The sequence below is a fragment of the Streptomyces sp. NPDC012508 genome (assembly GCF_042902595.1).
Classification (GTDB): Bacteria; Actinomycetota; Actinomycetes; order Streptomycetales; family Streptomycetaceae; genus Streptomyces.
Window position 1 is genome coordinate 57672 of sequence record NZ_JBIBEO010000004.1, and the last position, 229794, is coordinate 287465.

At 70.4% G+C, this 229794-nt stretch carries 201 protein-coding genes, 9 tRNA genes, 1 other RNA gene, 2 pseudogenes and 1 riboswitch (2 of these 214 running past the window's edge); of the genes and pseudogenes, 120 read left to right on the forward strand and 93 right to left on the reverse strand.

What is annotated here, in order from left to right; genetic code table 11:
• Both ACFY8U_RS14480 and ACFY8U_RS14485 read left to right on the forward strand, forming a co-directional pair.
• Positions 1–677: the 3' portion of a Glu/Leu/Phe/Val dehydrogenase dimerization domain-containing protein gene (locus ACFY8U_RS14480; protein ID WP_361435754.1), read on the forward strand. 418 nt of this gene lie to the left of the window's left edge; 677 of the gene's 1095 nt are visible here — the last part of the coding sequence; its start codon lies beyond the left edge, outside the window; it ends in the stop codon at positions 675–677.
• Between the two features lie 319 nt (positions 678–996).
• Complete coding sequence (locus ACFY8U_RS14485) at positions 997–1254, forward strand: DUF3073 domain-containing protein (protein WP_389569833.1); 258 nt, start codon at positions 997–999, stop codon at positions 1252–1254.
• 149 nt (positions 1255–1403) lie between these two features.
• On the opposite strand, the gene purM is transcribed toward ACFY8U_RS14485, so the two are convergent.
• Both purM and purF read right to left on the reverse strand, forming a co-directional pair.
• Positions 1404–2471, reverse strand: coding sequence for a phosphoribosylformylglycinamidine cyclo-ligase (purM, locus tag ACFY8U_RS14490; RefSeq protein WP_361435751.1), 1068 nt, complete (start codon positions 2469–2471; stop codon positions 1404–1406).
• Between the two features lie 42 nt (positions 2472–2513).
• Positions 2514–4040, reverse strand: coding sequence for an amidophosphoribosyltransferase (gene purF, locus ACFY8U_RS14495; RefSeq protein WP_361435749.1), 1527 nt, complete (start codon positions 4038–4040; stop codon positions 2514–2516).
• 306 nt (positions 4041–4346) lie between these two features.
• On the opposite strand from purF, the gene ACFY8U_RS14500 reads away from it, so the two are divergent.
• Both ACFY8U_RS14500 and ACFY8U_RS14505 read left to right on the forward strand, forming a co-directional pair.
• The gene (locus ACFY8U_RS14500; RefSeq protein ID WP_352189727.1) at positions 4347–4439 is read left to right on the forward strand and encodes a putative leader peptide; all 93 of its coding nucleotides are present in this window, start codon (positions 4347–4349) and stop codon (positions 4437–4439) included.
• Between the two features lie 179 nt (positions 4440–4618).
• Positions 4619–6016, forward strand: a complete 1398-nt coding sequence (locus tag ACFY8U_RS14505) for a sulfatase (RefSeq protein WP_389569835.1) — start codon at positions 4619–4621, stop codon at positions 6014–6016.
• Positions 6017–6026: 10 nt separating this feature from the next.
• On the opposite strand, the gene ACFY8U_RS14510 is transcribed toward ACFY8U_RS14505, so the two are convergent.
• Both ACFY8U_RS14510 and ACFY8U_RS14515 read right to left on the reverse strand, forming a co-directional pair.
• Positions 6027–6857, reverse strand: a complete 831-nt coding sequence (locus ACFY8U_RS14510; RefSeq protein ID WP_389569838.1) for an META domain-containing protein — start codon at positions 6855–6857, stop codon at positions 6027–6029.
• 50 nt (positions 6858–6907) lie between these two features.
• On the reverse strand, positions 6908–7696 hold the full coding sequence (locus tag ACFY8U_RS14515; protein ID WP_389569840.1) for a sterol carrier family protein: 789 nt from the start codon (positions 7694–7696) through the stop codon (positions 6908–6910).
• 78 nt (positions 7697–7774) lie between these two features.
• Between ACFY8U_RS14515 and ACFY8U_RS14520 the strand changes: the two genes are divergently transcribed.
• Positions 7775–8179 (forward strand): nuclear transport factor 2 family protein, encoded by a 405-nt coding sequence (locus ACFY8U_RS14520; RefSeq protein ID WP_361759098.1) that lies wholly within the window; start codon positions 7775–7777, stop codon positions 8177–8179.
• Here ACFY8U_RS14520 and ACFY8U_RS14525 read toward each other — a convergent pair.
• From ACFY8U_RS14525 to purS, 5 genes are all read right to left on the reverse strand, one after another.
• Positions 8167–9015, reverse strand: coding sequence for a M23 family metallopeptidase (locus tag ACFY8U_RS14525; protein ID WP_389569843.1), 849 nt, complete (start codon positions 9013–9015; stop codon positions 8167–8169). The two genes, ACFY8U_RS14520 and ACFY8U_RS14525, sit on opposite strands and share 13 nt — an antisense overlap.
• A gap of 25 nt (positions 9016–9040) precedes the next feature.
• Positions 9041–9550, reverse strand: a complete 510-nt coding sequence (locus ACFY8U_RS14530) for an ArsR/SmtB family transcription factor (protein ID WP_389569846.1) — start codon at positions 9548–9550, stop codon at positions 9041–9043.
• A gap of 111 nt (positions 9551–9661) precedes the next feature.
• Entirely contained in the window at positions 9662–11911 is a 2250-nt protein-coding gene (gene purL, locus ACFY8U_RS14535; protein WP_389569849.1) for a phosphoribosylformylglycinamidine synthase subunit PurL, read from the reverse strand.
• Entirely contained in the window at positions 11911–12591 is a 681-nt protein-coding gene (purQ, locus tag ACFY8U_RS14540; protein ID WP_361435730.1) for a phosphoribosylformylglycinamidine synthase subunit PurQ, read from the reverse strand. The genes purL and purQ overlap by 1 nt, the downstream gene beginning before the upstream one ends.
• Positions 12588–12857 carry a phosphoribosylformylglycinamidine synthase subunit PurS gene (purS, locus tag ACFY8U_RS14545; RefSeq protein ID WP_260230829.1) on the reverse strand — a complete coding sequence of 90 codons (270 nt, stop codon included), beginning with the start codon at positions 12855–12857 and terminating at the stop codon, positions 12588–12590. Before purS ends, purQ begins: the two co-directional genes overlap by 4 nt.
• A gap of 324 nt (positions 12858–13181) precedes the next feature.
• On the opposite strand from purS, the gene ACFY8U_RS14550 reads away from it, so the two are divergent.
• The 8 genes from ACFY8U_RS14550 to ACFY8U_RS14585 all read left to right on the forward strand — a co-directional run bounded on the left by ACFY8U_RS14550 (position 13182) and on the right by ACFY8U_RS14585 (position 17709).
• Positions 13182–13535, forward strand: a complete 354-nt coding sequence (locus ACFY8U_RS14550) for an Lsr2 family protein (protein ID WP_361435727.1) — start codon at positions 13182–13184, stop codon at positions 13533–13535.
• Positions 13536–13646: 111 nt separating this feature from the next.
• Positions 13647–13718: transfer RNA gene (locus tag ACFY8U_RS14555), tRNA-Gly, on the forward strand.
• A gap of 79 nt (positions 13719–13797) precedes the next feature.
• Positions 13798–13870, forward strand: a tRNA-Gly gene (locus ACFY8U_RS14560).
• 138 nt (positions 13871–14008) lie between these two features.
• Entirely contained in the window at positions 14009–14995 is a 987-nt protein-coding gene (locus ACFY8U_RS14565; RefSeq protein WP_389569853.1) for an ABC transporter ATP-binding protein, read from the forward strand.
• On the forward strand, positions 14992–15756 hold the full coding sequence (locus ACFY8U_RS14570; RefSeq protein ID WP_389569856.1) for an ABC transporter permease: 765 nt from the start codon (positions 14992–14994) through the stop codon (positions 15754–15756). The genes ACFY8U_RS14565 and ACFY8U_RS14570 overlap by 4 nt, the downstream gene beginning before the upstream one ends.
• A 17-nt stretch (positions 15757–15773) precedes the next feature.
• A complete protein-coding gene (locus tag ACFY8U_RS14575; protein WP_389569858.1) occupies positions 15774–17006 on the forward strand; it encodes a sensor histidine kinase in 1233 nt (410 codons plus the stop codon).
• On the forward strand, positions 17003–17611 hold the full coding sequence (locus ACFY8U_RS14580) for a response regulator (protein ID WP_389569861.1): 609 nt from the start codon (positions 17003–17005) through the stop codon (positions 17609–17611). The genes ACFY8U_RS14575 and ACFY8U_RS14580 overlap by 4 nt, the downstream gene beginning before the upstream one ends.
• Positions 17612–17633: 22 nt before the next feature.
• Positions 17634–17709 (forward strand) — tRNA-Gly (locus tag ACFY8U_RS14585).
• Between the two features lie 76 nt (positions 17710–17785).
• On the opposite strand, the gene ACFY8U_RS14590 is transcribed toward ACFY8U_RS14585, so the two are convergent.
• From ACFY8U_RS14590 to ffs, 6 genes are all read right to left on the reverse strand, one after another.
• On the reverse strand, positions 17786–18697 hold the full coding sequence (locus ACFY8U_RS14590) for a phosphoribosylaminoimidazolesuccinocarboxamide synthase (RefSeq protein WP_389569863.1): 912 nt from the start codon (positions 18695–18697) through the stop codon (positions 17786–17788).
• A 131-nt stretch (positions 18698–18828) separates the two neighbouring features.
• Positions 18829–20289 carry a N,N-dimethylformamidase beta subunit family domain-containing protein gene (locus tag ACFY8U_RS14595; RefSeq protein ID WP_389569866.1) on the reverse strand — a complete coding sequence of 487 codons (1461 nt, stop codon included), beginning with the start codon at positions 20287–20289 and terminating at the stop codon, positions 18829–18831.
• A gap of 181 nt (positions 20290–20470) precedes the next feature.
• Complete coding sequence (locus ACFY8U_RS14600) at positions 20471–22513, reverse strand: hypothetical protein (RefSeq protein WP_389569869.1); 2043 nt, start codon at positions 22511–22513, stop codon at positions 20471–20473.
• Between the two features lie 217 nt (positions 22514–22730).
• Positions 22731–24029 (reverse strand): phosphoribosylamine--glycine ligase, encoded by a 1299-nt coding sequence (purD, locus tag ACFY8U_RS14605; protein WP_389569875.1) that lies wholly within the window; start codon positions 24027–24029, stop codon positions 22731–22733.
• Positions 24030–24090: 61 nt separating this feature from the next.
• Positions 24091–26253, reverse strand: coding sequence for a DNA polymerase III subunit gamma and tau (locus ACFY8U_RS14610; RefSeq protein WP_389569876.1), 2163 nt, complete (start codon positions 26251–26253; stop codon positions 24091–24093).
• A 36-nt stretch (positions 26254–26289) separates the two neighbouring features.
• An RNA gene (ffs, locus tag ACFY8U_RS14615) (signal recognition particle sRNA small type) lies at positions 26290–26388 on the reverse strand.
• Between the two features lie 108 nt (positions 26389–26496).
• Here ffs and ACFY8U_RS14620 point away from each other — a divergent pair.
• The 5 genes from ACFY8U_RS14620 (at position 26497) to ACFY8U_RS14640 (ending at position 35310) form a co-directional block, all read left to right on the forward strand.
• Positions 26497–26584, forward strand: a tRNA-Ser gene (locus tag ACFY8U_RS14620).
• Between the two features lie 449 nt (positions 26585–27033).
• Positions 27034–28605, forward strand: coding sequence for an N-6 DNA methylase (locus ACFY8U_RS14625; protein WP_389569879.1), 1572 nt, complete (start codon positions 27034–27036; stop codon positions 28603–28605).
• Complete coding sequence (locus ACFY8U_RS14630) at positions 28598–29878, forward strand: restriction endonuclease subunit S (protein ID WP_389569881.1); 1281 nt, start codon at positions 28598–28600, stop codon at positions 29876–29878. The genes ACFY8U_RS14625 and ACFY8U_RS14630 overlap by 8 nt, the downstream gene beginning before the upstream one ends.
• A 3-nt stretch (positions 29879–29881) precedes the next feature.
• The gene (locus ACFY8U_RS14635; RefSeq protein ID WP_389569882.1) at positions 29882–32959 is read left to right on the forward strand and encodes a type I restriction endonuclease subunit R; all 3078 of its coding nucleotides are present in this window, start codon (positions 29882–29884) and stop codon (positions 32957–32959) included.
• Positions 32960–33267: 308 nt separating this feature from the next.
• Positions 33268–35310 (forward strand): ATP-binding protein, encoded by a 2043-nt coding sequence (locus ACFY8U_RS14640; RefSeq protein ID WP_389569885.1) that lies wholly within the window; start codon positions 33268–33270, stop codon positions 35308–35310.
• A 92-nt stretch (positions 35311–35402) separates the two neighbouring features.
• Here ACFY8U_RS14640 and ACFY8U_RS14645 read toward each other — a convergent pair whose 3' ends face one another.
• The 3 genes from ACFY8U_RS14645 to ACFY8U_RS14655 all read right to left on the reverse strand — a co-directional run bounded on the left by ACFY8U_RS14645 (position 35403) and on the right by ACFY8U_RS14655 (position 38126).
• Positions 35403–37169 (reverse strand): tyrosine-type recombinase/integrase, encoded by a 1767-nt coding sequence (locus tag ACFY8U_RS14645; RefSeq protein WP_389569887.1) that lies wholly within the window; start codon positions 37167–37169, stop codon positions 35403–35405.
• Complete coding sequence (locus tag ACFY8U_RS14650) at positions 37166–37462, reverse strand: helix-turn-helix domain-containing protein (RefSeq protein ID WP_280873050.1); 297 nt, start codon at positions 37460–37462, stop codon at positions 37166–37168. The genes ACFY8U_RS14645 and ACFY8U_RS14650 overlap by 4 nt, the downstream gene beginning before the upstream one ends.
• 169 nt (positions 37463–37631) lie before the next feature.
• The gene (locus ACFY8U_RS14655) at positions 37632–38126 is read right to left on the reverse strand and encodes a helix-turn-helix domain-containing protein (RefSeq protein WP_389570901.1); all 495 of its coding nucleotides are present in this window, start codon (positions 38124–38126) and stop codon (positions 37632–37634) included.
• Positions 38127–38448: 322 nt separating this feature from the next.
• On the opposite strand from ACFY8U_RS14655, the gene ACFY8U_RS14660 reads away from it, so the two are divergent.
• From ACFY8U_RS14660 to ACFY8U_RS14685, 6 genes are all read left to right on the forward strand, one after another.
• Positions 38449–39969, forward strand: a complete 1521-nt coding sequence (locus tag ACFY8U_RS14660; RefSeq protein WP_389569890.1) for a DnaB-like helicase N-terminal domain-containing protein — start codon at positions 38449–38451, stop codon at positions 39967–39969.
• Between the two features lie 351 nt (positions 39970–40320).
• Entirely contained in the window at positions 40321–41547 is a 1227-nt protein-coding gene (locus ACFY8U_RS14665) for a hypothetical protein (RefSeq protein WP_389569893.1), read from the forward strand.
• 52 nt (positions 41548–41599) lie between these two features.
• A complete protein-coding gene (locus ACFY8U_RS14670; RefSeq protein WP_362360400.1) occupies positions 41600–42031 on the forward strand; it encodes a hypothetical protein in 432 nt (143 codons plus the stop codon).
• Between the two features lie 356 nt (positions 42032–42387).
• Positions 42388–42678: a mobilization protein gene (locus ACFY8U_RS14675; protein ID WP_389569897.1), complete on the forward strand. Its 291-nt coding sequence runs from the start codon at positions 42388–42390 to the stop codon at positions 42676–42678.
• Entirely contained in the window at positions 42675–44390 is a 1716-nt protein-coding gene (locus tag ACFY8U_RS14680) for a relaxase/mobilization nuclease domain-containing protein (protein ID WP_389569899.1), read from the forward strand. Before ACFY8U_RS14675 ends, ACFY8U_RS14680 begins: the two co-directional genes overlap by 4 nt.
• 114 nt (positions 44391–44504) lie before the next feature.
• On the forward strand, positions 44505–44870 hold the full coding sequence (locus ACFY8U_RS14685; protein ID WP_389569902.1) for a hypothetical protein: 366 nt from the start codon (positions 44505–44507) through the stop codon (positions 44868–44870).
• A 317-nt stretch (positions 44871–45187) separates the two neighbouring features.
• On the opposite strand, the gene ACFY8U_RS14690 is transcribed toward ACFY8U_RS14685, so the two are convergent.
• Positions 45188–46006 (reverse strand): DUF317 domain-containing protein, encoded by an 819-nt coding sequence (locus tag ACFY8U_RS14690; RefSeq protein WP_389569904.1) that lies wholly within the window; start codon positions 46004–46006, stop codon positions 45188–45190.
• A gap of 182 nt (positions 46007–46188) precedes the next feature.
• A complete protein-coding gene (locus tag ACFY8U_RS14695; RefSeq protein WP_389569906.1) occupies positions 46189–46542 on the reverse strand; it encodes a DUF317 domain-containing protein in 354 nt (117 codons plus the stop codon).
• A 293-nt stretch (positions 46543–46835) separates the two neighbouring features.
• Here ACFY8U_RS14695 and ACFY8U_RS14700 point away from each other — a divergent pair, with 293 nt between their 5' ends.
• Positions 46836–47468, forward strand: a complete 633-nt coding sequence (locus ACFY8U_RS14700; protein WP_389569908.1) for a DUF2461 family protein — start codon at positions 46836–46838, stop codon at positions 47466–47468.
• Between the two features lie 234 nt (positions 47469–47702).
• Here the strand turns inward: ACFY8U_RS14700 and ACFY8U_RS14705 are convergent, their stop codons facing one another.
• The 8 genes from ACFY8U_RS14705 to ACFY8U_RS14740 all read right to left on the reverse strand — a co-directional run bounded on the left by ACFY8U_RS14705 (position 47703) and on the right by ACFY8U_RS14740 (position 55339).
• Complete coding sequence (locus ACFY8U_RS14705) at positions 47703–47915, reverse strand: hypothetical protein (RefSeq protein ID WP_362360592.1); 213 nt, start codon at positions 47913–47915, stop codon at positions 47703–47705.
• Positions 47916–48059: 144 nt separating this feature from the next.
• Complete coding sequence (locus tag ACFY8U_RS14710; RefSeq protein WP_389570904.1) at positions 48060–48752, reverse strand: restriction endonuclease; 693 nt, start codon at positions 48750–48752, stop codon at positions 48060–48062.
• Between the two features lie 381 nt (positions 48753–49133).
• Positions 49134–50150, reverse strand: coding sequence for a hypothetical protein (locus ACFY8U_RS14715; RefSeq protein ID WP_389569910.1), 1017 nt, complete (start codon positions 50148–50150; stop codon positions 49134–49136).
• Positions 50144–51166, reverse strand: coding sequence for a glycosyltransferase (locus tag ACFY8U_RS14720; protein WP_389569912.1), 1023 nt, complete (start codon positions 51164–51166; stop codon positions 50144–50146). Before ACFY8U_RS14720 ends, ACFY8U_RS14715 begins: the two co-directional genes overlap by 7 nt.
• 1 nt (position 51167) lies before the next feature.
• Complete coding sequence (gene serS, locus ACFY8U_RS14725) at positions 51168–52460, reverse strand: serine--tRNA ligase (RefSeq protein WP_389569915.1); 1293 nt, start codon at positions 52458–52460, stop codon at positions 51168–51170.
• Positions 52453–53166 (reverse strand): histidine phosphatase family protein, encoded by a 714-nt coding sequence (locus ACFY8U_RS14730; protein ID WP_389569918.1) that lies wholly within the window; start codon positions 53164–53166, stop codon positions 52453–52455. Before ACFY8U_RS14730 ends, serS (ACFY8U_RS14725) begins: the two co-directional genes overlap by 8 nt.
• Positions 53163–54089, reverse strand: a complete 927-nt coding sequence (locus ACFY8U_RS14735) for an aminoglycoside phosphotransferase family protein (protein WP_389569921.1) — start codon at positions 54087–54089, stop codon at positions 53163–53165. The genes ACFY8U_RS14730 and ACFY8U_RS14735 overlap by 4 nt, the downstream gene beginning before the upstream one ends.
• On the reverse strand, positions 54089–55339 hold the full coding sequence (locus tag ACFY8U_RS14740; protein ID WP_389569923.1) for a methionine adenosyltransferase: 1251 nt from the start codon (positions 55337–55339) through the stop codon (positions 54089–54091). The genes ACFY8U_RS14735 and ACFY8U_RS14740 overlap by 1 nt, the downstream gene beginning before the upstream one ends.
• A gap of 267 nt (positions 55340–55606) precedes the next feature.
• On the opposite strand from ACFY8U_RS14740, the gene ACFY8U_RS14745 reads away from it, so the two are divergent.
• Positions 55607–56881: a transcriptional regulator gene (locus ACFY8U_RS14745; protein ID WP_389569925.1), complete on the forward strand. Its 1275-nt coding sequence runs from the start codon at positions 55607–55609 to the stop codon at positions 56879–56881.
• On the opposite strand, the gene ACFY8U_RS14750 is transcribed toward ACFY8U_RS14745, so the two are convergent.
• Positions 56862–57521, reverse strand: coding sequence for an HAD family hydrolase (locus ACFY8U_RS14750; RefSeq protein ID WP_362360349.1), 660 nt, complete (start codon positions 57519–57521; stop codon positions 56862–56864). The two genes, ACFY8U_RS14745 and ACFY8U_RS14750, sit on opposite strands and share 20 nt — an antisense overlap.
• A gap of 162 nt (positions 57522–57683) precedes the next feature.
• Here ACFY8U_RS14750 and ACFY8U_RS14755 point away from each other — a divergent pair, with 162 nt between their 5' ends.
• Positions 57684–59627: a hypothetical protein gene (locus ACFY8U_RS14755; RefSeq protein WP_389569928.1), complete on the forward strand. Its 1944-nt coding sequence runs from the start codon at positions 57684–57686 to the stop codon at positions 59625–59627.
• 237 nt (positions 59628–59864) lie between these two features.
• Positions 59865–61553, forward strand: coding sequence for a PE-PGRS family protein (locus ACFY8U_RS14760; protein WP_389569931.1), 1689 nt, complete (start codon positions 59865–59867; stop codon positions 61551–61553).
• Here ACFY8U_RS14760 and ACFY8U_RS14765 read toward each other — a convergent pair.
• Positions 61483–62325, reverse strand: coding sequence for a PE-PGRS family protein (locus ACFY8U_RS14765; protein WP_389569934.1), 843 nt, complete (start codon positions 62323–62325; stop codon positions 61483–61485). The two genes, ACFY8U_RS14760 and ACFY8U_RS14765, sit on opposite strands and share 71 nt — an antisense overlap.
• A 275-nt stretch (positions 62326–62600) precedes the next feature.
• Between ACFY8U_RS14765 and ACFY8U_RS14770 the strand changes: the two genes are divergently transcribed.
• The gene (locus tag ACFY8U_RS14770) at positions 62601–63557 is read left to right on the forward strand and encodes a hypothetical protein (RefSeq protein WP_389569937.1); all 957 of its coding nucleotides are present in this window, start codon (positions 62601–62603) and stop codon (positions 63555–63557) included.
• Positions 63558–63784: 227 nt separating this feature from the next.
• On the opposite strand, the gene ACFY8U_RS14775 is transcribed toward ACFY8U_RS14770, so the two are convergent.
• Positions 63785–64609 (reverse strand): hypothetical protein, encoded by an 825-nt coding sequence (locus ACFY8U_RS14775; RefSeq protein WP_389569939.1) that lies wholly within the window; start codon positions 64607–64609, stop codon positions 63785–63787.
• Positions 64610–65339: 730 nt separating this feature from the next.
• On the opposite strand from ACFY8U_RS14775, the pseudogene ACFY8U_RS14780 reads away from it, so the two are divergent.
• A pseudogene (locus ACFY8U_RS14780) lies at positions 65340–65729 on the forward strand (alpha/beta fold hydrolase); the annotation flags it as partial.
• 174 nt (positions 65730–65903) lie between these two features.
• Here the strand turns inward: ACFY8U_RS14780 and ACFY8U_RS14785 are convergent.
• Positions 65904–66044, reverse strand: a complete 141-nt coding sequence (locus tag ACFY8U_RS14785; protein ID WP_389570961.1) for a hypothetical protein — start codon at positions 66042–66044, stop codon at positions 65904–65906.
• 894 nt (positions 66045–66938) lie between these two features.
• On the opposite strand from ACFY8U_RS14785, the gene ACFY8U_RS14790 reads away from it, so the two are divergent.
• The 3 genes from ACFY8U_RS14790 to ACFY8U_RS14800 all read left to right on the forward strand — a co-directional run bounded on the left by ACFY8U_RS14790 (position 66939) and on the right by ACFY8U_RS14800 (position 70270).
• Positions 66939–67265, forward strand: coding sequence for a hypothetical protein (locus ACFY8U_RS14790; RefSeq protein WP_389569941.1), 327 nt, complete (start codon positions 66939–66941; stop codon positions 67263–67265).
• Between the two features lie 66 nt (positions 67266–67331).
• Positions 67332–67991, forward strand: coding sequence for an ABC transporter ATP-binding protein (locus ACFY8U_RS14795; RefSeq protein WP_389569944.1), 660 nt, complete (start codon positions 67332–67334; stop codon positions 67989–67991).
• Entirely contained in the window at positions 67988–70270 is a 2283-nt protein-coding gene (locus tag ACFY8U_RS14800; protein ID WP_389569946.1) for an ABC transporter permease, read from the forward strand. The genes ACFY8U_RS14795 and ACFY8U_RS14800 overlap by 4 nt, the downstream gene beginning before the upstream one ends.
• 12 nt (positions 70271–70282) lie before the next feature.
• Here ACFY8U_RS14800 and ACFY8U_RS14805 read toward each other — a convergent pair whose 3' ends face one another.
• Positions 70283–71473: an MFS transporter gene (locus ACFY8U_RS14805; RefSeq protein ID WP_389569948.1), complete on the reverse strand. Its 1191-nt coding sequence runs from the start codon at positions 71471–71473 to the stop codon at positions 70283–70285.
• A gap of 85 nt (positions 71474–71558) precedes the next feature.
• On the opposite strand from ACFY8U_RS14805, the gene ACFY8U_RS14810 reads away from it, so the two are divergent.
• The 8 genes from ACFY8U_RS14810 to ACFY8U_RS14845 all read left to right on the forward strand — a co-directional run bounded on the left by ACFY8U_RS14810 (position 71559) and on the right by ACFY8U_RS14845 (position 82714).
• A complete protein-coding gene (locus ACFY8U_RS14810) occupies positions 71559–72611 on the forward strand; it encodes a DUF5937 family protein (protein WP_389569951.1) in 1053 nt (350 codons plus the stop codon).
• A complete protein-coding gene (locus tag ACFY8U_RS14815; RefSeq protein ID WP_389569954.1) occupies positions 72608–73516 on the forward strand; it encodes an alpha/beta fold hydrolase in 909 nt (302 codons plus the stop codon). Before ACFY8U_RS14810 ends, ACFY8U_RS14815 begins: the two co-directional genes overlap by 4 nt.
• 62 nt (positions 73517–73578) lie before the next feature.
• Complete coding sequence (locus ACFY8U_RS14820) at positions 73579–74634, forward strand: aldo/keto reductase (RefSeq protein ID WP_389569957.1); 1056 nt, start codon at positions 73579–73581, stop codon at positions 74632–74634.
• 111 nt (positions 74635–74745) lie between these two features.
• Complete coding sequence (locus ACFY8U_RS14825) at positions 74746–75963, forward strand: winged helix DNA-binding domain-containing protein (protein ID WP_389569960.1); 1218 nt, start codon at positions 74746–74748, stop codon at positions 75961–75963.
• A 223-nt stretch (positions 75964–76186) separates the two neighbouring features.
• Positions 76187–78418 carry an FG-GAP repeat domain-containing protein gene (locus tag ACFY8U_RS14830; protein WP_389569963.1) on the forward strand — a complete coding sequence of 744 codons (2232 nt, stop codon included), beginning with the start codon at positions 76187–76189 and terminating at the stop codon, positions 78416–78418.
• Positions 78419–78563: 145 nt separating this feature from the next.
• Entirely contained in the window at positions 78564–80864 is a 2301-nt protein-coding gene (locus ACFY8U_RS14835; RefSeq protein WP_389569965.1) for an FG-GAP repeat domain-containing protein, read from the forward strand.
• A gap of 198 nt (positions 80865–81062) precedes the next feature.
• Positions 81063–81488 (forward strand): YciI family protein, encoded by a 426-nt coding sequence (locus ACFY8U_RS14840; protein WP_361609334.1) that lies wholly within the window; start codon positions 81063–81065, stop codon positions 81486–81488.
• A 2-nt stretch (positions 81489–81490) separates the two neighbouring features.
• Entirely contained in the window at positions 81491–82714 is a 1224-nt protein-coding gene (locus ACFY8U_RS14845; RefSeq protein WP_389569967.1) for an RNA polymerase sigma factor, read from the forward strand.
• Positions 82715–82779: 65 nt separating this feature from the next.
• Here the strand turns inward: ACFY8U_RS14845 and wrbA are convergent, their stop codons facing one another.
• Positions 82780–83388, reverse strand: coding sequence for an NAD(P)H:quinone oxidoreductase (gene wrbA, locus ACFY8U_RS14850; protein ID WP_361609338.1), 609 nt, complete (start codon positions 83386–83388; stop codon positions 82780–82782).
• A gap of 175 nt (positions 83389–83563) precedes the next feature.
• On the opposite strand from wrbA, the gene ACFY8U_RS14855 reads away from it, so the two are divergent.
• Complete coding sequence (locus tag ACFY8U_RS14855) at positions 83564–84346, forward strand: TetR/AcrR family transcriptional regulator (RefSeq protein WP_389569969.1); 783 nt, start codon at positions 83564–83566, stop codon at positions 84344–84346.
• Here the strand turns inward: ACFY8U_RS14855 and ACFY8U_RS14860 are convergent.
• A complete protein-coding gene (locus ACFY8U_RS14860) occupies positions 84306–85106 on the reverse strand; it encodes a TetR/AcrR family transcriptional regulator (protein WP_389569971.1) in 801 nt (266 codons plus the stop codon). The genes ACFY8U_RS14855 and ACFY8U_RS14860 overlap by 41 nt on opposite strands.
• A 110-nt stretch (positions 85107–85216) precedes the next feature.
• On the opposite strand from ACFY8U_RS14860, the gene ACFY8U_RS14865 reads away from it, so the two are divergent.
• From ACFY8U_RS14865 to ACFY8U_RS14885, 5 genes are all read left to right on the forward strand, one after another.
• Entirely contained in the window at positions 85217–87487 is a 2271-nt protein-coding gene (locus ACFY8U_RS14865) for an excinuclease ABC subunit UvrA (protein ID WP_361435651.1), read from the forward strand.
• A gap of 121 nt (positions 87488–87608) precedes the next feature.
• Entirely contained in the window at positions 87609–88169 is a 561-nt protein-coding gene (locus ACFY8U_RS14870) for an RBBP9/YdeN family alpha/beta hydrolase (RefSeq protein ID WP_389569974.1), read from the forward strand.
• Between the two features lie 97 nt (positions 88170–88266).
• Positions 88267–89412 (forward strand): hypothetical protein, encoded by a 1146-nt coding sequence (locus ACFY8U_RS14875; RefSeq protein ID WP_389569976.1) that lies wholly within the window; start codon positions 88267–88269, stop codon positions 89410–89412.
• 99 nt (positions 89413–89511) lie between these two features.
• Positions 89512–90114, forward strand: coding sequence for an HhH-GPD-type base excision DNA repair protein (locus ACFY8U_RS14880; protein ID WP_361609347.1), 603 nt, complete (start codon positions 89512–89514; stop codon positions 90112–90114).
• Between the two features lie 115 nt (positions 90115–90229).
• The gene (locus ACFY8U_RS14885; RefSeq protein ID WP_389569979.1) at positions 90230–91792 is read left to right on the forward strand and encodes a M28 family metallopeptidase; all 1563 of its coding nucleotides are present in this window, start codon (positions 90230–90232) and stop codon (positions 91790–91792) included.
• A gap of 21 nt (positions 91793–91813) precedes the next feature.
• Here ACFY8U_RS14885 and ACFY8U_RS14890 read toward each other — a convergent pair whose 3' ends face one another.
• Positions 91814–93376, reverse strand: coding sequence for a helicase HerA-like domain-containing protein (locus tag ACFY8U_RS14890; RefSeq protein ID WP_389569981.1), 1563 nt, complete (start codon positions 93374–93376; stop codon positions 91814–91816).
• A 97-nt stretch (positions 93377–93473) separates the two neighbouring features.
• Between ACFY8U_RS14890 and ACFY8U_RS14895 the strand changes: the two genes are divergently transcribed.
• Positions 93474–93770, forward strand: a complete 297-nt coding sequence (locus tag ACFY8U_RS14895) for a type II toxin-antitoxin system VapB family antitoxin (RefSeq protein WP_260230859.1) — start codon at positions 93474–93476, stop codon at positions 93768–93770.
• 167 nt (positions 93771–93937) lie between these two features.
• Positions 93938–94570 carry a LytR C-terminal domain-containing protein gene (locus tag ACFY8U_RS14900; RefSeq protein ID WP_361435640.1) on the forward strand — a complete coding sequence of 211 codons (633 nt, stop codon included), beginning with the start codon at positions 93938–93940 and terminating at the stop codon, positions 94568–94570.
• 18 nt (positions 94571–94588) lie between these two features.
• Here ACFY8U_RS14900 and upp read toward each other — a convergent pair whose 3' ends face one another.
• Positions 94589–95224: a uracil phosphoribosyltransferase gene (gene upp / locus ACFY8U_RS14905; protein WP_361435637.1), complete on the reverse strand. Its 636-nt coding sequence runs from the start codon at positions 95222–95224 to the stop codon at positions 94589–94591.
• Between the two features lie 86 nt (positions 95225–95310).
• Between upp and ACFY8U_RS14910 the strand changes: the two genes are divergently transcribed.
• The 9 genes from ACFY8U_RS14910 to ACFY8U_RS14950 all read left to right on the forward strand — a co-directional run bounded on the left by ACFY8U_RS14910 (position 95311) and on the right by ACFY8U_RS14950 (position 100902).
• Complete coding sequence (locus tag ACFY8U_RS14910; protein ID WP_361609355.1) at positions 95311–95523, forward strand: hypothetical protein; 213 nt, start codon at positions 95311–95313, stop codon at positions 95521–95523.
• A gap of 216 nt (positions 95524–95739) precedes the next feature.
• Positions 95740–96273 (forward strand): hypothetical protein, encoded by a 534-nt coding sequence (locus ACFY8U_RS14915; protein ID WP_389569986.1) that lies wholly within the window; start codon positions 95740–95742, stop codon positions 96271–96273.
• Positions 96273–96827, forward strand: a complete 555-nt coding sequence (tadA, locus tag ACFY8U_RS14920) for a tRNA adenosine(34) deaminase TadA (protein WP_389569988.1) — start codon at positions 96273–96275, stop codon at positions 96825–96827. The genes ACFY8U_RS14915 and tadA overlap by 1 nt, the downstream gene beginning before the upstream one ends.
• Before the next feature lie 68 nt (positions 96828–96895).
• Positions 96896–96980: transfer RNA gene (locus ACFY8U_RS14925), tRNA-Ser, on the forward strand.
• Between the two features lie 433 nt (positions 96981–97413).
• Positions 97414–97578, forward strand: coding sequence for a hypothetical protein (locus ACFY8U_RS14930; protein ID WP_175439350.1), 165 nt, complete (start codon positions 97414–97416; stop codon positions 97576–97578).
• Between the two features lie 23 nt (positions 97579–97601).
• On the forward strand, positions 97602–97895 hold the full coding sequence (locus tag ACFY8U_RS14935; protein ID WP_361670435.1) for a Dabb family protein: 294 nt from the start codon (positions 97602–97604) through the stop codon (positions 97893–97895).
• 190 nt (positions 97896–98085) lie between these two features.
• Positions 98086–98976, forward strand: coding sequence for an RNA polymerase sigma factor SigF (locus ACFY8U_RS14940; protein WP_361609359.1), 891 nt, complete (start codon positions 98086–98088; stop codon positions 98974–98976).
• 235 nt (positions 98977–99211) lie between these two features.
• Entirely contained in the window at positions 99212–100114 is a 903-nt protein-coding gene (locus ACFY8U_RS14945; RefSeq protein WP_361435622.1) for an RNA polymerase sigma factor SigF, read from the forward strand.
• Between the two features lie 50 nt (positions 100115–100164).
• Positions 100165–100902, forward strand: a complete 738-nt coding sequence (locus ACFY8U_RS14950; RefSeq protein ID WP_389569991.1) for a hypothetical protein — start codon at positions 100165–100167, stop codon at positions 100900–100902.
• Here the strand turns inward: ACFY8U_RS14950 and ACFY8U_RS14955 are convergent.
• Complete coding sequence (locus ACFY8U_RS14955; RefSeq protein ID WP_389569994.1) at positions 100883–101284, reverse strand: hypothetical protein; 402 nt, start codon at positions 101282–101284, stop codon at positions 100883–100885. The genes ACFY8U_RS14950 and ACFY8U_RS14955 overlap by 20 nt on opposite strands.
• 118 nt (positions 101285–101402) lie before the next feature.
• Here ACFY8U_RS14955 and ACFY8U_RS14960 point away from each other — a divergent pair, with 118 nt between their 5' ends.
• The 3 genes and pseudogenes from ACFY8U_RS14960 to ACFY8U_RS14970 all read left to right on the forward strand — a co-directional run bounded on the left by ACFY8U_RS14960 (position 101403) and on the right by ACFY8U_RS14970 (position 102815).
• On the forward strand, positions 101403–102347 hold the full coding sequence (locus tag ACFY8U_RS14960; protein WP_389569996.1) for a Scr1 family TA system antitoxin-like transcriptional regulator: 945 nt from the start codon (positions 101403–101405) through the stop codon (positions 102345–102347).
• A pseudogene (locus tag ACFY8U_RS14965) lies at positions 102316–102420 on the forward strand (DUF397 domain-containing protein); the annotation flags it as partial. The gene ACFY8U_RS14960 and the pseudogene ACFY8U_RS14965, both read left to right, overlap by 32 nt.
• A complete protein-coding gene (locus ACFY8U_RS14970; RefSeq protein WP_389569999.1) occupies positions 102393–102815 on the forward strand; it encodes a hypothetical protein in 423 nt (140 codons plus the stop codon). The pseudogene ACFY8U_RS14965 and the gene ACFY8U_RS14970, both read left to right, overlap by 28 nt.
• 22 nt (positions 102816–102837) lie before the next feature.
• On the opposite strand, the gene ACFY8U_RS14975 is transcribed toward ACFY8U_RS14970, so the two are convergent.
• Entirely contained in the window at positions 102838–103176 is a 339-nt protein-coding gene (locus ACFY8U_RS14975) for a DoxX family protein (RefSeq protein ID WP_389570001.1), read from the reverse strand.
• A 109-nt stretch (positions 103177–103285) separates the two neighbouring features.
• Between ACFY8U_RS14975 and ACFY8U_RS14980 the strand changes: the two genes are divergently transcribed.
• Positions 103286–103963: a formylglycine-generating enzyme family protein gene (locus ACFY8U_RS14980; protein ID WP_389570004.1), complete on the forward strand. Its 678-nt coding sequence runs from the start codon at positions 103286–103288 to the stop codon at positions 103961–103963.
• A gap of 171 nt (positions 103964–104134) precedes the next feature.
• Positions 104135–106126 carry a calcium-binding protein gene (locus tag ACFY8U_RS14985; protein ID WP_389570006.1) on the forward strand — a complete coding sequence of 664 codons (1992 nt, stop codon included), beginning with the start codon at positions 104135–104137 and terminating at the stop codon, positions 106124–106126.
• Between the two features lie 165 nt (positions 106127–106291).
• On the opposite strand, the gene ACFY8U_RS14990 is transcribed toward ACFY8U_RS14985, so the two are convergent.
• Complete coding sequence (locus tag ACFY8U_RS14990) at positions 106292–106525, reverse strand: hypothetical protein (protein WP_361599967.1); 234 nt, start codon at positions 106523–106525, stop codon at positions 106292–106294.
• Between the two features lie 245 nt (positions 106526–106770).
• Between ACFY8U_RS14990 and ACFY8U_RS14995 the strand changes: the two genes are divergently transcribed.
• From ACFY8U_RS14995 to ACFY8U_RS15005, 3 genes are all read left to right on the forward strand, one after another.
• Positions 106771–107214 carry a MarR family winged helix-turn-helix transcriptional regulator gene (locus tag ACFY8U_RS14995; protein WP_361643977.1) on the forward strand — a complete coding sequence of 148 codons (444 nt, stop codon included), beginning with the start codon at positions 106771–106773 and terminating at the stop codon, positions 107212–107214.
• A gap of 15 nt (positions 107215–107229) precedes the next feature.
• On the forward strand, positions 107230–109626 hold the full coding sequence (locus ACFY8U_RS15000) for an MFS transporter (RefSeq protein WP_389570009.1): 2397 nt from the start codon (positions 107230–107232) through the stop codon (positions 109624–109626).
• Positions 109627–109732: 106 nt separating this feature from the next.
• The gene (locus tag ACFY8U_RS15005) at positions 109733–110539 is read left to right on the forward strand and encodes a YceI family protein (RefSeq protein WP_389570011.1); all 807 of its coding nucleotides are present in this window, start codon (positions 109733–109735) and stop codon (positions 110537–110539) included.
• Positions 110540–110600: 61 nt separating this feature from the next.
• On the opposite strand, the gene ACFY8U_RS15010 is transcribed toward ACFY8U_RS15005, so the two are convergent.
• The 11 genes from ACFY8U_RS15010 to ACFY8U_RS15060 all read right to left on the reverse strand — a co-directional run bounded on the left by ACFY8U_RS15010 (position 110601) and on the right by ACFY8U_RS15060 (position 121629).
• The gene (locus ACFY8U_RS15010; protein ID WP_389570907.1) at positions 110601–111377 is read right to left on the reverse strand and encodes a TetR/AcrR family transcriptional regulator; all 777 of its coding nucleotides are present in this window, start codon (positions 111375–111377) and stop codon (positions 110601–110603) included.
• A gap of 43 nt (positions 111378–111420) precedes the next feature.
• Positions 111421–112932 carry an MFS transporter gene (locus ACFY8U_RS15015; protein ID WP_389570013.1) on the reverse strand — a complete coding sequence of 504 codons (1512 nt, stop codon included), beginning with the start codon at positions 112930–112932 and terminating at the stop codon, positions 111421–111423.
• Between the two features lie 74 nt (positions 112933–113006).
• A complete protein-coding gene (locus ACFY8U_RS15020; RefSeq protein ID WP_389570015.1) occupies positions 113007–115154 on the reverse strand; it encodes an ArnT family glycosyltransferase in 2148 nt (715 codons plus the stop codon).
• On the reverse strand, positions 115151–116410 hold the full coding sequence (locus ACFY8U_RS15025) for a glycosyltransferase (protein WP_389570018.1): 1260 nt from the start codon (positions 116408–116410) through the stop codon (positions 115151–115153). Before ACFY8U_RS15025 ends, ACFY8U_RS15020 begins: the two co-directional genes overlap by 4 nt.
• A 26-nt stretch (positions 116411–116436) precedes the next feature.
• On the reverse strand, positions 116437–118089 hold the full coding sequence (locus ACFY8U_RS15030) for an ATP-binding protein (RefSeq protein WP_389570021.1): 1653 nt from the start codon (positions 118087–118089) through the stop codon (positions 116437–116439).
• 20 nt (positions 118090–118109) lie between these two features.
• Positions 118110–118862 (reverse strand): response regulator transcription factor, encoded by a 753-nt coding sequence (locus tag ACFY8U_RS15035; RefSeq protein ID WP_389570024.1) that lies wholly within the window; start codon positions 118860–118862, stop codon positions 118110–118112.
• A 40-nt stretch (positions 118863–118902) separates the two neighbouring features.
• Positions 118903–119808: an amidohydrolase family protein gene (locus tag ACFY8U_RS15040; RefSeq protein ID WP_389570025.1), complete on the reverse strand. Its 906-nt coding sequence runs from the start codon at positions 119806–119808 to the stop codon at positions 118903–118905.
• Positions 119795–120130, reverse strand: a complete 336-nt coding sequence (locus ACFY8U_RS15045) for an antibiotic biosynthesis monooxygenase (protein ID WP_361435580.1) — start codon at positions 120128–120130, stop codon at positions 119795–119797. Before ACFY8U_RS15045 ends, ACFY8U_RS15040 begins: the two co-directional genes overlap by 14 nt.
• A gap of 94 nt (positions 120131–120224) precedes the next feature.
• Positions 120225–121067: a DUF2797 domain-containing protein gene (locus tag ACFY8U_RS15050; protein ID WP_389570910.1), complete on the reverse strand. Its 843-nt coding sequence runs from the start codon at positions 121065–121067 to the stop codon at positions 120225–120227.
• Positions 121068–121237: 170 nt separating this feature from the next.
• Positions 121238–121310, reverse strand: a tRNA-Arg gene (locus tag ACFY8U_RS15055).
• A gap of 228 nt (positions 121311–121538) precedes the next feature.
• Positions 121539–121629 (reverse strand) — tRNA-Ser (locus tag ACFY8U_RS15060).
• Positions 121630–121832: 203 nt separating this feature from the next.
• Here ACFY8U_RS15060 and ACFY8U_RS15065 point away from each other — a divergent pair.
• Complete coding sequence (locus tag ACFY8U_RS15065) at positions 121833–122273, forward strand: SSI family serine proteinase inhibitor (RefSeq protein ID WP_389570028.1); 441 nt, start codon at positions 121833–121835, stop codon at positions 122271–122273.
• A gap of 163 nt (positions 122274–122436) precedes the next feature.
• Positions 122437–126261 carry a PAS domain-containing protein gene (locus ACFY8U_RS15070; RefSeq protein ID WP_389570030.1) on the forward strand — a complete coding sequence of 1275 codons (3825 nt, stop codon included), beginning with the start codon at positions 122437–122439 and terminating at the stop codon, positions 126259–126261.
• A gap of 60 nt (positions 126262–126321) precedes the next feature.
• On the opposite strand, the gene ACFY8U_RS15075 is transcribed toward ACFY8U_RS15070, so the two are convergent.
• The 8 genes from ACFY8U_RS15075 to ACFY8U_RS15110 all read right to left on the reverse strand — a co-directional run bounded on the left by ACFY8U_RS15075 (position 126322) and on the right by ACFY8U_RS15110 (position 134062).
• A complete protein-coding gene (locus tag ACFY8U_RS15075) occupies positions 126322–127974 on the reverse strand; it encodes a long-chain fatty acid--CoA ligase (protein ID WP_389570033.1) in 1653 nt (550 codons plus the stop codon).
• Positions 127975–128096: 122 nt separating this feature from the next.
• On the reverse strand, positions 128097–128642 hold the full coding sequence (locus ACFY8U_RS15080; protein WP_361435562.1) for a SigE family RNA polymerase sigma factor: 546 nt from the start codon (positions 128640–128642) through the stop codon (positions 128097–128099).
• A 150-nt stretch (positions 128643–128792) separates the two neighbouring features.
• Positions 128793–129959 carry a lipid-transfer protein gene (locus ACFY8U_RS15085; protein WP_389570036.1) on the reverse strand — a complete coding sequence of 389 codons (1167 nt, stop codon included), beginning with the start codon at positions 129957–129959 and terminating at the stop codon, positions 128793–128795.
• Positions 129956–130417 (reverse strand): MaoC family dehydratase, encoded by a 462-nt coding sequence (locus tag ACFY8U_RS15090; RefSeq protein ID WP_389570038.1) that lies wholly within the window; start codon positions 130415–130417, stop codon positions 129956–129958. Before ACFY8U_RS15090 ends, ACFY8U_RS15085 begins: the two co-directional genes overlap by 4 nt.
• The gene (locus ACFY8U_RS15095) at positions 130414–131442 is read right to left on the reverse strand and encodes an acyl-CoA dehydrogenase family protein (protein WP_389570041.1); all 1029 of its coding nucleotides are present in this window, start codon (positions 131440–131442) and stop codon (positions 130414–130416) included. The genes ACFY8U_RS15090 and ACFY8U_RS15095 overlap by 4 nt, the downstream gene beginning before the upstream one ends.
• Before the next feature lie 4 nt (positions 131443–131446).
• The gene (locus tag ACFY8U_RS15100; protein ID WP_389570043.1) at positions 131447–132373 is read right to left on the reverse strand and encodes a bifunctional MaoC family dehydratase N-terminal/OB-fold nucleic acid binding domain-containing protein; all 927 of its coding nucleotides are present in this window, start codon (positions 132371–132373) and stop codon (positions 131447–131449) included.
• Entirely contained in the window at positions 132370–133536 is a 1167-nt protein-coding gene (locus ACFY8U_RS15105; RefSeq protein WP_389570047.1) for an acyl-CoA dehydrogenase family protein, read from the reverse strand. Before ACFY8U_RS15105 ends, ACFY8U_RS15100 begins: the two co-directional genes overlap by 4 nt.
• Before the next feature lie 217 nt (positions 133537–133753).
• Positions 133754–134062, reverse strand: coding sequence for a hypothetical protein (locus ACFY8U_RS15110; RefSeq protein WP_389570050.1), 309 nt, complete (start codon positions 134060–134062; stop codon positions 133754–133756).
• A 342-nt stretch (positions 134063–134404) separates the two neighbouring features.
• Between ACFY8U_RS15110 and ACFY8U_RS15115 the strand changes: the two genes are divergently transcribed.
• Entirely contained in the window at positions 134405–135340 is a 936-nt protein-coding gene (locus ACFY8U_RS15115; protein WP_389570053.1) for a bifunctional DNA primase/polymerase, read from the forward strand.
• Between the two features lie 81 nt (positions 135341–135421).
• Here ACFY8U_RS15115 and ACFY8U_RS15120 read toward each other — a convergent pair.
• The 3 genes from ACFY8U_RS15120 to ACFY8U_RS15130 form a co-directional block, all read right to left on the reverse strand.
• A tRNA-Ser gene (locus tag ACFY8U_RS15120) sits at positions 135422–135506 on the reverse strand.
• 75 nt (positions 135507–135581) lie between these two features.
• The gene (locus ACFY8U_RS15125) at positions 135582–136070 is read right to left on the reverse strand and encodes a carboxymuconolactone decarboxylase family protein (protein WP_361435546.1); all 489 of its coding nucleotides are present in this window, start codon (positions 136068–136070) and stop codon (positions 135582–135584) included.
• A 181-nt stretch (positions 136071–136251) separates the two neighbouring features.
• Complete coding sequence (locus ACFY8U_RS15130; protein WP_389570056.1) at positions 136252–137796, reverse strand: S1C family serine protease; 1545 nt, start codon at positions 137794–137796, stop codon at positions 136252–136254.
• Positions 137797–137973: 177 nt separating this feature from the next.
• Between ACFY8U_RS15130 and ACFY8U_RS15135 the strand changes: the two genes are divergently transcribed.
• From ACFY8U_RS15135 to ACFY8U_RS15145, 3 genes are all read left to right on the forward strand, one after another.
• Positions 137974–138807 carry a glycerophosphodiester phosphodiesterase gene (locus ACFY8U_RS15135; RefSeq protein WP_361754551.1) on the forward strand — a complete coding sequence of 278 codons (834 nt, stop codon included), beginning with the start codon at positions 137974–137976 and terminating at the stop codon, positions 138805–138807.
• A 95-nt stretch (positions 138808–138902) separates the two neighbouring features.
• Positions 138903–139505, forward strand: a complete 603-nt coding sequence (locus tag ACFY8U_RS15140) for an ATP-binding protein (RefSeq protein WP_389570060.1) — start codon at positions 138903–138905, stop codon at positions 139503–139505.
• 320 nt (positions 139506–139825) lie between these two features.
• Positions 139826–140794, forward strand: a complete 969-nt coding sequence (locus tag ACFY8U_RS15145) for a DUF5926 family protein (RefSeq protein ID WP_389570063.1) — start codon at positions 139826–139828, stop codon at positions 140792–140794.
• 221 nt (positions 140795–141015) lie between these two features.
• Here the strand turns inward: ACFY8U_RS15145 and ACFY8U_RS15150 are convergent, their stop codons facing one another.
• Entirely contained in the window at positions 141016–141630 is a 615-nt protein-coding gene (locus ACFY8U_RS15150) for a hypothetical protein (protein WP_389570065.1), read from the reverse strand.
• Between the two features lie 403 nt (positions 141631–142033).
• Positions 142034–142714, reverse strand: a complete 681-nt coding sequence (locus ACFY8U_RS15155) for a bifunctional DNA primase/polymerase (RefSeq protein ID WP_389570066.1) — start codon at positions 142712–142714, stop codon at positions 142034–142036.
• 380 nt (positions 142715–143094) lie between these two features.
• On the opposite strand from ACFY8U_RS15155, the gene ACFY8U_RS15160 reads away from it, so the two are divergent.
• Entirely contained in the window at positions 143095–144714 is a 1620-nt protein-coding gene (locus ACFY8U_RS15160) for a PP2C family protein-serine/threonine phosphatase (protein WP_389570068.1), read from the forward strand.
• A gap of 198 nt (positions 144715–144912) precedes the next feature.
• Entirely contained in the window at positions 144913–146370 is a 1458-nt protein-coding gene (locus ACFY8U_RS15165) for an aminopeptidase P family protein (RefSeq protein ID WP_389570070.1), read from the forward strand.
• Between the two features lie 83 nt (positions 146371–146453).
• Here the strand turns inward: ACFY8U_RS15165 and ACFY8U_RS15170 are convergent, their stop codons facing one another.
• Positions 146454–146900 (reverse strand): ATP-binding protein, encoded by a 447-nt coding sequence (locus ACFY8U_RS15170; protein WP_361600052.1) that lies wholly within the window; start codon positions 146898–146900, stop codon positions 146454–146456.
• Between the two features lie 299 nt (positions 146901–147199).
• Between ACFY8U_RS15170 and ACFY8U_RS15175 the strand changes: the two genes are divergently transcribed.
• The 9 genes from ACFY8U_RS15175 (at position 147200) to ACFY8U_RS15215 (ending at position 156959) form a co-directional block, all read left to right on the forward strand.
• Positions 147200–147997 carry a hypothetical protein gene (locus tag ACFY8U_RS15175; RefSeq protein WP_389570072.1) on the forward strand — a complete coding sequence of 266 codons (798 nt, stop codon included), beginning with the start codon at positions 147200–147202 and terminating at the stop codon, positions 147995–147997.
• A gap of 130 nt (positions 147998–148127) precedes the next feature.
• Positions 148128–148886 carry a YcnI family protein gene (locus ACFY8U_RS15180; protein ID WP_389570074.1) on the forward strand — a complete coding sequence of 253 codons (759 nt, stop codon included), beginning with the start codon at positions 148128–148130 and terminating at the stop codon, positions 148884–148886.
• Between the two features lie 95 nt (positions 148887–148981).
• Positions 148982–149647, forward strand: coding sequence for an SCO family protein (locus ACFY8U_RS15185; protein WP_389570913.1), 666 nt, complete (start codon positions 148982–148984; stop codon positions 149645–149647).
• Positions 149644–150120, forward strand: a complete 477-nt coding sequence (locus tag ACFY8U_RS15190) for a copper chaperone PCu(A)C (RefSeq protein WP_389570076.1) — start codon at positions 149644–149646, stop codon at positions 150118–150120. The genes ACFY8U_RS15185 and ACFY8U_RS15190 overlap by 4 nt, the downstream gene beginning before the upstream one ends.
• Positions 150121–150144: 24 nt before the next feature.
• Positions 150145–152055, forward strand: a complete 1911-nt coding sequence (locus tag ACFY8U_RS15195) for a copper resistance protein CopC (RefSeq protein WP_389570079.1) — start codon at positions 150145–150147, stop codon at positions 152053–152055.
• A gap of 5 nt (positions 152056–152060) precedes the next feature.
• Positions 152061–153341: an iron uptake transporter deferrochelatase/peroxidase subunit gene (gene efeB, locus ACFY8U_RS15200; protein WP_389570082.1), complete on the forward strand. Its 1281-nt coding sequence runs from the start codon at positions 152061–152063 to the stop codon at positions 153339–153341.
• Between the two features lie 27 nt (positions 153342–153368).
• Entirely contained in the window at positions 153369–154304 is a 936-nt protein-coding gene (pheA, locus tag ACFY8U_RS15205; RefSeq protein WP_389570085.1) for a prephenate dehydratase, read from the forward strand.
• 562 nt (positions 154305–154866) lie between these two features.
• Positions 154867–156156 carry a serine--tRNA ligase gene (gene serS / locus ACFY8U_RS15210; protein ID WP_361435506.1) on the forward strand — a complete coding sequence of 430 codons (1290 nt, stop codon included), beginning with the start codon at positions 154867–154869 and terminating at the stop codon, positions 156154–156156.
• Entirely contained in the window at positions 156153–156959 is an 807-nt protein-coding gene (locus ACFY8U_RS15215; RefSeq protein ID WP_389570087.1) for an HAD family hydrolase, read from the forward strand. Before serS (ACFY8U_RS15210) ends, ACFY8U_RS15215 begins: the two co-directional genes overlap by 4 nt.
• Before the next feature lie 99 nt (positions 156960–157058).
• Here ACFY8U_RS15215 and ACFY8U_RS15220 read toward each other — a convergent pair.
• From ACFY8U_RS15220 to lpdA, 3 genes are all read right to left on the reverse strand, one after another.
• Positions 157059–157143 (reverse strand) — tRNA-Ser (locus tag ACFY8U_RS15220).
• A gap of 186 nt (positions 157144–157329) precedes the next feature.
• Entirely contained in the window at positions 157330–157947 is a 618-nt protein-coding gene (locus tag ACFY8U_RS15225; RefSeq protein ID WP_389570090.1) for a rhomboid-like protein, read from the reverse strand.
• A gap of 101 nt (positions 157948–158048) precedes the next feature.
• On the reverse strand, positions 158049–159452 hold the full coding sequence (lpdA, locus tag ACFY8U_RS15230; protein WP_389570092.1) for a dihydrolipoyl dehydrogenase: 1404 nt from the start codon (positions 159450–159452) through the stop codon (positions 158049–158051).
• A gap of 147 nt (positions 159453–159599) precedes the next feature.
• On the opposite strand from lpdA, the gene ACFY8U_RS15235 reads away from it, so the two are divergent.
• Positions 159600–160385 (forward strand): FadR/GntR family transcriptional regulator, encoded by a 786-nt coding sequence (locus ACFY8U_RS15235; RefSeq protein WP_389570094.1) that lies wholly within the window; start codon positions 159600–159602, stop codon positions 160383–160385.
• A 182-nt stretch (positions 160386–160567) separates the two neighbouring features.
• Positions 160568–161767, forward strand: coding sequence for a CynX/NimT family MFS transporter (locus ACFY8U_RS15240; RefSeq protein WP_389570916.1), 1200 nt, complete (start codon positions 160568–160570; stop codon positions 161765–161767).
• An 85-nt stretch (positions 161768–161852) separates the two neighbouring features.
• On the opposite strand, the gene ACFY8U_RS15245 is transcribed toward ACFY8U_RS15240, so the two are convergent.
• The 4 genes from ACFY8U_RS15245 to ACFY8U_RS15260 are packed head-to-tail and all read right to left on the reverse strand — an operon-like array spanning position 161853 to position 165350.
• On the reverse strand, positions 161853–162572 hold the full coding sequence (locus ACFY8U_RS15245; protein ID WP_389570097.1) for an ABC transporter permease: 720 nt from the start codon (positions 162570–162572) through the stop codon (positions 161853–161855).
• A 14-nt stretch (positions 162573–162586) separates the two neighbouring features.
• The gene (locus ACFY8U_RS15250) at positions 162587–163498 is read right to left on the reverse strand and encodes an ABC transporter ATP-binding protein (protein WP_389570100.1); all 912 of its coding nucleotides are present in this window, start codon (positions 163496–163498) and stop codon (positions 162587–162589) included.
• Complete coding sequence (locus tag ACFY8U_RS15255) at positions 163495–164391, reverse strand: ABC transporter permease subunit (RefSeq protein ID WP_361435489.1); 897 nt, start codon at positions 164389–164391, stop codon at positions 163495–163497. The genes ACFY8U_RS15250 and ACFY8U_RS15255 overlap by 4 nt, the downstream gene beginning before the upstream one ends.
• The gene (locus ACFY8U_RS15260) at positions 164388–165350 is read right to left on the reverse strand and encodes an ABC transporter ATP-binding protein (RefSeq protein WP_389570918.1); all 963 of its coding nucleotides are present in this window, start codon (positions 165348–165350) and stop codon (positions 164388–164390) included. The genes ACFY8U_RS15255 and ACFY8U_RS15260 overlap by 4 nt, the downstream gene beginning before the upstream one ends.
• A gap of 249 nt (positions 165351–165599) precedes the next feature.
• Between ACFY8U_RS15260 and ACFY8U_RS15265 the strand changes: the two genes are divergently transcribed.
• The 7 genes from ACFY8U_RS15265 (at position 165600) to ACFY8U_RS15295 (ending at position 172558) form a co-directional block, all read left to right on the forward strand.
• Entirely contained in the window at positions 165600–166451 is an 852-nt protein-coding gene (locus ACFY8U_RS15265; RefSeq protein ID WP_389570103.1) for a M24 family metallopeptidase, read from the forward strand.
• A complete protein-coding gene (locus tag ACFY8U_RS15270) occupies positions 166448–168229 on the forward strand; it encodes an SDR family oxidoreductase (protein WP_389570106.1) in 1782 nt (593 codons plus the stop codon). The genes ACFY8U_RS15265 and ACFY8U_RS15270 overlap by 4 nt, the downstream gene beginning before the upstream one ends.
• 192 nt (positions 168230–168421) lie before the next feature.
• Entirely contained in the window at positions 168422–169393 is a 972-nt protein-coding gene (locus ACFY8U_RS15275) for a MerR family transcriptional regulator (RefSeq protein ID WP_389570108.1), read from the forward strand.
• Positions 169394–169528: 135 nt separating this feature from the next.
• The gene (locus ACFY8U_RS15280; RefSeq protein ID WP_361600616.1) at positions 169529–170071 is read left to right on the forward strand and encodes an RNA 2'-phosphotransferase; all 543 of its coding nucleotides are present in this window, start codon (positions 169529–169531) and stop codon (positions 170069–170071) included.
• A 39-nt stretch (positions 170072–170110) separates the two neighbouring features.
• Positions 170111–170563, forward strand: coding sequence for a hypothetical protein (locus ACFY8U_RS15285; RefSeq protein WP_389570110.1), 453 nt, complete (start codon positions 170111–170113; stop codon positions 170561–170563).
• 84 nt (positions 170564–170647) lie between these two features.
• On the forward strand, positions 170648–171550 hold the full coding sequence (locus tag ACFY8U_RS15290; protein WP_361600103.1) for an LLM class flavin-dependent oxidoreductase: 903 nt from the start codon (positions 170648–170650) through the stop codon (positions 171548–171550).
• Between the two features lie 150 nt (positions 171551–171700).
• Entirely contained in the window at positions 171701–172558 is an 858-nt protein-coding gene (locus tag ACFY8U_RS15295) for a Cof-type HAD-IIB family hydrolase (protein ID WP_389570113.1), read from the forward strand.
• Between the two features lie 119 nt (positions 172559–172677).
• Here the strand turns inward: ACFY8U_RS15295 and ACFY8U_RS15300 are convergent, their stop codons facing one another.
• From ACFY8U_RS15300 to ACFY8U_RS15315, 4 genes are read right to left on the reverse strand one after another with little or no spacing between them, the layout of a single operon-like run.
• On the reverse strand, positions 172678–174390 hold the full coding sequence (locus tag ACFY8U_RS15300; protein ID WP_389570116.1) for a GAF domain-containing protein: 1713 nt from the start codon (positions 174388–174390) through the stop codon (positions 172678–172680).
• A gap of 10 nt (positions 174391–174400) precedes the next feature.
• Positions 174401–178072, reverse strand: a complete 3672-nt coding sequence (gene cydD / locus ACFY8U_RS15305) for a thiol reductant ABC exporter subunit CydD (RefSeq protein WP_389570119.1) — start codon at positions 178070–178072, stop codon at positions 174401–174403.
• Positions 178073–178087: 15 nt separating this feature from the next.
• Positions 178088–179092 (reverse strand): cytochrome d ubiquinol oxidase subunit II, encoded by a 1005-nt coding sequence (gene cydB / locus ACFY8U_RS15310; protein WP_389570121.1) that lies wholly within the window; start codon positions 179090–179092, stop codon positions 178088–178090.
• An 18-nt stretch (positions 179093–179110) separates the two neighbouring features.
• A complete protein-coding gene (locus tag ACFY8U_RS15315) occupies positions 179111–180619 on the reverse strand; it encodes a cytochrome ubiquinol oxidase subunit I (RefSeq protein ID WP_389570123.1) in 1509 nt (502 codons plus the stop codon).
• A gap of 205 nt (positions 180620–180824) precedes the next feature.
• On the opposite strand from ACFY8U_RS15315, the gene ACFY8U_RS15320 reads away from it, so the two are divergent.
• The gene (locus ACFY8U_RS15320) at positions 180825–181205 is read left to right on the forward strand and encodes a cyclophilin-like fold protein (protein ID WP_389570126.1); all 381 of its coding nucleotides are present in this window, start codon (positions 180825–180827) and stop codon (positions 181203–181205) included.
• Between the two features lie 108 nt (positions 181206–181313).
• Here ACFY8U_RS15320 and hisC read toward each other — a convergent pair whose 3' ends face one another.
• Entirely contained in the window at positions 181314–182429 is a 1116-nt protein-coding gene (hisC, locus tag ACFY8U_RS15325) for a histidinol-phosphate transaminase (RefSeq protein ID WP_389570920.1), read from the reverse strand.
• 378 nt (positions 182430–182807) lie between these two features.
• Between hisC and ACFY8U_RS15330 the strand changes: the two genes are divergently transcribed.
• From ACFY8U_RS15330 to ACFY8U_RS15340, 3 genes are all read left to right on the forward strand, one after another.
• Entirely contained in the window at positions 182808–183914 is a 1107-nt protein-coding gene (locus ACFY8U_RS15330; RefSeq protein ID WP_351658196.1) for a LacI family DNA-binding transcriptional regulator, read from the forward strand.
• 285 nt (positions 183915–184199) lie between these two features.
• A complete protein-coding gene (locus tag ACFY8U_RS15335; protein ID WP_389570129.1) occupies positions 184200–185684 on the forward strand; it encodes a metallophosphoesterase in 1485 nt (494 codons plus the stop codon).
• Positions 185685–185843: 159 nt separating this feature from the next.
• Entirely contained in the window at positions 185844–186677 is an 834-nt protein-coding gene (locus ACFY8U_RS15340) for a hypothetical protein (RefSeq protein WP_389570132.1), read from the forward strand.
• Between the two features lie 193 nt (positions 186678–186870).
• Here the strand turns inward: ACFY8U_RS15340 and thiC are convergent, their stop codons facing one another.
• Positions 186871–188643 (reverse strand): phosphomethylpyrimidine synthase ThiC, encoded by a 1773-nt coding sequence (gene thiC / locus ACFY8U_RS15345; protein ID WP_361435462.1) that lies wholly within the window; start codon positions 188641–188643, stop codon positions 186871–186873.
• Positions 188637–188783: riboswitch (TPP riboswitch) on the reverse strand. It overlaps the preceding gene by 7 nt.
• Before the next feature lie 71 nt (positions 188784–188854).
• On the opposite strand from thiC, the gene ACFY8U_RS15350 reads away from it, so the two are divergent.
• On the forward strand, positions 188855–190195 hold the full coding sequence (locus tag ACFY8U_RS15350) for a YibE/F family protein (RefSeq protein WP_389570134.1): 1341 nt from the start codon (positions 188855–188857) through the stop codon (positions 190193–190195).
• Positions 190196–190323: 128 nt separating this feature from the next.
• Here the strand turns inward: ACFY8U_RS15350 and ACFY8U_RS15355 are convergent, their stop codons facing one another.
• The 4 genes from ACFY8U_RS15355 to ACFY8U_RS15370 all read right to left on the reverse strand — a co-directional run bounded on the left by ACFY8U_RS15355 (position 190324) and on the right by ACFY8U_RS15370 (position 192615).
• Positions 190324–190758 (reverse strand): SsgA family sporulation/cell division regulator, encoded by a 435-nt coding sequence (locus ACFY8U_RS15355; protein WP_361600136.1) that lies wholly within the window; start codon positions 190756–190758, stop codon positions 190324–190326.
• Positions 190759–190896: 138 nt separating this feature from the next.
• A complete protein-coding gene (locus ACFY8U_RS15360) occupies positions 190897–191622 on the reverse strand; it encodes an IclR family transcriptional regulator (protein WP_389570137.1) in 726 nt (241 codons plus the stop codon).
• Positions 191623–191947: 325 nt separating this feature from the next.
• Positions 191948–192166, reverse strand: coding sequence for a DUF5326 family protein (locus ACFY8U_RS15365; protein WP_361435453.1), 219 nt, complete (start codon positions 192164–192166; stop codon positions 191948–191950).
• 131 nt (positions 192167–192297) lie between these two features.
• Entirely contained in the window at positions 192298–192615 is a 318-nt protein-coding gene (locus ACFY8U_RS15370; RefSeq protein ID WP_355110745.1) for a cupin domain-containing protein, read from the reverse strand.
• 51 nt (positions 192616–192666) lie between these two features.
• On the opposite strand from ACFY8U_RS15370, the gene ACFY8U_RS15375 reads away from it, so the two are divergent.
• The 5 genes from ACFY8U_RS15375 (at position 192667) to ACFY8U_RS15395 (ending at position 196391) form a co-directional block, all read left to right on the forward strand.
• A complete protein-coding gene (locus tag ACFY8U_RS15375) occupies positions 192667–193044 on the forward strand; it encodes a phage holin family protein (RefSeq protein ID WP_389570140.1) in 378 nt (125 codons plus the stop codon).
• Positions 193045–193053: 9 nt separating this feature from the next.
• A complete protein-coding gene (locus ACFY8U_RS15380; RefSeq protein ID WP_389570143.1) occupies positions 193054–193542 on the forward strand; it encodes a low molecular weight protein-tyrosine-phosphatase in 489 nt (162 codons plus the stop codon).
• Positions 193539–194711, forward strand: coding sequence for a cystathionine gamma-lyase (locus ACFY8U_RS15385; RefSeq protein ID WP_389570145.1), 1173 nt, complete (start codon positions 193539–193541; stop codon positions 194709–194711). The genes ACFY8U_RS15380 and ACFY8U_RS15385 overlap by 4 nt, the downstream gene beginning before the upstream one ends.
• Before the next feature lie 268 nt (positions 194712–194979).
• Positions 194980–195876 (forward strand): LysR family transcriptional regulator, encoded by an 897-nt coding sequence (locus ACFY8U_RS15390; RefSeq protein ID WP_389570147.1) that lies wholly within the window; start codon positions 194980–194982, stop codon positions 195874–195876.
• A 35-nt stretch (positions 195877–195911) separates the two neighbouring features.
• A complete protein-coding gene (locus tag ACFY8U_RS15395) occupies positions 195912–196391 on the forward strand; it encodes an NUDIX hydrolase (RefSeq protein ID WP_361600155.1) in 480 nt (159 codons plus the stop codon).
• 22 nt (positions 196392–196413) lie between these two features.
• On the opposite strand, the gene ACFY8U_RS15400 is transcribed toward ACFY8U_RS15395, so the two are convergent.
• Together ACFY8U_RS15400 and ACFY8U_RS15405 are read right to left on the reverse strand one after the other, a co-directional pair.
• A complete protein-coding gene (locus ACFY8U_RS15400; RefSeq protein ID WP_389570150.1) occupies positions 196414–197691 on the reverse strand; it encodes a globin domain-containing protein in 1278 nt (425 codons plus the stop codon).
• 16 nt (positions 197692–197707) lie between these two features.
• A complete protein-coding gene (locus ACFY8U_RS15405) occupies positions 197708–198361 on the reverse strand; it encodes an HAD family hydrolase (RefSeq protein ID WP_389570152.1) in 654 nt (217 codons plus the stop codon).
• A 77-nt stretch (positions 198362–198438) separates the two neighbouring features.
• Between ACFY8U_RS15405 and ACFY8U_RS15410 the strand changes: the two genes are divergently transcribed.
• The 3 genes from ACFY8U_RS15410 (at position 198439) to ACFY8U_RS15420 (ending at position 200372) form a co-directional block, all read left to right on the forward strand.
• Positions 198439–198966 (forward strand): DUF2269 domain-containing protein, encoded by a 528-nt coding sequence (locus ACFY8U_RS15410; RefSeq protein ID WP_389570154.1) that lies wholly within the window; start codon positions 198439–198441, stop codon positions 198964–198966.
• Positions 198967–198971: 5 nt separating this feature from the next.
• Complete coding sequence (locus ACFY8U_RS15415) at positions 198972–199835, forward strand: GNAT family N-acetyltransferase (RefSeq protein WP_389570157.1); 864 nt, start codon at positions 198972–198974, stop codon at positions 199833–199835.
• A gap of 78 nt (positions 199836–199913) precedes the next feature.
• Positions 199914–200372, forward strand: a complete 459-nt coding sequence (locus ACFY8U_RS15420; protein ID WP_361435432.1) for a MarR family transcriptional regulator — start codon at positions 199914–199916, stop codon at positions 200370–200372.
• 36 nt (positions 200373–200408) lie between these two features.
• Here ACFY8U_RS15420 and ACFY8U_RS15425 read toward each other — a convergent pair whose 3' ends face one another.
• Positions 200409–201791 (reverse strand): serine hydrolase domain-containing protein, encoded by a 1383-nt coding sequence (locus tag ACFY8U_RS15425; RefSeq protein WP_389570159.1) that lies wholly within the window; start codon positions 201789–201791, stop codon positions 200409–200411.
• Between the two features lie 311 nt (positions 201792–202102).
• On the opposite strand from ACFY8U_RS15425, the gene ACFY8U_RS15430 reads away from it, so the two are divergent.
• Both ACFY8U_RS15430 and ACFY8U_RS15435 read left to right on the forward strand, forming a co-directional pair.
• Positions 202103–202801 (forward strand): DUF4232 domain-containing protein, encoded by a 699-nt coding sequence (locus tag ACFY8U_RS15430; RefSeq protein ID WP_389570161.1) that lies wholly within the window; start codon positions 202103–202105, stop codon positions 202799–202801.
• A gap of 409 nt (positions 202802–203210) precedes the next feature.
• Positions 203211–203741 carry a hypothetical protein gene (locus ACFY8U_RS15435; RefSeq protein ID WP_389570162.1) on the forward strand — a complete coding sequence of 177 codons (531 nt, stop codon included), beginning with the start codon at positions 203211–203213 and terminating at the stop codon, positions 203739–203741.
• 208 nt (positions 203742–203949) lie between these two features.
• On the opposite strand, the gene dnaB is transcribed toward ACFY8U_RS15435, so the two are convergent.
• Positions 203950–205434, reverse strand: a complete 1485-nt coding sequence (gene dnaB / locus ACFY8U_RS15440) for a replicative DNA helicase (protein WP_352188559.1) — start codon at positions 205432–205434, stop codon at positions 203950–203952.
• A gap of 425 nt (positions 205435–205859) precedes the next feature.
• Between dnaB and ACFY8U_RS15445 the strand changes: the two genes are divergently transcribed.
• Complete coding sequence (locus tag ACFY8U_RS15445) at positions 205860–207197, forward strand: MATE family efflux transporter (RefSeq protein WP_389570166.1); 1338 nt, start codon at positions 205860–205862, stop codon at positions 207195–207197.
• A gap of 125 nt (positions 207198–207322) precedes the next feature.
• Here the strand turns inward: ACFY8U_RS15445 and rplI are convergent, their stop codons facing one another.
• From rplI to rpsF, 4 genes are all read right to left on the reverse strand, one after another.
• Positions 207323–207769 (reverse strand): 50S ribosomal protein L9, encoded by a 447-nt coding sequence (rplI, locus tag ACFY8U_RS15450; RefSeq protein ID WP_315894947.1) that lies wholly within the window; start codon positions 207767–207769, stop codon positions 207323–207325.
• Positions 207770–207787: 18 nt separating this feature from the next.
• The gene (gene rpsR, locus ACFY8U_RS15455) at positions 207788–208024 is read right to left on the reverse strand and encodes a 30S ribosomal protein S18 (protein WP_005315025.1); all 237 of its coding nucleotides are present in this window, start codon (positions 208022–208024) and stop codon (positions 207788–207790) included.
• 58 nt (positions 208025–208082) lie between these two features.
• Positions 208083–208667, reverse strand: coding sequence for a single-stranded DNA-binding protein (locus tag ACFY8U_RS15460; RefSeq protein ID WP_361435422.1), 585 nt, complete (start codon positions 208665–208667; stop codon positions 208083–208085).
• A gap of 74 nt (positions 208668–208741) precedes the next feature.
• A complete protein-coding gene (gene rpsF, locus ACFY8U_RS15465) occupies positions 208742–209032 on the reverse strand; it encodes a 30S ribosomal protein S6 (protein ID WP_004950685.1) in 291 nt (96 codons plus the stop codon).
• Between the two features lie 283 nt (positions 209033–209315).
• Between rpsF and ACFY8U_RS15470 the strand changes: the two genes are divergently transcribed.
• From ACFY8U_RS15470 to ACFY8U_RS15480, 3 genes are all read left to right on the forward strand, one after another.
• Complete coding sequence (locus ACFY8U_RS15470) at positions 209316–209615, forward strand: hypothetical protein (RefSeq protein WP_361435420.1); 300 nt, start codon at positions 209316–209318, stop codon at positions 209613–209615.
• Between the two features lie 126 nt (positions 209616–209741).
• Entirely contained in the window at positions 209742–210860 is a 1119-nt protein-coding gene (locus ACFY8U_RS15475) for a peptidoglycan bridge formation glycyltransferase FemA/FemB family protein (protein WP_361600182.1), read from the forward strand.
• A gap of 97 nt (positions 210861–210957) precedes the next feature.
• The gene (locus ACFY8U_RS15480; protein ID WP_361670184.1) at positions 210958–211989 is read left to right on the forward strand and encodes an alanine racemase; all 1032 of its coding nucleotides are present in this window, start codon (positions 210958–210960) and stop codon (positions 211987–211989) included.
• Between the two features lie 16 nt (positions 211990–212005).
• Here the strand turns inward: ACFY8U_RS15480 and ACFY8U_RS15485 are convergent, their stop codons facing one another.
• Both ACFY8U_RS15485 and ACFY8U_RS15490 read right to left on the reverse strand, forming a co-directional pair.
• Positions 212006–213526 (reverse strand): glycosyltransferase family 87 protein, encoded by a 1521-nt coding sequence (locus ACFY8U_RS15485; RefSeq protein ID WP_389570171.1) that lies wholly within the window; start codon positions 213524–213526, stop codon positions 212006–212008.
• Positions 213527–213649: 123 nt separating this feature from the next.
• Positions 213650–216364 carry a transglycosylase domain-containing protein gene (locus ACFY8U_RS15490; protein WP_389570174.1) on the reverse strand — a complete coding sequence of 905 codons (2715 nt, stop codon included), beginning with the start codon at positions 216362–216364 and terminating at the stop codon, positions 213650–213652.
• A gap of 369 nt (positions 216365–216733) precedes the next feature.
• Here ACFY8U_RS15490 and ACFY8U_RS15495 point away from each other — a divergent pair, with 369 nt between their 5' ends.
• The 3 genes from ACFY8U_RS15495 (at position 216734) to ACFY8U_RS15505 (ending at position 219891) form a co-directional block, all read left to right on the forward strand.
• The gene (locus tag ACFY8U_RS15495) at positions 216734–217423 is read left to right on the forward strand and encodes a helix-turn-helix transcriptional regulator (RefSeq protein ID WP_329118437.1); all 690 of its coding nucleotides are present in this window, start codon (positions 216734–216736) and stop codon (positions 217421–217423) included.
• 48 nt (positions 217424–217471) lie between these two features.
• On the forward strand, positions 217472–218554 hold the full coding sequence (locus tag ACFY8U_RS15500; protein WP_389570176.1) for an inositol-3-phosphate synthase: 1083 nt from the start codon (positions 217472–217474) through the stop codon (positions 218552–218554).
• A 77-nt stretch (positions 218555–218631) separates the two neighbouring features.
• The gene (locus ACFY8U_RS15505; protein WP_389570179.1) at positions 218632–219891 is read left to right on the forward strand and encodes an MFS transporter; all 1260 of its coding nucleotides are present in this window, start codon (positions 218632–218634) and stop codon (positions 219889–219891) included.
• Between the two features lie 73 nt (positions 219892–219964).
• Here ACFY8U_RS15505 and ACFY8U_RS15510 read toward each other — a convergent pair whose 3' ends face one another.
• Complete coding sequence (locus ACFY8U_RS15510; RefSeq protein ID WP_389570182.1) at positions 219965–221407, reverse strand: CCA tRNA nucleotidyltransferase; 1443 nt, start codon at positions 221405–221407, stop codon at positions 219965–219967.
• A 181-nt stretch (positions 221408–221588) separates the two neighbouring features.
• On the opposite strand from ACFY8U_RS15510, the gene ACFY8U_RS15515 reads away from it, so the two are divergent.
• The 6 genes from ACFY8U_RS15515 to trxB form a co-directional block, all read left to right on the forward strand.
• A complete protein-coding gene (locus ACFY8U_RS15515; RefSeq protein ID WP_389570185.1) occupies positions 221589–223907 on the forward strand; it encodes a DUF6049 family protein in 2319 nt (772 codons plus the stop codon).
• 45 nt (positions 223908–223952) lie between these two features.
• Positions 223953–226163: a murein biosynthesis integral membrane protein MurJ gene (murJ, locus tag ACFY8U_RS15520; RefSeq protein WP_389570187.1), complete on the forward strand. Its 2211-nt coding sequence runs from the start codon at positions 223953–223955 to the stop codon at positions 226161–226163.
• A 117-nt stretch (positions 226164–226280) separates the two neighbouring features.
• Positions 226281–227987, forward strand: a complete 1707-nt coding sequence (locus tag ACFY8U_RS15525) for a protein kinase family protein (protein WP_389570190.1) — start codon at positions 226281–226283, stop codon at positions 227985–227987.
• 25 nt (positions 227988–228012) lie between these two features.
• Positions 228013–228717 carry an RNA polymerase sigma factor SigM gene (gene sigM, locus ACFY8U_RS15530; RefSeq protein WP_389570192.1) on the forward strand — a complete coding sequence of 235 codons (705 nt, stop codon included), beginning with the start codon at positions 228013–228015 and terminating at the stop codon, positions 228715–228717.
• A complete protein-coding gene (locus ACFY8U_RS15535) occupies positions 228714–229640 on the forward strand; it encodes a hypothetical protein (RefSeq protein WP_389570195.1) in 927 nt (308 codons plus the stop codon). Before sigM ends, ACFY8U_RS15535 begins: the two co-directional genes overlap by 4 nt.
• Before the next feature lie 126 nt (positions 229641–229766).
• A protein-coding gene (gene trxB, locus ACFY8U_RS15540) for a thioredoxin-disulfide reductase (RefSeq protein ID WP_361435391.1) crosses the window boundary here: on the forward strand, positions 229767–229794 show its 5' end (the start). The gene runs 947 nt beyond the window's last position; 28 of the gene's 975 nt are visible here — the first part of the coding sequence; its start codon is at positions 229767–229769; its stop codon lies beyond the right edge, outside the window.

Sequence of the window (229794 nt, forward strand, 5' to 3'; positions counted from 1 at the left end):
GCACCAACCAGTGGACCACCGGCCGCTCCCCCGAGAACGGCGGCGCCGGCGACTCCTCGGTCCTCACCGCCTTCGGCGTCTTCCAGGGCATGCGCGCCTCCGCGCAGACCCTGTGGGGCGACCCCACGCTGCGCGACCGCAAGGTCGGCGTCGCGGGCGTCGGCAAGGTCGGCCACTACCTCGTCGAGCACCTCCTGAAGGACGGCGCCGAGGTCTGGATCACCGATGTGCGCGAAGAGTCGGTACGCCGGATCACGGAGAAGTTCCCGCAGGTCAAGGTCGTCGCCGACACCGACGCCCTGATCCGCGTCGAGGGCCTCGACATCTACGCCCCGTGCGCCCTCGGCGGCGCCCTGAACGACGAGACCGTGCCGGTACTCACGGCGAAGATCGTCTGCGGCGCGGCCAACAACCAGCTCGCGCACCCCGGTGTCGAGAAGGACCTCGCGGACCGCGGCATCCTCTACGCGCCCGACTACGTGGTCAACGCCGGTGGCGTGATCCAGGTCGCCGACGAGCTGCACGGCTTCGACTTCGACCGGTGCAAGGCGAAGGCCACGAAGATCTTCGACACTACTCTCGAGATCTTCGCGCGTGCGAAGGCGGACGGCATTCCGCCGGCCGCTGCCGCCGACCGGATCGCCGAGCAGCGGATGGCTGACGCCCGCCGCGGCTGAACCGCCGATTCTTGGCGGGGCCGGCCCGCGGGGAGCTCTTCGGGTGAACTTTGTAGGTTCACCCCAATCGAGAGATGACTCACCCCGGTCGGCGGGTCGGCCCTCAAGAAGAGGTTAAAATCGCGATTGACCAGCGAGGACAGGGCACCTCGATGGTTCTGTACCGGGGCATGTGATGCGTGCGGCGTACCGTATGGCCACGGAAGCAGGTACCGTTGAAGCCCTACGGACCGGTCTCTCCACCGAGAGCCCGTTCCGAATCATGAACGCGTGTCAAGACTCTGGGGCCGCCGAGCCCCGTCACCGAGGGGGTCGAGCCATGGGGCGCGGCCGGGCAAAGGCCAAGCAGACCAAGGTCGCCCGCCAGCTGAAGTACAGCAGCGGCGGGACTGACCTGTCGCGTCTGGCCAACGAGCTGGGCGCTTCGACTTCGAGCCAGCCGCCGAATGGCGAGCCGTTCGAGGACGACGACGATGAAGACGACCCGTACGCGCAGTACGCGGATCTCTACAACACGGACGACGAGGACGAGGACGACGAGTCCGGTCCCGACGCGTCGTCCCAGCGTCGCGCTTGACCTCATAAAAGAGCGCTGCTCAACACCGAACCCGGTCCGGGTACCCCGGACCGGGTTTCTGTGCGTCCCTATGACGGCCTGACACCGCGGCATCACACCTCGGTCGCGCCACGGTGGGTGGGGCGGTGCCCACCCACCGGAGCGCTGTGTCAGACCGCGTAGTCGCCGACCAGCTCCGCGCCCGTCGTGTGCTCGCCGCGCTCGGTGATCTCGCCCGCGACCCAGGCCTCGACGCCCCGGTCCTCCAGGGTGGCCAGGGCCACCTCCACGGACTCCGCCGGGACGACGGCCATCATGCCGACACCCATGTTCAGGGTCTTCTCCAGCTCCAGGCGCTCGACCTTGCCGGCCTTGCCGACCAGGTCGAAGATCGCGCCGGGCGCCCAGGTCGAACGGTCGACCGTGGCGTGCAGCCCGTCCGGGATCACCCGCGCCAGGTTGGCGGCCAGGCCACCGCCCGTGATGTGGCTGAAGGCGTGCACCTCGGCGGTCCGGGTGAGCGCCAGGCAGTCCAGCGAGTAGATCTTCGTCGGCTCCAGGAGCTCCTCGCCCAGGGTCCGGCCGAGCTCCTCGACGTGCTGGTCGAGGGTCATGCCGGCGCGGTCGAAGACCACGTGCCGGACGAGCGAGTACCCGTTGGAGTGAAGGCCGGAGGACTCCATCGCGATGACGGCGTCACCCGTACGGATGCGATCCGGACCGAGCAGCCGGTCGGCCTCCACCACTCCCGTACCGGCGCCGGCGACGTCGAAGTCGTCCGGGCCGAGGAGACCGGGGTGCTCGGCGGTCTCGCCGCCGACGAGGGCGGTGCCGGCCAGGACACAGCCCTCGGCGATGCCCTTGACGATCGCGGCGACCCGCTCGGGGTGGACCTTGCCGACGCAGATGTAGTCGGTCATGAAGAGCGGCTCGGCGCCGCAGACGACGATGTCGTCCATGACCATCGCGACCAGGTCGTGGCCGATCGTGTCGTAGACGCCCATCTGCCGGGCGATGTCGACCTTCGTGCCGACACCGTCGGTGGCGGAGGCGAGCAGCGGCCGCTCGTAGCGCTTGAGGGCGGAGGCGTCGAAGAGGCCGGCGAAGCCGCCGAGGCCACCGAGGACCTCCGGGCGCTGCGTCTTCTTCACCCATTCCTTCATGAGCTCGACGGCGCGGTCACCCGCCTCGATGTCGACGCCCGCGGACGCGTAGGAGGCACCGGTGGTCTCAGACATAGGTGAGAGCTTTCGTGTCGTTACTGCGGTACTGCGGGGGTCTTACGGCCGGCGGAGGGCGTCGGCGGCCGCGGTGGCGGCGGGGCCGGCGGCCAGCTCGTTCTCCAGGAGCTGCTTGCCGAGCAGCTCGGGGTCCGGAAGCTCCATCGGGTACTCGCCGTCGAAGCATGCGCGGCAGAGGTTCGGCTTCTGGATCGTGGTCGCCTCGATCATCCCGTCGATGGAGATGTACGAGAGCGAGTCCGCGCCGAGCGACGTGCCGATCTCCTCGATCGTCATGCCGTTGGCGATCAGCTCCGCGCGGGTGGCGAAGTCGATACCGAAGAAGCAGGGCCACTTCACCGGCGGGGAGGAGATCCGGATGTGGATCTCGGCCGCGCCGGCCTCACGGAGCATCTTGACCAGGGCGCGCTGGGTGTTGCCGCGGACGATCGAGTCGTCGACGACCACCAGGCGCTTGCCCTTGATGACGTCCCTGAGGGGGTTCAGCTTGAGGCGGATGCCCAGCTGGCGGATGGTCTGGGAGGGCTGGATGAAGGTGCGGCCCACGTAGGCGTTCTTCACCAGGCCCGCGCCGAAGGGGATGCCGCTGGCCTCGGCGTAGCCGATCGCGGCCGGGGTGCCGGACTCCGGCGTCGCTATGACGAGGTCCGCCTCGACCGGGGCCTCCTTGGCGAGGCGACGGCCCATCTCCACCCGGGAGAGGTAGACGTTGCGGCCGGCGATGTCCGTGTCCGGGCGGGCCAGGTACACGTACTCGAAGACACAGCCCTTGGGCTTCGCTTCCGCGAATCGCGAGGTGCGGATGCCGTTCTCGTCGATCGCGATCATCTCGCCCGGCTCGACCTCGCGGACGAAGCTGGCGCCGCAGATGTCGAGGGCGGCGGACTCGGAGGCGACGACCCAGCCGCGCTCGAGGCGGCCGAGGACCAGCGGGCGGATGCCCTGCGGGTCACGGGCCGCGTAGAGCGTGTGCTCGTCCATGAAGACGAGGGAGAAGGCGCCACGGACATCGGGAAGGACCTTGGCGGCGCCCTCCTCGATGGTGAGCGGCTTGCCCTCGTCGTCGACCTGGGCGGCGAGCAGCGCCGTCAGCAGGTCGGTGTCGTTGGTGGCCGCGACACGGGTGGTGCGGCCTTCCTGCTTCGGCAGGTCGGCGACCATCTCGGCGAGCTGCGCCGTGTTCACCAGGTTGCCGTTGTGGCCGAGCGCGATGGAGCCGTGGGCGGTCGCCCGGAACGTCGGCTGCGCGTTCTCCCACACGGAGGCACCGGTGGTCGAGTAGCGGGCGTGACCGACCGCGATATGACCCTGGAGGGAACCGAGAGAGGTCTCGTCGAAGACCTGGGACACGAGGCCCATGTCCTTGAAGACGAGGATCTGGGAGCCGTTGCTGACCGCGATACCCGCGGATTCCTGGCCCCGATGCTGGAGGGCGTAGAGCCCGAAGTACGTGAGCTTTGCGACCTCTTCACCCGGAGCCCAGACACCGAAGACGCCACAAGCGTCCTGGGGGCCTTTCTCGCCGGGAAGCAGATCGTGATTGAGTCGACCGTCACCACGTGGCACGTCTCCGAGTGTAGGGGAGGTCGACCACTGGTCCGAATTGGGGAAATCCGAGAGGCATCCGAGTGGTGGGATCGCACGAAGTGATCCATTGACGTGCGTAGACACCTCCCTGCCTAGGCGGGAAGGGGCTCCCGGCCGGCCGGGCGATCGCAAGCGGACGCTCGTACGGTGCCCCTGGCGGCCTCCGAGTGTGACGGGAGTCGCACCGGGGATGCCCCTTCCCGGCCGACCGGTGCCCGAGGAGCGCGTCCCGGGGACTGGGACGGTCGTTGACAGGTGCACGCGCTCTGGGACAGGCTCCCCGCCATGCAGCCTGTGCGTGACCGTGCGGTCACCCTCGTCGCGCGCCGACACGTGGACCTCGTCCGTGTCGCCAGCGCCATCTGTCGCTGCGCCTGATCACACCCGCACGCCCTTGATCCCGGGTGTCCGCACGGACCCCAGCGGCCCTCGCCTGCCCGGCGTCCGGGGCGCCCGCTCCTGAGCCACGGCCTCGCCCTGGCCGCACCGCCGCGCGCCGTCCCGCGCCCGCCCGGACCTTCCCGCACCCCGCACCCCGCACCTTCCAAGGAGCCCCCATGCCCACGCCCAGGAACCCCCTGTCCAGACGCGCCTTCGGTGGGGCGGCCGTCGGTGCCGCCGCCGTCGGCGCGCTGGGTGCCGGCGCCGGCACCGCGCAGGCCGCGGAGCGGCCGTTCCGTGCCGCTCGCGGCCGGCACTCCCGCCGGCCGAACATCCTCTTCATCCTCGGGGACGACCTCGGCTGGGCCGACCTGTCCTCCTACGGGTCGCCGCACATCCGGACCCCGAACCTGGACCGCCTCGCCCGCCAGGGCGTCCGGTTCACCCACGCCTACTCCGGCTCCGCGACCTGCTCCCCGACCCGCTTCAGCCTCTACACGGGCCGCTTCCCCGGCCGTACGAAGGGCGGACTCGCCGAGCCGATCGCCGACAAGTCCGTCGGCCTGGAGCCGACCCACCCCACCCTGGCCTCCCGGCTGCGCGACGCCGGATACGCCACGGCCCTCATCGGCAAGTGGCACTGCGGCTACCTCCCCGACTACTCCCCCACCCGCTCGGGCTGGGACGAGTTCTTCGGCAACTTCGGCGGCGCCCTGGAGTACTACTCCAAGCTCGGTCTCGGCGGTGAGTACGACCTCTACGAGGGCGACGCGCAGTACAAGGACCTGCGCTACTACACGCGGATCCTGACCGAGCGGGCGAGCGAGTACGTGGCCCGCGACCACGAGAAGCCCTGGCTGCTCAACCTGAACTTCACCACCCCCCACTGGCCGTGGATCGCCGACGGCGACGAGGAGACGAGCGCCGAGATCGTCCGCCGCATCAAGGCGGGCGACCGCTCCGCCCTCTGGCACCAGGACGGCGGCTCCATCGAGAAGTACAAGGAGATGGTCGAGGACCTCGACCGGTCCGTGGGCGAGGTGCTGCGGGCGCTGAAGCGCTCGGGCCAGGAGGAGGACACGCTCGTCTTCTTCGCCAGCGACAACGGCGGCGAGCGGTTCTCCTACAACTGGCCGCTCGCCGGGAACAAGGGCTCCCTCCAGGAAGGCGGCATCCGTGTGCCGTCCGTCCTGCGCTGGCCCGCCCGGATCGACGGCGGGCAGGTCAGCGACCTGCCGGTGTACACCCCGGACTGGACCGCGACCCTGCTCGAACTGGGCGGCGCCCGCCCCCACCCCGCCTACCCGCTGGACGGCACCAGCCTCGCCGGGCACCTGCTGCGCGGCGAGGAGGTGCCCGAGCGCGACCTGTTCTGGCGGGTGCGGGGCGAGCGGGCGCTGCGCCGCGGCGACTGGAAGTACTACCGGGGCAAGAGCGGCCGTGACCAGCTGTTCCACCTGAGCGAGGACGCCCGCGAACAGGCGGACCGTGCCCCGTACGAACAGGAGCGGCTGGCCGCGCTGCGGGCGGCGTGGGAACGGACGGACGCCGGGCTGCTGCCCTACGGGCCCTGAGACCGCGGCGCTACGGGGCCGGGCTAGCCGCCGGCTTCGCCGTCGCGGCGAAGCCCTCGCCGTCGGCGCCGGTGAGGGTCAGGGTGCGGTGACGCAGCTCGTACGAGAGCGATCCGTCGAGGAGCTCGTACAGCTTCGTCTCCAGCTCCATCTGCGGGCCCGAGCAGATCATGCGGGTGGTCGCGACCGGTCCGGTGACGGTGAGGGTCTCTGCGGTGACCTTCGCGGTGGCCGTGAACCGGTTGCACCCCAGGTTGCCGCGGACCCGTCCGTCCTTGTCGATGACGAACGTGGCCTTGCCCTCGCTGCCCTTGGGCGGCGAGGAGGCCGTCTCGCCGGAGACCAGGGAGTCGACGGTCCACGTGGTGCCGTTCAGCGGGGCGGGCGGCTCCGACGTCAGCGCGACGACGTTCTTGCCGTCCTCCGAGGTGAGGGTGAGCCGGTCGCCGTCCACCCGGGCCTTCAGCGAGCCGGCGAAGGCCTTCTGGAGCACGGCCTCGAAGGCGCCCCGCTCACCGGGACACGCCATCTCGGTGCCCTGGCCCTGCTTCACGGTGACGGTGTCCCCCTGGACCGACACCTCGGCACCGAAGCCGTTGCAGCCGCTGTTCCCCGACGCCTGGCCGTTCGCGGCGATCTCGATGTGGGCGCCGTCGGGCGCCCGGGTCTCCTTGCCCGCCACGGTCACTGTGTCGAAGGCCCAGTGGACTCCGGCGACGGGCACGTCGGGGGCGACGGAACCCGCGCCGGGGTCGGAGCCGGCCTTTTCGGTGCCGCACGCCGAGAGCACGACGAGCGAGGCCAGGACCGCGGTGGCTGCGATGGGACGTGTCTTCAGCATGGGGATGGGACGGGCGGGCGGCGCGGACGGTTCCGTACGACTCCGGGGAGTCACCCCATGAGCGGAAGCAGGGCGCCGAGGTCCGCCCGCTCACCGCTGGCGCCGACCCGCGCCGCGTGCAGCTCATCGGCCCACCGGGCCCGGCCGGTCGCCAGCCGGATCCAGGTGAGCGGATCGGTCTCGACGACGTTGGGCGGGGTCCCGCGGGTGTGCCGGGGCCCCTCCACGCACTGGACGACCGCGAACGGCGGGACCCGTACCTCGACCGAGCCGCCCGGCGCCTTCACCGCGAGCGCGTCCGCGAGGAGACGGGTGCAGGCGGCCAGGGCCTGCCGGTCGTACGGGATGTCCAGGCCGGTCGCCGCGTTGAGGTCGTCGGTGTGGACGACGAGTTCCACGGTCCGGGTCACCAGGAAGTCGGCGAGGCGCATGGCGCCGAAGCGCATCGGGACGAGCCGGTCGTCGGGGACGCCCGCGGTCCGCTCCTCGTACCGCGCGGCGGTCCGCTCGTACAGTCCGGCAAGGTCGGCCGTGTCGATCGCCCGGGTGTCCTCGTCGATCCGCGCGGCGGCCGTCGCCGTCGCGGACGGCCAGTCCAGCAGGGCGACTTCCTGCTTGGCCGGCTCGGGCTCGGCGAGCGCGCGGGCGACGGCGCCGACCGCCATCGTCATGTGCGCGGCCAACTCCCGTACGGTCCACTCCCCCAGCCGGGTCGGCCCGGCGAGCTGCTCCGGCGACAGCGCGAGCACCCCCTCCCGTACGTTCCTGAACTGGGCGAGCACGGCGGCCCGGGTCTTCGCGGAGTCGTAGCTGCGGGTGCGCTTCTTGGCCGGTGGCATGGGGGCGAGGGTAGTCGGAGACTGGAAGGGGAGGGCTTCCAGCACAGCGCCTATTCGCCTGAGAGGGGTCGATCAGCGATGGCTGAGCACCCTGACACCGCCTTGGTACGCCGGGGCTACGACGCGTTCTCCAAGGGAGACATGGACACCATCCGGTCCCTGATGACCTCGGACTGCACGCACCACTCGCCGGGTGACAACCGGATATCCGGGCACCACAAGGGCGTGGAGAACTGCGTCGCCTACTACGAACAGCTCGGCGCGCTCACCAACGGCACCATGCGGGTCGACCTCGAGAGCATCACCGTCGACGGCCGCGGGCATGCCATAGCGGCCCACAAGTTCCACGCCGACCGCGGCGACCGCGGCGTCGAGATGCACGGCGCGCTCTTCTTCACCATCGTCGGTGGCAAGATCACCGACGTCGACGAGTGCGTCGAGGACATGGACGAGAACGACGCCTTCTGGGGTCAGGCCGAGTAGGCCTGGCGTCCCGCGAGGAACGCCTGGCGTCCCGCGAGGAACGTCTCCCCGCTCTTCGGTACGCCGACACCGCGCCAGGTGAACGGCACGCCCCGCGCCGTGTCCAGGTCCGGCCCGTCCATCAGCTGGAAGTGGACGTGCGGCTCGGTGGAGTTGCCGGAGTTGCCGCACCGGGCGAGTTCCTGGCCGGCGGCCACCCGGTCGCCGGGCCGGACCGTCAGCGAGCCGCGCTTGAGGTGCGCGTACATCGCGTACGTACCGTCGCCGAGGTCGAGGACGATGTGGTTGCCGGTGACGCGGCGGGCTCCGGCGAGGCTGCGGACGGTGGATTCGATCAGCAGCAGATAGACCAGGGCGGGCAGCGAGTTGCGGCTGCGGTGGTCGCGCTGTCCGTCCTCGGCGTGGACGACGGTCGCGTCGGCGACGGCGAGCAGCGGCGCGTCGAAGGCCGGGAAGTCCTCGCTCGGCCGGGACACCGGCCACAGCCGGGCGAAGGGCGGACGGTGTCGCACCTCGTCCTCCTCCACGATGTCGATGGCGTACGTCTGGCCGAGCTGGTGCGTGCCGTGACTGGGCGTCCGGTCCGCCGGGCTGTTGAGCGCCGACCAGCGGCCGGTGACCGGCGGCTCCACCTCGACCGCGTCCCGTGGGGCCGCCGCCATCCGCCTGCGGGCGGTCAGGGAGAGCGTGATCCCCAGAGCCGCGGCGGCGATCGCCGGCAGCCAGCCCGCCCCGTACGGATACGGCGGGTCGACGAGGACCGAGCCGAGCGCCTGGACGACGAACACCAGCCAGAGCGTGCGGTGGAGCACCACCGCGAACTTGCGCGAAGACATGGACGTTCCCCCTGAACGATCGCGGTTACGGACGGGCGGCGGTGAGGACCACCAGGAGCGGGACGATCCGGGCTCCCGGCACCTCGTAGCGGCCCCGTCCCGTGGTGTGGAGCCAGCCCGCGCCGGTCAGCTGGCGCAGGTGGTGGTAGATCTGGCCGGTCGTGCCGATCTCCTCCAGGTCCGCCAGTTCGGCCGCGGTGCGCCGGCCGCCGAGGATCTCCCGCAGCAGCCGGAGCCGTACGGGATGACCGAGCGCGGCGAAGGAGTCGGCGGTCTCGGTCCAGTCCTCGTCGAGCAGCCGCTCGGTCAGGGCGCCGAACTGCCACTCGTACCGCTCCTGTGTCGGCAGGCGGACCGAGCCCGTGAACAGCACCCCGCCGTCCTCGCCCCGCGCGCCCGCCTCGGCGAGCTGCGACTTCAGCCCCTCCAGGGCCCAGAAGGTGGCGTCGACGGCCTCGGGCGCGGGGCGCTCCGCGCCGCCTTCCAGGGCCGCCATACGCCGTTCCAGCTCGGCAACCCGCTCTTCCAGCTCCATGATGTAGAGATTACGTAATTACGTAATCTCTACGCAAGTGTCGTGGGAGGGAACGGGAAAGCCCCCGCCCGGACCCGAAGGTCCGGACGGGGGCTCCCGTGATGCGTCGTGTCAGGCCAGCAGGCCCGGGATGGTCGCCTCGTGGGCCGTGCGCAGCTCCTCCAGAGAAACGCTGAACTCGCCCTGCACGTCGACCTCTTCGCCGTCCACGACACCGATCCGCGTCGCCGGGAGACCCCGTGCGCCGCACATGTCGGTGAAGCGGAGCTCCTCGCTGCGCGGGACGGCGACGACCGCACGGCCGGCCGACTCGCTGAAGAGGAAGGTGAAGGCGTCCAGGCCGTCCGGGACGACCAGGCGCGCGCCCGTGCCGCCGCGCAGGCAGGACTCGACGACCGCCTGCACCAGACCGCCGTCGGACAGGTCGTGCGCCGCGTCGATCATGCCGTCGCGGGAGGCCGAGATCAGGATCTCGCCGAGCAGCTTCTCCCGGTCGAGGTCCACGGCCGGCGGCAGACCGCCGAGGTGCTGGTGGATCACCTCGGACCAGGCCGAGCCACCGAACTCCTCACGCGTGTCGCCGAGCAGGTAGAGGAGCTGGCCCTCTTCCGCGAAGGCGATCGGCGTACGGCGGTTGACGTCGTCGATCACACCGAGCACGGCCACGACCGGCGTCGGGTGGATGGCGACCTCGCCCGTCTGGTTGTACAGCGAGACGTTGCCGCCGGTCACCGGGGTGCCGAGCTGCAGGCAGCCGTCCGCGAGACCACGGGTGGCCTCGGCGAACTGCCACATCACGGCCGGGTCCTCGGGCGAACCGAAGTTCAGACAGTCCGAGATCGCCAGCGGCTTGGCACCGGAGGCGGCGACATTGCGGTACGCCTCCGCCAGCGCGAGCTGGGCACCCGTGTACGGGTCGAGCTTCGCGTACCGGCCGTTGCCGTCGGTGGCCATGGCGACGCCGAGGTTGGTCGCCTCGTCGATACGGACCATGCCCGCGTCCTCGGGCTGCGCCAGGACGGTGTTGCCCTGCACGAACCGGTCGTACTGGTCCGTGATCCAGGACTTCGACGCCTGGTTCGGGGAGGAGACCAGCTTCAGGACCTGGTCCTTCAGCTCCTCGCCGTTCTGCGGCCGGGGCAGCTTGCCCGCGTCGTCGGCCTGGAGCGCGTCCTGCCACTCCGGGCGGGCGTACGGCCGGTGGTAGACCGGGCCCTCGTGGGCGACCGTGCGCGGCGGGACGTCGACGATCTGCTCGCCGTGCCAGAAGATCTCCAGGCGCTCGCCGTCCGTCACCTCACCGATGACGACCGCGATGACGTCCCACTTCTCGCAGATCTCCAGGAAACGGTCGACGTGCTGGGGCTCGACGATCGCGCACATGCGCTCCTGCGACTCGCTCATGAGGATCTCCTCGGGCGAGAGCGTCGCGTCACGCAGGTGGACCCGGTCGAGGTCGACCCGCATACCGCCGGAGCCGGCGGAGGCCAGCTCGGAGGTCGCGCAGGAGAGTCCGGCGCCACCCAGGTCCTGGATGCCCGCGACCAGCTTCTCCTGGAAGATCTCCAGGGTGCACTCGATGAGGAGCTTCTCCTGGAACGGGTCGCCGACCTGGACCGCGGGGCGCTTCGTCGGCTTCGTGTCGTCGAAGGTCTCCGAGGCGAGGACCGAGACACCGCCGATGCCGTCGCCGCCGGTGCGGGCGCCGTAGAGGATCACCTTGTTGCCGGGGCCCGAGGCCTTCGCGAGGTGGATGTCCTCGTGCTTCATGACACCGATGCAGCCGGCGTTGACCAGCGGGTTGCCCTGGTAGCACTCGTCGAAGACGACCTCGCCGCCGATGTTCGGCAGGCCCAGGCAGTTGCCGTAGCCGCCGATGCCCGCGACGACCCCGGGGAGCACGCGCTTGGTGTCGGGGTGGTCGGCCGCGCCGAAGCGCAGCGGGTCGACGACCGCGACCGGGCGGGCGCCCATGGCGAGGATGTCGCGGACGATGCCGCCGACGCCGGTGGCCGCGCCCTGGTAGGGCTCGATGTACGAGGGGTGGTTGTGCGACTCGACCTTGAAGGTGACCGCGTAACCCTGGCCGACGTCGACGACGCCCGCGTTCTCGCCGATGCCGACGAGCATGGCGTCGTTGGCCGGGACCTTCTCGCCGAACTGCTTCAGGTGGACCTTGCTGCTCTTGTACGAGCAGTGCTCGGACCACATGACGGAGTACATGGCGAGCTCGGCACCGGTGGGACGGCGGCCGAGGATCTCGCGGATGCGCGCGTACTCGTCCTCCTTGAGGCCGAGCTCCTTCCAGGGCTGCTCGCTGTCCGGGGTCTCGGTGGCGTGCTTGACGGTGTCGAGGCTCATCAGGCGTTGACCAGCTTCTTGAGGATCGAGGTGAAGAAACCGAGGCCGTCGGTACGGCCCGTACCGATCAGCGGCTCGACGGCGTGCTCGGGGTGCGGCATGAGCCCGACGACGTTCCCGGCGGCGTTGGTGATGCCGGCGATGTCACGGAGCGAGCCGTTGGGGTTCATGTCCACGTAGCGGAAGGCCACGCGCCCCTCGGCCTCCAGCTCGTCGAGCGTCCGCTCGTCGGCGACGTACCGGCCGTCCATGTTCTTGAGCGGGACCTGGATCTCCTGGCCCTGCTCGTAGTCGGACGTCCAGGCGGTCTCCGCGTTCTCCACCCGCAGCTTCTGGTCGCGGCAGATGAAGTGCAGGTGGTTGTTGCGCAGCATCGCACCCGGCAGCAGGTGGGCCTCGGTGAGGATCTGGAAGCCGTTGCAGATGCCGAGGACGGGCATGCCCGCCTTCGCCTGCTCGATGAGCGGCTCCATCACCGGCGAGAAGCGGGAGATGGCCCCGGCGCGCAGATAGTCGCCGTAGGAGAAGCCGCCGGCCAGGACCACGGCGTCGACCTGCTTGAGGTCCTTGTCGCGGTGCCAGAGCGAGACGGGCTCGGCGCCGGCGAGACGGACGGCGCGCAGCGCGTCCTGGTCGTCGAGCGTTCCGGGGAAGGTGACGACGCCGATGCGTGCGGTCACGACGAGGCCCCGGCGGTCTCCGTGGACTCGACCTTGACGGTGAAGTCCTCGATCACGGTGTTGGCGAGGAAGGTTTCGGCCATCTCATGGATGCGGGCGAGGGCGGCCTCGTCGACCGGTCCCTCCACCTCCAGCTCGAAGCGCTTTCCCTGGCGGACGTCGGCGATTCCCTCGAATCCGAGGCGGGGCAGTGCGCGCTGCACGGCCTGGCCCTGGGGGTCGAGAATCTCCGGCTTGAGCATGACGTCGACTACGACGCGTGCCACTGGCACTCCCGGTGGTGTGTTGCGTGGGCGGTTCCCTCAGCGTACCTGCCTCCAAATTCTACGCGGGTAGAGGACTGGAGGACCCTACAAACGCACCCGAAGATCCCCACGGAAAATTCAAGTGAAATATTGCGCGGCCCATTGCGGCGGGACACGCGGATGCAATTGGCTGGGCTTCACAATGCGACGCCTGCCGCTGTACAAAGGAATACAGAGGAAAGCAGCATTGCCCCGGGGTAGCCGCAAAGCCGGTGTCGCCGCACGTCAGAGGCGCTCGACGCGTCAAACTGGACACGGTGGGACCGCAGGAAAGGACCGATATCCGTGGCTCAGCGAGTAGTGGTCACTCTCTTCGACGACATCGACGGGGGAGAAGCGGCGGAAACGGTGGCGTTCGGCCTGGACGGGAAGATGTACGAGATCGACCTGAATCCCGCCAATGCAAAGAAACTGCGCAAGGCGCTGGCGCCCTACCTCGCGGCCGGCCGGAAGCTCACCGGCAAGGCCGCCGCCGCCCGGGCCGGCGGATCGCCCGCCTCCGTGGCTTCGTACAAGCACACCGCTCTCGCCCCCGACCCGGCGGCGGTCCGCGCCTGGGCGCAGTCCAACAAGATGGACGTGCCGGCCCGGGGCCGCATCCCGAAGCGGGTCTACGAGGCCTTCCGCGAGGCCAGTTGACCCCGTCTCCGACGTGCCGCAGGGAACGGAGTTGCACTGCACCCCCGCTGATCGGCTAGAGTCTGGATCACGCCGAGGGGCGAGGCCGCAGGGCCGGACCTCAAGCAGCGTGCGGGTGTAGTTCAGTAGTAGAACATCCCCCTTCCAGGGGGAAGGCGCAGTGTGCAATTCCTGTCACCCGCTCTGCATCGCATTACCGACCACTCTTGTGGATCAGGTAGAGTGGTGCTCGCACCGCCCGGTGAAAGCCGGTCGGAGGCATGCGGACGTGGCTCAGTTGGTAGAGCATCACCTTGCCAAGGTGAGGGTCGCGAGTTCGAATCTCGTCGTCCGCTCAGGAATGAAGGCCCCGGTTCTCAGGAACCGGGGCCTTCGCCATGTCCGCCCTCTCTCGGCGCCGTACTGACATTTGTCATGCCCAGTGATGACAGCGCGCACTGCCGACCGGCTCCGACGGCCGCGAGGCTGAGGTCATGACCAACGTGATCGAGGCCGACGACCTCCGCCGGACCTACTCCGGCGGCTTCGCGGCCGTCAACGGGATCTCCCTCGCCGTCCCCCAGGGCGAGATCTTCGCCCTCCTCGGGACCAACGGAGCCGGCAAGACCTCCACCGTCGAACTCCTGGAGGGCCTCGCCGCGCCCAGCGGCGGCACGGTCCACGTCCTCGGCCACGACCCGTACCGCGAACGGGCCGCCGTCCGGCCCCGGATCGGCGTGATGCTCCAGGAGGGCGGCTTCCCCTCCGACCTGACGGTGACCGAGACCGTACGGATGTGGGCCGGCTGCACCAGCGGCGCCCGGCCCATCGGCGAGGCCCTGGAGATGGTCGGCCTCGCCGCCCGCCGCGACGTACGGATCAAGCAGCTCTCCGGCGGCGAGCGGCGGCGCCTCGACCTGGCGCTCGCGCTCCTCGGCCGCCCCGAGGTCCTCTTCCTCGACGAGCCGACCACCGGCCTCGACGCAGAGGGCCGGCGCGACACCTGGGAGCTCGTGCGGGCGCTGCGGGACGGGGGCACGACCGTCGTCCTCACCACGCACTACCTGGAGGAGGCCGAGTCCCTGGCCGACCGGCTGGCGATCATGCACCAGGGGCGGATCGTGCTCTCCGGCACCCCCGCCGAGGTCACCGCCGCCCGGCCCGCCCGCATCCGCTTCACCCTCCCCGAGGGCCTGCCGCCCGGCCGGCTCCCGCTCACCCTGAAGGCCGCGGCGGAGGGACGGCGCGTGGAGATCCGTACGCGCGAACTGCAGCACGCGCTCGGCGAACTCCTCGACTGGGCCCGCGAGGCCGGCGTACAGCTCGACGGGCTGGACGCCCGCTCGGCCTCCCTCGAAGAGGCGTTCCTGGAGATCGCCTCCCGTACGGACGAGTCCCGTACGGACTCCCTCAAGGGCTCCCGTACCGGCGACCCCCGCAACGACGACCCCCGTAACGACGCCCTGGAGACCGCCCGATGAACGCGACCGCACGCCGGATGACCGCCCTGGGGCGGGCCGAGCTCACGCTCCTCGGGCGGAACAAGAACAACCTCTTCATCGCCCTGCTGATGCCGCTGATGATGATCTTCGTGTTGCGGTCCACGCTCGCGCAGATGGGCCAGGAGGAGCTGCCGATGGGCATGGCGGGAGCCACCCTCATCGGCGGCACCGGCCTTGTCCTCGTCCTCGTCGTCTACATGGGCCTGACGTCCGCCCTGGTCGCCCGTCGCGAGGAACTGGTCCTCAAGCGGCTCCGTACGGGAGAGGCGACCGACCTGGAGATCCTCGGCGGCGCCGCGCTCCCTTCCACCGCCATCGCGCTCCTCCAGTGCGCCGTCCTCACCGTCGGCGGCACCCTCGTCCTCGACGTGCCCGCGCCGCGCAGGCCCGACCTGCTCGCGCTCGGGCTGCTCGCCGCGATCCTGCTGCTCGCGGGACTTGCCGCCGCGACCACCGCCATCACGCGGAACGTCGAGAGCGCCGGCCTCACCACCCTGCCGTTCTTCCTGATCTCGGCCATGGGCTCCGGCCTGATGGTGCCCCGCGACCTCCTTCCGGACCTGGCCGCGAGCATCACCGAACTGCTGCCGTTCACCGGGGTCATGGAGTTCGTCCGGGCCGGCTGGCTCGGCGTCGGCGACACCCAGGACCTGGTCACCGCCACACTCAGCACGCTGGCCTGGGGCGTCCTCACCGTGTTTGCTGTCCAGAAGTGGTTCCGCTGGGAACCGCGACGCTAGAAAGGGGGGCCGGGCGCGTGTCCAGGCTGACGGGGTGGTGGAGCCGACGCGGCAGTGCGGCCAAGGTCGAGCTGTACACCCGGTGGAGCTTCCACTTCTTCATGCTGATCGAGATCGGCGCCATCGGTCTCGTGCCGATCTCCGACTCCGGGTACAACCCGCTCGCCACTCCCCTCGGCCTCACGCTGACCCTGCTGGTCTGCGCGCACGCCGTACTGAACGCCGTGCTCTCATCGCGCGCCCTGGACTGGGCCCTGGACCGGCGCGACCGGCCGGTCCGGCTCGCGACCGCGGTGATCGTCCTGACGGCGGCCGCTTCGCCGGCCGTGATCGCGCTGCGGGCCACGGGCGTGCTGCGCGACCCCGCCGTAGCCGCCGCCGTCGTCACCGGCATGGTCACCTTCGCCATGGGCAGCCTCGTGCTCTGCGTCCGCAGGCCCCGCCGCATGCTGTACGTCGTCCCCGCCGGCGCGCTCGCGACCGGCGTCGCCGTCGTGGCGATGGGCCTCCACCCGGGCGAGGGCCTCGGCTACGCCGTCGCGATCATCATGGGCGGAGGCGGCCTCGCCGCCGCCTGCGGGTTCTCCGGCTGGCTGATGAAGATCGTCTGGGAGCTGGAGCTCTCCCGCGACCTGAAGGCCCGGCTCGCGGTCGCCGAGGAACGGCTCCGCTTCGGCCGCGACCTCCACGACGTCATGGGCCGCAACCTGTCGGTGATCGCCCTCAAGAGCGAACTCGCCGTCCAGCTCGCGCGACGCGAACGGCCCGAGGCCGTCGACCAGATGATCGAGGTACAGCGGATCGCGCAGGAGTCCCAGCGAGAGGTACGGGACGTGGTGCGCGGCTACCGAGAGGCGGACCTGCGCGTCGAACTCGAGGGCGCGCGCGGGGTGCTGGGGGCCGCCGGCATCGACTGCGCGATCGACCCGGTGACCATGGAACTCCCGGCCGGCGTCCAGTCGGTGCTCGGCTGGGTGGTGCGGGAGACGACGACCAACGTGCTGCGGCACGGGGACGCGCGGAAGTGCGCGATCTCGCTGCGTGAGAAGGACGGTTCGGTGCTGCTGACGGTACGGAACGACGGTGTACGGGAAGGGGCGGTGATGGGGCACGGCTCGGGCCTCGCGGGGCTGCGGGAACGGCTCGCGGCCGTCGACGGGACCCTGGAGGCGGGGCCGGACGAGGGCGGTACGTTCCAGGTGACGGCGCTGGTGCCGGTCCCCGCACCGGGGCGGGGAGAGGCGTCGTGACCGTACGCGTGCTGCTCGCCGACGACGAGCATCTGATCCGGGGCGCGCTCGCCGCGCTGCTCGCCCTGGAGGACGATCTCGTGGTCGTCGCGGAGGCCGCCACCGGGCCCGAGGCGCTCGCCATGGCCCGCGCCCACCGGCCCGATGTCGCCGTCCTCGATCTGCAGATGCCGGGCCTCGACGGTGTGAGGGTCGCCACATCCCTGCGGGACGAACTCCCCGACTGCCGCACCATGATCGTGACCAGTCACGGTCGGCCCGGACACCTCAAGCGGGCCCTCGCGGCCGGGGTGCGGGGCTTCGTGCCCAAGACCGTCAGCGCCCAGCGGCTGGCCGAACTCATCCGCTCCGTAAACGCCGGAAACCGTTACGTGGACCCGGAGTTGGCGGCCGACGCGATCGCCGCCGGGGACTCCCCGCTGACCGCCCGCGAGGCCGAGGTGCTCGAACTCGCGGCCGACGGCGCACCGGTCGCGGAGATCGCCGAGCGCGCCTCGCTCTCACAGGGGACGGTCCGGAACTACCTCTCCTCGGCCGCCGCGAAGCTGGGCGCCGAGAACCGTCACACGGCGGTACGTCTCGCGCGGGAGAAAGGTTGGGTATAGTTGGCTCCGCGCTACGGCGCATGCGGACGTGGCTCAGTTGGTAGAGCATCACCTTGCCAAGGTGAGGGTCGCGAGTTCGAATCTCGTCGTCCGCTCCAAAGGAAGAAGCCCCCCGGTCCTCTCGGACCGGGGGGCTTCTTCGTGTTCCGGGACGGCCGGGGCGGGGCCCCGGGGTCACTCCCAGGTGTTGCCGGTCAGCAGCTCGTACGCCTCGATGTACTTGGCGCGCGTCGCGTCCACGATCTCCTGCGGGAGCGCCGGCGGCGGCTGCTCGCTCTTGCGGTCCCAGCCGGAGGCCGCGGAGGTCAGCCAGTCACGGACGAACTGCTTGTCGTACGACGGCTGGGCGCGGCCCGGCTCCCACTGGTCGGCCGGCCAGAAGCGGGACGAGTCCGGGGTGAGCACCTCGTCGGCGAGGACCAGCGTCGCGCCCGCCTCGGTCGACGCGAAGCCGAACTCGAACTTGGTGTCGGCGAGGATGATGCCCCGCTCACGGGCGATGTCCCGGGCCCGGCCGTAGACCGCGAGGGTCGTCTGGCGCAGCAGGGCGGCCGTCTCGGCGCCGACCTGGCGGACCACTTCCTCGTACGACACGTTCTCGTCGTGGTCGCCGACGGCTGCCTTGGTGGCCGGGGTGAAGATCGGCGCGGGCAGCTCGGAGCCGTCGCTGAGGCCCTCGGGCAGCCCGATGCCGCAGACCGTACGGGACTCGTCGTACTCGACGAGGCCGGAGCCGGTCAGGTAGCCACGGGCCACGCACTCGACCGGCACCATGCTCAGCGACGTGCAGATGAGGGTCCGGCCCTCCCAGTCGGCGGGGGCGCCGGGCGGGAGATCGGTCGAGATGACGTGGTTGGGGGCGAGGTCGGCGAGCCGGTCGAACCACCACAGGGACAGCTTGGTGAGCACGCGCCCCTTGTCGGGGATCTCGGTCGGCAGGACCCAGTCGTACGCGGACATACGGTCGCTGGCCACCATCACGAGGTCGCCGGCCTCGTTCTGGTAGAGGTCACGCACCTTGCCCGTGTGGAGGTGGGTCAGGCCCGGGACCTGGACGGGCTCGGGCTTTTCTACGAATCCGGACACGGTTCCTCCGCGTAGGTTGATCCAGGAGCGGTTCGATTCTCTCGCACTCCGCGGGTCTCTCGACGCGCGGCCCCTCGAAGCCCTGGTCAGACCCTCTTGTCGATCAGTTCCGCTTGATCGGGCCCGCTTGATCAGTCCCGCTTGCAGATCCGGTCGAGGAGGTTGGCCGTGGCTCGCTGGATGCGCTCGTCGACATGGCCCGGCCGGTCCAGGGCGGGCGACCAGGCGAAGGTGCCCGAGGCGAAGACCCAGGCACCGGACGGTGCCCGGTAGAGCGACGTCTCCTGGTGGCGCAGGGCGCCGTCGCCGTCCCGGTAGGGCGAGTGGGCGAGCAGGATGCGGCCCTGGTGCTCGGGGAGGGCGGTGCGCGGGAAGTAGCGGTCCGCCTCGCCCGCGACCAGGCCGGGGATCTCGTCCCCGTCCCCGGCGCCGGTGGCCTCCCAGAGCCAGTGATCCGCGTTCCGTACGACCAGGGGGTGCGGTTCCGGCACCCTCCCCGCGTACTGGATGCCGAGCAGCTGCTGCTCCGGACGGTCGATCTCGCGCCAGAGCGCGGAGCGGCCGGGGCCGCGGCGCTTGCGGCAGGTGAGCAGCCGGTCGGGGACACCGGACGGCGAGGGGCCCAGCTCCACCTGCCAGTACATGGTGTTGGCGGAGAGGAAGACGAGGGAGGTGCCCTGGTCGCGGGCGAGTTCGACGGTCCGGCGCATGGGGACGGACCAGTACTCGTCGTGGCCGGGGAAGACCAGGCCGCGATAGCGGCTCGGGTCGACGCGACCGGCGTGCAGATCGCGGGTCTCGGCGTAGGCGAGGTCGTAGCCGTACCGCTCGGCCCAGCGGATGAAGTCGTAGGCGTGGCCGACGTGGAGGGGGAGACCGGCGCCCGCGTAGGGGCGGTCGAAGGAGACGGTGATCGCCGCGTCCCGCTCGCCGAGGAGCCGGCCCTCCTCGTCCCACGCGTGGTAGAGGCTGGCGCCCGTCCGGCCGTCCTCGGGATAGAGGTTGTACGCCTGCCAGGTGATGTCCGGGAGGACAAGGAGCAGGTCGGCGGGGTGGCTGTCGCGGACTGTGAAGGGGATGTGCGAGCGGTAGCCGTCGGCGGTGGTGAGCACGGCGACGTACGCCCCGATCGACCAGTGTGCCGGGATCTGCAGGCGCCAGGACTGCCACCAGTGGTGACAGGAGACGGTGCGGTCGGCGGCGAGCGGGGCGGGCTGGACGATGCCGGAGAGGCGGGGGCTGGTGGTGACCTTGGTGGCGCCCTCGCCCGCGTAGTGACCGATGCGGTAGATGTCGACCGAGAACTGCTGCGGCGGGTCCACCGTGATGTGGAAATCGATCGCCTCACCGGGGGCCACGGCCCCGTTCGACGCGAACCCCTTGATCTGGCTCCGTACGTCGTCGGCCGTGCGCGGACCGCCGCTGCCGCCGCGGGCCAGTGTCTCGTCGGCGTACCACGGGACGACCTGGCCCGTGTCGTCGAAATAGTTCTCCGAACCGCGCAGCCAGGGCAGCGGGCCCTGACCGAAGGGGTCCGTGACGGCGTGGGCGAGCGCGCCCGATTCCCACCGCCTGATCTGCTCCGCCCCCATAACGCGCCCCTCCCTCGACTCCCCCGCGTGCCGTCTGCCGTCGTGTCGCACATGCGCTGTCATGGGCTGTCATGTGCTGCTGTCAGTGCCGGTCTCCAGCACATCACATAACGCACGCACTCCGTCACCGTTCGTCGCGAATTGACGTGAACGGAAGGCGAGCTTCCGGTGACTGGTGCCCTCAGACCAGTCGTACGGGCTTCTCGGGGCGTACGCCGGTCTCGGTGAGCCAGGCGCTCAGGGGCTCGGGGTCGCCGTCCTCGACGAGGGCGAGGACGCGGGCGGTGAGGTCGGTGTTCCGCACGCCGCCGACGAGGAGCGCGGGGCCGTCGAGCCAGTCGAGGCCGGGGGCGGCACCGGCCGTGTCGACGGCGGCACAGCAGACCATCGCCGTCACATGGTCGGCGAGGAGGTCCCGCCCGGTCCGGGGCGGCTGGAGCGGGAAGAGCGGCAGCGTGTCGCCGCCGAGGGCCCCCGCCGCGCTGTGCGGCGCGGGGGCGGGCGCGGCAGGCATGGCGGCCTCCTCGCGCGCGACACGTGCGGTGAGCGCGGCGGCGAGGGTGTCGGCGGTGGGGTTGGCGACGGGGAGCTCGACGGGGTCGAGGTCGTCGGGGACGTCGGCGTGGTCGTCGGCGGGGGCGAGGTCGCCTGGGGCGTCGGAGGGGTCGTCGTGGGGGCCGTCGGCGGGGTCGAGGTCGCCGGGGGTGCCGGAGAGGCCGCCGGAGGGGGCCAGGTCGCCTGGGGTGCCGGAGAGGGCGTCGGAGGGGGCCAGGTCGCCGGGGGTGCCGGAGAGGCCGCCGGAGGAGGCCAGGTCGCCTGAGGCGTGCGAGGGGCCGTCGGCGGGGTCCGGGGCGGGCGTGGGAGGGGACGGGCGGGTCGCGGGGGTGCCGTCCTGCTGCGCCTCGGCCTCGGGTGCCAAGCCCGCGTCCGCCTCGGGGCGGGACGACAGGTGGGTCATCACACGGGTCAGCGTGGGACCGTCGGCGGTCGCGCGCGCCGGGCCGGTACGGGCGCCCGGTCCTGGCGGGAGGACGCCCAGTTCGTCGAGGACCTGGTGGAGGCGGGCCGCGTCGCTGCGCCACTTCCGGTCCACGACCTCCTCCGGGTACTGGCTCCAGTCCACCGGAGCCCAGTCCGGGCCGGCCTCCGCCGGGCCGCCGTGGAAGAGCCGGGCGGCGAGCAGCGAGGCGGCCTCGTCGACCGCACCGGGCTCCTCCAGCAGGTCACAGGCCGGGCGCTCGCCGAGCCGGGAGGCGAAGCCCTCGGCGAGACGGTCGCGGCGGGACAGCTCCGTGAGGGCCGCGACCACGCCCACGTCGAGGCTCGACGGCCAGCGGCCCATCCGCCAGGCGGGCAGCGCGACGCGCGTGAGCAACCGGTCCCAGCCCGCGTAGGCGAGGCCGACCTGCTCCTGGGCGACGATCCGGATGCCGTAGTCCACAGCCTGTGCACGCTCGGAGCCGGCCACGGCGACGCCCCGCTCCATCTCGGCGGCATGCCCGCGGCTCAGGCGCAGCAGGACCCGGGCGACCCACGCGATCGCGTGCGCGCCGAGCCTGCTGGCCGGGTCGAGCCCGGGCGTACGGGGAGCGGCTACGGCGGCGTCGAGGCCTTGGACGAAGCGGCGGGCCGCGGCTATGTCGGGGTGCGCCGACGGGGCCGTACCGGCGACGACGGGGGCGAGGACGGCGCGCAGCTCGCCGACCCGCATCCACCAGAGGAAGGGCGAGCCTATGACCAGGACCGGCGCGTCGGTGGAGCGCCGCAGTCCGGCCGTACCCCCGGAGCCGTGCGCCGGGTGCGTACGGTCCTCGAGCCAGCTGTCGCAGTCGGGTGTGAGGGCTATCGCGGAGGGCGCGGGGACGCCGAGCCGGTCGGCCAGGTCCCGCACCATGCGGTAGAGATCGGGGGCCGAGGTCTCGGCGAGCTCGACGGTGGGGGTGACGGCGGGCCGGGAGCGCGCGATCACCAGGGCCACGGCCGCCGCGGCGAGCAGGACGACCAGCGCGAGCACCGTGGTGAGCCAGCGGGCCGTGTCCCAGCCGGCCCCGGTCATATGGCCGGTGACCCCGCCCGCGTACAGGACCACGGCCGCGGCGGCCGGGAGCACGGCGACGCCCAGCGCCCTGCCGCGGACCCGGAGCACGGCGAGGGCCCGGAGGCGCGCGGCGCGCGCACCCATCTCCTCGCCGACAACCGAACCGGTACCGGACACGCCGTACATCACCCCCTCCTGCCCTCGTCGGGACTGCCTGTGGCGGTGTTGCTCACTCCCCCACTGTGGCACCCGCCACTGACATCGCAATGCCGGTGGGCCAAGTGCCGGAACGCCTGCGCCGCACCCTAGTTGGGGCGTCGGCAGGCGTCATCCGGATGGCTCAGTCGTCACTCGATGGAATGGCTTTGGGCAAAGGTGATGACGGTTCGGGGTGGTTAGAGGTTCACTCCCCCGCGGCCTTGCGCGCGATGTCCGTACGGTGCTGCGAGCCGTCCAGCCGGATGCGGCCGACCGCCTTGTACGCCCGCTCGCGGGCCTGCGCCAGGTCCTTTCCGGTCGCGGTGACCGACAGGACGCGGCCGCCGGCGCTCACGATCGCGTCGCCGTCCCGCTTCGTCCCGGCGTGCAGGACGTACGCGTGCGGTGCATCCTGCGCCGCGACCTCGTCCAGGCCGTCGATCGGGTCACCCGTGCGCGGGGTCGCCGGGTAGTTGTGCGACGCGACGACCACGGTCACGGCCGCGTCCTCGCGCCAGGTCAGCGGCGGCTCGTTGTCGAGGGTGCCGTTGGCGGCGTTCAGCAGGACGCTCGCGAGGGGGGTCCGCAGCCGGGCCAGCACGACCTGGGTCTCCGGGTCGCCGAAGCGGGCGTTGAACTCGATGACCCGCACGCCACGGCTGGTGATCGCCAGACCCGCGTACAGCAGGCCCTGGAACGGGGTGCCGCGGCGGCGCAGCTCGTCGACCGTCGGCTGGAGGACGGTGTCCATGACCTCGTCGACCAGCTTGGGGTCGGCCCAGGGCAGCGGGGAGTACGCGCCCATGCCGCCGGTGTTCGGGCCCTCGTCGCCGTCGAGCGCGCGCTTGAAGTCCTGCGCGGGGGTGAGCGGGAGGACGGTGACGCCATCGGTGATCGCGAAGAGGGAGACCTCGGGGCCGTCCAGGAACTCCTCGATGACCGCCCGCCCGTCGCCCGCCACCGCCCCGGAACGAGTCGCTTCGCGACGCTGTGACACACAGGCGAGCGCGTGGGCGCGGGCCTCGGCGAGGTCGGAGGTGACCACGACGCCCTTGCCGGCCGCGAGGCCGTCGTCCTTCACCACGTACGGAGCACCGAAGGCGTCGAGCGCCTCGTCGATCTCCTCGGCGGTGGTGCAGACGTAGCTGCGGGCGGTCGGGACGTTGGCCCCGGCCATGACGTCCTTGGCGAACGCCTTGGAGCCCTCCAGCTGCGCCGCCTGCTCGGACGGGCCGAAGCAGGGGATGCCGGCCGCGCGGACGGCGTCGGCGACACCCGCGACGAGCGGGGCCTCCGGGCCGACGACGACCAGGTCGGCCTGGAGTTCGCCGGCGAGCCGCGCGACGGCGTCGCCGTCCAGCTGGTCGACGGGGTGCAGCTCGGCGACCTCCGCGATTCCGGCGTTGCCGGGCGCGCAGTGCAGAGCGGTGACGTCGGGATCGAGGGAGAGAGAGCGGCACAGGGCGTGTTCGCGGGCGCCGCCGCCGATGACGAGGACCTTCACGCCAGCCAGGGTAGCCCGCGTGGCGGGATGCCCCTTGTGCGGGCCACCGAGCGAGACGTCCCTACTCGTTCGTGTATTCCTCCACAACGGTGGCTCCGAGCTCGCGCACGATCAGGTCGTGGCCCGAGAGAGCGGAGTCGACGAGGTCCGGATCGTCCTCCTCCGGCACGTCGTCCTCGGGCGCGACGGGCGGCGGCGCGTGGTGGACGGGCGGCGCGGCCTGCTGGTTCCGGGATGCGGAGGCGGCCGCGGAAGCCTGCTGGGCCGGTGGGGCGGGGGGCGCCTGCGGGGCCTGGTGCGCCGACTGGGCCTGATGGGACTGCTGTGTCTGCTGGGTCTGCTGTGGGGAAGACCACTGCTGCTGCGGGGCGGGGGCCTGGGCCGGGCGTCCGCCGCCGAAGCCGGTCGCCGCGGGCGGCGGCGTGGCGCCGCCCGACGGGTCGATAATTGCCTCGATCTTCCACTGCACGTTGAACTGGTCGGCCAGGACCTGGCGCAGGACGTCCTCGCTGCCGCTGCTCGCGAAGTTGTCGCGGGCACCGGCGTTGAGGAAGCCGAGCTGGACGGTGGTGCCGTCGAACCCCGCCACCTGGGCGTTCTGGCTGAGCAGGATCCAGGTGAAGCGGCGCTTGTTCTTGACCGCGTCGAGGATCGACGGCCACATGTTCCGCACCTGGGCGGCGCCTTGGGCCATGTCGCCGGTGGGGGCGGGAGCGGATGCGGCTGCCGGCGCGGCCTGCGGCGCGGGGGCGGGAGCCTGCGGCGCGGGAGTCGAGGCACCCGGCCAGGCACCGGGGGCGGGGGCGCCGGGGGTGGCGGCTCCGGGCCAGGCACCGGGCCGGGGCCCTTCCGCGGCCGGCTGCGGCTGTACGGGCTGTACGGGTGCGGGCTGTACGGGTGCGGGCTGCGGCTGTACGGGCGTGGGCGCGGCGGCCTGCGGGGCGGGGGCCTGCTGGACAGGGGCGGGCGGGGGCGGGGCCATCGGCGTATGGGCGCCGGGCCCGGGGACGTACCCCATGGCGGGCGCGGGCGAACCGGCCGTGAAGACGGCGGGGGGCGCGGCGGCGGCACCGCGCTCGAGGCGCTCGATCCGGGCCTGGAGCGACCGCTCGTCGTCGAAGGCGGCGGGCAGCAGCACCCGCGCGCAGATCAGCTCCAGCTGGAGCCGGGGCGAGGTGGCCCCGCGCATTTCGGTCAGTCCGGTGTTGACCAGATCGGCAGCCCGGCTCAGCTCAGCCGCGCCGAAGACGGACGCCTGCGCCTGCATCCGCTCCACGACGTCCACGGGAGCGTCGATGAGCCCCTTCTCGGCGGCGTCCGGCACGGCGGCGAGGATCACCAGGTCGCGCAGCCGCTCCAGGAGGTCGGCGACGAAGCGGCGGGGGTCGTTGCCGCCCTCGATGACGCGGTCCACGACCTCGAAGGCCGCCGCACCGTCACCGGCGGCGAAGGCGTCCACGACCGAGTCGAGCAGGGACCCGTCCGTGTAGCCGAGAAGAGAGGTCGCCATGGCGTATGTCACACCGTCGTCGGCGGCGCCGGCGAGCAGCTGGTCCATCACGGACATCGAGTCACGCACGGATCCGGCACCCGCGCGCACGACGAGCGGCAGCACGCCGTCCGCGACGGGGATGCCCTCGCGCCCGCAGACCTCGCCCAGGTACTCCCGCAGGGTGCCGGGCGGCACGAGCCGGAACGGATAGTGGTGCGTACGGGACCGGATCGTCCCGATCACCTTCTCCGGCTCGGTGGTGGCGAAGATGAACTTGAGGTGCTCCGGCGGCTCCTCGACCACCTTCAGCAGGGCGTTGAAGCCCGCCGAGGTGACCATGTGCGCCTCGTCGATGATGTAGATCTTGTACCGGCTGGAGGCGGGGCCGAAGAAGGCCTTCTCCCGCAGGTCACGGGCGTCGTCCACGCCACCGTGGGAGGCGGCGTCGATCTCGATGACGTCGATCGATCCCGGCCCGTTCCGCGCCAGGTCACGGCAGGACTGGCACTCCCCGCAGGGCGTGGGAGTGGGACCCTGCTCACAGTTCAGACAGCGCGCGAGGATGCGCGCACTGGTCGTCTTGCCACAGCCGCGGGGCCCGCTGAACAGGTACGCGTGATTGACCCGGTTGTTCCGCAGGGCCTGCTGCAACGGGTCGGTGACATGCTCCTGCCCGATGACCTCGGCGAAGGACTCGGGGCGGTAGCGGCGGTACAGCGCGAGAGACGACACGTATACGAGGTTATAGGCGCCCACTGACAACCCGGGAACGCAAGCGCCCCCCACGCACCCGCCAGAGCCGACCTACCCTTGCTGCCTTCCGGCCCTGGGGGAGTTCAGTCAGATAGCGCCACGTGAGGGGCTCCGCCAAGGGTACCTGATCCCAGAGGCCCCGCGGTCCCCCGATCCCGACCGCGGAAACCTCTTCTGGATCACGTTCGCGAGCACCCCTCAGCGTCTTGTATTGTTTGCGGCGGAGGATTCGCCTAGTGGCCTAGGGCGCACGCTTGGAAAGCGTGTTGGGGGCAACCCCTCACGAGTTCGAATCTCGTATCCTCCGCCAGTGCCTCACCGGGCACGATGTCGAAGGGCCCCACCGTTCGCGGTGGGGCCCTTCTTCGTGCGTGGTCTCAGTTTTGGTCTCAGTTGCACAGGACGGATGGCCGCGAACTTCCTCGGACAGCCTTCCGACCCCTCCGCCTAGGACCACGTCGCTGGTCGACGAGCCTGGGCCTCCTTCACAGCCTCACCGCAGCGACCACGACGCGACTGTCAGGCGCCTCCTCCGCATGCGCGACGCTGGGCATGCTTGATCAACAAGCGGGCGGCCGGTCGCGTTGCTGGTTCAGGTCGTTTGCCGCTTTTCGTGGCCCTGGGGAGGGATATCGTTGCTCCCCCGGCAGGGACGTGCCCGTCGTGTACATGCCGGGCACGCCCGAAACTGGGATGCCCAGCAGGAACACCGCGGCCTCTGCATCGCCACCCTCTGACGAGCAAGGACACCTCCAACTGATGGCAGTGACCCAGCAGGAGATCGAGAACCGGTTGTGGGACGCAGCCGACGAGCTGCGCGTGGCGATGCCCGAGGCGCAATACTCCTCGGTCGTCTTCCCTCTGATGTTCTGGAAGTACCTGTCGGACACCTGGGAGCACAACCACCAGACCTTCCTCAAGGAGAACGAGGACCTCGGCCTCTCAGCCGAGGAAGCCCACGAGGTCGAGTACAGCAACTACCAGACGTTCAAGATCCCCTTCATCCACCCTGGCACCGTCGCCGAGCGCCGCGCCTCCTGGTCGTCCATCCTGGCCACCGTCACCCAGCCCGGCTTGGGTCAGCGGGTCCGCGCCTCCCTGCAGGCCATCGAGACGGCCAACCCTGCCAAGTTCTCCCGCCTGTTCGGATCCATGGCCTGGACTTCCGAGGACGTGTTGTCGGGGGAGGTGCTAGCGGCGGTCATGCGGGCAATGGACCGCACCCCGAAGATGCACGAGGGCAACATGTCCCACGACGTGCTGGGCGGGGCATACGAGTACCTGCTGAAGCGGTTCTCCGACGGGTCCGGCACTCGCGCCGGCCAGTTCTTCACCCCGCGCGAGGTCGTCGAACTGATCGTCGAGGTCTTGGACCCCAAGAGCTTCGAGTCGGTGTACGACCCGACCTGCGGGTCGGGCGGCATGCTCATCGCTTCCGCGAACCTCTTGAAGGCCCACGGTGGACGTGGCTACACGCTCAGCCTGCACGGGCAGGAGGCCGTACCGGACACTGCCGGTGTGGCACGCATGAACCTCTTCATGCACAACCTCACCCAGTTCCAGGTCGAGGTCGGCGACACTTTGAGGGACCCACGCTTCAAGAAGCCGGACGGGTCCATCGCGCAGTTCGATGTGATCCTCGCTAACCCGCCCTACAGCCTGAAGTGGAAGCCTTGGAGTAACGACCCGCGCGCCATCGGCGGCGTCGCCCCGCAGTCGTCGGCGGACTGGGCGTTCGTCCAGCACATGATCGCGTCGATGGACCCGAAGAAGGGGCGCGCCGGCGTCGTCCTGCCTCACGGCGTCCTGTTCCGCGGCGGCCAGGAAGCCGCAATCCGCCAGCGGGTCCTCGATGACGACCTCCTGGAAGCCGTGATCGGCCTGCCGGCGAACCTCTTCTATTCGACTTCCATCCCGACCTGCATCCTCGTGTTCCGCGCCCCCGGCACCAAAGCCAAGGAGCGCCGACACGGGGTCCTGTTCATCGACGCCTCCAGGCGGTTCGCCAAGGGGAAGAACCGCAACACCATCACCACAGTAGACATCGCCGACACTGTGGCCGCCTACCACTCAACCTTCGGCGCAGGCAGTAACCCGGTGGAGCCCGACGGTGACGGCGGTCTGGCCGCACGCCTCGTGCCCACCACGGAGATTGCGGCGAATGGGTACGACCTCCACATCGGCAGGTACATCAAGCAGGCCACTGTCGAGCAGGAAGACCTCGGCACCCTGATCGACGCCTACAACATCGCCCGAGCCGAGCGCCAGAAGACCGAGCAGCACATGCTCGCCGTCCTCTCCGACGCAGGGATCGAGGGCTTCGATGAGTGACTGGGAGCAGATCACCCTCAGTGGCCCGCAGACTCGTGTGCGCCGCAAGGTGGCCGTTCCGCCGCAGGGAACGAAGCCTTCGATGAGCGATTGGCGGCAGGTCTCTCTGTCGGAAGTCGTCACGCGCGTCACCAAGAAGAACGTGGACGGGGCCAACCAGAACGTTCTGACTGTCTCCGCCGAGCACGGGCTGATCGCGCAGGAAGCGTTCTTCACGAAGAAGGTCGCGAGCAAAGACACTTCGGGCTACTACGTTGTCGCACCGGGGCAGTTCGTCTACAACAAGAGCACGTCGAAGTCGGCCGCCTACGGCACAGTGGCTCGCAACCTCAGAGACGAGCCGGGCATCGTCTCCCCGCTGTACTTCGTGTTCGAGGCCAAGGATGGGCCTGCGCTCCCCGAGTACCTGGAACTTGCCCTCAACTCCGACCAGTTCTTCGGCTCGCTCGCTGGCATGCTCCGAGAGGGCGCCCGTGCCCACGGCGCGCTGAACGTCCGCCTGGGAGAGTTCTACGCTGCCACCGTCACCCTGCCGCCTGTATCCGTGCAAGAGCGAATCGTTGAGGTCATCGGTGCGGTCGACGAGCAGATCACCGCACTCGACGCCGAGGCCGAGGCGCTGGAGGGCGTGTACCGGGGCTTTCTCCGCTCGCTCGGAGCGCGCTACGGCGAGGTCAAGATCAGCGAAGTGGTGTCAGCGGCCTTCGCCGGAGGGACGCCCTCACGAAGTAAGCCCGAGTTCTACGGCGGCGACATCCCGTGGCTCAAGTCGGGCGAGGTCGAGAACGACAGCATCGTCACGGCTTCGGAGTTCATCACCGAAGCAGGGCTGCAAGGCAGTAGCGCGAAGATGGTTCCGCCGGGCGCGACCGTCGTAGCTATGTACGGACAAGGTGACACCAAGGGGAGGGCGGGATTCGTCGAAGCGCCCGTCTCCACGAACCAGGCGGTGCTCGCCCTGGCCCCGGACGAGAGCGTGGTCCTGCCACGGTTCCTACTCCATGCGGTCAGGTCAAAGACCGACGACCTTCGCCATCGTGCGGTCGGCTCGTCGCAGCCAAATCTAAGCAAGGGCCTGGTACTGACCCAGACGATCCCCATGCCCGACTCGCTCGCTGATCAGGAGCGAGCGCTGGTTGCTATCGATTCGGTTCGAGCAAGCCAGGCCGCGACCCGTGCTGAAGCTGACCGCCTGCGCAAGATTCGTCCGTCGCTGCTCAACGGGCTACTGGATCGCACCATCGACATCGAGTCCGCCAAGCTGGAGGTCTGACCCATGGCGAAGGGCATTCGCGAGCGTGAGTTCCAGAATCTGATGATTCGGTGGTCCCTCCCGATGGGCTGGGGCTTCACAGCGGGCAGGTCGCTGCCTCGTGAGACGACGCAGACGGTGGTCGTCGGCCAGCTGCGGGATGCCATCGTCCGGCTCAACGCTGGGGTGATCGACGCTTTCGACGTGGACGCCGTGGTCGAGGAGATCGTTGCCACCGTAAACGCTGTCGACGGCGGCCTGGTACGAGCCAACGAGCAGGTGCTGCGCCTGCTGCGCGGGCATAAGGAGTTCCGAGACCGCGACGGTGTCTGGCACGCCCTGAAGATCATCGACTTCGCGCGCCCGACTGACAACACGCTGGTTGTGTCGGACGAAGTGACCATAACCGTCCCTGGCAAGACCTCTCGCCGCTTCGACCTTGTGTACTGGGTGAACGGCATGCCCCTGGTAGTGGTCGAGGTAAAGTCACCGACCGCGAAGTCCGCTTGGGCCGACGCCGCCCGCGAGATCAACAACGTGTACGCCACCGAGTACCCGTGGTTCTTCACCCCCAACATCTTCGCCGTCGCTTCCGACGGGCTGAAGCTGCGGTTCGGTGCCGTCGGCGCGCCCACGAACCTGTGGCAGCCGTTCCGGTCTACCGACGACGACGAGAACCTGTCCGGGCAGGCCGACGTGCAGCGCTCCGTCCAGCTGCTCCTCAATCCGTCGACCGTCCTGGACATGCTCGCCAACTTCGCCCTCTTCGACACTTCCGGGGGCGGGGCGGACAAGAAGTACCTGCCCCGCTACCCGCAGATGGAGGCCGCGCACCTGATCCACGAGCGGGTCCTGGAGGGCGGGTCCAAGGGCCTGGTCTGGCACCACCAGGGGTCCGGGAAGACGCTGCTGATGGTGTTCGCCGCCTCGCTGCTGCTAGCCGACACCCGAACCGAGTCGCCCACGATCATCCTGCTCTCGGACCGAACCCATCTCGTCCGGCAGACCTCCGGGGTGTTCACCTCCGCGATGGGGGACGCCTACTTCCACCAGCCGGCCACAAGCAAGGAACTGCGCTCTCTGCTGGCTGACGACGTGCGCGGCGTCATCTCCACGACCGTTCACAAGTTCGCCGACGCCGGCAAGAACCTTTCCACCCGAGACAACGTCATCGTGCTGGTCGACGAGGCACACCGTACGCAGTCCGCCAAGTCGAAGTCCCTGGCCGGCCAGATGCGCGCAGCATTGCCGTACGCGAAGTTTTTCGGCATGACCGGCACCCCCATCAGAAACCTCGCCACTGACACCTTCGCCCTCTTCGGCGAGGAGACCGACCCGGGCAGGGTGCTGCACCGGTACTCGGTGTCCCGGTCCCTGCTGGACGAGGCGACCGTCCCGGTCATGCTGGACCCGCGCCCCGTCTCGTTCGAGATAGACGACCAGGCGTTGCAGGCCGAGTTCGACCAGTTCGCCGACGACTTCGACCTAGACGATCCCGACCGTGAGACCCTGTCCCGCAAATTCGGTCGCCTCACCTCGGTGTTCGCCAACCCCCACCGCATCCACACGGTCTGCCAGGACATCGTGGACCACTACCTGGCCGGCGCTTACCGCAACGGCCTCAAGGCCCAGGTCGTCGCCTTCAACCGTGAGCTGGCCGTGGCGTACACGGACAAGATCAACGAGCTGCTGGCAGGCTTCGAGGCGTCGCAAGTGCTCACCGAGGTCGGGAAGCACGACCGGATCACCGCCGAGGTCAACATCTCCGTCTCGGACTCCAAGGACGAAGTCGCCGCCATGCGGCCGTACCAGCTCTCGGAGACCGAGGAGGAGGAGCAGAAGCGCCGGTTCCTCGCCGCCGACGACCCGCTGTGCTTCCTGGTGGTGACCGCGAAGCTGATGACGGGTTTCGACGCCCCCAACGAAGGTGTCCTCTACCTGGACAAGCCGCTGAAGGCCCACACCTTGTTCCAGACGATCACCCGCCCGAACCGCACCTGGGTGTCCCCGACCGGGTTCGTGAAGACCTCGGGCGTGGTCGTCGACTACATCGGCCTGGCCGAGGAAGTCCAGCGGGCGGTTGTCGACCCCACCGCGACGGGGGCCGGCAAGGGGGGCGGGTTCGTCAGCGACGTGTCTGAGCTGGTCGCCGAATTCCGCACCGTCTTCGCCCGTATCGAAGACCTTTTCGTGGACGTGGACGACTTGGACCTCACGGTCCACGGATACGAGTCCGTGCGAGCCATCAACGTCTTCTTGGACTCCAACCCGGGCGCCGCCGAGGTGTTCTCCAAGGACTACCGACTCCTGGCCCGCCTGTATCCGCTCATAAACACCGACAAGCGGGTCGCCAAGTATCGGGACGGCTTCGGGCTGTTCGGATCCGTCTACACGACCCTGTTCAAGAAGTCGTCCGACGAGGAGAGGAAGGAACGGCTGGCCGAGCTGGGGCCGATGGTCCTGGAGATCATCAACGCCCACGTTCACTCCTTCTCCGTAGTCGCCTCCCAGGAGGAAGCCCTCGTCCTGGACGCCCAGGGCATCGCCATTCTCAAGGAGCTGTTGGCCCTCGTCCGCCCCAAGTCCCGAAAGGACGTCGACGAGGACAAGAAGCCGCCGTCCGCTGCGGAGATCCTGGACCACATCAAGGCCGCCCTCGACAAGGGCGTCGAACCGGGGTCTGCGAAGTACACGGCCCTCGCAGAGCGGATCAAGCAGCTGCGGGACCGGATCATCCAGAACGCCCAGGACGCCCTGGAGTTCCTGTCCGAAGCGCTCCGGATCGCCCGCGCCATCGTCAACGCGGAGAAGCACCCCGCCGAGGCCGTCGTCGTTCTGGACGACGACCACGTGGGTGTGCTGTCACGGATCATCCTCGATCACGCGCCGTCCGGCCTCACAGTCACGGAGAGAAACCTGGCCGAAGAGATCGACCAGGTGGTCACTCGCACCCTCGCCCAGGCATGGGACAACGCGGACGCTCGCAATCGAGGCGCCCGGCGCGCGACCGCCGCGGTCTTCCGCCGGTACATGTTGAAGCCGGTCGGGGAACCGTACGACTCCACCGTCGCCTACATCGAAGCCCACTACCTCGTCGACTGACGAACGCCACGAGGCCCGGCAACCCGTGGCGGGTGCCGGGTCTAGCCGTGCTGCTTGGGCCTGATGCTCGCCTTTGATGAGAATCCTTGAAACGGCTCTGTCCACAGTTCCGTGCATCCTAAGGTCAGCGATCCAGAGCGGAGCTTCGTCGCTCCACACGGAACAGACAAGTCGAAGGCATCGAGGTCCTGGTGACCTTGAAACTGATCTATTTGCACGTCAGAGACCGGAATTTGGGATCGTTCGCCGAGCACGCTCTCCACCGCGGTCACCGATAGGGTTGGCGGCGTCGGAGCGAGGAGGAAACCATGGCGCTGACCACGTCGCTGGCTGGCCGGGTCCGGAACACGAGCCTGCCGAAGAGCCATGCGCTCTTGCCGCTCCTTGAGGCCGTGGTTAACGGCATTCAGGCGATCGACGCCCGATTCGGCGGTGACGTTGAGCGTGGCCGTCTGAGCGTAAGGATCCAGCGCAGCCCGCAGGAGGTACTCGACCTCGGTCCCGCTGGCCCTGGACGCGCGGCGCTGAAGCCGATCGTCGGCTTCAGCATCGAGGACAACGGGGTGGGCTTCACCCCTGAAAACATGACCTCGTTCGAGACGCTGGACAGCGACCATAAGTCCGCCTTCGGCTGCCGTGGCGTGGGACGCCTACTCTGGCTCAAGGCGTTCGACAGAGTCTCGATTCGCAGCGGCTACGAAGGCGAAGCCGGTGGACTCCGAGGACGGCAGTTCCGGTTCTCCGTCGATGGGGAGGTAGAGCCGGGCGAGGAATCGAACGGCCTAGGAAATATCGGCACGATCGTGAGTCTCGACGGGTTCAAGAAGCCCTTCCAGCAGAGCGCGGCGAAGTCCGTCGACGCCATCGCTCGCGAGATGTTCGAGCACTGCGTCTGGTACTTCCTCCGCCCGGGCGGCGCGCCTGACATTACGGTGACCGACGACGACGAGAGCGTCTCACTCACCACCCTCATGGACGATTTCGTGGACTCCGAGATGCCGATGACCTCGATCGACGTCAAAGGGCAGAAATTCGACATGGTCAACCTCCGTCTCAAGTCCTCGACACGCAATCCCGCACCGCGGCTGTACTGGTGTGCCGCGAGCCGCGTGGTCATGGAGGAGAACCTCACAAGCAAGGTGCCCGGGCTCTACGGACGGCTCAAGGACGCGGCGTCCTCCCAGTTCACGTATGTCTGCTACCTGTCTTCCGCCTTCCTGGACAACCACGTCCGCGCGGACCGCACGGCCTTCGACATCGCCGAGCGCGTGCCGGGCTCAGCACTAATCGAGGATGTGTCACTCGACGACATCCGCGAGGGCGTGCTGAAGGAAGTGGAGAGGATCCTCGCCGGCCCGCTCAGTGCAGCGCGGGAGGAAGGCAAGGCTCGGGTCAACCAGTTCGTGAGCACCCAGGCACCGAGGTACCGACCCGTTCTGTCGCGGCTCGAGTCGCTCGGCGTAACTGTGGATCCGTCCATCAAGGACCACGACCTTGAGTTGCTGCTGCACGGCAACCTACAGAAGCTTGAGGCCGCCGCAATCGCCGAGGGCCATGCCGTCTTCGCCGAAGACGGCGCCACTCAGCCGGAGGGCTACGCAGAACGGCTCGCCCGGTATCTAGACACGGTGACCGACATCAACCAGTCCGACCTGGCTGCGTACGTCTCGCGTCGGCGAGCGATCCTCGATGTACTCGCCAGACTGATCAGGTCCGACGACCGGGGCAAATACAGCAAGGAGGACGCGATCCACTCGCTGCTGATCCCGATGCGGACCGACTCGAACGAGATCGGCACTGACGCCTCGAACCTGTGGATCATCGACGAGCGGCTTGCGTTCCACGACTACCTGGCCTCCGACAAAACGCTCAAGAGCATGCCGGTAACAGGATCCGATTCGACGAGGGAGCCCGACGTGCTCGCGACTCGGCTCGTCGGCTCCCCGGTGCTGGCCGCGGAGGGCGAGACGCTCCCGCTGCCGTCCATCGTCGTGATCGAAATCAAACGGCCGATGCGTAACGACGCGTCGGAGGACAAGGATCCGATCCAGCAGTGCCTGGACTATGTGAAGCGTGTGCGCGCCGGAGGCGTGAAGACCGCATCGGGGCGACAGATCCCCGAGACACATGAGGCGCCCGCTTTCTGCTACGTCATCGCCGATCTCACACCGACGATGGTGGATAGATGTAAATACGCGAGCCTACGTCCCACCCACGACGGAATGGGTTACTTCGGTTTCAACGAGCCGTACAAGGCTTACATCGAAGTGGTGAGCTTCGACCGCCTCGTCAATGCGGCCACCGAGCGGAACCGAGCGTTTTTCGACAAGTTGGGCCTCCCATCCAGTTGACCAAGGAGTGGGGAGATCAACGAGCCTGATCCCATGGGCATCTTCTGCGGGAGCTCCAACGTGGCTTGCCGCGGTGGGCGGCGTTCAGCGCATTACCAGTCGTCGGTGTCCCCGTACTTTCCCGGGTTCTGGGCGCGATCCACAGCCTGTGTACACGCTTCGGTGAAGGCCGCCTCGACGGCTGTCTTGTCCCTGCCTCGCACCTGGGCCTCGACCTCCTTTCCCGTGCCGGGGCGCCGGGCCGTGCGCCAGGCCGAGGCGCGGTCCGTGTAGCGGTCGGTCTCGAATTCCCAGGTTGGCACTGACCACTGTTCGGGCACGCCGGTCACCGCGCGTTCCCCGCCGGGGAGGAAGGCGGCTTGGGCGTGGAAGACCACAGTTCGCTCTGGCATGCGATCACGGATGGCGCTCGCGCCGTCGGGGCCCTGGTGTTCCCAGCGCCAGCGGTCCCATTCCTCGACCTCGGCGGTGTGGTCGGGCCAGTCCTCGCTCCACCGTGCGACGACCTCGTCGGCGTGCTCGCGGTGAAGGAAGGGAACGCGCCGCTCGCCGAGACGGGCGACGTGCACCACCAGCTCGGCGGGCACGGGGCTCTGGCGGGCCTCCGGCGCGGCACTCCCCTCGGCCTGGTCCGTCCCCCACAGGAGGCCACCGACCTTGGCAGCGGTGTCCTTGAGGACGCGGCTGGTCAAGTGCTGGTAGCGGCGGCGCATCCGGGCGGACTTGCCGGGCTCCCAGCCCATGATGGAGTCGACGACCGCGTCGGAGACGCCAAGGATGAGCAGGACCGTCGCCGCGGTGTGGCGGGCGTCGTGAAGGCGGGCGTCGCGGACGCCCGCGGCCTTCAACAGCTCCTTCCACTTGTGGTAGTCGGTGTTCGGGTTCAGGGGCTCGCCGGTGGGCGACGTAAACACGTACCCCTTCTCCGTCCACAGGTCGCGGGCACGGATTCGCTCGCGGGCCTGCTTCTCGCGGTGCTGCCGGAGGAGCTGGAGGAGTTCGTCGGGGGCGCCGATGGGGCGTTGACCGGCGCGGGACTTGGCGTTCTTCGTCTCGCGGCGGGTGTTGATCTTCTGGGGGCAGAAGCCGGGTTTGCGTCCGCAGCGGTCTCCGCAGCCGTGCTTGTAGCGGGGCCGCAACCGGCCACGGCGTACGCGGATGACGCCGAGCTCGAAGTCGACGTCGTCCCACTGCATGCCGAGGACCTCGCCCTGCCGCAGGCCCAAGGCCAGGGCGATCACCCAGCGAGCGGTGTTGCGGTGCTTGGCGGCCTCGGCGAGCAGGTGCTGGACCTCTTCGACGGTGTACGGCTCGACCTCCTCCTCTTCGACCTTGGGGGCCTTGGCGATGGAGGCCGGGTTCGCGGTGAGGTGTTTGCGGCGCACGGCCTCGTTCAGCGCCGTGCGGATCGTGCGGTGCGCCTGGTGGGCGGTGCCGGCGGCGCTGCCGTTGTCCTGCATCTTCTTGTAGAAGCGCTCCAGGTGCTCGGGATCGAGCTTCTCCAGGCGGTGGGCGCCCAGGCCGGGGATGAGGTGGTGGTAGACCGCCACCCGATAGCCGTCGATCGTGTTCTCCGAGACGTGCGCGGCGGCGATGTTCTCGACCCAGTGGGTGAGCCACGTCTTCACGGTCCACGACTGGCCGGCCTTGCGGACGGCGCCCTTGTCGCGCTGCCGTTCCAGCTCGCGTACGAGCTTGGTGACCTCGGCGCGGGTCTTGCGGCCGACGTGGCGACGGTCCGTGGTGCCGTCGTCCTTGACGCCGACGGTGACGCGGCCGTGCCAGCGGCCGTCCTTGCCGAGGTAGATGGACGAGGCGCCGTTGGGCTGGCGGGGCTTCGGTGCAGAGGCTCGCGTCATGCGGCGGCTCCGAAGTCGGTCGCCGACAGCCGGCGGGCCAGGAAGTCGTTCACCGCCTCCGCTGGGATGCGGCGCAAGCTGCCGATCTTGACCGAGGCGATCTCGCCGGAGGAGACGTACTCGTACAGCTTGGTGCGGCCAATGCCGATCCGGCGAGCTGCCTCGGCAACGGTCAGCGCGACCAGGGTCGTGTCGCCGGCGGATCGCCGCTCGACCATCAAGGTGCGCAGGGCGTCTTCGGGGACGTCCAGGAGCTGGGCTATCTGGGAAATGGGCAGCGCGGGCTGCGGCATGGGGTACTCCTCGCGCCGGCATCGCGGCGTCGAGGGAGCGGCAACTCCCGTCGGCCTGGCCGGTGGCGTCGTTCAGGGATGGATGGGTCGGTGAATGATCGTCGGCGACGGAGGTCGCCGCGCGTGCGGTTTCTCGGCGTTCATAGCGCCGGGGGAGGGCAGTAGCCGGCTATTCGCCGGTGGGTGGCTGCCCCTGGTTTCGCAGGTGCGCCCGGGATGGGTGCAGGCTCCTCTGCAGGGCCCGTTCTTCGAGCCGGAGGAGTTCGTCGACCTGTCCCCTCTGCTCGGGACCCTTGTCCCCGTATGCGTTGAGTTCCATGTCGATCTCGTGCAGGTGCATCTGGTTCCGGTCGATCGCCGCTCGCAGTTGGCGGTACTCCCGCGTCATCTGGACGTACTCACGGGCGAGCTCGCGGATACGGGGCGTGGCCAGCTCTCCTGGCGGTCCGGTCAGGTCCTGCATGGTGATGTCGAAGACCTTGCAGAAGCCGAGGGCCTCGTCGAGGTTGACTCTGCGACGGGGTTTGCCGCTCTCGATGCGCCAGATCGCCGACTGGTTGATCGGATGGCCGGCAGCGGCCATCTCCTCAGCGAGTTTCACCGTGCTCCAACCGCGGACCTCGCGCTCCAGCTTGATGCGGGCGGCGACGTGCTCCTCCGGCATCGGACGACCGGGGCCGGCGCGCTCCGCGCCTTCCTCACCGCTCACTCGCACCTCCCTTCACGCTTCAACGGATCCACTGGGGCTAGCATCCACAACTAAACATCGTTGCGGAGTGAAATGCAAGGCGTTGCGTTGCCGAAAATCTCGGCTATGGTCGTAGTCCGCCGTACAGCGGCGAACGGATCCGCACACGCAAGCGGCCCCGGTGCTACGAACACCGGGGCCGAAGTAGAGGCTCCACCGCACAACCATCCATCCCTGAACGATCGAAACCGGAGGCCGGGGTTGCCGCCCCGTAATGGCCTGCCGGATGAGGAGCTCCATGCCCCAGGGTACGACCCTGCCACCCCAGACGCCATCCCGCTTCAACGAGGGCCCCACGCCGATGGAGCCGCCCTTCAACGTGGACGCCGAGTGCGCAGTCCTCGGCGCCTGCATGCACCAAGCCGACATCATCGACGCGGTCCGACCCATCCTGGGCGACGACGCCTTCTACCGGCCCGCGCACGAGACCATCTGGCGCGCGCTCCTCGCCCAGCACCGCGAGGACAAGCCGACCGACCCGATCGTCCTCACCGAACTGCTCCAGCAGCAAGGGGACCTGCAACGGGTCGGCGGTCACGCCTACGTGTTCCAGCTCGCCAACGCGCCCTACGGCACCGGAAGCGCGGCGCACCACGCGGAGATCGTCCGCGAGAAGGCCGACCTGCGCCGCCTGGTGACCTCCGCCGTACGCACCCTCCAGCGGGCCCAGGAGCCCGGTGCGAATCCCGAGGCGATCCGCAGCGAGATCGAAGCGGAAGTACGCGCCGAACGCGAGCGCGCGCTCGCCTCGGGACAGGGGCGGCTGTCCCGTTTCGCCACCGACGGCTGGTCGTTCGTCAAAGAGAGCGGCGCGGACGCCGAGCCTCTGTGGGGCACGCGTGAGAAGACCATCTGGGCCCCCGGCGAGAGCCTGATGATCGTCGGCGCTCCGGGCGTCGGCAAGACCACCCTGGCCCACCAGGTGATCTTCGCCCGCATCGGCCTGCACCAGACCGCCCTGGAGATGCCCGTCGCCCCCAGCAGGCGGGTGCTCTACCTGGCCATGGACCGCCCCAAGCAGATCGCCAAGGCCATGGCCCGCCGCGTCTTCCCCACCGACGAGAAGATCCTGCGCGAGCGGCTCGTGGTCTGGGAGGGCCCGCTGCCCGCCACCCTCGACAAGGAGCCCGACCTCCTCGCCGACCTCGCCGCCGCCCACCAGGCCGACACCATCGTGATCGACAGCCTCAAGGACGCGGTCAGCACGATGGTCGACGACAGCCTCGCGGTCGCCTTCCACAACGCCCGCATGCGCGCCCTGCGCAATGGCGTGGAGATCATGGAACTGCACCACCAGCGCAAGGCCACCGCCGACGCGCCGCGCGGCCAGCGCCCCAGCCTGGACCAGGTCTACGGCTCTACCTGGATCACCGCCGGCGCGGGCAGCGTCCTGTTCGTCACCGGCCGGGCAGGCGACCCCGCGGTCACCCTGCACCACCTCAAGACCCCCACCGGCGAAGTCGGCCCCCTGGACGTCACCCACGACCACGTGCGCGGCACCACCACCGTCGACCCCACCAAGGACCCCGCCGTCCTGCTGCGCAACGCCCCCAACGGGCTGACCGCACGCGACCTGGCGACCATCCTCATCGGCGGAGGCGACCCCGAACGCGCCGACATCGAAAAGGCGCGACGCCACCTCAGCCGCCTCGTCGACAGCGGCCTGGCCACCAAGGCCGACGGCATCGCCGGAGGGGCCGGAGGCGGCCAGCAGGCCCGCTACTACGCCTCCGCCCGCCACCTCACCGCCGTCGGCTGAGCCCCGCACCGACCCCCTGAAAGCGTTCACGCGACCGTCCACGCGGCCCCTGCGCCAGCACACCGCCGTGAACCGCTCACAGCGCACACGCTCACCGCGAAACCGCAGGTAGAGCGATCACGCGACCGTCCACGCCGTACACGCACCCAAGCGATCACGCGCGGGGCCCCCTTTAGAAGGGGGCCCGCGTGTACGCCCCCTCCGTGAACGTCCCTCACTACCACCCCACAAGCCCCACACCATGCCCCTGGAGAGACCGGCTTGCCCTCCCCTGCCCCGATATCCCTCGCCGCTGTACGCGGCACCACCGCGATCCTGCCGGACTGGGCCACCTCCCCCGCACTGACATGGGTGCTGCTCGCATTGCTCGTGCTGCTCGCCCTGTTCGCTGCCCGGCTGATGCGGCAGCAGCGTCGGCAGCCGTCCGGCGCCAACCGGTGGCGCGCGACCATCGCCGTGCGCGTCGCCGCCATGGCCGCACTCGGCTGTACCGCCTACAGCGCGGACACCAGCTGGCGGTTCGCCGCCGACTACCTGGACATGGGCAGCACCGTCGAGCGCGCCTTCATGTTCGCCACCGCCGAGCTGGCCTTGTTCGCCATGGCCTTGATGGCGCGCCAGAACCTGAAGGGCCCCAAGCAGGCGCCGGGCCCGCCTGGCGTCCTGGTGTGGGTGATCACCGGAGCCCAGATCATCCCCGCCTACGCCGAGTCCGGCCCCATCGGAGGAACGGTCCGCGCCCTGATCGGCCCGGTCATGGCAGCAGTCCTCTGGCACCTGGCCATGGGCATCGAGCTACGCAACCACACCCCCGAGGCCGCCTCCCGCAGCCTTCTCGCGATCCTCGGTCGGCAGGCACGCGAGAGGCTCCTGGCACGCCTGGGCATCCACGACCAGGACGCCGATGCCGCACGGCTCATCCGCGAGCGCGCCCTGAGCCAGGCCGTCACGTTGATCCTCCGGATCGAAGCGATGCCCGAGAAGAAGCGAAACAAGGGGCGCGGCCGGCGCGCAACGCGGCGGCTGCACGAAGCACTGGAGAGGGCCGACGTCGATGGCGATCCTCACCAGGACGAGCTGCTGCTGCGCAAGCTCGGGACCCGACGGCAGGCCACCCAACTGGCCTCGCTCCCGCTGCCCGACCGGTGGAAGACGCCCGGCGACCCAGTCAGCCAGCCCCGCACTGCCACAGCGAAGCGGGCAAGGCCCGATCGCCCGAAGGCCGTACCGAATCCGGGCGATGAAGACGCTCATCCGTCGGACCGCCCGGAAACCACCGCCCGCCCTCAATCCGCTACTGAGCAAGGCGCGGAGGCGAATACGGGCACGGATGCCGGTGCCGATCCGGGCAAGGAGTCGGGCCCGAGGCGCCCGGGTCGCAAGCCCGACCTGCCGCGGGATGCCCTCATCGCGTACGCGGAGCGCATCTACCGCGAGACGGGCCGCCTCTCGCGCGACGTCCTCAAGGCAGCCGTTCGCGCCGACGGCCACCAAGTCGGCACCGACCTTGCCCAGAGCGTCGTCAACGCGGTCAAGGCCGAGCACCAGGACTCCGTCCGCACAGGCCACCCCCACTGAACTCTGCTCCCTCACCCCCAATAACTACCCGTCGCTGAAAGGCCCTTCTGCCATGCCCCGTTCGACCTCGTCCGCCTGTACCTGCAACTACGACGCCTACCCGATCTGCACCGCTCCGGAGCACGACGAGATGAGCGTGCTGCGTTGCGCCATCCTCACCCTGCTGGACCAGGGCCGATGGATGGCCAGCGACGACATCCCGCTGCCCGACATCCTCTCCGCCGGCGGCGACTACCTGAGCCGTCTCAGGGGCACCGGTGACGGGATCCCGGTGCCCGCCGTCGAGCACTGGGCCTGGCTCGAGGCCGAGCTGCGCCTGGTTGTCGCCCGCGCCGCCGGGCTGGACGCCGTCAGCACCCTCGATCCGCGCATCGACGGCGTCCTGGCCACCGCCGCCCGCCTCCCGGAGCGCCGTCAGGTGAAGCTGCTCGACCTCGCCGCCCAGCAGTTCACCAAGCCCCACACGCAACCGCGCTCCGCCTGAACCCACCGACCCCTGTAACCCCGACACAAGGACATCCCGTAGTGCACGACCAGCACCCCGAACTCCCCCCGTCCCAGGAGCAGACGATCGCCACACCTGTCACACGCGCAGCAAGTTGGAGGTTCGGACACTCCCCCGCTGGGGGTGCTTCCGAACCAGTGCCCGCCCCGGGGGTGGCGGGCAGCCTCCCGCGCCAGGGGGCGCGGGAGGCAGGGCCTGCGACCGGGGGCGGATCGCAGCCTGGCAAGCGCCGGGGCAAAGCCCGTATCCGCGCACCAAAGCAGCGACCCGCGCACAGCGTCCGCCTGAGTGAATCCGAGTTCGACGTCGTCGCCGCCGGCGCCGAAGCGGTCGGCATGAGCATCGCCGGCTTCCTCGCCCACAGCGCCCTCGCCGCCGCCCGCGATCTCGACCGCACCGCAGCCACCATCGCCACCCGTCAGGACACCCTGACCGCCCTCTTCGCGCTCCGGCGCCAGCTCGGATACGCGAACAACAACCTCAACCAGGCCGCCCGTGCCCTCAACAGCGGCGCCTACCCCGACGGCCTGGAGGACACCATCGCCGCCGTCAAACGTGCCGTCGACGACGTCCGCCACATCACCGCCCGCCTCACCGACCCGAACACCGAAGGCACCGCCGCTTGATCCCCTCCATCCACAAGCAGGGCCGCGACACCGCCCGCCTCCTCGCCTACCTCTACGGCCCCGGCCGCCGCGAGGAACACACCGACCCCCACCTCGTCGCCTCGTTCGACGGCCTCGCCCCCGACCCCGGCCGCGACCCGAACGCCACCCTCGCCGACCTCGCCCGGCTCCTGGACGAACCCCTGCACCTCCTCGACGACGACACACGCCCCGCCACACACGTGTGGCACGCCTCCGTCCGCGCCGCCCCCGGCGACCGCACCCTCACCGACGCCGCGTGGGCCGACATCGCCCGCCGCGTCATCGCCGCCACCGGCATCGACCCCGGCGACGGCGCAGGCTGCCGCTGGGCAGCCGTCCGCCACGCCGACGACCACATCCACCTCATCGCCACCCTTGTCCGCGAAGACGGCCGCCGCCCCGACCACCACCGCTCCGCCAAACGCGCCCAGGCCGAATGCCGCCGCATCGAAGCCGACTACGACCTGCACCGTGTGAAGGCCGGCGACGGCACGGCCGCCAAGCGGCCCACCAGCGCCGAACGCCACAAAGCCGACCGCCGTGGCCGGCAGCGCACCTCGCGCGAGGAACTGCGCGAGACCGTTCGCCGCTCGGTGGCCGGCGCGGCGAGCGAGGAGGAGTTCTTCGACCGCCTCGCCGCGGCCGGCCTACTCATCCGGCGCCGCATCGCACCATCGGGCGACACCCTCGGCTACACCGTCGCCCTGCCCGACGACCGCAACGCCAAGGGCGAGCCCGTCTTCTACTCCGGCTCCAAGCTCGCCCCGGACCTCTCTCTGCCCCGCATCCGCGAACGCTGGACCCAGACGTCGGACGACGCCACCCAGCAGTCGGCCCTGCCGTCGGTGACCGGGCCCGCGTCCGCACGCCGACGCGCCAGCACCGCCGCCTGGCAGGCCCTGCTCGTCATCGACCACGGCGACGACAACGTCATCGCCGCGCAGATCGCCGCCACCGGCGAAGTCCTCGACGCCCTCGCCAAGACCTCCGCCGCCCACACCCGCCACGAACTACAGGCAGCAGCAACCGCGTTCGAACGGGCCTCCCGCTCCCACATCCGCGCCGCACGCGGCCACGACCGTGCCCTGCGCCAAGCCGCCCGCGACCTCGTCCACAGCGGCCCGACCCTCGGCCGAGGCGAGGACGGCGCCACCACGGCCATGGCGCTCGACATGCTGATCTTCCTCGCCGTCGCCGCCGCGCACTGGCACGCCAAGAAGCAGCACGCTCAGCAGGCCGAGGCCGCAGAGCGAGCAGCCGTGCACCTGCGCGTGGCCTACCAGGCCGCCGCCGAGCACCCCATGGCATTGCTCAACCACCGGGGCCGCAGCCTGGCCTCATCGTGGCAACGCCACCACTCCGCCGCCGTACGCCATGCCCTGCCCGAGCTGGCTGACCGAATCCTCGCCGAACCGGGCTGGCCCGCCCTCGCAGCCACCCTCGCCGAGGCCCAGACCGCCGGCCACAACCCCACCGCCCTGCTCGCCCAGGCAGCCGCCCGACGAGAACTGGACACGGCGGACGGCATGAGCGACGTGCTCGTGTGGCGGCTGCGGTGGATGGCCGACCTCCCCGCGGATCCTCAGAACGCCCAGGGCCAGCGAGCCAGCGGCACCCACGCCGTCTCCTCGCCGGGACGGGCCGCGCAAATCGGGGCCCGGCCCGCGAATAGCTCCCCACGGCGACGCTGAACCGCGAAAACCGAGCCGCCAAAAGTAGCCGACAATCCCCGGTTAGGCTAACCGGGGATTCTCCAGACCATGGGCACATCGGCACCCACCCCCGCCCCGCTAAGGAGAACCCCTATGCCCGCACCCACCCCTCGCCCCCACGTCATGGCCTTGCTGTTCGACACGAACTTCAACCGGCCCTCGGGCACCCGCACCTTCCGCCACCTCGACGGACGCCCCTTCACCGACGAGGAACAGGCCCTCGCCGATGACGCCACCCTCGAAGAACTCCAGGCCGCCGGCGTCCATGTCCACAACCCCGAGGCCGGAGCCGAGGCCAAAGCCGCCGCGCACCAAATGGCCGAGCTTCTGTTCAAGTACGTCCTCCCGCACCGTGAAGCCCTCATCCCCTTCATGACCCACGAGGACATGCTCGAGTACGGCCGGTTGGAGACCATCGTCGCTGCGGGCGCCCACCGCCTCCGCCCTCACAAGGACTGAGCACACAGGCACGGCACCAGCTCAAGAACCGGCGGCCGGTGGTCGGGAGTGCTCCCCACCACCGACCGCACCCCCGTCGTCCGGCCGGACGGGCCCGCTCAAGCTAGACCGCGAGACCACCTGTCCCAGCCGCCGCCATCACCGACCACTGTGAGCTGGTCGCCGCCCGCCGACACCTCGGCCAGGTCGGCTGCAACCTCAAAACTGACCCGGCTTCCGGGAGGCGGCGCGACCGGTCGTGGACGCATGCAACAAGCCCGGCCCTCCTCATTCGAGGTGGGCCGGGCCTGTTGCATCGGCAAGAGAACAGCCCGTCGTCAGCCGGCTGGAGCCCGCAGAAGCCGTTCCTGAGTGCTTTCGGGCAGCACCCGGCGCAGGACCGGTGCCGTAGAACTCAAGGAATCGGCGAACGCGGCGACGAGGTCGTGCGGCACGCTGGCGCCGAACGAAGCGGCCCACAGATAGCCTGCGCCAGGCACCGGCTCGGCCCATGCCTGCCACCCAGCCAGGACCGCCTCGTCAGGCTCGGCCACCAGGGCGAGCGGGTCGGCGTCCTGAATGAGGGGCGGCACCTCGCCGAGGTGGACGTGGGAGGCGAAGGTCGGGTCCACCGCGCCCGCGCCGGACGCGTCGATGTCGCGGAGCCAGCCATGCGCCGTAACGGCGTCGAGGACCAGCTCGGGGCTGCCGAGTGAAACGGCGGGCTTATCGCGGGCGTCGAGTGCGAAGAGGAAGTCGGCGAGGACCTCCCCGGGGACATCGGGGGTGAAGTAGGCAGACCACTGGGCAAGCGGGCTGCTCATGTCCGTACGAGCGGAGACCTGCCAGGCGATCGGCAGACTCCCCAGGTGAAACGGCTCATCCGGCAGGACCCATTGAGCCCAGCGGAGAGTGTCGGGGCTTATGTGCAGGACGGTGCTGCGCAGGACCTGACGGTCCTCCGGCGCCTCGTCCGGCACCCGTCGCCCGCGGACGATCGCCAGGCTCGTCCAGCCAAGCTCGGTGAGTGTGTCGGCGACGGTGTCGTACAGGCGTCCGTCGTCACCGGCCAGGTGCCGGGGACCTACCCAGTACGCGGACTGGACGCCAGCCGGCGTGGGGCCAAACGGGAAGTCGGGATGCAGGGGCGCCTCCAAGTGCTTGTGGGTTCTACTTGCCGCCGGCGATGCGGCGGTGTGCGCGGCGTCATGGACGGAAGACCTGCCAGGCAACCTTGCGGCGGCCGTGGGTGGCAGATGGCCGACCTGCGTGTCCGTGGCCCGAACGTTGTCGACGCAGGCGACGGGCCGACCTGGGACTTCAGACTCGAGCGTCGGTGTCACGCCCGCCGGGCGGCATCCAGCACGCGTGCTACGGCGACGGCGACAATACCGGCTGGCGTTTCGGTGCCGAATGAAATCTGGTAGCCGCGCACTTTGGCTGTGCCAGTAACGGCGATCTTCCATCCCTCCCCCTCGGTGCCAGGGCGGCCAAGCGGGAACCATCCGAGATAGAAACGGCCGTCCTTCGAGTTGACGTGCACGTCCGCGCGGTCGTCCACGACCAGGTTGAAATCGTGGGCGGAGAACTGATCCATCACAAGCGTGGGCTGGCCCGGGCCGAGCTGCCACTCACGCAAGCGCAGGGCTCCGACGCTGGTCGAGAATCCGGGACTCGGGGGCGTCGCAGTCACAGGCAATCACCTCCATGACCTGGGCGTTTGCAGAAGGTCGTCTACGTTGACATTCCTTGCCCGCGTTGGCCACTCATTCGTGGATCTTCGCTGTCTGCCTCCGGCGAACGACGGTGCAGCCACTCCTGTGGGATCTCAAGTTCGGCTGCACAATCTCACCGCCCGCTTCATATCGACTGCACTCTCGACTCGCCGACGAACCCCGCCGCAGCACCTCCCACCTTGGCTAGGGTCACGCCTCCCTACCCGTCTCACGCTCCGCGCGCGGACCATGCGTGAGCTAACCTGCCCGCATGCGCGGACAGTTCACCGGCTGGCCGGAGCAGGCCATGGACGTGTTGTGGCAGCTCCAGGGCGAACCGACCCACGCGACCCGCGAGCGCTATCGCACGGACCGCGAACGCCTGGTCCGGCAGCCGATGATCGCCCTGCTCAACGAGGTCGCGGACACCGACCCCCGATACGAGGACTTCTCCGTCTGGCACTACCGCACCGACTCCTGGTGGTGGCAGCACCAGAGCGCGGTGATCCGGCTCGGCCGCAAGATCGAGATCGGTCTCCGGTTCTCCCTGGACGGCCTGCGGATCCAGGGCGCCTGGTGGTACCCCGATCGCGGCCAGGTGGACATGTTCCGCAAAGCCGTGGCCTCCGAGGGGAGCGGCCGCGAACTGTCCGCCATCGTCGAGGACGTGCGGAAGAAGGGCTACGACATCTCCGGGGACGTGATGAAACGCCCCCCGCGCGGCTATCCCACGGACCACTCCCGTACGAACCTGCTGCGCCACCGTTCGCTGATCGCCGCCCGTCCCCTCGGCTGCGAGGAGTGGCTGCACACCCCCGAGACAGTCGACCGGGTCCTCTCGGCCGCCGCCGACCTGGACGCCCTGCTGATGTGGCTGGTCCGCCACGTGAAGCGCGCCGCCTGACGTCACGAGGGTGCCGCGCGGCACGGGAGGATCCACACCCGTGTCGCCAAACCTGGCGGGGATGCACCGCGAGCCGAGACAACCGCAGATGAAGCAGCGTGAGGCACCACGAGAAGTCGCAGGTCACAGCCTCGGTGTATGCAGCGAAGCGCGAGCCCCTACAGCTCCCCAAGCTGGAGGCTCACGAGGGTGGTACGACACGAAGCACGATTCAGACCCCACGGGCCGAGAGGCTCACGGACTGCCGGACTGCGTGACGCTCCGTGCGAGTTGGCCCACGATGTTCAAGACGCCCTGCCCGAAGCTGGTCGGAGCGATGAGCACGCCGAACACCAGCACCACGATCACGGTCAGCTTCTCGTCCAACCGGCTTCGCGCCTGTGTGCGTCGGCGTAGTCGCAGGACGATGACGACAGCCAGCAGGACCGCCACGTTGATGGTCAGAATCACCCTGCAAGCCCTCCTGTCAGGCAAGACAACGGACATCCCAGCCTTCCTGCATAGTCCGAACGGGGCAGTGAAATGGTTCGGTCACCAGTGGTTGGCAACAAAGCGCTGGCCTTGGGCTGGATTTGCCAGGCACCTGTCACGTCAGGACAGAGCAGTCGGCCGGCGTGGCGGTGGGATGCGGTCGAGCAGGTCCCACAAGGGGCGGGATCCTGCGGCCCACTCGCCGAGCACGCGGCGGTCGACGAGGTGGATTCGGTGCTGCTTACCCCAGGGGATCGCTTTGGAGGAGAAGCGGCCGTTGGTGAGGACGACCGCGATGTCCGCTCCGTGGATCTGCCGTGCGGTGCCGTTGACCTGTTGCAGCACCCCGACACCGACCGCGGAACCACGGTCCCCGTCCCGGCGGTGCTTGCACTGGATCGCCCAGACGCGACCGGCGGGGTCGACGGCGCGTACATCGCAAGCGTCGTCGCCAGCACCTCCGAGCTGCTCCGCCTTGCAGCCGTCGCGGCGCATCAGGTCCCGTACAGCGAACTCGAATGCACGGTGATCCAGTGCGTCGAGCTCGGCAATCCGCAGCCGCAAGGCTTGGGCGCGTACGCGAGCCCAAACTGCCCGCTGCTGCGCCTTCTGGTACCAGAGGCCACCCGCAGCCGAGGCGGCCACGGCGACGATGACGAGGACCCACCAGTGCGTGAGCAGCCACTGCACGATGGCGGCGAGCAGGCCGACCGCCACGACCACACCCACGACCAGGGCGACCTGCTCGTCCTGCTTCTTGGATCGGCGAACCGGTCGGCGTCGGGCAGAGCGCCGTATCGGGCGGCGGCTCATCGAGTCCCGCCCAGCTGCGCTGAGGTGGAGGAAGTGGACAGGTGCGCCGTGCACGTGGCACCGCCTACCGCGGCTGATCCCACATGCCACCGTGTCTGCGCCCACACCGGGACGTCACCCCGAACGTGGTCCGCAAGCTGAACCGCCATGAAAGAATTCCCCCTCTGTCCAAGACCGTTGATGCATCCCCGCGCCGGTCGTATGACAGCACGCACCACCGACAGAATGTAAGAAGTCGATCACCAGGAGTGATGGGTTTTCGGTCAGAAGAACTCCCCACGCCATCAGTCGCTCGCCGTTCGACCTGCGCGTTTAGCGGCTCGACCTACCAACTTCAGCCGTTTCGAGGCTTGGCCCGAGAACGAGCGCTGCACACAACTGCTATGCCGCCAGGGCCGAGCGCGTCGCCTCCCCCTCTCCCTCGATGACGCGAGCGATCTCCGGCCATGGAGCACGCAAGGCACCGAAGAGCGACCAGTAGTCGTAGACAGCTCGAACCATGGCGCTGACGCCGAGGCGGGCGGCTTCGGGATCGATGGCGCCAATGACGCGCCGTGTGATTCCGCCGGCACCCCGAGCTGCTGGGGCGATCCCGTGGCCGAGCAGGAGCGTGGCGGTACGGATGGCATCCAGCGTCGACGGTGTCGCCATCTGTGCGAAGCGCCCAAAGATCAGGGGGTGCCAGCTCGCCCTGGTGCGCGCCCAGGCCAGGCGTTCCAGCCCAGTGCCGAGGTCAACGGCCATCCGGTCCGGGTGATCCGTGTTCCACAGGAGGACGATGTCGCCGAGGGTGAGGTCCAGGTGGCGGAAGCGCAGTGTGATGCCTTCGACCTGCCGTCGGCGCCACGGGGTGAGCGTGCCGTAGATGCTCAGGTGCCGTGCATGGAAGCCGAGTTGGGAGAGGACGGTCAGCCAGCCGTCGAGGATGGCGCCGCACTCGTCCAGGTGGCCTATGGGTTGGACTCGGGAGACGTTGACGAAGGAGGTCAGGAAGCCGTCCATCAACTGGCCTTCCGCGTCCCGTTGGCCGGTGAAGCGGACGACCGGCTGCGGGATGAATCCGCTTCGATACGTGCGGGGTTGGCCGTCCTTGAGGACCGGGTCCAGGGCCTGGATAGCGGAGATCGTCAGTTCGGTCTCCCTGCCCCACCGGAGTGGGAGGCAGGCGTCACGTGGGGCGCCGTCCCGCGCGAAGCCGGCTTCCAGGGAGTCGAGGATCTCCCTCCACGTGGGTGATCTGCGTGGCGGCTGGTAGGGGCTGCCCCGGTGCGGGTGAAGGATCTCGATGTGCGGGCCGTCGGCCGTGAACTCCCAGTGGGGGCCTAACGCGGCGCTCAGTACGCCGGGTATCCGCTGGGCCAGGTCGTCTCCGACGGTGCCGGCGGCGCGGGTCAGCACGATCGGGCCGACATCGCCTGGAAGTGGCGCGCCGGGTCGAAGCGCTGCATTCCGATCGCCTGGACGCGCTGGTGGTCGAGGCTTTCCCCCTGTTCGATCGCGTCGGCGAGCCTTCGTGCCGCAGTCTCGTCCTCCTCCCTGGGGTCGACGACCGCGACCGCGCCCGTCTCGTCGCACAGGGCGGTGTGGGCGCAGGTTCCTTCGCGCCAGGTCAGGGCGGCCATGGGGGTGCCGGCGCGGAGGGATTCGCCAAAGACCGCGGCACCGGCTTCCACGTACGTGCGGGCGTACGTGTAGACGAAGACCGAGGCGTCGGCGATGGCTGCGGTCTTGGCGGATCCGCCGAGTTCGCCGATCCACTTCACGTGGTCGGCGCTGAAGAGCCGTTCGTGGCGTCGCACGTACGCCTCGTCGAAGACGGGGCCGACGATCCGAATGCGGCGCCCAAGGATCTGGGCCGCCCGCACGGCGATGTGCGGTGCCTTCTCCTCGTCGATCCGGCCGAGCCAGACGAGATCGGTGCCCGCGGTGGCCGGCGGCTCCTCCTCGTCGAGGCCGAGATGGACGGCGAGCTCAGGGATCGGCCGGTGATCCGCATACCGTTCGATCATCTCGGGCGAGTAGCAGTAGAGCCGCGAGCGCTGGCCGTCGAAGGCGGTGGCGGTGTGCTGGAAGACGGGCGAGTGCTGGAAGGTCGCGACGTCACAGTCCAGCTCGTTCCAGGTGCGTGTCCACGCGGGAAGCGACGGGTACTCGTGGCCGACGACCAGGAGGTCGTACCCCGTGTCGCGCAGCTCGCGCTCGGCGAGCGATCCGGTGGAGATGTCCTCCAGGCGGACCGGCTTGCGGACCCAGTCGTGTTCCAGGTCCGTGAGCCAGCCCGGCCCGAGGAGGTGTACGTCGGCGCCTGCGGCACGGGCGCCTACGGCGACCGCCCACAGCCATCGTTCGATCCCGCCGTATCCGGCGGGTGGAAAGGCGTAGCTACCAGGGAAGTCGCAGACGCCGACGAGCACGTTATGCCTCCGGTGTTCCGTCCGCCGAGATACGGCGGAAGCCGAGATACGGGAAGAGTGATTCGGGCAGGACGATGGAGCCGTCCTGCTGCTGGCACTGCTCGAGGAGCGCGGCCAGGGTGCGGCCGACGGGCAGGCCGGAGCCGTTGAGGGTGGCGACGAGCTTGGGCTTGCCGTCCTCGCCACGGGTCCGGATGTTCGCCCGGCGGGCCTGGAAGGTTCCGAAGTTGGAGACCGAGGAGATCTCGCGGTACGTGTTCTGGCTCGGGATCCAGACCTCGAGGTCGTACGTGAGCTGGGCGGAGAAGCCGGTGTCGCCGGCGGGCAGCTTGATGACCCGGTAGGCGAGGCCGAGCTCCTTGAGGCACGCCTCGGCGTGACCGACCATCTCCTCCAGCTCGACGTCCGCCGTCTCCTGTTCGACGATCTTGACCATCTCGACCTTGGCGAACTGGTGCTGGCGGATCAGACCGCGGGTGTCGCGGCCGTACGAGCCGGCCTCGGACCGGAAGCACGGAGTGTGCGCCGTGAACGCGAGCGGCAGCTCGGCGGGCGGGATGATCTCGTCCGCGTAGAGGTTGGTCAGCGGAACCTCGGCCGTCGGGATGAGGAAGAGCTCTCGGTCGGCGACCCCGGTCTTGAACAGGTCCTCCTCGAACTTCGGCAGCTGGCCGGTACCGGTCATGGTCTTGCGGGTGACCAGGTAGGGGACCGCGTACTCGGTGTACCCATGCCGGCGGGTGTGGATGTCGAGGAAGAGCGTGGCCAGGGCCCGCTCCAGAGCGGCGCCGGCGCCGCGGGAGACCGCGAAGCGCGGGCCGGACAGCTTCGTCGCGCGGCCGAAGTCGAGGATGCCGGTGGCCTCTCCGAGATCGACATGGTCCTTCGGCTCGAACGGAAACGCGGGAGGCGTGCCGACGCGCCGGATCTCGATGGCGAACTCCTCGGAGTCGCCATCAGGCGCTGAGTCGTCCGGCAGGTTCGGGATGCTCAGGAGCAGATCACGGAGCTGGGCCTCGATCTCTTCCTGCCCCGCTTCGATGTCGCGGACCTGCTCCTTGATCTCGCGGGCGCGCTCCTTCAGCTTGCTGATGTCACCGCCCTGCTTGGCCGTCTGCTGAACCTCACTCGCCACCCGCTTGGACTCGGCCCGCAGCTCGTCGGCCGAGCGGATGTTCTGGTTGCGACGAGACTGGAGGGACTCCAGCTCGGACAGGTCCAGGGAGTAACCGCGACGAGCGAGCCGACGAACCGCTTCGGCACCCATTTCAATCAGGGCGCGGGCATCATGCATGAGGAAGATCCTTCTGATCCGGCGAGTGGTGGGATACGGGATCGACGGTAGCAACCGCGGCCCCTTCGCCGATCCGCATTACCTCCCTGCCACCGGAGCCGACCGCGTGATCGAGAACGCCAGTTTCAAGATCGTCCATCAGGGCCCCGGTGAATTCCGGCAGCTCGTCATCGGGGATGGCGACGGGCTCGATGTACGGGGCTTCCGGGAAGAAGAGGGGCATGGCCTCGCCAGGAGTCCGTTCGCGGTGCCACAGAAGCACGGAGACCAGCAGGCCGTGGGCCACCAGGACGCGGGGGCCGGGGTGCTCCAGGGCCGCGAGCACCCCGGTGAGCATCCTGCGGATGCCCTCACGCTGCGACTCGCTCCCGCCGGGCGGGCGCTCGTGGGCACCGTGCCCGTCGAGCCAGACGGCGTATTCCAGGAACGGGTTTCCCTCGAATTCTCCGTAGTCGAGTTCGTTCAGCCGCGGATCGGTGATCAGTTCCGGTCCGGGGACTCCCATCAGGAGGTTGGCGGTCTGCTGAGCGCGGGGGAATTCGCTGGCCAGCCACGTCTTCACGCTGTGGAGGGGCACGCTGCTCCATCCCCTGTTCAGCGACCGGCGGCCTTCCTCGCTCAGGCGGATGGGCTTGGTCGGATCGCCGTTGACGAGATAGCGCCGGCTGTAGTTCGTCTGTCCGTGGCGGAGCACGTACGTCGTCATGATCGGTTCCTTGGGGTCGGCGCCGACAGCCACGCGAGGACGTCGGCCATCCTCGGCGCGCGCGGATCATCGGTGTCGAGGTAGAAGAGCAGGCCGTCCAGGGCCAGGGCCCTGCACCATGGCGCGAGGACGGGCACGGGGATGCGGGAGATCCGGGCGGCTGTGGCCAAGCGAGCGTCCGTGCCGTGCCCGAGGTCGTAGTACACGGTCCAGAAGGCCCAGTCGAAGGCCGCGTCGCCCACCATCGGGAGGGGATCGATCAGGCGGGGGTGGCCCAGCCAGTCGAAGAGGACGTTCTCTCGGTAGAGATCCGCGTGCAGGACGGTGGATCGAGCGGAGTCCTCCTCCAGGGCCACGAGGGCCGGGACAGCCGCGTCGACGTGCTCCTGCCACGGGCTGGCGTCGACCGATTCGAGTCGGCGCCTCACCCTGGGGCGTACCTCCTGGTGGAGGTACGTGGTCAGGGGCGGAAGGTCATGCGGCCGGCGCCGACGGCGGCCGAAGGTGTGGAGGCCCTGGAGGGCGGCGGCCACGGTCGGAAGCTCGCGAGGCGGTCGCTCACCACCACCGGGGCTCCCTCCGATCATTTCCAGGGCCGCCACGGCCAGGTCGTCAGCCGCCTCGACGACGCCCGCCGTCGGCCCGCCCGCCCACAGACGTAAGGCAGTGACCTCGTTGCGGAACCGCGTGGGATCGGCCCACGCCTTGAGAAGCAGCGGACGCCCGTCGAAGGTTCCGGCCATGACGACCACGGAGGCATGCCCGGCGTCGTGGTAGCCGTCGAGGGTGAGCTTCCAACGATCCGCGGCCTCCTCCAGCAGGGTAGGCACCGCATCGAGCCACCCCGAGACCTCGGGGCCGTAGTGAGTGACCAGCCGACGCCGGCATTCCGGGGAGACCTCGCCGAGCATCCGCTTCTTCATCAGCTCAGCACGATCCCGTCGGAGACCAGCTCGTCGGTGAGCGCCGGGAACTCGCCCAGCGCCTCCGCCACCAGCGCCTGCACCTTGTCCACTTCGGCGTCTGAGGACGACAGACGGACGAGGACGCGCCATGGCTGGTCGAGTCGCTGCCCGGTGGTGCTCACCAGGTGGACCTCGGCGTGCCCTCCCGTCGCCTCGTGGAGCCGCTGGGCGAGCCTTCGTGCGGCGATGTTGTAGAGCTTGCCCACGTGGTAGACGGGGTTCTTGCCGTTGGCGCCCTCCAAGTTCATCGGCCGCAGGGGCGTGATGAGGCCGTTGACGCGGTTGCCGCGGCCGACGACGCCCTCGTCGCCGGACTCGATCGAGCTCCCGGTGTAGGTGAGGTACAGCTCGTCCTTCTCCGGCACATCGCGCGCGTTGAGCCGGAAGCTCGCCTCGGCGCCGGGCAGGTGGAGGCCGGCGAGCCGGTAGCACTCCGCCAGGACGCTCTCGGTGTTCTGGACGTACTCCGCTCGGCTCGCGACGAGCCGCGACTTCTGCGGCACACAGAGCACGACATCCGCCCGCTCCCCGTCCCAGTAGCCCATGAGCTTCACGTCCGACCCACACCAGGCGTGGGAGAGGGTGAAGTCGCTCTCCCCGGAGAAGTGGTCGACCAGATCCCGCGCGAAGGACTCGAAGACGTTCTCCGGCGCCCAGCCGGTGCCCAGCGACGTGTCGTTGGAGAGCCGCACGCGCCGCTCCCGCAGGTCGTCGATCGACCGCGGGTTGAACCATCGCGTCCGGTCGGGCACCTCGTCGCCCGTGAGGACGGCACCGGGGCTGGAGTTGCTGGTGATGTTGAAGGTGATGTCGAGGTGGTCGGAGACCTCGGGGAGCCGGCGGGCGAAGAACGCCCGCACCTCGGCCTCCACGATCTCCTCGACGGGGATCCGCTCACCGCCGCACATGGGCGCGGCACGGCCGTTGACGAGCACCCGGACCGGGGCGGTCATGCGGCCAGCGCCGTACCGGACCTCACTCGCTCCGCCCAGCAGGGCGAGCTTGTCGAAGTTGTGGTGCAGGACCGCGCCGAAGTTCTGCACGGTGTAGGCGCTGTACGCGCGGGACAGCCGCTCGGCCAGCTGATCGGCGAGGGTGTCCGGATGGCCGAGGCCCTTGCGCTCCACGATGGTCGTGGCGTCCGGGGCGGAACCGCCCGTCTCGATGACGAGGTGGCTGTTGTCGATGGTCGTGCTCGTGCGAAGCATCACGAACTCCCGTTCAGGGTGGACAGAAGGGGATGAGCGCAGGCGCAGAACGCCTGGACGAGCGGTAGGTGCCGTGGGTGGTGACGAGGCCGATGTCCTCGGCCCGTGGATGCCATCTTCCTGGCCCTCCAGGTCCTATTCGAGGGCTCTGACAGGTCATCAAGAGGACTTCCACAGGGCTTTGTTGGGATCCAGCGGATGATTTTGCGCCGCGGCGGGGACATCGCATGTCACTCTCTGACGAGAACTCGTCCCCGGAGGAGATCCATGTCCCGTCCCGCAGGCAACACCCGACTCAAGTCCGCCCGCCTGGCGGCCGGATACAACTCACAACAGGCTCTGGCCGACGCCATCACCAAGACGGCACCCAAGCTGGGCATCAGGGGGCTCGCTGTTGGCGTGCGTCAGATCCGACGCTGGGAGTCCGCCACACCGCCCTGGCCTCAGCCTGACGTCCACCGAGTTCTGACCCACCTCCTGGGCCAGAGCATGGAGGACTTGGGATTCACCCCACCCTGGGGAAATGAGAGCCGCCACGCGGGCTCGACGGTCCGCAACACCCCGCATGCGCCTCTGAAGGGAGCGCGGCTAGCTAACGTCCCCGCCCAGGCCGGGCTCGCGACGCAGCCAGTCACAGTGGGCAAGGACTTCGAGGCCGTCACTCGTTCTCACCGGCACCTCTACTGGTCCGTAGCGCCCGCCGTACTGCACCCCGCAGTGCTGGAGCACGCCCGTCTGGGATGCGCTCTCCTGCCGGAGACGGCGAACCCTGCTCGCCAGACCCTGGCCGGCGCCCTTGCCGAGTCCTATCTACTGGCCGGGCGCATCGAGTTCTTCGACCTGCGCCAGCCCGACCAAGCCTCGGAAACCCTCTTGCGTGCCCTGCAAGCGGCGGGCGAAGCCGACGACCCCCTCCTCGGATCGGCCATCCTCGCGCACATGGCGTTTATCCCCGGCTGGACCGATGACCGGGAAGCGGCGATCGAGCGCATGATGGCCGCCCGCACCTACGCTCGACGCGGAGACGCCTCCGCGGAGCACTGGGCATGGCTGGATGCAGTCGAGGCGGAATGCGAGACCCGATGCGGCGACCCTCGCGCCGCGCTCCGCCTGATCGGACACGCCGAGGACGCCCTTTCCTCGGGCTCCGAGCACCCCACCCCTGAGTGGCTGGACTGGTTCAGCCCCGTGCGCCTGTCCGCGTTCAAAGGGAACACGCAGCTGAAGGCCGGCCACATGCCACAAGCCCGCCAGACTCTTCAGGAGGTTCTCGACGACCTGCCGCCCGAGTCGGACAAGCAGCGCACGGTCGTCCTCGGTGATCTCGCCGCAGTCGAAGCCGCGGACGGCCACCCAGAGGCGGCATGCCGGTACGCCGTACAAGCCCTCGACCAGCTCGCCATCACCTGGTACGCCACGGGCATGGAGCGTATCCGCGAGGTCCGACGCACGCTCGCCCCATGGCAGAACGAGCAGTGCGTCCGAGACCTCGACGATCGTCTCTACGACTGGGGAACGACTGTCAGCGCTCTCCAGCGTTGAACTTGGCGATCTTCTCAGGCAGCTCCGCGAGCGAGTCGATGCGCATCGTGGTGATCGAGTCCGCATCCGGGTCACGCTGCTGAATCGTGCCCCAGGGCCCACGCCGAATCAGAGCTGTCAGAAGCCCGGCCTGCACGGCCGGACGGATGTCGTTGTCGAGCCGGTCCCCGACGTACAGGATCTCGCCCGGCTCGGCAGGCGTAGCCTCGATGACGCGCTCGAAGAACTTCACGTCCGGCTTTGACGCCCCCCAGTCGTCGCTGGTGGCGATCAGGTCGGACGGAAGGTCCAGCCCGCGGAGCAGGCCGCCCGCACGCACGGTCTGGTTCCCGGCGATGCCCACCCACAGGCCGGCCTCTCGCAGCGCGGCCAGCGAGGGGCGCACATCGGAGTAGAGGTCGTCCTCGCCGAACCATTCCGGCTTCCCGGCCGCCGCGCGCTTCTCGCGCTCCTCGGTCAGATCGAACCCCGGACGGAACTCCTGGAACGTCTCGCGGTAGTCGCGCCCCTGCGCGATGACCGCCCCGAACATCGCCGCGAAGGTATGCCGCGGCACCCCCAGCCAGTCCGCCCAGGTCCCGTACTCCCGGGTCTCGTCGACAAGACACTCACCCACGTCGAACACCACCGCACGAATCATGCTCCGCAGGTTAGACGGTGCAGCACCTGGAGTAGACAGCCCTGTCGGACCGCGGCTGAATTTCCACCCCGTCCCTGACCTGATCAGGTCATATCGCCCGCGCTGTCAGTGGTGTGGCTCACCATGGGTCGACGTGTGCTGTGATCAACATGGGGGAGAAGCATGACCGTCGAAGAGCCACGTTCAGGGCTGCCCATCGAGTTCCTGCGTGCCATCGCCGCGCAGTCCGGGCCGGATACACCGCCCGTCGGCATGGCGGTGGCCCGAGCACACGAGCTACCTGAGGGAAGCGTGCGCGACGACCTCCTGCTCGCGCTTCTTCGTGGGGCGCTCAGTGCCTCCGCTCCTGAATGGATGCTCAGCGCCGCGATCGACAGCGACCTTCGGCAGGAGGCCGCCTCCTACGCGAGCTATTCGATGCACCTGTCCGCAGCGGCGCTCGGCCATCCTTCATGCCCGGACGAACTGCGCGCGGAGACGCTGCGCCGCTACTCCGTAGCCCAACTCGGCGCACTCGGCCGACGGGACCGCGGGCCGACACTGACGGCGGCGGTTGTCAGCGAGCTGCGTCGGCGTGGACCGCATAGCCAGCCGATGACGCCGGCGCTCCTTGAAGATCCCGGCACGGCACAAGTCATCCTCCGTGAGCCGATGCTCGACGACTCGGTCTTCGCCGCCGCTCTTGGCCTGCTGCCCGTACTTCCCTCCTCCCCACGGCTGGACGAGGGGGACGGCGACGTCATTGCCCGATTCGACGCGTACATGGCCACCTTGGACGCGGGCAGCTCGATGTGGGAGGCGATCACGCGAGTCCATATCGACCGTCATCGTCAGTTGATCGAGTGGGCGCAGGGCACGCGAGCGAGCCACTACATCCGGAAGCACTTGCTCGGCACCATCCCTTGGGATGTCGAGGGCTCCCTCCTCGAAGAGATCGCCGTTCGCGACCTTGCGGACTTCCCTCGCGCCTCCCTGATCACGCGCATGAGTCGCCTACTCCGTGATGGCGCCTCGGAGGCGGATGTGCGCTCGCGGCTTGCCGGTGAGCTCGCATCCCTGTCCCCGAAGGAGCGCCGCCACGTCGAGGAGTTCTTCGACGAGTCCCCTGAAGTCCGCTCCGCGGGGCTGCGGGCCGCAGTCCTTTGGGTGGAGTCCAGGGCCGACACCTCCTGGCGCCACCTCCTCACCCCGTCCGACGCCAAGGACCGATTCGGCCGCGCGCACACCTGGCGCGCGCCGCAGGAACTGCTGGTGACGCTCGGCGAGCGTTTCGCGGCAGTCGCCGAAGAGGCTCTGGAGCTCTGGGAAACCGACCCTGAGCCCGGCCGACGGACTCCCCGCGATTTGCGATGGCTGCATTCCATGCTCCTCCACCTCCCTCAGGTGACGAGCGAGGTGAGGGACAAGGCTCGTGCTGTCCTACGGCATGCGAGACCACAGCCTCGTCGAAGCTGGGAGGTCACCGAGCTCGGCACGGATCAGCACGATCGCGAGTTTGCCGATCTTCGCACCGCCATCGACCGGATCCTCGGGGACCCGACCACAGCTGCCCGCAGTTCGGCGCTCGGCGATCCACAGCAGGTCACCGTACGAGATCTGGCAACCGCTTCCGACGAAGTGCTGGACGACTATCTCTCCCGCCACGCCGGAAACGATGAGCTCGTCGAGAAGGCGCTGCTGTCGTTCGGCAGTCGCGACAGCTACCGGCCGAAGCTCGGTTTCTCCGACGTGCTGGGACGGCACTCTTCACCACAGGAGGCGCTGCTCCAGGTCACCGCTGGCCTGCGTAAGCGCCTCGGGGGCGGCCCTCACCTCCGCGAGGCATGGGTTCGGCAAGTGCTCAGACTCCCCGAGTGCGATACGAAACTCATCTGCGCGCTGCCCGCTTGGGCCGCATTGACCGTCGGTGGTCCCGAACACGGCACGGCTCACGCCGCGGTCGCGTCAGTCGTCACGACCGCGCTCGGCGAAGACGAGGAAGCCTGGGCGCGTTTCGCCACCAGCCCTGCCTCTTACTCCGGGCCGACTGCCTGGCTCCGCCTGGGCGACATCCTCACCGCCGCGAAGGAGGACACCTCGTGGCCGAAGCCGCCCAGCGGCCGGTGATCCAGCCAGTTTTTGAGTGCGCGACGACAACACGGCGGCCCTGGCTCAAACACCAGAGCAGCCGTCTACTCCACAGGGTGTTTCGGCTCCTGGCTCGCATTCTGGCCGACAGCGGGTCCTCCGGCTCCCCCAGAAGGCGCAGTCGGACGTTCACGTCGTGGATTCGCTCGGCAGGCGGAGGCGGGAGCATCGCCATTCTGGTTGTAGGCGCTCGGCGGGACCGGTACGACGGTCACCATGTACCGATGGTCGCCGCTCAACGATCGACAGTTGGCCTTGCTCACCCGCATTGGAGAGGGAACGGATCCCGTTACCTCTGAGAGCCCGGAACTTGCCCACACCGCCCGTGCCCTCAAGGGTCGGGGCCTCATCACCATGCCCAGGCATGGTGGGAAGTGGCGGGCGGAGATCACCGACGACGGTCGCTTCTACCTGGAACACGGCCACCATCCAGACCGGCCCGAGCCAGCCCCGTGCAAGCAACGGCCGCCGGCAGCAGCCGAGTCGAAACCGGAGCCTGCGGCGCCTCCCCGTCGGCGGGCGGCGCCCTCGCCCGAGGCGAAGTCGGCGCCGTCACGCCCGGCGAAGCCGCCACGTCAGTCGCCGGCGGAAATCGGCGCGGCTTTGATCGCGGAGGTGCAGAAGGCCGGTCGGTTCCTTCGGATCCCGGACCCGAGCAACGAGGAGCGGGCCCGCTATCGCAGGGCGTTCGACGCCGCGCGGCAGTGTGCGCCGGAGGGCTACCACCTGAAGTACAGCGGGCGGGCGAAGGGAGACTTCTTCCTCGGCCTGCTCCGAGTGACAGGCGAGGACGACACCGAGTGGAACCGGATTCGCCTGGCACGCAGCCGAGTGATCACCGACGTCGAGGACGTGATCGCGGCGGTGACCGCGGACCACAGTGCATTCGAGATCTCGGACGAGGTACTCCCACGGGTGCTTACTCTCCTTCGGCTCCTCGCCGAGCAGGCCCTCGCGCGACACGGCGATATCGCGGTGTCGAAGAAGCGCAGGCAGGCCAGGCCGCTGCTTACGGTCCACGGCAGGACGTACGAGATCAGCTTCAAGGAACGGCAGAAGCAGGTCCGGTACGTGCCCACGCAGCCGGGTCGGCGGACGTACGACTGGCAGCGGGTCACCCCGGCCCACCGGTTCGAACCGTCCGGCGAACTGGAACTGCACGTAGCCCAGCAATCGGGCTACCGCTACAGCTGGGAGAAGGAGTGGGGCGACACCGCCAAGAAGCCATTGGAGGACCAGATCGACTCCGTCTTCCGGGAGCTGAAGGCGAACGCGGAGGCGGAGGAGCAGGCTCGGCTGGCACGGGAGGCGGAACAGCGGCGTCAGCGTGAGGAGCGGGAGCGGCTGGAAGAGGAACGCCGCCGACGGGAGACCGAGGAGCAAGGGGAGCGCCGGCGGCGGGAGGCGGAGGCGAAGGAGCGTACGCGGCGGGAGTGGGAAGCGGCGGTCAGCGTCGCGACGATCAAGGCAGTGGATGCCGTGCGGGTCGACCGGTTCGGTACCGCCCTGGCGCAGTGGCGGGCCGCAGGGGAGATGCGGGTCTTCTGCGCCGCGCTCGATGAGGCCGCCTCCGCCTCGGACGACGCCCACGAAGCCGGGCGACTACGCGAGTGGTCGGCGTGGGGGAAGGCGGAGGCCGACCGGCTCGACCCGACCGTGGCCGGCAGGGGCCTGACCGCCCACAGCCTCCACGCGGAGCCCACGGGCGACCAGCTACGGCCCTTCCTCGACGGATGGCATCCGCAGCGGCCGGAGAAAGAGAAGCCTCCGAAGAAGGAAGAGCCTAAGGCGGAAGCCGAACCGCCCAAGCCGGAGCCGGAGCGGTGGCGTAGCTTCACCGACGAACGTCTGGACCAAGGCTGGAGACATGGACCCCGAGGTCGCGCTCAATGGTGGAGGCGATGACGCCGTGCCCGCGGTCGCGTAGGGCCTTCACCGATTTCTCCACGAGCTTCCCGAGTCGGACAACCTCCTCGCGCAGGGCGACCAGCTCGTCGTAACGCTCGGCCTTGTCCTGGCCACACCACTCCCGGACGGTCCGCAGGACGGCCGCTTCCGCGTCCAGCTTGCGGTCGTCCCGGCGGCTGTAGGAGTACCAGGAGGACTGCGTGCGCTCCTGATCGATGGCCTGCTGCCTGCGATCCACCTCAGGCAGGATGTCCTCGGCAAGACGGCCGGCCACGAGGCGCGCGATGCGCTCGGTGACCGGCCACCCGGCCAGACACAGGCCGGCGCGGTTCTCATAGACCATCGGATCGCCTCGCAGCTCCGCAGGATCCATGCCGACAAGGGGAGCGCCGCCGTCGAGACTGCCCATCTCCAGGATCCCTGCGTCCGCGACACTGCGCCGCAGACGCAGCTTGCTCTTCGGGCGGACGAACCCGAGGATCAACCGTGCAGCCTCGAAGTCGGCACTCCCCCGCACATGCCGCGACACCTCGGCCAGAGCGAGCTCGCTCGCGTCGTCCGCACGAAACGCCTCGACCTCCTCCCAGCGCGCCACGAGGGAAGTCGTGTCGACCCACTCCTGCAGTCCGGCGTCGTCACCGTCGAGGAACCGCACGTGAAGCCAATCAGCCCGGCCACGACCGCCTACTCGTACGACCTCGACCCGACGAACCGGGCCGCCCAGCTCCTTCGGCCTCGCTCGGTAGGCCCAGTGCTCACCCATCTCCATGGGTCCATTGAGCCAGGTCTGTTGATCCAGCTGCCCGACAATTGCCAAAACAGCAGCTGGGTGTCCAAGGTCCCCAAAAGGGGCCGATCTGTTCATCCATCTGATCGGCCTGGCGACTCTCTGCCGCCAAGTCTGAGCATGCCCGCCGCACTACCGCCTGGCGGGAGAACAATGATGAACGCCGCACCGCCGTAGGCGTTGCAGCACGCAACGTGAGCCCTCTTCAGCGGACAGGCACCCGCCTTGTCCACACTCCGCGCCACCGAGGATTTCGAATGACGCAGAGCACAACCACCCGAGTAGGTCGCTTCCACACAGGCCGTTCGACCGAGGGACGCCCTCAGGCTCTGGACACATGGCGTTTCACCAGCGACGACGCAGGGGTGGCCGCCCGCGTCGCCAGCCTCCTGGGCGGTCAACCTCAACCGAACGAAGGCGGAGGGAAACTTACCCACGAAGTCCTGACAAAGCTTGAGACAGTACGCGTACTCATGGATGGGCCTGACGCAGTGGCGGCTCACATGATCCTCTGGGGCAGTAAGGGGATCATCCACCAATGTGACGGCTTGGAGTTCCTGTCGCCAGAAGAGAAGAAGGGCCAGCCATGCGGCTGCCCTCCAGTATTCGAGGATCGGAAGGTGGCCGCGAAAGAGGGCCGCGGCCCGACGCCGTCCATCAACCTCACCTTCCGGATCGCGGCAGAACCCGCGCTCGGCGAGTTCCACTTCATGACCAGCTCGTGGCAGATGGCCGCGCAGCTCTCCGACCTGACGGACGCGCTGAAGCGGGTCAACGGCCTGGCCATCTGCGACCTCACGCTGGAGCTCGTCGTCTACACCACCAAGATGGGTAGAGGTGTCTGCTATCGAAAGCCGGTGGTCACAGTGCTCGGCAGCCCCGATACGGTGACGATCGAACCCCCGCAGGTGGCCGAGCCCACGCCCACTCCGGCACCATCCCCACTCCGCCGCAAGGCCAGGCCGGCCCCTGAGCCCACCATCCCGTCCGCGATGGAGTCGAGCCACTCGGTCAGTGTGAGCGCCGCTCTGCTCCGCCAGGCCGCCGAGGTGCTCGGCACCGCCGGTCACGAGGAAACCGTCATCGCCGCCCTATCCGAGATCGTGGCGGGACGGCAGCAGACCGCAGAACTCTTCCGGCTGCGAGAGCAGGTCGGGCAGATCGCCGACATCGCGGGGCGAGCACTCCAAGGCAGGGACTCGGCACTCACCTGATCGGCCCCGACCGTCTCGCAGTGATCAACAGCAGCTGGCACAGGCTGGTCTCAAGACGGCCTACGGCCAGCCGCTACGTCCGCCGAGAGGCACCTGACTCGTAGGTCTCCGTCCAACGCTCCCGATGCCGCTGATTGCCCTTCCCCAGGCCGTTCACCGCGCCGAGTGACAGCAGCGAAGTGGGCGCTCAGGCCGGCTTTCCCCCGATCCGGGTCGACCATCAGCGGTCAGGTGCTCGCTGACCTATTCGCGTCCGAGCTGGTGGAGAGACGAAGGATCTTGTCCCAGGTGACCACAAGCCCCGCCGCGGCAGCCGTGGCCAGGGCGACACCCACAGCTGACGAAGCCAGGGCAAAGACGATGCCGGCGAGACACAAGGTGAACGCAGATCCCCGCAGCACCTGCTGCCGCCACGCTCTGCGCTCGCGGTGGCTGTGCAACAGCCCGTCGGCGGATACGTCCCCGGGTGCGAGATCTTGCAGCCGGCCGCTGGCGAGCACTTTCAGGATTCGCTCCACTTCGAGCAGAGCACGCTTCGCACCGTCGATCCGATCAAGCTCAACCCCGTCACGAAGCTCACGTACGAGGGCAGCGGCTGTTGCGAACCGGGCCACAACCTGGGGCATGGGGTTGCGGCCGTCAGGAAGCGCACGCTGCACGGCATACCTCTCCAACGCGATGGCGAAGTCTTCCAACGCTCGCACTGCCGCAACGTGCGGAGAGTTGAAGGGCGATGCCGTCGGGGGCTCCTTCCCTGTTACCTCCAGAGGCTGGAGAAGTGCCTCATAGGCCCTGCGCACCGTGACCGTCACGGCCTCGGTTGTCCACCGTTGCATGCCTTGGTTTGCGACAAGCGTGGCGATCACAGCCGTAATCAACATGGGCGTCACCAAGACCCCTACGGCGACGGCGTCGCGCCAGACGTACCAGCTTGTGCGTTGGATGGCTGCTGCAAGGGCACCACCCGCTGAGACGGACATCGCGACGGGGACGACCATCTTGAGAGCGAGTGACCTCCGGGATGCCTGATACAGGACGTCTTCGCGCTGCAAGTAGTCCAGCGTCGGACGGTCTGGACGCGTTGCCAAGGAACTGTCGCGGACCTGACGCACCAGGTGAGCGCGGCGCCGTCTTGCGTGTGCCCGCGCGTGAGCCCAGCAGATCCGTTCCAAGAGCGTTCTGTTACGTCGGCGCTGCGATGTTGCCGTCATGGTCAGGGCCCATATCGACAATGTCCAAACAGTGAAGATGAGCGCCCCGAACTCGGCTTCCGACACGTTCTCCCCCTTCGGAACATCGAGGGGCTCAGCCCCATCACCAGTCTCTATGCCCCGGGGAGGTTCACCAACGCCTCATGTCAGTACGAAGCCCTGTGCGAGCCGAGTACCGTCGATCTGGCCACCGCAGGCCCGTGACGAGCGACGGGATCGCGCTGCCGCCCTGACAGGCAACCCAGCTTCGTGGTCTCAGTTCTGGTCTCATTCGCCCCCGTCCGGGCCCGTCCGGACGGGGCCACCCCGAACGCTCCGCCGCAGGTCAGGACACCCACGACCCCCGCCGGACCCCCGTACGAACATTTGGAAAGCGTGTTGGGGGCAACCCCTCACGAGTTCGAATCTCGTATCCTCCGCCAGTGCCTCACCGGGCACGATGTCGAAGGGCCCCACCGTTCGCGGTGGGGCCCTTCGACGTTTCCCGGACCTGGTCGTCCTGACCTCGGGTGCGTTCCACCAGTTGACGATCATGCCGTGACCTCCGCGAAGCGGACCCTGTTGGTTGATCATGAACGTTGCTCGGGTGCATCGCTTCGTCTGCGGCGGATTCACCTACAGGTGCCGTGTCGTCGAGAACCCCGCCCCCCTCACGCAGCCTGTGGTGGTGGTCGGCGGCGCGTTCCAGGACATGTACTCCTACCGTCGGCTGGAAGGCTCCTGGATCGCGGCTGCGACGGTGATCAGCGTCGACCTGCCGGGTTCGGGCGGCGCCGACGAACTGCCCGGCTCCTACGGTTTCGACTTTCTGTCCTTCGCCCTGGCCGATCTCCTGGACCGCCTGGGACTGGACCGGGTCAACATCTTCGGGGCGTCCTACGGTGTGCCGGCCGTCTACGGCCTGGCCCAGGAGCGACCCGAGCGGGTGGCCCGCATGGCATTGGCGGGCGCCGCCCCGATCTCGTGGCGGACATCCCCCGGCACATCGCGTCGACGCGTCGCGTCATCGATTGGGGAGGGCTGCGGCCGGGCGGCATCGAGGGCGTGCCGACGTTGTGCTTCACCGGCGAACACGACTCGCTCACCCTGCCCGACCTCGGCCGCGCGGTGGCGGCCACGATCTCCGGCAGCACCTTCACGCAGATCCGACCAGTTCGCGGGCGATCTCCTCGTCCGAGGCTCCCGCCTCACGCATGTTGGCCTCCGTACGGTGCATGTCCTCCAGGAGCTCGTGGTACTGCATCCGCGTCCGCTGGGCCTCCACCTTCTCGTCCATCGGCAGGACGCGGATCCGGCAGACGACGGGGTCGGTGCTGGGACAGGGGTCGTCGGCGGCGACGGGGCGGGCGAGCGGGGCGGTGATGAGCGAACCGCCTCCTCTTCCGCGGCGACGGAAAAGGAGGCGGCGGCCAGCAACGCGACGGCGGCCACGAACGGGACGAGGGCACGGCGCGGCAGGGATGAGGGAATGCGCATGCGCGCATCCTTGGGCGCCGAGCCGCACCGGCTCACGCCGCCACACCGATGATCACTCCTACGGGGCGGGGGCGCGTGGGAGCGCTCTCGGTCGCTGCGGGAGGTGGAGGGCGACCATCCCTGGGGGGAGGGCGGGGGCGCAGGGCCGGGCCGTACGTGAACCTCGCCTCGCGGATCTCGACCGGATCGAGCGTCGCCAGGGACGCCTCGCACTCCCCGGCCAGGTGGTCGTGGTCGGCCGCCGCCTGCTGGGCGGAGGGGGTGAGGCGGGCGGTGAACGCTGCATCCGTCTCGCCCGAGCGGGCGACCGCCGTGAGCCAGGCGCCGAGGGCGCCGAGCCGGAGCCCGTCGGCTGCCCCCGGCCGCCGGGCCGGCCGGTCCCGGCTGGTCAGGAATCGCGCGCAGGGCCCCGCCCGGGAAACCGGCCGGGGCCTTCGGTGTTCCCCGCGGCGACCGATCGGTCGATGGTCGGACTCGTGTGGTGATGTCACCGGATCGGGGGGTCCGGAGCGGCAGAGACGTTACGCCGGGTGATGCTCTCCGTAATCGCTGCAACACTTTCCGCAATGCCCGAGCGGGGCGCTCTCAAGCTGGAGGAAATGTGCGGAAGTTGATTACGGCGGCGGTTGCGGCGGGGTTGTTCTTGGGTGGGGCGGGGGTTGCCGTGGCGGACGGATGGAAGACCCTTCCGCGTATGGGCGACCGAGGCGTGATCGCCGTCGGCAAGTACAAGTGGGAGCCCAGGGGACAGAACCACGGCGGATTCCACTTCGACGTGAAGCTCACGGACGACGAAGACAATGACGGTCACAACGTGTACCTGGAGTCGAAGGTCGAGGGGTACAGCTGGAGCCGCCTCTATGGAGTGCAGAGGAAGACCGTCACGCTGAAGAAGGTCATCTACGACGGCGCCGCACAAATCACGAGCGAGGCGTGGATCCGCGCCTGCCGTGACCGCGGATCCCTGCGCCCGGACAACTGTTCAGACGCCGTGTACCGCGAGCGTCCGAGGCAGCGGTAGTCGCACGTACGACCGTTCTGGAGGCCGCGTACGTGCGGCCTCCACAGCAAGGGAGCTCGCACCACGATGGACGCCATTCTCCACGCCGAGGGCGTGGATCTCTTCTACGGAACGCAGAAGGCCGTCGACGGCGCGGACTTCTCGCTCAGGCGTGGGGAGGTGACGGCCATCATGGGGAGCAGTGGTTCTGGGAAGTCGTCGCTGTTGTACTGCCTGGCCGGGGTGTTGGCACCGACGAACGGCTCTGTCTCTTTCGACGGAGTCGCCTTTTCTACGCTCTCCGATGATGATCTGAGCACGCTGCGGCGAGAGCGGTTCGGCTTCGTCTTCCAGTACGGGGAATTGCTGCCGGAACTCACGGTCGAGGAGAACGCGGCACTCCCTCTCCGCCTGGCCGGGCAGCGCAAGGCGCCTGCCCACGAGGCGGCCGGGGAAGTACTCGGACGACTCGGCATGACTGAGCTGTTGCGGCGCAGGACCTCGCAGCTGTCCGGTGGCCAAAGCCAGCGCGTGGCGGTTGCCAGGGCTCTTGTCCACCGTCCGGACGTCGTGTTCGCAGACGAGCCGACCGGCGCGCTCGACAGCGTCAACGCCTCAGCTGTACTGGAGGAGTTCCTGCGGCTTGCACGAGACCAGGGCACCGCTGTCGTCATCGTCACGCACGACGCGACGGTGGCCGAACAAGCCGATAGCCGCTACACCATGGCCGACGGGATCCTGCGATGAACCCATTCCTGCTCGGCATGCTTCTGCTGTGGCGTGGCGGACGCAGGGGCTGGACCCGATTCCTGCTGATGACGTTCGGTAGCTCTCTCGGTGTGGCCTGTCTCGCCGCCGTTCTCACCATTCCGGCGATCCTCGCCGCCCACGACGCCAGATCAGCCGCCCGTGAGCCACGAGCGGGGTACGAGCTGGAGGATGGATGGTCGACCGCCGACACCATCGCATTCAGCCGCAAGGACGCGTACGGATCCCAGCCGCTCCGCCGGGTGTTCGTCGCCCGTTCGTTGGCCGGCCGCGCGCCGGTTCCTCCTGGCATCGACCAGCTGCCCGCCGCTGGCGAAGTGATCGTCTCGCCGCAGCTGCGCCAGGTTCTGGCCGAGGCCCCCGGAGTGGCTGGACTCCTGCCTGGCAAGGTGACTGGGACGATCGGGCCGCAGGGACTCGCCGGACCCGACGAGCTGTACGCCTACATCGGTACCACCCATGCTCAACTTCCGAAGGAAGGCGTCCGGCACGTCGACCATTTCGGCACTCGCTACCCCGTCGCGGAGGTCGTCGAAGAATCCACCCTCGACATCCTGCGGTTCACCCTCGCCTGCGTGGTCCTGCTCCCCCTCGCCGTCTTTCTCTCGGTGTGTGCCCGGCTCTCGGCCGAATCGCGCGCGCGCAGACTCGCAGCGCTGCGGCTCGTCGGGCTGAGCGTCAAGGACACGTTGCGGGTCAGCGCGGGCGAAACCGTGGCCGCAGCGTTCCTGGGGGCAATGCTCGGTGTTGGCGGATACCTCGTCGTCAACGAGATCATGGCGCGGATCGGCCTGCCCGGTCTCCACTGGTACCCCGCCGACGGCCGTCCCGAGCCCAGCACGCTTGCCGCGTGCCTGATCCTCTGCCCAACGCTCGCCTGGTTCGTCAGCAAACACAGCGCCCGCACAGCGGCTCGTACCCCACTCAACGTCCGCCGTACTGCAGAGCGCAAGCCACCCAACGCACACGGGACGCTGCTGCTTGTTCCGGGGCTCGGTGTCATCAGCGGATACTGCGTCCTCAGCATGCTGGGGAGAGATCCGTCCGGCGGTTCCGCCAGCACCATCCTTGTCCCGGCCGCGGTGCTGCTGACCGGCGCCGGCCTGGTCTTCGGCCTGCCGCCGATTACTGCGTGGCTCGCCCGTCGGCTGGCAGGCACTACACGGTCTCTACCGCTGGCGCTCGCGATGCGCCGCGCCGAGGTTGAGCCCGGCGCCTCCCTACGCGTGGTCACCGGATTGGTGTTGCTCATCTATGCCACGGCCCTCACTCAGGGCGTCCTCGTAGAACTCAGCCAGGTCAGCCGCAACACCTCGCCCGTCCAGGAGTACAGGGTCGGACTCACCGAACTGACCCCTCAGCAGCGGGAGAGCATGACCAAGGTAAAGGGGATCAAGGGACATGGCATCAGCGCTCCAACCTGGTACGACGCTAACGGCACCGGCAACACGACCCTCGACGTGACCGTCGCGACCTGCGCGCACCTCAGGGCCTTCGGCGAGTCGTCCCATGGCTGCGTCGACGGAAAGACCGTCCGCCTCCGACGCCCCGCCAATCCGGTGTCTGAGGATGCCAAGCCCGGGAAGAGATTCCCCATCCTTTTGGACAACGGCAAGAAGTTCACTTTTGACGTCCCTCAGGAACTCATGACCGTTCGCGCCTACGAGTCGTACGACCTCAGCGCTGCAGACGTGCTCGTCCCGCCTTCGCTGCTCCCGGCCGGCACATTTCCGGCAGAAGGCCAGCTCGTTCTCGCCAGTGATTCCGACCCCCAGACCGTCCGCGCCACCCTCGACGCACTTGGCGCTATCGCTCCCACCGCCTCGATCCAACCCGTCGGCATCGTCATCACCTCCCTCGCCCAACTCACCGTGATCCGCAGCCTCCTAGCCGCCGGTATGGTCCTCGGGCTCGTCATCAGCGTCGCCGCCTTCGTCGTGTCCGTTGCTGATCGGGCCATGGAGCGGCGGGGGCAGGTTGCCGCGCTTGCTCTGCTTGGGGCGCGGGCTGCGACTCTGCGGGTGGTGCAGTGTGCGCAGGTGGTGTTGCCGCTTGGTCTGGGGCTTGGCGCGGCTGTGGTCACCGGGTGGCTTGCCGAGTCGAGTTATCTGATCACCGGGGGTGGGGCCGTTCACTGGGACTGGAGTGGTTTGCCGTTGTTGCTCGTCTGCTGCCTCGGCGTGCTGATCGCCGCCGCCCTCGCCTCCTTGCCGCTCGTGCAGCGCCACATCGATCCCGAGCACATCCGGCGCGACTGACCCATCGGGCCCTCACGCCGCCAGCGCGTGCGCCGTGCGGGTTTGCACTCGGGTCGTCAGGGCCAGCGTCGCCGCCGCCGCTGCCAGGCCGCCCGCCAGGGCCGTCCACCAGAGGGTCGACGGGCCCAGGCCCGTGTAGAGCGTCACGCCCAGGGTGAGGGCCGTGAAGCGGGCCACGCCCCAGGTCCAGCTGAAGGCGCCCTGGTAGCGGCCGCGGGCGTGGGGCGGGGCCAGGTTGGCGACGACCGTCGCCGCGATGCCCGCGACCACGACCTCGCCCAGGGACCAGACGACCACCGACACCGTGAAGCCCACGATCCCGTCCGCGAGGCCCGTCAGCGCCACGCCCACCGCGATCAGGACGCTGCCCGCGCACTGGACCCGCAGCTGGGGAAAGCGGGCCAGCCTCGCCGTGACGAAGGGCTGGAGCGCGACCACCAGGACCGCGTTGACCGCCGCCATCGCCCCGTACACCGCCGGCGACAGACCGCTGTCCTGGACGGCCAGCGGCAGCGCCACCTCCGTCAGGGAGTAGACGAAGAGCTGGATCCCGAAGAGCGGGAGCAGCGCCATGGCCAGGCGGTCCCTCACGACCACTCCGTAGCCGATGCCGTCCCCGGCAACGTGGACGGCCTTCCTACGGTGCGGGTCCTTCACGCGCGTCGCCACCACCACCGCGTAGATCAGCATCGTTCCCGCGTCCACCGCGAACAGCAGCCAGTAGCCCCGCGCCGCGAGGAAGCCGCCCAGGACGCCCGCCACCGCCGTACCGATGTTCACGCCCCAGCCGAACAGGGCGTACGCGCGCTGCCTGCGGTCCGCGTCGACCGCGTCGGCCATCAGTGCGTACGCCGCCGGGCCGACCAGCGCGCCCATCGCGCTGATCAGCAGCGCCGCGACCGCCATCGTCCACACGCCCGGCGCGACGAACAGCGCGCCCTGCGCCGCCGCCGAGCCGACGAGGCCGAGCAGCATCGTCGGGCGGCGGCCCACGCGGTCGGCGAGGACGCCGCCCACCGCCGGGCCGAGGAGGTTGCCCGCGCCCAGGGCGCCGAGGACGTACGTCGTCTCGGGCCCCGTGACATCGCGCGCGGCGAGGAAGAAGACGAGGAAGGGCGTGACCATGAAGCCGAGCCGGTTGATGACCGTACCGGCGAAGAGGGTCCACACGGTGGGCGGAAGTCCGCGGAAGGAGGAGAGCATGCGAGGACCATGCGCCCGGGACACCGCCCCCATCCATTGATTAAGCTCAGGCCGAATCCATCGGACGGGATGCAAGGGGGAGCTCATGGAGTCCGGGCTCAGTTTCTCGGCCGCCGATCTGGCGCAGACCCGGTTCGCCGTCTCCCCCATGTGGGAGGTCGTCACCAGCTTCCGACTGCTCCGGGAACCGGACGACCCGCCCCTGCACCGCCGTTGGGCCGCGCAGGTACGGCCCCGGGTCACCGGCGCCGGGCTCGACCGCGGCTGGCTCGCCGAGCTGATCCCCGGCCACGGCTATCTCGCCGACTTCCTCAACCCGACCCCCGCCACCCCCTTCCCCACCCTCGCCGCCGAACTCGACGCCATCCGCGCCTCCACGCCCGCCCAGGTGCGCAGGGACCTGGACATCCTCCACGCCAAGGACGCCAAGGACGCCAGAGACGCCAAGGACGCCAGGGGCGCCAAGGGCCCGGGGGTCGGACACCGGCTCTCGCCCCGGCTGCGGCTGCTGTACGAGGCCCCCGAGCAGGTCCTGGAGAAGGTCGTCGCCGAGATCGAGGCGTACTGGGAACTCGCCCTCGCCCCCTACTGGGCCCGCATCCGCCAGCTCCTCGAAGCCGATGTCTTCCACCGCGCCCGGCAGGTCGCCGAACACGGCTCGGCGCGCGTCCTGAGCGAACTGCACGAGACCGTACGGTGGGACGACGGCACCCTGCACCTGGTCCGCCGCCACTGCGCGCTGACCCGCGACAAGGCCGGCTCCGGGCTGTTGCTCGTCCCCTCGGCGTTCGCCTGGCCCCGCGTCCTGACCCGTGCGGTGGCGCCCGAACCGCCCCAACTCGCCTATCCCGCCCGAGGCATCGGCAACCTCTGGGCCCCGCGTACGTCCGCCGCGGCCGACGCCGTCGCCGCCGTACTCGGCCGCTCCCGCACCCTGCTCCTCACCGAACTCGACACCCCGGCCTCCACCACCCAACTCGCCGCCCACTGCGGCCTGTCCGCCGCCGCCGTCTCCCAGCACCTCACCGCCCTGCGCGGTGCGGGGCTCGTCACCGCACACCGCAGCGGCCGCTCCGTCCTCTACGCCCGCACCTCGGTCGCGGACACCCTGCTCTCCCCCACGGAGGAACTCGTATGACCCGGTCCTGGTCCGAGCGTGTCGTCATACGCGACGGTGTACGACTCTCCTGCCGGGACTGGGGTGGTGGCGGCGGCGCGTCCGAGCCCGCCGTCGTCCTGCTGCACGGGCTCGCCGGGCACGCCGGAGAGTGGGACGCGACCGCCGTACGGCTCCGGGCCGAGGGCCACCGCGTCGTCGCCGTCGACCAGCGCGGGCACGGCCACAGCGAGCGCCACCCGAAGGACACCTCACGGGCGGCGTACGTCGCCGACGCCGTGGCCGTGATCGACGAACTCGGCCTGGAACGACCCGCGTTGGTCGGGCAGTCCCTCGGCGGGCACACCGCCATGCTCACCGCCGCCGCCCACCCCGGCCTGCTGAGCGGCGTGGTCCTCGTCGAGGCCGGCCCCGCGCAGGCGGAGCCGGGCGTCGCCGACGACATCGGCGCGTGGCTGAAGTCCTGGCCGGTGCCGTTCCCCTCGCGGGCGGCGGCCGAGCGCTTCCTGGGCGGCGGGCCCGTCGGGGAAGGGTGGGCGGCCGGCCTGGAGGAACGGGACGACGGCGGGCTGTGGCCCCGGTTCGACCCCGAGATCATGGTGCGCTCGCTCGCCGAGAACCCCACCCGCGCCTGGTGGGAGGAGTGGGCGGCGATCGACTGCCCGAAGCTCGCGGTGATCGCCCAGAACGGGATCATCACAGCGGACGAGTTCGACGGCATGGTCCGGGGACGCCCCGACCTGTGGGCCGCGAGCCTCCCGGGCACAGGGCACGACGTGCATCTGGAGCGGCCCGACGCACTCCACCGGCTGCTCATGGGATTCCTGGGCGGCCTGGAGTGCCCGGGCGGCCCGGGATCGCCGGGAGGCCTGTCGGCGGCTCCGGGCGGAATCGACCCTTGCGCTGGAGCCCACTCCAACTCCTAGAGTGCGTCGCGCGAAGCGGCCGCGCACGAGCGCGCCGGAGGCTCGACGGGGAGATGTGAAGCATGCGTTATCGCGTACTCGGCGGTACCGGGATCGAAGTCAGCACGTACTGCCTCGGCACGATGATGTTCGGCGCCGTCGGCAATCCCGACCACGCGGACTCCGTACGGGTCATCCACGCCGCGCTCGACCAGGGCATCAACTTCGTGGACACCGCCGACATGTACTCGGCCGGCGAGTCCGAGGAGATCGTCGGCAAGGCTCTGCGCGACCCGCGCCGCCGCGCCGAGACCGTCCTCGCCACCAAGGGGTACTTCCCGATGGGCGACGGGCCGGCCCGCGGCGGTCTCTCCCGGCGCTGGCTCACCCGCGCGGTCGAGGACAGCCTGACGCGGCTCGGCACCGACTGGATCGACCTCTACCAGGTCCACCGGCCCGACCACCGTACGGACATCGAGGAGACGCTCTCCGTCCTCGGCGACCTCCAGGCCCAGGGCAAGATCCGGGCGTTCGGCTGCTCCACCTTCCCCGCCGAGGAGATCGTCGAGTCGCACGCCGCCGCCGAGCGCCGCGGCCTGCGCCGCTTCCGCACCGAGCAGCCGCCGTACTCGCTGCTCGCGCGGGGCGTGGAGGCCTCGGTGCTGCCGGTGGCGCAGCGGTACGGGATGGGTGTGCTGACCTGGGCCCCGCTGGCCTCCGGGTTCCTCACCGGGAAGTACCGCAAGGGCCGTCCGGTCGACCTGACCGGCGGCCGCCCCGCGCTCACCCCGCACCGCTTCGACCCGGAGCTCCCCGGCAATGCCGCCAAGTTCGACGCCGTGGAACAACTGAGCGCCCTGGCCGAGGAGATCGGCTGCTCGCTGCCCGAGCTGGCCCTCGCGTTCGTGACGGCACACCCGGCGGTGACGTCCGTGATCATCGGGCCCCGGACGGGTGACCAGCTGGAGGGGCTGCTGAAGGGCGCCTCGCTCGTGCTCGACGACGAGGTCCTCGACCGGATCGACGAGATCGTCCCGCCGGGGACGAACCTCTACCAGGCCGACGGCGCCTGGCACCCGAACGCCCTGACGGACGCCTCGCTGCGGCGGAGGCCGGTGGCGGAACGCGCGGCGGGCTGACGGGGGTACGGCGGGGGTGACGGGGGTACGGCGGGGGTGACGACTCGGCGGCGGTGACGACTCGACGGGCGTACGGCTCCCCGGCCCCGCCCCTGGGCCATGCTTGCCCGTATGGGAACGCACACACGCCGCCGTATCGACGCCGACGAGCGCCGGGCCCGTCTCGCCGTACGCCACCGGCTGGCCCCGTCCGCGCGGGCGTCGAGCGCGGAGGAGGTCGCCGGGTCCCTGGTGGCCCTGCACGCGACCGACCCGGCGAGCGTGTTCCTCGCCGTGGCGGCGCGGCTGGCCGGGGAGCAGGGCGAAGCAGGCCCGGTGGCCGGGCTTGAGCGGGCTCTCTACGAAGACCGGACGCTGACCCGGATGCACGGCATGCGGCACACGCTCTTCGTCTTCCCGACCACCCTCGTCCCCGCCGTCCACGCCTCGACCACCCGCGATGTCGCCGCCCGCGAGCGCACGATGCTGCTGAAGGACCTGCGCAAGGGCAGCGAGTACGACGAGGCCTGGCTCATCGAGACCGAGCGGCAGGTCCTGGCCGAGCTGACGGCACGGGGCGAGGCCACCGGGGCCGAGCTGGGACGGGCCGTTCCGCGGCTGCGCGCGCAGTACCTGTACGGGGTCGGCACCCGGCAGGAAGGGCCCCAGTCGCTCTCCAGCCGGCTGCTGCGGGTCCTCGGCATGGAGGGCCGGATCGCGCGCGGGCGCCCGCTGGGGGCGTGGACCTCCAGCCAGTTCCGCTGGGCGCCGACGCCCCGGCAGCCTGATCCGAGCGACGAGGACGCCCACGCCGAACTCGTACGGCAGTGGCTGGCGGCGTGCGGTCCTGCGACCGAGGCGGACCTGAAGTGGTGGACGGGGTGGAAGGTCACCGACGTCCGCAAGGCGCTCGCGGCGGTCGGCGCGGAGCCGGTGGACCTGGCGGAGGGCACCGGCCATGTCCTGCCCGACGACCTCGACCCCGTAGGGGCCGACCCCGGACCGTGGGCTGCGCTGCTACCCGGCCTGGACCCGACGGCGATGGGCTGGCAGTACCGCGACTGGTACACCGATCCCGCGCACAAGGCCGCGCTCTTCGACCGCAGCGGCAACATCGGCCCGACGGTGTGGTGGAACGGCCGTGTCGTGGGCGGCTGGGCGCAGCGCCCGGACGGGGAGATCGCGGTCCGCTTCCTGAGCGGAGTGGGCGGCGCGGAGGCGAGGGCGGCCGTCGGGGCGGAGGCGGCGCGGCTGCGCGGCTGGCTGGGGGACGTACGGGTGACGCCCCGTTTCCGCACACCGCTGGAGCGGGAGCTCGCGGGCGGGCCGAAGGGCGGGACCGCGGCCTGACCTTCGGGAGGGCGTGCGGCCCCGTTTCCGCACACCGGCGTGCGGGTGGCTGACGCCCCGGAGGGCCCCGGAAGCCCGCGCCCCTTGTCGGCGGCGCGCCCCTCGAGCCCCGGCGCCCACCGCCTCCTCACACGTGACTCGTACAACCTTTCGCACTGATCACGTGTCAAGCCGGTGAACACATGCCATTACGTGGGCCAACCGGCTCTTTACAGGAGGAAGTTTGTTCTCCGTACGCGCCCCCCGCCGTCGCGTCGCCGGCTCCGTGGCCACGGTCCTCGCCGTCACCCTCGGCGCGGGTGTCCTGACCGTCCCGTCTGCCGTGGCGGCGCCGAGCGCGGCGGTCCTGGCCACGGCGGAGGCCCAGGACAGCGTCGCCCAGATGCCGTTCAACTCCCGGGTGCTGAGCGCCGGCACGTCCGGCTTCTTCTCCGTGAACGAGGCGACCGGCCGCCCGGTCTACTGGACGAGCTACATCGACGGGAAGACCTCCGACTTCGAGGACTACGCGAACACGTTCGGCGGAGACCTGTACTTCGACTACGGCAAGTCCTCCGTCGTGAACCTGGCGACGGGTGCCACGTTCGGACTCCCCGCCGGTCACACGAAGAAGGTGGGCATCGCGGGTCAGGCCATGTTCACGACACCGACCGCGCAGACCCTGTGGATGCACACCGTCGAAGGCAGCCGCCAGGTCACCGGACTGCCCGCCGGGTCCAAGGACTTCAGCGTCGGCGCCGGCGACCGCACACACGGTCTGGTCGGCTTCACCGACGCCGACGGCGTGCGGCGCCTCGCGCTCGTCGAGCTCGCCACCGCCGAAATGACCGAGACGTTGACTCCCCCGGAGGCGGCGTCCGGCACGGACTACAGCCTGGCCGCCCTCTCCGGCGCCCACGCCGCCTGGGCCCGGCACGACGCCGCGACCGGCACGGCGCGCGTGGTCGTCCGCGACCGCTCCACCGGGAAGGAGAAGACCGTCGACCTGGGCCCGGCGGAGTCCCGTCCCTCCATCGGCCTGGTCGGCGACTGGCTCGTCCACGGGCTGGACAGCACGGATGCGACCAAGCCGTCGCCGATGTACTCGCTGCGCGCCCTGAACCTGGCCGGCGAGACCGGCGAGACGGTCACGCTGCTCGACCACTTCCAGTCGATGGCCCCCGAAGCGGCCGGCGGCCTGCTGGTGAGCGGCGGCCTGCTCGGCTCCGGAGACGGCGCCTACCGCATCACTCAGGGCCACGACGGCAAGCCCGCGGCCACCTTCGTCGCGAGCGCCGGATCCCCGACCGAGACCGCCGAGATCAGGGCGGCCGAGGTGCCTTCGGGCACGGTCGACCTGGACAAGGTCGATTACATCGACTTCACCTGGTACTTCAACCGCCGGAACACGAAGACCGACTTCACGCTGCGGCACGTCAGGACCGGCCTGACCTACCACCACGCCCAGGACTCCTTCGAGGAGGCCGGTGAGGACGGCTTTCACCCCTACGGCTTCGCCATGGGGCCGACATGGGGAGCGGACCTCGACATCACGCACCCCAACGGCTCGGCTGCACAGATCGCCGCGTACAACGGCGAGTACACCTGGGAGATGACCGCCTCGTCCGCGATCGGCGTCGGCCCCGCCCTGAAGCGGTCGGGCACGTTCACCGTCGCCCGCTCCCCGGAGATGCACGACTTCGACGACAACGGCTCGACCGACCTGCTCGCCCGGGACGCCTCCGGCACCCTGTGGTCCGACACCGCCTACCAAGTGGAACGCAACACGAACCAGAGGGAACTGCCGGAGGCCAAGATCGGCGGCGGCTGGCAGATCTACGACCGGATCGAGACCACCGGCAACATCACCGGCTCCCCCGCCTCGGACATCGTCGCCCGCGACAGGTCCGGCGTCCTCTGGCTCTACCAGGGCAACGGAAACGGCGGCTTCGCCGGACGGGTGAAGGTCGGCGGCGGCTGGCAGACCTACGACAAGCTGACCGGCGGCAGCGACTTCACCGGCGACGGCCGTCCCGACCTCCTCGCCGCCGACAAGACCGGCACCCTCTACCTGTACGCCTCCACCGGCAACGCCAACGCCCCCTTCTCCGCCCGCAAGAAGATCGGCACCGGCTGGGGCGTCTACAACCAGCTCACCGCCGTCGGCAACATCGCCGGCGCGGGCGCGGGGGACCTCGTCGCCCGCGACAAGGACGGCGTCCTCTGGTTCTACCTCGGCAAGGGCGACGGCACCTTCACCGGCCGCACCCGCATCGGCGCCGGCTGGAACCGCTACAGCGAACTCATCGGCGCCGGGGACTACAACGGCGACGGCCGTCCCGACCTCATCGCCTACGAGCCGGCGACCAGGACCGCCTACTCCTTCAAGGGCACGGGCGACCGCTCCACCCCCTTCGACGCCAAGCGCGCCGGCACCGACCTCTTCAGCGGCGGTTCCTACAACCAGTTCGGCTGAGCAGAGGCCGTCTCGGCGGACACCCCCGTCGGGACGGCCGTCTCGGCGACACCCCCGTCGGGACGGCCGTCTCACCGCGTCACCCGACCGCACATCCCACCGGCCACGGCACCGCCGTGCCCCGCACTCTCCCGGGAGTTGAGCCTTGCAGCAGCGCAGCGTCTCCAGCCGTCGTCTCATCACGGCGGTGACCGCGGTCCTCGCCGTCACCGCCGGGACACTCGCCGCCGGACCGGCCGCGCTCGCCGCACCGGCCGCCGGGCCGGCCGCCGGGCCGACGGCCGTGGCACCCGCCGCCGCGGCGGATCCGGTCCCCTTCCCCTCGGGCACCAAGATCGCGGGCGCCGGGGCCACCGGTTTCCTCACCCGCTCCACCGACGATCGCCAGGAGCTGCGCTGGACCGCGTACGCGAGCGGCGCGTCGACCGTGATCGTCCCGCCGTCCGGCGGCGGTGTGGCGCCCACCGGCACCGACGTACTCGTACTGGGGGACTCGGGCTTCTCGTCCGAGATGCGCAGCCTCACGCTCCGGAACATGGCCGACCCGGCGGCCCCCGGCGTCCCTCTCGACCTGGGCGCCCTCTCCGCCACGTACGTGGCGGCGCTGAGTCCCACCAGCGTCCTCGCCCAGGTGGCCGAGGAGGACGGGACGAAGGAGCTGCACGTCGTCTCGAAGGAGGGCGAGGAGCTCACCAGCCGGAAGGTGGAGGGGCTCCCGGCCGACGCGGACAAGTACTTCACCTCCGCGCCCGTCCGGAACGGCGAGGCGCTCGTCGGGTACGAGACCGGTCCGGGCGGCGCACGTACCGGCGGGCGGGCCGTGGTCGACCTCGCCGCCGGGAAGGCCGTCGAGACGTACGCGTCCGCGGCGTCCGGGTACGGCGTGCACCCGCTCGGGCTCTCCGCCACGCACGTGGTCTGGACCCAGACCGACGGCACCGGCTGGGTGGTCGTCTCCGTCGACCGGAAGAGCGGTGTCGAGCGGCGGATCTCCCTGGGCAAGGCTGAGGAGCTGTCCATCGGCCTCGTGGGCGGCTGGCTGGTGTACGCCACCCCCGGGTCGCTCACGGACGGCTTCCCGAACCGGCTGCAGACCGTGCGGGCCAGGTCCCTCACGGGAGACGAGACCGTCGACCTCGCCGACTACGCCAACGCCTACATGCGTCCGGCGGCGGATGGCGGCATCCTGGTCGGCGGCGGCCGCGTCGCGAACGGAGAGGGCCTCTTCCGGATCCTCCCCGGCCAGGACGGCAGGCCCGCGGTGACCCAGGTCGCCACCTCGTCCCGGCCGACCGCGATCACCTATCTGGGCGCCGAGCTGCCGAGCGTCAACTTCGACAAGAGCCAGGAGTTCCCGCTGAAGTGGCGGTTGTCCCGGCTCAACGCCGACGTGACCGTCAAGCTCACCCACCGGCCGACCGGACAGAGCTTCACGCGGGAGCTGAAGCTCGCTCCCGACTCGCCGTATGTCCTCGGCTCCCACACCTTCGGCATCACCTGGCAGGGTCTCCTCGACGACACGACCCCCATCGGGCGTTCCGCGTACACCGGACCCTACGAGTGGTCGATCCGTGTCGTCCCGCAGAACGGGATCGGTCCCGAACTGCGCGAATCCGGCCTGATCGAGGCCTACCGCGGGACCAAGCCGCACGACTTCAACTACAACGGAGCGCCGGACCTCCTCGCCCGGGACACCTCCGGCAAGCTGTGGCGGGTCGACACCGTCTTCGACCGGGCGAAGAACCGGCTGAGCCTTCCGGGCCAGGCGCGGGCCGAGGTCGGCCCGGGCTGGGGCGTCTACGACCGCATCGAGAACCTGGGCGTGGCGAGCACCTGGGACGAGGCCCCCAGCGTCGTCGCCCGGGACCGCTCCGGTGTCCTCTGGTCCTACCCGGGCATCAACAGCCCGACGGTGCCGTTCTCGCGCCGGCAGCAGGTCGGCGGCGGCTGGCAGGTGTACGACAAGCTGGCGGGCGGCGGCGATCTCACCGGGGACGGCGACGCCGACCTGGTCGCCGCCGACAAGTCCGGCGCCCTGTGGCTCTACGAGGGGACCGGCCTGTACAAGGCTCCCTTCGAGGCGCGCAGGAAGATCGGAACGGGCTGGGGCGTCTACAACCAGATCACCGCCGTCGGCAACATCGCGGGCGCGGCCGCCGGGGATCTCGTCGCCCGTGACAAGGACGGCGTCCTCTGGCTCTACCTCGGCAAGGGCGACGGCACCTTCACCGCCCGCACGCGGATCGGCGCCGGCTGGAACGCGTACACGAAGGTCGTCGGCATCGGCGACGGCAACCGTGACGGCAAGGCCGACCTGTACGCATACGGCCCGAACGGCACCGCGTACTTCTACGCCGGTACGGGAAGCCGGACGGCGCCCTTCGCCGGGCGGACTCCCACCGACGTCCTCGTGAAGGACGGCGCGCGCTACGACCACGTGCTCTGACGCGGTCGCCCACGCCCTGCTCGGCGCCCGGCACCTGTGCCGGGCGCCGCTCCTCGTGCCGGGCTCTGGTTCCCCCGGGTGGAATCCCGAAGAAAACCCCTCCGGCTCCCGGCGAGGTGTCGAGAATCGGCACGCGGCTCCGACGTCCCCTGTGAAGGCATCCGGGAACGGGTGAAGCCACCACCGAAGGAGAACGTCATGAAGTACCTCGTCATGGTGCAGGGGTCCCAGGCCGACTACGAGACGATGAGCGGCAAGACGTCCGGGCAGGGCCCCGCGTGGAGCGAGCAGGACATGAAGGCGATGTTCGAGCACATGGGGTCGATCAACAACGACCTCGCGGAGTCGGGCGAGCTGGTCGACGCGCAGGGGCTCGTCGAGCCGGCCAAGACCCGGTTCGTGTCCGTGGACAAGGCCGGGCAGCCGGTCATCACCGACGGGCCGTACAGCGAGACGAAGGAGCTGCTCGCCGGCTACTGGGTGCTCGACTGCGCGAGCCTGGAGCGGGTCACGGAGATCGCGGCGCGTGTCGCCCGGTGCCCGCAGCCCGAGGGGGCGCCGGAGTACCCGGTGGTGATCCGCCAGATCGACGAGCGGTCGGAGTCCGAGTTTCTCGCCGGCTGAGCGTGGACAGGGAGGAGACCGTCGAGGACCTGCTGCGCCGGCACGCGCCGCAGGTCCTCGGCGCGCTCGTACGCCGGTACGGGCACTTCGACGCCGCCGAGGACGCCGTACAGGAGGCCTTGCTGGCCGCCGCCCGGCAGTGGCCCGAGTCGGGGACGCCGGCGAATCCGCGCGGCTGGCTCATCCGGGTGGCGTCGCGGCGGCTGACGGACCAGCTGCGGGCGGACGAGGCGAGGGCCCGGCGGGAGGAGACCGCGGCGCGCCTGGAACCCCGCGAGACCCGGGCGGCGCCGTCCGACGACGACACCCTGACGCTGCTCTTCCTCTGCTGCGACCCGGCGCTCGCGCCGGCCGCCCGGGTCGCGCTGACGCTGCGCGCGGTCGGCGGTCTCACCACGGCGGAGATCGCGCGGGCCCATCTCGTACCGGAGGCGACGATCGCGCAGCGGATCAGCCGGGCGAAGGCGAAGCTGCGCGACCACCCCTTCCACCCTCCCGGCCCCGGCGACCGGGACGCGCGCCTGGCCACGGTGCTCCAGGCGCTGTACCTGATCTTCAACGAGGGCTACACGGCCACCTCGGGCGCGGCCCTCCACCGGGCCGACCTGGCCCAGGAGGCGATCCGGCTGACCCGGGCCGTCCGCAGGCTGCTCCCCCGCGAGGCCACGGTGACCGGGCTCCTCGCCCTGATGCTGCTCACGGAGGCCCGCAGCGCCGCCCGCACGGGCCCGCACGGCGAGCTGATCCCGCTCGACGAGCAGGACCGGACGCGCTGGGACCGGGCCGCGATCGCCGAGGGCACGGCGCTGGTGGAGGAGGCCCTGCGCGAGGGCCCGCCGGGGCCGTACCAGCTCCAGGCGGCGATCTCAGCGCTCCACGACGAGGCCCGCGCACCCGAGGACACGGACTGGCCGCAGATCCTCGCGCTGTACGACGTCCTGGTCGCCGACTGGCCTGATCCGATGGCCGAACTCGGCCGCGTGGTCGCCGTCGCGATGGCGCGCGGCCCGGAGGCGGGCCTCACCGAACTCACCGCCCTGGAACCCCGCCTGAAGGACCACCACCGCCTCTGGGCCGTCCGCGCCCACCTCCTGGAACGCACCGGCGCGCCCGAAGCCGCCCGCGCCGCCTACGAGGAGGCGGCCCGCCTCACCCTCAGCCTCCCGGAACGCCACTACCTCAACACCAGGGCCGCCCGCCTGGGCCGCTCGGGCGAGCCGAGCTGAACGCGGGCGTGCCCCCGGGGTGGGAGACCCTGGGGGCACGCGCGCGTGGTGGTGGCGGGTGGGGGTCAGTCCGTTGCCAGGCCCTTCAGGCGCTTGGCGATCTTCGTGAGGCGGGCGCCCTGGTAGCGGGCGGCCTGGAGGGTGTTCTCGTCCGGGGCGCCGTTCGCGGCGGGGTGCGAGGTGCCGTAGGGGTTGCCGCCCGCGGCGTACACGGACGCGTCCGTGTAGCCGGGGGAGACGATGACCGAGCCCCAGTGGTGGAAGGTGTTGTAGAGCGCCAGCAGCGTCGACTCGTTGCCGCCGTGCACGTTGTGGGCGCTGGTGAAGGCCGTCGCGGGCTTGTCCACGAAGGCGCCGCTCGACCACAGGCCGCCGGTCGTGTCGATGAACTGCTTCAGCTGGGCGGCGATGTTGCCGTACCGCGTCGGCGAGCCCAGGGCGTACGCGTCCGCCCACTCCAGGTCGTCGAGCGTGGCGATCTCGACATCACCGGTGGCGTCCACATGGGCGCGCCACGCCGGGTTGCCGTCGATGGCGGCATCGGGGGCGAGCTCGGTCACGCGCCGCAGCCGGACCTCGGCGCCGGCCTTCTCGGCGCCCTCGGCGACGGCCTGGGCGAGCCGGTGCACGCTGCCGGTGGACGAGTAGTAGATGACGGCGACCTTGACGGACATGACGTACCCCTTTAACCGGATTCACTTCCGCTTCAACTGCCCTCCGAGCGTAAACGGATACTCATCCACTTTGCAAGGGGAACTCGCGAAAACCGGATAGCGCTCCGTTATGCTCGGGGCAAGGGCGGCCGACCGAAAGGGATCGATCGGAGCGACGAGGCAGGTGGAGGCGGAGATGTTGAGCGCGAAGGACCCCCGGGCGACCGATGCCCACGACACCGGCGCCGCACCGGAGACCGTGCAGGCCCCGGAGACCGTGCAGGCCCCGGAGACCACGCAGGCACCCGAGACCGCGAGGACCGGGGCGGGGCCCGTGTCACCGGCCGTCGCCGCGGACGGGCCGCTCGTCGCCATAGCCCCCGCCCTCACCTTGCTTCCCGGTGCCGGGGGGCCGGGCGTGCCCGAGCGGGCCGATGCCGCGCGGAACCGGCGCAAGATCCTCGACGCCGCCGCCCGGATCGTCGCCGACGTGGGCCCCGAGGCCGTCACCATGAATCAGGTCGCCCACGCCAGCGGCATCGGCGTCGGCACCGTCTACCGCCGCTTCGGCGATGTCGCCACGCTCCTGTGGGCGCTCCTCGACGACCGGGAGCGCCAGTTCCAGGAGGCGTACATGAGCGGCCCGCCGCCGCTCGGCCCCGGCGCCCCCGACGACGAGCGGCTGCACGCCTTCTTCGACGCCCTCGTCGACCGGGTCATCGAGCAGCGCGAGCTGCTGCTCGCCGCCCAGGCCGCCGCCCCCAGCGCGACCTACACCAGCGGCGCGTACCTCGCCATGCACACCCACGTCACGATGCTGCTCACCCGGCTCCGGCCCGAGGCCCAGCCCGCGCTCCTCGCGCATCTGCTGCTCGCCTCGTTCTCGCCGAGCCTGATGCACCACCTCACCGTCGAGCGCGCGCTCTCCGCCGAGGAGCTCAAGGCCGGGGTCGACGAGCTGCTGAACCTGGGGGGATGAGGGCCGCGAGCCCGTCGAGGACGCGCGCCAGACCGAAGGCGTAGGCGTGATCGGGGCTGTACATGCCCTGGTAGGCGACGGCCGCCGCCTCCCCCACCCGCGACGCCAGCGGGAACCGCTCCGCGTCGAACATCCGGGCCAGCAGCGGCGCGTGGGCGTCCCACCACTCGTGGTCGGACATCGCGCTCTCCCGGTCCACGGCGCGTGCGTCCAGTTCCGTACGGGCGGCGGACTGCACGAAGCCGAGCAGGTGCGTCAGCGCCGAGTCCATGGCCACGTCGTCGAGCCCAAGGCCCTCGAAGGCGCCGAGTTCGTGCTCGTACTTCGTCATCACCCCGGGCCCGAGCGGCGGCCGGTGGACCCGCAGCTCGGCCAGCCAGGGGTGGCGCAGATAGAGGGCGCGGTTCTCGTCGGCGACCGCCGTCACCCGCTCCCGCCAGGACTCCTCCGGTACGAAGGGGGCCCGGGGCATCCGCTGGAAGACCAGGTCCAGCATCAGGTCGAGCAGCTCGGCCTTGCCGGGGACGTACGTGTAGAGCGTCATCGGCGTCACGCCGAGGCGCTGCGCGACCGCGCGCATGGTGAGCGCGTCCAGGCCGCCCTCGTCGGCCAGACCGATCGCCGCGTCCACGACCGCGTCGACGGTCAGCCCCTGCCGAGGGCCGCGCCGGCCCTCCGGGAGCGGCGTGGCGCCGTCCCGCCACAGCAGTTCGAGGGTCCGCGCCGGATCCCCCGCACCGCTGCTCCGCTCCTTCGCCATGACATCCATTCTCGACCCGTCGTCGCAGGTCAAACCATATGCCCATTACTTTGTACGCTGTATAGAGTAACGTGGCTCGGGTACTGGGACCACCATCGGAGGGCGCAGCCATGACCACCCCCGCCGCAGCGGACAACCACCACGTCATCCAGGTCCGCGGGGCCCGCGAGAACAACCTCAGGAACGTCGACGTCGACCTCCCCAAGCGCCGCCTGACCGTCTTCACCGGCGTCTCCGGGTCCGGCAAGTCCTCGCTCGTCTTCGGCACCATCGCCGCCGAGTCGCAGCGCCTGATCAACGAGACCTACAGCGCCTTCCTCCAGTCCTTCATGCCGGCCCTCGGCCGCCCTGACGTGGACGGACTGCACAACCTCAGCGCCGCGATCGTCGTCGACCAGGAGCGGATGGGCGCCAACTCCCGCTCCACGGTGGGCACGGCGACCGACGCGTACACGATGCTGCGGATCGTCTTCAGCCGCCTCGGCACCCCGCACGTCGGCACCTCCGGCGCCTTCAGCTTCAACCTCCCCGAGGGCATGTGCCCGCGCTGCGAGGGCGTCGGCCAGATCTCCGACATCGACGTCGACGAGCTCGTCGACCGGACCAAGTCCCTCAACGAGGGCGCCATCACCGTGCCCGGGTACGCCGTCGACTCCTGGATGTGGCAGGTCATGGCCCACTCCGGCTTCTACGACCCCGACAAGAAGCTGGCGGACTTCACCGAGCAGGAGTGGGAGGACTTCCTCCACAAGCCGTCCTGCAAGGTGAAGGTCGGCAGCAACAACTTCACCTACGAGGGCTTGGTGGTGAAGCTCCAGCGGACCGTCCTCGTCAAGGACCGGGACGCGATGCAGGCCCACATCCGCGCCTTCGTGGACCGGGCCGTCGTCTTCCGCACCTGCCCCGAGTGCGACGGCACCCGCCTCACCCGGGCCGCGCTGTCCTCCCGGATCGACGGTGTGAACATCGCCGAGTGCTCGGCGATGCAGATCAGCGACCTCGCCGCGTTCGTACGCCGGATCGAGGATCCTTCCGTCGCGCCGCTCCTCGCCGGCCTGCGCGAACTGCTCGACTCGCTCGTCGAGATCGGGCTCGGCTATCTGAGCCTGGACCGGGCCTCCGGCACGCTCTCGGGCGGCGAGGCCCAGCGCGTGAAGATGGTCCGTCACCTCGGCTCCTCCCTCACCGACGTCACGTACGTCTTCGACGAGCCGACCATCGGACTGCACCCTCACGACATCCGGCGCATGAACGACCTGCTGCTGCGGCTGCGCGACAAGGGCAACACCGTCCTCGTCGTCGAGCACAAGCCGGAGGTCATCGAGATCGCCGACCACGTCGTCGACCTCGGCCCGCGCGCCGGTTCCAACGGCGGCGAGATCTGCTACTCCGGCGACGTGCCGGGCCTGCGCGCCTCGGGGACGCTGACCGGCGAGCACCTCTCCCACCGGGCGAAGCTCCGTCCCGAGGTACGGCCCCGCACGGGCTCGCTCTCCATCACGGGCGCCGATCAGCACAACCTGCGGAACGTGAGCGTCGAGATCCCCACCGGTGTCCTGACCGTCGTCACGGGCGTCGCCGGCTCCGGCAAGTCGTCCCTGATCCACGGGAACCTGCCGGGCCGCGAGGGGGTCGTCGTCGCCGACCAGTCCCCGATCCGCGGCTCGCGCCGCTCGAACCCGGCGACGTACACGGGCCTGCTGAACCCCATCCGTACCGCCTTCGCCAAGGCCAACGGCGTCAAGGCGGCGCTCTTCAGCGCCAACTCGGAGGGCGCCTGCCCGAAGTGCAACGGACTGGGGCTCGTCTACACGGACCTCGCGATGATGGCGGGCGTCGCCTCGGTCTGCGAGGAGTGCGAGGGGAAGCGCTTCACCGCCGAGGTGCTCGCGTACACCCTCGACGGAAAGAACATCCACGAGGTCCTGTCGATGTCGATCGAGGAGGCGTACGACTTCTTCACCGCGAAGGGCCAGGCCCGCACGATCCTCGGCCGCCTGAAGGACGTCGGCCTCGGCTACCTCCGCCTCGGCCAGCCCCTCAACACCCTGTCCGGCGGTGAGCGCCAGCGTCTGAAGCTGGCGATCCACATGGCGGAGAAGGGCGCGACGTACGTCCTCGACGAGCCGACCACCGGCCTCCACCTGGCCGACGTCGACCAGCTCCTGGCCCTCCTGGACCGGCTCGTCGAGGCGGGCAACACGGTCGTGGTCATCGAGCACCACCAGGCGGTCATGGCCCACGCCGACTGGCTGATCGACCTCGGTCCCGGCGCGGGCCACGACGGCGGCCGGATCGTCTTCGAGGGCACCCCGTCCGAGCTGGTCGAGAAGGGCGAGACGCTGACGGCACGCCATCTGCGCGAGTACGTCGGCGCCTGATCCCCGGCCGTGGGTGCGGGCCGCACCGTCCCTCCGCACCCACGGCTCCGCCTCCGGCCGGCCCGTCCACACCCTGAAACGATCTGGACCCGGACCCCGGCCGCGGCGCACCATCACGCCCATGGCGACCTTCCTCCTCCTTCACGGCTTCCAGAACCACCGCCCGCCGGGCCACTGGCACCACTGGCTCGCGGGACAGCTCGCCGAGCGCGGACACGAGGTGCGCTATCCCCAGCTGCCCGAGCCGGACGCCCCCGTACTGGAGGACTGGGTGGCGGCGCTGCGCGCGCAGCTCCACCCTCCCGCCGAGGGTGAGTTCGTCGTCATCGCGCACAGCCTCTCCGTCCTCCTCTGGCTGCGCGCCGCCTCGCCCGACGTCGACCGGGTCCTGCTCGTCGCCCCGCCCTCCCCCGCCGTGACGGCCTCGATCCCCGAGATCGCCGCGTTCGCCGAAGGGCTCGACCTCGCCTCCGTACGGCTCAAGGCGCCGGCGCGGCTCGTCTACGCCGCCGGGGACCCGTACTGCCCCGAGGGCGCCGACGTCCCCTACGGCACCCCGCTCGGGCTCGACATGGACGTGATCCCGGGCGGCGGGCACCTCAATCCGGACTCCGGGTACGGGGAGTGGCCGTCGGTCCTCCGATGGTGCGAGGACCCGGAGACCAGGCTCGGGCCCCGCTAGAACCGGCGGACCGCCGGGGCCGCGGCCGTCACCCTCCCGGGCGAACGATCACGGAGCCCGCCCGCCGCCCCGCGCGCGCTGCCTAGAGTGGCGAGCCATGAGGTGGCTCAGCCGGGGAACCGCAGTCGAGAACGCCGTCGTCGCCGGGCGGATGCGGAGCTTCTTCAGAGGGCTGTCCGCCGAGACCCGCAAGGACCCCCGGCTGGTGGCCCAGGCGTACGGCGAGCACCTCTTCCACCGGCGCAGGCGCAGGCTCGTGGACGAGAAGCGCTTCGCCGCCTCGCGCTTCCACGTCGGCATCGGCGTCGACTCCGACGACTTCGCCGACCTGACCAAGCGGGCCGTGCTGATCTCGGACACCCTCCTGCTCTCCCACAACGGGGCGGGACACCGCCACCACGTCAGGCAGCTCTCGAACCGCGACTCCTTCATTCCCCGGACCGAGGAGGAGGACCGCTCCGGCGTCCTGCCCAGCGGGACGAGCACGACGGAAGACCTGTACATGCACTGCCCGGACCCGGACCGGCTGGGGCGCTGGCTGCTGCAGACCGAACCGTTGCTGCGCGCGGGCTGCGCCTGGTACCTGCCCACGTACTCGGTGTCCCGTCACACCACCCGGTACGGATACGCGGGGGAGCCGCTCGACCCCACCTACGAGCATCACTCCGGCCCGGTCACGGACTCCGACGTGCCGAGTCTGCTCGACTTCGCGGCCACCGGGCGCCGGGTCGTCGCCCAGAGCCACACGCCGGCCGTGCTCAGCCAGCTCGTGGTCCCGGTCGTCGAGGAACTGGAACTGCCCTTCATCGACGGCGTCTCGCTGGAGGAGTTCAGCCGGATCACCGTCGGGGAGTTCGGCTCCTACCAGGCCCATCGGGGATGGATGCGGATGGAGCTGGCCAACGTCGACAGCGCGCTCGACGCGGACGGGCAGCGGAAGGAGCTGATGAAGATCGGCCTCCGGATGCAGGACGGGGTCCGGGGCATGCAGGCCCAGATGAACCAGGTCCGCCGCAAGCGGGCCGTCGCCGTGACCGGCGCGGTCGTCGGCACGGTCACCGCCAGCCTGGTCGCCGTCTACGGCCCCGCCCTCCAGTCGGCGCTCACGGCCGTCGTGGGCGGGGCGGCCGGCGGGCTGTGGGGCGCGTTCCAGGCCGGGGCCGACAACAGCCCGCGCACCCTGCGCGAGAACTCCTGGTACTACGTCTGGACGCTCGCGCGCGCGGCGAACCGGAACCCCTGACGCGGATGCCCGGGCGAGGCACACAAAGGGCGGGCGAGCCCATGACCGGATCGGCTGACAGGCCGTGCGGCCCGGCCGCCCGGGCGCGATCATCGACGTATGACCACCGAGATCCACCTCGCCCAGCAGCCCGAGGCCGACGAGCTGCTCGGCCGCTCCCCGCTCGCCGCGCTCGTCGGGATGCTGCTCGACCAGCAGGTGCCCATGGAGTGGGCGTTCTCCGGGCCGTACACGATCGCGCAGCGGCTCGGCACGGACGATCTCGACGCGGGGCAGATCGCCGCGTACGACCCCGAGGCGTTCGGCGCGCTGCTCTCCGCGAAGCCCGCCGTGCACCGCTATCCGGGGTCGATGGCCAAGCGGATCCAGCAGCTGTGCCAGTTCCTCGTCGACGAGTACGGCGGTGACGCCGAGGCCGTCTGGGCGGACGCGGAGAGCGGGGCGGAGCTGCTCGCGCGGCTGAAGGCGCTGCCCGGTTTCGGGGTGCAGAAGGCGCAGATCTTCCTGGCCCTGCTCGGCAAGCGGTACGGCGTCCGGCCCACCGGATGGCGGGAGGCGGCGGGGGCGTACGGCGAGCAGGGCTCGTACCGTTCGGCGGCCGACATCACCGGTCCGGAGTCGCTGGCGAAAGTTCGTGCCTTCAAGCAGGAGGCCAAGGCAGCCGCAAAGGCGGCGAAAGCGCAGAAATCAGCCGGGAATTGAACGCTCCGGATGTCAATCCTGCTAAATCCGACATGAATTGTGCCGGAGCTGTTCACAGGAGCCATCAGAGATCGCTAACTTCCCCTCAACCTCGTCCTAATCGGGAAGGAACTCTGTGAACGCATCCTCTCGCAGAGCCGCGGCCACTCTGGCCGCAGCCGCACTCGCGACCCCGCTCCTGCTGGCCACCGCCTCCCCCGCCACCGCCACCGCGGACCCGGGGGCCAAGCCCGCCCGGGACGCCGCACAGCTGGCGAAGAAGCTGGTCCGCGAGACGTCCGGGAAGGACGCCTACAAGCACCTGCAGAAGTTCCAGGCGATAGCCGACTCGGCCGGCGGTCACCGCGCGGCCGGATCGCTCGGGCACGACGCCTCGGCGGCGTACGTGTACCAGCAGCTGAAGAAGGCCGGCTACAACGTCTCGTACCAGAAGTTCGACTTCATCTACACCCAGACGCTGGCCGAGAAGGCCTCCGTCCTCTCCCCCGCGCCGCGCGATCTGGTGATCTCGGCGATGACGTACACGAAGTCGACCCCGGTCGGCGGCATCAAGGCCGACCTCGCGGCCGTCCCGGTCGACGCGGACGGCACGACCGGCTGTGAGCCGGGCGACTTCGCGTCGGGCACCTTCACCGGCAAGATCGCGCTGGTCAAGCGCGGCGGCTGCACCTTCGCCGTCAAGCAGGAGAACGCGGCCGCGGCGGGTGCCGTGGGCGCGATCATCTACAACAACACCACCGGCGCCCTCTCCGGCACCCTCGGCGACCCGGCCGCCGGCAAGATCCCGACGGGCGGCGTCACCCAGGCCGAGGGCGAGAAGCTCGCCGCGGACCTCGCCAAGGGCCCGGTGAACGTCTCCTTCGAGATCCGTCAGCTCCAGGAGAAGCGTTCCACCAACAACGTCATCGCGGAGACGAAGGGCGGCAACGCCGCCAACACCGTGATGCTCGGCTCGCACCTGGACTCGGTGACCGCCGGCCCCGGTATCAACGACAACGGCTCCGGCTCCGCCGGTCTGCTCCAGGCCGCCCTGGAGCTCGCCGAGTCGAAGGACAAGGTCCGCAACAAGGTCCGCTTCGCCTGGTGGTCCGCGGAGGAGAACGGCCTCCTCGGCTCCGAGCACTACGTCGCGAACATGAGCGAGCTGGACAAGAAGGAAGTCAAGCTCTACCTCAACTTCGACATGATCGCCTCGCCGAACTACGGCCTGTTCGTCTACGACGGCGACAACTCCGACAACGTCGGCGCGGGCGCCGGTCCCGAGGGCTCCGCCCAACTGGAACGGGACATCAACGACTTCATGGACAAGCGGGGCCTGCCGCACGAGGGCACCGACTTCACGGGCCGCTCGGACTACGGCCCGTTCATCGAGATCGGCATCCCCTCGGGCGGCACGTTCACCGGCGCCGAGGGCATCAAGACGGCCGCGCAGGCGGCCAAGTTCGGCGGGACGGCGGGTGTCGCGTACGACGTGAACTACCACGCGGCCGGTGACAACCTGTCGAACATCAACATGACGGCGTTCGACGCCAACATCGACGTCATCGCCAACGCCGTGGGCACCTACGCCCACGACATCAGCTCCCTGCGCAAGCCGGTCGTCTCCGTCCCCACGGAGGGCGACGCGGGCAGCGGCGGCGGCCTCCACGAGGACCACGGCCACGAGGTCACGGAGTAGCAGTCCGGGCGGCGGAAGCGGCTACCGCTTCCGCCGCGCCGTACCGAAGAGCGACCTCGAGACCTCCCGCCCCAACTGCGTCCCGATCGAGCGGGCCAGGGACTTGAACATGCCGCTGTCCACCACCTGCTCGACGAGCGACTCGTCCTCCTTCGGCGCCCGCGCCGCCGGCTCCGGACGCGCCGCCTCCCCTTCCGCCGGCTTCGGCTGCTTCGGCTGCTCCACCTGCTTCGCCTGCTCCGCCGAGAGGCGTTCGTACGCCGACTCCCGGTCCACCGCCTCCGCGTACCTGCCCCACAGCGGCGACCCCTTCACCGCCGCCTCCAGCGCGTCCGCCGCGATCGGACCCATCAGGGACTCCGGCGCCCGAAGCCGCGTCGCCGCCACCGGGGTCGGCGCGCCCGTCTCGCTCAGTACGGTGATCACCGCCTCGCCCGTGCCGAGACCCGTCAGGACCTCCTCCAGGTCGTACGCCGAGTTCGGGAACGTCCGCACGGTGGCCTTGAGCGCCTTCGCGTCGTCCGGGGTGAACGCCCGCAGCGCGTGCTGCACCCGGTTCCCCAGCTGAGCGAGCACATCGCCCGGCACGTCCTTCGGCGTCTGCGTCACGAAGAAGACCCCGACGCCCTTCGAGCGGATCAGCCGCACGGTCTGGGTGATCGACTCCAGGAACGCCTTCGACGCCCCCTTGAACAGCAGATGCGCCTCGTCGAAGAAGAACACCAGCTTCGGCTTCTCCAGGTCGCCGACCTCCGGCAGGTCCCCGTACAGGTCCGCCAGCATCCACATCAGGAACGTCGAGAACAGCTGCGGCTTGTCCTGCACCGCCGGCAGCTCCAGTACGGACACCGTCCCGCGCCCGTCCGCCGCCGTCCGCAGGAACTCGGCCGTGTCGAACTCCGGCTCGCCGAAGAACCCGCCCGCCCCCTGCTGCTCGAAGGCCGTGATCGACCGCAGGATCACCCCGGCCGTCACGGTCGAGAGCCCGCCGATCCCCTTCAGCTCCGGCTTCCCCACGTCCGACACGAGGAAGGCCACCACCGCCCGCAGATCCTTGAGATCCACCAGCTCCAGACCCTTCTGGTCCGCGTAGTGGAAGATCAGCCCGAGCGACTGCTCCTGCGTCTGGTTGAGCTGGAGCACCTTCGACAGCAGGACGGGCCCGAAGCTCGTCACCGTGGCCCGTACGGGAATCCCCTGACCGACGCCCCCGAGCCCGTAGAACTCGCACGGGAAGCCGGTCGCCGTCCACTCCTGCCCCACCTGCGCCGCCCGGTCCCTGACCTTCCCGCCGTCCGCGCCCGGAGCCGAGATCCCCGACACGTCGCCCTTGATGTCGGCGAGGAAGACCGGCACCCCGTTGGCGGACAGTTGCTCGGCGATGAGCTGAAGGGTCTTCGTCTTGCCGGTGCCGGTCGCGCCGGCGACCAGACCGTGCCGGTTGAGCATCGGCAGCGGGATGCGGATACGCGCGTCCGGGTGACATTCCCCGTCCCACAGCAGCGCGCCCAGCTCCAGGGCCGGTCCCGAGAAGGCGTACCCCGCCGCGATCTCGGCGGCCGGAGACTGCTCGCTCACGCTCATGACAGGACCCCTAGTCCGGATTCGTGACGGTTTGCCCCAGCATCGCACCGGCTCCGCGTGGCTGCGCCGGGAGCCGCTTGCCCGGTAGGCTTTCCGTGTGATCTTCAAGCGCATCGGACAAGGCCGGCCGTATCCCGACCACGGCCGGGAAAGCACCCGGCAGTGGGCGGACGTCGCCCCGCGCCCGGTCCGCCTCGACCAGCTGGTCACCACGAAGGGCCAGCTGGACCTGGAGACGCTGCTCGCGGAGGACTCCACCTTCTACGGCGACCTCTTCGCGCACGTCGTGAAGTGGCGGGGCGACCTCTACCTCGAGGACGGGCTGCACCGCGCGGTGCGCGCGGCGCTCCAGCAGCGGCAGGTCCTGCACGCCCGCGTCCTGGAGATGGACTAGCGCCACGCCCGCGTCCTGGAGTTGGGCCGGAGCCACGCCCCGCGCCCCGGGGACGGCCCCGCGCCGACACGCCGATCTGACCCTTTCGGGGGCTCTGCCCGGCCATCCGGACGCGATCACATGATCGTCAAGTATCCAATGCCGACGGACGGCATTACGCTGCGTCCATGAGCATGCTCACTCCCCCCGGAATGGGCGGAAAATACCGCATCACGGGCGACAAGTACCCCCGTATGCGCCGCCCCCGGCACCGTCGCAGGATCGTCCTCGCGGCCGCGGCCGCCGTGGTCGTGCTCGGCGCGGCCGGGTGGGGGACCGTGCAGCTCGTCGACGTGTTCTCCGGCGGTGACGAGGACACGAAGACGACGGCCGGTCACCGCACCGACTGCAAGCCCGTCCCCAAGGCGACGACAGCACCCGTCGCCACGCTGCCCAAGCCCGCTCAGATCACGGTGAACGTCTACAACGCGACCCCGCGCAGCGGCCTCGCGAAGTCGACCGCCGACGAGCTCAAGAAGCGCGGCTTCGTCATCGGCAAGATCGGCAACGCCCCCGCCGCGTACGACAAGAAGGTCGCCGGCGCCGGGATGCTGCTCGGCGCTCCCGGAGCCACCAAGGGCGCGTTCCCGGTCCTCGGCACCCAGCTGAAGGGCGTCACGACGAAGACGGACACGCGCGCGACGGCGGACGTGGACCTGATCATCGGGACGGCCTTCAAGAACCTGGACCCGAAAGCAGCGGCGGACGCCGCCCTGGTCGCTCTGAACAAGCCCAAGGCCACGCCCGCCGGGAAGTGCTGAAGACCCGTCGCTGACCGACTAGTCGGCCGTGCCGTACATGCGGTCGCCCGCGTCGCCCAGGCCCGGGACGATGTAGCCGTGCTCGTTCAGGCGCTCGTCGACCGAGGCCGTCACGACGGTCACCGGCGTGCCCGCCAGCTCGCGCTCCATGATCTCGACACCCTCGGGGGCGGCGAGCAGCACGACCGCGGTGACATCGTCCGCACCGCGCTTGATCAGCTCCCTGATCGCCGCGACGAGCGTGCCGCCGGTGGCCAGCATCGGGTCCAGGACGTACACCTGGCGGCCCGAGAGGTCCTCCGGCATGCGCGTCGCGTAGGTCGACGCCTCCAGCGTCTCCTCGTTGCGGATCATGCCGAGGAAGCCCACCTCGGCGGTCGGGAGCAGCCGGACCATGCCGTCGAGCATGCCGAGGCCGGCGCGGAGGATCGGGACCACCAGCGGCCGCGGGTACGACAGCTTCACACCGGTCGTCGGCGTGACGGGGGTCTCGATGTCGACCTGCTCGGTCCGCACGTCCCTGGTGGCCTCGTAGGCGAGCAGGGTGACCAGCTCGTCGGCGAGCCGGCGGAAGGTCGGGGAGTCGGTGCGCTTGTCGCGCAGCGTGGTGAGCTTGTGGGCGACCAGCGGGTGATCGACGACGTGGAGACGCATGGTCACACAGTAGCCCGCACTGGCATCAACCCATGCCCTGGAGGGAAGGTGGGCACACAGGACCCAGTCGTGGGGTGGTGTGGCCCATGCCCGACCCGGCAGACCCGGCGCAGCAGCGAGGCGGCAGGAACCAGGACGGCGAGAAGCCGCCCGAGACGGACGCGGAGCGCCGCAGGCGCCGCGCCCAGTTCCTGCGCGAACTGCACGAGGCGAAGGCGCTCCGCGACCGTGTGCAGCCCCGGCGCGCGCGGGCGGCCAGGATGCGTCAGCAGATGCGGATGAGGACCTTTCGCTGGTGAGGGCCACGGCGCCGGGCCGGCGCCGTGCGCCGTCCGTGCGCCGGGCCGTGCGCCGGGTCCGCGCACCCACCCGTCGGGTGTCCGGATCAGACTGATGCACGACGCAAGAGCCGAAGACCTCTCCTGAAGCCGCTGTTTCTGCCACGATGCCGATTGGGCGGGGCATCGAAAGCGCGCCGCCGGATCGTCACACCTCTGATCAGTGGGAGAGTCACGGTGTACTTCGCCGCACTGCTCGCGCGCACCGAAGACGGGTGGGAAGCGAGCGACACAGAGCTCGACGACGTGGAGACCCTGTCGGATCTGATCGATCTGGCCCGCGAGGCCTCGGTCGACGACGACACGGTGATCGTCTTCATCGAACAGGAGGACGCCTGGTTCGGGGTCCTGCGGATCGAGGGTGAGGACGACCCTCGCATCTACGTGTCGGACGGGGCGGCCGCCGCCCGCTCCTCGTACGGGGAGATCCTCACCAAGGAGATCCTCGGGGACGACCTGGACGACGCCGACACCCTGGACGACCTGAACCTCGACGGTACGGAGGACGGCGAGCCTCTGGACCGCGACGACGACGAGGAGGACGAGGCGGGTGTGTCCGTCGACGCGGTGCCCGCCGCACCGGTCGGCGACCGGCTGATCCTCGCGGACCTCGGCATGTCCGAGAGCCAGCTGCAGGAGCTCGACAGCGACGCGCTCGCCGAGATCGCGGACGCACTGGGCGCCGCGGAGGTTCTGGAGACCGTTCGCTAGTGACCGAAGCAGTACCCGATCCCGTACCCGTACCCGTACCCGACCCCGTACCCGTACCCGATCCCGAAGCGGCACCCGATCCCGAAGCAGCACCCGATCCCGTACGGGATCCCTGGCGGGAGTCCATGCGGCTCGCCCTCGCCGAGGCCGACCGGGCCGCGCTGGCCGGCGACGTACCGGTCGGCGCGGTCGTGCTGTCCCCGGACGGCACGGTCCTCGCCCTCGGACACAACGAGCGCGAGGCGACCGGTGACCCGACCGCCCACGCCGAGGTCCTGGCCCTGCGCCGGGCCGCGGCGAAGACCGGCGAGTGGCGGCTGACCGGCTGCACGCTCGTCGTGACCCTGGAGCCCTGTGTGATGTGCGCCGGCGCGCTCGTGCAGTCCAGGGTGGACCGGCTGGTGTTCGGCGCGCTGGACGAGAAGGCGGGCGCGGCCGGTTCGCTCTGGGATCTCGTACGGGACCGGCGGCTGAACCACCGTCCCGAAGTGATCCACGGCGTCCTCGGCGACGAGTGCGCGGCGCAGCTGACGGCCTTCTTCCGGACCCGCTGAACCCGCCTCCGACCTGCGCGGCGATACGGATTTCATCGCAGGGGCCTCTTTGGGCTAAGCTCTCTCTCGGTAGCGTGTCCGAGCGGCCGAAGGAGCTCGCCTCGAAAGCGAGTGTGGCGCAAGTCACCGAGGGTTCAAATCCCTCCGCTACCGCTTCGATCGAAGGGCCCGGTGCATCGCACCGGGCCCTTCGGCGTATCCGGGACCCGTGCGCGGGGGCCCTTGTACGCGAAAGGCCCCGGACGCGCCGGGGGCGCGGCCGGGGCCTTCTCGCTGGACGGGGGGAGCGGCATCGGGGGGACAAGCCGCTCCCCCCGATGAGAACCGGTCCTGCAAGTCCTCGCCGCTGTCAGGGGGAAGCTCGCGGCGTGGACCCCGCAGTGAGGGCCGGTTCCTCGACCCCTGCGGATTCCTGCCAGATCCGCCGGGCTCGACATCCATACTGCTCTGCCGTCACCCTTCCGGGGGGCGGCAAAGGACCCCGGTCACCGGGCCCTTGGTCCATAAAGGTCCGATGAAGCGGCCGAGACGGCTCCGTTAGACTCACGCGTCCACGCAGGGGTGCAGACAGGGGAGGGCGCGGCAGATGGCGCAAGCGAAGAAGGTCGCGCTCTACGCGCTCGTGGTCTTTGTGCTGTACACGATCATCAATTCCCCGGACAGGGCCGCCGATCTCGTCCAGGTAGGGTTCGAGGGCATATCGTCCGCCGCACAGGGCGTCGGCGAGTTCATGACCGAGCTCGTCAACTAGAACCACCGACGAGGAGTCCTGCTGTGATCCGCCATCTGGTCCTGTTCAAGCTCAACGACGGCATCGCGAAGGACGACCCGCGTGCCCTCGCCGCGGCCGAGGCGTTCGACGGTCTGGAGAAGGAGATCCCGGAGCTCGGCTTCTGGGAGTGCGGCTGGAACGTCTCCGAGCGGCCCATCGCGTACGACTTCGCCATCAACTCGGCGGTCGAGGACACCGATGCGCTCCAGCGCTACCTGGACCACCCCGCCCACCAGGCCGGTGTCGCCCTGTGGCGCGAGATCGCCACGTGGGTGATCGCGGACTACGCGTTCTAGACACGTTCGGCTCTTTTCCGGAAGGCCCCTCGCCGTCACGGCGGGGGGCCTTCCGGCCGCTGGCGTCCGCCCGACGCCGTCAACACGTTGTTATGCGGTGCTTGCACACAGTGGACATGTCTTGTGATGCTATGACCGCTTTTGACGGATGAGTTGACCGTAGTTGACCAGCAAAAGGGGTGGCGTGAACGTGCCGGCCAGTACAGCGCCTCAGGTCCCGCCCCAGAACGAGGCTGGCGACCCGGACACCCCGCGCCCCCGACCGCAGAGCAACCGGCCGCAGGGCAACCGCCCCCAGGGCAGCCGTCCCCAGAGCACCCGGGGCGCCGACACCCGCGCGCTCACCCAGGTGCTCTTCGGGCAGCTCAAGGGGCTTGAGCCGGGCAGCCCGGAACACGACCGCGTCCGCGGGGCGCTGATCGAGGCCAACCTTCCGCTGGTGCGGTACGCGGCGGCCCGCTTCCGCTCCCGCAACGAGCCCATGGAGGACGTCGTCCAGGTCGGAACCATCGGCCTGATCAACGCCATCGACCGCTTCGACCCCGACCGCGGCGTGCAGTTCCCGACCTTCGCGATGCCCACCGTCGTCGGCGAGATCAAGCGGTACTTCCGCGACAACGTCCGCACCGTGCACGTGCCGCGCCGGCTCCACGAGCTCTGGGTCCAGGTCAACGGCGCCACCGAGGACCTCACCACGGCCCACGGCCGCTCCCCCACCACCGCCGAGATCGCCGCGCGTCTGAAGATCGGCGAGGACGAGGTACTGGCCTGCATCGAGGCCGGACGTTCGTACCACGCCACCTCCCTGGAGGCGGCGCAGGAGGGTGACGGGCTGCCCGGACTGCTCGACCGGCTCGGCTACGAGGACCCGGCGCTCGCCGGGGTCGAACACCGCGATCTCGTACGCCATCTGCTCGTCCAGCTGCCCGAGCGCGAGCAGCGGATCCTGATGCTCCGCTACTACAGCAATCTGACGCAGTCCCAGATCAGCCAGGAACTCGGCGTCTCGCAGATGCATGTGTCAAGGCTCCTCGCCCGGAGCTTCGCCCGATTGAGATCCGCAAACAGGATCGAGGCGTAACCGAAACGGGTAGACCGGTTCGGAGCAGTTCCGCGCAGGCCCAAATGCCTTACACCCCTTGTTTCCTGCGGATATTCACCCACGCCATGTCGACAAGTCACTACAGCGTGTTGCCGACATGTGACATTCTGCTGGAACCGCGTTTGCCGCAGCCCCGCCTCCGGTATTCAGGTGGAGGCTGCGTTCCTCCGATGGTCGTGGCCGCCGCGACCGTCCGCGACCTCAAGGGGGTGGCATGTCCGCAGAACAGGGCAGCTCGAAGGTGCTCACGCTCACGCCCGCGCAGACGCCGGTACCGATGCCGGTCCAGCCGACGGCCGAGAGTGCCGAGCCCGCCGCGCCGCTTGTTGTCACGCCGGAAGCCATCGACACCCGCACGCTCTCCCGCTCCCTCTTCCTCCGGCTGCGCGCCCTGGACGACTCCGGAGCCGCAGCGGAGAGCCCGGAGCGGACGTACGTCCGCGACACCCTCATCGAGCTCAACCTGCCGCTCGTGCGGTACGCGGCGGCCCGGTTCCGCTCCCGCAACGAACCGATGGAGGACATCGTCCAGGTCGGCACGATCGGCCTGATCAAGGCCATCGACCGCTTCGACTGCGAACGGGGCGTGGAGTTCCCCACGTTCGCGATGCCCACGGTCGTCGGCGAGATCAAGCGCTTCTTCCGCGACACCTCGTGGTCGGTGCGCGTGCCGCGCCGGCTCCAGGAGCTGCGGCTCGCCCTGACGAAGGCCAGCGACGAACTGGCCCAGAAGCTCGACCGCTCGCCGACCGTCCCCGAACTCGCCGCCGTACTCGGGGTGTCGGAGGAGGACGTCGTCGACGGCCTCGCGGTGGGCAACGCGTACACCGCCTCCTCGCTCGACTCCCCCTCCCCGGAGGACGACGGCGGCGAGGGCTCGCTCGCGGACCGGCTCGGGTACGAGGACACGGCGCTGGAGGGCGTCGAGTACCGCGAGTCGCTGAAGCCGCTGCTCGCCAAACTCCCGCCCCGGGAGCGGCAGATCATCATGCTGCGCTTCTTCGCCAACATGACGCAGTCGCAGATCGGGGAAGAGGTCGGCATCTCGCAGATGCACGTCTCGCGCCTCCTGACCCGCACCCTGGCCCAGCTCCGCCAGGGTCTCATCGCCGACTGAAGTTCGCGTTTCCGGTTCACAACTGACATGGCGTCAGCAACACTGACGCCATGCGGCGACAGAAGTCACTTCTGACGGTGGTCGCGCTCTGCCTGGGCGGAGCGCTGACCGCGTGCGGCGGAGGCGAGGACGAGGGCTACGCGGCGGTCGGCGCGGGCTCCACCCCGAGGGACGCGGTGCGCCCGTCGGGATCGGTCACGCTGATCCCCCTGGACTCCCCGCCACCATCGGCGAGCGGTACCACCTCGAGCACGTCGTCCCCCTCACCCCGCCCACCGGGCGCGGCCCCCGGCCCGACCCCGGCACCGTCCACCGGCGGCACGGATACGGCTCCGGGCACCGACGCGGGTACGGACACGACACCCGGGACCTCACACCCCGGCACGACACCCGCCCGCCCCGGCACGACCCCGCCCCCCACCGCGACCGCACCGCCCCCGGGCACGACGACCTCCCCACCACCCCCGGCAACACCGGCCACCCCCGCCACGCTCACCCTCTCCGCCCCGGTCCTCGCGGACGGCGACAAGCGGTGGTGCGAACGCGTGACGGTCACCTTCCGCAACACGGGCGGCACGGCGGCCACTTCAGGCACGGTCACCTTCGCCACGCACATCATCGGCGCGCTGGGCGTCGACTGGGCGACGATCGAATCGGCCCAGCCCCTCCCCGCCCCCATCGCGGCGGGGGCGGCGAAGACGGCGACGTACACGGTCTGCGTGGACTCCTGGCGGGTCCCGCTCGGCATGCGCGTCGACACCCAGAAGGTCACGGCGACATGGAAGTGACCGGGGGATCGTCCGGGGCGTGACGCTCACCACGGTGCCGGCGCAGCAGCACGTTGGCATCGGTCTCGGCGCTCCAGTCGAACCGGGCACGCGCCGCCGTCCGCCGCGCGGCGAGCTCCGCGCAGTCCACGCAGCCCGGCACGGGCACGGGCGGCCGGCTCAGCTCGTACTCCGCCTCCGCCCGCTCGTTCGCGGCCCGCACGCCCGCGCTGAGCCGTTCGGCGGCCGTCGCGGGCCGCACCCGCGCCGGATCCGCCTGCCACTCGCGCCCGCCCCCGACGGGTCGCAGCATGGCGTACGGCCCCGCCTCGCCCCGGTACTCGCCCACCTTGCGGGCGGCGGGATCGTAGACGAACCCCCCGCACTCCAACTGCCCTGCCATTCCACAGCTCCTCACCCGATCAGGCGACTACTCTCAGTACCTGAAGCGTTGCTCAATGGAGGGGGCGGCCACAACGCTCGCCGCGTGCCAAGGGCCCACTGTCACAAGGGGGGATGGAGTGAGCCGACGTAACGCCACGGGGGGTACGGCCGCGACGACGGCCGGGGTCTTCGGCGAGGTCCTGCGGCACTACCGGGAGGCGGCGGATCTGACACAGGAGGGCCTGGCACGCCAGATCCCGTGCGACCGCTCGCACGTGGCCCGGGTGGAGGCGGGCACGCGGGTCCCGCAGGACGCGTTCGCGAAGACGTGCGACGAGCTGCTGGAGACGGGCGGGGTGTTGCTTCGGCTGTGGGGGCGGATCGACTGGTATCCGGAGGTCCAGCACCCGGACTGGTTCGAGCGGCGGGCGGACATGGACGCCAAGGCCGTGATCCTTCGGGAGTACCAGGTGCACGTCGTGCCGGGTCTGCTCCAGACCCCGGAGTACGCCCACGCCCTGTTCTCCCGGGCAACGAGCGGCGTGGAACTGGAGGAGCGGGTCCGTGCCAGGTTGAGCCGCCAGCAACGCTTCCTGTTGGCGGACGGACCGTTGTACTCAGTCGTACTGGACGAGAGCTGCCTCCGGACCGTCATCGGCGGCGCGGCCGTCATGCGCGCGCAATGCGCTCACCTGCTCCAGGTGGGCGAACTCCCCAACGTCTTCATACAGATCGCACCGGCTCGCGATGCCGGTCTGCACCGCCCGAACACGTCACTGTCGCTGATCAAGCTGCCTGACGGGCACGAATGGGTCTACTCGGAGTCGCTCGACAGCGGCCACTTCAGCGACGATCCGTCCGTCTTGCTCCGGCACACCCAGACCTATGATGGGCTTCGGGCAGATGCTCTGTCGGCCCGCGAATCCACCGCCCTGTTAGGCGACTTGATCGAAGGGTACGGACAGCATGGAGATGCACGATCTGACTCCCGCGGCGTGGATCAAGAGCAGCTACAGCGGAGACAACGGCGGCAACTGCCTCGAAGTCGCCCCCGGATTCCCCGGCCTCGTCCCCGTGCGTGACAGCAAGGCTCCCGAAGGACCCGCCCTCGTCTTCGACCGCCGGGCGTGGGACTCGTTCGTGCGGTCCCTGTGAGCGGGATGCTGCCCAAGGGCACCAAGGTGCTCTCCATCGGGCTGCACCCCCGCTCGCTCGACTACCGGAAGATGCCCGAGGGCGTCACCCAGGAGGCGCTCACCGCGCGCATCCAGGCTGCGAACTCCGCGCTGCGGGAGTCCGGGTTCGACGTCGTCACGTGTCTGGTCGATCCCGACCCCGACACCGCAGAGGCGGCCGTTGCGCAGGAGCTCGGCGCTGGGTCGTTCGGGCTCGCGATGATCGGCGGGGGTGTGCGGATGGTTCCCGAGCACACCCTCGTGTTCGAGCGGCTCGTGAGCGTCCTCACCGAGGCCGCACCCGGCATCCGGCTGTGCTTCAACTCCTCGCCCGAGACGACCCTCGACGCCTTGCGGCGCTGGATCGAGCCGTAGTCGTACACGCTCACGCTCGGGCTCAGGCCAGGAACAGCGCGGCGACCGCCGGGGCCGCGTACATCATCGGCCAGACCACGTGTGCGTACGAGCGGGCGCGGATCACGGTGATGAGGGCTCCGGTGAAGTACAGGGCCACTCCGACGCCGGCCGCGAGGCCGATCGCCGGGATCCACAGGCCGACGACGAGGCCCACCGCGCCGGCCGCCTTGGCGAGGCCGAGCCAGGTCCACCAGGACCGGGGGACGCCGTACTCGGTCAGCGGCTGGGTCACCCACGGGGCCTTGATGAAGACCGAGAGCGCCGAGAAGCCGACCATGAACGCGGCGACGGCGGTGACGACGATGTAGGTGGTGGACATCTCAGGCTCCTCGGCTCGGGGGCGGCGAGCGCTTCTCGCTCGTACACCCCCCTGACGGAGCGCGCCGCCCCTGTGTGACAGGTACGGGCGGAGAAATAGGGTCGCGTTCATGGATGCCAGTGCGGAGCACGCGATGATCGCGGTCCCGGCGGGACCCGTCACGCTCTCGGACCGCCGGACACAACGCAGTTGGACGGTCGAGGTCGCGCCCTGTCTGATCGCCACGTACCCCGTCACCCGCGCCCTGTACGCCCGGGTCACCGGGGAGCGCTCCGGCGCCGCCGAGGGCGGGGAGCTGCCCGTCGAGGGCGTGTCGTGGTGGGACGCGGTCCGGTTCTGCAACGCCCTGTCCGAGCGCGAGGGGCTCACGCCCGCCTACCTGCTCCCGCCGGACGGCGTCGGCGACGTCGAGCGGGACACCTCGGCCGACGGCTACCGCCTTCCGACCGAGGCGGAGTGGGAGCACGCCTGCCGGGCCGGAACGGCCGGCCCCCGGTACGGGCCCCTCGACGAGATCGCCTGGCATCGCGGCAACTCGGAGGAGCGGACCCACGAGGTGGGCGGAAAACGGCCCAACCCGTGGGGCTTCCACGACATGCTCGGCAACGTCTGGGAGTGGTGCTGGGACGTCTACGACGCCGAGGTCTACGGCAGTTACCGCGTACTGCGCGGCGGCGGGTGGTTCGACGAGCACTGGAGCTGCCGGGCCTCGGTGAGGCGCCGCAGCCACCCCACCTTCCGTGTCGACGACGTCGGGTTCCGCCTCGCGCGGTCCGCCGGGCACTGACCGGAGCGCCGGGGGCACGGCCTTCCTGGACGACCCTCCGGCGGGCTCACCCGGGTGAGTGGATCACACCGTCCAAGCAGCTCAGCGGTGCCGAGCCGTCGGCCCCACCGCGGCGGGCATGGCCGGAGTCTGTGGACCGTCACGCAGGACGGCCCGATCCGAGAGGTCTCCATGTCCACATTCACTGGTCTGCGAAGAACCCTGGGGCGCGGCGGACTCGCGGTCGCCGCGAGTCTGGCGCTGGTGCTCGCCCTTCCCGGAGCGGCGCTGGCCGCCCCGGGAGACTTGGATCCCGGCTTCGGGGGCGACGGGACGGTGCTCACCGCCGCCGGCGGGGAGGAGGTGGGCAACGACGTGGTGGTGCAGGCCGACGGCAAGATCGTCGTCGTGGGCACCGACGCGCCGGACTCGTTCGGGAACTACGCGCTGGTCCGCTATCTCACGGATGGCAGCCTGGACTCCACCTTCGGCGACGGTGGAAGGGTGTCCACCGACATCGGTGGTTTCACCCAGGTCGCCGAGGCGGCCGCGGTGCAGGACGACGGCAAGATCGTGGTGGTCGGGAGCGCCGCGACCGACTTCGAGACGTGCTGCACGTTCACGGTGGCCCGCTACACCGCCGCCGGCAGCCTGGACACGACGTTCGGCGACGGCGGCGTCGCGTACCTCACCGCGTTCGGCCAGCCCGCCGGTGCGCAGGACGTGGCGGTGCGTCCCGACGGCAGGATCGTGGCCGCCGGTTACGCGGGCGGCCGATTCGCGGCTGCCCGTCTCCTCGCGGACGGCAGCCCGGACACCAGTTTCGGCGGTGACGGAACGGTGGCCACGGACCCGGACCCGAGCCCGGAGGCGGGCGGATCGGGCCGCTCCCTCGCGTTGCAGACCGACGGCAAGATCGTCGTCGGCGGCGAGGTGGGCACCACCCGCTTCGACTTCATGCTCATGCGGTACAACACCGACGGCAGCCTGGACACGAGCTTCAGCGGCAACGGCATGGTGCGTACCGATTTCGGCGCGTACGAGAGCGCCGAGGAGGTGGCGGTACAGGCCGACGGCAAGATCGTCGCCATGGGGAACACCGACGCGGACGCGGCGGTGGTCCGGTATCTCGCCGACGGCACCCTGGACACGAGCTTCAGCGGTGACGGCAGGGTGACCACCGCCGGCGGAGCGGCCAGGGACGGGGTGGTGCAGTCCGACGGCAGAATCCTGGTCGCGGGCAGGGGCGGCGCCACCGGCGGCGACTTCGGGCTGATCCGCTACAACCCCGACGGCGCTCTGGACCCCGGCTTCGGGACCGGCGGCCGGGTGACGACCTCGTTCGGCGGCGCCGACATCGCCCGCGCGGTCGCGCTGCAGGCCGATGGCAAGATCGTCGCGGCGGGCGACGGCGGGCCGAACAGCGACTTCGCGGTCGCGCGCTACGAAGGCGGCGGTGGCGCCCCCACGCCGCCCAGCGTGGACCTCTCGGTGACGAAGACCGGGCCCGGCACGATCAGCATCGGTGACCAGGCCACGTACACGGTCCGGGTGACCAACAACAGCGCGACGGCGACCGCCACTGCGGTCTCGGTCTCCGACACGCTCACCGGCGGCTCCGGGACCCTGCTGTCGGCCTCGCCCAGCCAGGGCGGGCCGTGCACCGTCAACCCCACCACGATGACGTGCCCGCTGGGCAACCTGGCCCCCGGCGCCTCGGCCACCGTCACGGTGGTCGCGGAGCCGCGCGCCACCGGCACCCTGACGGACTGGGTGGCGACGGCGGCGGTCGAGACCGACCCCGTGCCCGGCAACAACAACGCCAACGCCGCCACCACGGTGAACAACGCCCGCGGCTGCACGATCATCGGCACCAGCAGCTACGAGACGCTCAACGGCACCTTCGGCAACGACGTCATCTGCGCGCTCAGCGGCAGCGACACCGTCAACGCCGGCGGCGGCAACGACACCGTGTACGCCGGACCCGGCAACGACCTGGTCAACGGAGGCAACGGCGCGGACCGCCTCATCGGCCAGAGCGGCAACGACCGCCTCAACGGCGACGCCGGCAACGACAACCTCGACACCCGCGACGGCGTCACCGGCAACGACGCCGCCTACGGCGGCACCGGCTTCGACTCCTGCTCCACCGACACCGGCGACACCCGCAACAGCTGCCCGTAGCAGGGCGAACCGGCCGAACCCGCCGGGCCATCGACCGTCACCGGAGCCCGAGGAGGCTCCGGTGACGGTTCATGTCGGGCCCGGCCAGGGCCGGCTTTCGGCGCCGGCCGAGGACCGGGCCATGGCGCCGGTCCACGGCTCCGGCCCGAGGCCGGGATGCGGCGCTCAGCCCAGGGCCAGCCAAGCCACCGCGGCCAGGACGACGATCGCGGCGACCACGCCGACGATGAGGCCCACACGGGGGCCGGAGGACTGGGGAGCCGCAGCCGCCTGGCGGCCGCCGCCCTGCGGGGCGCCCTCGTCGACGAAGGCGCGGAACATCTGGGTGCTGCCGGCGGGGTCGTAGTTGCCCTCGGGGCCGGGGCCCTGACCGTACGGAGCTTGGGGGTTGTGTGCCATGAGCCAGGACCCTAGCGAACCCCCGCTTCCTGTCCCAAGCCCCGGCAGGGTCCGGGCACCGCTCCGGCACCGGTCCAGCACTGATCCCCCGCACCCTCACCCGTACCCCTCCCCTGGCTCCACCTCCCGTCCCCCTCCCCTTTGCCGATTCTTTAGCGCCGTTTGACCGATTTAGTTTGCCTGGAGCAACCATCCATCTCTATGGTTGCCCTAAGCAACAAGATGCATCGGGTCATGGGGTCACAGTGGACAAGCCGAACCGGTACGAGAACCTCGCCCGACAGGTCAGCGCCATCGGCGCGGTCAAGCGCGGGATGGCCCGTTCGCTGCCCGCCGACTGCCCCAGCGGATCGGCCATCGTCCTCGCCCTGCTCAAGCACGACGGGGACATGAGGATGAGCCGGATCTCGGAGCGGATGGCGGTCGACATGTCGGTCAGCAGCCGCCACGTCTCCCACGCCGTCGACCGCGGCTGGGTCGAGCGGCTGCCGGACCCCGCCGACAGGCGCTCCCGCATCCTGCACCTCACCGACGAGGGCAGGGAGAAGCTCGACGAGCTCGACCGCCGGCTGACCGCGATGCTCACCCGCAACCTGGCGGACTGGTCCGACGACGACGTCGAACTGCTCACCCACCTGCTCGCCCGCCTCCGCGACTCCTTCGGGGACTGCCGGGCCCACCACGCGTAACAGCAAAGGACGTTCATGGCCACGACCACACCCGCCCCGCCAACGCAGGCGGGCGGCCACACCTCCGACGGTGCGCCCATGTCGCACCGGCAGATCATGGAGGCGCTCTCCGGGCTGCTGCTCGGCATGTTCGTCGCCATTCTGTCGTCGACGATCGTCTCCAACGCCCTCCCGCAGATCATCACCGACCTGGGCGGCGGCCAGTCCGCCTACACCTGGGTCGTCACGGCCGCGCTTCTGTCGATGACCGCGACCACCCCGCTCTGGGGCAAGCTCGCGGACCTCTTCTCCAAGAAGCTGCTCGTCCAGATAGCCCTGATCATCTACGTCGCCGGCTCGGTCGTCGCCGGCCTCTCCCAGAACACCGGCATGCTCATCGCCTGCCGTGTCGTCCAGGGCATCGGCGTCGGCGGTCTGACCGCCCTCTCCCAGATCATCCTGGCCGCGATGATCGCCCCGCGTGAGCGCGGCCGGTACAGCGGCTACCTCGGCGCCACCTTCGCCGTCGCCACCGTCGGCGGCCCGCTGCTCGGCGGAGTCATCACCGACACCGACTGGCTCGGCTGGCGCTGGTGCTTCTACGTCGGCGTGCCCTTCGCGCTGATCGCGCTCCTCGTCCTGCAGAAGACGCTGAAGCTCCCGGTCGTGAAGCGAAAGGTCAAGGTCGACTGGACCGGTGCCTTCGTCATCAGCGCCGCCGTCTCCCTCCTCCTGATCTGGGTGACCTTCGCGGGCGACAAGTACGACTGGATGTCCTGGCAGACGGCCGCGATGGTCGGCGGCTCCGTGGTCCTCGGCGCGCTCTTCGTCCTCGTCGAGTCCCGGGCGAGCGAGCCGATCATCCCGCTGCGCCTCTTCCGCAACCGCACCATCACCCTGGCCTCGGTCGCCTCGCTCTTCGTGGGCGTCGCGATGTTCGCCGGCACGGTCTTCTTCAGCCAGTACTTCCAGCTGGCCCGCAACGAGTCGCCGACGATGTCCGGCGTCCTCACCATCCCGATGATCGCCGGTCTGTTCGTCTCCTCGACCGTCTCCGGCATGGTCATCACCAAGACCGGCAGGTGGAAGGCCTGGCTGGTCAGCGGCGGTGCCCTGACGACCGGCGGACTCGGCCTGCTCGGCACGATCCGCTACGACACGGAGTACTGGCACATCGCGCTCTTCATGGGCGTCATGGGTCTCGGCCTCGGCATGATGATGCAGAACCTGGTGCTGTGCACGCAGAACCAGGTCGCCCCGGCCGACCTCGGCTCGGCCTCCTCCGTCGTCACCTTCTTCCGCTCGCTCGGCGGCGCGATCGGCGTCTCGGCGCTCGGCGCGGTGCTGGCCCACCGGGTCACGAACTACGTCCAGGACGGCATGGCCGCGCTCGGCCCGAAGGCCGCGGGCATGAGCGGCGGCGGTACGGGCGGCGGCATCCCGGACATGGACAAGCTGCCGGCCCCGATCCGTACCGTCATGGAGGACGCGTACGGCCACGGTGTGGGTGACGTCTTCCTCTACTCGGCCCCCTTCGCGCTGCTCGCCTTCCTGGTGACGCTGTTCATCAAGGAGGTCGCCCTGAAGAGCGGTTCGGCCCCTCAGGCCGACGCGACCCCGGTGACGACCGAGAAGCCGGCGGCCGACGCGGTGGCCGCCCTCTCCACCGGCCTGACCGTCAGCGGCACCGTCCGTACGGCCGAGGGCACGGACCTGGCCGGTGCGACGCTCACGCTGATCTCGCTCGGCGGGCAGCAACTCGGCCGCGCGGTCGTCGGCGGTGAGGGCCGGTACGCCCTCGACGCGCCGGCAGCCGGTTCGTACGTCCTCATCGCCTCCGCCGACGGCTTCCAGCCGCAGGCCTCCACGGTCGTCGTGAACGACGGTCCGCTCGCCCACGACGTGCTCCTGACCGGGACCAGCGGGCTCACCGGTGCGGTGACCTCCGCCGAGGGCGGCACGCCCGTGGACGGGGCGATGGTCGTGATCACGGACGTACGGGGCGAGGTGCTGGCCACCGGCAAGTCCGGCGCGGACGGCGGCTTCGTCTTCGGCGAGCTGGTGCCGGGCGCGGTCACGGTCGCGGTCACGGCCGCCGGACACCGTCCGCAGGCGCTGCCCGTCGAGATCGGCGGCCAGGGCGTGACCCGGCTCGACGTGGCCCTCGTGGCCGGAGCGGTCGTCCACGGGACGGTCCGCGCGGGCCTCGACCACCGGCCGCTGGCCGACGCGCGGGTGACCCTGGTCGACGCCGCGGGGAACGTGAAGGCCTCGGCGACGACGGACACGGAGGGCGCGTACGCCTTCGCCGACCTGGACACCGGCGAGTACACGCTCATCGCGACCGGCTACCCGCCGGTGGCGGGACGGCTGACCGTGACCGGCGCCGGGATCGACGGCCACGACATCGAACTCGCCCACCCGGGCGAGTGACCGACTCCCGGCCGCGCTCCGAGCGGAGGCGCGGCCGGGTCCGGGGCGGCAGGCAGGGGACGGCCTGCCGCCCCGTTGTTCTTCCGAGTGAGGGTTGAGGGTACGGATGGGACTGCACGCACAGGTACGGACCCGCGACGGGTGGCCGGTCGAGCACGCGGTGGTGACCGTGACGGACGGTTCGGGCGGACAGGTCCTGCGGGCGGCGGCCGACGGCGACGGGGTCGCACGGGCGGAGGGCGTGCTGGCGCCGGGCCCGTACACGGTGGTGGTGACCGCGCTCGGCTACGCGCCGGACGCGCGCACGGCGTTGGTCGGCGGGACCGGGCGGGCGGACGTCGGGACGGTCGTCCTCGCCCGCGCGGGCGGCACGGAACTGCCGCCGCCGGGCACCTGGACCGTGGACGCGGCGCACTCCTCGGTCGGCGCGGTGGCCCAGCACCTGGGGATCTCCAGCGTGCACGGCCGGTTCACCGAGTTCACCGGCCGGATCGAGATCGCGCCGGACGTCCTGGCCTCGCGTGTGGAGGCGGTCATCGGGGCCGGGTCCGTCGACACCGGCAACGGCCTGCGGGACAAGCACCTGCGGTCCGCGGACTTCCTGGACGTGGACCGCTTCCCGGAACTCACGTACCGCAGCACGGCCCCCCTGCGGGCGGCGGGCCCGGACCGGTGGACCGTGGACGGCGAGCTGACCCTGCGGGGCGTCACACGGCACGTCCCGCTGGATCTCACCTACCTGGGGACGGGTGCGGATCCGTGGGGCGGAGTGCGTGCGGCGTTCCGCGCCGAGGCCGAACTGCGGCGCGAGGACTTCGCGATCAACTACAACCAGGTGGTGTCGGCCGGCATCGCGGCGATCGGCGCGACGCTGAGGGTGACCCTGGACATCCAGGCGGTACGGGAGGACTGAGGCTCCCCACGACGTCAAGGGCCTCTCCGGCCAGGAGAGGTCGCCGGCCTCGCGAGCGCCGTCAGGAGGGGTCGCCCGCCTCGCGAGCGACCATGACCTCGATGCCGGCGACCAGCACTTCCAGGGCGTAGTCGAAGTCGCGGTCCCAGATGTCGCTGACGCTGCCGTGCGAGGCCCGTTCGTCGAGGATCTCCGCCATCGGTTCGAGCGCCTCGACGAACTGCGGATCGTCGCGGAAGGCCTTGATCGACTCACCGTAGAAGTCGTCCTGCGACATGCCCGCCTCGGTCGCCCGGCGCTCGAACTGCGCCTCGATCGTCCCGTAGCCGTACACGAACTGGAAGACCGCCGACATCGCGCTCGGCTGCCGGCGCAGCGGCAGGCCGGTGTCCCTGACCGCGTCCTGGATCTTCGTGCCCACGGCGATCGCGTGCGGGCCGATGTTCAGGTACTGGCCCGCGCACGGCGACATCCACGGGTGGCGCACCAGCATCCGCCGGTAGTCCAGGGCGAGCACCCGGACCCGGTCCTGCCACCCCCCGGCGGCGTCGACCGCGTCGAGGTCGATCTCCCCGTACACGGAGTCGACGGCGTACTCGATGATGTCGTCCTTGGTGTCCACGTACCAGTAGAGCGACATCGCCGTGACGCCGAGCTCGGTCGCCAGCTTGCGCATCGAGAGGCCGGCCAGGCCGTCCTCGTCCAGCATCCGGATCGAGGTCGCCACGATCCGGTCGCGGTCGAGGCCGGCCGGGCCGCCTCCGCTGCGCGGGGTCCGCTGTTCGAGCCACACGCTGGAACGCGCCGGGTTCCTGGCCCGGTCGGCGGCCTTGACCATCGCGTTCCTCCGTGAGCTCACCTGTCAGCGGTCCGTCACCATGCTATGCAGCCGCCTGCCGCTTCTCGGACCGCTCCGCCCTCCGCAGCAGCGCCGCCGCGACCAGGCCGCCGACGAAGACGGCGACCGCGCCGACCAGCTGGCTGGTCTGGAGACCGGAGGCGAACGCGTCGGAGATCTCGGCCCGTTCGGCCTCGCTTCCGGCCGCCGCGAGGGCCGCGGGCAGCGAGGTCGCGGTGACGGCGACCAGCGCGGCGAACCGGGCGTTGAGCACGGCGCCGAGGACGGCGACGCCCAGACCGTTGCCGAACTCGGCGAGGGTGCCGTTGATTCCGGCGCCCACGCCCGCCTTCTCCGGCGGGATCGCGCTCATGATGGCGTTGGCCATGGCGGGGGACGAGACGGCGATGCCGGCGCCCATCAGGACCAGGCCGAGGAGCATGCCCCAGTAGCTGCCGTCCGTACCGCCGCCGAGGACGGCGATCGAGGTGAGGCCGCCGGAGACCAGGGTCATACCGATGAGGACCGCCACCGGGGTGCCGATCTTCATCACGAGCTTCGGGCCGAGACCGGTCAGGTTGAGACCCACGATCGTCAGCGCGAGCGGCGCCATCCGCAGACCGGCCTCCAGCGGCTCGTACCCCAGGACGAACTGCAGGTGCTGGGTGAGCAGGAAGAGCGAGCCGCCCATGCCGAAGACGACGAGGAGCGAGCCGCCGATGGCACCGATGAACTTCTGGTTGCGGAAGAAGTGCATGTCGAGCATCGGGTAGGGGATGCGCAGCTCCCACAGCGCGAAGGCGCCGAGGACGGCGGCGCCGATGGCGGCCGGGACCAGCACCTCGGCGGAGGTCCAGCCGTGCTCGGGGCCGGTGATGATCGCGTACACGACGGCGGTCATACCGATCGTGGAGAGCAGCGCGCCGAGCAGGTCGGGGCGCTCGCCCTGCGGGTTCTTCGACTCCGGTACGAGCTTGAGGACGGCGACCAGGCCGATCAGCGCCACCGGGATGTTGATGAGGAAGATCATTCCCCACCAGAAGTGGTTCAGGATGGCCCCGCCGATCAGCGGGCCGCCGGCGAAGCCGAGCGAGCTGACGGTGGACCAGAGGGCGATCGCCTTGACCCGCTCCGAGTCGTCGAAGATCTGCATGACGACGGCGAGCGTGGTGGTCATCAGGAGCGCGCCGCCGACACCCATGCCGGCCCGTGCGGCGATCAGCTGCGCGGTGGAGCCGGCGAGTCCGGCGGCGAGCGAGCCGAGGCCGAAGAGGGCGAGGCCGACGGCAAGGAGCTTCTTGCGGCCGTAGCGGTCTGCGGCGTTGCCCGCGGTGAGCAGGAGGCCGGACTGGACGAGCGAGTACGCGTTGATCATCCACTGGATGTCGCTGGTGGACGCGTGGAGTTCGGAGGTCAGCGAGGGGATCGCGACGCTCAGGACGGTGTTGTCGAGCAGCACGGTGAGCTGGGCGAGACAGATGACGCCGAGGATCAGCCAGCGCTGCGGGTGCCCACCGGTGGTGGTGGGCGAGGAGGCGGCGGTCGTCGCCGTCATGGGTCCCCCTTGTACGGTGTACGGGAATCAGGTCTCGTACACCGTACAAGGGTCTCTCTTACGCTGTATAGCGATTACTTCTCGCGGGTCAGGTCGTAGAGGGTGGCGCCATCGACGGTGACCTGTTCGAAGGTGGCCGTGACCCATGCGGAGATCTCCGAGCTGCCGCCCGTCCCGCCGCCGGCGGCGCCGCCGCCACCCATGCCGCCTCCGCCACCGCCGATGCCGCCTCCCCCGATGAAGTAGTGGATCCTGCCCTGGGCGACGTACTGCTTGAACTGGGCCAGGGTCGGGGACGGGTCGCTGCCGTTGAAGCCGCCGATCGCCATCACCGGCTTTTCGGTGGCGAGCTGATAGCCGGCGGCGTTCTGCGCGCCGACGGCCGCCGCGACCCAGGTGTAACCGTCGGCACCGTCGAGGACGGCGGCCCTGGCCTCGGAACCGACGGTCGCGCCGTTGAGCAGGCCGCCCATACCGCCACCGCCGCCCGCGCCGCCGCGTTCCATGCCTTGCGGCGGGGCGCCGCCGGGGATCTGGCCCTGGCCGTCGGGCGCCTGCCCCTGACCCTGACCCTGGCCGCCCGGCATCCGACCGGTGGGGGCCTGGCCCTGGCCCTGGCCTTGGCCCCCGGGACCGCCGGGCATCTGGCCGCCGGGGCCCCTGCCGCCCGGCCGGCCGCCCATCGCGCCGCCCGACGGGCCCGCCGTCACGATCGAGCCCTGATGGCCGGTGCTCAGCGTCTCCAGCGTGTACGCGAACGGCCCCGCGAGCCCCGCCGCCAGACCGAGCCCCGCGATCCCGAGCCCGATCCTCCGGTCGAGCCGCCCCGCGAGCAGCAGCCCGACCGCGGCGGCCGAACCCGCGACCAGGACCGTCCAGCGCAGCCACGGCAGCCAGTCGGGCGTCCGGCCGAGCAGCACGTACGCCCAGACCGCCGTCGCCGCGACCGCCACCGCGACCGCCGCCGAGGCGAGGAACCGGCCGCGCTCCTCCCACAGGACGCTCGCGCCCATGCCGACGAGCGCCGCGACGTACGGGGCCAGGGCCACCGTGTAGTACTCGTGGAAGATGCCGGCCATGAAGCTGAACACGGCCAGCGTGATCAGCAGCGAACCGCCCCAGACCAGGAACGCGGACCGGGCCGTGTCCGTACGCGGCGCCCGCCAGGTGACGACGAGACCCGCCACCAGAAGGATCAGCGCGGCGGGCAGCAGCCAGGAGATCTGGCCGCCGACGGCGTCGTTGAACATCCGCCCGATGCCGGTCTCGCCCCAGCCGCCGCCACCACGGCCCCCACCACCACCGCCGGCACCGCCGGCACCGACGCTGCCGGTCTCATTGCCGTTGATCCGGCCGAGGCCGTTGTAGCCGAAGGTGAGCTCCAGGAAGCTGTTGTTCTGCGAACCACCGATGTACGGACGCGAGGACGTCGGCCACAGCTCGACCAGGGCCACCCACCAGCCGGCCGAGACGATCATCGCGAGCCCGCCGAGGGCCAGTTGCCCGATCCGGCGGCCGAACCCGGCCGGCGCGCACACCGCGTACACGAGCGCCAGCGGCGGCAGGATCAGGAACGCCTGGAGCGTCTTGGCGAGGAACGCGACACCGAAGGCGACACCGGCCCACACCAGCCACTTCCCGCCGCTCTTCGCGTCCTCGAGGGCCCGCAGCACGCAGTACACGGCGACCGTCATCAGCAGCGCGAGCAGCGCGTCCGGGTTGTTGAAGCGGAACATCAGCGCCGCGACCGGTGTGAGCGCGAGGACCGTGCCCGCGATCAGCCCGGCGCCCGCGCCGAAGCGGCGCCGTACCGCCGCGTAGAGCACACCGACGGTCGCCACGCCCATCAGCACCTCGGGGAGCAGGATCTGCCAGGACCCGAGTCCGAAGACCCGCACGGACAGGGCCATCGGCCAGAGGGCGGCGGGCGGCTTGTCCACGGTGATGGCGTTCGCGGAGTCGAGCGAGCCGAAGAAGAACGCCTTCCAGCTCTCGCTGCCCGCCTGGACGGCGGCGGAGTAGAAGGAGTTGGCGTAGCCGGACGCGCTCAGGTTCCAGACGTAGAGCGCGGTGGTGACGGCGAGGAGCGCGAGGAAGGCGGGGCGTACCCAGGGGGCGTCCTCGGGCCGCCCGCGCCAGACGCGGGCGAGACGGGCGCCGGGAGGAGCGGCGTGCGCGCCGTGGACCGTCGGCGGCGGTGTGTCGTACGTGATCGTGGTCATCGCGTGTTCCTTGCGAGCGAGGTGTCCGGGAAGACCCAGAGCCGGAAGAGGAGGAAGCGCACGACGGTCGCGGCGAGGTTGGCCACGATCAGGACGGCGAGTTCGGTGGAGTGGGCGGCGTCGCCGGTGGCCGCGCCGAGCGCGGCGAGCGAGCCGCTGGTCAGGGCGAGACCGATGCCGAAGACGACGAGCCCCTGCGCCTGGTGGCGTACGGCACGGTCCCGGCCGCGTACACCGAAGGTGAGGCGCCGGTTGGCCGCCGTGTTGGCGACGGCGGAGACCAGAAGGGCGGCGGCGTTGGCGAGTTGGGAGCCCATGCCGAGCCGGAAGGCCGAGTACAGCGCCACGTAGAAGAGCGTGGACAGCGCGCCCACGGCGCAGAAGCCGACGAGCTGCCGGGCCAGACCGCGGGGCACACCCGCGAGTCGCCGGTCGCGCGGATCGTCCCCGAAGGGGCGGGCGAGCCGGTCGAGCGGCAGCGAACCGGTGGCGAGTGCCCGGCCGACGCGCCAGACGCCCTTCAGGTCGTCGGTCGCGGTCCGCACGATGTGGACGGTGGAGTCGGGGTCGTCGACCCAGTCGACGGGCACCTCGTGGATGCGCAGCCCGGCCCGCTCGGCGAGGACCAGCATCTCGGTGTCGAAGAACCAGCCCGTGTCCTCGACCATCGGCAGCAGGCGCTCGGCGACGTCACCGCGTATCGCCTTGAAGCCGCACTGCGCGTCGGAGAACCGCGCGGCGAGCGAGCCGCGCAGGATCAGGTTGTACGCCCGCGAGATGAACTCCCGCCTCGGTCCGCGCACCACCCGCGAGGAGCGGGAGAGCCGGGAGCCGATCGCGAGGTCCGAGTGGCCGGAGATGAGCGGCGCGACGAGCGGGAGAAGGGCGTTGAGGTCGGTGGAGAGATCCACGTCCATGTAGGCGAGGACGGGTGCGTCCGAGTGCGACCAGACGGTGCGCAGCGCCCGGCCGCGGCCCTTCTGCTCCAGCCGTACGGACCGTACCTCGGGCAGCGTCGCCGCCAGGGCGGCCGCCACCTCGGGCGTCCGGTCGGTGGAGGCGTTGTCGGCGACCGTGATCCGGAATCCGTACGGGAAGGTGCGGGAGAGGTGGTCGTGGAGCCGCAGGACGCACGGCTCCAGGTCCTTCTCCTCGTTGTAGACGGGGATCACCACATCGAGGACGGGCCGCCCGGCCATCCCCACGGGCAGGTGGTCCCGGGCGGGGAGAGTGCCCGCGATCGTTTGGGTTCGCATGGCACAGACCCTCGCCAGGGCGGCTGTCACGGCTGTGTGATCAGCCTGTGCCCTGCCTGTGAGTCGTGCGGGGCGGGCGCGGCGCCATCGTGCTCCTTGGGTTCCGTGGGGTCGATGGGCTCCCTGGGCTCCCTGGGTTCCGTGGGCTCCCGGGGCTCCATGGGGAGTGCCACGGCGAAGACGGTCTCTCCCGGGCGGCTCCGCACGGTCACGTCCCCGCCGTGGGCGGCCGTCACCGCACGGACGATGGCGAGCCCGAGCCCAGTGCTGCTGCCGCTGCCGCCGCCGGCATGGCGGGTGCGGGAGGCGTCCCCCCGGGCGAAGCGCTCGAAGACGACGGGGAGGAGCTCGGGCGGGATGCCCGGGCCGTCGTCCTCGATCTCGACGACGGCGTGGCCGCCCTCCGGCCGTACGCGCGCGGTGACGATCGTGCCGGGCGGGGTGTGGGTACGGGCGTTGGCGAGCAGGTTGACCAGGACCTGGTGGAGGCGGGCGGCGTCCGCCCGAACCGACACGGCGGAGTCGGGAAGTTCGAGCCGCCAGTGATGCTCGGGGCCCGCCGCGCGGGCGTCCGAGAGCGCGTCCACGACGAGCGGTGCGAGATCGGTGCTCTCGTACGAGAGCGGGCGTCCGGCGTCCAGTCGGGCCAGCAGCAGCAGGTCCTCGACGAGGCCCGTCATCCGGGTCGCCTCGGACTCGATCCGCCCGAGCGCGTGCCGGGTGTCGGGCCCGCACTCCTCCCCGCCGCGCCGCGTCAGCTCCGCGTACCCCCGGATCGAGGCCAGCGGCGTCCGCAGCTCATGGCTGGCGTCCGCGACGAACTGCCGTACCCGGGTCTCGCTCTGCTGGCGCGAGTGGAGCGCGGAGTGGACGTGGTCGAGCATCCGGTTGATGGCCGCGCCGACCTGCCCGACCTCGGTCCGCGGATCGGCCTCGGGAACGCGGTGGTGAAGGGCCGGCTCTCCGCTGTGGAGGGGGAGTTCGGACACCTGCGTGGCGGTGGCGGCGACCCGCCGCAGCGGGCGGAGCGCGATCCCGACGAGCGCGCCGCCGGCCAGCGAGGCGGCGACGAGACCGGCGCCGGTGACACTCACCTCGACGAGGATCAGGGTGGACAAGGTGTCCTGGACGTCGGACAGCGGGATGCCGACGAGATAGTCCCCGCGGCTCCCGGAGGCGTACTCCACCCGGTAGTCGTCCATGCCCGGCAGCTCGACGGTGTGGGGAGTGCCGTCGCGCGGAACGGCGGCCAGGGCGGCGCGCTGGGCCTCGTTCAGGGCCTGGGCACGGTACTTCGGACCGTACGCCCCCTGCTCCTCCTCCCCGGAGACGGCGGCGTCCCGCAGCTCACCGTCCACGACGGACGCGCCGATCGTGCCGAGCGGGGCGCCGGGGCCGGTGACGAAACCGAGCACCTCCGGTGTGCCGCCTGGAGTGAGCCCCGGCATGGTCTGCGGCGGCCCGGCGGCCCGGTTGGCGACGCCCCGCAGCTGCCCGTCGGCCTGGTCGTACAGATAGGACCGGAACGCGATCGTCGTCACCGTTCCGATCACGGTGGCGACGATCGCGATCAGGGTGACGGCGGAGACGACGAGCCGCGTACGCAGCGACCAGGAGCGGGGGGCTCGGACGGGGATTCGCGTGGGGCTTCGCCTGAGGCCTCGCGCAGGGCGTCGCATGGCGCCTCGCATGGGTCGCCCTACTCCCCCGGCTTGATGAGATAGCCCGCCCCGCGCCGGGTGTGGATCATGGGGGGCCGCCCCACGTCGATCTTCCGGCGCAGGTAGGAGATGTACAGCTCGACGACGTTGGCCTGGCCGCCGAAGTCGTACGACCACACCCGGTCGAGGATCTGCGCCTTGCTGAGCACCCGGCGCGGATTGCGCATGAGATAGCGCAGCAGCTCGAACTCGGTCGCGGTGAGATGGATCGACTCGCCGCCGCGCGTGACCTCGTGACTGTCCTCGTCCAGGGTCAGGTCCCCGACGGCGAGCAGCGACTCGCTCCGCGCGTGCGCCGCGCCGGACCGCCGGATCAGCCCGCGCAGCCGCGCCACGACCTCCTCCAGGCTGAACGGCTTGGTGACGTAGTCGTCCCCGCCCGCGGTGAGCCCGGCGATCCGGTCCTCGACGGCGTCCTTGGCGGTCAGGAACAGCACCGGCACCTCCGGCTGCTCGCGGCGCAGCCGGCCGAGCACCGAGAGCCCGTCCATGTCGGGCAGCATCATGTCGAGGATCACCGCGTCCGGCCGGAACTCCCGCGCCTCGCGCAGCGCCGCCGCCCCGTCGCCTGCGCTGTGCACCTGCCAGCCCTCGTACCGCAGGGCCATGGAGAGCAGCTCGGCGAGCGAGGCCTCGTCGTCCACGACGAGGACGCGGACGGCGGAACCGTCGGGCCGGAGCATGTCGGTGCGCCCGCGGGACGTGGTCGCGGTCGGTCTGATCGCAGTCATACGGTCACGCTGGCCGGACGTACTGAGATCTCTCTTTCCGTTAGCTGTGAATTCCCTGAGAAACCTGGGGGAAGAGCGCGGCGCCGTTCTCGTACAGGACGCGGCGCAGCCAGTCGTCCCCGAGGCCGAGCCGTTCGAGGGCGTGGAGCTGGTGGACGTACGGATAGGGGATGTTCGGGAAGTCGGAGCCCAGGAGGATCCGGTCGCCCAGCGCGCGCAGCCGGGGGAGTTCGGCGGCGGGGAAGGGCGCGAGGCGTTCGCTGAAATCGGTGAAGGCCATGGTGGTGTCCAGGTGGACGCCTTCGTACCGCTCGGCGAGGTCGAGGAAGTCGGCGTACTCGGGCATTCCCATGTGCGCGACGATCAGCCGCAGCCGGGGATGGCGGGCGAGGAGCTGTCCGACGGGCCCGGGGCCGGTGAACTTTCCGGGGGCGGGCCCGGAACCGCAGTGGACGACGACGGGCGTGCCGGCGTCGGCGAGGAGGCCCCAACCGGCATCGAGGAGCGGATCGTTCGGGTCGAACCCGCCGACCTGGAGGTGCACCTTGAAGACGCGGGCGCCGTCGTCGATCGCCGTGCCGACGTACGAGGTCGCGTCGGGTTCGGGGTAGAGGGTGGCGGTGTGAAGGCAGTCGGGCGTACGGGCGGCGAAGCCGGCGGCCCAGGCGTTGAGCCACGGGGCCATGCCGGCCCTGTGCGGGTAGAGCATCGAGGTGAAGGCGAGGACCCCGAACTCGCGGAGGAGGGCGACCCGCCGGTCCTCCTCCTCGCGGTAGGTGATGGGCCACTCCACACCGGTGAGGGGGCCGACGGCGTCGAAGTAGGCCCAGACCTTGTCGAGGACGTTCTGGGGCATGAAGTGGGTGTGGACGTCGACGAACCCAGGGATCCCGAGTCGCCGGGCGAGCTGCCCCGCGAGCTGCCGCGTCGTGTCAGCCGCGCTCAAAACCGTAACTCCGCTCGACCTTGCCGATGTGGACGCTGTAACTCTCGTACCAGTGCTCCCTGCCGTGACGCTTCGCGGCCTGGTGCTCGGCGTTGTCCCGCCAGGCGTCGAGGGAGGCGAGGTCGCGGAAGTACGCGACGGTGATGCCGATGCCGCCGGGGGTGCGGGCGGACTCATGACCGAGGAAGCCGGGAAGCTCGCTGACGATCTTCTCCATACGGTCGCTGGTCTCGGCGTATCCCTCGGGGGAGTCGGGCCGGATCGAGGTGAAGACAGCGGTGTAGTAAGGCGGTTCAAGGCCCGCCACCAGGTTCGGGGTCATGTGGATCACCCTCCGCCGGGCAGGGCGGGCGTGTCCATAAGGGTCGCCCGAAGGGATCCAAGTCTTTACCCGGTCACGCAGTCGGGGGTCCTCGCTACAGGGGGAACAGCTCGTCCTGGACGTCGGTGTCCGCCCTCCGCACGGGCACGGTGACGCGGTGGCCGGGGTCCGCGGAGACGAGCCCCCAGCCACGCACGACACGGGTGTCGACGGCGAGACAGCGCCCCGCGGCATCACGAAGGTGCAGGTCGGGCCCGGCGGCGGCGAGGAGGCGCCCGGCGACGACACCGCCGCCGACGAGCTCGGTGACGGAGCCCGAGAGCGGCGGCAGGCCCTCGAGCCCGAACGCCTCGGCATGGTCGTACGCCTGGAACTCCAGCCGCTCCAGGGTCTCGGCCCATCCGGGGAGCGCGGTGGCCCGCCCGTACAGCTCCTCGATCTCGCGGCGGCGCGCGTCCGGGCCGGGCAGGTCGTGCCGCACGGCGCGCTTACGGGCGTACGGGATCCGGTCGGGCACCTTCAGGGCGTGGCGCAGCAGCTCCTCCGTCCGCCGGGCGGCCATGAGCGGCCCGCGCCCCAGCCAGCCGAAGGCGACGGCCCCCTGCTCCAGGAGCCGGGCGTCGCCGCGCTCCTCGGCCGTGATCCCGACCTTCGTCATCCCGGGCCCGAACCAGGCGAGATACACGCGGTACGTCCGGGGGTCGTCGGCGACCGTGTCGGCGGCGACCGAGTGGACCCGGTCGAGCCGCGCGCACTCGGGGCACTGCCCGCCGGTGGCGCGGGCGGGCACGGTCGCGTCGAGCGGGCAGGGGTTTCCGCGGGCGCCGGGACAGCGCCGCGGCCCGACGGCCCGGAAGGCGACCTGCTGCCCGTACGCGAGCACGGAGACCCGCCCACCGTCCCAGCGGAGCCCGGGCACACCCCCGCTCCACCGCATCCCGACACACCGCCACGTCACGGAACCAGTCTGCTCCGAGCCACTGACAACGGAAGCGACGAGGCCGGCGGCCGGGCGTCAGGGGGCCCGGGCCCTACGAGCACGGGGGCGCCGATGAGTACGGCACAACGCAAGAGGCCCGGACTCTCGTCCGGGCCTCTTGCCTGCTGTGCACTCGGCAGGATTCGAACCTGCAACCTTCTGATCCGTAGTCAGATGCTCTATCCGTTAAGCTACGAGTGCTTGTGCTTCCCGGCTTTTTTCTTGCCGGTCGGCGTTGCGTGGACAACATTACATGACCTGCGCCGTAGCGCGAAATCCATTAGCCAGACCACCCCTGACCTGCGGAAACGTCATCCTGAGGGTTCCCCTCCGCCCCCGTGACACCGCCGTACGGGTGAGCCTCGATCCGCCGTCCGGGACCGGGAACGGCCGAAGCCCCGGCCTGTGGGGCCGGGGCTTCGGGTGGGGCGGAGGCGGAGGGATTTGAACCCTCGATGGGCTTTAAGGCCCAAACCGCATTAGCAGTGCGGCGCCATAGACCGGACTAGGCGACGCCTCCATGCACCTTCACGCGGGCGTGAGTGGTGCGTGCAGATGATGACACAGGCGAGCCTGGTGTCACCAATCGCTTCTCACCGTACTAGCCCTCCGGGGCGGAGAGCAAAGCCCCTCGGCGCACCCCGGTTGCGCAACGAACGGCAGTACGGAGCGTTAGACGGGACGGGCCCGCGCCCCGGCCCCATCCGCCTCCCTGGAGTTCGTATGCTGCGCAGCCTCGTCCTCGCCACCCTCGCCGCCACCACGACCACCGCCGCCGGCCTCGGTGGCGTCGGCGGGCTCGGGCCCCTGCCCTCCCTGCCGTTGCTGTCCTCGCCCGACACGCTCACCGTGACGATCACCAAGAGCGGCCACCGGAACGCCGACGGCACCTTCCGGCTCGAGTGCGGCGACAAGCCCGGCGGGACCCACCCGGCCGCCGCGCGCGCCTGTGCCCGCCTCGCCAGGCACGCCGAGGCGGGGAAGAACCCGTTCGCGCCCGTCGCCGAGGACCGGATCTGCTCCCTCCAGCACGGCGGGCCCGCCACCGCGCACATCACCGGGCAATGGCAGGGCCGCGCCGTCGACGCCCGCTTCTCCCGGGCCGACGGATGCGAGATCGAACGGTGGGAGAACCTGGAGCCCGTACTGCCCCACGTGCGGTGATGCGGTGAGGATGCCGTTGGGATGTTGCCGCGGGCATGCGACCTCCCCCCGAGACCGCCGGGCCTGCCTTTAGACTCCCTCTCAGTGACAGGCTGCGGTCCGGAGGGCAAGATGGGGCCGGCCAGCCGGGCAAGGTGCAGTGAGTCAGGGAGGAAGCGTCGTCGTGAGCAGCAGGCCATCCCGAGGCGCTGCTCGCCTCGCAGCCATACTTGACGCCCTCCCCGACGGCCTCGTGCTCGTCAACTGCAACGGCACGGTCGTCAACGCCAACACCATCGCCCTCGGCATGTTCGAGACCCCCGGCACCGCACTCGTCGGGCGCGGGCTGCTCGATCTGCTGCCCGGGTTCGACTCGCGCCTGATCCCCGGCTCCATGCGGCGCCCCGAGGGCACCGACGAACACGGCCGTACGAAGCCGACCCGCATGATCGCCCGCCGGACGGACGGCAGCGAGTTCGCCGTCGAGGTGACCAGCGCCAGCCTCGAGGACGGGCGCGAGGCCTACGACTCGTACACCGCCTACACCGGCGACGAGCTGCTCATGCTCGTCGTCCGCGACCTCACCGGCACGCTCGACACCGAGGCCGAGCTCGCCCGCTCGCAGCGCCAGACCGAGATGATCCTGCGCGCGGCCTCCGAAGGCGTCGTCGGTACGGACACCGACGGGCGGGTCGTCCTCGTCAACCCCGCCGCCGCGCAGATCCTCGGCTACCGCGCCAGCGACCTCGGCGGCAAGGACCTGCACCCCCTGATCCTGCACTCGCGCGCGGACGGCGAGCCCTTCCCGTACGAGGAGTCGCCGCTCGCCGACACCCTCAAGTCGGGGCGCAAGCACCGCGTCCGCGGGCAGGTGCTGTGGGCGAAGAACGGTTCTCAGGTACCGGTCGACCTCACGACCGCTCCCGTACGGGACGGGGACCAGCTCGTCGGAGCGGTGATGACCTTCACCGACCGCCGGCCGTACGAGCAGCTCGCCGAGGAGCGGACGACCGAGCTCGCCACCCTCACCGAGAACCACGCGGCCGAGCTCGCGACCCTCACCGAGAAGCACGCCGCCGAGCTCGCCGAGCTGAAGAAGAGCCACGAGGAGCGGGCGACGGCGGAGAAGGAGCGGTACGAAGCGCTGGCCGCCCGGCACGAGCAGCTGACGGCCGTCCTCGGCGAGTCGCTGCGCGGGCCGCTGGAGGAGCTGCGGACCGAACTCTCCACCCTCGCCGCCGACGACGCCGGACAGCTCTGGCCCGAGGCCAACCAGCTCCTGCATCACCTGGCCGCCGGATACGCCCGGATGACGACCCTCGTCGACAACGTCCTCGGCTACCAGCGTCTGGACGCCGGGGCGGAGACGCTCGGCACGTCCGTCGTCCTGCTCGACACCGTCGTCACGGCCGGCGTCGACGGGGCCGTGGAGCTCATCGGGCCCGGCCGGGCGCAGTTCGCCGTGCACGCCCCGCCGATCGAGGCCGAGGTGGACGCGGGCCGGCTCGCGACCGCGCTCGCCCATCTCGTCGCGGACGTCGCCGGGGTGGACTCGACCGGCAAGGCCCGCGTCGTGCCGGGTGCCGGGTACGCCGACTCGACGATCGTGGTGGCCGCCGCGCAGCGCGGTGAGGTCGTACGGATCGAGGTCCGCGGACCGTACGCCGGTGGCGACCCCGTCCACCAGCCCATCGTCCGCGGCATCGTGGCCGCGCACGGCGGTGTGGTGCAGACGCACGAGGTGCCGGGGATGAGCGGCAGCGCGTACGTCCTCGAGGTGCCGCTCGGCGCCGGGAGGGGGACGGTCACGCCCCCGCCCGCGCCCCCCGCGCCTCCTGTCGCGGCCGGCTCGGAGCCGACGGTCGCGCCGTCCGACGGGGCCGCGCTCGCGCTGCCCGCGCAGGCCTCGGACACGAACGGTGGCGGACGTCGGCGCGCCCGGCGGGCGTCCACCGACGCCTTCCTGGACAGCCCGGTGGCCGCCGAGGGCGGCAGCGCCGGCGCCGTCGAGCCGACCGGCCGTCGACGCGGCCGTACGGAGCAGGCTCCGGCCGCTCCCGCCGAGCTGATCCCGGCCCAGAACGCGGGCACGGCGACCGGTTCGGCAGAGGGCGCGGCCTCCTCCGGTGCCGTCGAGCCGACCGGGCGCCGTCGCGGCCGGCCCGCCGAGGGCTCCGTGGTGACGGCCGCCGAAGGCGCGCAGGGCCGTGCCGCGCTCGGCGACACCGTGCCCCCGCAGGGCGTGCCCGTACCCGCCCAGGGCGTCCCGGCCGAGGCTCCCGCCCTGACCGCCCTGGCCCTGCCCGCGTCGGGCGGCGACGAGACGGGCGCGCCGCAGCCCACCGGGCGCCGTGCGCGCCGGGCGCTCGCGGCGCAGGAGCGGACCGCGGCCGCCGAGGCCGGGCCCCGTACGCCGTTCGCGCTGCCCCCGGCCGACGCGGACCGCGCCCCGGAGGCCGAGAGCGCTCAGCCCCCCGCGCGGCCGGCACAGCCGCAGGCCGTATCCGCGACGCAGGCGGCGCAGCCTGCGCCGCAGGCCATGCCGGTCTCGCAGGCCATGCCGGTCTCGCAGCCGACGCCCATGGCGATGCCGATGCCCATGCCCATGGCGACGCCGATGCCGATGACCGTCAGCGACGAGGGTCAGCACGACGCCGTACGGTCCGGGCCCGACGCCGACCACACGCCGCCGCAGCCGCACCCGCTGCCCGAACCGACCGGTCGCCGCCGGAACACGGCCGGGCCGCAGGAGACGACCAGCGGCACCGGCACCGGTTCCGTACCGCTGCCTCCGGAGATGCCCGCGCCTGCCGCTGGGCCCCCCGCCGCGCCTGCCGCTGTGCCCCCCGCCGCGCCTGCCGCTGGGCCCGCCGCCGCGCCCAAGGAGCCGAAGGACGGGACGCAGGGTGGGCGGGCGTTCAGCGTGCGGACGCTCGGGCAGGGCGTGCCCTTCGCCCAGCAGATCGCCGCACAGCAGAGCGCCGCGCAGCAGAGCGGGCACACCCCGCCGCCCGCCGGGAGCAACGGCTCCGGGCGGCGGCGCAAGCTCGCCACCCCGCCCGAGGGCGACCGGCCCGCGCCCGCCGCCGTGACCGCGGCACCCGCCGAGCCCGCGGGCAAGCAGCACCCGCAGACCAAGCTGTCCCCCGCGGCCCCCGAAGGCCGCTCGTACGCCATAGGAGCCCCCGCCGAGGGCGCCGCCGAGGGTCCCGAGCCGCTCGACGGTCCCGGCGGCGCGGTCGAGGTCGCCCACCAGCCCGTGCCGCGGCCCCTCGACGACGAGCTGCCCCCGGAGCCGCTGGACAACCCGCGCCGGCTGCTCGTCTGGCCCGCGCCGGACGTCTCCACGCAGCAGGCGCTGAGCGACCGCGGCTACCGGCCGGTGATCGTCCACTCCCGCGAGGAGGTCGACGCCCAGATCGCCGCCTTCCCCGCCGCGCTCTTCGTCGACCCGCTGACCGGGCCCATCACCCGTACCGCGCTCCAGTCGCTCCGCCAGGCGGCCGTCGCCGCCGAGGTGCCTGTCCTGCTCGCGGCCGGGCTCGGGCAGGCGACCCGGGAGGCGGCGTACGGCGCCGACCCCGCCGTACTCCTCAAGGCGCTGGCGCCCCGCGACAGTGAGCAGCACCCGTCGCGCGTGCTCCTCATCGAGGAGAACGACGACATCGCGCAGGCGCTCGGCGCGACCCTGGAGCGGCGCGGGATGCAGGTGGCACGGGCCGCGGCCGACACCGACGCGGTCACGCTGGCCACCCAGATCCGGCCGAACCTGGTGGTGATGGACCTGATGCAGGTGCGCCGCCGGCGCGCCGGGATCATCGACTGGCTGCGCGCGAACGGGCAGTTGAACCGCACCCCGCTCGTCGTCTACACCTCGGTCGATCTCGACGAGGCCGAGCTGCCGAAGCTGTCGTCCGGCGAGACCGTCCTCTTCCTCGCGGAACGTGCGAACAGCAACGAGGTGCAGGCCCGGATCGTCGACCTGCTCGCGAAGATCGGCACCAACTGAGAAGGAGGGGGAGCGGTGGACCCCGCTCCCCCTCCTCCCGTACGGACTACGGACTGCGGACTACAGCTGGGTGACGTCCAGCTCGCCCTCCGCGTACTGCCTGCGGATCACCTTCTTGTCGAACTTGCCAACGCTCGTCTTGGGCACCGCCGGCACGATGGCCCAGCGCTCCGGAAGCTGCCACTTGGCGATGCCGCCCTCGGTGGCGAGGAAGTCCTTCAGCGCCTCGTAGTCCGCCGTGGCGCCGTCCTTCAGGACGACGGTCGCGAGCGGCCGCTCGCCCCACTTCTCGTCCGGTACGGCGACGACGGCGGCTTCGGCGACCTCCGGGTGCGCCATGATGGCGTTCTCCAGCTCGACGCTCGAAATCCACTCGCCGCCGGACTTGATGACGTCCTTGGCGCGGTCGGTGAGGGTGAGGTAGCCGTCCGGGCTGATGACGCCGACGTCACCCGTCTTCAGCCAGCCGTCCTCGCTGAACTTGTCGGCGGGGCGAATCGGTTCGCCGTCGACGCCGCCGAAGTACGAGCCGGCGATCCAGGTTCCGCGCACCTCCAGCTCACCGGCCGACTCGCCGTCCCAGGGCAGCAGGTCGCCGCCGGGGCCGACGAGGCGGCCCTCGACACCGGCCGGGAAGCGGCCCTGCGTGACGCGGTACGACCACTCCTCCTCGGCGGTCAGGCCGGCCGGCGGGTGGGCCATGGTGCCGAGCGGGGAGGTCTCCGTCATGCCCCAGGCGTGGCAGAGGCGGACGCCGAGCCGGTCGTACGCCTCCATGAGGGAGGGCGGACAGGCCGCGCCGCCGATGGTGACCTGCTTCATGGAGGAGAGGTCGCGGGGGTTGGCGGTGACCTCGGCGAGCAGACCCTGCCAGATGGTGGGGACGGCGGCGGCGTGGCTCGGCTTCTCGCGCTCGATCATCTCGGCGAGCGGGGCGGGCTGGAGGAAGCGGTCCGGCATCAGCATGTTGATGCCGGTCATGAACGTGGCGTGCGGCAGGCCCCAGGCGTTGACGTGGAACTGCGGGACGACGACGAGGGTCGTGTCCGCGGCCGTCAGACCCATCGACTCGGCCATGTTGACCTGCATGGAGTGCAGGTAGATCGAACGGTGGGAGTAGACGACGCCCTTGGGGTCGCCGGTGGTGCCGGAGGTGTAGCACATGGCGGCGGCCGCACGCTCGTCGAGCTCGGGCCAGTCGAAGGTGGTGGGGCGGCCCGCGATCAGCTCCTCGTAGTCGTGCACGCGGGGCGTCACCCCGTCCAGCGCCGAACGGTCGCCGGGTCCGGCGACCACGATGTGCTCGATGGTCGGCAGGTGGGGGAGGAGCGGCACGAGGAGGGGAAGCAGCGAACCGTTGACGATGACCACCCGGTCGTCGGCGTGGTTCACGATGAACGCCAACTGCTCGGGCGGAAGCCGCAGGTTGAGGGTGTGCAGGACCGCGCCCATGGAGGGGATCGCGAAGTACGCCTCGACGTGCTGCGCGTTGTTCCACATGAGCGTCGCGACCCGCTGGTCACCGGTGACTCCGAGCTCGTCGCGCAGGGCGTTCGCCAACTGGGTCGCGCGGGCGCCCGTCTCCGCGAAGGTCTGGCGGTGCGGCTCGGGCTCTCCGGTCCAGGTGGTGATCAGGGACTTTCCGTGAATCGTCATCCCGTGGTTCAGGATGCGGGTCACAGTCAGCTGTACGTCCTGCATGGTGCTCAGCACGGCGTCCTCCCGGTGGGCGCTACGTGGCAGTAAGGGTGTGGAGATTCTGCGCACGTACCGCTCGGTATGTCACTACCCGGGAGTACGGAAATTGCCAGTGATTGCTGGCAGAGGCTGCGGCGTCAGCGCACGGGGGAGAGCTCCGGGTCCTCGCGGAGCTTGCCGAGCGCACGCGACACCGCGCTCTTGACCGTACCGATCGAGACGCCCAGCACCTCGGCCGTCTGCGCCTCGCTGAGGTCCTCGTAGTACCGCAGGACGACCATCGCCCGCTGGCGGTCCGGGAGCTTCATCACCGCGCGCCACATGGCGTCGTGCAGCACCTGCCGCTCGGCCGGGTCCGGCTCGGGCAGCCCGGCCGGCTCCGGAAGCTCCTCGCACGCGAACTCGTCGACCTTCCGCTTGCGCCACTGGGACGTACGGGTGTTCAGCAGCGCGCGCCGCACATAGCCGTCCAGGGCGCGGTGGTCCTCGATCCGCTCCCAGGCGACGAACGTCTTGGTCAGCGCGGTCTGCAGCAGGTCCTCGGCGTCCGACGGGTTCGCGGTCAGCGAGCGCGCTGTGCGCAGCAGCACGGGCCCGCGTGCCCGTACGTAGGACGAGAACGACGGGTAGCCGGCGGCCGTGGAGGCGCCGACACAGACGGGGCCGGGAGGTGGCGGAGTCATGACTCCACGCTAGGAGCGGGTACGTGGGCGGCGGATCGGCCCCAGGTCCCGAACCGCACTCCCCCTCAGGTTGTAGGGGTGGGGACGGCTGGACCTCCTGAAGGTGGAGGTGGGATGAGCCTGGAGTCAGGGTCGGGGCCGGCCGACGCCTCAGCCGTCCGCGCCCAGGATCAAACCGGACGTGGGGACTCCGGTGCCCGCCGTGACCAGCGTCCTGGCCACGCCCGGTATCTGGTTCACGGACGTGCCCCGCACCTGCCGCACGGCTTCCGCGATCCCGTTCATCCCGTGCAGATACGCCTCCCCCAGCTGGCCTCCGTGGGTGTTCAGCGGCAGCGCGTCCGCCACGACGAAGTCGGCCGCCTCCCCGGGGCCGCAGAACCCGAACTCCTCCAGCTGCATGAGGACGAACGGGGTGAAGTGGTCGTAGAGGATGCCGACGTCGATGTCTGCGGGGGCGAGGCCGGAGGTCTGCCACAGCTGTCGCGCCACCACGCCCATCTCGGGCAGGCCGGTCAGGTCGTCGCGGTAGAAGCTGGTCATCGCCTCCTGGGCGCGTCCGGCTCCCTGGGCCGCGGCGACGATCACCGCGGGCGGCCGGCGCAGGTCGCGGGCGCGCTCGGCGGAGGTGACGACGATCGCCTGCCCCCCGTCGGTCTCCTGGCAGCAGTCGAGGAGCCGGAGCGGCTCGACGATCCAGCGCGAGGCGGCGTGGTCGGCGAGCGTGATCGGCTTGCCGTGGAAGTACGCGGCGGGGTTGGTGGCCGCGTACCGCCGGTCGGTGACGGCGACATGGCCGAACGCGTCCGGGGTCAGCCGGTACGTGTGGAGATACCGCTGGGCGATCATGGCGACCCAGGAGGCCGGGGTGAGCAGCCCGTAGGGCAGCTGCCAGCCGAGCGCGGCGCCCTCGGCGGAGGGCTCGCGCTGCTGGACGCCCGATCCGAAGCGGCGCCCGGAGCGTTCGTTGAACGCCCGGTAGCAGACGACGACGTCGGCGACCCCGGCGGCCACGGCGAGGGCGGCCTGCTGGACGGTGGCGCAGGCGGCCCCGCCCCCGTAATGGATGCGGGAGAAGAACGACAGCTCGCCGATGCCGGCCGCCTGGGCGACGGTGATCTCCGGGCTGGTGTCCATGGTGAAGGTGACCATGCCGTCCACGTCGGCGGGGGTCAGCCCGGCGTCGTCGAGCGCCGCGTGCACCGCCTCCACGGCCAGCTTGAGCTCGCTGCGGCCGGAGTCCTTGGAGAACTCGGTCGCCCCGATCCCGGCGATCGCGGCGCGCCCGCCGAGCCGGTCGGCTCTCCGGATGCTCATGCCCCTGCCTCCTTCGCCTCGGGCGCGTGCCCAGGCAGGCTCACCGTCCCTGTCCCTGTCCCCGTCCCCGGCTCCGGCTCCGGCAGGCCCACCGTCACCGTCCCCGTCACGTGGTGGCCGAGCCCGTTGGCGCCGACCACGCGCACCTGGGCCGTGGCGCCCTCGACCTCGATGACCGTGCCCGTCAACGTCATCGTGTCCCCCGGATAGTTGGGCGCGCCGAGCCGTATCGCCACCTTGCGCAGGACCGCCCCCGGGCCGAGCCGGTCGGTGATGTACCGCCCCACCAGGCCGTTCGTCGTCAGGATGTTCATGAAGATGTCGGGGGAGCCCTTCGCCCTGGCCAGCTCCGCGTCGTGGTGCACGTCCTGGTAGTCCCGGGAGGCGACGGACCCGGCGACGATCAGGGTGCGGGTGATCGGGATCTCCAGCGGCGCCAGCGTGTCCCCGGCCTTCATGAGCGCTCTCCGTTCGCGATCAGGTCGCCCAGTTCGGCGAGGAGTTCGGTGCCGCAGCCGAGGTACGCGTCGAGCTGTCTGCCCCAGAGGAAGTGGCGGTGGACGGGGTGGTCGAGGTCGGCCCCCATGCCGCCGTGGAGGTGCTGCCCGGCGTGGACGACCCGCTTTCCCGCCTCCGACGCCCACCAGGCGGCGGTCAGCGCGTGCTCGGCGGCCTCCAGCCCCTCGTCGTGCCGCCAGGCCGCCTCGTAGGCCGTCACCCGGATCGCCTCGGTGTCCATATGGGCGTCGGCGGCCCGGAGCTGGACGGCCTGGTGGGTGGAGAGGGGGCGCCCGAACTGCTCCCGTACCGAGGTGTACGCGACGGCCCGGGCCAGCGAGCCGGCACAGACCCCCGCCTGGAGCCCGGCGAACACGATCCGGGCTGTGGCCAGCACGTCCGCACGGGCGCCCGCGCCCCCGATCCGCTCGCCGCGCGCGGCGTCGAGGACGAGCCGGCCGGCGGCCCAGGGGGCGGTGAGCTCGACGGGCACGACGGAGGCTTCCGCCGTGGGCACGAGCCACAGGGCGCCGTCCTGGTCCGGTACGAGGACATGGGTGGCGTCCCTGAGCCAGGGCACCCACTCCACCGCCCCCGACAGTCGGCCGTCCCCGTCGGCCCGTACGTGTCCGGCGGGCGGGAAGGCCCCCGTCGCCACGCTCGTACCGTCCCGGAGCCCCGGCAGCAGCCGGTCACGCTGCTCTGCCGTGCCGTGCCGGGCGAGGGTGAGGAGGCCGAACGCACCGCTCGCGGCGAACGGCACCTGAGCCGTCGTACGCCCCTGCTCCTCGGCGAGCAGCACCAGGCCGAGCAGCCCGATCTCCTCGACCGCTCCGGGCAGTCCGGCCGCGCACAGGGCCTTCCACAGCTCGGCGTCCGTACCCGTGCCGGCCGCCGCGAGCCGCTCGTGCGTGGAGAGGTCGCCGAAGATCCGCGCCGCCAGCTCCAGTGCCGCGGTCTGCTCCTCCGTGGGCGTGAAGTCCATGTCGTCAGCCCTCCCCGCCGTCCTGCGCCCGGAAGACGGGCAGCTCCAGCTCGTCGTCCACGCGGAGGAACTCCAGCCGGACCGGCATCCCGATCCGGACCTTGTCGTACGGCACCCCGACCACGTTGCTGACCATCCGTACGCCTTCGGCCAGTTCGATCAGACCGACCGCGTACGGAGGGTCGAAGGCCGGGAAGGGCGGGTGGTGCATCACCACGTACGAGAAGACGGTCCCCTCGCCGCTCGCCTCGACGGTGTCCCACTCCGGCGAGCCGCAGGCACCGCACCCGGGCAGCCAGGGGAAGCGGAGGGCCGCACAGCCCTCGCAGCGCTGGATGAGCAGCCGGTGCGCGGCGACGCCCTCCCAGAACCCGGCGTTGTCCCGGTTGGTCACCGGCCGGGGCCGCCTGGCCGCGGGCTCGCTGCCGCCCTCCGGCTTCGGTGCCGCCGGCGCGTACTTGAGGATGCGGAAGCGGTGGGTGCCCGCGAGCTCGCCGCCGGCTCGGATGTCCATCCGGGTCGTCACGAAGTGTCCCGTCCCGAGCCTGGTGGTCTTGCGCTCCGACACCGACTCGATCACGGCGTCGAAGGTGATCGCGTCGCCCGGGCGCAGCGGCCGCGGATACTCCTGCTCGCAGTCGGTGGCGACCACGGAGGTGAACCCCGCTTCGTCCAGGAGCGTGAGCAGCTCGTCGTACGCCCCGGACCGGTCGGTGTGGCCGGACAGGCCGCCCATCGTCCAGGCCTGGAGCATGGTGGGCGGCGCGACGGCGTCCGGCCCCCTGTACGCCGGGTCGGTGTCGCCCATCGCCTCGCACCAGTGCCTGATCATGGGCTCGTTGACCAGGTCCTTGCCTGCGCCCGCGGTGGCGGCGGGCTGCCCTTCGTACGCCTTCAGCCGCTCGTACAGGCCGTCCGGACCGTTCCTCATCGCCGCCCCCTCCCCTTCATGCCGAGTCGCATCGTCGCGACGATCTCGCGCTGCACCTCGCTCACCCCTCCCCCGAAGGTGTTGATCTGCGCGGCGCGGTTCATCCGCTCGAGCTCACCGCCGTCGAACTCCCCCGGCGACCCCGCTCGCACGAGACCCGCTCCGCCCGCGATCTCCTGACATATTCGGTACACCTCCACCGCCGATTCGGTTCCCGCGAACTTCACCCCGCTGGCATCCCCGGGGGCGAGCCGGCCGGCCCCCACATCGCCCACCAGACGCCAGTTGAGCAGGCGCGTTGCCGCGAGCCTGGCATGCGCCTCGGCGGCCCGGATCCGTATCCACGGCTCGTCAATGCGGCGCCGCCCCGTCACCGGATCGGGTGTGCGGGCCCGGCGGAGCGCCGCCTCGTAGAAGTCCTCGGCCTGCATTCCGATGGCGGCGAGGGCGACGCGTTCGTGGTTGAGCTGGTTGGTGATCAGCCCCCAGCCGCCGTTCTCCTCCCCGACGAGGTTCCCGGCGGGGACGCGGAGGGAGTCGTAGTACGTCGCGGTCGTCGTCAGCCCGCCGACCGTCTCGATCGGCGTCCACGAGAAGCCAGGGGCGTCGGTGGGGACCAGCACGATGGAGATGCCGCGGTGCTTGGGGGCCTCGGGGTCGGTGCGGCAGGCGAGCCAGATCCAGTCGGCGTTCTGGGCGTTCGAGGTGAAGATCTTCTGCCCGTCGATCAGCCAGGAGCCCCCGTCCCGTACGGCCTTGGTACGGAGCGAGGCCAGGTCGGTACCGGCCTCCGGCTCGCTGTACCCGATGGCGAAGACGGTCTCGCCGCGCAGGATCCGGGGGAGGAAGTACGCCTTCTGCTCCTCGGTCCCGTACTTCATCAGGGTCGGGCCGACGGTGTTGAGCGTGACCATCGAGACGGGGGCGCCCGCGCGGTAGGCCTCGTCGAAGAAGACGAACTGCTCGTCGGGGCCGCGGCCCTGTCCGCCGTACTCCGGCGGCCAGCCGAGCCCGAGCATCCCGTCGCCGCCGATGCGGCGCAGCAGGGCACGCTGGGCGGCGCTGTCGGTGGCGGGCGGAGGGCCGTCGGGCATCACATCGCGGAAGTACGCGCGGAGTTCGGCGCGCAGCCGCAGCTGCCGCTCGGTCGGGGCGAGGTGCACGGCGACGGCCTCCCGGGGGTACGACTAAGGTTTCTGACTGTCCGTCAGATACAGGAGTCGTGTCAAGGTCACGGACGGGGCGGGCGGCTCGGGCGTGCACCGTGAACGAACCCGCAAAAACGCGCAGCGGCCCGCGCGCCGGCGCCGAAGCGCCGCCGCACGGGCCGCTGTTCACCCCGCGGTCATTCCCCCCGTCGGGCCGGACCCCAGCTGTCGGCTAGAACCACCAGGGGTAGAAGTTGACCGTCGCGTTCGACTGGTCGATGGCGGTGAGCCCGGATCCGTTCACGCTCGCGGTGTTGTTCTGGTTGGAGGCACCGGACCCGGTGGCTACCTGCTGCGTGGTCGTCGAGTTGCCGAAGTTGTCGCCGCCCACGCCGCTGCCGATGATGGAGGCGACGCTCGTGTTCGATCCGTCGACCGCGAATCCGCCGTTGTCGGCCTGCGCGACGCCGCTGAAGAGAGCGGCGGCCAAGGGCAGCGCGGCGGCAGCGGCGAGAACGCGGGCGGTACGGATGCTTGCCATGTCTTTTCCTCCGTGAGCTGAGCTGAAGCTGTCGTGCCCGAAGCACTGAAGTACGGCTGGTTCCAAGGCAGTTGGCCGACCGCCTCGGTCGTTGTGCTCGACGTCGCGACTCCAGAGTTGCCCACGCAATCCCCGGCGAACCACCCCTCAGCAGCCGATTCCCCCTCAAGCGTGAGGACAAGTCGATAAACCCCCTCCCCGCACCCGAAGGCGCAGCTCAACGGGCCAGGGGCCGGATCACGCCGCCGTAGCCGCCCCACCGCAAGGGGGGAAGCGTTCCGGCAGATTTTCAGCCAATCCTCCCCTCTTTCTTTTTTCGAACGCATGTACGAAACTGACTCCATGGCCACCTCCGACCGGCGCTCCGCCACCCTGGCCCTGGCCCACGCCCTGTCTGCCGCAGAGCGCGGGCTCCCCGTCATCCCCCTGTCGCCCTCCAAGCTCCCCGCGCTGCGCTCGCCCCACCGGGACGACCCTCACCCGGTGGTCTGCCACGGCGAGTGCGGCCGCCCCGGGCACGGCGTGCACGACGCGACCACCGATCCCGCGGCCGTACGGGCACTCTTCGCCGCCGCGCCCTGGGCCACCGGCTACGGCATCGCCTGCGGGCGCCCGCCGCACCACCTCGTCGGCGTCGACCTCGACGTCCCCCACGGGGACGCCCCCGCGGACGCCACGGCCGAACTGCGCCACCTGGCGCTCCAGCACCTGTTCACGCTGCCGCCCACGGTCACCGTCCTCACCCCGAGCGGCGGCCGCCACCTGTGGCTGACCGGGCCACCGGACGTCGTCGTCCCCAATTCGGCGAGCCGCCTCGCCCCCGGCATCGACATCCGCGGCGCCGGCGGCTACCTGGTGGGACCGGGCTCGGTCTCCGCCAAGGGCGCGTACCGGCTCGCTCCGGGCAGCGAGCACCTCGACCCGGCACCCTGCCCGCGCGCCCTCCTGGACCTGATCGCGCCCCCCACGCCACCCCCGCGCCCCCACCACACCCCGCCGGGCCCCCGCCACGGCCTCGGCCTGATCCACTTCGTCCGCACCGCCCACGAGGGCCAGCGCAACACGCGCCTGTTCTGGGCGGCCTGCCGGGCGTACGAGAACGGCCTCGGCGACTCCCTCGCCGACGCCCTGACGTCGGCGGCGGTCCACACGGGCCTGACCGAGCACGAGGCCCGCACGACCATCCTCTCGGCGGCCCGCCTCACCCAGCACACGGAACCGACGGACCGACCGGGCGCGGGCGCCTCGCGGGGTGACACGGCCCGACGGCCCGGTTGAACCACCCGTGCCGCACGCACGACGAAGGGGCGCCCCGCGACCGGGGCGCCCCTTCTGGTCAGCACAGGTACCGACGTGCTGCGGTGGGTGTGGGATTTGAACCCACGGTGACTCGCGCCACGACGGTTTTCAAGACCGTTCCCTTAGGCCGCTCGGGCAACCCACCCATGCCCCGCCTCACCTGCTGCGGAGCGGCTACAGCCTACCGGGTGGGCGGATGTGGCGGGGATGGACGGGCTCGTCAGGACCACTGGGTCTCGGCCAGCGAGCTGACCGGCTGCGGCTTGCCGATGACGGCAATGGCGATGAAGAAGTTGATCTGGCCGATCGCGATGGTCAGAGTGGCCAGCGCCTTCTCGTCGTAGTGCTTCGCCACCTCGGCGTACAGCTCGTCCGTGACGCGCTCCCTGCCGTGCGGGGCGGGCTGGAGGGTGGCCTCCAGGAGAGCGAGGGCGGCGCGCTCGGCGTCGGTGAAGTACGGGGCGTCCTGCCAGGAGGCGACCGCGGTGATCCGCTCCTCGGAGACCCCGGCCTTGCGCAGGAAACCGGTGTTCAGGGTCGTCAGGTAGGTGTTGCCGACGATCTGGCCGCCCCGCAGGTGGATCAGGTTCATCGTGGTGCGCGGCACCGAGCGGTTGCCCGTGGCCCGGAACAGGGCGGCACCGATGTCGTTCAACTCGGGTACGAAATCGGCCGGGTTGGGCATCCGGGAGATGGTGGGGTTCGTCATGGCTGTGCTCCTTCGCTCCGGTCTGGCCTGCGTCTTCACAGCACTGACGGAGCGATGGGCACACATGTGACGGGAACGCGGAAGAAATTTTCCCGGGCCTCCGAGCGGGCCCGGCCCACGGCGGGCAAGCCGCCCCGCGCCGGGGCCCGTTCGGGGCGGCGCGGGGGGACGGCTCAGGCGGTCAGTTGTCGCCCGTGCGTTCGCCGAGGGTCACCGTGGTGGTGGCTTCCTTGCCGTCGCGCTCGTAGGTGATCTTGATCGAGTCGCCCGACTTGTGCGTCCAGATCTCGCTGATCAGCGTCGGGCCGCTGTCGATCTGGCGGTCGCCGAAGCCCGTGATCACGTCGCCCGGCTTCAGGCCGGCCTTCGCCGCCGGACCGTCCGCGATGACGGCCGGGGTGCCGCCCGCGCCCTCGTCGGCGATCGTGGCGCCCTCGCCCTGCTCCGTCATGTTCACCGTCGCGCCGATCACCGGGTAGACCGGCTTGCCCGTCTTGATCAGCTGCTCGGCCACGTTCTTGGCCTGGTTGACCGGGATGGCGAAGCCGAGGCCGATCGAGCCCGCCTGCGTCTGGCCGAAGCCGTTGCCGGTCGACTGGATCGCCGAGTTGATACCGATCACCGAGCCGTTCGCGTCCAGCAGCGGGCCGCCGGAGTTGCCCGGGTTGATCGAGGCGTCCGTCTGCAGGGCGCTCATGTACGAGTTGCTGCCGCCGGAGCCGTCGCCCGAGGCCACCGGGCGGTTCTTGGCGCTGATGATGCCCGTCGTCACCGTGTTCGACAGGCCGAAGGGCGCGCCGATCGCGATCGTCGAGTCGCCCACCGCCACCTTGTCGGAGTCGCCGAGCGGGAGAGGAGCCAGCCCGTCCGGCGCCTTCTTCAGCTTCAGGACGGCCACGTCGTAGCCCTCCGCGCGGCCCACGACCTCCGCGTCGTACGTCTTGCCGTTCGAGAAGGTCGCGGAGAGCGTGCCGCCCTCCGCCGCCGACGCCACCACGTGGTTGTTGGTGACGATGTGGCCTTCCTTGTCGTAGACGAAGCCGGTGCCCGTGCCGCCCTCTCCCTCGCTGTCCGTACCGCTGCCGCTGCCGCCGGACTTCGCCTGGATGGTCACGACGCTCGGCAGCGCCTTGCCCGCCACCGCCGCGACCGTGCCCGGGTCGCGCTTGAAGGCCGCCGGCGAGTCGCCCGCGGCGACCGTCGTCGAGCTGATCCCGTCGTCGCCGCGCTCGGCCGCCCAGTAACCGATGCCGCCGCCGACACCACCTGCCACCAGGGCGGCCACGAGGACGGCCGCGACGAGTCCGCCGGTCCGCTTCTTGCGCGGAGCCTCCGGGACGGGCGGTACGGGCGCACCCCAGGCCGGAACGGTCGGCGGAGGCGGGGGCCAGCCACCGGCCGCCGCCTCGGCCGGGACCTGAGCCGGGGCCGGGGCCGGGGCCGGGGCATGAGCATGGGCATGGGCATGGGGAGCGGGCTGAGCCTGAGTCTGGGGAGCGGTCGGGTCCTGATGCCCGGCCGGGGCGTGGGTCGGTGCCTCGGCCCGAGTGAGCGCCTCGGCCCGAGTGGGCGCCTGCGTTTCCGCCGCGGCTGGAGCGCCTGCCTGCGCCTGCTCGGGAGCGGCGGGAGGGGCGACCGGGGGCGTGGGAGGGGCGGGAGGGGCGGGAGGGGCGGACGGGGCACTCGGGTCCGCCGGAACCTCGGTGCCCTCGTTCTCGGTGCTCACAGCTCTCTCCTCGTTCACTGCACGGGTGGATGCCATCACTAGGGTGCTGCGAACAGCTTTTCCCACAGGCCGTCAGGCCACTGTAAGGCGGAGCTGTGCATCCGCACCCCTTTCTTTATATACGGACAGAACGGACGCGATCCGCTACGGCCGCCCCGCCAATGGCACCATGACGCGGTGACCCACGCACGGCAGCACCCCCGGCCGCACTCGAACCCCGCCCCCGTCCAGGTGGTCGCCCACCGCGGGGCCTCCGAAGACGCCCCGGAACACACCCTCGCCGCCTACGTGAAGGCCATCGAGGACGGCGCCGACGCCCTCGAGTGCGACGTCCGGCTCACCGCCGACGGCCACCTCGTCTGCGTCCACGACCGCCGCGTCAACCGCACCTCCAACGGTCGCGGCGCCGTCTCCGCCCTGGAGCTCGCCGACCTCGCCGCCCTGGACTTCGGCACCTGGAGAGGCCGCGAGGAAGCGGGCGAGAGCCCGGACTGGAAGGACTCCGGACTCACCTCCGTACTCACCCTGGAACGTCTCCTGGAGCTCGTCTCCGACGCCGGGCGCCGTATAGAGCTGGCCATCGAGACCAAGCACCCCACCCGCTGGGCGGGCCAGGTCGAGGAGCGGCTGCTCCACCTGCTCAAGCGCTTCGGCCTCGCGGAGCCGCCGGCGCCGGAGGACTCTCCCGTACGGGTCATGAGCTTCTCGGCGCGCTCGCTCCACCGGATCGCCACCGCCGCGCCGACACTCCCCACCGTCGCGCTGACGCAGTTCGTCACCCCCCGGCTGCGCGACGGACGGCTGCCCGCGGGCGCGCGGATCGCCGGACCGTCGATCCGGATCGTCCGCCACCACCCCGCCGTGATCCTGCGCCTCCAGAAGGCCGGGCACCAGGTCCATGTATGGACGGTGGACGAACCGGAGGACGTGGAGCTCTGCGAGCGGCTCGGCGTGGACGCGATCATCACCAACCGACCCAAGCAGGTGCTGTCCCAGTTGGGCCGCCTTTGATCCTGTTTCCCTCCCCATGCGTCCCCTTCTTCCCCACCCGTCACGGCTGTACAGGGAGTGCACCGGCGCGTTCGGTCCGTACTCGATCGTCACGAGTGCGTCACCGCACGCTCATGAGGCGGTTTCCGGTCCAGGCCATTGGGGCATCCACACCGTGGCGTGGGGCAAAGGAGGTCTCGGGGGTGGCGTTGGTGGTGGCACAGGAGGTGCCCACGTCGTCGAGCATGGCCGTTCCCCATGGCCCTGCGGGCGTGGGTGAAGCGAGACACCGTATGCGGGAGCAGTTGAGCCGCAGCGGGATGTCCGAATCGGTCGTCGACGATGCGGTACTGATCCTTTCCGAGCTGCTCAGCAATGCCTGCCGGCACGGCAGGCCGCTGGGGCGGGCGGAGGTGGGCGACGGGGACGTCCGTGCGGCATGGCGCGTCGATCCGTCGGGTGGCCTGACGGTCGAGGTGACGGACGGAGGTGGTCCGACCCGGCCCGTTCCGTCGACGCCCTCGGTCACCGCGCGCGGCGGCCGTGGGCTGAACATCATCAGTGCGCTGGCTCAGGACTGGGGCGTACGGGACAACGCGTCCGGCGAGGTGACGGTCTGGGTGGTCGTCACCGAAGGCCATCGCCGCGAGGACTTCGCCGCGCGGGTCGGCGGCGGCCAGGGCTTCGAGTTCCTGGACGCGTACGACGACCTGGACTGAGCCCGGGCCACGTCCCGAGCCACGTCCGGCACCCGCACCGTCCGGCACTGGCAACGTCCGGCACGGGGCTCCCGGTCCTACGTCCGGCACGGGGCTGCCGGTCTTACGTCCGGCACGGGGCTCCCGGTCCTACGTCCGGCACGGGGCTCCCGGTCTTACGTCCGGCACTGGCACCGTCCGACACGGGCCCGGCCCGGCCCGGTGATCGTGTCCGCCTGAGTCCCTCGGCGCTTCCGTACGGCTAGGCTCGCCCGACACAGAGCCGTGCACCGAGCGCGGCCTGCACCACACGCACTGCCGCTATCGGGAGAAGCCACACCATGGCCAAGAAGCGCCCCCAGACGAAGGCCGTCAAGGCACAGGTCACGAACGGGGAGATCCCGGTCGTCGGTGCGCGCGAGCCGTGCCCCTGCGGCTCGGGCCGCCGCTACAAGGCGTGTCACGGCCGGGCCGCCGCGCACGCCGTGACCGAGCTCGTCCAGCGCCCCTTCGAGGGGCTGCCCGGCGAGTGCGACTGGGTCGCGCTGCGCGAACTGGTGCCTGCCGCCACCGTTCCGCTCACCCTCAAGGACGGGCTGCCCGAGGGCGTGCCGTCCGTGACGCTCGCGACCGTACTGCCCATGGCGTGGCCCGCCCTGCGCCGCGACGACGGCTCCGTCCTCCTCGCCCTGCAGAACGACTCCTCCTCCGGCGACCTCGCCCGCGATCTCGCCGACACCCTCCTGCGCGCCCTGGAGGCGGAGCCGGGTACTCCGGTCTCCGGCCGTCGCGTCCCGGCCGAGGGCCCGCGCCTTCAGGATCTGCTCGACCCGAACGGCGATTTCACGCCGGTCGTGCACGCGGGCTTCGAATTCTGGATTCCGGAGACCTCGGACAACTCCAACCCGGAGGTCGGCGCCTCCCTGGAGCGCGCCAACGCCGCCGCGATCCCCACGGTCAAGCTGACCGGCGTGGACTCGTCGTACTGGTGCGAGACCCCGGAGAAGAACCACCTGCGCTGGGTCATGCCGCACCCCGAGGAGAAGCTCCTCGACGCCCTCGCCCGCCTGCACGCCGCCGGTACGTCCTCCCTCGGCGACGACACCCGTCTCGTCGGCTCCTTCCGGGCCCACGGCCTGATGGTCCCGGTCTGGGACCTGCCGACCTCGATGCGCGCCGAGGACTGCGAGAAGCCGGCCGTCGAGTTCGCCGAGCGCCTCGCCGCGGCGCTGGCCACCGACACTCCGCTCACCCCGGAGGAGCGCCGCGCCCGTGGCGGTCTCACCAACCGCCAGGTCACTCTGAGCTGACCCCCGTGGTGCGCGTGGTGATGGTGGGGACTGACAGACCGACCAGTCGGTGACATCCGCCACAACTCCTCGTGCGGCCAGGTAAATCCCTGTCCGAATAACCGAGATCGAATTTGCGAACAGCAGATCTCTTGTTACCGTTCTAGAAGCCCGGTCGCTGGTGCATCCCCCGTCGCCAGCGATCGGGTCTTCTCATGCCCGGACGGATCCCGTCCCGAGGCTCAACTGCCGCCCGGCGCGGCCATGTTGCTCCCCGCTCGCAGCAGCAGCGGCGTACTGCCGCCCTCTCCCGAACCTGCGAATTCCGCCACGGCCGAATATGCCGAAGCGGCGCCCCGCGAGCGCTCCCGCGGCGTCTCACAGGCCCCCGGTTCGTCCCGCGCCGGAACCGAGCAACGCACTTGTACGGTCCGCCCCGCGGGCCCCATAAGAGTGAGTACGGAGTCGAGCTGCTGGCCGCCGGCGTTGCGGTAGTACGTCCGCGCCCAGGTGTCGGGGCCATCGGTCAGCACGCACGTCTGCGCCTCGATCCCGTCGGGGGAGGTGAGGTCCGGACCGCAGTGCGAGGCGCGGCCGGGAAGGTCCGCCGGGGCCTGCGCGGCGGCGGAGGAGGAGCGCTCGGTCGCGGGGGCCGGCGGGGCCTCGGGGGCGCCGAGATCGAGCCCCGGCAGCAGCCCCCCGTCGGCCCGTCGCCCGGCGTCCTGCGCGTGGTCCTCGGCGCGCGGCTTGGCGTCGGCGTCCGGACCCGGACCGCCGGCCTGGCCGGCGAGGGCCACCAGCGGCAGCAGCGTGGCACACACCACGACGGCCCCGAGCCCGATCATGCGGAGATTCATGGGACCACCTGCCCGGCTGGCTACGACGTGAGAACGGCAAGAACGGCAAGAGCCGCGTGCGCTACGTGATCAACGTGAACGGTGCGCCGAAGATATCGGCGGATCGGCGGCGTACAGCGCGGCGCGCGCCCATTTCCCGTACAAGTCGGGCAGCCTCACACCCGTACGGGTGAGGCCGCGCCGCGAACACCGCCCGTTCGAGCCCCGTCGACTCGTCGACGTGTCGAACCGTCGAGGCGTCGAACCGTCGAGGCGCCGTTCCTCGTCGCGCCGTCGACGCGTCTACGCGCCGAGCCCCGTCGCCCCGTCGACCCGTCGCCGCGCCGGGCGTCGCGTCCGGCCACCTGCCGCCTCCGGTCGTTCCGCCGCGCGCCGCTCCGGCCCGTCCGTCCGTCCCCGCCCGTCAGTACGCGAGCCTGCTGCCGCCGCCGGGCGCGCCCGTGCTCGCCTCGACCAGCGCGTCCACGACCGCCTCCACGTCCGGCAGCCAGGGCCGGGCCGAGCCCTCCAGCGGCGCACGCTCCCAGCGCACCTGCCCCGTCCCCGCGACCGACGGCGGCAGCAGCAGATAGCCGCCCTCACCGTGGAACCGCAGCGAGCTGGGCACGCTGTCCTTCGCGTAGAGGAGCTCGCCGAGCTGTTCCAGGCCGTACGGAGCGACAAGCAGCGACCAGCGCGTGGGCGTCGCCACCACCGGCCCCAGCCGCATGCCCATCGCGTCGAGGGCGACAAGGGCGCGCGCCCCGGCGACGGCCGGCAGGCTCACCGCGCACGGCGCGGTGCCTCCGGTGGCCAGGACCACCGGGGCGTCCGGGCGCCGCCCCCACCACCAGCGGATCATGCGCTCGTCGGTGGTGGCCGCGAGCAGTCCGGGGTCGAAGGGATGCGCGCCGGGGACGACACACCCCGGGTCGGGGCAGGCGCAGCCGGCCCCTCTGGACGTACGGGTCGTCGCCTTCAGCCCCACACCGGGCAGCACGGGCCATTCCCACTCGGTGGCGCAGACGAGCGCCGCGTCGAGCTGAACGGTCCTTTCCCTGCGCCGGAACCGGAACCTGCGTCGCCTTCCGAGGATCTCGCGCATGAGCGCTCGTTCCTTTCCGTTGAACGCCGAATCCACATCACACCATGTGCAGATCACTTCACTGTGCGTATCAGCGCGTACAAGGTCGGCGGTTCACCGCCCCGTGGTGGGGCGGGAGGGGCCGAGCTGAGGCTCGTCGTCCACTCGAGGGGGCGCGGCCTGCGGCGGTGAGGACGCCCAGGCACCCTGCCAGGTTCCGGGGCGGTTCCAACTGCCCCTGGCCATCACCGATTACGTACCCGTCACGGTCAAATCAACGCGCTTTCAAACGACGCCAGTCGACCGCAAAAGGTGCGCCGAGGGGGCAATTTTCGGCCAACTTGGCCTGCACTTCAACCCTTCTGCCAAACCCCACGGACACCACAAGTCCCGTGGGGACAATGCTGGACATCGCTCCTCTTGTGCGTGTACATGTGGATGCATTGCTAGCGGCGCAGATTGACATGGGGGTTTGCGATGCTATTGAGCGAAACGCACCAGTCGGAAAGCCGGCCGACATGAGCGCCCCACACCTGCCGAAAGTGGCTGGAATCGATTCCACGGTTCCCTCGCCCGCGCACACTACCGCGCCCGTTCCGCCCGTACACCCGTCCGCGACAGCCCTCCCGGCGATCCCCGGCGCGATGATCCAGGACCGGCTGGCCGGCTGGGTCTCCGACCTCACCACCCTCCACGAACTCACCGAACGCCTGATCAAGACCGGTTCGCTCGACGAGGCACTGCGCGAGGTGCTGCGCGCCGGAGCCGCCCTCGTCGGCGCCCGCCGCGGCATGGCCGTCCTCGAACCAGGCGACGGCCTCGGCCCAACCTCCACCATCGGCCTCGGCCTGGCCCACGCCGACCTCGGCACCATCGAGACCGTGCCGCGCAGCGCCACCTCGTACGGCCGCATCCTCGACGGCCTCCCCGAACCGGACCACGAGCCGGCCGCCGCCCGGGCCGCCCCCGATCCCACCGGCGCCCACGGCTTCCCCGATCCGCTCGCCGCGCCCCCTTCGATCGCGACCCCCCACCCGATCACCGTTCCCGAACCGATCGCCGTCCCCGACCTGCTCGGGGAGGCCGAGCTCGACCCGCGCCACCGCGAGGTCGCCGCCCGGCTCGGCTACGCCGCCAGCTACGCGCTCCCCCTCGCCACCGAGGCGGCGGGCAGGCTCGGCGCCGTCGTCTGGCTCTACGACGAACCCGCCGAGCCCGCGGAACGCCAGCGCCACCTCGTCGGCCTCTACAGCCGCCACGCCACCGAACACCTCGCCCGCCTCCTGGAGCTGGAGCGGGCCCGCGTCCAGGTCGCCACCATCGCCGAGGAGTTGCTGCCCAGCCGCCTCCCCCGGGTCCCCGGCGTCCAGCTCGCCGCCCGCCACCACACCGGCCCCCAGGGCGGCGGCGACTGGTACGACGCGCTGCCGCTGCCCGAGGGCGCCCTCGGTCTCGCCGTCGGCTCCGTCTCCGGGACCGGGCCCAGCGCGCTCGCAGCGATGGGCCGGCTGCGCGCCTCCCTGCGGGCGTACGCGGTCATGGAGGGCGAGGACCCCGTCGCCGTCCTCTCCGACCTGGAGCTCCTGCTCAGGATCACCGAGCCCGCCCGCTCGGCCACCGCGCTCTTCGCCTACTCCGAGCCGAAGCAGCGCAAGCTCGTCCTCGCAGGAGCCGGACACACCCCGCCGCTGATCATCGGCGACCACCGCACCGAGTTCGTCGAGACCTCGCTGTCGGCACCGCTCGGGATGCTCGCCTGCTGGGAGGCACCGAGCATCGAGATCGCTCCCGCCCCCGGAGAAACGGTGCTGCTCTACACCGACGGGCTGCTCCGCAGGACCGGCGACCCCATGGACCGGGCCTTCGCACGGCTGCACGCGGCCGCCGCGAGCGTCCCGAAGGCGGACCGTAAGGACCCCGGAGCCATCGCCGACCACGTCCTGCGAACGCTGCTGCCCGAGGGCCTCGGCCACGCCGTCGACGGAGAGGACGTCGTCCTGCTCGCGGCCCGCTTCGAATGAGCCCCGCCTTCGACTACGCCACCACGCGCCTCGCGTGAGCCACGCTGCGCGTGAGCCGTGCTGCGCGTGAGCCGTGCTGCGCGTGAGCCGCGCGTAGAGCGGAGGTGACTCAGCGGTAATGGGTCTTACGGCCCTGGGCCCCCTTCCGTACGACCGTACGATGGAGGGGGTTCAGTGTCGTACCAAAAGGAGACCCCCGTGGCAGACGAGCTCACCCCGGAAACCCCGGACGAGACCGAAGAGCCGATCAAGCAGCGCAAGAACGGCCTGTACCAGGGCGTGTCCGACGAGCTCGCCGAGAACATGAAGTCCGGCTGGGCCGACACCGAGCTGCGCGGCCTGGAGCCGATCGCCCAGGCGCAGCACACCGCCGACCGCCGCGCCGCGCTCTCCGCGCGCTTCCCCGGCGAGCGCCTCGTCATCCCCGCCGGCAACCTGAAGACGCGCTCGAACGACACCGAGTACAGCTTCCGCGCGTCGACCGAGTACGCCTACCTCACCGGCGACCAGACGCAGGACGGCGTCCTCGTCCTGGAGCCCACGAAGAGCGGCCACAAGGCGACGATCTACCTGCTGCCGCGCTCCGACCGCGAGAACGGCGAGTTCTGGCTCGACGGCCAGGGCGAGCTGTGGGTCGGCCGCCGGCACTCCCTGACCGAGGCCGAGCAGCTCCTCGGCATCCCGGCCAAGGACGTCCGCGAGCTGACCGCCGCGCTCAAGGAGGCCACCGGCCCGGTCCGCGCCGTCCGCGGCCACGACGCCGGCATCGAGGCCGCGCTGACCGACAAGGTCACCGCCGAGCGCGACGAGGAGCTGCGCGTCTTCCTCTCCGAGGCCCGCCTCGTCAAGGACGAGTTCGAGATCGCCGAGCTCCAGAAGGCCTGCGACTCCACCGCCCGCGGCTTCGAGGACGTCGTCAAGGTCCTCGACAAGGCCGAGGCCACCAGCGAGCGCTACATCGAAGGAACCTTCTTCCTGCGCGCCCGCGTCGAGGGCAACGACGTCGGCTACGGCTCCATCTGCGCCGCCGGCCCGCACGCCACCACCCTCCACTGGGTACGCAACGACGGCGCGGTCCGCTCGGGCGAGCTGCTGCTCCTCGACGCCGGCGTGGAGACCACCGAGCTCTACACCGCCGACGTGACCCGCACCCTGCCGATCAACGGCCGCTACACCGAGATCCAGCGCAAGATCTACGACGCCGTGTACGAGGCGCAGGAGGCGGGCATCGCCGCGGTGAAGCCCGGCGCCGCCTACCGCGACTTCCACGACGCCGCCCAGCGTGTGCTCACCGAGAAGCTCGTCGAGTGGGGCCTGGTCGAGGGGCCGGTCGACCGTGTCCTGGAGCTGGGCCTCCAGCGCCGCTGGACCCTGCACGGCACCGGCCACATGCTCGGCATGGACGTCCACGACTGCGCCGCCGCGCGCACCGAGGCGTACGTCGACACCACCCTCGAGCCGGGCATGTGCCTGACCGTCGAGCCGGGGCTCTACTTCCAGGCCGACGACCTGAGCGTGCCGGAGGAGTACCGGGGCATCGGCGTCCGGATCGAGGACGACATCCTGGTCACGGAGGACGGCAACCGGAACCTCTCCGCCTCGCTGCCGCGCCAGGCCGACGAGGTCGAGGCGTGGATGGCCGGCCTCAAGGGCTGACGGGCCGATCCGACACCGCGTACGAGAGTGGGCCCCTGCCGACCGTCACGGCCGGCCGGGGCCTTTTCGTACACGGCGTCAGGTCACGTCAGCGCGAGCGGGGCGTCCGTACGCCACTTCACGATCTTGTCGAAGCTGACCAGTGCCCCGCCCCGGCCCGTACGCCCGAAGTGGACATGGTCCGCCAGCTCCTCGATGAGCCGCAGACCCCGCCCGTTCTCGGCATCGGCGCCGGCGGAGGGCACCGGGCACCCGGCCGCCGAGAAACCCGGCCCCGAGTCCGCCACCTCGATATGGCAGGTCTCGCCGTCCAGATACGCAGTGACCCGGTACTCCTCCGAGGCCGGGCCGGAGCCGGAGTCCCCGCCGTGCTCCACCGCGTTGGCGCACGCCTCGGTCAGGGCGACCGACAGTTCGTAGGACACGTCGGGGTCGACCCCCGCCGTCTCCATCGTGCCGAGCAGCAGCCGCCGGGCGAGCGGAACGCTCGCGGCTTCGCGCCTCAGATGGAGGGACCACCAGATGCTCATGCTTCAGCCTCCTGGCTGCGGCTCGACATGCTGCGGCGCGACATACCGTTACCTATTGCCGCCCTGCGTGGTCCGTAAGCCCCTCGGCACCACTAGAGCCCTCGTTCGGCGGATGTGTACACGCCGTGCGCCGGTGTATGCCGGTCCCGGCGCCCCGCCCCCGACCTGCCCGGCGCACCTTCCGGCGCCCCATCCGGCGCCCCCCAACGCCCCGCCCGAAGTCGGCCCGAAGGCACCAAAGGTGATCTTCCGGACCTGCCTCATGCTGGGCATGGGCCTGGTGCGATGATGGGCCCGCCATGTCTGCCCCCGCGCTCGCGCCACGCCTGCTGAGGGCCGCGGTGTTCACCGCGGTCTGCGTCGTGCTGTCCGGGCTCGGCCACGCCCTCGCCGCATGCGCGGGCATCGCCCTGTGGACACTGGCCGCCGGCTTCCTCGCGATCTTCGGCGTCACCGTCCTCTTCGCCGGACGGGAACGCTCGCTGCCCGTCATCGTCACCGCTCTGGCCGGCGGACAGCTCGGACTGCACGTCCTGTTCGGGCTCGGGCAGCGGCCGCTCTCGGCCGGCTCCCTCGGTCCGGTCACCGACGACGCGCTGATCCGGATGGCCGCCAAGATCGTCTGCGGCGGCGGGGCCGCGTCCCTGAGCGCCGCCGACGCCACACGGATCATCAGCGACGCCGGCCTCGACCCGGCCGACGCCGCCGCGCACACGGCCCACGCCACCCACCTCGCGGCCGGAACCGCCTCCGGCGCCGAGGTCCTGCCCAACCTGCCGATGGTGCTGGGCCACCTCCTGGCCGCACTCGCCACCGGCTGGCTCCTGCGCCGCGGCGACCTCGCCCTCGGCCGGCTCGTCCGGCTCTCCACCCACGGGGCGACCGAACTCGCCGAAGGCGCCCTCGTCCGCTCCCTGCGCGCCGCGCTGACTCTCGTACGGGCCCTGCTCGCCGGCCTCCCCGGCCTTCCGGCCGCCGGGCCGCGCCGCCCCGCCCGTACCGCGGACCACACCTCGCCGCCCACCGGCGCCGAGGCACTCCAGCACACGGTCGTCCGGCGCGGCCCTCCGGCCGCCGACTGCGCCCTCGCGGCCTGACCGACGCGGACCGCTCACCAAGAGCGGGTCCCGCGGCCCTTCGTACGCCCGTACCAACCGGATCACACCCTTCCGGTCCTCGGCGTGCCGGAACCCCGACCCTTCTCATGAGCTGGAGTGTCCTGAAGTCATGAACGTTTCCCGTATCGCCCTCACCGGTGGCATCGCCCTCTCCTCCGTCGTGCTGCTCTCCGGCACCGCCTTCGCGCATGTCGGCGTCCAGCCGCAGGGTGAGGCCGCCAAGGGCGGCTACGCGACGGTCAACGTCAAGGTCCCCAACGAGCGCGACAACGCCTCCACCATCAAGGTCGAGGTCAACTTCCCGGCCGACCACCCCCTCGCCTCCGTGATGCCGCAGCCCGTCCCCGGCTGGAAGTCCGAGGTCACCAAGTCCAAGCTCGCCAAGCCGCTCGAGCTGCACGGCAAGACCATCAACGAGGCCGTCACCAAGGTCACCTGGACCGCGGACGGCTCGAAGATCGGCCCCGGCCAGTTCCAGCAGTTCCCGCTCTCCCTCGGCCAGCTGCCGGAGAACACCGACCAGCTCGTCGTCAAGGCCATCCAGACGTACGACAACGACGAGGTCGTCCGCTGGATCGAGGAGGCCAAGGACGGGGGCGAGGAGCCCCAGTACCCCGCGCCCGTGCTGAAGCTCTCCGCGGCGAGCGACGACCACCACGGCGGCGGCGCCAAGACGGACGAGAAGGCCGGTCACGACGACAAGGCCAAGGACGAAGCCAAGGGCGACAAGGCCCACACCGAGAGCGCCGCCCACGCGGACTCCGCCGGCAGCGACACCACCGCCCGCATCCTCGGTGTCGTCGGCATCCTCGTCGGTGTCGCGGGCGTCGCCTTCGGCCTGCTCGCCGGCCGCCGCCGCTCGGCCTGAACCGAGAGAACAACGAGAGAACGAGTTCCATGTCCGTCCAGAAGACGAACGACCCCAGCACCGACGCGCGGACCCGGCCCAGCCGCCGCGCCCCCCTGATCGCCGCCGCCGTCGCGGTCGTCGCCGCCCTCGCGGTGACGGCCGCGGTCGGCCTCGGCGGCGGAGACGACAAGGCCACCGGATCCGGAAACGGAACGGTCGCCGCGATCTCCGGCGGCAGCGACGGCACCAAGGCGGCGACCGTTCTCGACCGCCCCTTCACCAAGCCCGACCTCGTCCTCACGGACACGAAGGGCCAGAAGTTCGACCTCCGCGCGCAGACCAAGGGCAAGCCGACGCTGATCTACTTCGGCTACACGCACTGCCCCGACGTCTGCCCGCTGACGATGAGCAACATCGCCATCGCCAAGAAGCAGCTCCCCAAGGCCGACCAGGACAAGCTCCAGGTCGTCTTCGTCACCACCGACCCCGAGCGGGACACCTCGGCCGAACTCGGCAAGTGGCTCCCCGCCGCCGGCGACGCGTCCTTCATCGGCCTCACCGGCGACTTCACCACGATCCAGGCGGGCGCCCGCCAGATCGGCATCGGCATCGACCCGCCGAAGAAGGAGAAGGACGGCACGGTCGTCTCCATGCACGGAGCGCAGGTGATCGCCTTCTCGCCCACGACCGACCAGGGCTACGTCCTGTACGGCGAGGACACGAGGGTCGAGGACTACGCCAAGGACCTGCCGAAGCTCATCAAGGGGGAGAACCCGTGAACCGCCGCACCACCACCCTGATCGCCGCCGTCGCCCTCACCTCCGGGCTGGCGCTGACCGGGTGCTCGACCGACAGTTCAGCCGGAGCCGCCGGCGCCACCGGCACGCCCGAACTGAAGGTCAGCGGCGCGTTCATGCCGCAGCCCGTGATGGACATGGCCGGCGGCTTCCTGACCATCAAGAACGACAGCGCCACCGCGGACAAGCTGACCTCCGTCACGAGCCCGATCTCGGACGACGTCCAGATCCACGAGACGAAGAACCAGAAGATGCAGCAGGTGAAGTCCTTCGACATCCCTGCCAACGGTGAGCTGAAGCTCGAACGCGGTGGCAGCCACATCATGTTCATGGCCCTGAAGCAGAAGCCGAAGCAAGGCGACATGGTCAGCATCGAGCTGCACTTCGAGAAGTCCGGCCCCATCAAGGTCGACCTTCCCGTCGAGGCCGCCACCCACAACCCGAAGCAGCACTGAGCTACTTGAGGGACTGACACACACATGCCCACCACCACCGCCCCGCGCCTCGGAACCGCCCTGGCGCGGCTGCTGCTCGTCGCGGCCACGCTCTTCGGCGCCCTGCTCGCCGGCGCAGCCCCCGCGTCCGCGCATGCCGCGCTCACCGGCAGCGACCCGCAGGACGGGGCGGTGGTCGCCACCGCCCCCAAGGACGTCAACCTCACCTTCTCCGAACAGGTCGCCATGAGCGACGACTCGATCCGGGTGCTCGACCCGGCGGGCAACCGCGTGGACACCGCCGAGATACGCGACCTGTGCAGCGGCTCGATCGTCAGGTACGGGGTCGGCCTCCGCACCGGCCTGCCCGAGGGCACGTACACCGTCGCCTGGCAGACCGTCTCCGCCGACAGCCACCCCATCGCGGGCGCCTTCACCTTCTCCATCGGCGCCCCCTCCCAGACCACCGTCGCCCTCCCCGACCAGGAGGTCGGCGGCGGACTCGTCGGTGCGCTCTACGGCATCGCCCGCTACCTCTCGTACGCCGGCTTCGTCGTCCTCGTCGGCGGCGGCGCCTTCGTCCTCGCCTGCTGGCCGCGCGGCGCGAGCGTCCGGCCCCTCCAGCGGCTCGTCGTGCGGGGCTGGCTCACCCTGACCGCGGCCACCCTGGCCATGCTGCTGCTCCGCAACCCGTACACCGGCTCCGGCGAACTCGCCGACGCCTTCGACCTCGGCGGACTCGGCTCCGTCCTGGAGACGAAGACGGGCGCCGCGCTCATCTCCCGGCTGCTGCTGCTCGGCGCCGCCGCGCTCTTCGTCGCCGTGCTCTTCGGGACGTACACCAAGCGGACCGACGAGAAGGAGAAGAAGGACCTCACCTTCGGGCTCGCGATCGGCGGCACCGTGGTCGCCGCCGGTATCGCCGGCACCTGGGCCCTCGCCGAGCACGCCTCCACCGGCATCCAGCCGGGGATCGCGATGCCCGTCGACCTGCTGCACCTGCTCGCCGTCGCGGCCTGGCTCGGCGGACTGACCGCCCTGCTCGTCGCCCTCTACCGGGCGCCCGGCATCGAGCGGACGGCAGTGGAACGCTTCTCGAAGCTCGCCTTCGGTTCGGTCGTGGTCCTCGCGGCCACCGGGCTCTACCAGTCCTGGCGGCAGGTCGGCTCCTGGTCCGCCCTGACCGGCACGTCCTACGGACAGCTGCTCCTGGTCAAGATCGGGCTCGTGGCCGTCCTGGTCGGCATCGCCTGGATATCCCGCCGCTGGACCCAGCGCCTCGGCGAACCGACGGTGTCCGACGCACCCGCCGAAGAGGAAACGGCCGCCCAGGAAACGGCCGCCCGGGACGAGAACGACCGGGACGAGGTCCTCGACCCCGAGCGGGCCGCGCAGCTCGCCCGGCAGCGGGCCGCCGTCGCCCTCGCCCGCACGAAGCGGGACCGGGACGCAGACCCCGAGCGCACCGGCCTGCGCCGCTCCGTCCTGACCGAAGCCGTGGTCGCCGTCGTCCTGCTCGCCGTGACGACCGTCCTGACGTCGACCGAGCCCGGCCGCACGGAGGAGGAGGCGGGTCGCTCACAGTCCGCCTCCGGATCGACCGCTGTGCCCGAGCGGCCCGTCGACATCCGGCTGCCCTTCGACACCGGAGGCGCCGCGGGCAAGGGGACCGTACGGCTCAGCCTCGACCCCGGCCGGACCGGCGCCAACGTGCTCCACCTCTTCGTCGACGACCCCGACGGCCGCCCGCTGGACCTGCCCGAGATCAAGGTCGCCTTCACCCTGAAGGCGAAGGACGTCGGGCCGCTGCCCGTCGTCCCCGAGCGGATCCAGACCGGACACTGGAGCGCCAACGGCGTACAGATCCCGATGGCCGGCGACTGGCAGATCCAGGTGACCGTCCGCACCTCCGACATCGACCAGACCACCATCGACAAGAACGTGAAGATCGGCTGACCGACGTGAGCAACGACGACAACCTTGAGATCTCCCGGCGGCGGCTTCTGGGCACGGTCGGCGCGGCGGGCGCAGCCGGCCTCGCCCTCGGCGCGGCCGGCGGCACCGGGGTCTACGCGGCGGTCGCCGACTCCGGCTCCTCGGCCTCCTCCGCCGCCGAAGGAAAGGCACTGGCGACCGTCGGCTCGACCGAGGCGATGTTTCACGGGAAACATCAAGCGGGGATCACCACTCCGCTTCAGGCGCGCGGCCATCTGGTCGCCTTCGACCTCGCGCCCGGGGCCGGCCGCAAGGAGGCGGCCGCGCTGCTGCGGCGATGGTCGGCCACGGCAAAGGCGCTGATGGCGGGCAAGCCGTCGACCGACGACACCGGTGTCGCCCTGGACGCCGGACCCTCCTCCCTGACGGTCACCTTCGGATTCGGCCACTCGTTCTTCGGCCGTACGGGACTCACCGCCCGCCGCCCCACGCAGCTCGACGCGCTGCCCGCCTTCTCCGCCGACGCCCTCGACCCCAAGAGGTCCGAGGGCGACCTCTGGGTGCAGATCGGCGCCGACGACGCACTGGTCGCCTTCCACGCACTGCGCGCCCTGCAGAAGGACGCCGGATCGGCCGCCGGTGTCCGCTGGCAGATGAACGGCTTCAACCGGTCGGCGGGCGCCACGGCCAGGCCGATGACCGCCCGCAATCTCATGGGCCAGGTGGACGGAACCGGCAACCCGAAGCCGTCCGACCCCGACTTCGACCAGCGGATCTTCGTCCCCGCCGGGGGCAGCACCGGCGCCTCCGGGGCTCAGGAGTGGATGGCCGGAGGCTCGTACGCCGTCGTCCGCCGGATCCGCATGCTGCTCGACGACTGGGAGAAGCTCTCCCTCGACAAGCAGGAGAAGGTCATCGGACGCCGCAAGTCCGACGGCGCCCCGCTCACCGGAGGAACCGAGACCACCGAACTCGACCTCGACAAGACCGGGCCCGACGGCAAGCTCGTCATCCCGGACAACGCCCACTCCCGGATCTCCGCCCCCGAACAGAACGGCGGAGCCGCCATGCTCCGCCGCCCCTTCTCCTTCCACGACGGCATCGCGCCGGACGGCACCCCCGACGCCGGGCTCCTCTTCATCTGCTGGCAGGCCGACCCGCTCAGGGGCTTCGTGCCCGTCCAGCGCAAGCTCGACCGGGGCGACGCGCTCTCCCCGTTCGTCCGGCACGAGGCGAGCGGTCTCTTCGCCGTGCCGGGTGGGGCGGCGGAGGGTGAGTACGTGGGCCAGCGGCTTCTGGAGTCCTGAAAGCCCGGCGCCTATTAGGGTGACCGTATGTCAGCCACCCGGTATACGTATCTCGGCCCCGAAGGCACCTTCACGGAGGCCGCGCTCCGTACGCTGCCCGAGGCCGCGACCCGGGAACTCGTCCCGATGGTCTCCGTACCGGCCGCGCTGGACGCCGTACGCAACGGAGAGGCCGCCGCCGCTCTCGTGCCGATCGAGAACTCGGTGGAGGGCGGCGTCACCGCGACGCTGGACGAGCTTGCCTCCGGCGAACCGCTGATGATCTACCGCGAGGTCCTCCTGCCCATCGCCTTCGCGCTGCTGGTCCGGCCGGGCACCAAGCTGTCCGAGATCAAGACGGTCACCGGTCACCCCGTGGCGCAGCCGCAGGTACGGAACTGGCTGCGCGGCCACCTGCCCGACGCCCTGTGGGAGTCGGCGGCCTCGAACGCGGACGGGGCCCGGCTGGTGCAGGAGGGCCGGTTCGACGCGGCCTTCGCCGGCGAGTTCGCGGCGGCGACCTATGGGCTGGAGGCCCTGGTCACCGAGATCCACGACGCGGAGAACGCCGAGACCCGTTTCGTCCTGGTGGGCCGCCCGGCCAGGCCCTCGGCGCGGACGGGCGCGGACAAGACGTCGCTGGTGCTGTGGCTGGGTGATGACCATCCGGGTGCCCTCCTCGAGCTGCTTCAGGAATTCGCGGTGCGCGGGGTCAACCTGATGCTGATCCAGTCCCGTCCGACGGGCGCGGGGATCGGCAACTACTGCTTCGCCGTGGACGCCGAGGGCCATGTCTCGGACCGGCGCGTGGGCGAGGCGCTCATGGGTCTGAAGCGGATCTGCCCGAAGGTGCGGTTCCTCGGTTCGTACCCGCGGGCGGGCGTCGCGGTCGAGGACGTACGGGCGCTGCGGCGCGGGACGTCGGACGCGGAGTTCATGGCGGCCTCCGATTGGCTGTCGAGGGCCCAGGACGGTCGGGCCTGACCTGATAGTGACCCACCGCCTCCTTCGCCGGGGGCGGTCGTCCACAGGTGTGAACCACTAGTCCTACCTGCATATTTTCCGTCCACACCCATAGTTATCCACAGGCAGCTCTCCCGGCCTGGGGACAAGTCGATATGGCTGAGGAGCGAGGTCGACAAATCGCCCCAGTCGGCTTCCCGTCACCCACAGGGCGCAGCTCACCTCACGTCACCCCCATTCCGTTGATCAACTCTTTAGAGCGAGTGAGATCAGGGAATTCCCACCCGGAAGAGTGCGCCGGGGTGGTTTGATCATGATTGCGCCCAGGATTTCGTTCACCATCCACAGAAGTTCCGCACAGCCTGTGGAAAACTTTCCAGGGCAGGCCTCCACTGTGGAGAAGTCCGCGCGCCCACAGGGCGGTTCGGTCAAGCCGCGCGCCCCGGTCCGCCCCTTTTCGGGGGCTCCTGGCCGTTAATTGACGAATAGGGAGAGCATTTCCCAATACCGGCAATTCGGGCAAAGCGACACGCACGGCTATATCGGGTGGGGTGGCACGAGCGCGCACCGGTAGCCTGGTGGGGTGATTGACCTTCGCCTGCTCCGTGAGGACCCCGACCGTGTTCGCGCCTCCCAGCGCGCCCGTGGAGAGGACGTCGAACTCGTCGACGCCCTGCTCTCCGCCGATGAGCGGCGCAGGTCGTCCGGCGTCCGCTTCGACGAGCTCCGATCCGAGCAGAAGGCGCTCGGCAAGCTGATCCCCAAGGCCTCCCCCGAGGAGCGCGCCGAGCTCCTGCAGAAGGCGGAGCAGCTCAAGACCGACGTCAAGGCCGCCGAGGCCGAGCAGAACGAGGCCGACGAGACGGCCCGTACGCTCCTGCTCCAGCTCGGGAACATCGTCCACGCGGACGTGCCCGTCGGCGGCGAGGAGGACTTCGTCGTCCTCGAGACGCACGGCACGATCCGCGACTTCGCGGCCGAGGGCTTCGAGCCCAAGGACCACCTGGAGCTGGGCGAGGCGCTGGGCGCCATCGACGTCGAGCGGGGCGCCAAGGTCTCCGGCTCGCGCTTCTACTACCTGACGGGTGTCGGCGCCCTGCTGGAGCTGGCCCTCGTCAACGCGGCGATCGCGCAGGCGACCGAGGCCGGGTTCATCCCGATGCTGACGCCGGCGCTGGTCCGCCCGCGCGCCATGGAGGGCACCGGCTTCCTCGGCCAGGCCGCGGAGAACGTGTACCACCTGGAGAAGGACGACTTCTATCTCGTCGGTACGTCCGAGGTGCCGCTCGCCGCGTACCACATGGACGAGATCATCGACGCGGACAAGCTCCCGCTGCGCTACGCCGGCTTCTCGCCGTGCTTCCGCCGCGAGGCCGGCACGTACGGCAAGGACACCCGGGGCATCTTCCGGGTCCACCAGTTCGACAAGGTCGAGATGTTCTCGTACGTCGCTCCGGAGGACGCCGAGAACGAGCACAAGCGGCTCCTGGAGTGGGAGAAGCAGTGGCTGACCAGCCTTGAGCTGCCCTTCCAGGTCATCGACGTGGCCACCGGCGACCTGGGCTCCTCCGCCTCGCGCAAGTTCGACTGCGAGGCCTGGATCCCGACCCAGGGCAAGTACCGCGAGCTGACCTCCGCGTCGAACTGCGACGGCTTCCAGGCGCGCCGCCTGTCCGTGCGGATGCGCGACGAGCGGGGCGGCAAGAAGGTCGTCCAGCCGCTGGCGACGCTGAACGGCACCCTGTGCGCCGTACCGCGCACGATCGTGGCGATCCTGGAGAACCACCAGCTCCCGGACGGTTCGGTGCGGGTGCCCGAGGTCCTCCGGCCGTACCTGGGTGGCCGCGAGGTCCTGGAGCCGATCTCCAAGTGAGCTCCTTCCCGTACAAGCTCGTCGCGACGGACCTCGACGGCACGCTGCTGCGCGCCGACGAGTCGGTCTCGGAACGTACGCGTGACGCTCTCGCCGCCGTGGTGGCGGCGGGGGCGGCGCACATCGTCGTCACCGGCCGGTCCGTCCCCTGGACACGGCACATCCTCGACGACCTCGGATACGAGGGACTCGCGGTGTGCGGTCAGGGCGCGCAGGTCTACCACGCGGGCGAGCACCGGCTGCTGACCTCGGTCACCCTGGACCGGCAGCTGGCCGGTCTGGCGCTGTCGAAGATCGAGGCCGAGGTCGGGCCGCTGGCCCTGGCGGCGAGCCGGGACGGTCTGGACGGCGCTGTGCTGATCAGCCACGACTACCGGGTTCAGGAGGGGCCGCTGCCGTTCGTCCCCTTCACGGACCCGGCGGAGCTGTGGTCCGCCCCGCTGAACAAGCTCTACATCCAGCACCCCACGCTGTCGGACGACGAGCTGGCGGGCGCCGCCCGGCACACGGTCGGCAGCCTGGTGGACGTGGTGATGGCCGGCCCGGGGATCGTGGAGATCCTCCCGCTGGGCCTGAGCAAGGCCACCGGCCTCTCGCTCGCGGCCCGCAGGCTCGGTGTGAAGGCGGCGGAGACGATCGCCTTCGGCGACATGCCCAACGACATCCCGATGTTCGGCTGGGCGGCGCGGGGCGTGGCGATGGAGAACGCGCACGAAACCCTGAAGGCGGTCGCGGACGAGGTCACGACCTCGAACGAGGACGACGGCATCGCGGTGGTGCTGGAGCGCCTGCTCGCGGCGTAGGCGCACGGCCCGTACCCGTACGGGCCTCACCGATTCGTACGACCCCGGGCCTCGGCGGCCGGCTGTCACAACCTGGTCGCCGCCCGCCCAGGGGACACGCGGAGGATGCGCGGATCGAACGCGCGCGGGCGTGAACCCGACTACGGCTTAGCAAGCCGCTGCCTTACCACTCGGCCAATCCTCCGGGTGGGCGGCCTCGCGCGGAGAACCCGCGCGCTCGAAGCGGCCGCCCCGGCGGCGCTAGGGGGCGCCGCCCTGCAGGGAGCTCGACGGACTCGAACTCCGGCTCGAACTGGTGTCGGTCGTCATCGCGCTCCTCCCCGGTCTCGTGGCCGGCCCGGCGGCCTCACAGCGGGCGTCTCCCGCACAACTAGTGTGCGCGTGGCGGAGGTTCGGAAGCCACCGATTTACCGTGCGGGGCGCCCCAGGTGAGCGGCTGGCAGGCCAGCCCGACGGCGAGCGAGATCGCGTGTCCCAGATCCGTGTACGTATGGCTCGTGAACAGCGGTACGGCGAAGAAGGTCACCGCTCCCGCCAGATAGAGCCACCGCCAGGGCCATGGGATCCGGTACGTCAGGATCCCGGCCGACGCCGCGATCCCGTAGCTGACCCCGATGTCCACCACGTGCGCCATGCTGCGCGGCACATCATGGTCCTGGATCGCCTCGAGGACGACCTTCTGGCTGATGAGCGTGGCCGCGATGTGTGCTGTGGCGACCGTGACGAGCCAGCGCGGCGTGCCGAGCCAGCGCTCGACCGGCGCGGGGAAGACCTCGAACAGCACCGCGTACAGCAGGAAGTTCGCCGGGTTCTCGATCCAGAACGCGCTGCCGAGCAGCGCCCGGATCGGGTGGTGGGAGAGCTGGTGGAGATTGCTGCTGTTGCGCTGCAGCAGATAGTGCTCCAGGCCGTCGGACGACAGCGCGATGACCGTGCTGGTGATCGCGATGACGAGCAGCCACACATGCGTACCGGGTGACGAACGCACCCACGACCTGATCGGTCGGGACGGTTCGCCACCCGGCGTACCAGCGGGGAGCGTTTCACTCGGCACGTTTCAGTGCCTATCACCCCGTACTGGGAGAGTTCTCAGAAATTGATCATGTGTCCGGCAAGACCGTGGATCGCTTCCTTCACGGCCTCGCCCAGCGTCGGGTGCGCGTGGACGTTCCGCGCGACCTCGTGGACCGTCAGGTCCCACTGCTGGGCCAGCGTCAGCTCGGGCAGCAGCTCGGTGACGTCGGGGCCGATCAGGTGCGCGCCGATGATCTCGCCGTACTGCGCGTCGGCGATGATCTTCACGAAACCGGTGGAGTCGCCGAGGCCGTGCGCCTTGCCGTTGGCGGTGAACGGGAACTTGGCGACCTTGACGTCGTACCCCTTCTCCCGCGCCTGCGCCTCGGTCCAGCCGAAGCTGGCGATCTGCGGCTGGCAGTACGTGGCGCGCGGGATCATCGGGTAGTCGAGCTCCATGGTCTCGGCGTCCCCGATGGTCTCGGCGGCGACGACACCCATGGACTCGGCGGTGTGCGCGAGCATCAGCTTCGCGGTCACGTCACCGATGGCGTAGATGTGCGGCACGTTGGTGCGGCAGCGGCCGTCGACCTCGATCGCGCCGCGCTCGGTGAGCGCCACGCCGGTGCTCTCCAGGCCGTAGCCGGAGACGTTCGGGGCGAAGCCGATGGCCTGCAGGACCTTGTCGGCCTCCAGGACCTTCTGCGCGCCGTCCTTGCCGGTGACGGTGACGCGGACCTGCGGGCCGGACTCGTCGATCGCCTCGACGCGGGTCGAGGTGAGGACGTCGATGCCCAGCTTGCGGTACTGCTTGGCCAGCTCCTTGGAGACGTCCACGTCCTCCAGCGGCGCGATCCGGTCGAGGAACTCGACGATGGTCACCTTCACGCCGTAGTTGTGCAGGACGTAGGCGAACTCGATGCCGATCGCGCCGGCGCCGGCGATGATGATCGACTGCGGGATGTCCTCGGCGAGGATCTGCTCCTCGTACGTCACCACGCGCTCGGTGCGGGCGGTGCCCGGCAGGAGCCGCGGGGTGGCACCGGTGGCGATGATGCAGTTGTCGAAGGTGATCGTCTGCGTGGTGCCGTCGGACTTGGCGACCTGCATCGTGTTCGCGTCGACGAAGGTGCCGCGGCCGTCGAACTCCGTGATGCCGTTCTTCTTCATCAGGAAGTGGACGCCCTTGACCCGGCCGTCCGCGACCGTGCGGCTACGGCTGAACGCCTCGCCGTAGTCGAAGGAGACCGTGCCGTCGACCTTGATGCCGAAGGTCTTCGCCTCGTGGTTGAAGATGTGGGCGAGCTCCGCGTTGCGCAGCAGCGCCTTGGTGGGGATGCAGCCGACGTTCAGGCAGACACCGCCCCAGTACTTCTCTTCGACGACCGCGACCCGCTTGCCCAGCTGGGCGGCGCGGATGGCGGCGACGTAGCCGCCGGGGCCAGCTCCGAGTACGACGACGTCGAAGCGGTCTGACATGACTGACTCCCGAGGGTGGTGAGGGTGTTCGTGTCCCGTACGGAGCCACAGTAGTCCGGCGCCCCTCGGAGGGCCCTGAAAGTCAGTTGTAGGATGACTGGGCAACCGGGCTAATGAGGTGGAGTGTCGCATGGTGGTGGAGTGGTGATGGCGCTGAAGGCGGCGGGGCGGACCTCGCTGGTGGATTCGGTGGTCGAGCAGCTGCGGGAGCAGCTGGTCCAGGGCGAGTGGGCCGTCGGCGACCGCATCCCGACCGAGCACGAGCTCGCCGAGCAGCTGGGCGTCGGCCGCAACACCGTCCGTGAGGCGATCCGGGTCCTGGTCCACGCCGGGCTCCTCGTCTCGCGTCAGGGCCACGGCACGTTCGTCCGTTCGACCGCCGATCCCGCGGCCGTCCTGCGCGGCATGCGCCACGCCGGCGCACGGGACGTCCTGGAACTGCGGGTGGCGCTGGAGGCGGAGGCGGCGCGCCTCGCCGCGGTGCGGCGGGACACCCACGACCTGCTGCGGCTGCGGGCCGCCCTCACGACCCTCCGCGAGGAGGGCGACCGTGACGCGGACGCGGACCTGGCCTTCCATCTGGCCGTCGTCGCGGCCACGCACAACGCGGCCTTCACCGAGGTGTACCGCTTCTTCTCCACCCAGGTGCACGAGGTGCTCGTGGAGGCGCTCGGCGACCGGGAGATGCCGCCGGTCGACATCGACGCGCACGAGGCGCTGATCGCGGCGATCGAGTCGGGGGACGCGGAGGCCGCGGAGACGCAGGCCCGGGAGCTGCTGCGGGTGCCGATGGAGACGGTGACGGCACTGACGGGGGAGTCGGTCGCGGAGGCATCGCTCGCGGGGGAGCCGCCCGTGGAGGCGTCGCTCGTGGAGGAGGCGCTCGTGGAGGAGGCGCCGGGAGGGAAGTCGTCGGTGGGTGAGTCGCGGTGAGGACGGATGCGGGCAGCCCGGCCCTCGGCGCACCGTCCGAGGCCGGCCCGGCCACCGCCGCCTCCCAGGTCACCGACGTCACCCAAGCCGCGTCCGCCTCCCAGGTCACCGACGTCACCCAAGCCGCGTCCGCCTCGCAAACCGCCTCCTCCGCCTCGCAAGGGGCCCCGGGGCGGAGGGCGTTGCTCGCGCACCCGCTGCTGCTCATGGCCGCGATCGTGCTCGCCTCGCTCAACATGCGGGCGGCGCTGGCGAGCGTGGCTCCCCTGGTGGGTGAGATCGCGGCGCAGTACGGCCTGTCGTCGACGGCCAGTTCGCTGGTGACCTCCGTGCCCGTCCTCTTCCTGGGGGCGGGCGCGCTGGTGGCGCCGTGGCTGGGACGGCGCCACGGCGTCGAACCGGTGCTGCTCGCGGCGCTGCTCCTGCTCGGCCTCGGCATCCTGGTGCGCGTCCTGCCGTCGGTGTACGCGCTGTACGGCGGCGGTGTCCTCGTCGGTACGGCGATCGCGCTGCTCAACGTGTTGATGCCCGGCCTGATCAAGCGGGACTTCCCGGACCGGGCCGCCTCGATGACCTCGCTCTACACGGGCGCGATGATCGCGGGTGCGACGGTGGTCGCGGCGGCGTCGGTGCCGCTGGAGGACGCCTTCGGCGGGAGCTGGGAGGCGTCGCTCGCCTTCTGGTCGCTGCTGGCGGCGCTCGCCGCGGTGTCCTGGCTGCCGCAGGTGCTGCTCGCCAAGAGCCGTACGGGGCACGGCCGTCGGCCTTCCGCCGGTCACGGGGTCCGTTCCGCGGCGGCGGCCACGCCCGCGCGGAGCGTCTGGCGCTCGGCGCTCGCCTGGCAGGTGACCCTCTTCATGGGCCTGCAGTCCCTGTGGACGTACGTCCTGATCGCCTGGATGCCGACGATCTTCACGGACCACGGCATGAGCCGCTCCACGGCCGGTGTGATGTTCGCCTTCAACACCCTGACACAGGTGGCGGGGGCGTTCGCGGTGCCGCTGCTCGCGGGCCGGATGCGGAGCCAGCGCCCGCTGGTCGTCCTCGTCACGACGCTGGTCGCGGCGGGTTACGCGGGGCTGCTGGCCGCCCCCGTGCAGGGCGCCTGGCTGTGGTCCGCGCTCCTCGGCGTCGGGCAGGGCGGAGGCGTCGGCCTCGCCCTGACCCTGATCGTGCTGCGGGCCGGCGACGCGGTGACCGCGTCCCGGCTCTCCGGGATGGCCCAGACCGTCGGCTATCTGCTCGCCGCGGCCGGACCGCTGGTCGCCGGCGCGGTGCACCAGGCGACCGGCTCCTGGACGGTGCCGATCGTCATGGTGCTGGGCGTCTGCGCGACCGCCCTGGTGGTGGGCCTGCTCGCCGCCGGAGACCGCAAGGTCTGACACGCTCAGGGCCCCGGGACGTGCCCGAGGCCCTACGCGGGACCACCTCCGAGGCCCCCTCACGGGCCTCGGTACGCGCGCCGTCCTACTCCTCGCCCGCCAGCTTCAGCGTCCGCAGCTTCTGGCCCGCGTACCAGGTCGCGAGGACCGTCACGCCGATCAGCAGCGACACCGCCGTCGCCAGGCCGACGTCCGAGGTGACCAGACCCTCGCCGCTGACCTTCTGGGCCACCGCGAGCGCCCACTGCTGCACGCTGAGCGTCTTCGCCCCGGAGATCAGCGAGCCGAACAGGGCCTCCCAGACCAGCGCGTAGACGAGGCCGATGACGACCGCGTGCCGGCTGACCGTGCCCAGCAGCAGGAAGAGCGCGCTGTACGCGATGGAGGCGACCAGCGCCGCGACGGTGTACGCCACCGCCACCTGCTGGCCGTTGCCGTTGAGGATCATGCCGGCGATGAAGGTCGGCACCGCGGAGAAGACCATCGTCACGGCGACCGCGACGATCAGCTTGGTGAAGATGATCGACGGCCGCTTCACCGGCTTGGAGAGCAGATAGACGATCGAACCGTCGTCGATCTCCGGGCCGATCGCGCCCGTTCCGGCGATGACACCGATCAGCGGCACCATCGTGGCGAGCGCGAAACCGCCGAGGACATCGGCCGCGACCTGGTCGTCGGCGCCGTTGAACACCCGTACCGCAGCGGCGATCGCCAGCAGGAACGCGGGCAGAAGGAAGAGGATCAGCGCCCGCCGGCGGCCGAGGAGGGCCCGGTAGGTGAGCCGGGCGACTGTGGGGTTGTACATCGGTCAGGCTCCTTTCAGGCCGCTACGAGGTACGAGAAGACCGATTCGAGGGACTCGTCCGAGGGCGAGACCGTCAGCAGCCGGATCCCCTGCGCCCGGGCTACCCGGGGCAGCAGTTCCGTGAAGCGGCCGAAGTCCACCGCCTGGATGCGCAGGGCGCCTTCGGCGAGGTCGACCTCGATACCGGCCGTGGACGGGTCGGCGATGAGCGCGGCCGCGAGCGCCCGGTCGTCGCTGGACCGTACGAGATAGCGGTGCGGCCGGTCCGTCATCAGCCGGCGGATCTTGCGGAAGTCGCCGGAGGCGGCGTGGCGCCCGGCCACGATCACCTCGATGTGCGAGGCGAGCTGCTCGACCTCCTCCAGGATGTGTGAGGAGAAGAGCACCGTGCGGCCCACGGAGCCCATCCGGCGCAGCAGGTCCATCAGCTGCATGCGCTGGCGCGGGTCCATGCCGTTGAACGGCTCGTCCAGCAGGAGCACCGACGGGTCGTGGACGAGGGCGGAGGCCATCTTCACGCGCTGCCGCATGCCCTTGCTGTACGTCGCGATCTTGCGGTCCTGCGCGTACTCCATCTCGACCGTGGCGAGCGCGTGCTGCGCCTCCTTGTCGCCCAGGCCGTGCAGCTCGGCGTTGGCGACGACGAACTCACGTCCGGTGAGGAAGTCGTACATCGCCTCCCGCTCGGGCACGACGCCGATCTGCCGGTAGACGGACTCGTTGCGCCAGATCGCCGCGCCGTCGAGGGTGACCGTGCCCGTGGAGGGGGCGAGGAAGCCGCCCATCATGTTGATGAGGGTGGACTTCCCGGCCCCGTTGGGTCCGAGGAGGCCGGTGACGCCCGGGCCGATGGTCATCGTGACGTCGTTGACGGCCACGACGTTGCCGAACCAGCGCGAGGCGTGGTCGATGTGGATCGTGGTCACAGCCCGACCTTTCGATAGCGGCGCATCAGGACTCCGTACGAGCCCGCGATGAGCGCGAGGACGACCAGCAGGTACACCACGCCGACTCCGGCGCCCGGGCCCGTTCCTTCCCCTCCGGGGAAGTTGGTCGCGGCACCGAGGAAGGCGGTCTGCACGCCGTCGATGAGCGTGATCGGCGAGAACAGGCCGAGCCACTTGATGGCGTCGAGGTTGTCCGTGCCGTAGGCGATGCCCTGGAGCGTGGTGACCGCGCCGAAGGAGATGACCAGCGTCGCGATGACGGCGGCGACACCGAAGCCGCGCCTTGGGGTGAGCGCGGCCATGACCAGGCCGATTCCACCGAACAGCAGCGAGAGCAGCGTCACGGAGACGAGCCCCTGGCCGAAGCCCGCGGCCTGGTCGGAGAAGTCCAGCTTCGCGAGCAGTGCCCCGACGAAGAGGATCACCAGCGGCGCGGCCGTCAGGACGAAGAGCGCCGCGGCCATCGCCCCGTACTTGGCGAGGACGTAGTCCATCCGCTCGATCGGGCGCGAGAAGTAGAGCGGCACCGTCCTGAACCTGAGGTCCCGGGAGACGGACTGGGGGGCCTGGGCGGCCAGGTAGATGCAGATCACGAGCTGGAGGTAGATCGCGTAGCCCGTGTAGTCGAGCGGCAGCTTGTTCGCCTTGGTGACGACCGTGACCGCCACCATGATCAGCGCGGGAACGCACATCACGGCGAAGAGGATCATCGGCAGCACCTTGGACTTGGCGCTGCGGCCCAGTCCGTACGCCCCGCGCAGCGACTGCGAGAACAGCGCACGGCGCGCATAGGCGCGGCCGAGGCGCGGCCCGTCGTAGTTGCGGTAGCCGATGTTGTGGATCTGTGTGGTCTCGGGGGCCTGGGAGCTCATCGCGCCGGCACCTCCTCCTGCTGCTGGGCGTCGGGGCGGAAGACCTCGGCGATGTGGTGCCGCCGCTGCTCCATCCGTACGAGACCGAGGCCGAGGTCGGCGACGGTGTCGCGGACGAGGTTGTACGTCTCCTCGCCCGCGGCCTCCACCAGGAGGATGTGGCCGGCTCCGGGCAGCCCGTCCTCGAGACCCTCGTGGAGGGTGACGCCCGCGGTGGCGAGCGCGGCGCGCACGGCCTGGGCGCCGTCGGGGTGGGTGTCGGAGTCGGTGACCTCGACCGCGAGGGTCGTGGTGATCTGGGTGAAGTCGCTGGTGGAGCTGGAACGCAGCAGCCGGCCGCCGTCGATGACGACGACGTGGTCGCAGGTGCGCTCCAGCTCGCCGAGGAGGTGGGAGGTGACGAGCACCGAGATGCCGAAGTCGGTCCAGACCCGGCGGATCAGGCCGAGCATCTCGTCGCGGCCGACCGGGTCCAGGCCGTTGGTCGGCTCGTCGAGGAGGACCAGCTGCGGGTCGTGGACCAGCGCCTGGGCCAGCTTCACCCGCTGCTTCATACCGGTCGAGTAGCCGCCGATGGGGCGGTACCGCTCCTCGTACAGACCGACGTGGCGCAGGGTGTCGGCCGTCCGCTCGCGTGCCGCGGTGGCGGGCAGGCCCGACATCCGCGCCATGTGGACGACGAACTCGGTCGCCGAGACGTCCGGCGGGAGGCAGTCGTGCTCGGGCATGTACCCCACCCGTTCACGGATCTGGGCGCCGGAGGTGGCGACGTCCAGGCCGAGCACATGGGCGCGGCCTTCCGTGGCGGGGGACAGGCCCAGGAGGATTTTGATCATCGTGGACTTGCCGGCTCCGTTGGCACCCACCAGTCCGGTCACACCGGGCCCGATGTCCAGGGAGAGCCGGTCGAGAGCGGTCACCCGGGGGAACCGCTTGCTGAGGCTTTCGGTGGCGATCACAGTCACGGTTCGAAGGTAGTGGTGTGCGCCACAGCAGTCGTCAGCCCAACGGCTCGATCCACGTACGACTCCAGGCGTACAGACCCGTAAGGGAGTCGAGACCAAAGTCTTTCCGCGGATGCCTCCGCGGGGTTTTCCACAGGCGTCCTGCACACCCCTTGACGTAGCCGCCGGGCATTGTCACATTCATCAGTGTCAAGTTACGACCACGTAGCGCACACACGGATGTTCATGGGACGGACGGGTGGCATGGCCTCAGCAGTGACAAGCGAACTGACCGCGGAGCTGCGGGGGTTCCGGGAAGTGCAGCGCCTCTCGTACGAGTGCGCGGAAGCCGTGGCGGCGCAGCTCAAGCCCGGCGTGACCGAGCGCGAGGCCGCGAAGATGCAGCGCGACTGGCTGCACGAGCGGGGCGTGCGGGACTGGTTCCACCGGCCCTTCGCCTGGTTCGGCGACCGCACGGCCTTCGTCGACTTCAAGATCCCGCTGCAGTTCTTCCCCACGAACCGTCGCCTCGAAGCGGGCATGCCGTTCATCCTCGACATGGCCCCCGTGTACAAGGGCTACACCTCGGACATCGGCTATTCCGGCTGTCTGGGCCTCAACCCGGTCCACGACAGACTCCTCGCCGATCTCCGGGCCCACCGGGAGCTGATCCTGGCCGAGGTGCGCGAGCGCCGCTCGCTGCGGGAGATCTACGAGGACGTGGACCGGCTCATGGTCCGCCAGGGATACGCCAACCGGCACCGCGCGTACCCCTTCGGCGTGATCGCCCACAAGATCGACCGGGTGAAGGAGCGCCGCTGGTCCCCGACCCTCTTCGGTTTCGGCACCCAGTCGCTCAAGGGCCTCGCGAGCGACGCGATCCACGGTCACCGCGACGGCTGGTCGCCGCTCTGGTCGCCGTACACGTTCTCCGACCACCCGCCCCGGCCGGGGCTGTGGGCGGTCGAGCCGCACCTCGGATTCCGGGGTACGGGAGCGAAGTTCGAGGAGATCCTCGTCGTCACCGACTCGATGGACCCCGAGCAGAGCGCTTTCTGGCTGGACGACGACCTGCCGCACGTGCGGCGCTGGAACGAGGAGGGGGCAGCGGCATGACGGCGGCACTGAACGGGGCGCGGGAGCGCTGGGTCCGTACGGGAGGGATCGAGCTGTGCGTCGCCGAGCTGGGCGACACCGCCCGGCCGACCGTCCTCCTCGTGCACGGCTACCCCGACTCCAAGGAGGTCTGGTCGGAGGTCGCGCACCGGCTCGCCGAACGGTTCCACGTCGTGCTGTACGACATCCGGGGCCACGGACGGTCCACGGCACCGGCCCCGCTGCGCGGCGGGTTCACGCTGGAGAAGCTGACGGACGACTTCCTGGCCGTCGCCGACGCGGTGAGCCCGGACCGGCCCGTGCACCTGGTGGGACACGACTGGGGCTCGGTGCAGTCCTGGGAGTTCGTGACCGTCCCGCGCACCGAAGGCCGCATCGCCTCCTTCACCTCCATGTCCGGCCCGTCGCTCGACCACTTCGGGCACTGGATCAAGAAGCGCATGACGCGGCCCACCCCGCGCAGGGTCGGCCAGCTCCTCGGCCAGGGCGCCAAGTCCTGGTACGTGTACATGCTCCACACCCCCGTCCTGCCCGAGCTCGCCTGGCGCGGACCCCTCGGCAAGCGGTGGCCCAAGCTTCTGGAGCGCGTGGAGAAGGTCCCGACCGGCGACTACCCGACCCCGTCGCTGCCCAACGACGCCGCGCACGGCGCCTGGCTCTACCGGGACAACGTCCGCTCGCGCCTGAGCCGGCCGCGGGCCGACGCGTACGCCCACGCGCCCGTGCAGCTGATCACGCCCACCGGTGACGCGTTCCTGTCCGAGCGGCTCTACGACGACCTCGCCGACTGGGTCCCGGACCTGACCCGGCGCTCCCTGCCGGCCAAGCACTGGGTACCGCGCACCCGGCCCGACCAACTGGCCGCATGGATCACCGAGTTCGTCCAGGCCAACGAGGATCCGGCCACCAAGGCGCCGAGCGCGGCCGCGAAGAGCACGGCCGATCCCGTGTACGCCGAGCGGTTCGGCGGCCGGCTGGTCCTGGTCACAGGCGCGGCCAGCGGCATCGGCCGGGCCACGGCCTTCGCCTTCGCCGAGGCCGGCGCACGGGTCGTCGCCGTCGACCGGGACGGTGAGGGCGCGGCCCGTACGGCGGAGATGGCCCGGCTCATCGGCGCCCCCGAGGCCTGGGGCGAGACCGTCGACGTCAGCGACGAACAGGCCATGGAGAAGCTCGCGGCCAAGGTCGCGAGCGAGTACGGGATCGTCGACGTGCTCGTCAACAACGCGGGGATAGGCCTCTCGGGCTCGTTCTTCGCGACGACCAGCGAGGACTGGAAGAAGGTCCTCGACGTCAACCTGTGGGGCGTCATCCACGGCTGCCGGATCTTCGGCGGTCAGATGGCCGAGCGCGGCCAGGGCGGCCATATCGTCAACACCGCCTCCGCCGCGGCCTTCCAGCCCTCCCGCGCCCTGCCCGCCTACAGCACGTCGAAGGCGGCCGTGCTGATGCTGAGCGAGTGCCTGCGCGCCGAGCTGGCGGGGCAGGGAATCGGGGTCTCGGCGATCTGTCCCGGGATCGTGAACACGAACATCACCGCGACGGCCCGGTTCGCCGGGGCGGGCGAGGAGGAGCAGAAGCGGCGCCAGAAGAAGGCCTCCCGGCTGTACGGGCTGCGCAACTACCCGCCGGAGAAGGTCGCGGACGCGATCCTGCGGGCCGTGGTGCGCGATCTGGCCGTCGTCCCGGTGACACCGGAGGCGCGCGGCGCGCACCTGCTGTCCCGGTTCGCCCCGAGGGCGCTGCGCGCGATAGCCCGGCTGGAGCCGCCGGCGTGAGGACCCGCGCGGGCGGTGGCCGCGGAGCCGGCGACCTGGCTGACGGTGGCGGGGCGGCCGGCGAGCGGGCTGACGGTGGCGGGGCGGCCGCGGCCGTACCCCGTCGTGGCCGGCGGTCGTACCATCCCTCGCGGGAGAGCTCCCCGCGCAGGACCGCGATCGGGTAGCAGGATCGAGCGGGTGGGAGTGGCTTTGTCGGAGCAGACAGCACAGGGGGCGGCCGCGGCGCAGGCCGCCGCGGCGGAGTACCGGATCGAGGATCTGGCCCACCACAGCGGTGCCACGGTCCGGACGATCCGCGCCTACCAGGACCGCGGCCTGCTGCCCCGGCCCGAGCGCCGGGGCCGGTCCAATGTGTACGGGGACACGCATCTGGCCCGGCTGCGGCAGATCGCGGACCTGCTCGACCGTGGCTACACCCTGGCCTCGATCAAGGAGCTGTTGGAGGCCTGGGACGCGGGGCGCGGTCTCGGCGGCGTCCTGGGTCTGGTCGCCGAGGTCGACGGACCGTGGACGGACGAGGAGGCCGACCGGATCTCCCGCGCGGATCTGGACGCAGCGTTCGGCGGCAAGCCCGACGAGGACGCGATCAGGGAGGCGATCGAGCTCGGTGTCCTGGAGCGGATCCCGGACCGGGAGGACGAGTTCCTCGTTCCGAGCCCCCAAGAGCTGGCGGTGGCAGCGGAGTTGTACGAGGCGGGCGTCCCGCTCCCGGCGATCTCCGGGCATCTGCGGGAACTTCGCGTCCAGGTCGAGCACATCGCCTCTCGTTTCCTGGAGTTCACGACCGAGCATGTCTTCGCCCGCTATCTGGAGCACCGGCCGCCGACGGACGCCGACGCGGTCGAGGCGGCGGCGATGGTGCGGCGACTGAGGCCGCTCGCCCAGCAGACCGTGGACGCCGAACTCGCCCGTGCGATGCGCCTGTTCGCGACCCGGCACCTCCAGCACCATCTGTCGCCCGAGCCTCCGCCGATGCGTGACGACGAGCCCCGACCGGTGGCCCTCCCGTCCAGCACGATTCGGGCTGTGCAGCGTCTGGTTGGCGCCGAGAACGCGGCGGCGTTCATCGCGGCGGCGGCCGAACGCGAGGTACAGACGCGAACATTGGACTCGCTCGCCTCAAACCACCCTGAGAGTAGTGAAGTAGCCCAAATGCACTGATAATCTAGGCTTGTTGTCCACAGAATCGCCAATTCCCCTGTGGATAACTACAGTTCGCTGTGGATCAAACATTCCGAGCGAATTTCGTTGGTCGGCGGATCCGCCCTCCGGCATCCTGGCGTCATGAACAGACCGATGGACGAGAGACGCACCGTGAAGGTGTCGAAGTACCTCTCGAAACACCTGCGGCATCAACCCGAGCGGATCGGACTGGTCCTCGACGCGCACGGCTGGACCGAGATCGAGGACCTCCTGCGCGCGACGGCCGCCAACGGCTTCCCGATCACGCGCGCCGAGCTGGACCACGTCGTCGCCGCCAACGACAAGAAGCGCTTCGCGATCGAGGGAACGCGGATCCGCGCCAGCCAGGGCCACACCGTCGAGGTCGACCTCGACCTGCCGCCCGCGGAGCCGCCCGCGTACCTCTATCACGGTACGGTCGCCGCCCGGCTGGACGCCATCCGAGCCGAAGGCCTGCGGCCCATGGCCCGCCACCACGTCCACCTCTCCCCCGACCGGGAGACGGCGACCCGCGTCGGCGCCCGCCGCGGACGCCCGGTCGTCCTCAGCGTGGACGCCGGAGCGATGCACAGGGCCGGCCATGTCTTCCGCGTCAGCGCCAACGGCGTCTGGCTGGCCGACACCGTCCCCCCGGAGTTCCTCCGCTTTCCCGGCTGAGACATCCGGACCGGGCCCCGCTGCGGCATGATCGTTCCCATGGCGCACCCTCATCTGCCCACCACCGAGTCGGCCGTCACCGCGATCCGCGAGATCGCCCACGAGTACAACCTGGAGATGACCGTCACCGACGACATCGGTGCCGACCAGACCTCCCGGCGGACCGCAGCCGGTGTCTTCACCGTCCTCGACCCGGACGGCTCGCTCCCGCACGAGGCCTTCGTGGAGCTCGGCGGCTCCCCGGCGGTCACCGTCCGCCTCTTCCCCGAGGACGACGCGAAGATCACCGTCGACGGCGTGGACTTCGAGGACGTCCCCCGCGACTCCGTCCCGGCATTCGTACGCTCCGTCCACAGCGGGCTGGCGTATGTGAAGGGCCGGTTCTTCCCGCCCGGCTGGCGCCTGATCGTGCCACTGCCCGGTGACGAGACGTACAAGGAACTCATCCTGGACGACAGCCTCACCCCCTGGCTGAGCCGTCAGGTCCGCTGACCTGGCTGAGCCGTCAGGTCCGCCGGCGCGGGGCGGCCCTCCGCGCTCTGCACGGTTCCCGCCGACCGCCGTAGGCTCGTGGGCATGACCTTGCGCCTGAGCACCGTGATCCTTCCCGTCAACCGCTGGCACGACGGCGGCCGCGAGCGCTGGCAGCGGGCCGAGGAGCTCGGCTTCCACGCCGGCTACACCTACGACCACCTGTCCTGGCGGACCTTCCGCGACGGTCCCTGGTTCGGCGCCCTGCCCACCCTCACCGCCGCCGCGACAGCCACCGAGCGGCTCCGTCTGGGCACCCTGGTCACCTCGCCGAACTTCCGCCACCCGGTGACGCTCGCCAAGGAGCTCATCTCCCTCGACGACATCTCCGGCGGCCGGGTCACCCTGGGCATCGGCGCCGGCGGAAACGGATTCGACGCGACCGTACTCGGTCAGGAGGCCTGGACGCCGAAGGAGCGGGCCGACCGGTTCGGCGAGTTCCTGCCGCTGCTCGACCGGCTGCTCACCGAGGACGCGGTGACCGAGCGGGGCACGCACTACGCGGCGGAGGAGGCCCGCAACATCCCCGGCTGCGTCCAGCGCCCGCGGCTGCCCTTCGCGGTCGCCGCCACCGGCCCGCGCGGACTGAAGCTCGCTGCCCGGTACGGCCAGGCCTGGGTGACGACCGGCGACCCGAAGCTGTACGAGGAGGGCACGCCGGAGCAGTCCGTCGAGGCCATCCGCGGCCAGGTCGAGAAGCTCGGCAAGGCGTGCGCGGAGACCGGCCGGAACGTGGCCGACCTGGACAAGATCCTGCTCACCGGCTTCACGCCGGACCGCGGCCGGCCCCTGGAGTCCGTAGACGCGTTCGTCGACTTCGCGGGCCGCCACCAGGCGCTGGGCTTCACCGAGATCGTGATCCACTGGCCGATCGCCGACTCGGACTTCGCCGCCGACCAGCGCGTCTTCGAGCAGATCGCCACCGAGGCCGTCGGCCAGCTCGCCTGACGCCCGGCGCCGACGCCGAGGGCGGGGGCGCACGGAGCAGTACCGGAGGGCGTGGAATCAGCGACGGGGGCGCGCGTCGGGGCCGGAAATGCCCCTCTCAGATGTGCGCCCCCTCGCACGCCCGTGCACCAAGTGCGAAAGAATGGATCGGTGACCTCACCCCACTCCGCGCGCCGCGCCGCCCCGGCCCCCCGACTGATCGCCACCGACCTCGACGGCACGCTGCTGCGTGACGACAAGTCCGTGTCGGAGCGCACGATCGCCGCGCTCGCCGCCGCCGAGCGGGCCGGCATCGAGGTCTTCTTCGTCACCGGCCGCCCGGCCCGCTGGATGGACGTCGTCAGCGACCACGTCCACGGCCACGGCCTCGCGATCTGCGCCAACGGCGCGGCCGTCGTCGATCTCCACTCGGGAGGAACGTTCCTGGAGGTGCGTCCGCTGGCGCGGGACGTCGCGCTCGACGTCGTGTCGACGCTGCGCGCCGCCGCCCCCGGCACCTCCTTCGCGGTCGAGTTCACCACCGGCATCCACTACGAGCCGAAGTACCCGCCGTTCTTCCTCGACCCGGGTGCCACCGTCGCCTCCGCCGAGAAGCTGCTGTTCGAGGAGGAGCCGGGCGCCGCCGCCCCGGTCCTCAAGCTCCTCGCCCAGCACCCGGACCTCGACCCCGACGACTTCCTCGCCACGGCCCGCGCGTCCGCCGGCGCTCTGGCCTCCATCACCCGCTCCAGCCCGACGGCGCTGCTCGAGATCAGCGGCCTCGGCGTCTCCAAGGCGTCCACCCTGGCGCTGTGCTGCGCCGAGCGCGGGATCTCCGCCGAGGAGGTCGTGGCCTTCGGGGACATGCCGAACGACATCGAGATGCTCAGCTGGGCGGGCCGTTCGTACGCCATGGGCAACGCCCACCCAGACGTGATCGCCGCCGCCTCCGGCCGTACCGTCGCCAACAACGAGGACGGCGTGGCCGTCGTGATCGAGCGCATCCTCGCGGGCACGCTCGACGACTGACCCTTGGTTCCGTCCCGGCTCCGGTACGGCTGCAGCTCCGGGTCCGGCTCCGGTGCGGGCGCGGCGCCGGGGCCGGTACGGGGACGGTTCCGGCACCCCGGCCGCCCCTGCGGGCGGTCCTACAGCGGGGCCTGCCAGATCACCGTCGTACCGCCGCCGTCCTCGCCGATGCCCGGGCGGCACCAGCTCGACCCGCCCAGCGACTCGGCGCGCCGCGCCAGGTTGCGCAGTCCGCTGCGCCGCCCGCCCTCCGGGATGCCGACGCCGTCGTCCGCGACCGAGAGCCGTACCCCGGCGGTGCCGTCGGGGAGCTCGACGCCCGCGTCGACGACGACGTCGATCCGGGTGGCCCTCGCGTGCCGGAAGGCGTTGGACAGTGCCTCGCGCAGCGCGGCGATGAGGTTCTTGCCGGTGAGTTCGCCGACCGTCGAGTCGATCGCCCCGAGGAAGCGGTGCGCGGGCTTGAAGCCGAGCGGCACGGCGGCCATGTTGATCTCCCGCAGCACGCGGGTGCGCAGCCCGGAAGGGGCCTCGGCGGGGCCCTGCTGGAGGGCGAAGATCGCGGTACGGATCTCCTGGATGGTCACGTCGAGTTCGTCGACGGCCTTGCCCACACCGTCGCGCACGGCGGGCACGACCGACCTCCGCTGGGCGCTCTCCAGCATCATCCCGGTGGCGAAGAGCCGCTGGATGACCAGGTCGTGCAGGTCACGGGCGATCCGGTCACGGTCCTCGTAGACGGCGAGCCGCTCCCGGTCGCGCTGGGCCTCGGCCATCATCAGCGCGAGCGCCGCCTGGGAGGCGAACTGGGTGGCGAGCGTCCGCTCGGCCTCGGTGAACGGCCTGCCACCACTCGCGCGTGGCGTGGCGAGCGCACCGAGCACCCTGCCGCCGCTCTGCAGCGGCAGCAGCATGCTGGGGCCGTACTGGGCTGTGAGGCGGCTGAACATGCGCGGATCGGTGGAGGCGTCCTCGACGAACACCGCCTCGCCTTCGAGGAGTCGGTCCGCCACGGCGCTCTCGGGCGGGATCACCATGCCCAGCGACTGGGACGGCCGGTCGGAGGAGACGGCGACGATCTCCAGACCCCCGTCCGCGGCGGGCAGCAGCACGATCCCGGCGGCCGCGTCGGCCAGCCTGCGGGCCTGCTCGGCGACCACCGTGAGGGCGTCGTCCGCGTCGCCGCCGGACAGCAGGGCGGTGGTGACGGCCACCGAGCCGTCGATCCACCGTTCGCGCTGGCGCGCGGCCTCGTAGAGGCGGGCGTTGCCGATGGCGATGCCGGCCTCGGTGGCGAGGACGCGGACCATGTGGACGTCGTAGTCGTTGAACTCGCCGCCGTCGTTCTTCTCGGCGAGGTAGAGGTTGCCGAAGATCTCGCCCTGGACCCGGATCGGGACCCCGAGGAAGGTCCGCATCGGAGGGTGTCCGGGCGGGAACCCGGCGGAGCGGGGGTCGGTGGACAGATCGGCGAGCCGGATCGTCTGGGGATCCAGGATGAGCGCGCCGAGCAGCCCGGCGTGGCCGTCGGGGCGTCGCCCGATCCGGCGGGCGACCTCGTCGTCGACGCCGAAGGTGACGAAGTCGGAGAGACCCTTGCCCTCCTCGTCGACGACGCCGATCGCCGCGTAGCGGGAGTCGGCGAGTTCGGCCGCTGTCTCGCAGATGCGGTCGAGGGTGGAGTGCAGTTCGAGCCCGGTGCCGACCGAGCGCATGGCTTCCAGGAGCTGGGGCACGCGCGCGGTGAGTTCCGTGGACAGGCCCTGGAGGCTGCGGGTGGCCTGGGTGGCGGCTTCCAGGGGGTCCGGGAGGTCAGGCACGGCGGCGGTCATGGCCTTGAGCCTAGTAAGTCCTATTTGGCGAGAAAAGTCGGACGCCCGCGGCCGCCTCCGGAGCCTCGCCCGCGGCCGCCCCCGAGGTCTCGCCCACAGCCGCCCCCGAAGCCTCGCCCAAGGCTTGTTCCGAGGACTCGCCCGACGCCCGTCCCGGCGTGAGCAGCAGATCGGTCTCGCGCTCCTGCTCCAGCATCCGCCGCAGCGGACCGTCGGCCCCCGCCAGCTCCGCGTAGGGCCCGCGCTGCACCGTCCGGCCCTCGTCCAGGACCACGACCTCGTCGACGGCGTCGAGGCCGTGCAGCCGGTGGGTGATGAGGACGGTGGTGCGGCCCTCGGTGGCGAGCAGCAGATCGTCGGTGAGGGCGTCCGCCGTGGCGAGGTCGAGATGTTCGGCCGGCTCGTCCAGAACGAGGACCGGGAAGTCGGCGAGGAGGGCCCGGGCGAGCGCGAGACGTTGCCGCTGGCCGCCCGAGATCCGCGAACCGTGCTCACCGACCAGGGTGTCCAGCCCGTCGGGCAGACCGTCCACCCAGTCGAGGAGCCGGGCCCGGCCCAGCGCCACGCGCAGTTCGTCGTCGCTCGCGCCGGTACGCGCCAGGCGCAGGTTCTCGCGGATGGTGCTGTCGAAGATGTGGGCGTCCTGGGCGCAGAGCCCGACAAGGCGCCGGACGTCGTCGCCGTTCAGCTCGGCCGCCTCCACCCCGCCGATCCGGTACGAGCCGGTCTCGGCGTCCAGGAAGCGGAGCAGCACCTGGGCGAGCGTGGTCTTTCCCGACCCGGAGGTGCCGACGACGGCGACGCGCCGCCCGGCCTCCAGGGTGAGCGCGAAATCGCTGAGCGCCTCCCGTTCCTGCCCCGCGTGCCGTGCGGAGAGGCCGCTGACCTCCAGCGGGAAGGGGCTCTGCGGCGGTGCGGCGGGCCGGTCGGGCTCGTGTACGGGAACGGGGGCGTCCAGGACCTCGTACACCCGCTCGGCGCTGCGCTTGACCCGTTGGCGGTACTGGACGGCGAGCGGGAGGCCGGTGACGGCCTCGAAGGCGGCGAGCGGCGTCAGGACGACGACGGCGAGCGCCACGCCGGCGAGGCGACCGTCGAGGACGGCCTGGACGCCGACGACCGCGGCGGCTGCGACGGTCAGGCCGCAGACGAGCGCGGAGAGCCCGGCCCCGAGCGCGGTGGCGGCGGCCTGCCGGCGGGCGATGGCGGTGAGCGTACGGTCGGCCGCTCCGGCCCGGTCGGTACGGTCCTTCAGCGCTCCTGCCACCGTCAGTTCGGCACAGCCGCGCAGCAGGTCGACGACGATGACGGCGAGAGCGCCGCGGGCGGGCGCGAGCCGGCGCTCGGCACGGCGGGCCAGCATCCCGCTCAGCAACGGTACGGCGACGCCGGCGACGAGGAGACCCAGGGCGAGTACGGCCCCGGCCTCGGGCAGCAGCCAGGCGGTGAACCCGACGGATCCGGCCCCTACGACGAGGGCGGCACCCGCGGGCAGCAGCCAGCGCAGCCAGTAGTCCTGGAGCGCGTCGACGTCCTGGACGAGCCGGGAGAGCAGGTCGCCGCGGCGGGTGCGGCGCAGTCCGGCAGGGGCGATGCGCTCCAGACGCCGGAAGACGGCGACCCGGAGTTCGGCGAGCATCCGCAGCACCGCGTCGTGGGACACGATCCGCTCGGCGTACCGGAACACGGCCCGGCCGATGCCGAACGCCCGCGTGGCGGTGACGGCGACCATCAGGTAGAGCACCGGGGGCTGTTCGGAGGCCCGGGAGATGAGCCAGCCGGAGACCGCCATGAGTCCTACGGCGGATCCGAGCGCCAGGCTCGCGAGCAGCAGGGCGAGGCCCATCCGCCCGCGCAGCTCCCCCGCCATGGCGCGCACCCGCCCGAAGACGGATCGCGTCTCTCCCGTGTCCGCGGAACCCGTGACGCCGGCCGCCGCCCCGGCCTCTGCGCGCGCGTCGGAGTCCGCCGCTCCCTGGGCGGGCACGGCGGACGACCAGGACGTCTTGTCCAGGGGCGCGGCGGGCCGTCGCTCCTCGGGCGCGCTCGTCGGCGCGAGCTCCACCACACGGTCCGCGACCGCGAGCAGGGCCGGGCGGTGGACGACCAGGAGGACCGTACGGCCCGCGGCGAGGCGGCGGACCGCGTCGACCACGGCCGCCTCGGTCTCGCCGTCCAGCGCGGCCGTGGGCTCGTCCAGGAGCAGCAGGGGCCGGTCGGCCAGGAACGCACGGGCCAGGGCGAGGCGTTGGCGCTGGCCCGCCGAGAGACCCGCGCCGTCCTCGCCGAGGACGGTGTCGACGCCGGCCGGGAGAGACCGGAGGAACCCATCCGCACCAGCGTCCCGCAGGGCCTCCCGTACCGCTTCGTCGGAGGCTTCGGGGCGGGCCAGGCGGACGTTCTCGGCGATGGTGCCCGCGAACAGATACGGCCGCTGCGGCACCCAGGCGATCCGCGACCGCCACTCCTCCACATCGAGCGTGCCGAGTTCGGCGCCCCCGACCCGGACCGAGCCGTCCTCCTCCGGGGTGGCGAACCCCAGCACCACATCGAGGAGCGTGGACTTCCCGACCCCGCTCGGCCCCACGAGCGCGACGGTCTCGCCGGGCTCCACGACGAGCGAGGCCCGGTCCAACGAAGGCTCGGAACGGCCCGCGTGCCGGACGGTCACGTTCGCCAGCTCGATACGGGACGACGAGGGCACCGCGCCGGTACCGACCTCGGGCGCCGGAGCCTCCAGTACCTCGAAGATCTCCTCCGCGGCCGCCAGTCCCTCCGCCGCCGCGTGGTACTGCGCGCCCACCTGTCGGATCGGCAGATAGGCCTCGGGCGCCAGGACCAGAATGACCAGACCCGTGTACAGGTCGAGGTCGCCATGGACCAGCCGCATACCGATCCCGACCGCGACCAGGGCCACCGAAAGCGTCGACAGCAGCTCCAGGGCGAAGGAGGAGATGAAGGCGATGCGCAGCGTCTTCATGGTCGCCCGCCGGTACTCCGACGTGATGGCGCGGATCGAATCGGCCTGCGCCTTGGCCCGTCCGAACACCTTGAGCGTCGGCAGTCCGGCCACCACGTCGAGGAAGTGCCCCGAGAGCCGGGAGAGCAGCTTCCACTGACGGTCCATACGGGCCTGGGTGTACCAGCCGATGAGGATCATGAAGAGAGGGATGAGCGGCAGGGTCACGACGATGACCGCCGCCGAGACCCAGTCCTCGGTGACGATCCTCGCCAGGACCGCCACCGGCACCACCACCGCCAGTCCCAGCTGTGGCAGATAGCGCGCGAAGTAGTCGTCGAGCGCGTCCACTCCGCGGGTAGCGAGAGCGGCCAGCGAGCCGGCCTTCTGGCCGCTGAGCCATCCCGGCCCGAGCCGCGCCGCACGGTCGAGCAGCCGCCCGCGCAGTTCGGACTTGACCGCGGCGCTCGCCCGATGGGCAGCCAGTTCGGTCAGCCAGGAGACCAGTCCCCGACCCGCCGCGACTCCTGCGAGCAGCAGCAGGGGCGTGGTCAGGTCGGAAACCGACAGGCCCTTCTGGAAGGCGCCCACCACCACCTCGGCGATGAGCATCGCCTGGGCGACGACCAGCGCCGCCCCGGCCAGGCCGAGCGCCACGACCGCTCCGAGGAAGAAGCGGGTGGCCCTGGCGTACCGGAGCAGACGCGGATCGATCGGTTTCACGTGAAACATCCCCTACTAGTGACCAGCGTCGGCGATGTGCTGCGTACCGATGCGCTTGCGGAACACCCAGTAGGTCCAGCCCTGGTAGAGCATCACCAGCGGAGCGGCGATCGCGGCACACCAGGTCATGATCTTCAGGGTGTACGGGCTCGACGACGCGTTCGTCACGGTGAGGCTCCACGCCGGGTCGAGCGAGGACGGCATGACGTTCGGGAAGAGCGTGAAGAAGAGCATCGCCACCGCCGCGGCAATCGTCACACCCGACAGCGCGAACGACCAGCCTTCACGCCCCACCTTGATCGCCCCGATAGCGCCGACCAGCGACACCACGGCGACGAGCATGGCGCCCAGGCTCCAGCCGTCGCCCTTGTCCACCTGGGTCCAGATCAGGAAGGCCAGCGCGAGGACGGCCGTGACGAGACCCAGCTTCAGCGCCAGCGCCCGGGCGCGGGCCCGGATGTCCCCCACCGTCTTCAGCGCGGCGAAGACCGTCCCGTGGAAGGTGAAGAGGGCGAGGGTGACCAGGCCGCCGAGGAGCGCGTACGGGTTGAGCAGGTCGCCGAAAGTGCCGACGTACTCCATCTCGCTGTCGATCTTCACGCCGCGGACGATGTTGCCGAAGGCGACGCCCCACAGCACGGCGGGGATCAGGGAGGTCCAGAAGATGGCCTCCTCCCAGTTGCGCTGCCAGTTCTCCTCGGGCCGCTTCGCGCGGTACTCGAAGGCGACACCGCGAATGATCAGACAGACCAGGATGATCAGCAGCGGCAGGTAGAAGCCGGAGAAGAGCGTCGCGTACCACTCGGGGAACGCCGCGAAGGTCGCGCCGCCGGCCGTGAGCAACCACACCTCGTTGCCGTCCCAGACGGGACCGATGGTGTTGATCAGGACCCGCTTCTCAGTGCGGCCCCGGGCGAGCAGTTTGGTCAGGACGCCGACCCCGAAGTCGAACCCTTCGAGGAAGAAGTAGCCGATCCAGAGAACGGCGATGAGTACGAACCAGACGTTGTGGAGTTCCATGCCTCGATCTCCTGAGCCTCAGTACGAGAAGGCCATGGGCCGGTCGGGGTCACGGTCGTCCCCGCCGATCTTGGTGGGCGGGTTGAGGTCGGACTCGGTGAGCTCGGGCGGTCCGGCCTTGACGTACTTCACCAGCAGTTTGACCTCGATCACGGCGAGCACCGCGTAGAGCAGGGTGAAGACGATCATCGAGGTGAGGACCTCTCCCTGGGAGGTGCCGGGGGAGACGGCGTCCCTGGTGCGCAGCACGCCGTAGACGACCCACGGCTGGCGTCCCATCTCGGTGAAGATCCAGCCCCACGAGTTGGCGATCAGCGGGAACGCCATGGTCCAGAGAGCGATGATCCAGTACCACCTGCCCAGGCGGGGGCTGAGCGCCTTCCGCCTGAACAGGACCAGATTCGGCACCTCGTCCTCGCCGGTGCGCATCCCCGGCGACAGCATGAACTTCTTGCGGGTGAGCCAGAGGCCGAGCATCCCGATGGTGAGCGAGGCCATGCCGAAGCCGATCATCCAGCGGAAGCCCCAGTAGGCGACGGGGATGTTGGGCCGGTAGTCGCCCGGGCCGAACTTCTCCTGCTCGGCCTTGTTGATGTCGTTGATGCCCGGGACGTACGAGCTGAAGTCGTCGTTCGCCAGGAACGACAGCAGGCCCGGGATCTCCACGGCCACCTTGTTGTGACCCTTGTCGACATCGCCGTACGCGAAGATCGAGAACGGCGCCGGCGCCTCGCCGTCCCAGAGCGCCTCGGCGGCGGCCATCTTCATCGGCTGCTGCTTGAACATGACCTTGCCGAGCAGGTCGCCGCTGATGGCGGTGCCGAGTCCGGCGATGATCAGGGTGATCAGGCCGAGCCGCAGCGAGGTCCGCATCACCGGGACGTGCTTCTTGCGCGCCAGGTGGAAGGCGGAGATACCCACCATGAACGCGCCACCGACCAGGAAGGCGGCCGTCATGGTGTGGAAGAACTGGGTGAGGGCGGTGTTCTGGGTCAGAACCAGCCAGAAGTCGGTGAGCTCGGCCCGGCCGCGCTCCTCGTTGATCCGGTAGCCGACCGGGTGCTGCATCCAGGAGTTGGCCGCCAGGATGAAGTACGCGGAGAGGATCGTGCCGATCGACACCATCCACATGCAGGCCAGGTGGATCTTCTTCGGCAGCTTGTCCCAGCCGAAGATCCACAGGCCGATGAAGGTGGACTCGAAGAAGAAGGCGATCAGTGCCTCGAAGGCGAGAGGCGCTCCGAAGACGTCGCCGACGAAGCGCGAGTAGTCGGACCAGTTCATGCCGAACTGGAACTCCTGCACGATGCCGGTGACGACGCCCATGGCGATGTTGATCAGGAAGAGCTTGCCCCAGAACTTCGTCGCCTTGAGGTACTTCTCCTTCCCCGTGCGCACCCAGGCGGTCTGGAGACCGGCGGTGAGGGCGGCGAGGGAGATCGTCAGGGGGACGAAGAGAAAGTGGTAGACGGTGGTGATGCCGAACTGCCATCGCGCCAACGTCTCTGGCGCCAGAGCTAGGTCCACGTCGTCTTCTCCTTACCTTGCCGTGAGCACATCGGCAATGTGCCCCTTTAATCCCACCGATCCAGGGAGGAACGGGACACGCTTGTGAACGCGTTCACATTCACAAGCATTATGGCTCATACGAAATCCGTATGTAAGACCGGGGGGTCCCCCTACCGAAGGTCACCCCTTCCCAGGACCTTCAACATATTGTTGAATCCTGGCTATGACCCTTCAGATCCGTATCTCCTGGCCCGCCGGACACACCACGGCGACCCTCGACGAAACCCCCACGAGCAAGGCGCTCGTGGGGGCTCTCCCGATCTCCTCCACCGCCCGGACCTGGGGCGAGGAGGTCTACTTCGACACACCGGTCTCCACCGCCGTCGAGGCCGACGCGCGGCAGGTGGTGGAGCCGGGCACGGTCGCCTTCTGGACCGAGGGCGACGCCCTCGCACTCCCCTACGGCCCCACCCCGATATCCCGGGGCTCCGAATGCCGGCTCGCGAGCCCGTGCAACGTGCTGGGCTCGCTGGACGGCGACCCCCGCGTTCTGGCCACCGTCAAGGACGGTGACCCGATCCGCGTCGAGCACGTCGAGGGCTGACCGGCCCGCCTCCCGCCATCCCGACCAGCCCGGGTCGATCAACCTCCGCCGATCAGGCGCGGTCGACCAGGCACCGTTGACAGGGCCCGGCCGATCAGCCTCCGTTGATCAGGCTCCGTTACGGAAGCCCTCCGCCGTCTTCAGGAACAGGTCGTTGGCCTCGCACTCACCGATCGTGACGCGTACGCCCTCGCCCGCGAACGGCCGCACCACCACGCCATGCCGCTCGCACTCCGCCGCGAAGTCCAGCGTCCGCTCACCGAGCCGCAGCCAGACGAAGTTCGCCTGAGTGTCCGGCACGGTCCAGCCCTGGGCCACGAGCCCCGCGCGGACCCGCTCGCGCTCGCCCACCAACGAGCCGACCCGGCCGAGCAGTTCGTCCTCGGCCCGCAGCGAGGCCACCGCCGCGTCCTGCGCCAGCTGGCTCACGCCGAACGGCACCGCCGTCTTGCGCAGCGCCGCCGCCACCGGCTCATGGGCGATCGCGAAGCCGACCCGCAGTCCGGCCAGACCGTACGCCTTGGAGAACGTCCGCAGCACGGCGACGTTCGGCCGGTCGCGGTACAGCTCGATGCCGTCCGGGATGTCGGCGTCACGGACGAACTCTCGGTACGCCTCGTCGATCACCACCAGGACGTCGGAGGGCACCCGGTCCAGGAATCGCTCCAGCTCGGCGCGGCGCACCGCCGTGCCCGTGGGGTTGTTCGGATTGCAGACGAAGATCAGCCGCGTCCGGTCGGTGATCGCCTCGGCCATCGCGTCGAGGTCGTGCACCTCGCCGTCGGTCAGCGGCACCTGCACGGAGGTGGCGCCGCTGATCTGCGTGATGATCGGGTACGCCTCGAAGGACCGCCAGGCGTAGATCACCTCGTCGCCCGGGCCCGAGGTCGCCTGCAGCAGCGACTGGGCCACGCCGACCGAACCCGTGCCGGTGGCCAGGTGCGAGACCGGGACCCCGAAGCGGTCGGCGAGCTCGTTCATCAGGCCCGTGCAGGCCATGTCGGGGTACCGATTGAAGGCGGCGGCCGCGGACAGCGCGCTCTCCATCACACCCGGCAGCGGCGGATACGGGTTCTCGTTGGAGGACAGCTTGAAGGCGACCGCACCGCCCGCGGCGGCCCGCTTGCCCGGCTTGTAGGTGGGGATGCCGTCCAGCACGTCCCGCAGCCTCGGGCCGGCCGCGCCCGTCCCGCCGGCCGCGCCGGTTCCGCCGGTCTCGCTCACTGCGCTCACTGTGGTCCTCCTCGACCGTCCGTACCACCAATACTCCTCACCTTATGAGGATTCGCCTCCGCTGCGAATGGGCTGTGGACAACGGAGTGGGGAACCTGTGGACGAGCGGGGGAGCGCGGGCTCGGGTGGCGCGCGCCGGTGGCGGGCGCCGTGGCGCGCATCGCCCGTAGAGGTGAGTTGAGACCTCTTCGAGACATGGCCTTCTTGGCAGGCCCATGCGGGTCGACAACCGCAGATCACACCCGAGAGGCCATAACTCACTTGCTTTCTAAGGCAATTGGCAGTTTTTGATCATGCAGAAACGTGCCCGTCAACGGGTGAATATGCGAGCGTCCCAACCACCCGGCCTCGCCCTACTATCGGCTCGCCATGACAGCAGCAGGGAAGCACCAGGTGAGCCGGGCACAGACCCGGGGAAGCCGGCAGGGGCGAGCGGGCATCCGGGATGTGGCCGCCGCCGCCGGGGTCTCCATCACGACTGTCTCCGACGCGCTCAACGGCAAGGGCCGGCTCCCGGACGCCACCCGCCGCCACGTCCGCGAGGTCGCAGACCGGCTGGGCTATCGCCCATCCGCGGCGGCCCGCACGCTCCGTACCGGCAAGTCGGGCCTCATCGGCCTGACCGTGACGACCTACGGGGATGAACCTTTCACCTTCACCGAATTCGCGTACTTCGCGGAGATGGCCAGAGCCGCCACATCGGCCGCGCTCGCCCGTGGCTATGCCCTGGTCATCCTGCCCGCCACCTCCCGCCATGACGTCTGGTCGAACGTCGCCCTCGACGGCACCGTCGTCATCGACCCCTCCGACCACGATCCGGTCGTCACCGAGCTCGTCCGCCAGGGCCTGCCCGTCGTCTCCGACGGACGCCCCGCCGGCACGCTCCCGGTGACCGCCTGGGTCGACAACGACCACGAAGCCGCCGTACTCGACCTCCTCGACCATCTCGCCGCCGCCGGCGCCCGCCGGATCGGCCTTCTCACCGGAACCACCACCGACACGTACACCCGCCTGTCCACCACCGCGTACCTCAACTGGTGCGAGCGGGTCGGACAGGACCCCGTCTACGAGGCCTATCCGGCGCACGATCCGTGCGCGGGCGCCGTCGCGGCCGACCGGCTGCTCGCCCGCCCCGACCGTCCCGACGCCGTCTACGGACTCTTCGACCCCAACGGAACCGATCTGCTGGCGGCAGCCCGCCGCTACGGACTGCGCGTACCGGACGATCTGCTGCTGGTCTGCTGCAGCGAGTCGACCGTCTACGCCAACACCGAACCGCCCATCACGACCCTCTCGCTCAAACCGCGCCGGATCGGCACGGCCGTCGTCCAGCTCCTCATCGACGCCATCGAGGGGATCGACACCGACGGACCGGTCGAGCAGGTGATACCGACCGAACTCATCGTGCGGACGTCGTCCCAGAGGCGTTCGCCGCGCACGACGGTCAGTCCGCCCCGGTCACCCTCGAAGGACTGACGAAGAACGCGTACGCGCCGAAACCCGGCCCATGACGGGTCGGGTGGGGTCGGGCACGGACCCGGAGCCGGACACAAACCAGGCCCCGGCCCGGCCCCGACCCTGGACTGGACCTTCTCAATTCGGGCGAAACAACCGGTGAACCCGGAGTGGACCCGGATTCACCACCCCTGGTGCGTCACACAGGCGGACCCTCATTCCTATGATGGGCGCACGACATCGCGGACCACCCCGACCAGGCCGGTCCGCGATGTGCAGGGCATCGCGACGGTGGTGGAGGGGTCGATGACTCAGGGGGCCGGGCAGGAACCCGTGGTGCGCACGGCGACATTGCGTGATTTCCGCGTACCGCCGTACGCCCGGGTGCCCGTGCAGGGCCAGGCCCCGGAGCCCCCGGCCGGGCACCCTGTCGTGCCGTACGAGCCCGGCGCTCCCGGCGCCCCGGGTGCACCCGTCGAACCGGGCGTGCCGTCGGCCGACTCCGGTGCGGCCGGCGTGCCGCCCCGCGAAGCCGGTGCCCCCGGCGTCGCCTTCGAACCTGGCGCGTCCGGTGAACCCGTCGCGCACGCGGCCTCCTTCGAACGGGTCGACTTCGTGAAACCTGTCGAATTCGCCGAACCCATCGAGCCCGTCGAGATCGCCGAGCCCGTCGAATTCGCCGAGCCCGTCGACGCCGTGGGGCCGTTCGAGCCGGCGCCCCCCGCCCGCGTCACCGTCTCCGACCCCACGCTCCTCCTCGGCCGGCCCGCATCCGCGCTCTCAGCCCTGACCACCATGGTCACCCCCGCCGCCGTGGCCCCCGGCCACCCGGGGAACGCCTTCCCGGACGACGAGCTCCCCGAGGGCTACACCCCCACCGAGCGCGACCTCCCGGTGATCAACCGGGGGGACACCGTCCAGGTCCACGTGGACCCGGTCGCGGCCCCCGCGCCCGCCCCGGCCGGCGAAGGCCCCGGCCCCCTCTACGTGGTCGGCGACGTCCACGGCTACCTCGACGAGCTCGTCGAGGCCCTGCGCGAGCAGGGACTCATCGACGAGAACGGCGCCTGGGCCGCGGGCAACGCCCGCCTGTGGTTCCTCGGCGACTTCACCGACCGTGGCCCCGACGGCATCGGGGTCATCGACCTCGTCATGCGCCTGTCCGCGGAGGCCGCTGCCGCCGGCGGCTACTGCAAGGCCCTGATGGGCAACCACGAACTGCTGCTCATCGGCGCCAAGCGCTTCGGGGACACCCCCGTCAACTCCGGCGCGGGCACCGCCACCTTCCAGGCGGCCTGGCTGCTCAACGGCGGCCAGAAGCACGACATGGACCGCCTCCAGGACGTCCACCTCCAGTGGATGTCGCGGCTCGACGCCGTGGTGGAGGAGGACGGGCATCTGCTGATGCACTCCGACACCACCGCGTACCTCGACTACGGGAGCACCATCGAGGACGTCAACGAGACCGTTCACGAGATCATCACCCGAAACGACGCGGACGAGGTCTGGGACCTGTTCCGCAAGTTCACCAAGCGCTTCGCCTTCCGCGACGACGGCGGTCCCCAAGCCGTCCAGGAGCTGCTCGCCACGTACGGCGGCGGCCGTGTCGTGCACGGTCACAGCCCCATCCCGTACCTCCTGGGCCAGGTCGGCACCGAGGACGGCGAGGGCGGCTCGGACCCGATCGTCGACGGTCCGCATGTGTACGCGGACGGTCTGGCGATCGCCATGGACGGCGGTGTGACCATGGCCGGAAAGCTGCTGGTCGTCCAACTCCCCCTGCGGGGCTGACGCATAACCCTGCGCATCCGGGGAGGGTGATTTCGGGAAACCCCCTGTCACCCTGCGCCATAACCGCAATACCATCGGATCATCCGTAGCAGGCTCTCCTCCGTTTCCGCCCAACTGGCCGTTCCCCACGGTCAGCAAGGCCCTACGGAGCATCGGGGGATGCACATGAACGTGGCTCCGCACCTGCTGACCGAGGACCGTGCCGAGTACGTGCGACTCCTCGACGACGCACTGCGTAACGCGCACGACCATCCGGATCTCGCCGAGACCGGGAAACGGCTCACGGCCGAACAGCTGCGCACGATGGCGCTGAACGCGACGGCTCTGATCACGGCCGCGGCGGCGGTCGAGTACGACCACTTCGTGAAGGTCCGCGAAGAGGGCCGCTCACCGAGCGGTACGAGCGTGATGAACGCCGTCCTGGCGGCGGAGGGCGAGGGGCCGAGCGCCGGACCGGGCGCGGGCATCGTCGCGATCGTCACGGTCCTGGCACCGGTCCTCGCCGGTACCGCCGCGGTGATCTTTCTGCTGGTCGGCGCCGTGCTGAAGGTGCTGGCGCCCACGCTCGCGTTCGCCGATACGCTGCTGACCGCGGGGTGGTTCTTCGGCGCCGTCGCCGCCGCCGGCCTCTTCTGCGCGGCGGTCGGGCTGCTGCTCACGGCGCTGCGCAACCGGTCGACGCAGGTGGCCGCCGGCGATCCACCGCCCGCCGAAGTCGACGACGAGCTGTCCCGCGCCCGCGAGGCCTGGCGCCGCGCGCTGGTGGAACGGGGCATCGTCCCGTTCCTGCGCGACGCCCTCGCCGCCCCCGCCCCGTTCCCGGCCACGCCGCCCGTCGCGCCGCCCCGTACCGACCGCATACCGAAGATCGGTTACAGCGGCCCGGAGTTCAGCAGCCCGAACGAGGGCGCCTCTGGCACCCGCCCGACGTTCAGCAGCCCGGACTTCTCCAGCCCGGACTTCGGCTCGCCGGACCACCACGGGCAGGAGTAGCCCGGCCCGGACGACCGAGGACACCGGCCGGATCAGGCCAGGCCCCCCTCCCGGACGGCCGAGGACACCGGCCGGATCAGGCCAGGCCCCTCCGGAAAACGCCGCGGCGGGCACGAGCCGCACGGCCCCCCGGCCATGCGGTCCGCCCCGCCGCTTCGTGCGTCCCGCCACACATACGTACGGAAGCGCGCTGTTACTCAGCCAGCGGCAGATACACCCGGTTGCCCGCGGCCGCGAACTCCTTCGACTTCTCCTCCATGCCGGCCGCGATCTCGTCCGACTTGAGGTCGCCACCGTGCTCCCGGCGGATGTCCTGCGAGATCTTCATCGAGCAGAACTTCGGACCGCACATCGAGCAGAAGTGCGCGGTCTTCGCGGGTTCGGCCGGCAGCGTCTCGTCGTGGAACTCGCGGGCCGTGTCCGGGTCGAGCGCCAGGTTGAACTGGTCCTCCCACCGGAACTCGAACCGCGCGTCCGACAGCGCGTCGTCCCACTCCTGCGCCCCCGGGTGACCCTTGGCCAGGTCCGCCGCGTGCGCCGCGATCTTGTACGTGATGACACCGGTCTTCACGTCGTCGCGGTTGGGCAGGCCCAGGTGCTCCTTGGGCGTGACGTAGCAGAGCATCGCCGTGCCCCACCAGGCGATCATCGCGGCGCCGATGCCCGAGGTGATGTGGTCGTACGCCGGGGCGACGTCCGTGGTGAGCGGGCCGAGCGTGTAGAACGGCGCCTCCTCGCAGATCTCCTGCTGGAGGTCGATGTTCTCCTTGATCTTGTGCATCGGGACGTGGCCCGGGCCCTCGATCATCGTCTGCACGTTGTGGCGCTTGGCGATCGTGTTCAGCTCACCGAGCGTGCGCAGCTCCGCGAACTGCGCCTCGTCGTTGGCGTCGGCGATCGAGCCGGGCCGCAGACCGTCGCCCAGCGAGTACGTGACGTCGTACGTCGCCAGGATCTCGCAGAGCTCCTCGAAGTTCGTGTAGAGGAAGTTCTCCTTATGGTGCGCGAGACACCAGGCGGCCATGATCGAGCCGCCGCGCGAGACGATGCCGGTCTTGCGGCGGGCCGTCAGCGGCACGTACGGCAGCAGCACGCCGGCGTGGACCGTCATGTAGTCGACGCCTTGCTCGGCCTGCTCGATGACGGTGTCCTTGTAGATCTCCCAGGTCAGCTCCTCGGCCTTGCCGTCGACCTTCTCCAGAGCCTGGTAGAGCGGGACGGTGCCGATCGGCACGGGAGAGTTGCGCAGCACCCACTCGCGGGTGGTGTGGATGTTGCGGCCGGTGGAGAGGTCCATGACCGTGTCGGCGCCCCACTTGGTCGCCCAGGTCATCTTCTCCACCTCCTCCTCGATGGAGGAGGTGACGGCGGAGTTGCCGATGTTGGCGTTGACCTTCACCAGGAACCGCTTGCCGATGATCATCGGCTCGATCTCCGGGTGGTTGACGTTGGCCGGCAGCACCGCGCGACCCGCCGCGATCTCCTCCCGTACGACCTCGGGGGAGACGTTCTCGCGGATCGCGACGTACTCCATCTCCGGGGTGATCTCACCCCGGCGGGCGTACGCGAGCTGCGTCACGGCCTGGCCGTCGCGGCCCCGGCGGGGCTGGCGCGGCCGGCCCGGGAAGACCGCGTCGAGGTTCTTCAGGCCACCCCGCGGCGAGGTGTGCTTGATGCCGTCGTCCTCGGGGCGGACCGGGCGGCCCGCGTACTCCTCCGTGTCACCCCGCGAGATGATCCAGTTCTCGCGCAGCGGCGGAAGACCCCGCCGTACGTCCGTGTCGATGGTGGGGTCGGTGTACGGACCGGACGTGTCGTACAGCGTCACGTCCTTGCCGTTGGTGAGGTGCACCTGACGGACGGGCACCCGGAGGTCGGGGCGCGAGCCCTCGACGTATCCCTTGTGCCAGCCCGGCTTGCGCTCGTCCTGGCTGGTGGCAGGCGTGCGTGCATCCTGAATGGTCATGAGACCGATCTCCCTACGCCGGCATTACCCGGTAACAGGTTCGGCGGTCGGCGCAGCCTCCTCCCGTACGTACATCAGTACGCGCGTACGGTGATCAGCGCCCTCTCAGCCCGGTGCTCCGAGCTCCCGCGTGTGCAAAGGTGGCACCACGCTAGCGTCAACCCGGCCATGCTGAACAGTGGGCCCCCGCCGTTCTTGCGATGATCGGTCGGTGACTTCCTCGCAGCAGACCCCGGAACCCGACGGCCACGACGGACACGGCGACGTCGGTCACGGGCACGGCCACACCCACAGTCATGGGCCCGCCGCGCCCGTCTCCCGGCATCTGCGCAGGGTCATCGCCGCGGTCCTGATCCCGTTCGCCACGGCCGTGGTGGTCGGGCTGGTCGTCCTGTGGCCCGGCGGCGCCCCGGAGCACGAACGCACGGGCGTCGGCTTCGACCGGCAGACCTACCAGGGCACGGTCACCAGGGTCGAGCAGGTCGACTGCCAGGACGTGAACGCCGCCCAGGTGCCGCCGACCGCGGACCCCTCCACGCCCCAGGGACGCGAGGCGGCCAACGCCCAGCAGGGGCAGTGCGAGAAGGCGACGATCGAGGTCACGAGCGGTCCGGACCAGGGCCGTACCTTCACCGAGATCGTGCAGCCGGACGCGCCGCGGCAACTGGACGAGGGGCAGGGCGTGGTGGTGGCGTACGCGCCCGACGCCCCGCGCGATCTGCAGTACTCGGTGACGGACGTCAACCGCAAGGTTCCGCTGGCCGTTCTCGCCGGGATCTTCGCCCTCGCGGTCGTGCTCGTCGGACGGATGCGCGGCGTGATGGCCCTGATCGCGCTCGCCATCAGCTTCATGGTGCTGACGTTCTTCATCCTGCCGGCGATTCTGCAGGGATCGAATCCGCTGGTGGTGGCGGTGGTCGGATCGAGCGCGATCATGCTGATCGCGCTCTACATGTGCCACGGACTGTCGGCCCGCACCTCGGTCGCGGTGCTCGGGACGCTGATCTCGCTGCTGCTGATCGGTCTCCTGGGCTCGTACTTCATCAGCTGGGCATCGCTGACCGGGAACACCGACGACAACACCGGTCTGATCCACGGTCTTTACCCGGAGATCGACATGTCGGGTCTGCTGCTGGCCGGCATCATCATCGGCTCGCTCGGTGTGCTCGACGACGTGACGGTGACACAGACCTCGGCGGTGTGGGAGCTGCACGCGGCGGATCCCCGGATGGGGCCGCGCGCGCTGTACCGGGCCGGGATCCGGATCGGCCGCGACCACATCGCGTCCGTCGTGAACACGCTGGTGCTCGCCTACGCCGGTGCGGCCCTGCCCCTGCTGCTCCTCTTCTCCATCGCGCAGAGCAGTGTGGGGACGGTGGCCAACAGCGAACTGGTGGCGGAGGAGATCGTCCGCACGCTGGTGGGATCGATCGGGCTGGTCGCCTCGGTGCCGCTGACCACGGCTCTCGCGGCCATGGTGGTCTCGGCCGACCGGCCGGGCGGCGTGGAGAAGCGTTCAGCCAAGGGCGGGCGCCGCCGCCGCGCCAAGTGACGGGCGGCCGGTGACGAGACGGGGACGTCAAAGACTGGACGTCCGGGCCGGCCGGGCGGCCGGGCCGAGTGACGGCCGCCGGAGAGAGACGACCGGACCAGCCGGCCATCGCGTGTGGGCGCGGCGGCTCAGCCGGCGTTCTCCTCCGCGAGGATCCGGCCGAGCGCCGCCTCCAGGTTGTCCTCGAAGTCACCGAAGGTCCGTTCCTGACCGAGCGGAACGAGCTTGTCCGTACGGTCGAGGAACGCGACGAGCGGCGGAGCACTGGCCCGGAACAGGGCACGGTCGCTGCCGACCTGGAGCCGGATGGCGACGTCCGAAAGGGCCTCGGGGTCGGTGGGCGCGATGTGGACATCGCCGTCCCCGCTCGGTCCGTTGATCCCGTCGAGCAGCAGCTCCCGGCCGAACGCCCAGGTCACAGGCGCGTCTCCGGGGAGGTGGAACGTCATCCGCACCGCGTAGGGATCCCGGGTCTCGTAACGCAGCTCCACCGGGATCCTGAAGGAGAGCTCCTCGGAGACGAGGAAGCTCATCAGAACCTCGGCCTGAACCGACTCTCGCATGATGTACCCCGCAGTAGATGAAGCAGTTGTGTAAACACAGCAGCTGAAAGCTGTGACCAAAACGGCCAGGAATGATCCCTCACGGCCCTCTTGACGCAATCGTGCTGTACGCACTAGCAGATCACAAGGAGTGATTTTTCAGATACTGATAGAGAAAGCGAAGCTACTGAAGAGCCTTCCGATCTCATTGCGTAGTCGGTCGACTGCGGGCAGCAACCGTTCTTGCTGGTGAAGAGGGAGAGAAATGGCCATCGCGGCCGCTGTGGACCCCGCAGTGATGGGGATCGCGGCGCAGACCGTGCCGAGCGCATATTCCTGACGCTCCACCAGGGGTTCCATTCGCCCCATAGCGCCCAAACGATCCAAAAGGGTACGCCGGTTACGCACCGTGTACGGAGTGATGGATTCCACCGGATGGCGATCGAGGTGGTCTTGACGAGTTTTCAGATCCAGTTGACTGAGCAGACACTGACCGATCGCATGCGCGTGACCCGTCTCGCGGAAGTCGGCCCACTCGTCCACAGCGGGGGCGGAGGGAGTGTCGGCGACGGCGACGAGCTCGATCTCGCCCTCGCGGTAGATCGCGAAGTAGACGGGGACGCCGATCTCGTCGCGCCAGTGCGCGAGTGAATCTTCGATCTTGGTGCGACGATTCTGCAGGTCTCCGCCGCCGGCCAGTCGACCGGCCGCGTCGCCGAAGACGAACACACCCTTCTCGCGGCGGAGATAGCCCTCATGCGTCAGGGTGCGGAGCAGGTGGTACGCCGTGGGCAGCGGGAGCCCCGCCTCGCGCGCGAGTTGTTTGGCGGGAGCTCCGTCCTCATGGGAGCCCACGGCCTCCAGTAGTCTCAGCGCCCGCTGCACCGAGCCGATCAGGGTAGGAGCGGCGGACTGCGTAGCCGTGGCCAAAGGTCACCCCCAGGCATGACGACGGGTGCCGTACACCCGCCCGCGGGGGCCGCCCCCGCGCGCCCGCCGCGGCCTGGGAACCGGTGGGGTCCATGGCGGACCCGCCCGGGACGGAGGTGGACCACCGCAGGTCGATGCGGAGGTCTACGCCAGTTTTCCCCGGGGCGGCAGAGATGTGCCACTCTAATGGCAGCTCCAGGCCTGGCCCTGGATTCCCGGGCCGCGTCCCTCGCCCGGGCTAACACCCCCACGGCCCGCCCCTACCGATCGGTAGCGTGTGCTACCAGTCCTCGCGCGACGTCGACGAGGACATGAACTTCCGTACGACGTAGATCAGTCCGCCGACGAGGGCGACGAAGACCAGCACTTTGAAGAGCAGACCGATCACGAACGTCGCGATGCTGGTGATCAGGCCGCCGAAAACGAACAGGGCGATGACGGGTATGGCGACCCACTTCACCCACCAGGGCATCCCCGCGAGAATCTCTCGTACCGCCATCGTGCTTCCCTCATCTCCGAAGAGTCCGTCCCGCGCGCTCTGCGCCGGACACTCTCGATGCTAGGGGTGGCACCTGTGCCCGCGGGGGCCTCGGAGCCCTTGCTATCCCCTGATCCATCCCCTAGGGGAGTTCAGCTCTCCGGCGGCGAGAACACCACCATGACCCGCAGGTCCTCGGTGATGTGGTGGAACTTGTGGGCCACACCGGCCGGTACGTAGACCACACTGCCGCGCGCCACCTGCGTCGTCTCCATCCCCACCGTGATCGCAGCCCGTCCGCTGACGACGAAGTACACCTCGTCCTGGCCGTGCGGCTGCTGCGGGTCGAGCGAGCCGGCGTCGAGCGCGTACAGACCGACGGACATGTTCCGCTCCCGCAGGAACTGGAGGTACGCACCGTCGTTGGCGGCGCGCTCCGCCTCGAGCTCGTCCAGTCGGAATGCTTTCATCGTGCGTCTGCCCCTGCCGTTGGCCCGATCATGTCTGCCACGATCAGACACATGATGAATTTCGTAGTCAAGACGCTCGCGAACGCGGGCGCATTGGGAGTGGCGATCTGGCTGCTCCAGGACATCACCCTGACCGGTGACAGCACGGGCAAGAAGGCCTGGACACTCATCCTCGTCGCCCTGGTTTTCGGTCTGGTGAACTTCTTGGTGAAGCCGATCGTCAAACTGATCTCGCTTCCGCTGTTCATCCTCACCCTCGGCCTGATCACGCTGGTGATCAACGCCCTGATGCTGCTGCTCACCTCCTGGCTGGCAGAGCAGCTCGATCTCAGTTTCCATGTCGAGGGCTTCTGGACCGCCGTCCTCGGCGGCCTGATCATCTCTGTCGTCTCCTGGGCGCTCAACGTCGTGCTCCCCGACGGGGACTGAGTGCGGACCATGACGTACCGCGTCTGCTTCGTCTGTACCGGCAACATCTGCCGCTCGCCGATGGCCGAGTCCGTCTTCCGCGCCCGCGTGGAGGAGGCCGGCCTGGCGGGCGCGGTCGAGGTGGACAGCGCGGGCACCGGAGGCTGGCACGAGGGCGACGGCGCCGATCCGCGGACGACCGCCGTCCTGGAGGAGCACGGCTACGCCTCCGGGCACACCGCCCGCCAGTTCCGCGCCTCGTGGTTCGCCGCGCTCGATCTGGTGATCGCTCTCGACGAGGGGCATCTGCGGGCGCTGCGCGCGCTCGCGCCGACTCCGGAGGACGCGGCGAAGGTGCGGCTGCTGCGCTCGTACGACCCGGCGGCCGACGACCTCGACGTGCCCGACCCGTACTACGGGGGGATGGACGGCTTCGAGGAGTGCCTTGAGATGGTGGAGGCGGCGAGCGAGGGACTGCTGGCCGCGGTGAGCGAGAGTGTGGAGGAACGGGCGGCATGAGCACGGACACGTTCGGGGGCGCCGAGGACCTCGGCGCCGTCGGCGACGGGACACGGGCGGTACGGGCGGGGCTTCCCGAGCCGGTGAAGTACGAGCCGACCCTGCCGGGACCGGTCTTCGCAGCCCATTTCCATCTGCCGGGCGACCCCACCGGGCCTTATACGTACGGGCGGGACGAGAACCCCACCTGGACCCACCTGGAGCGCGCCGTCGGCGAGCTGGAGGCGCCGGGAGAACCGGGCGTCGAAACGCTCGTCTTCGCCTCGGGCATGGCCGCCATCTCCGCCGTCCTCTTCTCCCAGCTCAAGTCCGGCGACGCGGTCGTCGTACCCGCCGACGGATACCAGGCGCTGCCCCTGGTGCACGAGCAGCTCAGGGCGTACGGGATCGAGGTCCGCACCGCGCCCACCGGCGGCGACGCCCAGCTGTCCGTACTGGAGGGTGCGCGGCTGCTGTGGATCGAGACGCCCTCCAACCCCGGGCTCGACGTCTGCGACATCCGCCGTCTGGCGCGGGCGGCCCATGAGGCCGGCGCTCTGGTCGCCGTCGACAACACCCTGGCCACCCCGCTCGGCCAGCGCCCCCTGGAGCTGGGGGCGGACTTCTCCGTCGCCAGCGACACCAAGGGCATGACCGGGCACGGCGACATCCTCCTCGGTCACGTCAGCTGCCTCGATCCGCGGCTCGCGGCGGACGTGCGGCGCTGGCGCAAGATCGTCGGGGCCATCCCCGGCCCCATGGAGGCCTGGCTCGCCCACCGTTCACTGGCCACGCTCCAGCTCCGCATCGACCGGCAGTGCACCACGGCACTCGCCCTCGCGGAGGCGCTGAGCAAGCGGGACGAGGTGACCGGGCTGCGGTACCCCGGACTGCCGGACGACCCCTCCCACGCGGTCGCGGCGACGCAGATGAAGCGCTTCGGACCCGTGGTGTCCTTCGTCCTGCCCGACCGGGACCGAGCGGAGCGGTTCCTCGGCGCGCTACGGCTCGTGGACGACGCCACCAGCTTCGGCGGTGTCCGCTCGACGGCCGAGCGGCGCGGCCGGTGGGGCGGCGACGCCGTGCCGGAGGGCTTCGTCCGCTTCTCCGTGGGTGCGGAGGACCTGGAGGACCTGATCGCGGACGTCCTGCGCGCCCTCGACACGGCCGCAGCGACCACGGCCCGCTGAGCCTCTCCACCTGACGTCCGGGCGCCGTCCGCACGTTTTTAGGAGCGCTCCGCACGGAACCGGGGCGCTCCGAGCCTCCCCCCTCATGGCTCGGAACACCCCGGGTTCCACGCGCGGAGACCGCCTGAACAAGGCTAGTTGACTCTGCGTCAGTGTCCAATCACGGTAGCGACAGAGACCTATCGACTTATTTATAGTTGGACGGTCCTGAGGCGCAGTCAGCCGACCGCCTGAGTCGAACGGCCGACACGGCCGGGAGGGGGCGGACATGGATCTCGCCCTGCTGCGCACCTTCGTCGCGGTGCACCGGGCCGGCTCCTTCACCCGCGCCGCGGCCCTTCTCGGACTCTCCCAGCCCGCCGTCACGAGCCAGATCCGCACCCTGGAACGGCAGCTCGGCCGCCCGCTCTTCCTCAGACAGGCCCGTGGGGTCACCCCCACCACGATCGGTGACGAGCTCGCCCACCGCGCCGCCCCGCATCTGGACGCGCTCGTGGAGATCGCCGAGACCGGTCTGGACGAGGAGAACGGCGTCCGCACCCTGCACTTCGCCGGGCCTCCCGAGTTCACCTCGATGCGTGTGCTGCCCGCCCTCACCACGCTGGTCTCCCAGGGGCTCGCGGTGCGGGCCACGTTCCCCGCCACGACCGAGGAGATCCTCGACGGGCTCGCCGCGGGCCACCACGATCTGGCCGTCGCCACCGCCCGCCCACGCGGAGGGCTGTTCAGCTCCACGCCGCTCTGCGACGAGGAACATGTGCTGGTCGCCGCCCCGCGCTGGGCCGCGCGGCTGGCTCCCGACCTGTTGCTGCGCAAGGGCGCCGTGGTCCTTGAACAGCTGCCGGTGGTGGAAGTGCACGAGTCGCTGCCGTTCGTCTCCCGCTACTGGGCGGCCGTCTTCGAGACCAAGCCGGCCGCGACCGCCACCGTCGTGGCGCCCGACCTGCGGGCCGTCCTGGAATCCACCGCCGCCGGGGCGGGGCTGGCCGTCCTGCCGCGCTATCTGTGCGAGGAAGCGCTGGAGCAGGGCCGACTCGTGGCACTCCTCGATCCGCCGGTGCCGCCGCTGCGGACGTACTTCCTCGTCGTCCGGACCGGGACCCTCGCACTGCCGCACATCGCGCGGGCCCATGAGTGGCTCCTGCGAGCCTCCGGAGACTGGTGAGTTTCAGGACACCTGTGGCGGGCCATTTTCTTCCCATGACCGAACGACCTGTGGTCAAGCGCACCGCACGCGCCATTCTGCTCGATGGAAACGACCTCATCCTGATCAAGCGCACGAAGCCGGGGGTGGATCCCTACTGGGTGACGCCGGGTGGCGGGGTCGAGCCCTCGGACACCACTGTCGTCGAAGCCCTCCACCGCGAGGTGCACGAGGAGCTCGGCGCCAAGATCACCGATGTGGTCCCCTGCTTCGTCGACACCGTCGAGCACATCGTCGACGGCGGTGTCTCGGGAGTGAAGGTCCAGCACTTCTTCGTCTGCCGGCTCGATTCGATGGACCCCTCACTGCGGCACGGCCCCGAGGTCGAGGAGCCCTGCGGGGAGTACGAGATCGTCCGGGTGCCGTTCAGCCGGGTCGGCATCGCCGCCGTCCACCTCGTGCCGTTGTCCCTGCGCCACTACCTGGACGGCAATATCGAGGGCGTCCGCGCCATGCACGCCCCCGACCTGGGTTAGAAGCCCGACGGGAGTTCTTCGGTCAGGACGCGAGCTCTGTCAGGAGGTCGTGGCGGATGCGTTCTGCGGGGATTCCGATTCCCCGCAGAGTGTCCACCCCGCGCCGGATCATGCCGGGCGGCCCCGACAGATAGGCCTCGTACTCGGTCCACGGACCGTACTGGCGCACGACGTCCGGCAGCTGTGCCTGGTCCTCCTCCGTGACCGGCCGCACCGACAGCCAGGGGTACGTCTTCTGGAGCCGCATCATCGTGTCGATGTCGTACAGGTCATGGCCGCTGCGTGCCCCGTAGAACACCTCCATGGGGCGCCGGTCCCCGTGCTCGGCGACGTCCTCGACCAGCGCCTTGATGGGCGCGATTCCCGTGCCGCCGCCCAGGCACAGCAGCCCGTTGTCCGTGGAGTGGTCGACCGTCATCGACCCCGCGGGCGGGCCGAGGCGCAGGATGTCGCCGGGTCGCGCGTGGTGCACCAGGGCATTGGAGACCCAGCCGGCGGGGACCGCCTTGACGTGGAGGGTGAGCAGCCCGTCGGGGCGGGGCGCCGAGGCGAAGGAGTAGTGCCGCCACACGCGCGGCCACCACGGCGTCTCCAGAGTCGTGTACTGGCCGGCGAGGAAGGTGTACGGCTGGTCGGGCCGCAGGGTGATCACCGCGATGTCCGGGGTCCGCAGATCGTGCGAGACGACCTCGGCCTGCCACCAGGCGGGGGCATGCAGCTCGCTCTCGGCCGCCGCGTCGATCATGATCTGCGAGATCGTCGTGTACGTCCGCACCCAGGCAGCCTCGGTCTCCTCGTTCCAGGTCAGGGTGGCGTACCGGATCAGCGCCCCGATCAGCGCCTCGCCGACGGCCGGGTAGTGCGTCGGCCGGGTCCCGTACTTGCGGTGTCCACGGCCCAGGTTCTGGAGGTACTCGGTGAGTACGGGGGCGTCGTCCATGTGCTCGGCCGCCGTCAGCAGCGCCTTGAGGAGGCGGTCGCGCTGGGTGTCCATCGCAGCGGGGAACATCGCGCGCAGCTCGGGGTGGCGGACGAAGAGCAAGGCGTAGAAGTAGGAGGTCACCTTGTCGGCGACGGGAGCGATCTCCGCCAGGGTGCGGCGGATGAGGATCGCGTCAGGGGACGGCCCGTTGCGGGGCGGCCGGTCGGAGGATGGCCCCGGGGCTATCCGGGGCGGTGCTTCGCCGTCGTCGTGCACGGCCTCTTCCATTGTGTGCCTCGCCTCACGCCTGCGGCTCTTGTCGCCGCAGCTTGACAGGTTCGACCACCGGTTCGGACAGAAAGTGGAATTCTCGGGCATTAGCCCCGTGGCGCGACTAGGCTGCGCTCTTTCGGACCAGGTCGTATGCCTCGCGCAGATCGCCTCCGGTGTAGGTGTGGCGGGACAGCCCGGCCAGATGATGATCGGCGTTCACCGCCACGGTGAGCGGCACGGCGGCGAAGAGTTCCGCGTCGGACATCGAGTCGCCGTAGGCCACGCAGTCCTCCAGGCCGATCCCGTACTCCGCGCAGAGCCGGCGCGCGATGCTCACCTTCGCCGCAGCGGTGAGGATGCTCGGACGGTCGATGGGCGCGGTGAACGGCACCGACGGCCAGCGGGAGCCATGGGTCGCATCGGCCCCCCAGTCGAGAAGGCGCTCGACGAAGAAATCCGGCGAGAGCGAGATGACGGCGCAGCGCCCTCCCTGGGCGTGGATGTCCGCCCAGACCTCACGGATACCGGCCAGCCAGGGCGCCCCTTCGAAGGCGGCCGTGACCTGCTCCGTCGTCAGAGCGGACCAGAGAGCGTGGGCCTGAACCGCGAACTCGTCGGGCGTCATCCCGTCCAGCAGGAATCCGCGCTCCAGGGCGGCGATCTCCTCGGCGAGACCGAGCTGCCGCGAGATCTCCACCGCGGCCGCCGAGCCCCGGATCAGGGTGCCGTCGAGGTCGAAGAGATGGAGCCTTCCGGCGCCCGGGGAAGTGGTCATGTACGCCGAGGCTAGTACGTATGGTTACTCCCCCCGTCAGACGCGGGGCGAGGGGGCGGCGCGGCACGGTGTTTCACGTGAAACATCTCCAGCGCCCCGCTCGGCGGGCTCTCCTCGTCGTCCATGTCGCCGTCTCCGTGGCGTGGCTCGGGCTCAGTGTGGGACTGCTGACGCTCGGCATCACGGCCTACACGACGGGCGACCCCTCGCTCACCGAAGCCTCCTACCGTGCGATGAAGGTATTCGCGGACTGGCTGCTCGCTCCGGTCGCGGTGGTGACGTTGACGAGCGGGCTGGTGCTCTCCCTGGGCACTCCCTGGGGGCTGGCCCGGCACCGCTGGGTCTGGGTCAAGTTCTGGATCACCCTGGCCACGGCGACCGCGACCGTCTTCGCACTGCGTCCGGGGATCGAGCACGCGGCGGCGGCCGGGGTGCCGGATCCCAGCCTGGTGTCGGCGCCGACGGTGTCGACTGCGGCCTATCTGTTCATGACCGCGATCTCTGTGCTGAAGCCCTGGGGACTGACGCGCCGCGGTCGTCGCCTGCGGGCGCAGACGAGTTCCCGTAAAGCGGTGGACGAACGATCATTGCGTCCGACAGCCTGAGCCTCATGCCGACGTCGCTCACCCCGCTCGATCAGCTTCCCATCCGTATCCTCACCTCCGCGGACCTCACCGCCTGCGCCGATCTCTCCGAGGACCGGGGCTGGCTGCGCGAGGAGCACAAGTGGAACCTCCTGCTGACCGCGGGGACTGGCTACGGCATCGACGACCCCGACGGCAAGGGGCTGATCGCGGCAAGCGTGGTCACCTCGTACGGCCCCGGGCTCTCCGCGATCGGCATGGTGCTCGTCGCCGAGCGGTACGCCCGCCGAGGAGTGGGGCGCCGTCTGATGCACCACGTGGTGGCCGAGGCCGGAGACACCCCGCTCACGCTCCATGCGACCCCGAACGGTCAGCCGCTCTACGAGCAGCTGGGCTTCGTCCAGACGGGCCGCGCGGAGATGCTCAAGGGCCACTTCACCTCGACGGAGCCGGTCCCGGAGATCGCGACCCGCGCCGCCACGGCCGAGGACCTCCAGACGGTGCTCCGCCTGGACACCGAGATCTTCGGCCTGGACCGCACGCATATGATCACCCGCCTGCCGGCCTTCGCGGACCACCTCCGCGTCGCCGAGGAGGACGGCGAGATCACGGGCTTCGCCGCAGCCTGGCCCAACATGGACACCCATGTGGTCGGACCCCTGATCGCTCGCGACACGGCCACCGCACAGGCCCTCGTCGCCGCCCTGGCCGCCGCCACCGACCGCCCCCTGCGCACGGACATCGACGTACGCCATGAGGCGCTCCTGACCTGGCTGAAGGCGAACGGCCTCGCCTCGATCGCCTTCAACGCGGTCATGGTGCGCTCTCTGCCCGACCTGCCGGGCGACTGGGGCCGCCGGTTCGCGCCTCTGACCGTCGCGGCGGGGTAGAGCGCGAGTAATTGCACACGCGGGCTTTTGCGCTCATCGTCTACTCTGGGAAAAGCCGCTCCGGACCGAGGAGAGACCATGACCGCGACCGCCCCCGCACTCACCGCCCTCTCCCAGGGCTGGTGCGCCCTCTCGCTGCTGCACGGGAGGATCGAGTCCCACATCGAGCGCGCCCTGGAGTCGCAGCACGGCCTGAGCGTGCGCGAGTACTCCCTGCTCGATGTGCTCAGCCGCCAGCACAGCGGTCCCGGCGGGCATCTTCAGATGAAGCAGGTCGCCGACGCCGTCGTCCTCAGCCAGAGTGCCACCACCCGACTGGTGACCCGCCTTGAGGACAGGGGTCTCCTGACCCGCTACCTCTGCGCCACCGACCGGCGCGGGATCTACACCGACGTCACCGAGGCGGGGATGGAACTCCTTACGGCGGCCCGGCCCACCAACGACCGGGCGCTGCGCGAAGCCCTCGACGAGGCGGCCAAGAACCCGGAGCTGGCCCCGTTGGTCCGCGTCGTCGAAGGGCCGCACGTTCCCGCCTAGCCGCCCTCGGCGTCCTGTTTCACGTGAAACAGCCGTTCAGAGGCCGCGCCAACCCGCCGCGTCCACTCCGCCCGGGACCGCGTCGCTCCGCTCGTACGGCTCCCGGGTGAAGACAAAGGACCCCAGATCGAGATGGCTCACCGAGCCGTCAGGATGCCGGACCGGGCGGAGTGTCTCCCCCAGGTAGTAGCCGTTCAGGCCGATCCAGCCCCCCTCCGGCAGCGCTCGGAAGGTAGCCCGCCGCCCGACACCGCTCAGCGGTTCGAGGGTCGCGCTTCGGTCCGGACCGAGGCGCAGCCCGAACGCGTACGTGCCCCAGTACCAGGGCCCGGCAAGGTCCAGCAGCTCCTGATCCACCTCGCCCTCGGGCATCGGCCTCCACGGCTCGGGGAACCTGGGCTCGGCCTCCGCCACGATCCGTACGAGATCGGCCGCCACCGACGCCATCAGCGGCCCGGAGGTGGCATTGGCGAGGGCGACCGCAGCGACACCGTCCTCGACACTCACCCAGAGACAGGCGACGAACCCCGGCAGCGAGCCGGTGTGGCCGATCAGCGTCCGGCCGTCCTTGCGCAGCAGCTGGACACCCAGTCCGTAGCCGCCCTCCCAGTCACCGGCACCGGGCGCGGACGCCGGCGTGCGCATCTCCTCGACCGAGGCCGCGCCGAGCACACGATCGTCGCCCTGCGCGAGGAACCGCGCGAAGCGGCAGAGGTCCTCGGCCGTCGACCAGAGCTGTCCGGCCGGCGCCATCAGCCCCAGATCCTCGGAGGGTTCGGGCAGCATCACATCGGCCCACGGGTGTACGGCCCAGCCGCCGGCGTGCGGAGCTACCGGCTGCACGCTCGTCCGCGTCATCCCCAGCGGCTCCAGGATCTCGCCGCGCAGCGCCTCCTCCCAGGAGACCCCACGCAGCGTCTCGACCAGCGAACCGAGCAGGGTGTAGCCGGGGTTGGAGTAGTGGAAGTGACGTCCCACCGGGTGCAGCATCGGCTCCTCACCGAGTACATCGGTCAGCTTCGGCCGTACCGTCCCGGGCGTCCGCTCCCACCACGGACCGGGGCTCTCCGCCGCGAGACCCGCCGTATGAGCGAGGAGTTGGGCGATGGTCGTCTCGCCGACGTCCGTGCCCGGAAGATGCTTCTCCAGAGGGTCGTTCAGATCGAGGAGGCCCTCGTCACGGAGCCGCATCACCAGAACGGCGGTGAAGACCTTGGTGAGCGAGCCGATCCGGTACTGCGTGTCGGCGTCCGGGGCGTGCCCCTCGACACAGCTGCGCGCCCCGCTCCACACCATGGCCCCCTCGCGGGCCACGGCCCCGACGAAGGAAGGCGTACGTCCCTCGGACTGGGCGACCGCGACACGGTGCAGCAACGCCCGTTCGGTACTGGGAAGCAGAGCTTCGAAAGGTGAGGTCATGCATCGATCCAACGCGCTGCCCGAGCGGGCGTCGACCACATTTCCCGTCGGATACCCGTGTGGCGGGAGCGAGTTCGCCTCTGAGGAACCTCACAACTCGCCGGATCAGAGCGCGGGCGCCCATTGGCGCGTCCCACCACGGCGTTCCAGGGCATGACGTTTCAGCAGGTCAGAACCGCCTCGGCATTCCAGCATCCCCGAAAGCGCGCGTCGGCTTGCCCCCGCTTTCCTGGAACGGATTCTCTGTTGCCGAGCCGGACGGAAGCGCCGACCGGCAGCGAATCACCGACCACACACCCACGGGGGAACACATGAAGCTGACGCACGCCACCAAGACGCTCCTCGCCGGCCTCACGCTGGTCAGCACGCTCACGCTGACCGCCTGCAGCGGCGACGACGCCGCCACCACGAACGCCCAGCCCACCGGCTCGGCATCCACCGCTCCCTCGGGCAGCAGCGCCGGCACCGGACCCACCGAGGCAGCCACGGACACCAGCGGCAGCGGCGGCAGCAGCCAGAGCGCCGGCAAGAGCAGCGGCGGTGGCAACGGAAGCGGCGAAGGGACCACGGCGGGCACGGGCTCCGGCGGTAAGCCGGCCGGCATCTGCCGCAGCGACGAGCTGGAGGTCAGCGCTGTCGACAACACCACCGACAAGGTGGAGGGAATCGTCACGGTCCAGTTGAAGAACGGCGGCGGCCGTGACTGCACGATCAGCGGCTTCGCGGGCGTAGACCTGAAGACCGCGGCAGGCGACACCCTCTCGGTGGCACGCAACGGCGACAAGCCCATCTCGGGCGTCCTCAAGGACGGCGAGTCCGCCGCCTTCAACATCACGTTCCCGCTCAACACCACCGGGGGCACGGGTGTAAGGGTGTCCAAGATCCTCGTCACCCCGCCGAACGAGACGAAGACGATCACCCTGAACTGGCCGGCGGGCTCCCTCCCGGTCGACAACCCGGACTCCCCGAACCGCCCCCTCGAGATCAGCCCGGTCGGCAAGGTCGGCTGATCACCCGTCGGCTGATTCCGTGCCGGCTGACCTCCCGTCGGCCGACCTCCGCGCGTGTGCCCGCCTTATGTGTCCAGGGGAAGCCCTGGTAGGTCCTAGCTTCGCTGGCCAACAGCGATGTTGTGACCTGCGCCTTCTTCACTGTCTCAAGGCGACGTGACAGCGCTTCGTCTCATGCACATGGCACATCCCCACCCTGCCGTCCAACACTGGTCAGGTCCGTTCCCTCCTGCCGGGTGGCGGACGCCCAGTGGCCGAGATGCGCCCTCTGGCTGATGGTGATGTTGTGGTGCATCGAGCGACCTCCCCCACCGTCAGGGCACGTCGGCTGTACGCCCGCCGCAGACGTCCGCGAGCCAGCGCATCACCGGGCGCGACGCGGCGGCCACGTGGTCTCAGCGACATTTTGGTGCCCTGGGCAACGGCTTTGACGGCCATCGCGGCCGCGATCGGCCTGTTCTTCAGCGCCACGGTGGCGTCGTCGAGCGTAGACGCGACACGCAGGCAGTTGGACCAGGACGAGCGGCGGCAGGCTGGGCGGGTCGGCTACTGGGCCCAGTCAGCCGGCGAGCTTGCCGAGACGATCATCATCGTGAACCGCTCGCTGGATCCGGTGACCAACGTCGAGCTGTGGTGGTACGCGCCGGACGCGAACATCGACCCGGCCAAGCATGAGTGGGTCTTCATGGCCTTCGAGACCATCCCACCCTGCACTCGAATGGTCTTTGATCACCGCGCCATCGACGAATTCCTTCTGAGCCACTTCGGGATCGAGCAGGGCGGGGCTCCGGTCCGGGCGATCCAGTTCATCGACAGCGACGGGCGGCAGTGGTTGCGCGATCCGACGGTGCTTCGTGCGGCCGGGTACGAACGGGACGATGGCGAGTACGTCGGTGATGCGCCTGCTCGCCAGGAGCCCGCCGAGCACTGCGACAAGTGAGCACCACCCGGCGGCTGCGGTCGATTCGTCGGGCGCGGCAGGACGCCGCCCCTCTCGCGGCCGCGCTCGCAGCGTTCTACGGTGAGGACGTGTGGTGAAGGCTGCTGACGTGCCCGTCTCACCAGCGTGGCCAAGTGGCCACGCCATGGCCAACCGGCCTGAGATTTGGCCACGAAATCCGAGCCCTACACCTGGGCACAGGAGGCGATCAGGTCTGCGCCATGTCGACGAAGCGCGAGTAGTGGCCCTGGAAGGCCACCGTGATCGTCGCCGTCGGACCGTTTCGGTGCTTGCCGACGATGATGTCCGCCTCGCCCGCGCGCGGTGACTCCTTCTCGTATGCGTCCTCGCGATGAAGCAGGATGACCATGTCCGCGTCCTGCTCGATCGAGCCGGATTCACGGAGGTCGGAGACCATCGGCTTCTTGTCGGTGCGCTGTTCGGGACCACGGTTCAGCTGCGAGAGCGCGATCACCGGCAGTTCGAGCTCCTTGGCCAGGAGCTTGAGGTTTCGCGACATGTCCGAGACTTCCTGCTGGCGGCTCTCGGACCTCTTGGCGCCGGACTGCATCAGCTGGAGATAGTCGATGACCACGAGCTTGAGCCCGGCACGCTGCTTGAGCCGACGGCACTTGGCACGGATCTCCATCATCGACAGGTTCGGGGAGTCGTCGATGTAGAGCGGGGCCTGCGAGACGTCCGGCATCCGGCGGGCCAGCCGGGTCCAGTCCTCGTCCGTCATGGTGCCGGAGCGCATGTGGTGCAGCGCCACCCGGGCCTCCGCCGAGAGCAGGCGCATCGCGATCTCGTTGCGGCCCATTTCGAGGGAGAAGATGACGCTGGGCAGGTTGTGCTTGATGGAGCAGGCCCGGGCGAAGTCCAGGGCGAGCGTCGACTTACCCATGGCGGGGCGGGCCGCGATGATGATCATCTGGCCGGGGTGCAGTCCGTTGGTGAGCTGGTCGAGATCGGTGAAGCCGGTCGGGACACCGGTCATCTCGCCGCTGCGGGAGCCGATCGCCTCGATCTCGTCGAGCGCGCCCTCCATGATGTCGCCGAGGGGCAGATAGTCCTCGGTGGTGCGCTGCTCGGTGACCGCGTAGATCTCGGCCTGGGCCGAGTTCACGATCTCGTCGACGTCGCCATCGGCCGCGTATCCCATCTGCGTGATCTTGGTGCCGGCCTCCACGAGACGGCGCAGCACGGCGCGCTCATGGACGATCTCCGCGTAGTACGCAGCGTTCGCCGCGGTCGGCACGGACTGGACGAGCGTGTGCAGATAGGAGGCCCCGCCGACACGGGTGATCTCGCCCCGCTTGGTGAGCTCCGCACCGACCGTGATCGGGTCGGCCGGCTCGCCCTTCGCGTACAGGTCGAGGATGGCAGCGTAGACCGTCTCGTGGGCGGGCTTGTAGAAGTCATGGCCCTTGATGATCTCCACGACGTCCGCGATGGCGTCCTTGGAGAGCAGCATGCCGCCGAGGACGGACTGCTCGGCGTCGAGATCCTGCGGAGGCACGCGCTCGAAGCCGGAGAGGCCGCTGTCCCACGGGCCGCTGTCGCTGCCGCGGTCGTGCTGGTCCTCACGGCCCCGCCCCCGACCACGGCTCTCACCGCGAGGGCGTGCGACGGGCAGCCGGTCACTCGGTCCGCTGTCGGCCCAGGGGTCGTCCAAGGGCTCGGGAATGCTCACCAAGCCACCTCCTCCCGTCCGCTCCGCGGACCTCGCCGTGCCACTCTTTCTTACGCCACGGCTCGGACAAACAAGAGGCTTTGACTCCGCTTTTGGCGCGTCGTGCGCCGGACCACGGTAGGCCCGTCGGCACCGTCAGCCAATCTGGTTATCCACAGGGCCTGTGGGTGAACGACCAGATGCTGTGGAGAACTCCGCCGAACCTGTGCACGGACCGGGGGACAGCCATGTGGACAAACTCATAGCCCACCCCACGACACCCTCCTGACCTGCACCTTTTCCATCCACGGGCTGTGGGGGAGAAAAACTTTTTCCTCTGGACCAAGATCAGAACAAACGGCGCACACCCGAAGCTCCACACCAAGGAGATGTAAGGACCCTAGACTCATTGCATCTCTTACCTGTGGAAGATTAGATTGAGACCCATGACCCAGGCTCCCCCGACCCCCAAGGCCGTCCGCCGGCAGCACGACAGAGAGATCATCTCGCTCGCCGTCCCGGCCTTCGGCGCGCTTGTCGCAGAGCCGCTCTTCCTCATGGTCGACAGTGCCATTGTCGGACACCTCGGCACTCCCCAGCTCGCCGGTCTCGCCATCGCGGCAGCCCTGCTCACCACCGCCGTCAGTGTCTTCGTCTTCCTCGCCTACGCGACCACGGCCGCCGTAGCCCGCCGGGTGGGAGCCGGTGACCTCACGGCAGCCATCCGTCAGGGCATGGACGGCATCTGGCTCGCGCTCCTGCTGGGAGCGGCGGTCGTCGCCATCACCCTGCCCGCCGCCCCCTGGCTGGTCGACATCTTCGGCGCCTCCGACACGGCCACCCCGTACGCCATTACCTATCTGCGCATCTCCAGCCTGGGTATCCCGGCCATGCTGGTGGTCCTGGCCGCCACAGGCGTCCTACGCGGCCTCCAGGACACCCGTACACCGCTCTACGTGGCCATCGGTGGCTTCGCGGCCAACGCCGTACTCAACGTGGGCCTGGTCTACGGCGCCGGGATGGGCATCGCCGGCTCCGCCTGGGGCACGGTCATCGCCCAGTGCGCCATGGCCGCCGTGTACCTCGTCGTGGTGGTCCGTGGAGCGCGGCGCCACGGCGCCTCCCTGAGGCCGGACGCAGCCGGCATACGCGCCAGCGCCCAGGCGGGCGTCCCGCTGCTTGTCCGTACGCTCTCCCTGCGGGCGGTACTGATGATCGCCACCGCCGTCGCGGCCCGCATGGGCGACGCCGAGGTCGCCGCCCACCAGATCATCCTGTCCCTGTGGAGCCTGATGGCCTTCGCGCTGGACGCGATAGCCATCGCCGGCCAGGCCATCATCGGCCGCTATCTCGGCGCCGACGACGCCGACGGTGCCCGGCAGGTCTGCCGCCGCATGCTCCATTGGGGCGTGGTCTCGGGTGTCGTCCTGGGCGCCCTTCTCATCCTCGCCCGCCCGCTCTTCATCCCGCTCTTCACCGGCGACACCACGGTCCAGGACACCCTGCTCCCGGCGCTCCTGGTCGTCGCGGTCTCCCAGCCGATCGCCGGCGTGGTCTTCGTCCTCGACGGCGTCCTGATGGGCGCGGGCGACGGGCCCTATCTGGCCTGGGCCATGCTGCTCACCCTGGCGGTCTTCGCCCCGGTCGCCCTCCTGGTCCCCATCCTCGGCGGTGGGCTCACCGCGCTGTGGTGGGCCATGACCCTGATGATGACCGTCCGCATGCTGACCCTCTGGCTGCGCTCCCGCTCCGGACGCTGGATCGTCACTGGCGCCACGCGGTGAATGTTTCACGTGAAACGCCGTGTTTCACGTGAAACGACGAGTCGGCAGAGAGCTCGGGTGCCCGCGAAACGGCGGAAGGGCCGCACCCCTGGGGGTACGGCCCTTCCCTACTGCTGAGAGCAGCGTTACGCGGCGACAACCTCGACGCCGAGCTTCGCGGCAACCTCGGGGTGCAGACGCACGGACACCTGGTGCGAGCCCAGGGTCTTGATCGGCGAACCGAGCTCGACGCGACGCTTGTCGACATCGGGGCCACCCGCGGACTTGATCGCCGTGGCGATGTCGGCCGGGGTCACGGAGCCGAAGAGGCGGCCGGCGTCGCCGGAGCGAACGGCCAGACGCACCTTCACGCCCTCGAGCTGAGCCTTGATCTCGTTGGCCTGCTCGATGGTCGCGATCTCGTGGATCTTGCGGGCGCGGCGAATCTGCGCCACGTCCTTCTCGCCACCCTTGGTCCAGCGGATCGCGAAACCACGCGGGACCAGGTAGTTGCGAGCGTAACCGTCCTTGACGTCGACGACATCGCCGGCGGCACCGAGGCCAGAGACCTCGTGGGTCAGGATGATCTTCATTAGTCGGTCACCCTTTCCTTATCGCGCGGTGGACGTGTAGGGCAGCAGCGCCATCTCACGGCTGTTCTTCACGGCCGTGGCGACGTCACGCTGGTGCTGCGTGCAGTTGCCGGTCACGCGGCGGGCACGGATCTTGCCGCGGTCGGAAATGAACTTCCGCAGCATGTTCGTGTCCTTGTAGTCCACGTACGCGGTCTTGTCCTTGCAGAACGCGCAGACCTTCTTCTTAGGCTTGCGCACAGGCGGCTTCGCCATGGTGTTTCTCCTGTGTGATCAAGAAGTTTGGGTACGAGCTGCCTTCGAGGGGAGTGCCCTAGAAGGGGGGCTCGTCCGAGTAGCCGCCGCCGCTGGAGTTTCCACCCCAGCTGCCTCCGCCGCCCTGCTGCTGGCCGCCACCGGCCGGCGCGCTGGTCGCCCACGGGTCGTCGGCGGGAGCACCGCCGCCACCCTGCTGGCCACCACCGGAGTTTCCACCCCAGCTGCCGCCGCCCTGCTGGCCGCCACCGCCGCCGTAGCCACCCTGGCCACCACGACCGGTGGTCTTGGTGACCTTGGCCGTGGCGTTCTTGAGGCTGGGGCCGACTTCGTCGACGTCCAGCTCGTAGACCGTGCGCTTGACGCCCTCGCGGTCCTCGTACGACCGCTGCTTCAGCCGGCCCTGCACGACGACGCGCATGCCTCGCTGAAGCGACTCGGCGACGTTCTCCGCCGCCTGACGCCAGACCGAGCAGGTCAGGAACAGGCTCTCGCCGTCCTTCCACTCATTGGTCTGACGGTCGAAGGTGCGGGGGGTGGACGCGATACGGAACTTCGCGACCGCCGCACCGGACGGGGTGAAGCGCAGCTCGGGGTCGTCGACAAGATTGCCGACGACCGTGATGACGGTCTCGCCTGCCATTGGATGAACCTCTCGGCGGGATTGCTTCTGGCTGCTTGCTGCTACTCGAACCCGATGACCTCTGAGCTAGGCGCTCAGTGGGTCTCGGGACGGAGGACCTTGGTCCGGAGGACCGACTCGTTCAGGTTCATCTGTCGGTCGAGCTCCTTGACGACCGCAGGCTCGGCCTGCAGGTCGATGACCGAGTAGATGCCCTCGGGCTTCTTCTTGATCTCGTAGGCGAGACGACGACGGCCCCAGGTGTCGACCTTCTCAACCTTTCCGTTGCCCTCACGGACGACGGAGAGGAAGTTCTCGATCAGCGGGGAGACAGCGCGCTCCTCGAGATCGGGGTCGAGGATGACCATCACCTCGTAGTGACGCATGTGGAACCCACCTCCTTTGGACTCAGCGGCCACGGTCGTTCCGTGGCAGGAGGGTCGTGATGCGTAAGCAACGGTATCGGCCACCACTGACAACCCCCCTCGACGGGCGAGGGGAGCGTCGGGTCCGGGACGGACCTGGGCAGACACCGGTGCAGACCGTACAGAGTACCCGCACATCCGCTTCCGGTTGAAATCCGGTGGTGAGGGGACGCAATCTGTACACATCGGATGTCGGCGGCGCTACGATGCGCCGCCGTCCCGCAGGCACGCCAGGAGGTGCCCCATGGCACAGGCAATGCGACCCGACCCCGGACATTCCCTCCTCGCCACCGACGGCAGGGCCCACCCGCTCCAGGACACCCTGGTGGCGGTGACGCTCTTCCTCGGAGTCCTCTCCTTCATCACCGCGCAGTTTCACAGCCTGCACGTGCTGGCGTCCTGGGCGGGGCTGATCGGCATCATGAGCGGCGCGTTCGGCCAGTTCATCTCGGTGACGACGAGGGAACGCTTCGCCTTGATCGTCGGGCTCGGCGCCTCGGCGGTGGGCTTCTACCTCGGCATGTTCTACGGCGGCCTCGCCTGAGGCATCCGGGTCGGCCACCGGCCGAAGGACACACGTCCCCTCGGGGCGCTCCCCGGTCACAGTAGGCTTCGGCGCGAGAGCCGGAGCCCCTGAACCGATGGGGACACACCTGCCGAGGAGCGCCCCGTGAGCCTGACCCTGAGGACCATCAGCCGTGAGCAGCATCTGGCATTCATCCAGAGCCAGCCCGCGGCGAGCCACTGCCAGGTCCCGGCGTGGGCTGATGTGAAGACCGAGTGGCGCTCGGAGAACCTGGGTTGGTTCGACAAGTCCGGCGAGCTCGTCGGCGCGGGCCTCGTGCTCTACCGCCAGCTGCCGAAGATCAAGCGCTACCTGGCCTATCTGCCCGAGGGCCCGGTCATCAACTGGTACGCCCCGAACCTGGACGACTGGCTGCAGCCGATGCTCGCGCATCTCAAGCAGCAGGGCGCCTTCTCCGTGAAGATGGGCCCGCCGGTCGTCATCCGCCGCTGGGACTCCGCCGCCATCAAGTCCGGCATCCAGGACCCGGACGTGAAGCGGCTGAAGGACGTCGAGGCCTCGCACATCGAGCCGCGTGCCTTCGAAGTCGCCGACCGGCTGCGGAAGATGGGCTGGCAGCAGGGCGAGGACGGCGGCGCCGGCTTCGGCGACGTCCAGCCGCGCTACGTCTTCCAGGTGCCGCTCGCCAACCGCTCGCTCGACGACGTGCTCAAGGGCTTCAACCAGCTGTGGCGCCGCAACATCAAGAAGGCCGAGAAGGCCGGTGTCGAGGTCGTCCAGGGCGGCTACGAGGACCTCGCCGAGTGGCAGCGGCTGTACGAGATCACGGCCGTACGCGACCACTTCCGCCCGCGCCCGCTCTCGTACTTCCAACGCATGTGGACCGTCCTCAACAACGAGGACCCCAACCGTATGCGGCTGTACTTCGCCCGTCACAACGGGGTGAACCTCTCCGCGGCCACGATGCTCGTGGTCGGCGGGCACGTCTGGTACTCCTACGGAGCCTCCGACAACATCGGCCGCGAGGTCCGGCCCTCGAACGCGATGCAGTGGCGGATGCTGCGCGACGCCTACGCGATGGGCGCGACCGTCTACGACCTGCGGGGCATCTCGGACTCGCTCGACGAGACCGATCACCTCTTCGGCCTCATCCAGTTCAAGGTGGGCACGGGCGGCGAGGCCGTGGAGTACGTCGGCGAGTGGGACTTCCCGCTCAACAAGCTCCTGCACAAGGCGCTGGACATCTACATGTCGCGTCGCTGACGGCCCGGGCTTCGCGCCCGTAATCTCGTACGTAATCTCGTAAGTCTCGTACACACCTTTGATACACCGCAGCCATCAGAAAGGTTCCGGGCCGGCCATGGCGCTCTCCCTCTACGTCGACACCGCTCGCTGGCGGGCGCACCAGAAGTCCGTGATCGACCAGTTCCCCGGTCTGATCCCGGTCTGCAAGGGCAACGGCTACGGCTTCGGCCACGAGCGGCTGGCCGACGAGGTCACCCGGTTCGGCTCGGACATGCTGGCCGTGGGCACCACGTACGAGGCCGCGAAGATCAAGGACTGGTTCGGCGGCGACCTGTTGGTTCTCACGCCGTTCCGGCGGGGCGAGGAGCCGGTGCCGCTGCCGGACCGGGTGATCCGCTCCGTGTCGTCCGTGGACGGCGTGCACGCCCTCGTGGGCGCCCGTGTGGTCATCGAGTGCATGAGCTCCATGAAGCGCCACGGCATCCTCGAAGAGGAACTGGGACGGCTGCACGCCGCCATCGAGGACGTACGCCTCGAAGGCTTCGCCCTCCACTTGCCCCTGGACCGCACGGACGGCACCGACGCGGTCGAGGAGGTCATCGGCTGGATGGACCGGCTGCGGGCCGCACGGCTGCCGCTGCACACCATGTTCGTCAGCCATCTGCGGGCCGAGGAGCAGGCCCGGCTCCAGCAGCAGTTCCCGCAGACCCGGTTCCGCGCCCGGATCGGCACCCGGCTCTGGCTGGGCGACCACGAGGCCACCGAGTACCGCGGGGCGGTCCTGGACGTCACGCGCGTCGCCAAGGGCGACCGCTTCGGCTACCGCCAGCAGAAGGCCGCCTCGGACGGCTGGCTGGTCGTCGTCGCCGGCGGCACCTCCCACGGGGTGGGCCTGGAGGCCCCCAAGGCGATGCACGGAGTGATGCCGCGCGCCAAGGGAGTGGCCCGCGCCGGTCTCGCGACCGTCAACCGGAACCTTTCTCCGTTCGTCTGGGCCGGCAAGCAGCGCTGGTTCGCCGAGCCGCCGCACATGCAGGTGTCGATCCTGTTCGTGCCGGCCGATGCTCAGGAGCCCAAGGTCGGCGACGAGCTCGTGGCCCACCTGCGGCACACCACGACGCAGTTCGACCGGCTCGTCGAACGCTGACCCGCGCGCTGGTGGGCTAGCCCGCCAGCGGGTCCCTGGGGGGCGCGTCCACGGGGACTCCCCACTCCACGCGCGGCCCCTCCACGGCCGGGGCCGCGTGACGGGCGGGGTGCGCCGCCCTCCCCTGTACGAAGACGTCCTCAGCGCCGTCCAGGACGCCCCCGGAGGGGTCGTCCGAGCCGTCCTGCCGCACCACGTCCCGTTCGGGCGCCAGGATGTCGCGCACGATCACGGCGCACAGGTACAGCGTGCCGACCAGATGCAGGACGATCGCGAAGTGGTAGCCGTCCGTCGGCAGCCCCTGCTTGTTGCCGCTGGTGGTGAAGGCCAGGTACATCCAGATGCCCAGGAAGTACATGACCTCGCAGGCCTGCCAGATCAGGAAGTCCCGCCAGCGCGGCCGGGCCAGCGCCGCGAGAGGAATGAGCCACAGCACGTACTGGGGCGAGTACACCTTGTTGGTCAGCACGAACGCGGCCACGATCAGGAACGCGAGCTGTACGAACCGGGGCCGGCGGGGTGCCGTGAGCGCCAGGACGGCGAGGGCCGCGCCCGCGAGCGCCATCAGCACCATGGTGTACGTGTTGGCGCTCCCGGGAGAGATCTGCTCGCCGGAGCGCTGGCTGATCAGCAGCCAGACCGACCCGAAGTCGACGTTCCGCTCCTCGTTGAACGTGTAGAACTGCTTCCACCCCGCGGGCGCGAGCAGCATCACCGGCAGGTTCACGGCGAGCCAGGCACCGGCCACACCGACGAGCGCCGCGCCGAACTCCCGCCAGCGGCCCGCCCGCCAGCACAGCAGGAGCAGCGCCCCGAGGATCAGGAAGGGGTAGAACTTGGCCGCGATCGCGAGGCCGAGCAGGGCGCCGAACGCGAGCGGACGGCCGCGTGACCACATCAGTACGGCGGCCGAGGTCAGCGCGACGGCCAGCAGGTCCCAGTTGATGGTGGCGGTGAGCGCGAACGCGGGGGCCAGGGCGACCAGGAGGGCGTCCCAGGGGCGGCGGCGGTGCGTGCGGGCCACGCAGACGGCCATGATGACGGCGCAGACCATCAGCATGCCCGCGTTGACCATCCAGTAGATCTGCTCGCGGTGCACGAGGTCGCCGCCACCGGGCGTGAGCCAGGCCGCGACCTGCATGAACAGACCGGTGAGAACCGGGTACTCCAGGAACTCTATGTCGCCGCTCAGCCGGTCGAAGTACGGCACCAGGCCCTCGGCGAACCCGCGCCCGACGAAGAGGTGGGGGATGTCGGAGTAGCAGGCGTGGGTGTACTGGGAGGTGGTGCCCCGGAACCAGGCCCAGTCGTAACACGGGATCTTCTGCACCATGCCGAGCGCAAACATCCCGATCGCCACCAGCGCGATCACCCGCACGGGGGTGAGCAGCCCGCCGCCGAGCAGGGCCCGGCGGCCGACCGGCCCGCCGATCAGTTCGCTGCCCGCCGCGGCGACCTCGTCACGACGGGTGGGACACACCGTCGCCGGGGTCTGCGACCGGTCCCGCTGCGGACTCGTCTTGTGGAGGCTCGGCATGGGGACATCCTGCCGTACGTCCCCGGGAAACGGTGAGGGCCGCCGTGCCGGGCGACGTACGTGTGCTTACGTGCCGGGCACGGCGGCCCTCAGGGCGCTACCGGACGGGGTCCGGTGGGCGGGTCATTCGCCGCCCAGCCAGCCGTTTCCACCGCCCCGAGTCGCGGGGTTCCCGGTGTCTGTCGGTGTCGGTGACGTCGGGGTCGTCGGAGTCGTCGGTGTCCCTGTCGGGCCGCCGTCCTGGCCACCGTCCTGGCCACCGTTCTGGCCGCCGTTGTCGTCGCACGGCCAGTCCCACACGTCACAGGTCTTGCCCGGGTCCGGCGACTTGCTGGGCGTCCGCGACGGCGTCTGCGAGGGAGTGACAGTCGCGGACGGTGTCTGCGACGGGGTCTCCGTCGGCGTCGGGGTGGGGCTCGGCGCGCCGCCACCGAACACGGGCTCCGCGTCCAGGTCCTCCGGCTCCGGGAAGGACTCGACCTTCATGTCCTTGAGCGCGTCGGTCATGTAGTCCTTCCAGATCTGCGAGGGGAAGGACGAACCGTGGATCTTGGGCTGGGCGCCGGTACCGAACATCGACTCGAACTTGCGGCCCTGCTTGGTCTCGTCGTCGTCGAAGCGGTACATGTCGATCGCCGTCGAGAGGTTCGGCGTGTACCCCACGAACCACGCGGAGTTGTTGCCGTCGGTGGTACCGGTCTTGCCGGCCACGTCCCGACCGGGGATCGCGGCCTTCCGGCCGGTGCCCTTCGGGTTCTCGACGACATCACGCAGGACGTCGGTCACGTTGCTGGCGATCGCGGAGGAGAAGGCCCGCTCGGACTTCGCCTCGTGCTTGTAGATGACCTGACCCTTCTCCTTCACCTCCTTCACGGAGAACGGATCGGTGCGCTCACCGTTGTTCGCGAAGGTCGCGTACGCGCCGGCCATCCGGATGGCGCTCGGGTCGGAGATACCGAGGGAGAACGACGGCACATTGGCCTTGACCAGCGAGCTCTCGCGCAGACCGGCCTTGATCGCGGTCTGCCGGACCTCGTCGATGCCGACGTCCATGCCGAGCTGCACATAGGGCGAGTTGGCGGAGCGGATCATCGCCTCGCGCAGGCTCATCGGGCCATAGCTGGCGTCATCGTCATTGACCTGCAGCCACTCCTCGCCCTTCTCGTTGTGCCAGACGGTGCCGTCGTAGTTCTTGATCCGCAGCTTGTTCTTGCCGTTGTAGCGGCTCTTGTTCGGATCGACGATCGTGCGGGTCGAGGAGTCCTGGACCTTGCCCTCCTTCGGATCCCGCACGCCGTACTGCATGGCCGCGGCCAGCACGAACGGCTTGAACGTCGATCCGACCTGCGCACCGGTCTGGTCCGCGTTGTTGGTGAAGTGCTTGGTGGCGTCGGTGCCGCCGTAGATGGCGACAATCTCACCGGTCTTCGGGTTGACCGAAGCACCGCCGAACTGGACGTGCGTGTCCGTCTTCGGCCGCTTCTTCGGGTCGATGTGCTCGTCGTAGACCTTCTTGATGGAGTCCTCGAGAGCCTTGACCTTCTTCTTGTCGAAGGTGGTGTAGATCTCGTAGCCGCCCTGGGCGAGCTTCTTCTCGTCCATCCCGGGATGGTTGTTGATGAAGTTGGCCTTGGCCGTGCTCACCAGGTAGCCGATCTGACCGGTCAGCTGGGCGTTCTTCTTCGGCGGCTGCACCTTGGGGAAGGCCGGGTACTTCGCCCGGTCCGCCGCGTCGAGGTGGCCGTCCTTGACCATCTCACCGAGGATCCAGTCCCAGCGCTCCGTGGCGCGCTTCAGGTTCGCCTCGGGCGTCGCCCTGGGGTCGATCTCGGTGGAGCCGGCGGGGTCGTAGTACGTCGCGCCCTTGAGGAGCGAGGCGAGGAAGGCGCACTCACTCGGGTTGAGCTGCTTGGCGTCCTTGCCGAAGTACGTCCGGGCCGCGGCCTGGATGCCGTAGGCGCCACGTCCGTAGTACGCGGTGTTCAGGTAGCCCTGCATGATCTCGGGCTTCTCCATCTCGGCACCGACCTTGATGGAGATGAAGAGTTCCTTGACCTTTCGGGACAACGTCTGCGATTGGTCGTTCAGCAGGCTGTTCTTCACATACTGCTGAGTGATCGTCGAGCCACCCTGCGTCTGGCCGCCCTTGGCCATGTTCCACACCGCGCGGCCGATACCCATCGGGTCGATACCGGAATCGTCGCGGAACGTCTTGTTCTCGGCCGAGATCACCGCGTTCTGCATGTCATAGGGAATCTGATCGATCCCGACGATCTGCCGGTTGACCTCACCACCGGTCGCGGCCATCTGCGAGCCGTCAGCCCAGTAGTACACATTGTTCTGAGCCTTGGCGGCCTCGTCCTCCTTGGGGATCACCACCTGGGAGTACGCGATCGCAGCCCCGCCCATCACCAGCCCGAGGAACGCCAGGCACAGCCCCGAGACGAGCTTCCAAGAAGGCACCCAGCGGCGCCAGCCGTACTTGTCGTGGCGCGGGTAGTCGATCAGCCGCTTCCTGCCCGGCGGGCGGCCACCGCCACGGCCGCGACCCGGGCCACCGCCCTGTCCGCCGCCCCCGCCGCCACGCCGGCCACCGCCGTGGCCGCCCGCGCCGCCGTCGGGCGCGCGCCGACGGCCTCCGCGCTGGGCGGCACGGCGGGCCTCGGCCCGTCCACCGTAGGTGGTCTCCTCTCCGTACCCAGACGAAGGGGAGCCGGTACTGACATCCCGTCCCTGGGCCGACCGGCGGCCCTGGGGCTGCTGGGCGGCGCGCCGGGCCGCCGCGCGGCCGCCACTCGGCGGCTGCGACTGCGGCATTTTGCGACGATGCTCGCTCATCGAACGACTACTCCTCGGGCAGGCGCGTACGCCTGGAAGCGGCAGTTGAGTTCCGGTCCCCCCGAAATGCGTACGGCAGAGCCTCACCGAAGGCCCCTCCGTACCGCAGCCGGTCACCCCGATCACTGACGCCCTGCGGCGTCTCTCGGTTCCCGGTGGTCTGCATGCCGCACAGACTACGCACGGCCAAAACCCACCTAGGGCCGAAGTTCACCCCAAATCAGGCAAGTCGATTGCTGTGAATTGACGATGTGACGCCGGTCACCGTAGCCCCACTTGTCGCAGCAGGACGGCCGTTCTATCGTCGGGATGTATCGAGTCGATACATCAGCACGGCATAAGGGCACTCGACAGCGGAGGAGGCGACGGATGAGCAGGCGCTCGGGAATCCTCGAGTTCGCTGTTCTCGGCCTGCTCCGCGAGGCGCCGATGCACGGGTACGAGCTGCGGAAGCGGCTCAACACGTCGTTGGGCATCTTCCGGGCCTTCAGCTACGGGACCCTCTATCCCTGCCTCAAGACGCTGGTCGCCAACGGCTGGTTGATCGAGGAGCCGGGCAGCGCCCCCGAGGACGCCCTCGCCGCTTCACTCGCAGGACGCCGCGCCAAGATCGTCTACCGGTTGACGGCCGAAGGTAAGGAGCACTTCGAAGAGCTCCTCTCCCACACCGGTCCGGACACCTGGGAGGACGAACACTTCGCCGCCCGCTTCGCCTTCTTCGGTCAGACCGAGCGCGAGGTGCGGATGCGCGTGCTGGAAGGCCGCCGCAGCCGGCTGGAGGAGCGCCTGGAGAAGATGCGCGCCTCTCTGGCCCGCACACGCGAGCGCCTCGACGACTACACACTTGAGCTGCAGCGCCACGGAATGGAGTCCGTGGAGCGCGAAGTGCGCTGGCTGAACGAGCTCATCGAGAGCGAGCGGGCGGGACGGGATCAGCGATCCGGTCCCGACGCCCCTGAGGGCGCCGCTCGGCACGACAACGATTCTGGAGAAACGGGCGGCCTGCCCCGGCACGGGGGCAGTACCCGGCCGGATCCGTCCGACGACACCGCCAAGTGAATCCCTGCACCCCGCAGGGCTTCCACGATCACACAGGGAGCAACCGGAATGGGTTCGGTTCGCGTAGCCATCGTCGGCGTGGGCAACTGCGCCGCCTCGCTGGTACAGGGCGTCGAGTACTACAAGGACGCCGACCCGGCGTCCAAGGTGCCCGGCCTGATGCACGTCCAGTTCGGCGACTACCACGTCGGTGACGTGGAGTTCGTCGCCGCCTTCGACGTCGACGCGAAGAAGGTCGGCCTCGACCTCTCCGACGCCATCGGCGCCAGCGAGAACAACACCATCAAGATCTGCGACGTCCCGCACTCGGGCGTCACGGTTCAGCGCGGCCACACCTTCGACGGCCTCGGCAAGTACTACCGCATGACCATCGAGGAGTCCGCCGAGACTCCCGTGGACGTCGTCCAGGTCCTCAAGGACCAGCAGGTCGACGTGCTCGTCTGCTACCTGCCCGTGGGCTCCGAGGACGCCGCGAAGTTCTACGCGCAGTGCGCCATCGACGCCAAGGTCGCCTTCGTCAACGCTCTTCCGGTCTTCATCGCCGGCACCAAGGAGTGGGCGGACAAGTTCACCGAGGCCGGTGTCCCGATCGTCGGTGACGACATCAAGTCCCAGGTCGGCGCCACCATCACGCACCGCGTGATGGCGAAGCTGTTCGAGGACCGCGGTGTCCGTCTTGAGCGCACCATGCAGCTCAACGTCGGCGGCAACATGGACTTCAAGAACATGCTCGAGCGCGACCGCCTCGAGTCGAAGAAGATCTCGAAGACCCAGGCCGTCACCTCGCAGATCCCCGACCGCGAGCTGGGCGAGAAGAACGTCCACATCGGCCCGTCGGACTACGTGGCCTGGCTGGACGACCGCAAGTGGGCGTACGTCCGTCTCGAGGGCCGCGCCTTCGGTGACGTTCCGCTGAACCTGGAGTACAAGCTCGAGGTGTGGGACTCCCCGAACTCGGCCGGTGTCATCATCGACGCGCTGCGCGCCGCGAAGATCGCCAAGGACCGGGGCATCGGTGGCCCGATCCTCTCCGCGTCCTCGTACTTCATGAAGTCCCCGCCGGTGCAGTACTTCGACGACGAGGCCTTCGCCAACGTCGAGAAGTTCATCAAGGGCGAGGTCGAGCGCTAAGGCGCTGATCCACTTCGTCGTTCGAGGGTCCCCGGTCTTTCGCCCGGGGGCCCTCTTCGTATGTGAGTCTTGCTGCCATGCCCGTCGTACGTGATCTGCGCGTACTCCTGCGCCTGACGAACTTCCGCCGTCTCCTCGCCGTGCGCCTGCTCTCCCAGTGCGCCGACGGTGTCTATCAGGTGGCGCTGGCCACGTACGTCGTCTTCTCCCCCGAGAAGGAGACCTCCCCCGCGGCCATCGCTTCCGCCATGGCCGTGCTGCTCCTCCCCTACTCCCTCGTCGGCCCCTTCGCTGGCGTGCTCCTGGACCGCTGGCAGCGACGCCAGGTCTTCCTCTACGGGAACGTGCTGCGGGCGCTTCTCGCCTGCGGTACTGCGGTGCTGATGCTGGCCTCCGTCCCCGACTGGCTCTTCTACGCCTCCGCCCTGTCGGTGACGGCCGTCAACCGCTTCGTCCTGGCGGGCCTCTCGGCCGCGCTGCCACGGGTCGTCGATTCCGAGCGACTGGTGGTCGCCAACTCCCTGTCCCCGACGGCCGGCACCGTGGCCGCGACCGCGGGGGGCGGCCTGGCCTTCGGGGTGCGGCTCCTGTCCGAGGACTCCGACGCCGCCGTCGTGGTCCTCGGCGCCCTCCTCTATCTCTGTTCCGCCCTCGCCTCCCTGCGGATGCCCCGGGAGCTCCTCGGCCCCGACCCGGACCTCGTCCAGCCCCGGCTTCGCGCCGCGCTGGCCTCCACCGCCCGTGGGCTCGTGGCAGGACTGCGCCATCTGGCCGAGCGTCGGCCCGCGACCCGCGCACTGGCCGCGGTGACCCTGATGCGCTTCTGCTACGGCGCCCTCACGGTGACTGTGCTGATGCTCTGCCGCTACGCCTGGAGCTCCACGGAGTCGGAGGGGCTCGCGTTGCTCGGGCTCGCCGTGGCGTTCTCCGGGGCCGGGTTCTTCGCGGCCGCCGTCATCTCGCCCTGGGCGATCGGACGGCTCGGCCCCTTCGGCTGGATGATCGCGTGCGCAGGTGCGGCAGCAGTTCTGGAGCCCGTGCTGGGACTGTCCTTCACGCAGGCCCCTCTGATGGTCGCGGCCTTCCTTCTGGGGCTGGTCACCCAGGGCGTCAAGATCGCGACGGACACGGTCGTCCAGACGTCCGTGGACGACGCCTACCGGGGACGGGTCTTCTCGCTCTACGACACCCTCTTCAATGTCGCCTTCGTGGGCGCGGCCGCAGTCGCGGCGCTGATGCTGCCGCCCGACGGCCGATCCGTCCCCGTCGTCGTGATGGTCGCCGCCGTCTATGCCTCGATCGCACTGGTGCTGTGGAGCCGACGCAAGGAGGGGTGATGTTTCACGTGAAACATCACCCCTCCTTCGATGCCACGCGTCGATGTTTCACGTGAAACATCGACGCGTGGGCTCAGCTCTGAGTCGCCCACCACTCCTTGAGCGCCGCGACCGCCGCCTCGTGCTCCATCGGGCCGTTCTCCAGGCGCAGCTCCAGCAGGAACTTGTACGCCTGACCGACGGCCGGTCCGGGACGGATACCGAGGACCTCCTGGATCTGGTTGCCGTCCAGGTCGGGACGGATCGAGTCCAGCTCCTCCTGCTCCTGGAGCTGGGCGATCCGCTCCTCCAGTCCGTCATAGGCGCGCGAGAGGGCGCTGGCCTTGCGCTTGTTCCGCGTGGTGCAGTCCGAGCGCGTCAGCTTGTGCAGGCGGGAGAGCAGAGGGCCCGCGTCGCGCACATAGCGGCGCACGGCGGAGTCGGTCCACTCACCGGTTCCGTATCCGTGGAAGCGCAGATGCAGCTCCACCAGACGCGAAACGTCCTTGATCATCTCGTTCGAGTACTTCAGTGCCGTCATGCGCTTCTTGGTCATCTTCGCCCCGACCACCTCATGGTGGTGGAACGAGACCCGACCGTCCTTCTCGAAGCGACGGGTGCGCGGCTTGCCGATGTCGTGCAGCAGCGCGGCAAGGCGCAGCACGAGGTCCGGCCCGTCCTCCTCCAGGTCGATCGCCTGGTCCAGGACGGTCAGGGAGTGCTCGTAGACGTCCTTGTGCCGGTGGTGCTCGTCACTCTCCAGCCGCAGCGCCGGCAGCTCCGGCAGCACATGGCCGGCCAGGCCCGTGTCGACGAGCAGACCGAGTCCCTTGCGGGGGTGTGCGGCGAGCAGCAGCTTGTTGAGCTCCTCCCGGACCCGCTCCGCGGAGACGATCTCCAGACGGTCGGCCATCTCCGTCATCGCCGTGACGACCTCGGGGGCGACCTCGAAGTCGAGCTGGGCAGCGAACCGCGCCGCGCGCATCATGCGCAGCGGATCGTCGGAGAACGACTCCTCCGGCGTTCCGGGCGTGCGCAGCACTCGCGCGGCAAGGTCGTCGAGGCCGCCGTACGGGTCGACGAACTCCTTCTCCGGCAGGGCCACAGCCATGGCGTTGACGGTGAAGTCACGGCGGACGAGATCCTCCTCGATGGAGTCACCGTAGGAGACCTCAGGCTTGCGCGAGGTGCGGTCGTACGCCTCGGAGCGGTACGTCGTCACCTCGACCTGGTAGCCGCTCTTCTGGCAGCCGACGGTGCCGAAGGCGATCCCGACCTCCCAGACCGAGTCGGCCCACGGGCGGACGATCTTCAGGACGTCCTCGGGCCGCGCATCGGTGGTGAAGTCGAGATCATTGCCGAGCCGCCCGAGCAACGCGTCCCGTACCGAACCGCCGACCAGCGCGAGGCTGAACCCTGCCTCCTGGAATCGGACGGCGAGGTCGTCGGCGACAGGGGACACGCGGAGCAGCTCGCTGACCGCGCGGCGTTGCACCTGGCTCAGTGCAGTCGGGGTGTCTTCATTGGCGTTCGGCACAACAGAAAAGGGTACGTGCCCCGGCCCGCGCCGGCGTCCCCGTTTTCCCGGGGCCGGTGATCCCGTCCCTATCGGCTGGAGCAGTCCCCGGCACTTGCTCCCGGCGTGCCTCGTTACCATGCGTGGACACAGCAACGGGGAACCACCGGCACCATTGATTACGACGAGGACGGGCGAACGCGTGGCCGAGGCGGCAGACATCCAGGGGACCCTTCCCTCACCTGCCCGTCGGTGGCTGCGGCGCACGGCGTCTCTCCTCGCCGGGGCGCCCCTGCTTGCCGGGCTCCTGCAGGGTGTGGTGGCCCCGCCGGCCGTCGCCGCGGCCGCCGTGGAACCCTCAGCCGTCACCGCCGAGAACGCGACCGGATCGCGCACGGTCGATGTGTCTCTCAACACGCTCAAGCCGATCGCGCCGGTGGAGGGCGACACGGTCACGGTCTCCGGGACGGTGACCAACAAGGGCAAGCAGACCGTGACGGATGCCACGGTGGACGTCCGGGTCGGCCCCCGGATGACGAGCCGGAGCGAGATCGAGCAGGTCTCGGGCCGTACCGGTTTCCGGGCCGGCAGCGACCCCCTGCCTCTCGGCGGCCGCTACACGGTCAAGATTCCCCGGCTTGCGGCCGGGCTCAGCCAGGACTTCAAGCTCTCCGTCCCGGTCGACAAGCTCGGACTCGACGACGAGGGCGTCTACCAGCTGGGCGTCTCCCTCTCGGGCCGGACCACCTCCCAGCCCGGAACGCGTGTCCTCGGCATCGAGCGGACCTTCCTGCCGTACCAGCCCGAGGCGACGGAGAAGAAGACCCAGCTCACCTACCTCTGGCCGCTCATCTCCTCGGCGCACGTCTCCGCGGAGACCGGCAGCGACGACCAGCAGACGCCGGTCTTCGAGAACGACGATCTGGCCGCCGAGCTCGCCCCCGGCGGACGCCTGGACCAGATGGTCACGCTGGGCAAGGAGCTTCCCGTCACCTGGGTCATCGACCCGGACCTGCTGGCCACCGTCGACGCCATGACGAGGAGCTACCAGGTCAAGGAGGGCACGGGCACGGTGCCCGGCGCGAACCAGGCCGTCGCCGAGCGGTGGCTGGACGCCCTGCAGAAGGCCGTGGTGGGCCGCAAGGTCGTCGCCCTGCCGTTCGCGGACCCGGACATCGCCTCGCTCGCCCACCGCGGCAAGGACGTCCCCGGCTCGCTGAGCCACCTCCAGCCGGCGACGGAGCTGGCCGGGACGACCGTGGAGACGATCCTCCATGTGAAGCCGTCCACCGACTTCTCCTGGCCTGTGGACGGGGCCGTCGACCCCTCGATCATGGACGTCGCGACCTCTGCCGGTGCCCACAAGGTGATCGCCCGCAGCGACAGCTTCCGGGACGACCTCCCGTACACCCCGACGGCGGCCCGCCCCATCGGAGGCGGCACCACCGCCGTCGTCAGCGACGCCTACCTCTCGACGGCCTTCGAGGGCGACATGCTCCCCGCCGGGAACTCGACCCTCGCCGTCCAGGAGTTTCTCGCGCAGACGCTCGCGGTGACCCTGGAACAGCCCGAGCAGCAGCGCAGCGTCGTGGTCGCCCCGCAGCGGCTGCCGACCACGTCCCAGGCACAGACCATGGCGAGCGCGCTGCGCGGTCTGACGGCCCAGCGCTGGACCCAGCCTCTCGATCTGATCGCTGCCTCCGCCGTGAAGCCGGACCCCGACGCCGCCACCAAGGTGCCGAGCGCGTCCCGCTACCCGCGGGCGCTGCGCAAGCAGGAGCTTCCGGTCGAGGCCTTCCGCGACATGAAGGACACCCGCGCGGACCTGGACGACTTCAAGGTCATCCTCACCCTGCCCGACCGCGTGGTGACGCCCTTCGGCAATGCGATCAGCCGCGAGATGTCCACCTCCTGGCGCGGCCAGGCCCCCTCGGCCTCGCTGTACCGGATCACGGTGCACCAGTACCTCGAGAGCCTCACGCGCGAGGTACAGCTGGTCGACAAGTCGGACCTCACGCTCTCCGGACGCAGCGCCACCATCCCGGTGACCGTCCAGAACAAGCTGCTGCAGGGCGTGGACGACCTCGTGCTGAGGCTCACCTCCGGCAACAAGACCCGACTGAAGCTCAACGGCGGCGACGCCGTGGCCGAACTCCCGGTCAAGATCGCCGCCGGACACAGCCAGTCCGTGAAGTTCACCGCCTCGGCCAACGCCAACGGTCCGGTGCCGATGACGGCCCAGCTGTTCACCAAGGACGGCACACCGTACGGACAGGAGATGACCTTCACCGTGAAGGTCTCCGAGATCACTCCGACCGTGATGCTCGTCATCGCCGGCGGCGTACTGCTCCTCGTCCTCGCCGGAGCTCGGATGTACACCCAGCGCAAGCGCGCGGCGGCCCGAAACGCCGAAGCGGAGGCCGCGGAGGGCGACGATCCCGAGCAGCCGAGTGACCCGACGCCGGACACCGGTCCCGAAAGCGGCGACCCGTCCGACGCGGGTGAGAAAGTGGACCGTTGAGCGATGTCGTGGCCGGTCGGCCGGGGACGATGAGGTGGGGTAACCATGAACGCGCCGTACGACGGTGACCGCAGCCAGGGCGCGGGCGGCACCGAGCCGTCCGGTGGTACGCCCTCGGCGACCCCGGGACCCGGCATGCCGCCGGGCTCCTCGCCGCAGCAGCAGCCCGCCTCGGACCCGTACGCCCAGGACCAGTACGCCCAGGACCCCTACGTCCAGGACGCCTACGCCCACGACCCGTACCAGGCACGGGACCTCTCCGCGCAGGACCCGGTGACCGAGGCGCTCTACGACCGCGCCGCGCACCCTCCGCCCCCTCCGGGCACCTACCAGGAACCGCAGCCGCTCTATCAGCAGCCCGCGGCACCTCAGCACGCCCCTGACCCCCGGGTGTGGGCCCAGACCCCGGCTCCCGAACCGGACGGCCCCTCGCGCCATCTGCCCTACGGCGACGACGCCCGCACCGTCCAGTTCACCGGTGTGGACGATCTCGTGACCCGGGCCGGCGACGAGCAGCCCGAACCGGATGCCTTCGCCCACCTCTACCGGGACCAGCAGACGCCCGGCCAGGTGCCCCCGCCCGCCCCGGAGCCGAATCCGATGCCCGCCCCCGCACCGAAGAAGTCCGGCCGCGCCTCCGGGCTCCTGAAGTCCAGCGCGGTGATGGCGGCCGGAACCCTGGTCTCCCGTCTCACCGGCTTCGTCCGCAGCCTGGTGATCACCGGAGCGCTCGGCGCCGCTCTCCTCGGTGACACCTTCACCATCGCGTACACCCTGCCGACGATGATCTACATCCTCACCGTCGGCGGCGGCCTCAACTCGGTCTTCGTGCCGCAGCTGGTCCGCTCGATGAAGAACGACGAGGACGGTGGCGAGGCCTACGCCAACCGGTTGCTGACCCTGGTCATGGTGGCGCTCGGCGCGATCGTGGTCATCGCCGTCTTCGCGGCCCCGCTGCTGATCCGGCTGATGTCGAACACCATCGCCGACGACGCCGCCGCCAACAGCGTCGCCGTGACCTTCGCCCGCTACTGCCTGCCCACGATCTTCTTCATGGGCGTGCATGTGGTGATGGGTCAGATCCTCAACGCCCGGGGCAAGTTCGGCGCGATGATGTGGACCCCCGTCCTCAACAACATCGTCATGATCGTCACGTTCGGCCTGTTCATCTGGGTCTACGGCACCTCCGCCGAATCCCAGATGGGCGTACAGACGATCCCCGACGACGGCATCCGCCTGCTCGGCATCGGCACCCTGCTCGGCCTGGTCGTCCAGGCGCTGGCGATGATCCCGTACCTCCGCGAGACGGGCTTCCGCTTCCGCCCCCGCTTCGACTGGAAGGGCCACGGCCTCGGCAAGACGGTCAAACTCGCCAAGTGGACCGTGCTGTTCGTCCTCGCCAACCAGGCCGGCGTGCTCGTCGTGACCCAGCTCGCCACCGCGGCGGGTGAGGAGTCCGGCAGGAACGGCGCCGGCTTCCTCGCGTACTCCAACGCCCAGCTCATCTGGGGCATGCCGCAGGCCATCATCACGGTCTCGGTCATGGCCGCCCTGCTGCCCCGTATCTCCCGCGCCGCACACGACGACGACCCCGGCGCCGTCCGTGACGACATCTCGCAGGGCCTGCGGAACTCCGCCGTCGCGATCGTCCCGGTCGCCTTCGCCTTCCTGGCGCTCGGCGTCCCCATGTGCACCCTGCTCTACGCCTCCAGCGGCGTCCAGGCCGCCCAGGGCATGGGATTCATCCTGATGGCCTTCGGCCTCGGCCTCATCCCGTACTCGGTCCAGTACGTCGTGCTGCGCGGGTTCTACGCCTACGAGGACACCCGGACGCCGTTCTACAACACGGTCATCGTCGCCGCCGTCAACGCGGCCGCCTCGGCCGCCTGTTACTTCGTGCTCCCCGCCCAGTGGGCCGTCGTCGGCATGGCCGCCTCCTACGGCCTCGCCTACGCCGTCGGAGTCGGGGTCGCCTGGCGGCGCCTGCGCAACCGGCTGGGCGGCGACCTGGACGGCGCCCACATCATGCGGACCTACGCCCGCCTCTGCCTGGCCTCGCTGCCCGCCGCGGTCGTGGCCGGCGCCGTCGGCTTCGGTCTGTTGAAGGTCCTCGGCGAAGGTGCTCTCGGCTCGCTCGTGGCCCTGCTCGTCGGCGGCGCTGTCCTGCTCGGAGTCTTCTTCGTGGCGGCAAAGCGCATGCGGATCGCGGAGCTCAACTCCATGGTCGGTATGGTCCGTGGACGCCTGGGACGATAGGAAGCAGCTGCCGCGCAACCATCGCCGGCTGCCGCGTGTCGTGCATAGCGGCCGACTGTGGGCACAATTGGCATGGCTGTTGGATGTGGCGCAACGGATGGGGAGGCAGGAACGACGGTGGCGGAACGTAGCACGGCTGCCGTCGACGTGGCCGACAACAGCGGTGACGACCCGCTGACCGCCAAGGCGGAGAAGGCCGCGACCGACGGGGTGGCGGAAGCGCAGGACACGGTGGAGAAGTCCGCCGAGGTCGCAGAGAACGACGCCGCTCAGCGGCAGAACGGCGAACAGCCCTCCATCGAGACTCCCGAGCTGCACAGCGGGCACAAACTGGCCAGGCGCTACCGCCTGGAGGAGTGCGTCACTCGTCTGGACGGTTTCAGCAGTTGGCGTGCCGTCGACGAGAAGCTTCGGCGTGCCGTCGGCGTGCATTTGCTGCCGGCCGACCATCCACGAGCGCGTTCGGTCCTTGCGGCGGCCCGTTCCTCGGCGCTGCTCGGAGACCCCCGCTTCGTCCAGGTCCTCGACGCCGTCGAGGAGAACGACCTCGTGTACGTCGTACACGAGTGGCTTCCTGACTCCACCGAGCTGACGGCGCTGCTCGCCGCCGGACCGCTGGAGCCGCACGACGCCTATCAGCTCGTCAGCCAGGTCTCCCAGGCCATGGCCGCCGCGCACCGCGAAGGCCTGGCGCACCTCCGTCTCACCCCGAGCGCGGTACTGCGCAGCTCGACGGGCCAGTACCGGATCCGCGGCCTGGCCGTGAACGCAGCGCTGCGGGGCATCAGCGCCGAGCGCCCCCAGCGCACGGACACCGAGGCCATCGGCGCCCTGCTCTACGCGGCGCTGACCCAGCGCTGGCCGTACGACAGCGACGCCTACGGCCTCTCCGGGCTGCCCAAGGGGGTCGGCCTGCTCGCTCCGGATCAGGTGCGGGCCGGGGTCCACCGCGGGCTCTCCGAGATCGCGATGCGCGCCCTGGCCAACGACGGCGCCACCGCCTCGCGCCAGGAGCCGCCCTGCACCACCCCGGACGAGCTCGCCAAGGCCGTCGCGGCGATGCCCCGCATCCGCCCGCCGGAGCCCGAGTTCCCCTCTCCGCCCGACTACCAGCGCACGACCTATCAGCAGGGCACGTACGGCCGTCCGCCGGCCCGCCCGGGCGTCGCGGCGCCCCAGGCCGTGGTCGTGCCCCCTGCCCCGCTGGAGAGCCGCACCGGCAGGGTCCTGAAGTGGGCCGTGTCCGCGCTGCTGATCGCCGCCCTCGGCCTGGGCAGCTGGCAGATCGCGGACCGGCTGCTCGACAAGGACAAGAACCAGCAGGCCCCGCAGACCACCCAGCCGCAGAACAACGACGACGAGAAGGAGCCCGAGACGGGCAAGCCGGTCACGATCGCCGGCGCCCAGGACTTCGACCCCCAGGGCGACGGCGCCGAGACACCGTCGGAGATAAAGAACGCCTTCGACGGCAACCCCTCCACGTCCTGGCAGACATCCATCTACTACGGGTACTCGAACTTCGGCAGGCTGAAGGAAGGCGTGGGTCTCGTCCTGGACCTCGGCACGGTCCAGGACGTCTCCAAGGTGGAGGTCACCTTCCAGGGCTCCACCGCTGTGGAGTTGCGGACAGCCCCCGAGAACGCCACGTCCCAGCCCACGGCAGCCGACGGTTTCACGACCGTCGCCAAGGGCTCAGGTACGCAGGTCGCACTCACGGCCGACAAGCCTGTGAAGACGCGCTACGTTCTCGTCTGGCTGACCGACCTGCCCAGCAGTGGCGGCGGTTACCGCGGCAAGGTCGCGGACATCAAGATCACCAGCTGACGGCATCGGGGGAGGGGGCTCACCGTTGGACGAAGCCATAGGCAGCGACACCAGCGACCAGGAACTCCTGGCGCGCCATGTCGCCGGCGACCCCGATGCCTTCGGTGAGCTTGTGCGGCGCCACCGCGATCGACTGTGGGCTGTGGCGCTGCGGACGCTGGGGGACCGCGAGGAGGCCGCTGACGCCGTCCAGGACGCCCTGGTGTCCGCCTTTCGGGCCGCGCATACCTTCCGTGGCCAGTCGGCCGTCACGACCTGGCTCCACCGCATCACGGTGAACGCCTGTCTCGACCGTGCCCGCAAGGCCGCGTCCCGCAAGACCTCGCCCATGGACGACACCGCACGCTTTGAGCAGCTCCTCGAACCCGCGGAGTCGGCCGAGGCCCCGGCGGAACGCGAGGACCTCCACCGGGAGCTGGTGACAGCCCTCGCCACGCTCCCCGCTGATCAGCGCGCCGCTCTCGTCCTGGTGGACATGCAGGGCTACCCGGTGGCGGAAGCCGCCCGCATCCTGGACGTCCCCACCGGAACGGTGAAGAGCCGCTGTTCGCGCGGGCGCGCCAGATTGCTGCCCATGCTCATCCATCTGCGCGCCGACACCGTGGGTAACGAAGGCCCCGACCGGGGAAGGAACCGGACGCCGGGGACATCCGTCCCACCGGTGTCGGGGCCATCGGATACCGGACCGAACGGGCCGGCTGCTGTGAAGGGCGGAGGTGGGCGCGCGTGACTTCCACGACCGGCAGGGCCGACACAGCACAGCACCCGGACGTCTCGGAGATCTCCGACCTGACCGAGGGGCTGCTCTCGCCGTCCCGCACGGCAGACGTACGTCGGCATATCGAGGGGTGCTCCCTCTGCGCGGACGTAAGGACCTCCCTGGAGGAGATCCGCGGGCTGCTCGGCACCCTGCCCGGACCGCCGCGGATGCCTGCGGACATCGCTGGCCGTATCGACGCCGCCCTGGCCGCCGAAGCGCTGCTGAACGCCACCACCCCCGACATCGGCACGCATGTTTCACGTGAAACGGCGAGCGATCACGCCGACGCGCGTCCCTCCGCGGCGCCCGCACCGGCCCCGGACCGCCCGGCCGGCCACCCTCGCGTCACCACCGGCCGCGCGACCACCGGCCCCGGACGCCCCAAGGCCCGACGCCGCCGCGTCGCCGCTCTCGGGGCGGTATTCGGCGCAGCGGCGCTCAGCATGACGCTCTTCCTCACCCAGGGCGGCATGCAGACGCTGACCGGCGGTGAATCGGCCGACAAGAAGACCTCCTCCGCCGCGAGCGGTGACGGCGACGCCAGGTTCGACGGCCGCCCAGTGGAGGCCCAGGTCCAGGAGCTGCTTCAGGGAGACGGCGTCAGGGCCCCCAAGACCTTCCCGGAATCACTCAGCGACGAGGGCGGCAACACCCCCAAGCGGGGGACGGCCGAGACCGTGCCCGAATGCGTCAAGGCCGGCACCGGCCGCACCGACACGGTGCTCGCTTTCCAGAGGGGCGACTACCAGGGAACGCCCGCCTTCCTCCTCGTCCTGCCGGAAGGCTCCGAGGGCACCCATGTGCAGGCCTACGTCCTTGACGCCTCCTGCGCCGAGAACGCGGGACAGGCCAAGGCCGAGGTTCTGCTGACACAGACCTACCCTCGCTCCTGACTCCTCGCCGTGCCGTGCGGCATTCTCGGGAATGCTTGCCCCGTAGGATCCGTTGGGTGGGGTGAGAGTCACCGATACGACCGCCCCGTAGGCAGTAGGCAGTCTGCAGAGACGAGGAAGAAACCCGTGAGCGACGTCCGTAACGTGATCATCA

Bases quoted from the DNA above. Each gene is read 5' to 3' on its own strand.
- ACFY8U_RS14815 (WP_389569954.1), top strand. From the start codon at position 72,608: ATGACCCGGTCCTGGTCCGAGCGTGTCGTCATACGCGACGGTGTACGA.
- ACFY8U_RS14520 (WP_361759098.1), top strand. From the start codon at position 7,775: ATGGCTGAGCACCCTGACACCGCCTTGGTACGCCGGGGCTACGACGCG.
- ACFY8U_RS14785 (WP_389570961.1), bottom strand. From the start codon at position 66,044: ATGGACGAGAAGGTGGAGGCCCAGCGGACGCGGATGCAGTACCACGAG.
- ACFY8U_RS15415 (WP_389570157.1), top strand. From the start codon at position 198,972: ATGCCGACGTCGCTCACCCCGCTCGATCAGCTTCCCATCCGTATCCTC.
- ACFY8U_RS15280 (WP_361600616.1), top strand. From the start codon at position 169,529: ATGGACGAGAGACGCACCGTGAAGGTGTCGAAGTACCTCTCGAAACAC.
- ACFY8U_RS14570 (WP_389569856.1), top strand. From the start codon at position 14,992: ATGAACGCGACCGCACGCCGGATGACCGCCCTGGGGCGGGCCGAGCTC.
- ACFY8U_RS14890 (WP_389569981.1), bottom strand. From the start codon at position 93,376: ATGAGCGTGAGCGAGCAGTCTCCGGCCGCCGAGATCGCGGCGGGGTAC.
- ACFY8U_RS15385 (WP_389570145.1), top strand. From the start codon at position 193,539: ATGAGCACGGACACGTTCGGGGGCGCCGAGGACCTCGGCGCCGTCGGC.
- ACFY8U_RS14855 (WP_389569969.1), top strand. From the start codon at position 83,564: ATGTTGAGCGCGAAGGACCCCCGGGCGACCGATGCCCACGACACCGGC.
- ACFY8U_RS15045 (WP_361435580.1), bottom strand. From the start codon at position 120,130: ATGACCCCGAACCTGGTGGCGGGCCTTGAACCGCCTTACTACACCGCT.
- ACFY8U_RS15400 (WP_389570150.1), bottom strand. From the start codon at position 197,691: ATGCCCGAGAATTCCACTTTCTGTCCGAACCGGTGGTCGAACCTGTCA.
- ACFY8U_RS14910 (WP_361609355.1), top strand. From the start codon at position 95,311: ATGCCCGACCCGGCAGACCCGGCGCAGCAGCGAGGCGGCAGGAACCAG.
- ACFY8U_RS14595 (WP_389569866.1), bottom strand. From the start codon at position 20,289: ATGGGGGCGGAGCAGATCAGGCGGTGGGAATCGGGCGCGCTCGCCCAC.
- ACFY8U_RS15370 (WP_355110745.1), bottom strand. From the start codon at position 192,615: ATGAAAGCATTCCGACTGGACGAGCTCGAGGCGGAGCGCGCCGCCAAC.
- purM (WP_361435751.1), bottom strand. From the start codon at position 2,471: ATGTCTGAGACCACCGGTGCCTCCTACGCGTCCGCGGGCGTCGACATC.
- ACFY8U_RS15375 (WP_389570140.1), top strand. From the start codon at position 192,667: ATGATGAATTTCGTAGTCAAGACGCTCGCGAACGCGGGCGCATTGGGA.
- ACFY8U_RS14685 (WP_389569902.1), top strand. From the start codon at position 44,505: ATGCCCGCACCCACCCCTCGCCCCCACGTCATGGCCTTGCTGTTCGAC.
- ACFY8U_RS14730 (WP_389569918.1), bottom strand. From the start codon at position 53,166: ATGACGACGTACGTGCTCCGCCACGGACAGACGAACTACAGCCGGCGC.
- ACFY8U_RS14655 (WP_389570901.1), bottom strand. From the start codon at position 38,126: ATGCCGGAGGAGCACGTCGCCGCCCGCATCAAGCTGGAGCGCGAGGTC.
- ACFY8U_RS15080 (WP_361435562.1), bottom strand. From the start codon at position 128,642: ATGACTCCGCCACCTCCCGGCCCCGTCTGTGTCGGCGCCTCCACGGCC.
- ACFY8U_RS15470 (WP_361435420.1), top strand. From the start codon at position 209,316: ATGGCACAGGCAATGCGACCCGACCCCGGACATTCCCTCCTCGCCACC.
- ACFY8U_RS15425 (WP_389570159.1), bottom strand. From the start codon at position 201,791: ATGACCTCACCTTTCGAAGCTCTGCTTCCCAGTACCGAACGGGCGTTG.
- ACFY8U_RS14975 (WP_389570001.1), bottom strand. From the start codon at position 103,176: ATGTCCACCACCTACATCGTCGTCACCGCCGTCGCCGCGTTCATGGTC.
- ACFY8U_RS14625 (WP_389569879.1), top strand. From the start codon at position 27,034: ATGGCAGTGACCCAGCAGGAGATCGAGAACCGGTTGTGGGACGCAGCC.
- ACFY8U_RS15490 (WP_389570174.1), bottom strand. From the start codon at position 216,364: ATGAGCGAGCATCGTCGCAAAATGCCGCAGTCGCAGCCGCCGAGTGGC.
- ACFY8U_RS15330 (WP_351658196.1), top strand. From the start codon at position 182,808: ATGACAGCAGCAGGGAAGCACCAGGTGAGCCGGGCACAGACCCGGGGA.
- ACFY8U_RS15150 (WP_389570065.1), bottom strand. From the start codon at position 141,630: ATGAATCTCCGCATGATCGGGCTCGGGGCCGTCGTGGTGTGTGCCACG.
- ACFY8U_RS15485 (WP_389570171.1), bottom strand. From the start codon at position 213,526: ATGCCGAGCCTCCACAAGACGAGTCCGCAGCGGGACCGGTCGCAGACC.
- ACFY8U_RS15245 (WP_389570097.1), bottom strand. From the start codon at position 162,572: ATGTACAACCCCACAGTCGCCCGGCTCACCTACCGGGCCCTCCTCGGC.
- ACFY8U_RS15160 (WP_389570068.1), top strand. From the start codon at position 143,095: ATGCTGGACATCGCTCCTCTTGTGCGTGTACATGTGGATGCATTGCTA.
- ACFY8U_RS14795 (WP_389569944.1), top strand. From the start codon at position 67,332: ATGGACGCCATTCTCCACGCCGAGGGCGTGGATCTCTTCTACGGAACG.
- ACFY8U_RS14860 (WP_389569971.1), bottom strand. From the start codon at position 85,106: ATGGCGAAGGAGCGGAGCAGCGGTGCGGGGGATCCGGCGCGGACCCTC.
- ACFY8U_RS14735 (WP_389569921.1), bottom strand. From the start codon at position 54,089: ATGAAGAAGCGGATGCTCGGCGAGGTCTCCCCGGAATGCCGGCGTCGG.
- ACFY8U_RS14645 (WP_389569887.1), bottom strand. From the start codon at position 37,169: ATGACGCGAGCCTCTGCACCGAAGCCCCGCCAGCCCAACGGCGCCTCG.
- ACFY8U_RS14660 (WP_389569890.1), top strand. From the start codon at position 38,449: ATGCCCCAGGGTACGACCCTGCCACCCCAGACGCCATCCCGCTTCAAC.
- ACFY8U_RS14865 (WP_361435651.1), top strand. From the start codon at position 85,217: ATGACCACCCCCGCCGCAGCGGACAACCACCACGTCATCCAGGTCCGC.
- ACFY8U_RS15255 (WP_361435489.1), bottom strand. From the start codon at position 164,391: ATGAGCTCCCAGGCCCCCGAGACCACACAGATCCACAACATCGGCTAC.
- ACFY8U_RS14630 (WP_389569881.1), top strand. From the start codon at position 28,598: ATGAGTGACTGGGAGCAGATCACCCTCAGTGGCCCGCAGACTCGTGTG.
- ACFY8U_RS14500 (WP_352189727.1), top strand. From the start codon at position 4,347: ATGCAGCCTGTGCGTGACCGTGCGGTCACCCTCGTCGCGCGCCGACAC.
- ACFY8U_RS15340 (WP_389570132.1), top strand. From the start codon at position 185,844: ATGCACATGAACGTGGCTCCGCACCTGCTGACCGAGGACCGTGCCGAG.
- ACFY8U_RS14770 (WP_389569937.1), top strand. From the start codon at position 62,601: ATGACGCAGAGCACAACCACCCGAGTAGGTCGCTTCCACACAGGCCGT.
- ACFY8U_RS15030 (WP_389570021.1), bottom strand. From the start codon at position 118,089: ATGCGACGCCCTGCGCGAGGCCTCAGGCGAAGCCCCACGCGAATCCCC.
- ACFY8U_RS15145 (WP_389570063.1), top strand. From the start codon at position 139,826: ATGGCCAAGAAGCGCCCCCAGACGAAGGCCGTCAAGGCACAGGTCACG.
- wrbA (WP_361609338.1), bottom strand. From the start codon at position 83,388: ATGTCCGTCAAGGTCGCCGTCATCTACTACTCGTCCACCGGCAGCGTG.
- ACFY8U_RS15155 (WP_389570066.1), bottom strand. From the start codon at position 142,714: ATGCGCGAGATCCTCGGAAGGCGACGCAGGTTCCGGTTCCGGCGCAGG.
- ACFY8U_RS14955 (WP_389569994.1), bottom strand. From the start codon at position 101,284: ATGGCAGGGCAGTTGGAGTGCGGGGGGTTCGTCTACGATCCCGCCGCC.
- pheA (WP_389570085.1), top strand. From the start codon at position 153,369: ATGTCAGCCACCCGGTATACGTATCTCGGCCCCGAAGGCACCTTCACG.
- ACFY8U_RS14640 (WP_389569885.1), top strand. From the start codon at position 33,268: ATGGCGCTGACCACGTCGCTGGCTGGCCGGGTCCGGAACACGAGCCTG.
- ACFY8U_RS14810 (WP_389569951.1), top strand. From the start codon at position 71,559: ATGGAGTCCGGGCTCAGTTTCTCGGCCGCCGATCTGGCGCAGACCCGG.
- ACFY8U_RS14635 (WP_389569882.1), top strand. From the start codon at position 29,882: ATGGCGAAGGGCATTCGCGAGCGTGAGTTCCAGAATCTGATGATTCGG.
- ACFY8U_RS15110 (WP_389570050.1), bottom strand. From the start codon at position 134,062: ATGGCAAGCATCCGTACCGCCCGCGTTCTCGCCGCTGCCGCCGCGCTG.
- ACFY8U_RS14750 (WP_362360349.1), bottom strand. From the start codon at position 57,521: ATGATTCGTGCGGTGGTGTTCGACGTGGGTGAGTGTCTTGTCGACGAG.
- ACFY8U_RS15005 (WP_389570011.1), top strand. From the start codon at position 109,733: ATGGGACTGCACGCACAGGTACGGACCCGCGACGGGTGGCCGGTCGAG.
- ACFY8U_RS15175 (WP_389570072.1), top strand. From the start codon at position 147,200: ATGTCTGCCCCCGCGCTCGCGCCACGCCTGCTGAGGGCCGCGGTGTTC.
- ACFY8U_RS15380 (WP_389570143.1), top strand. From the start codon at position 193,054: ATGACGTACCGCGTCTGCTTCGTCTGTACCGGCAACATCTGCCGCTCG.
- thiC (WP_361435462.1), bottom strand. From the start codon at position 188,643: ATGACCATTCAGGATGCACGCACGCCTGCCACCAGCCAGGACGAGCGC.
- ACFY8U_RS15460 (WP_361435422.1), bottom strand. From the start codon at position 208,667: ATGGCAGGCGAGACCGTCATCACGGTCGTCGGCAATCTTGTCGACGAC.
- ACFY8U_RS15235 (WP_389570094.1), top strand. From the start codon at position 159,600: ATGGCGCTGAAGGCGGCGGGGCGGACCTCGCTGGTGGATTCGGTGGTC.
- ACFY8U_RS14820 (WP_389569957.1), top strand. From the start codon at position 73,579: ATGCGTTATCGCGTACTCGGCGGTACCGGGATCGAAGTCAGCACGTAC.
- serS (WP_389569915.1), bottom strand. From the start codon at position 52,460: ATGCATGATGCCCGCGCCCTGATTGAAATGGGTGCCGAAGCGGTTCGT.
- ACFY8U_RS15500 (WP_389570176.1), top strand. From the start codon at position 217,472: ATGGGTTCGGTTCGCGTAGCCATCGTCGGCGTGGGCAACTGCGCCGCC.
- ACFY8U_RS15420 (WP_361435432.1), top strand. From the start codon at position 199,914: ATGACCGCGACCGCCCCCGCACTCACCGCCCTCTCCCAGGGCTGGTGC.
- ACFY8U_RS15365 (WP_361435453.1), bottom strand. From the start codon at position 192,166: ATGGCGGTACGAGAGATTCTCGCGGGGATGCCCTGGTGGGTGAAGTGG.
- ACFY8U_RS14510 (WP_389569838.1), bottom strand. From the start codon at position 6,857: ATGCTGAAGACACGTCCCATCGCAGCCACCGCGGTCCTGGCCTCGCTC.
- ACFY8U_RS15180 (WP_389570074.1), top strand. From the start codon at position 148,128: ATGAACGTTTCCCGTATCGCCCTCACCGGTGGCATCGCCCTCTCCTCC.
- ACFY8U_RS14790 (WP_389569941.1), top strand. From the start codon at position 66,939: ATGGGCGACCGAGGCGTGATCGCCGTCGGCAAGTACAAGTGGGAGCCC.
- ACFY8U_RS15290 (WP_361600103.1), top strand. From the start codon at position 170,648: ATGACCTTGCGCCTGAGCACCGTGATCCTTCCCGTCAACCGCTGGCAC.
- ACFY8U_RS15335 (WP_389570129.1), top strand. From the start codon at position 184,200: ATGACTCAGGGGGCCGGGCAGGAACCCGTGGTGCGCACGGCGACATTG.
- ACFY8U_RS14900 (WP_361435640.1), top strand. From the start codon at position 93,938: ATGAGCATGCTCACTCCCCCCGGAATGGGCGGAAAATACCGCATCACG.
- ACFY8U_RS14825 (WP_389569960.1), top strand. From the start codon at position 74,746: ATGGGAACGCACACACGCCGCCGTATCGACGCCGACGAGCGCCGGGCC.
- ACFY8U_RS14745 (WP_389569925.1), top strand. From the start codon at position 55,607: ATGTCCCGTCCCGCAGGCAACACCCGACTCAAGTCCGCCCGCCTGGCG.
- ACFY8U_RS15355 (WP_361600136.1), bottom strand. From the start codon at position 190,758: ATGCGAGAGTCGGTTCAGGCCGAGGTTCTGATGAGCTTCCTCGTCTCC.
- ACFY8U_RS14670 (WP_362360400.1), top strand. From the start codon at position 41,600: ATGCCCCGTTCGACCTCGTCCGCCTGTACCTGCAACTACGACGCCTAC.
- ACFY8U_RS15505 (WP_389570179.1), top strand. From the start codon at position 218,632: ATGCCCGTCGTACGTGATCTGCGCGTACTCCTGCGCCTGACGAACTTC.
- ACFY8U_RS14990 (WP_361599967.1), bottom strand. From the start codon at position 106,525: ATGGCACACAACCCCCAAGCTCCGTACGGTCAGGGCCCCGGCCCCGAG.
- murJ (WP_389570187.1), top strand. From the start codon at position 223,953: ATGAACGCGCCGTACGACGGTGACCGCAGCCAGGGCGCGGGCGGCACC.
- ACFY8U_RS15265 (WP_389570103.1), top strand. From the start codon at position 165,600: ATGGCCTCAGCAGTGACAAGCGAACTGACCGCGGAGCTGCGGGGGTTC.
- ACFY8U_RS15405 (WP_389570152.1), bottom strand. From the start codon at position 198,361: ATGACCACTTCCCCGGGCGCCGGAAGGCTCCATCTCTTCGACCTCGAC.
- ACFY8U_RS14515 (WP_389569840.1), bottom strand. From the start codon at position 7,696: ATGCCACCGGCCAAGAAGCGCACCCGCAGCTACGACTCCGCGAAGACC.
- ACFY8U_RS15115 (WP_389570053.1), top strand. From the start codon at position 134,405: ATGGCCACCTCCGACCGGCGCTCCGCCACCCTGGCCCTGGCCCACGCC.
- ACFY8U_RS15095 (WP_389570041.1), bottom strand. From the start codon at position 131,442: ATGGACTTCACGCCCACGGAGGAGCAGACCGCGGCACTGGAGCTGGCG.
- ACFY8U_RS14505 (WP_389569835.1), top strand. From the start codon at position 4,619: ATGCCCACGCCCAGGAACCCCCTGTCCAGACGCGCCTTCGGTGGGGCG.
- ACFY8U_RS14840 (WP_361609334.1), top strand. From the start codon at position 81,063: ATGAAGTACCTCGTCATGGTGCAGGGGTCCCAGGCCGACTACGAGACG.
- ACFY8U_RS14760 (WP_389569931.1), top strand. From the start codon at position 59,865: ATGTACCGATGGTCGCCGCTCAACGATCGACAGTTGGCCTTGCTCACC.
- ACFY8U_RS14875 (WP_389569976.1), top strand. From the start codon at position 88,267: ATGAGGTGGCTCAGCCGGGGAACCGCAGTCGAGAACGCCGTCGTCGCC.
- ACFY8U_RS15020 (WP_389570015.1), bottom strand. From the start codon at position 115,154: ATGACCACGATCACGTACGACACACCGCCGCCGACGGTCCACGGCGCG.
- ACFY8U_RS15100 (WP_389570043.1), bottom strand. From the start codon at position 132,373: ATGAGGAACGGTCCGGACGGCCTGTACGAGCGGCTGAAGGCGTACGAA.
- ACFY8U_RS15050 (WP_389570910.1), bottom strand. From the start codon at position 121,067: ATGCGGTGGAGCGGGGGTGTGCCCGGGCTCCGCTGGGACGGTGGGCGG.
- ACFY8U_RS15015 (WP_389570013.1), bottom strand. From the start codon at position 112,932: ATGACGGCGACGACCGCCGCCTCCTCGCCCACCACCACCGGTGGGCAC.
- ACFY8U_RS15195 (WP_389570079.1), top strand. From the start codon at position 150,145: ATGCCCACCACCACCGCCCCGCGCCTCGGAACCGCCCTGGCGCGGCTG.
- ACFY8U_RS14755 (WP_389569928.1), top strand. From the start codon at position 57,684: ATGACCGTCGAAGAGCCACGTTCAGGGCTGCCCATCGAGTTCCTGCGT.
- ACFY8U_RS14880 (WP_361609347.1), top strand. From the start codon at position 89,512: ATGACCACCGAGATCCACCTCGCCCAGCAGCCCGAGGCCGACGAGCTG.
- ACFY8U_RS14980 (WP_389570004.1), top strand. From the start codon at position 103,286: ATGGATGCCAGTGCGGAGCACGCGATGATCGCGGTCCCGGCGGGACCC.
- lpdA (WP_389570092.1), bottom strand. From the start codon at position 159,452: ATGTCAGACCGCTTCGACGTCGTCGTACTCGGAGCTGGCCCCGGCGGC.
- ACFY8U_RS15000 (WP_389570009.1), top strand. From the start codon at position 107,230: ATGGCCACGACCACACCCGCCCCGCCAACGCAGGCGGGCGGCCACACC.
- ACFY8U_RS15010 (WP_389570907.1), bottom strand. From the start codon at position 111,377: ATGGTCAAGGCCGCCGACCGGGCCAGGAACCCGGCGCGTTCCAGCGTG.
- upp (WP_361435637.1), bottom strand. From the start codon at position 95,224: ATGCGTCTCCACGTCGTCGATCACCCGCTGGTCGCCCACAAGCTCACC.
- ACFY8U_RS14765 (WP_389569934.1), bottom strand. From the start codon at position 62,325: ATGGAGATGGGTGAGCACTGGGCCTACCGAGCGAGGCCGAAGGAGCTG.
- ACFY8U_RS14600 (WP_389569869.1), bottom strand. From the start codon at position 22,513: ATGTACGGCGTGTCCGGTACCGGTTCGGTTGTCGGCGAGGAGATGGGT.
- ACFY8U_RS14485 (WP_389569833.1), top strand. From the start codon at position 997: ATGGGGCGCGGCCGGGCAAAGGCCAAGCAGACCAAGGTCGCCCGCCAG.
- ACFY8U_RS14530 (WP_389569846.1), bottom strand. From the start codon at position 9,550: ATGGAGCTGGAAGAGCGGGTTGCCGAGCTGGAACGGCGTATGGCGGCC.
- ACFY8U_RS14950 (WP_389569991.1), top strand. From the start codon at position 100,165: ATGCGGCGACAGAAGTCACTTCTGACGGTGGTCGCGCTCTGCCTGGGC.
- ACFY8U_RS14740 (WP_389569923.1), bottom strand. From the start codon at position 55,339: ATGCTTCGCACGAGCACGACCATCGACAACAGCCACCTCGTCATCGAG.
- ACFY8U_RS15480 (WP_361670184.1), top strand. From the start codon at position 210,958: ATGGCGCTCTCCCTCTACGTCGACACCGCTCGCTGGCGGGCGCACCAG.
- ACFY8U_RS15285 (WP_389570110.1), top strand. From the start codon at position 170,111: ATGGCGCACCCTCATCTGCCCACCACCGAGTCGGCCGTCACCGCGATC.
- ACFY8U_RS14945 (WP_361435622.1), top strand. From the start codon at position 99,212: ATGTCCGCAGAACAGGGCAGCTCGAAGGTGCTCACGCTCACGCCCGCG.
- ACFY8U_RS14800 (WP_389569946.1), top strand. From the start codon at position 67,988: ATGAACCCATTCCTGCTCGGCATGCTTCTGCTGTGGCGTGGCGGACGC.
- rplI (WP_315894947.1), bottom strand. From the start codon at position 207,769: ATGAAGATCATCCTGACCCACGAGGTCTCTGGCCTCGGTGCCGCCGGC.
- ACFY8U_RS14700 (WP_389569908.1), top strand. From the start codon at position 46,836: ATGCGCGGACAGTTCACCGGCTGGCCGGAGCAGGCCATGGACGTGTTG.
- ACFY8U_RS15270 (WP_389570106.1), top strand. From the start codon at position 166,448: ATGACGGCGGCACTGAACGGGGCGCGGGAGCGCTGGGTCCGTACGGGA.
- ACFY8U_RS15170 (WP_361600052.1), bottom strand. From the start codon at position 146,900: ATGAGCATCTGGTGGTCCCTCCATCTGAGGCGCGAAGCCGCGAGCGTT.
- ACFY8U_RS15090 (WP_389570038.1), bottom strand. From the start codon at position 130,417: ATGAAGGCCGGGGACACGCTGGCGCCGCTGGAGATCCCGATCACCCGC.
- ACFY8U_RS15125 (WP_361435546.1), bottom strand. From the start codon at position 136,070: ATGACGAACCCCACCATCTCCCGGATGCCCAACCCGGCCGATTTCGTA.
- ACFY8U_RS14565 (WP_389569853.1), top strand. From the start codon at position 14,009: ATGACCAACGTGATCGAGGCCGACGACCTCCGCCGGACCTACTCCGGC.
- ACFY8U_RS15430 (WP_389570161.1), top strand. From the start codon at position 202,103: ATGAAGCTGACGCACGCCACCAAGACGCTCCTCGCCGGCCTCACGCTG.
- ACFY8U_RS14805 (WP_389569948.1), bottom strand. From the start codon at position 71,473: ATGCTCTCCTCCTTCCGCGGACTTCCGCCCACCGTGTGGACCCTCTTC.
- ACFY8U_RS15395 (WP_361600155.1), top strand. From the start codon at position 195,912: ATGACCGAACGACCTGTGGTCAAGCGCACCGCACGCGCCATTCTGCTC.
- ACFY8U_RS14650 (WP_280873050.1), bottom strand. From the start codon at position 37,462: ATGCCGCAGCCCGCGCTGCCCATTTCCCAGATAGCCCAGCTCCTGGAC.
- ACFY8U_RS15300 (WP_389570116.1), bottom strand. From the start codon at position 174,390: ATGACCGCCGCCGTGCCTGACCTCCCGGACCCCCTGGAAGCCGCCACC.
- ACFY8U_RS15035 (WP_389570024.1), bottom strand. From the start codon at position 118,862: ATGACTGCGATCAGACCGACCGCGACCACGTCCCGCGGGCGCACCGAC.
- purL (WP_389569849.1), bottom strand. From the start codon at position 11,911: ATGAGCCTCGACACCGTCAAGCACGCCACCGAGACCCCGGACAGCGAG.
- ACFY8U_RS14710 (WP_389570904.1), bottom strand. From the start codon at position 48,752: ATGAGCCGCCGCCCGATACGGCGCTCTGCCCGACGCCGACCGGTTCGC.
- cydB (WP_389570121.1), bottom strand. From the start codon at position 179,092: ATGGAACTCCACAACGTCTGGTTCGTACTCATCGCCGTTCTCTGGATC.
- ACFY8U_RS15065 (WP_389570028.1), top strand. From the start codon at position 121,833: ATGCTGCGCAGCCTCGTCCTCGCCACCCTCGCCGCCACCACGACCACC.
- ACFY8U_RS15085 (WP_389570036.1), bottom strand. From the start codon at position 129,959: ATGAGCATCCGGAGAGCCGACCGGCTCGGCGGGCGCGCCGCGATCGCC.
- ACFY8U_RS15445 (WP_389570166.1), top strand. From the start codon at position 205,860: ATGACCCAGGCTCCCCCGACCCCCAAGGCCGTCCGCCGGCAGCACGAC.
- ACFY8U_RS14930 (WP_175439350.1), top strand. From the start codon at position 97,414: ATGGCGCAAGCGAAGAAGGTCGCGCTCTACGCGCTCGTGGTCTTTGTG.
- ACFY8U_RS15495 (WP_329118437.1), top strand. From the start codon at position 216,734: ATGAGCAGGCGCTCGGGAATCCTCGAGTTCGCTGTTCTCGGCCTGCTC.
- ACFY8U_RS15390 (WP_389570147.1), top strand. From the start codon at position 194,980: ATGGATCTCGCCCTGCTGCGCACCTTCGTCGCGGTGCACCGGGCCGGC.
- ACFY8U_RS14675 (WP_389569897.1), top strand. From the start codon at position 42,388: ATGAGCATCGCCGGCTTCCTCGCCCACAGCGCCCTCGCCGCCGCCCGC.
- ACFY8U_RS14870 (WP_389569974.1), top strand. From the start codon at position 87,609: ATGGCGACCTTCCTCCTCCTTCACGGCTTCCAGAACCACCGCCCGCCG.
- ACFY8U_RS15320 (WP_389570126.1), top strand. From the start codon at position 180,825: ATGACCCTTCAGATCCGTATCTCCTGGCCCGCCGGACACACCACGGCG.
- ACFY8U_RS15025 (WP_389570018.1), bottom strand. From the start codon at position 116,410: ATGCGAACCCAAACGATCGCGGGCACTCTCCCCGCCCGGGACCACCTG.
- ACFY8U_RS14525 (WP_389569843.1), bottom strand. From the start codon at position 9,015: ATGTCTTCGCGCAAGTTCGCGGTGGTGCTCCACCGCACGCTCTGGCTG.
- ACFY8U_RS14985 (WP_389570006.1), top strand. From the start codon at position 104,135: ATGTCCACATTCACTGGTCTGCGAAGAACCCTGGGGCGCGGCGGACTC.
- rpsF (WP_004950685.1), bottom strand. From the start codon at position 209,032: ATGCGTCACTACGAGGTGATGGTCATCCTCGACCCCGATCTCGAGGAG.
- rpsR (WP_005315025.1), bottom strand. From the start codon at position 208,024: ATGGCGAAGCCGCCTGTGCGCAAGCCTAAGAAGAAGGTCTGCGCGTTC.